Raw genomic sequence first — 230,686 nt, 5'->3', positions numbered from 1 at the left:
TGAAGGTTCTTCAATGCACCGGTTTTACCTTTTTCGAGTAAGTTTTTCATTTCCTTTTCTTCCAATGTGACGCCGGAAAGGGTACGCCATATTTTGAAGTCACAGCCTCTTGCATAATGATCACATTGGGCGACTTTGTCATACAGAATCATACTGCCCTTATCACATTTAGGACATTTTATAGAGACGGTCTGTTTCGGTGGTTCCGCATCCTGTGTCAGTGAAATCCGCAGTTGCAGCAATTCTTTTGTGATACGCACCGTAAAATCTTTAATATGCTTCATAAACACATCATAGGATACTTTATTTGCACGCATTTCTTCCAGTTTCTGTTCCCATTTACCGGTAAGTTCCACTTTTGCAATAGCCCGGTCTTTGACTAGATTATACACCGCCAGTCCTTTATCAGTAGGAATCAGTTTCTTCTTATCTCTTCTGATATAATCACGCTGAAACAATGTTTCAATGGTTGCGGCTCGTGTAGCAGGTGTACCCAATCCACAGTCTTTCATCGCCTGACGCATTTCATCATCATCGATTTCCTTCCCTGAAGTTTCCATTGCTTTTAAGAGAGAAGCTTCTGTATGAATAGGTTTGGCTTTGGTAAATTTTTCCATCAGATCCAACGCCAGTATTTCCAGTAATTCTTCCGCTGAAAGTTTTGGTAACTGCGCGTTTTCAGTATCCGCATCATCGCTATCTTTCTTATCATCCTCCGGTTGTTCCAGCTGATCCGCAGACAGTCTCCAGCCGTACTGCTTGATAACTGTTCCTTTAGCGATCAGTTCTACACCTTCCGCATCCATGATTACAGTTGTGATATCCTTGAGGCAGACATCAGAGAAACTTTCCACCATACGTTTAGCAATCATATTATATATATTGGATTGCTCCTTAAGCATAGCAGAAGGCTTTTCATCCGTAACAAGCAGGGCATGGTGATCTGTTACTTTTTTATCATCTACAGAGCGCTTATTGAGTTTGGCTCCAATCAGATTTCGGCTTATTGTTGCGATCCCCTCTTCAGCAGTATCTGCAAGATGCTGGAAAAGCTCCTCTATTTTTTCAAACACATCCTCTCCTATGTAGCGGCTGCCTGTACGTGGATAAGTGATTACCTTCTTTTCGTAGAGGGTCTGTGCAATACTGAGTGTCTGATCTGCAGAATATCCGTATTTCTTATTGGCATCCTGTTGTAAGTTAGTCAGATCATACAGCAAGGGAGGAGGTTCTTTGACTTCCTTTCCTTCTACTTTGGTCACTTTGGCCGAAGCCCCGACAGTTATTTTTGCCAGTGTTTCCTCCGCCAGATCTTTTTGATCTATTCGGTTAGATGTGGCTTTAAACTTGATATTTTCCTTTTCAAACTGTGCCTGTATCTTGTAGAAAGCTGTTGGTTTAAAGTTTTTATTTTCAATAAAACGGGAGCAGATCATCGCCAATGTGGGTGTCTGTACACGTCCCAGAGATAGTAATCCGCGATTGCCCGCAGCCAGAGTAATAGCCTGTGTTGCATTGATACCGATCAGCCAGTCCGATTCGGAACGCGACCTTGCGGACATATACAGGCTATCGTACTCGCTTCCTTCTTTGAGATTGGCAAATCCTTCTTTTATCGCTTTATCTGTCTGGCTGGAAATCCATAATCTTTTGAAGGGAACATTTGCGCCCAAATAATAGTAAATATTACGAAATATCAATTCTCCTTCACGCCCGGCATCCGTCGCTACAATCACCTCTTCTGCTTTATCCAGCAAACCTTTTATTGTATTCAGCTGCTTTAAAGCTCCTCCGTCATCCATTTGCTTACCGTCTTTCTTTACTTTTTTAGACTCCAGCTTGAATTGTGCAGGTATAATAGGCAGATTAGAAACTGACCAGCTGTGAAAACCATAAGCCTGTGGCGTACATAACTGCACCAGATGGCCAAATGCATAGGTAAATGCATACCCATTACCCGAAATATAGCCGTCATTCACTTCCTTGGCTCCCATAACACGAGCCAGATCTCTTGCAACAGACGGTTTTTCCGCGATAACTACTTTCATGTATTTTGTATTGTGCTATTATATAAGGGATAAGGAAAGAACAATATAGGATGTGGATCACATTTCTACCTGCCCTTTCCTTAAATCATTATTCTTAATCTATGGAAGGAATGGTGATTCCTTTTATTTTGCGATATAAATCGATGGCGTATACATCGGTCATACCTGAAACGTAATCCAGTATCGAGCGGATTTTGGAATACGCATCATCGTTGGTTGTGTAAAATTGGTTTGGAACCAATGCGACCAACTTCTGATCATAGCCATTCTTATTTTTTTTGAGGTAAGCGGGCACAAATTCAGCCAATAAAGCATTCATAACCTTGTAACCAGCCACTTCAATCTGAACAACAGTAGGCGCATTATAAATCTGCGCAACCGAGATTTTGGATATTTTTTTCATCTGATGCACAACGTCATCCTCTAGTGCATCCATCAGCGCCATTGGAAATGTGCCTGCCAGAAATTTGTCCTGTTCCTTGAAAAATACATCTACACATCCGTGAATTAATGTATTGATTGCTTTTGCACGAAGCAAAGCTACCCTGCTGGCTGTATCATTCAGGCTATCCAGTCGGTTGCGTAAGTTTTCACCACCACAAAGAGGTAAAAGTAATTCTTCTACTTCGTTATAAGACAGGATTTTGAGATGATGAGCATCTTCCAGGTCGATAATATTGTAACAGATATCATCTGCAGCCTCTACCAGATAAACCAGAGGGTGACGAAGGTATCCTTTAGGATTCGTCGGATCCTGCAGCAACCCCAACTCCGCAGCTATTTTAGCAAACGACTCCCGTTCGGCTGTAAAAAAGCCATATTTTTTACGATGATGATTCTTTTTGATATGTCCGTCGATGGCCGCACAGGGATACTTGACAATAGAGGCCAGAGATGTATAAGTCAGTGCAAAACCTTTGTCATCTTTCCCATTAAAAGGATGAGTCAATATGCGCAATGCATTTGCATTTCCTTCAAAATGCGTCAGATCTGCCCATTCTTCTGCAGAGACCTGTTCCTGAAATTTGCGCCCCTCTCCTTCTGTAAAATAAGTCGAGATGGCTGATTCTCCGGAATGCCCGAAAGCAGGATTACCCAGATCATGCGACAGACAAGCGGCCGATACCATGTTTCCTACTTCCTGTAAAAACGGATAGTCCTCATCTACATCAGGGTTTGCTTCTTTCATTTTTGCATAAAAAAGCCTGCCCAACGAACGGCCTACACTTGCCACCTCCAGACTATGGGTCAGACGATTATGAACAAAAACAGCCCCGGGTAATGGAAATACCTGGGTTTTATTCTGTAATCTTCTGAATGGAGATGAAAAAATCAATCTGTCATAGTCTCTTTGAAATTCTGAACGAGCCTCCAGATGATCTTTATTAATACGATCCTCATATCCCCAACGCTTAGCAGAGAGCAACTGTTTCCAATTCATTTGCATGTTTTCAGACATAGCGCAAATATACTGTTTCTAACGCAAAAGGTTTTGCTATGAATGCTACTGAAATGAGATTTATACCAATTCTTTTAATGCGATTTCATAAGCATGAGAAGATACATGTATCCGCTCTGCTGTTGTGTTACGGATCTTTTGCAGGGCATTAAAAATAACAGAAGACACATCCGAAAAAATAGCTTCATCACTGATCTCTACATTTGGTTGCATCAGGTAGGCAAAGACTCTTGCCATTCCGCTATTGGCAATAAAATCAGGAATGACTGCCACTTGCTGATCTGCAAATTCCATCACCGGCCCGTAAAATATCTCTCTGTCTGCAAAAGGCACATTCGCTCCTGAAGCGATGACTTCCAACCCATTATCCACTAACAGACTGACCTGCTCTTTTGAGACCAGACGTGAAGCGGCTGCCGGAATAAATATTTCCGCACCGATATTCCACACTTCTTCGTTGATCTGTGCAAAGGGCAACAGATCCGGAGTATACAGTTCATTCTTTTTTCTATTGAGAAAAAGCGTAGTGATCTCTTCTTCTGTAAATCCTTCTCTATTGATCAGTCCTCCTGCCCGATCAATTATTCCCACTATTTTCACACCAAGCCGGCTCAGATAAAAAGCTGCCGAAGCGGCAACATTTCCCCAGCCCTGAATAATAGCACGCTTTCCCGCACAGGTATCCCCATAAAGATTGTAAAAGTGTTTTACAGATTCTGCCACTCCATACCCCGTTATCATATCGGCCACTTTATATTTTCGCTTCAGATCAGGACTGAAGGCCGCGTCTTCCAGCACTTTAGAGACACCGTAACGCAACTGTCCGATCTGATGTATACGATCCTTTTCACGAACATTAAAATGTCCGTTCAATACTCCTTCCTGCGGATGCCACAGTCCGTACTGTTCTGTCAGCGGTATTACATCATGTATTTCATCGACATTCAAATCTCCTCCTGTACCATAATAATTTTTCAGCAAAGGTGTGACAACTTTAAACCAGCGGTCCAGTACTGCTTCTTTACGGGGATCAGCAGGATCAAAATTTATTCCTGATTTTGCTCCACCAATAGCGGGACCGGAGACGGTAAATTTAACTTCCATAGTCTTAGCGAGTGATTCCACCTCGTTACGGTCCAAACCTGCCCGCATCCGGGTGCCGCCGCCTGCAGCACCACCCCGAAGGGAGTTGATCACTACCCAGCCTTCAGCTTCAGTCTCATTGTCTTTCCATTCAAATATAATTTCGGGTCTTTTACGCTCAAAAGCCTGCAAAAGTTCTTTCATAAATTGGCTGTTTTTTAAAAATAATATGTCTACAGATTACCTCGTTTTTCCTGCTCCCGTTCAATGGCCTCAAATAAAGCTTTAAAATTTCCGGCTCCAAAACTTTGCGCTCCTTTGCGTTGTATGATCTCATAAAAAAGTGTAGGTCTGTCTTCTACAGGTTTTGTAAATATTTGAAGCAGATAACCCTCATCATCCCTATCAACTAGTATCCCCAATTCCTGAATCACTTTTATTTCTTCATCAATCACGCCAACACGATCTGGCAACATATCATAATACGCTTCTGGCGGAGCACCCAAAAACTCTACTCCTCTTGCTTTAAGCGCTTTGACTGTACCTACAATATCCTTTGTTGCCAGTGCTGCATGTTGCACACCTTCTCCTTCATAATATTCCAGGTACTCTTCAATCTGTGATTTTTTCTTGCCTTCTGCAGGTTCGTTAATCGGAAATTTCACATATCCGTTTCCGTTACTCATCACCTTACTCATCAGGGCAGAATATTCCGTATTGATTTGTTTGTCATCAAAAGAAAGGACATTTACAAATCCCATCACATGCTGATACCACTCTACAGTTTCATTCATCTTATTCCATCCCACATTACCTACACAATGATCGATATACTGCAATCCGGTTTCTTCAGGCTGATAGTCGCTGTCCCAGACTTCATAGCCCGGCATAAATGTCCCCTTATAATTTTTACGCTCTATAAACATATGGATGGTTTCTCCGTACGTATAGATCCCTGAAGTACATACTTCTCCATGCTGATCTTTCATTACCTGAGGTTCCTGATAAGGTTTTGCGCCCCTCTTTACTGTCTCCTCAAATGATTTTGTAGCATCATCTACCCAAAGCGCAAGGATTTTGACGCCGTCACCATGCTTTTTGACATGTTCGGCTACAGGATGCTCAGAGCGCAATGCAGTTGTTAACACGAGTCTGATTTTATTCTGTTTTAATACATAAGAAGCCCGGTCTCTAACTCCGGTCTCGGGGCCTGCATAGGCTTCTGACTGAAACCCAAATGCTGTTTTATAGTAATGTGCTGCCTGCTTGGCATTACCTACATAGAATTCAATGTAATCTGTTCCGTTGATGGGCAGAAAATCCTGCGCCAAAGCTATTTTTTCTGCAAATGTCTGTGCCATAATGCTGCTGTTTTTTTTGTTTTTAACCTATCCAGGATTTATAATATTCCTGATCTTCAATTTCTAACGCTTCTTTTGTCAGCATCAACGGCCTGAATGGATCGATCATGACTGCCAGTTCTTCTGTTTTTGTCTGCCCTATACTTTTCTCCACTGTACCCGGATGCGGCCCATGCGGAATACCTCCGGGATGCAAGGTGATCTGCCCGCGTTCTACACTCTTGCGGCTCATAAAATCTCCGTCCACATAATACAACACCTCATCTGAATCTACATTGCTATGGTTGTACGGAGCGGGAATAGACTGAGGATGATAATCATATAATCTCGGACAAAAACTACAGAGTACAAATGTTTCCGTCTCAAAAGTCTGATGCACCGGCGGAGGCTGATGAAGTTTACCGGTAATAGGCATAAAATCATGAATAGAAAATGCCCATGGATAATGATATCCGTCCCAACCCACAAAATCAAAGGGATGACTGCCATATACATATGGATATATAAGTCCTTGTTTTTTGATTCTGATTTCAAATTCTCCGGTTTGATCTATCGTTTCCAGATCTTCCGGCCGTTTGATATCTCTCTCACAAAACGGCGCATGCTCCATAAGCTGTCCGAATTCATTCCGGTAACGTTTAGGCGTACGGATCGGAGAAAAAGACTCCACGATAAACAGCCTGTTGTCCGGATTATCAAAATGTAACTGATAAATAACACCCCGGGGAATGACCAGATAGTCGCCATATTCAAACCGGATCTTTCCATAGCCTGTTTGCAGCACACCACTGCCTTCATGGATAAAGATGATCTCATCCGCCTGACTGTTTTTATAGAAGTAATCCTTCATGGAAAGTCTTGGAGCCGCAAGTGACACATGAAGATCCTGATTGACCAGTACAGGTGTGCGGCTTTCGAGGTAATCATCTTTAGGTTGTACTTTAAAACCTTTCAGACTGGTGTGCTTGAGGTGTTTTTCACGCGCTATGCGTGGAGATACATCATACGGATCCCGGATCTGCTTCACTAATGTAGGCGGGTAGCAATGATATACCAGAGAATACGTACTGGAGAAGCCATGAGTTGACACCAGTTCTTCAGAGAACAGTTCGCCGTTGGGTTTTCGGAAAATAGTGTGTCTTTTTTGAGGGACTTTTCCCAATTGATGATAAATTGGCATGATAAAGTCTATTTTAAAAATATGAAACAATTATAGTATTAAACTTGCCAAAGGATTATTTGGCGCAAGAAAAGAAGTGCCTAATATTGGGCAAAAACAACATCTGCAATCATCGCTTTTACTAAAGCGATCATGCCCGTGGATACCGTAAGGTACTGTAGTCCAAAGATGTTCATAACTGGTGTATAAGTTTATCTCAAATATAAGATTTATTTACTACATCTTTTTTAGATATTGCATAAATAATTCAGATCATCATTATATTTACCCAATATTCCTTATTTGTGATGATTTTAACAGCTCTATTTTGATATGAAACTTGTAACATGCGAATATGATAACAAGGAGCAACTTGGATTTCTTTTGGATGACCTGATCTATATCTGCAGTCTGACAGATTCAGGTTTACCCGTATCTATGAACGATTTTCTGAAAGGGGGTGAGCAGTGTATGCAAGCGATGTTACAAGCTGTTGACCTGGCTAAAGAAGGGAAATTCAGGAACATTGCACTTGACAAACGTACTGTCAGGTTATTAGCTCCGGTACCTTATCCATCTACCTTTCGGGATGCCTATGCTTTTCGCCAGCATGTATCTACATCAAGGCGTAACCGTGGCCTGGAGATGATTCCGGAATTTGATAAGTTTCCTGTTTTTTATTTTTCGAATCATCGCGCTATAATGGGGCCAGGCAGTGTATCTTGTATGCCTTTACATTTTGATCAACTTGACTTTGAACTTGAAGTTGCCATTGTACTGAATAAAAGGGGAAAGAATATTCCGGCATCTGAAGCGGATCAGTACATAGCAGGATATATGATTATGAATGATCTGAGCGCCCGACAACTTCAGATGGAAGAAATGAAACTCAACCTGGGTCCGGCAAAAGGGAAAGATTTTGCGACGATGATCGGCCCTTATATGGTAACAAAAGATGAACTGGAGTCTTATAAGGTTGCAACACCTGAAGGACATACAGGAGATACGTACAACCTGCATATGAGCTGTACCGTAAACGGAAAACAGGTATCCGCAGGTAATATGGCAGATATGAACTGGACCTTCGCAGAAATCATAGAGCGCGTTTCTTACGGAGTCGAGGTTTTCCCCGGAGATCTCATCGGATCAGGAACTGTTGGCACGGGATGTTTTCTGGAGCTCAACGGTACGGGCAAACGGAATGATCCGAATTATGAGGTACAGTGGCTGCAGCCCGGAGATCACATCAGCATGCAAGTTACCGGACTGGGACAGCTGGAGAATACCGTTGTTCTTGACCACACAAGTAAATATTAAAACAACTTCTTTTACAAGCCTTTATATTTTCATTATTAATTGAATAGTATATGTCCGATATCAAAACTAAAGTAATAGATCCCATCCAGCAACAGGCTATTTTTGATAACCTTATCAAATATGCCATTGCACCACGTCCCATTTGTTTTGCAAGTACAATAGATGCTGCAGGTCAGGTCAACCTCAGCCCCTTCAGCTATTTCAATTTAATGTCTCACCAACCTCCTGTCTGTATTTTTTCTCCTTTAAGAAGGATGCGGGACGGAACGACCAAGCATACACTTGAAAATATAAAAGAAGTAAATGAAGTTGTCGTCAATATTGTCAACTACGATATGGTACAGCAGCAATCACTTGCCAGTACAGAATATGCAAAGGGTATCAATGAATTTGAAAAATCCGGCTTTACAGCTTTGCCATCCACACATGTAAGACCTCCACGGGTTGCTGAATCCCCTGTACAGCTGGAGTGTAAGGTAAAAGAAATCATCGCACTGAGTGATGAGCCTGGAGCCGGGAATCTTGTACTGGCGGAAGTTGTATGTATGCATATTCACGAAGATTTATTAGACAGTAACAATCAGGTTGATCAGGCTAAACTGGATCTGGTTGCAAGATTGGGTGGTGACTGGTACTGTCGCGTAACAGAGGAAAGTTTATTTAAGGTTCCCAAGCCCCTGCGCAACCTTGGAATCGGAATAGATCAGCTACCGGAAAGCATACGTTTTTCTTCTGTTCTCACAGGCAATCATCTGGGTTTGCTGGCAAATGTCGAAGTAATACCGGAATCTCACATGGAAGGTAGCTCTTCAATCGATCAGGATATCCTGTCCAATCTGGAAAGATGGAAAGATGATCCTGTCAGATTCCAAAAGGAGCAACATACGCATGCAGCTAGATTACTGGACAGCGGAGAACTTCAGAAAGCCTGGCAGATCCTGTTACTCCGTCAGTAGTATACCCACCTGATCATTTTTTGCTAGTCGTATTCCGTCATGGATTAATTTGATAAGATGAACATGTTTATCCTGTATTTTCAGAAGTGTCTCCTCTACTGAAGAAGCAAGATCTTCCCATTGTTCTTTAACTGCTATTTCCAGGATTTCTAAAAGTCCTAACCAGTCTTCCGGATAGCGGACTGAAAGTTCGGCATACAGAACTTTTAAGGTTTGTGATGAGGATTTGCTTTCCCTTTCTTTTCTGATACGGGCATAGATCTGATGTAAAGTTAATGTCTGTTCATCATATACCTGATGAACAGTTTTTGTCTGGGACACCGTAGATTCCTGTTCAAATGCATCTTTATCTGCGGCACCGCAATAAACCGATACAATTTCTTTACCTACAGCCATATCATATATACCCCATTCCGGATCAAAATACAGTTGACAGCTCTCGATCTCAACTACCTGACACGGCGCCATAGACACCAAAATCAGTTTCCCATTCTGACGAAGAACAGACTGAACCAAACCTCTCACTTCTATACCGGAATCAAAAGTAAGGACAGTTTCCTTTCCTTCAACAATATCATACTTCACCAATTCCTCATCTGTAAAATCTTCTAAGGCGACATTAGTCCCTTTCAAAAGTCCTACAGGAGAACCAAATCCTTCCCGATGGTAGTTCTTGCCATGCCCCTTCAATTGTTTATTTTGACAAGATAGTGCTGTAGACCCTGCAGATTTAATATAGAACAACGTATCATCATCGCTTACCTTTTGGAATATTCCAGAAACCTGCAATCCTGAACTATATACAACCGTACATACATTCTGACAGGCAATGGCTTTATCCACACTATCCTTCCCTCCGATCCGGAAAGCCATTGTATTGGCAAAATCATCCAATACATTTCTCAGATGCAAAAAATCCGGAGTGACAAATAATTGTGGCTGAGGCTTAGTTATATCATATGCGTAATTCAATGCATCCAGACTATAAGGTAATTTTGGAACTTCTTTACGCATACACGAAGCACTTTCTCCTATTGAAGATAACAAACCGGCACCGTAAATTTTCGGAACATCAGGAGTTCCGATAAGGCCATATTCAACCGTCCACCAGTGCAGTCGGCTCAGTAAAGTCATTTCAGAAGGATCACCCATATTCTCCTGAACATTTTTCAGGTGTAATTCGGCCTCTTCTATTTCATGACTTGTTGCACTATTCTTTTCTTTAATGATGGAAAGACTTCTGATCGCTTCATATAAAGCAAAATCCTGAGCAGAAAACATAGCCTTCGACCCTATCTCACCAAAATACTGCAAGTATTCTGCATACTCAGGCTCACCTATAATAGGTGCATGGCCCGATGATTCGTGGATAATATCAGGAGCCGGTGTATACTCAATATGCTCAAGCTGACGGATATCCGCAGCAATTACCAATACGCGATGTGCCTGAAATTCCATAAACGCCGATGGCGGAATGAATCCGTCTACCGTAGCAGCTCCCCAGCCTATTTGTTTCAAACTGTCATTCATTGCCTGCAAATCCGGAATATGTTCAATTGTCAATCCGGCCTTTTTTAGCCCGGGAATGTAAGGGTAATAGGCTACATCTTTAAGATAAGCATAATTTTGACGCATAACATAGCGCCAGATAGCCTGGTCCACGGGTGTGTATCTTTCGTATTGCTGAGGCACAACATATTTCTTAAGATGTGCGGGTAACTGCTCCAAAATCGGATTATTGTATGTATCCATTTACAATCGGCTTTAACACAAACTTAAATATTTAGTCTCTGATGTGCAAATCCTTAATCCGAACATGACTTTATTTCAATGAAAGTTCTGTGGACACAAATCAGTCTCCGAAATGTATAGGATGAAATTTTCGCTGAAAATCAAACCAGCAGGTTTTATTGAAAACGATTTCTTTTTTATAAAAAGCATTTTTATACAGACTACCGGAGGATGGATTAATTCCTCTTTCGTAGACTTCACTCTTTTTCAAAAGCCTGTCAATTGCGTTCATCAAAGACGTTATTTTTTTATCAGGTGTCTTTGAAACAATACGCAAATTGATATTTTCTATTTCACTATCTGTTGACCGTCCACCAAGCCCTTCGATCACATAATGAAAAAAGTCGTCGTCAAAGAAGCTGGAATTTCCCTCTTCATCGTATACTTCTGAAGTAATATAAAAAGCGTGATAGTCTTTATTCAACAGGCTGGATATATCCTCTATAGATTCATTGAGCCGGATAGTCTCTCTTTTACTTTTTGCTATTTTCATAAGGTAAAGATGATATCCTCCTGCAGTTATAAGATTCTGTATATCCTTACAAAAATCTTCCAGAGAATTGACGACATTGATACGAACAGGCATTTTTATTTGTGTTTACAGGGTAAGAATTCTTTCTATAACGAACAATCGTTCATGCTATCATCTGGGGTCAATCCGGATAAACTACCTTGATCAATGTTTCGTTTACACTATAAAAATACTTAAATTAGAGTAATTTTTTAGAACCCATAATCATGATATATCAACTACCTTCCTCCAAAAATTTTGAAAGTCAACTTAAAGACAAAAACACGCATCTCTTCATCCTGAAAAATGCCAGAGGAATGCAAGTTGCTTTAAGTGATTATGGAGCACGTATAGTCAGCATTTTAGTTCCGGATCAAAAAGGAAATCTAAGAGACGTTGCACTGGGTTTTGATTCAATTCAGAAATATTATGAAGCAGACGAGCAGTATCACGGCGTTACAGCAGGCCGTTTTGCTAATCGCATTGCCAATGGCAAATTTGAAATAAACGGTTCTTCTTATACGTTGGATCAGAATAACGGGATCAACTCACTTCATGGTGGAATAGAAGGATTTCATCGCCGTGTGTGGGACAGAAGAATGAATCAGGAGTCATATGTGGAATTTTACTATGTTTCGAAAGACGGGGAAGAAGGTTTTCCCGGCAACCTGAGTGTTGTTGTCTCGTATTCTTTGACGGATGAGAATGAAATCATTATCAAGTATCGTGCAGAATCAGACCAGGATACTGTTATCAACCTCACCAATCATACATACTTCAATCTCAATGGCGAAGGTAATGGCGATATTCTTAATCATCACTTACAGATCAATTCCAGTGAATATCTTGCTGTAGATGAACATCAGATTCCAAATGCTGTCCTACCTGTTGAAGGCACTGCTTTTGACTTCAGAGAGTTCAAAACCATCGCACAGGATATAGCAGCAAATGATGAACAGCTAATTGCGGCCAAAGGCTATGACCATTGCTTTGTAAATGCTATTCCTATTTCAAGTCCATGTGCTTCTGTATTCTCACCTGCATCCGGAATACGAATGGATGTGCTGACAACAGAGCCGGGAGTACAGCTTTATACCGGTAACTGGATGACCGGAAATGATATCGGAAAATCCGGACACAAGTATTTACCGTATGCAGGGTTGTGTCTGGAGACTCAACACTATCCGGACAGCCCTAATCAACTGCAATTTCCGACTACCTTGCTGAAAAAAGGGGAAGTATTTACTTCAGAAACTCATTTTAAGTTTTCAATTCAAAAATAAAGAATACAACTTATATCAATATATTTCCGCTCTCTTTTCCAAGCAAAGGGTTAGCTGAGGTTCTGAAAAGAAAAGGCTTCAGGAATTTTATTCCTGAAGCCTTTCTGTATTATTCTCCTATTCGAGATTTTATTTTACTAACGCCTGCAAAGCGTTATCCACTTTTTCAAAACCAAAATCAGCCTTGACCTGTTCAAACATCCGTCTTATATGGTCATTACACAGATTACCTATACTTCCTTCATGGGTATGATTTACTTCCTTAGAAGGTTGAAAAGTTCCTTCTTCAATAGCCAAACCAATATTTTTATACGCTTCTCTAAATGGAACACCTTTTAACACCTCATTATTAACCACTTCTACCGAAAATAAATAATCGTATTTAGGATCATCCAATACATTTTCTTTGACTGAGATATTCGCTAACATATAAGTTGCGATTTCCAGACATTCATTTAGTGATTTAAAAGCCGGGAAAAGATTTTCTTTCAATAATTGCAGATCTCTGTGATACCCGGACGGGAGATTGGTGGTCATCAAAGCAATTTCATTGGGTAATGCCTGTATCTTATTACAACGAGAACGGATCAATTCGAACACATCCGGATTTTTCTTATGAGGCATAATACTGGATCCTGTAGTCAGATGCGCAGGAAAGGAGATAAAACCAAAATTTTGATTAATGTATAGTGTTACATCCATCGCAAACTTGGCAAGGGTTGCTGCAATTGCGCTCATACCCTGAGCAAGGATACGTTCTGTCTTGCCACGCCCCATCTGTGCATACACCACATTATAGTTAAGATCCTCAAACCCCAGCAACTCCGTTGTAAGTGTACGATTCAATGGAAAAGATGAACCGTATCCGGCCGCAGATCCTAACGGGTTTTTATTACACACCTTCCATGCTGCCTTCATCAGCTCCATATCGTCTACAAGACTCTCTGCATATGCTCCAAACCAAAGTCCAAAGGAAGAAGGCATAGCAATCTGTAAATGTGTATAGCCCGGAATCAATACCTGTTTGTATTGTTCACTCAACGTAAGCAACTGATCAAAAAAGTGCGTTGTATTCTGCACTATGCTTTGAATTTCCGAACGGAAGTATAATTTAAGGTCTACCAGAACCTGATCATTTCGGGATCTTCCTGAATGTATTTTTTTTCCGGCCTCACCTATTCTTTGCGTAAGCAGCATTTCTACCTGAGAATGCACATCTTCTACTGAATCCTCAATTTGAAAATTACCTTCCCGAATTTCACGGTAGATATTTTTAAGTTCTTTCTGAACGACAGCTAGATCTTCATCTGACATCAGATCTATACTATTAAGCATACGTGTGTGTGCTAATGAGCCCAATACATCGGCTTCCGCCAGCTGCAAGTCCATTACGCGATCGTTACCTACTGTAAATGTTTCTACCAGGGAATCCACATCAATATTTTTTTGCCAGATCTTCATGCTTTTATCTTTTTAAGGTGTACAAAAATACCATTTGAAATTTAAATAAAACAATGCAATTCGATGTTTACGTTTTTGTTTCCGAAAGCTCATATTATGTTTGTGTATGTATTTAAGAATCTGTAGAAAATCAGGACAATATGAAAGAGCTGGCATACCGATCTGCAGAAATATGGAGAACATTATCAACTCATTCGCTGACTTATTATATTTTGGTCATGATTTTTCGCTCTAAATAAAACATGTTTAAACAACGTAAAAACCATGTTAACGCTATGTTAAGGGTTATTTTTGAAATTTATCGAAAAACAGTTAGTGAGTGAGCGGTTACTTTTTTTAAAAAAAGACTTTGTACAAATAATTTATATCCATATGTTTGTGACAACAAAGGGAGAATGGAAAGAGAGAAAAAGGAACGGATGAGTTAACACTCACCTTTTTCAACAAAACAAAAGTAAACCAACTATGATAGACCCAAAAGTCTTAAAACTTGAAAAAAATATTACAACCTAGCCAATTATAAACTAATTTTGAGCAAAAGGCCTGTCAGCACCCACGACAAGCCTTTTTTGTTTTTGACGGGCTGCAAAAAGACTTTTCAAAATTTAAACCGTATCTTTGTATATTATCATCTCAATTTCCAACTATGGCTACAGAAAGTAAAAGACAGCAACGGTTTGCCGGAGTCATTCAGCAGGATTTGGCAGAACTCTTCCAACGCGACGGGAACAACTGGGCACCGGGTGCTTTTATTACCGTAACCCGTGTACGTGTAACTCCCGATCTGGCAATAGCCCGTGTATATCTGAGTTTCTTAAATACAAAAACAGCTCCGGAAGATATCAAGGCAATACGCACAAAAACTTCAGAAATAAGATATAAACTTGGGTCAAGAATCAAGAATCAGGCACGGATAGTTCCGCAACTTGAGTTCTTCCTCGATGACACCAATGAATATGTAGAACATATGGACAAGATCTTTGACGAGATCAGCAAAGAACCAAGACAACCAGATTAAACAATCTGGTTTTTTTATGGAATAAGTATATGATTTTTCAACTCGATGATCAGGATCTAAGTTTCCCTCATCCAAAATACGCAGAAGAAGACGGCTTGCTGGCTGTCGGTGGCGATTTAAGTCCCGACCGTCTGCTACTCGCTTACAGCAACGGAATCTTTCCCTGGTTTAGTGATGACAGTCCGATTCTTTGGTATGCTCCTCATGAACGCTTTGTAATCTTTCCTGAAAAATTAAAAGTCAGCAAGAGTATGAAGCAGATATTGCGTAAAGCAGAGTTTAAAGTTACGCTTAATACTGCCTTTGAACAGGTAATCCGTCAATGTGCCAAAATAGAGCGCAAAGATCAGGACGGTACATGGATCACTGCTGATATGATTGATGCTTACATCAGGCTTCACCCATCAGGTTATGCTCACGCTATTGAGGTATGGCAGGATGGTCAGCTCGTTGGAGGATTATATGGTGTACTGATCGGGCAGGTCTTCTGCGGAGAAAGTATGTTTTCAAAAGTGCCCAACGCATCTAAGATAGCTCTTATCCATTTATTTCAGTTTTTTGATCTCAAATTTGTAGATTGCCAGTTCCATACGGATCATCTCGCTTCTATGGGTGGCGAAATGATTTCACAGGAAGACTATCTAAATATACTTAACACTTAAACGCATGTCTCAGCAATACAAATCATATTTTGATATTCCTGAAAATATCAGCTATTTAACAACTCCCGGATCAGGTCTTATTACCAAAGAAATAAAAAAATGGCGGTCACAATATGATACGGATTTTCATATGACGGACACCATATTACGAGAACAACAGGGGGCATTTATTCAACAGGTAAAGCAGACTATAGCTGAATTTACGCACACAGCTACACAAAATATCTTCTGTACACCAAACTTTTCACATGGCTTTAATGTCATACTTAACGGCCTCCCTGCTGATGTACGCATACTGTTACTGAATGAAGATTATCCTTCTGTCAATTTTCCTGTTATCAGCCGTGGGTTTGATCATACTTTTGTGAACATTGATGAAAACATGGAACAGAATATTCTGGAAGCTATCCGTCATTACAAACCCGATGTATTTATATGTAGCATTGTTCAGTATATCTCAGGCATTAAAATCGATCTGTCTTTTATTCAGGAACTAAAAGCGACTCATCCGGATCTGTTGATTATAGGTGACGGCACACAATATCTGGGTACAGAACCTTTTGATTTTGAAACCTCAGGTTTTGACGGAATAGGCACCAGCGGATACAAGTGGTTGCTCTCCGGTTTTGGAAACGGTTTTTTTATCCTTAATGACCTCTTGAAAAGCAAGCTCTATCAGACAGCTCAACAACAGAAGCCCGTATTTGAAAAAATGTGGGAAGGAAAGAGCATATTGCAATTATATTTTGAGCCTGGTCATGTAGATACATTGGCTCAGGGTACACTCCAGAAATCTTTACAGTTTTTTCAGCAGCTCGGCATTCAGCATACAGCAGCCTATACTTCCCGGCTATCTGAGCATGCAAGGGAAGAGTTTGAAAAAAGAAACCTGTTGACGGATATTGTGAAAAAGCGAAAGAGCGGAAGTACTATTTTCAATTTACAGATTGATCCAAATCATTTTACGACTTTAATGGAAAACGGCATTAAATGTTTTCCGCGTGGAACGGGTATACGTATAGGATTTCATTTGTATAATGATACAAAGGATCTGGAGCGATTATTACAGGTCATAGACACATTGCCAAAATAAAAAAACAGAAATTATTCACTTAAAACAGACCCCCAAGACACAAATGCATAAGTCCGGAACTGTTCGTTAGCAAATAGCAATTGAAAAAATAACTTATATACAAATGAAATATCCATGTAGTACAGACTGCACAAACACGAATGAAGAAAGTTGGGATATTCCATATGACCATTGAAAAATCAAATTATATACATATGAAATTCAAAATCGGAGATCTGGTAAGATTTGTTGACGAGCCTATAGAAGGCCACGTAACATCTTTTCAGGATAATGATATAGTAGGTGTAACAGATGAAACAGGATTTGAAATCCCTGTGCTGACGAGTAAAATTACACTTGTACACGGCAATATGAACCGTGAAGATGATGAGGTTACAGAAACCAAAATAATAGAGCCTGCAAAATTTGTAGAAAAAGGCATTCTGCTTGCTGTATCAGGAGACCAGAAAGAAGGCTTAGCAAAATTGCATATCATCAATGAGACTTCTTACGAGCTTTTAGTGAGTGTATCTGAGATTAGCAATGCGAAGGCAAAAGGAATATTTGCCGGAATGGTGAGCCCGCATGATGCTGTACAGTTTTTCTCCGGCAATTTTTCAGCTGTTGGAAATTGGCCAAATTTTCATTTTCAGATTGTCAAACACAGCCGGTCTGCACAGAAAATAAATCAGCCAATAGAGAGAGAACAACGGGTACGGCCTGTAGATCTGACGAATGCGAAGCTGATGAACGACACACTCCGCGAGAAGGTCTGGCACTATGTATTGGATAAAGAAGAGGAAAATATTGGTTTGGATAAATTGCAATCCCATTTTATTTCTAACAGACTTCAAAAAAAATAAGCCCGGAAAACCCGGGCTTATTTTATACATTTTGTTCAGCCTGTTTCAGCTGTTTAGTACTTATCAGCAAACACAATATGCCTATGAGATATACAACCCATCCCCAACGCATATGAATTGCTTTGGATAGCAAACCGTCTGCAAACTTCCATCCGAAATAATTATTGATCTTAAAGTACACGGCCGAAATACTTAAAAGATACCAGCCTGCAGCGATGCGGGTCATCAAACGATAGCCTTTGAGCTGACGAATAAAAAACAACAATCCTGTAATCCCAATGATACCATAGGTAATGAAAAACAGAGCTTCATCTGTCTGGTATAAATTCCAGTTTCCTTTAATAGGGACCTTCAGCATAGGTAGCATCCCGGATAACAGACACAGGATCACACCCGCAAGTGCAAAATTCTTTCGAATGATTAGCATAATTTCTTTCTTATTTTACTGCAAAAATAAAGATACTTTCCCGATCTATCATCTTCGGGCAATAAACTTTTATTATACATAAGGAGCTATCATTTTAAAGGTTCAAATCCATCGTTAAGCGGATTGATAAACCTTATAACCCTCGTTACAAAAAAACAGCCATAACTGTCATTTTACTGTCAATTGCTCCGCCTCACAAATAATAAATACTTTTTGTTCCAAATCATTTAAATGATTGACATCACATTTTTAAATCAAAAAATATAACAACAAATTGATTAACAACATTTTAACAAATTTTTAACGCTATTTATAATCGTTCTAAATTCATCCGTTTGACAGATTTTTGACATAATACATAGTCGATTAGACTACATTTGCACTACTAAAATAGTGAGCAACGAGATTCAGCTTTGAAGAATTTAAAAGTTATAGCATTTACACACAAGCACGTCGAGTTAAAAGACCTTGGCAATCTGGTAATCTGTAATGAGGAACTGGAGAGTCGGTTAATTAACTTAAAGCACAGCCTTGATATTCCAGAGATTTTTTACATCGGCACCTGTAACCGGGTTGAATTTGTATTTTACGGAGCATATGAGCTGAGCGATGACTTTGTTGCGAAGTTTATGGAAAAATTAAACTTCTGTGTACCTCAGGAACGTCTTCAATGTTACTTAGGTCAGGTAAACCGCTATGAAGGACTGGATGCATTAAACCATCTGCTTCGTATGTCGTGTTCTCTTGAGAGTCTTGTCGTTGGCGAGAAAGAAATTCTGTCTCAGGTAAGAAGAGCCTATGAAAGATGCCGCGAAGCGGGCTTCACAGGAGATTTTCTCCGTCTGATGATGGATCGCCTGATCAAGACAGCCAAGGAAGTATATACTTACACTAAGATTTCACGCAACCCTATTTCCGTAGTATCTTTAGCTTATCGTAAACTTCGCGAGCTTAAGCTGACAAATAATCCCCGCATCCTTGTTATCGGATCCGGAGAGACAAATCAGAATCTTGCGAAATATCTGCAAAAGCATAAGTTTGAAAATTTTGTAATTTTCAACCGTACAGTAGAGAATGCCCATACTCTGGCGCAGGAACTAAATGCACAGGTATACCCATTAAGCGAGTTGGGTAATTATAAAAATGGTTTCGATATTCTGATCACCTGTACAGGAGCTCCGGATGCTATCGTGAATAACGCTCTGTATGAATCTTTACTTAACGGCGAAACAGACAAAAAAATCATTGTGGATCTCGCTATTCCAAATGATATTGATGCAGAAGTAATTGCCTGCCATCCTATTCACTATATTGAAGTAAGCAGTCTGCAGGCTATTGCTGAGAAAAATATTCAGGAACGTTACGATGAGCTGACTAGTGCAGAGTGCATCATCAAACAGAATATTGAAGAATTTCTTCCTATCATCAAGCAACGTCGTGTGGAAGTCGCTATGAGACAGGTCCCTGAAAAAATCAAGGAAATCAAGTCTTTTGCGATTAATGAAGTGTTTGCTCAGGATCTCAGCAAACTGGATCCTCAGGCAAGAGAAGTACTGGAAAAAGTCATCAACTATATGGAAAAGAAATATATCAAAGTTCCTATGGTAATGGCAAAAGAAATTCTGGTCAAAACTTCAGAGGCTGAAAACAATTAGTTTTCGATAATTTTTCCTTTTAATTTTTATAAAAATTGACTTAATCTGACATAGGTATGTCGGCATTATACATCTATTTGGCTAAATTTGTGCTTTCTTATTCTAAATCTATTTAATATAGTTAATTAACGTGAACAGAAAATTAATCATTGGAACACGCGGAAGCCAACTCGCTATGTGGCAAGCAAATCATATTAAAGACAGACTTGCAGCAGCGGGGATTGACTCTGAATTGAAAGTAATCAAGACTCAGGGAGATATTATACAGCATTTGCGTCTGGACAAACTGGAGGGCAAAGGATTTTTCACCAAAGAACTGGAAGAAGAATTATTGTCATCAACGATTGATCTGGCTGTTCACTCTCACAAAGATTTACCTACAGTCAATCCTCCGGGATTAATTATTGCAGCTGTTTCTGAACGGGAAAGCCCTGCAGAACTGCTGATTGTATTAAAAGACTGTGTAGATATTAAAAAGCGTCTTTCACTGAAGCATAATGCAACGGTAGGAACGTCTTCTAACCGCAGAAAAGCACAGCTTTTATCCTTACGTCCTGATCTGGAATTTGATGACCTTCGTGGCAATCTTCAAACACGTATTCAGAAACTGAGAGATGAGAATTATGATGCGATTATCCTGGCTAAAGCTGGTGTTGAACGTATAGATATGGATCTTTCAGATTTTTATGTAGAAGAGATTCCTCCTGTTGAGCTTATTCCGGCACCCGCACAAGGTGTACTGGCCATACAGATCCGCGAATCAGATCAGGAATTGTTTGAAGCATTGCAAGTCATTCATAATAAGGAAGTAGCTGAAGTAATAGCTGTAGAACGTAAAGTATTAAACTTATTTGATGCCGGATGCCATGCTCCACTCGGGTGCTATTGCCGCAAGAGTGAAGGTAAATATGAAGCCTGGACATCTGTTGCAGAAACCAGCGATGAATTTCCGGACAGATTATATATCCAGCGTGATTCTACGGAAGGAATGGCAGAAGAGATCTTTGCAAAATTCGCAAAGGACCGCAAACTTCCATCGTCTATCTTTATATCACGGGATATAGACGAAAACACGTATTTCGCCAGAGCCATGGCCAAGCATAATATCCAGCTTGATGCCCGTTCTCTGATACGCATCTATCCTATCATTAACAAATTAGATCCTTTTATCTTAAAGCATGTAGATTGGGTATTCTTTGCAAGTAGAAATGGTATTGATCATTTCTTTTCGCTGGATCCGCAGTTACGCAAGCATACAAAGATAGGGGTAGTAGGAAGAGGATCAGAAGAAGCATTGCGTAAATATGACCGTGTTGCTGATTTCTCCGGAGATGATTTCGGAATTCATACGGATGAGATTGGTCTTGAGTTTGCTAAAATAGCAAATGGACAGACAGTACTTTTTCCACGAGCAAAGGATTCTTTAGAAACGATACAGAAAGCCATGAGTGCGGACACAAAAATCATTGATATGCCAGTCTATGAAACGGTACTTGATGAAAACGTAGCCGCTACAACTGCTGAAGTTCTGATCTTTACCAGCCCAAGTAATGTCGAGGCCTATTTTATCGACAATCTTATTGAACCGGGACAGCAGATTATTTCTATAGGCAAATCCACAGGTGCCAAAATAGCCGAAATGGGATTACCTTATGTTACCCCTTATTCGCCTGATGAAATCGGTCTGACAGAGGCTGTATTTGGATTGAAATATTAAATTCAAAAGTGAAAACTTAAAGGTAAAAGAGAGTCTGTCAGACAAAAGGCTCTCCTTTATCTCTTGTTTTTGATTCTAAAACACATATAACATGTTACAACGTCCGAGAAGAAATCGTAAATCAGCCGTGATCCGCGACATGATTCAAGAGACACGTTTAGACGCGTCCAATCTCATTTTCCCCCTATTTATTATAGAAGGTAATCAGCAAAAAACTGAAGTCTCTTCTATGCCGGGTATTTATCGCTATTCCATCGATAATCTGTTAAGAGAGGTGGAAAGTTGTCTGAAACTGGGATTAAGATCCTTTGATTTATTCCCTAATATTGAAGAATCATTAAAGGATAAGTATGCGACAGAAAGCTACAGAGATGGTAGCCTTTATCTACGTGCTATAGCTGAAGTAAAGAAAAACTTTCCGGAAGCATGTGTCGTTACAGATGTAGCAATGGACCCTTACAGCAGTGACGGACATGACGGAATCGTTGAAAACGGCGAAATTCTTAATGATGAGACGCTGGATGTATTAGGAAAAATGGCATTGGCTCACGCTCAGGCAGGAGCTGATATTATTGCACCGTCTGATATGATGGACGGACGTATCGGATATATTCGGGAACATCTGGATCAGCATGGTTTCAATCATGTATCGCTGATGTCTTACACTGCGAAGTATGCTTCTGCTTTTTATGGTCCTTTTCGGGATGCATTGGGGTCTGCCCCAAAACATGGAGATAAGAAAACATATCAGATGAATCCTGCAAACAGTAAAGAAGCACTTATTGAAGGACAACTTGATGCCGCAGAAGGTGCAGATTTCCTGATGGTAAAACCGGGTCTTCCCTATCTCGATATCATAAAGCTATTAGCAGACAACTTCGATCTTCCTATTGCAGCCTATAATGTAAGTGGTGAATATGCCATGTTGAAAGCTGCTATCCAAAACGGATGGTTAGATGCAGAACGTTCGATAAAGGAAACATTATTGAGTTTCAGACGTGCTGGTGCAACAGCAATTCTGACATATCATGCCAAAGAGGTTTTAGAAAAAGGCTGGCTTAAATAGTCACAGCATTTACAGTTATAAAAAAGTCCGGAAAATAAGCCGGACTTTTTTATTTTAAAAATCTCTGCACAGTCTTAAGGACTATTATCATATAGCACCGATAGGATGCAAAATTGAGTTTTAACTTAACAAATTAACACTAATAAGAACATTTACTATCAGTATATCCAAGCTTTCAATACTGTTAACAAGATTATTGTAACAAATAGATGGCGCAAACGTTTGTTTTTAAATTATCATTGATCAAAACAACACTTTTCCTTAACATTACATATAAATATCTCCAAAAAGAGATAAATCAAGCACTTTAATCACAATCTAAAGATGAAGTTAATAAAAAAGGCATTCTGTTATGCCATTCTCACCACCACTTTTATTAGCGCTATTACATTTCAGGATGTTCAGGCTCAAAAAAAGCATACTTTCGAGATCAAAGACGGAAATTTTATATATGATGGTAAGGCCACCCGCATATTATCCGGTGAAATGCACTATGCACGTATTCCTCATCAATACTGGAAGCATCGTCTTCAGATGGTCAAGTCTATGGGGCTTAACACGGTTGCTACCTACGTATTCTGGAATTTTCATGAAGAGAGTCCCGGAAAATGGAACTTTGAAGGAGATCATGATTTAGCTGCTTTTATAAAAACAGCCGGAGAAGTGGGTTTACATGTAATTCTCCGTCCGGGTCCTTATGCCTGTGCAGAATGGGATTTTGGTGGATATCCGTGGTGGCTTCAAAAGATCGATGGCCTCGAAATAAGACGTGATAATGCCAAATTTCTGGAGTATACTAAAAAATACATTGACCGTCTGGCGCAGGAGGTGGGAAGTTTACAGATTACAAATGGAGGACCCATTATAATGGTTCAAGCCGAAAATGAATTCGGATCCTATGTCAGCCAGCGTAAAGATATCCCGTTAGAGGAACATAAAGCCTATAACGCTAAAATCAAAAAACAACTGGAAGAAGCTGGTTTCAATGTTCCCTTATTTACTTCAGATGGAAGCTGGTTGTTTGAGGGTGGAGCTATTCCGGGTGCATTACCGACAGCTAACGGAGAAAACAACATCTCCAATCTTAAGAAAGTAGTTGATCAGTATAACAATAATCAGGGCCCCTACATGGTAGCGGAGTTCTATCCGGGCTGGTTAGATCACTGGGCAGAACCTTTTGCAAAAGTAGATGCCGGCAGAATAGCACGTCAAACCGAGAAATATCTTCAAAATGACATTTCCTTCAATTATTACATGGTACATGGCGGAACTAATTTCGGCTTCACTTCAGGAGCAAACTACAACAACAAATCTGACATACAACCGGATATTACCAGTTATGATTATGATGCTCCTATCAGTGAGGCAGGATGGTCAACTCCGAAATATGATTCTATCCGGACGGTGATACAGAAATATGCCGATTATACTATACCGGCAGTACCTAAAGCAAATCCGGTTATTGAGATTCCGTCCATTAAACTTACTGCTGTAGCAAATGTTTTTGATTACGCGAAGTCAGCAAAAACAACTATCAATGAGAATCCTCTTAACTTTGAACAACTGGATCAGGCAAATGGCTATGTTTTATACAGTAAGCAGTTTAATCAACCTATAAATGGAAAGTTAAAAATTGATGGTTTGAGAGATTTTGCGGTCGTATACGTTGACGGCATAAAAGTAGGTGAACTAAACCGTGTGTTTAAAAACTATGAAATGGATATTGATATTCCCTTTAATTCTACTTTACAGATTCTGGTTGAAAATATGGGAAGAATCAACTATGGCTCAGAAATTATTCATAACCACAAAGGCATAATCTCCCCGGTGCTTATCAATGATATGGAAATCACAGGAGACTGGACAATGCAACAATTACCTATGGACAAAGTACCTGATCTTGGAGGCAAACAGACTGCTGCTATTCAGAATACTAAAACAAATGCTTCAAAAACCGCGGCTCTCAAGGGCCAGCCGGTATTGTATCAGGGTGCTTTCGATTTAAAAGAAATCGGGGATACATTTATTGATATGGAAAAGTGGGGAAAAGGCATTGTATTTATTAATGGGATCAATATTGGAAGATACTGGAAAACAGGACCTCAGCATACCTTATATATTCCCGGTCCCTATCTCAAAAAAGGCAGTAACAGTATCGTTATTTTTGAACAGTTAAACGACGAAATCAAGACGGAAGTCGGTACCGTCAAAGTACCTGTGCTGGACAAAGTGGTCTTATAGATTATTTACGTCTACAATCGTACTAAAAGGGCTTTTATGCAAATCATAAAGCCCTTTTTATTTGTCACAGCTTTTCCATACTTGAAAAATTGGGCTTACATTTCACAAATAATTGAATAATTTTACACGAACAACGAGAATAACGATATGAGTAATACATCCTACCCTGATATTTCAAGGGCTAAATCTGCAGAACTATTTGAAAAAGCAAAACAATATTTTCCGGGAGGCGTAAATTCGCCTGTTCGTGCTTTCAAATCCGTATACGGTACCCCTTTATTTATTGAGCGTGGTGACAAAGCACATATCTGGGATGCAGATGGCAACGAGTTTGTGGATTTCTGCTGCTCCTGGGGTCCGCTGATCCTGGGCCATAATAATGATGAGGTACGTGAAGCAGTGACAGTACAATTGGGAAAAGGATTGAGTTTTGGTGCACCAACAGCATTAGAAAATGAATTAGCGGAACTGATTCTATCCAACAATAAATATCTGGAAAAGATCCGTTTTGTAAGTTCTGGGACTGAAGCGGTGATGTCAGCAATACGCCTGGCACGTGGTTATACAAAAAGAGACAAAATTGTCAAATTTGAGGGATGCTACCATGGCCATTCCGATTCTTTACTGGTTAAAGCCGGATCAGGATTAGTAACATTCGGGGAAACCTCTTCAGCCGGAGTTCCGAAATCTTTTGCAGATGAAACCATTGTAATTGCGCTGAACGATGAAGAGGCCTTAAAAACTGTTTTCCAACAGTTCAAAGATCAGATCGCAGCAGTGATTATAGAAGGTATTCCGGCTAATAACGGACTGCTGATTCAAACAAAGGAGTATATCAATTTCTTACGTCAGATCACTAAGGAAAACGGATCTTTATTGATATTCGATGAAGTAATTACCGGATTCCGTTTAGGTTTTGAAGGTGCCGCAGCATATTATGATATTCAACCGGACATTATCACCTATGGTAAAATTATAGGCGGAGGTATGCCGGTAGGAGCTTACGGAGCTTCAAAAGAATTGATGGGCTGCATATCTCCTGACGGAAATGTATATCAGGCTGGTACTTTATCCGGTAACCCTGTTGCCATGTCGGCAGGTATTGCTGCCCTGAACATATTAGCTCAACCGGATTTTTACAAAACACTGGCTGCTACAACAACAGCATTTGTACAGGCTATTCAGGAATATGCAGATCAGCATGGTTATGAATTAAATATTCCGACTATCGGATCTATATTCTGGTTTGCGTTCACGACCAATATGGAAATCCGTCGTGCAGATCAAATCGACCCTGCTTCTATGGAAAAATATAAGGTCATGCACCGTGAGTTGCTGAACAGAGGAATCTATATGGGCCCTTCGGGATATGAGGTAGGTTTTATTTCGGCAGCACATACAGAAGAAGATCTTCAAAAGGCAAAAAAAGCTATTTTTGAAAGTTTAGATATTGTCTTTGCTTAATTATTTCTGAAACCTTTTTCTGTATTTATTGTTTTAACTAAATAGGGTCTCTGATCCTTAAAATTAGTTTATCGTAATCATTAATTATAAATTTATTAAGATGAAAAAACAATCTTGGAAATCGGCATTGGCTATTGTTGCTGTAGGAGCAACTATAGTTTCGTGTAATAATCCGACAAAGACTACAGGCGGAGACAGTGGTGATTCTACCTCTATGTCAGATACATCAAAGACAGGAGAAGTTACAGTTACTCCAGTCGGTCACTCTAAAGAGTTTCCGGGTGCTACCTTAAAAATTGCGTCCCTTACATCTGAAAAAGCAGGAACTGATTCTGCTAAAATAACTGTTAAGTACACGGTAGAAAATTTCAAACTGACCGAACAGACTGCTCACGAACATGCAGATCATATGGCCAATTCGCATGAAGGGCAACACATCCATTTTATTTTGGATAACAAGCCATATGCAGCATTGTATAAACCTGAAAATTCGGTAACAGTAGCACTTAATTCTGAGCATTACCTGTTATCGTTCCTTTCGCGTTCTTATCATGAATCTATCAAAGCAGCAGATGCTTATAAATTGGTAAAATTCAAGGTCGATAATACCGGAAAGATTACTGAACTTCCAACTCCTAAAGAGGCCTCCCTATTTTACAGTCGTCCTAAAGGAGAATATAAAGGTGAAGACACTAAAAATCTGTTGTTAGATTTTTATCTGGTGAATACTACGTTAGCAGCTGACGGGAATAAGGTTGTAGCGAGTGTAAACGGACAGGATTTTACATTAGATCAGTGGACACCATACGAGATCAAAGGTCTTCCTTTGGGAGATGCCAAGATCAAACTGACATTGGTCGATAAAGACGGTAAAGCTGTGACTGGCGACAACGTATCTATCGAAAGAGATATCAAATTGTTAGAAAAGTAGAAAACAATTTTTCTATATAGGAGACGGGGTTGTTTCGAATAATCGAAACAACCCCGTTTTTTTATTCTTTCTTTTTTCCGGCAAGGAATATCATTATCCTGACTTCTTAATCCGTGGAAGCATCTATAAATTAAAGATGTTTTGTTATATTAGAAATTTAGTAAACCGGTCATGAAAAAGAATATTGGTATTAAAGAAATTGCAGATATCCTTAATATATCTGTTTCCACTGTTTCTCGAGCACTCCGGGATACCTATGATGTAAATCCTGAAACCAGAAACAGGGTGCTTGAACTCGCAAAGGAACTTAATTTCAAACCCAATAAAAATGCTGCAGCTCTTGCATCAGGCAGTACCAAGAATATCGGGATTGTGATTCCCTTTATCACGAACTATTATTTTTCAACAGTTATATCGGGTATACAGGAGCAGGCGTATGAATCTGGATACAATGTGATCCTTTATGTAACTAATGATCATGCTGAACGCGAGCGTGATCTTCTGGAAAATCTGGCTATAACAAGTCTGGACGGTCTTCTGATTTCTATCTCCTCTGATTCCCTGCTGGAGGATCATTTTGAAAGACTCCGGAATGATGGTATGCCCATCGTATTTTTCGACCGCGCACCGATGAATAGCACGGCTTCAAAAGTATTACAGGATGATTTTCAAGGTGCCTATGAAGCTACCACTTATCTTATAAAGCACGGATACAGCAGAATTGCTCATATAGCAGGCCCCAAAGAATTAAAATTCACTCAACAACGTTTGAATGGCTATCTCAGGGCATTGGAACAGCACAGACTTCCCGTACTATCTGATTATATTATACATTCCGGTTTTTCGCAGACAAACGGATCTGAAGACACAGAAAAACTAGTAGCTCTCCATCAAAGACCCGATGCAATTTTTGCTGTCAATGACCGGAAAGCCGTTGGAGCTATTCTCACTTTAAAACGGCATCACATACAGGTAGGTGTTGAAGTTGGTGTTATTGGGTTTACGAACGATCCTATTGCGAGTGTAGTGGAGCCTAACCTTACTACTATAGAAGAACCGGCTTTTGAAATAGGAAAGAGAAGTTGTGAATTACTTATCAAACATATCAAAAACCGGAATTATGAATCTAAAGATGTTATTTTGCCCGGAAGACTGATTGTCCGGGATTCTGTCAGTTTTCAATAGTCCGGCTATTTCTCCTTTTCATAAACGGATCTGCCCTGAATAATAGTTCTGTGGATATTAATGTCCTTATCAAAAAATACCAGATCAGCATCTTTGCCTATTGCTATTGATCCTATTTCCTGATCTTTTTTAATCAGACGGGCAGGATTGATGCTGACCATACGGATAACTTCCAGCAGGCTTACCGAAGTTTCACTCAGCATCGTACGGATCAATCTGTCCATAGTAGCCACACTTCCCGCAAAAGAAGAACGATCCGGCAGCTTAGCTACGCCGTCCTCTACAATTACTTCTAAACCATTTCGCAGACTTCCTAATACACTTTTACCTTCAGGCATTCCTGCTGCACGCATTGCATCCGTTATCAATGTAATACGCTCAGTACCTTTTGTTTTATGGATTAACTGTAAAAACGGAGCCGGGAGGTGTACACCATCTGCAATTATTTCGACATGAATATCGTCCAGCAAAAGGCAGCTTTCTATCGTACCCGCATATCGGTAAGCATTCTTTCGGGTCATACCGGACATTCCGGAATACAGATGAGTAGCGAGATTATATCCCGATTCCAGCCCCTCTATAATTTCCCCGTATACCGCATCTGTATGCGCTAATGCCAGTAAAATATCCTTTTCACGCACTTTGCGACCAAATATTAATGCTCCGGGCAATTCCGGTGCTGCACTCCATCGGGCTATGAGATGGTGGTAATCACGCAAAATAGGCTCATATTCTGCCGGATCCGGATCCCGGATATAACGCGGATCCTGAGCTCCGCGCTGGTTCATAGCAAAATAAGGCCCTTCCAGATGAAGCCCGAGAAAACGTGCGCCATCTTTATTTTGTAACAGTGCCTGCTCATACACGTGAAACAAATCAATTAAATCAGCAGTTTCGCTAGTGAGCGTTGTAGGCAACAGGGCAGTTGTTCCATATTTTGCATGTGTAGCGGCAACGATCAGAAAGGCTTCTACCGTATTATCCATGATATCCGCCCCACCTCCGCCATGAACATGTATATCTATAAATCCGGGCGATACATACATCCCTTCCGCATCTATAACTGTTTCATCACTCTCCGTTTCTACAGAAGATTCGTGAATTCCGACAATCTTTCCTTCCCGGATCAACAGAGATCCGTTGGGAATAATATAATCCTGTAATATCAGCTTGGCATTAATTATTTTTACCTGCATTTCACTCATGTTAATAATATTATAAAACAGCCGGATGCATTCACCCGACTGTAAGTTTTACCAGTTTTTGATTCTATGTCCGATAAAAGCATAAAATACTAAATATAAAAAGCATGGAATCAATACAGCATAGGCTGTCTGTACATTGCTTACATCTGCAACTGCCCCATAAATAAGAGGCAAAATGGCATTTCCACATAGCCCCATAATCAGTAATGCTGATCCTTCCTTAGCGTATTTACCAAGTCCGTCCAATGCCAGAGGCCATATTCCGGCCCATATCAACGCATTTGGCAGGCCAATAAGTACAACAAACCAGATCGATATATCTACATGGTGATTCAGCCAATCTACCTGACCGTGAAAAAGATGTATAGACAAAGACAACAGTAGCCCTGTCAGCGTACAAATCTTCAACATATTACGCTGGCTGATAAACCTGGGGATAACAACAATCCCTAAAAGATAACCTACTATCGTTGCTGTAAGAGTATAGGAAGGAAATACTTTGGCTTCAATAAGCGTCAGCCCCATGGTATCTGCATAGCTGATCACTGTATCAATAGCAATAACCTGCGTTCCTACGTGCAGAAAAATCGCGATTGCTCCTAACACAAGGTGCGGAAATTGCAGAATATTTTTCTTCCCTGCTTTATTATCTGTATCGTCTTCCAGCGTCAGTTCAGGAAGAGGAGAGTAACGTACCGCTATTCCGATAATAAAAAGAACACAGGCAACTATTGTATAAGGTATGACTACACGCATGATAAGTTCGTCCAGCACTGTCGCCCGGACAAGATCATTCATCAGTGGAATCTGCCTGAAGAGTTCACTATCTGTAGGACGCAATATGGCAGCTGAAAATGCTAAAGGAGCAAGTATACCTGCTCCTTTATTACATATACCCATAATGCTTATGCGTTGTGCCGCACGTTCCTTATTGCCGACAACGGTGATATACAGATTAGCTACTGTTTGTAAAATGGCAAGACCAGCTCCTAACGTGAATAATCCCAGTAAAAACACAGGATAAGCTCTGCTGTATGCTGCAGGCACAAATATGAATGCACCTAATGCCATTGTCCAGAACCCAACCATAATTCCCTTTTTAAATCCTATTTTCTTAAGCAGAAAAGAAGAAGGTAAAGACATGACCAGATAGGAAATATAAAAGGCAAATGCAACCAGATAAGACTCAAAATTAGTCAGTTCACAGGCAATTTTAAAATAAGGAATCAGTATCGCATTTATCCAGGACACAAATCCGAAGATGAAAAACATCATCCCTATTATGCCAACCGAAATAGCTGTATCTCTTTTATTAAGGGGTTTATTTGTCATAAGTTCCTGTTTAAGGCAATAATGCTCCTGACCCGCTGTCCACAAAACAAGTACAATCCGGATGCTGCTGCAAAATACTCGCCGGATGCATATTGGATACCTCTCCGCTCAGACAATCCTTCACGGCCTGTGCTTTTCGGCTATCCGGCACAGCACAGATAATCTTCTTTGATTTCATAATCTGTCTGATAGACATACTTATTGCCTGCAAAGGCACATCATTCAGAGAAGGAAACCACCCTTCTCCCAATTGCTGTTGCCGGCATTGTTTATCCAGATTGACGACAATGTATGGTGATGTTTCTTCAAAATCCGCAGGAGGATCATTAAATGCAAGATGTCCGTTCTCTCCAATTCCTACAAATGCGACATCAATAGGGTTATCCATGATTTTCCGGGCCAGTCGCTGACATTCCTCTTCCACCGGTACAACCTCTCCATCAATCAGCACCACTTCAGCAAGAGCCGGCACATGATTCACAAATCTCTCTGTGAGGTATTTTCTAAAGCTTGCCAGATGTGTAACCGGTAATCCGATATATTCATCCAGATGAAACATTCTCACTTTGGACCAATCCAGATCTTCCGCCCTGACCAGTTCCTGAATGGTCTCAAACTGACTTTGTCCTGTCGCTAAAATAATGTTTGCATATCCTTGTTTACGAATAGCTTGTCTAATGGCTTCTGCTCCGATCTGACCTGCGCGTTTGCCCAAATCCTGATGATTTTCTAGTTTTTCAATTTTCACAATTACTCCTTCTATATATGTTTAGTTATTTAATACTCCAGTTGTTCCGCCAGTATGCAGATCAATATCATGTACCTTATTCTTTTTCCAGTTTCCTCTTGTAAAGTCAGGTATTATAATAGGTTTTGAGCCATTTGCAACAGACCATTCGCTTAAGGGGCCAATTACACTCCATGCTGCTGCATCATAGACATCCATATCCATTGGAAGTCCGTTTCTGAGACAATCGATCAGGCGCCAATCCATCATAAAGTCCATGCCCCCATGTCCTCCTATTTTTTTTGCCAGTTCTCCGATTTTCTTAACCAGTCCGGGTGTATGTGTATCTTCCAGATTTTTCATTTCAGCTTCTCCCATAAAATCCTCATGTCCTACGGCTATTTTACCAGGCAAAGGGTATTTCTGTGCAAATGCTTTAGTCCCGCTAATCAGGTGCAGACGGGAATAGGGTCTTGGCGTGGAAACATCATGCTGCAGCATAATCGTACTTCCCGAAGCTGTCATTATATTGGATATATTCATGTCGCCCCGAAAAGGCTTACCTACATAAGCTTTAAAACGGGGATCGGTCTTCGCCATCTCTTCGGCTTTCGCTTCCAGCATAAAATCTTTGGAAGACATCGAACTCATGTATTCAAGCCGGTTTCCGCGATTCACTTTTAGTACCTGACAAACCGGTCCCAGTCCGTGGGTGGGATATAGGTTTCCGTTGCGCTGTGCATTCTCCTTTAATCTCCAAAAATCATAGCGTTTCTTCTCATCAAAAAAACTATCCAGAATATCATGAATATAAGCACCTTCACAATGTACAATATCCCCAAAGAAGCCCTGACGGGCAAGGTTAAGCGTAAGCAATTCAAAAAAGTCGTAGCAACAGTTTTCCAGAATAACGCAGTGTTGTTTTGTCTTTTCAGATGTCATCACCAGCTTCCAGCAATCTTCAACCGAAGTCGCAGATGGAATTTCCAGAGCGACGTGTTTGCCATGTTCCATAGCGTATACAGCCATTTCAGCATGTGTAGCCCAGTGCGTAGCGATATAAACTAGAGATATATCTTCCCGCTGACACATTTCTTTCCAGGCTTCATCCGATCCGCTGTAAATTTGAGCTTCATGATTGCCGGCTTTTATCCGGGCTTTGGCTTCATTTGCCTTTTCGGTTCGTACGTCGCATATACCCTTTATCGAGACACCTTCGATATAACTCATACGTTCCACAGCAGCTGACCCTCGGTTTCCGACACCTATAAATCCAATATTCACGACCTCAAGTTTGGGAGCCGCATATCCGGACATATTAAATCCGGAGCTATATTCCTTCTCTGCTTCTTTAAGAATATGTCCGAGTTTACTATCTGCTTCTGTAGCCTGGTTAGTCCCGGTACTACAGCCACTGAGCAAGCCGACTCCTGCCAATCCTGATAATTTTAAAAATGATCTTCTATCTGTACCCATATCTGTGTTGTTAGTTTCGTGAAATTTTGCCGTTCGTATTTAATTTATGTTTAAGGGTCTTCAACCAGAAATTGTATGTTTCCCAACCGCTATTGCTCAGTTTCTCACCCGTAATGGAAACTACTTTAGAAAGGTGAATTTGTGAATTGTTCAACGCTAACAGCATCGGCAAATCTCCCCATGAAACGATACCGGGAACATGCACAGCCATATTAAATGCATCTGTACTTTTCCCTTCATCCCATACATAACTAAGAGGTACTTCATTCAGCTCTACCGGATAAGTCTGTCCGGCTAATGCGGTGTAATAAAGTGTGGCCAATGCCGCCTCCTTATCCGCCAGAATAGATAGCGGCTGATCCGGAAAACGTTGTTGTATCTCTTGAATAACCATAGCAATCTCGTTGCTCCAAATACCCATCATCGGTTCTCCAAACCAGAGCGATGCACGTGAAACAGTATGAAAACGGGGTAATTGTCCGTCAATATGATCACCGGTATCTGAGGATCTTTCACCAACAGCATAGAGATCAAAGACAATAATACCATACCCATGCTGTTCGAGCGTAGTCAGTTGCACAGCATCAATCTCCTGTTTTCCTTTTGAAGATATAATCAGTTTAAATCCTTGACTCTGATTTTTTGGAAGGCGGTATAAAAGTGGAATAAACTGCTCATGACGGGTTTCCAACAGAAGAGGATGCCACCCTTTGTTTGCGTTGTACGCATATCTCTTTATGATACTATCTCTTTGTCCAGGATACAACAGCCTTTCGAGCTCTGTCTGCTTTTCTTTCCGATCGATAGGCGCTTCATTCTCTAGTTGTTTCCGCAAATTTTGTCCGGCTATCCTGATATAATCTTTGGTCGTCACAATAGAAGGCAGTGCTTTATCTCCTTTGAATACTGATAAGTCCTCAACTGGCACAAGTGGTGCAACAGTAAGATCCTGCTGTTGTGTCGTATTGGTTTTGAGCTGTGTATCAAACCAGTTTAACATGCTCTTCTGCATATCCGTATTATAATCATGTCCGGAATTAAACAATTCATATGCTAACTGTTTTTCAGTAAAACGACCTGCGATTTGTTTATAGGTTTTTAACATTTGCAGCGGAGCAAAGGCTGCATTCCCATCCTGAATCGCGGTAAGCATCTTCAATGCACGTGGTGCCACCGCAGCCAGTACGTCACTTTCTTCTAATTGAGTGAGCCCGTCAGGCATTAATTCGCATACACAGTTACTGTTCATGACATATGCCCTGAATGTACCCACACTCACTACAGGAACTACTGCCTTGATACGATCATCCGTTGCAGCCAACCACATCGTCTGATTACCTCCGCCACTCGCTCCTGTTGCACCAATATGATTTGGATCAACATAAGGAAGCGTACATAACAGATCTACTCCTCTCCTGTTATCCGACAATTGCAACCCTAACAGGGTCTCTCCGACATTCATCAAAGAGGCTCCAAGATTGGAACCGTGGTATTCATGTGTATGTTCCGAACCACGCTCGCCGGCACCCCAGGCATCCATGTTAAGACACACATATCCATTATTTGCCAGTAACTGGGCAGTTTGCTGTGCTATATCTGTACGCCTTCCATCCTTCCAGTGTCCGTGGCTATTAATAACTGCAGGAAATGGCCCCTCTCCTTTCGGAACATACAGACTTGCCGGCACCCAAACGCCTTCCCTGCTCTCAAACAGGATAGTATGTATTGTAAATCCCGGACGTTCCAGCGAGTTTACAATCATGTAACTTACATTTTTGTTTTCGTGATTCCTGAAATTGGTATTTTTCCGGATGATACGAATTACATCTTCTCTTTCCAACGGCGGTCTGCTCCAATGTCTACAAGCCAGTTCTGCAGCTTTACTTGTCAATGGCAAAGCGACAGGGTCAGGTATATTTTCGGATTCAAACAAACGGGGAATTGAATTTTGAGCTCGTGTATGCATTGAAAATAACATTATCATAAAAACAATAAAACAGGGTTTCACTATACGGCCTGAACTTAATCTACATCCCACCATAATCTCGTTGCAGCATTATCTTTTCCTCCCAGTAGTGCCCGGCCTTTATTCAGCTCCTCCAGATTACTGGTTTCTTCTGTTAGGGGATAAGGCATCCGTTTGATAAATGTCCCTTGAGGCAGATCGGGGCTATCGGATTTCACAACATCATACATTTTCGGATATCCTGTTCTTCTGTATTCCGCCCATGCTTCCATACCATTAGGAAAGATAGCCAGCCACTTCTGTACACCAATCTGCTCCCGTTGTTCCATTGTACTTGCTGACCATTTTACTGGAGTCTGCGCAACAGCAGGAGAATTATTAAAGTCTCCCGGGGCTGCAGGTGTTTTTACAGAAGACACATAAGTATTGATCAGCGTGGCATCCATTACACCCCATTGCTGAAGACTAAGTTTTATTCCCTGTTCATATAATTCCTGTGCTGTTCCTCCCATATTCCAGCCATTCAAAGCTCCTTCTGACCGAAGGAAATAGGACTCTGCGGCACACATAATGTGAAATTTGTTGACCAGATTTCCATCAAAAGTACCATCCGTCTTTTTGGTTGCCCAGTACGTTCCGACATTAGAGTTGGAGCCCGGTCTGTTTCGCTGGTTACCCAGATCTGTTGCTGTGAGGCCATTACGAAGACTATTAAATGAATTGCTAAGCACTGACGGCTGGAAATATATAGACAATCGCGGATCTTCGTATCCTTTAAGATAGGAGGCTATGGTAGAACTCATGGCAAATTCATTCCATGCAGCTACTTGCGACAAACCATTTGTATCGTTACCTGCGAGTGCTTTCAGCAGTAATGCATTTTCATCGTTGACGGTCATGACTCCTGCCGCAATAGCTGCCTCTGCTTCTGCCTTAGCTTTTGTCGGATTGACTTTGGAGATACGTAATGCCAGACGCAACCGAAGTGAATTTGCAAACTTGGCCCAATAATCTATATTACCATTATACATAAGTTCATATCCTTCAAAGATTTTAGTCCCTGGGGGCAAAGCTTTTAAATCTGCGACCGACTTCGTCAGCCGAACGAAGAAATCATCATAGATTTTGTCCATAGGATCATATGGAATTACATCCTTTGCTTCTGCGGCATCAAAATATGGAACAGGTCCAAAGTGGTCTGTCAGTCTGTGAAATGCATAAACCCACAGGATATTCGCCAAAGCAGCTTCTCCCGAATTTGGTTCCGCATTACTTAGTATACTTTTTAACTGCGGAGCAGTATCAACATATACAACAGTCCAAAATCGTCTTTGCCAATCCGGCACCAATGCATAGCGGTCTGTAGCAAAGGATGTACTCGTCAGTGCAAAATACTGGGCATATAAATCGGCCCCCAGATTCTGTACAGTTTGATAGAAACTTCTGTTAAGTGCCGAAGAAGACTGCGCCTTTGCAAACATAAAAGGCATTTCGCGTTGTCCGACTTCTGTCAGTTTGTTGGGATCTTTATTAATATCCACAAAATCTTTTGTACATGAAGCCAAACCTAAGGCTGCCAGTACATATATTTTATACATTCTCTTTATCATGATATTCTCTCTTTAAAAAGTCAGTTTTACATTCATTCCAAACGTTCTTACCGATGGTGGAAGTCCCAGTTCAACACCCTGATAATTTCCGGCTCCCAATGCTGCTTCCGGATCTATCGGATTATTTCGTTTTCCGATTCCCGGGATATTGAGCGTAGATTTACCTCGGTAGAAAAAGAACAAGTTTCTACCTGTTACGGATACTTGTGCATTCTTAATAAAATGTTGCTCTTTCAATTTGAATTTATAGGAGAGTGCTAATTCACGTAAACGGACATTAGTCATATCATAGGTAAAAAACTCGCCCCATGCATCACGTCCATTCTGAGATACCGTAGTCCAAAGTTGTTGTGCAGTGATAGCTGTGGTATTAGCTGCGCCGGTTTCTGTTACGGCATCCAGCACTAATCCACCTTCGCGACCGGTTTCTGTAAAATCGCCTACTCCGAAAGCAGCAAGATAAGCAGCCGTACCGGAGACAATTTCTCCTCCGATCCTCGCATCAATAAGTGCATTCAACTGAAAGTTTTTATAACTGAAACTGTTGCTCCACCCTACTAAAGCATCCGGATTAAAATTGCCTAATTTTTTATTGGCTTCTACGATCGGAAGACCATTAGCACCTACAACATACTTTCCTGTAGCAGCGTCCACTTTCCATTTATGTCCGTACAGGTCGCCATAACGTTCCCCTTCTTTAACTACAACTGTTGCATACTTTGTATTATCAGTGACATTTACCTGCTTTGTCTTTTCGCTCAGTTCGATCACCTTATTAGTATTGGCAGAGAAGTTAATTCCTGTCTGCCAGGAGAAATTTTCCTTACGCACAGGTGTTGCATTCAGTTGCAGTTCCATACCACTGTTGCGGATGTCTCCGGCATTAATATACTGACGACTAAATCCACTGGCCATAGGCATTCCTATAAATAACAATTGATTAATTGTATTCGCTTTATAGTAGGTAAAGTCAAATCCTAAACGATTGTCAAAGAATTTCATATCCAGCCCCACTTCCAGAGACTTCGTTTTTTCCGGCTTAAGGTCTTCAATAGATTTATTTGGTGAGCGCGAAATAAAACCTTGTCCAGCTCCTTGTGAGAAGAGGTATAATTGTCTCAGTAAAGAAGGTTCTGCATCATTACCAACAATGGTGTAAGATCCTCTGACCTTTCCGAAGGTTACCCATTGCGGCAATTTAAGAGCCTCATGAAATACCGCTGAAACCCCTACAGAAGGATAGAAATAACTATGTGGAGCTTTTAATGTAGAGGACCAGTCGTTACGTGCAGTCATATCCAGAAACAGGTAATCAAAAAATCCAAACTGCAGACTTCCATATACAGAGTTGAGTCTTCTTTCATAATCCTGTACTATCGGAAATTCAGGTGTGGTCGCAGCAGTCAGAGAAAAGTGATTTGGAATAGACAAGCCATTAGCCATATCCTGTGTTATGGAATATTTACGCGTCAGTGCACTTGCTCCTGCTGTAAAATTAAGTTTAATCTGTTCTGATAAATCCTGATCACCTGTAAGGAGTACATCCAGATTTCTCTCCCAGTATCTGGCATTGGTTTCATAATATTTACCCCCCTTGCGTACATCTCCTAATGAAACTGTACCATCATAGAATTTACCATAGGTCTTATCGATATATTTGTCAAAACTAGCTCTTCCCATTATGCGGATACGATCTGTAAATTCGTAGGTCACCGAACCTAAAGCGGTGATACGATCCCGCTGTTCGTCTACCGAAGTGCGGTTTGTACTCCAGTACGGATTGTCATAAATAGAAGAATTCGTCCAGTACTTACGGATAGGCTGGCCATTCGCCGGATTGATGGTTTCGTACTGTCCAAGTTCGTCGGATGTCATATCCCGAGGCATAATATAGGCTTCGATAGGTGTGCCTGCATCGCCAAGACGAGGTCTGTTATCTATTTTTTGATTAAGATAATTCAGTTTTACATCTGTTTTCAATCTCGGGATCAGTTCTGTATTGACTCTCAGATTCAGCGCATTCTTTCCCAACTTATTTCCGGGAACAATTCCTCCGATCTTACTGTTAGAATAGGACACGTATCCCTGTACCTTTTCAGTTCCGCCATAGGTACTGACCGTATTATTGAAAGTCGCGGAGTTTTCGAAAAAGTCTCCAACATTACTTTGGTAAGTCTGTGCTTTTGTACCCCAGCTCTCTGCTGCATTATCGGCATATACGCCTCCATTTCCTCTTCCGTAGGTGTTTTGAAATTTGGTCAGCATATTAACCTGGTCAAAAGAAGCACTTCCGTTGTAGTCAATCTGGTAACGCCCTGCAGTTCCGCGCTTTGTCGTAATGACGATAGCACCATTCGCTCCGCGACTACCATACAAGGCTGCTGCAGAAGGTCCTTTAAGAATATTAATGGATTCGATATCGTCCGGATTGATATTGGCAGCCCCATCACTTGTACCATAATTATAAGTAGTTCCGGTAGCCTGCTGCTGGCTGGAGTTATCAAAAACAACCCCATCGACCACGATCAGCGCATTATTATTACCGCTTATAGATTTATTACCCCGAAGAACGACACGAGCCGAAGCTCCCGGCCCTGTAGCTGCTGTAGTGACAACGGCACCTGCAACCTTCCCCGTAAGGCTGCTCATAACGTTACCACTATTATCACGCACATCATTTACTGCGGATCCAGACAGTTGCTGAGTAGCATAGGTCAGTGATTTGACCTCACGTTTTATACCTAAAGCCGTCACGACGACTTCTTCTATCATAGAATTGCTCGCTTTCATAACGACTTCTATAGATTTTGTTGCTGTAACAGAGACATTGACCTGTTCGTAGCCAATAAAGGAGAATCTGAGCACATCTCCGACATTCGCCTTGATGCTGAAAGCACCGGAAGCATCTGTGCTGGTCTGCTGTTTGGTTTTCGGGTTGCTAACTAATACTCCTGCAATTACGGACTGCGTAGAAGCGTCTTTGACCACTCCTTTTATCTGCATATCATTTTCCTGAGCCACCACATCTGAAGTGCCTGACAAGAAAAAAAACAGCGATAGTCCTAACAAGAATACAAAGCTAAATGGTTTACATTGTATCATAATCTGTTTATTAATTTGGGTGAATATTTCCAATAGCTAGCGCTATCTGATATTCAAAGAAAGAGGATGTTTGCTATAAAAACGACTAAACAGACAAATAAAACACCGGTAGCGTTATCGGTAACGCTATCGATAAAACATACTCGTAGAATCCATTTTACTACAAGGAAAATTAAGATTTATTATGAAACTAAAAATGGTGTTATATAAAAAAAGCGTCTGGTTTACACCAGACGCTTTTCTATATCTATAGGTTTGACAATAATCAGAATCCTACACTTTTCAATCGGAGACCAGCCCGTTCATCCAGTCCAAACATCAGATTCATATTCTGAACAGCCTGTCCGGAAGCCCCTTTTAAGAGATTATCCGTTACATTAAGAATCAGTAGCTTATTTCCGTGTTTTTCAAGGTGAATAATACTTTTATTTGTATTGACGACCTGCTTTAGATCTACATTTGCACGGCTTACATGTGTAAACGGATGACCGGTATAATACAATTCATACAGTTTGTAAGCCTCTTCTTCCGTAAGATCAGTGTCTACATATATAGCAGAGAAAATACCTCTTGTAAAATCGCCACGTTGCGGAACAAAATTGATTCTTTCGGCAGCCCGATCCAACAATGTTTTTTCGGAAACTGGTAAGAATCCGTTTTGCAGCTGATCGAGTGATTCGGAAATCTCCTGCAGATGCTGGTGCTCAAAGGATTTATATGCAGACAAGTTATTATTGCGCCAGGAGAAATGAGTCGTTGCACCTGGTTTTTGTCCTGCACCCGTGGATCCTGTCGTAGCATTGATATGGATCTGATCAGGAAGTAGTCCCTGCTCTGCCAATGGTAATAATGCCAGTTGGATATTGGTAGCAAAACAGCCCGGATTAGCAATATATTGAGCTGTTTTGATCAGATCTCTGTTTAATTCAGGCAACCCGTATACAAATTGTTTTTGCTGATACTCTGTATGTGCACGGAGACGGTAATCCTGAGACAAATCAATAATACGCACATGTTCTGCAATAATATTGGCCTCCAGGAATTTGCGTGCATCACCATGTCCGACACATAAGAACAGAACATCTATATCATCACAGATGTCCGAAGAAAAAGTGAGTTCCGTATCTCCGAACAGGTCATTGTGTACATCGTAAATTTTATTTCCGGAGTTAGAAGCACTCTGTGCAAATACGATCTCCACATCGGGGTGATAGATCAATACCCGAAGAAGTTCTCCTCCTGTATATCCTGCAGATCCTACAATTCCTACTTTAATCTTTTCCATTCTTTCATTTGTATTGCGACAGACTTCTGTATCGCGTTAACGTATTATGCTTTCTTATTTAGCATTTACTTTATGCCAGATCAATGTCTGATTACCGAAAATCTTAGAGAAGCCCTTTACATCATCTCCTGTCCATCCATTGTTCATCTCACCGTATGTTCCGAATTTGTTAGACATCAGGTCATTCGGAGAATCTATTCCCAGAATTGTAAAACGGTAAGGATTTAATTCTACGTATACGCGACCGTTAACTGTAGATTGTGAACTTGCAAGGAACGCTTCGATATCACGCATCACAGGATCGTGCATCTGCCCTTCGTGCATATAATTGCCGTAGAAACCTGCAATCTGGTCTTTCCATGCCAGTTGCCATTTTGTTAACGTGTGTTTTTCTAAAGTATGGTGAGCTTTGATCAGAATCACAGGGGCTGCTGCTTCAAATCCAACACGTCCCTTGATACCGATGATTGTATCTCCTACGTGAATATCACGACCAATACCGTATGGCTGTGCAATAGCCTGAAGTTCCTGAATAACACGTACAGCACCGATCTTGTTACCATCCAATGCTACAGGCTCACCGTTTTCAAAGTCGATAGTCACCTGACGGGGGGTAGATGAGGTAACCGGAGTAGGCCATGCTGAATCTGGTAAATATTGATTAGAAGTCAATGTCTCTGCTCCCCCCACAGAAGTACCCCAGATGCCTTTGTTGATAGAATATTTAGCTTTCTCAGCAGAATATTCCACTCCATGTTTGCTCAGGTATTCGATTTCCGCTTCGCGGCTCAGTTTAAGATCACGGATAGGCGTAATAATCTCCACACCAGGAATCAGGGTATTAAAGATCATATCAAAACGTACCTGATCATTACCTGCTCCAGTAGAACCATGAGCCACACATTCTGCTCCTATTTTTTTAGCGTAATTAGCAATTGCTGTAGCCTGACACACACGTTCTGCAGAAACGGATAAAGGGTAAGTAGCATTTTTCAATACATTACCGAAGATCAGATATTTGATACTGTCACGGTAGTAGTTTTCTGTTTCATCCACTACTGCGTGTGATTTAACGCCTAATTCGTATGCGCGCTTCTCAATTGTCGCCAACTCTTCAGTCGAAAAACCACCTGTATTCACGATAACAGAGTGCACTTCCAAACCTAAATCCCGGGTTAGATAGATACAACAAAATGACGTATCCAATCCCCCGCTAAATGCTAAAACTACTTTTTTCATGTGTCCTTTTTACTTTTTATTATATATGAAATTTCGATAAAAGGCTTCATTTGACCACAGTCAGAAGTGCTTAAATCTTATTTTCATTATTGTTGAAATTATATACTGTCCATTCTTCAACATGAAGATCTACAACAATAATATAAAAATTAAAATCCTTTTGCAGGTTTACGATGATAAGGAAAAACCGCCATCACCATTTTTTTTGTGGATTTCCACAATTTTGCTTCAATACGTTTCAATAGAGATTGCTTTTTGGCAATACGATCCAAACGTTCTTTCGCTTCCATTTTACGCTGTATCTTTTCTTTCAACTCCCGTTCTTTCTCAACCGGGTCCCACAGCATAGCTGTACACATACAGTTTTTGCGTTCTTTACTAACCAGTATATCATAGTTCACACAGCTTTGACATCCCTTCCAGAATTCATCATCTGTTGTGAGTTCAGAATAGGTCACAGGCTCATACCCCAAGTCCGAATTGATCTTCATTACGGCCAATCCTGTTGTAAGACCAAAAATCTTGGCATGCGGATATTTTTCACGGGACAATTCAAAGACACGCTTTTTGATTGCTTTGGCCAGTCCGACTTTACGAAATTCAGGATTAACAATAAGACCCGAATTAGCGACATAGTCACCATGGCTCCATGTCTCAATATAACAGAAGCCGGCCCATCTGCCATCTCTATGCAATGCAATTACAGCTTTACCCTCCGTCATCTTGTTCGCCACATACTCCGGTTTACGACGTGCAATACCAGTACCGCGAGCTTTCGCAGATTCGAACATTTCATCACATATGATCTCTGCATAGTGCGTATGTTCTGGTTTGGCCGGAATAATTAAAAAATCTGAAATTGTCATGAATGAAACGACCCCAAATAATAAAACAACAACTGAATGTTAGTTTTGTCAGTAAATAAACAAAAAAAATTGAAACCCGGATCTTCGAGCAGGAAGAACCTTTTATTTGTTGGAAGTAGCCTGCCTCTTTATCAAGCTCGAGGCAGTATAGGTCGTCGGAAGCGAATAACAGGACATTCCATATATAAAAAAGCATAAACCAACCTGCTCACAAACCTTTCGAAAGGTTGTAGATACGATTGAGCTATTGTTTTTTTACTGTTCATATGCAATGAAAAAATGTCTTTGTTATGGACTGCGCAAATGTATAAAATTATTTTTTTCTTTTATGCAATAAACGCATCGTTTTTTTGAAAAAAATTCAAAACCTTACTGAATTATGATTTTCAAAGAATATATTGATTTCCAATACCATACCGTCCCCTCCTTCTGACTTCTCCATATTCTAAAATTGAAATTTTCACATTTACAAATTGCAATCGTAGCATTATGATTTTGTAAATAGGATACGAAAGCTACATGTCAGTATCAGGTCATCATCTGGCGACAGCAAACGTAAAATTTTTTAAATGCTTATTTTTCGATAATTTTGCATCTGCAAACAGGTGCAATACACCTTAAATTTAGTTTATATGGATACGCCCAGCATTATCTTTTATCTGTTTTTCGCAGTACCTTATATCTTTTGTATGTATTGGCTTGTCAAACAAGACAAGAAGAAATACGTCTGGGGGATATCGATAGTAACGATTATTGCTATTATCGGCATTATAGTTTCTCAAAAAGCCAGTAAAGTAGCTATAGACAATTACCGCCAACACCAACTGGATTCCAGAGAGATCGAACGGGAAGAAAAACTGGACAGCCTGCATAATAAATAGGCTAACGGTATTTTTAAAATAATAAAGGGCAACCAGTTGGTTGCCCTTATTTTGTAATGCTATTTGGTGATACCTTCCAAAGCAAAGAGGAATGCGTCTTCCAGTGCCACCTCCTTGAGGTAATCAAATCTTCCGGATGCACCTCCGTGACCATAGTCCATATCCGTTTTTAGCAACAGTATATTTTTATCCGTCTTGGTTGCTCTCAGTTTTGCTACCCATTTCGCCGGTTCGAAATACTGAACCTGACTATCATGAAGTCCTGTTGTCACGAGCATATTAGGGTAATCCTTCTTTTCAATATTTTCATATGGAGAATAGCTTTTCATATATTCATATGCAGCTTTTGTATTCGGATTTCCCCATTCATCATATTCATTTGTTGTTAAAGGAATCGTTTCATCCAGCATGGTATTCACGACATCGACAAAAGGAACATTAGCAATTACACCATTCCAAAGATCCGGCGCCATATTTACCACAGCTCCCATCAACAATCCTCCCGCACTACCTCCTTTAGCATACAGGTGACCTTTACTTGTATACTTCTGATCGATCAGATATTGTCCACAATCGATAAAATCGGTAAAGGTATTTTTCTTTTTCATCATTTTACCGTCTTCATACCATTGACGGCCCATCTCTTCTCCTCCTCTGATGTGAGCAATGGCATATACAAATCCGCGATCAAGCAAACTCAATCTTGTAGATGAAAAACCCGGATCCATAGATGCTCCGTAGGAACCATAAGCATATAGCAAAAGTGGCGATTGACCATCTTTTTTGAAACCTTTCTTGTATACGATAGAAATAGGTACAGATGTACCATCTTTTGCTTTTGCAAAAATACGCTCAGTGACATAGTTGCCCGCATCATATCCGCCTAATACTGGTTGCTGTTTCAGTAATTTCTTTTCATGTGTCTCCATATTATACTCATAGGTAGAAGAAGGAGTCACCAGCGACGTATATCCGTAACGTACTGTAGTGAGATTGTACTCAACATTCGTACTTGGAGATACTGTATATGCTGCCTCACCAAAATCCAGATAATGCTGTTTACCATCTTTCAGATTCCGCACAGCTAATTGCGTCAGGCCGTTTTTACGCTCAGAAATCACCAGAAAATCTTTGAACTCATCGATGTCACTCACCATCACATCTGCACGATGAGGGATCATCTCTTTCCAGTTTTCTTTTCCGGTCTTGTCCAGCGGACATTCCATAACTTTAAAATTCTTAGCATTATCATTGGTAACGATCAGAAACCTGTCTTCCAAAGGAGTCACAGAATAGAGCACATCTTTAATACGTGGCTGAAAAATTTTAAATGTTCCGTTCGGATCATCAGCACTCAGTATATATTCTTCTGAAGATAATGTCCCTCCGGTATAGATCATTATATATTTTCCGTTTTTGGACTTGCTCACTCCAATGTAATTGGTGTTATCTTTTTCATGATATACAGTGACATCATTTTTCTCGTCTGTGCCCAGCGTATGTCTATTTATTTTCTCACTGAGTAATGTGACCGGGTTTTTAGCTGTATAAAACAACGTCTTATTATCATTAGCCCAGGTTGTGCTACCACTTGTACGGGAAATCCGGTCACTCATGATCTTTCCGGTCTCCAGATTCTTTACATGTACAATATATTCACGACGTGACACCGTATCCACGCCGTAAGCTAATAACTTATTATCCGGACTCACTGACAAGCCACTTACAGCATAGTAAGCATGACCTTTAGCCATTGCATCTACATCCAGCAGTATCTCTTCAGGAGCATCCAGACTACCTTTTTTACGGCAGTATTTATAATATTGCTTTCCTTCTAATGTACGTGTATAATAATAATATCCGTTTTTAAAGTACGGAACAGATTCATCTGTTTCTTTAATCCGGCTTTTCAGTTCATCAAATAAGCGTTGCTGAAAAGGCTCTGTCTGCTTCATTATGGCAGTAGTATAAGCATTTTCAGCCTCAAGATAACTGACAACATTGGAAGAATCCGGTCCCTTTTTAAAATAATCGATCATCCAATAGTAATTGTCTGTAACGGTGTCTCCATGAGTGACCCGTTGGTGCGGTTTGACAGCAGCGACCGGAGCAGCAATATCCGGCCATTGTAATGGTTTGTTTTCTGACATATTGTTATTTGAAGAACAAGAGGATAGCAAGACTAAAGCTCCTACCCATATGGTAATTTTTCTCATCATAAATAGAGTTTTGAAATTAGTATTTTGACAAAATACAGGTCTTTGAAACCCATAAAATGAAAACTCATTAAAGATAACCGAAAAGTTTTACCGATTTAGAAAAAATTAACAATTTGCTTCAGATTATTGCCCTATATTTGTTTATAGATCATTAATTAAGAAATAAACGTTTATAAGCGACTATGAGATTAAAAAAATTAGCTATTATATTAGCTTTTGGTACATTACCGGTTCTTTCGTTTGCGCAAAAGGATCAAAAGACACCTGCCAACTGGTTCAATCTTGATTTCCAACAGGACGGCGTAATGGGAATCAGCACCGAAAAAGCGTATCAGACATTATTGAAAGGAAGAAAAGCTACTCCGGTCATTGTAGCTGTTATAGACGGGGGTGTGGATGTCAAACACGAGGACCTTAAAGATGTACTCTGGATCAATCCCAAAGATAATAATGATAACGGTAAAGACAATGATAAAAACGGCTATATCAATGATAAATATGGCTGGAACTTTATCGGAAATGCAAACGGAGAAAATGTCAACCATGACAATCTGGAATTGACCCGTTTGATCCGTAAGTATGAGCCTAAATATATTTCCGTATTACCAAGCACTCCCTTAACTGCAGCTGAAAGAAGAGAATTTGTAGCATATCAGGGAATGGTAAGTGAGTATGCAAAAAAACTGGAGGAAGCACAGTTTGGCGAACTGAATTATGTCAAACTGAAAGACCAGTTAGAGATTATCTTCAAAAAAATAGGTAAGGACACCACTACATTGACATTAGCAGATATTGAAGCTTATTCACCTGCCAATGATCAGGAAAAAATGGCTTTGCGTATTGCTAAAAGAGGAATTCAGGAAGAAAAAGGATCAGTATCTCAGTTTTACACTCAATTGGGAGAGGCAGCAACTTACTATGGAGATCAGGTCAAATATCACCTGAACAAAGAGTTTGATCCACGTCATATCATTGGCGATAATTATGAAGACGCTACAGAACGTTATTATGGAAATGCAGATGTTACAGGACCTGATGCGGAGCATGGAACACACGTAGCCGGTATCATCGGAGCAAAACGCAATAACAATATAGGTATTAATGGTGTAGCAGACCAGGTGAGAATAATGGCTGTACGCACTGTACCAAATGGTGATGAGCGTGATAAAGATGTAGCAAATGCGATCCGTTATGCAGCTGAGAATGGTGCAAAGGTCATCAATATGAGCTTTGGAAAAAGTTATGCTTACAACAAAAAAGCTGTAGATGACGCAGTTAAATTTGCAATCTCTAAAGATGTATTGTTGGTACATGCTGCCGGTAACGATGGTCAGGATGTAGATATTCACAAAAATTTTCCGACAAAATACTATACGGATAGCCTGGATGCCATTCAGGGGGAAGCAGATGCCTGGATCACAGTAGGCGCAAGCGGACTTTATCAGGATGACAATCTGGTAGCCGATTTTTCCAATTACGGATACAAGACGGTAGATGTATTTGCTCCGGGAGTAAAAATCAATTCTACTATGCCAGGATCTTTATACAAAGAGCAGCAAGGAACAAGTATGGCTTCACCGGTAGTGGCCGGTCTTGCTGCTATGATTCGCTCCTATTATCCGCAGTTGACGGCTAAAGAAACAAAAGATATTATCATGAAATCTGTTGTTAAAGTGGATAAAAAAGTATCTATTAAAGCTGAAGACGGAAGCAAGAAAAAAGTATATCTGGATGAAATCAGTGTTACAGGTGGTGTTGTGAATGCATATCAGGCTATTGCCGAAGCAGATAAATATCTGTCACAGAAGAAAAAATAATTTTTTTTGTGATATAAAATACTATAAGTTGCTTATCTTACGTTTGATAAGAAGTTGATAACAAACAAATTTAGTTCAGCTTATGGTAGAAAACTTTACAAAAATTAAAGAAGATACTTACACAACAGAAGATAAAGATCTGACAAACTATCAGGACGATATTTTCGAGATTCAGCTAAGATCAAATCTTCAAAATTTGTCTAAAAATCCCAACAGCAAGACAATTGACAGTATTTTGGCTTATTCCAAATCGTTGAAAAAAGATTAAGTATCTTAAAGATCAAGGCCCGGTAACATCACTGGGCCTTGTTTTTTAAAAGGTAAAGGTTTTTGTATCTTTGGATATGTTAAAGAAAGATCGTTACCGTGCTTTTGTAGAATATTTTTCTACTCACAATCCTGATGCACAGACCGAATTAAATTACAGTAATCCATATGAACTTCTCATTGCTGTTATTCTGTCGGCTCAATGTACAGACAAACGGATCAATCAGATAACTCCAGCTCTTTTCGAGCGTTTCCCTGTAGTCGAAGCATTGGCTGAAGCTTCTGTTGATGAAGTTTTCAGTTATATACGCTCCGTAAGCTACCCCAATAACAAAGCTAAACATCTGGTTGGTATGGCAAATATGCTTATTGAAAAGTTCAATGGAGAAGTGCCTGAGCAAATAGAAGATCTTATCAAATTACCGGGTGTAGGTCGCAAAACAGCAAATGTAATCTCTTCTGTCGTTTACAATAAACCGGCCATGGCAGTTGATACGCACGTATTCAGGGTAAGTAACAGATTAGGCCTGACCAGCAGAGCGACTACTCCCCTTGCTGTAGAAAAACAGCTGGTCAAATTTCTTCCGGAAGAAACTATAGCAGTTGCACATCACTGGCTTATTTTGCACGGAAGATATATATGTCTTGCACGAAAACCCAAATGCGAGATTTGCCCGATTACTTATATGTGTAAATATTATGAAACTGAGTTTCTAAAAACTTCACATCGGAAATTAAATACAGGCAAAGAACATATCGTTTAATTCTGAAATACCATAAAACTAATTATATTAGCATTTTAAATTTGATAATTTCATTTTTATGTGTATTTTTGATTAATAATTACTAAAAATATGAGCAACCAAGACAAATTAAAAGCTTTACAGCTTACTTTAGATAAATTAGAAAAATCGTACGGTAAAGGTACGATCATGAAATTAGGTGATTCAGCGGTTGAACCCATTGAGTCTATTTCTACAGGTTCTTTAGGTCTGGATATTGCACTGGGAATCGGAGGCGTACCAAAAGGCCGTATTATCGAGATCTATGGTCCGGAATCTTCAGGTAAAACAACATTAGCGACACATATAGTTGCAGAGGCTCAGAAAAAAGGCGGAATTGCAGCCATCATCGATGCCGAGCACGCATTTGATAAATATTACGCACAAAAATTAGGTGTCGATGTAGAGAACCTGCTGATTTCTCAGCCGGATAACGGTGAACAAGGCCTGGAGATAGCGGACAACCTGATCCGATCAGGAGCTATTGATGTTATCGTTATTGACTCTGTTGCGGCATTAGTACCTAAAGGAGAAATTGAAGGTGAAATGGGAGATTCCAAAATGGGTCTGCAGGCTCGTCTGATGTCTCAGGCTTTGCGTAAACTGACCGGAACTATTTCCAAAACAAATTGTTGTTGTATTTTTATTAACCAATTGCGCGAAAAAATTGGTGTAATGTTCGGAAACCCTGAAACAACAACTGGTGGTAATGCACTGAAATTCTATGCTTCCGTTCGTTTGGATATCCGTCGTACTTCACAGATCAAAGATTCGGATGAAGTATCAGGTAACCGTGTAAAAGTAAAAATTGTAAAAAATAAAGTTGCTCCTCCTTTCCGCATTGCAGAATTTGATATTATGTTTGGGGAAGGTATCTCCAAAGTTGGTGAGATCATCGACCTTGGTGTGGAGTACAATATCATCAAAAAATCAGGATCATGGTTCAGTTATGGAGACACCAAACTTGGACAGGGCCGCGATGCTGTAAAATCATTGCTTCAGGATAATCCGGATCTGATGGATGAATTAGAGCAAAAGATTAAAGCAGAAGTATCCGGTGTAGAAGCTGTTGTCGAACCGGAATAGAACATCTCCGGTCACGATTATGTTATAATTTATTCATATAGCCATTCCAAAAGAATGGCTATATTTATTTTTCACAACCTCATATCATGAAAAATAAATCTATTCCTTTTCTCTTGTTGCTTCTGTTTATCTTTTGTGTCCCGGTGTTCGGACAGCAGCCCTTAAAGATTCTATCCTACAACATTCACCATGGTAATCCGCCCAGCAAACCCGCCATTATCGATCTTAAAGCTATCGCAAAAGTGATCCGTATATCCGGTGCTGACCTAGTTGGATTGCAGGAAATAGATGTAAATGTAAGCCGTTCGGAGCATGTAGATCAGGCCAAAAAACTCGCAGAACTATCCGGAATGAAATATTATTTTTTTTCAAAAGGAATCGATCTGGAAAAAGGAGAATACGGAACAGTGATTCTTTCAAAATTTCCGATCACAAATACAGAGCGTCTGGAACTGCCTATGCCTGTCAAAAGTGAAATGCGAAGTCTGGGTATTGCAAAAATCAAAATTCCTTCGGGCAAAGAGATTCTTTTTGCCAATACGCATCTGGATTTAAAAGAAGAAAACAGAATCGCTCAAACCAAATTTATAGTCAATCATTTTCAGGACACAAAACATGTTGTTGTTCTTGTAGGAGACCTTAATGCACAACCTCAATCGCAACCCATAAAGATATTAGGAGATTTTTTTAAACGTAGCGAGATTCCGAACGGATTTACTATTCCGGAAGTGAATCCTAACCGTGAAATTGATTTTATTATGGTCAATAAAAGCAAAAATCCTACATTCCAAAACCACAAGGTAATAGAAGAGTCTTACGCATCTGATCACAGACCGGTATATGCTGAACTTGTGATTAAATAAACTGTTGGTGGAGACACCAACACACGCTGCTACTGCGTTTGCCCATTTCTGGCGCAAGCGTCCACTTGTGCCCGCTACTTTTATCGGTTCAGGCACAAGCAGTGCTGTGCTAATTCGTCAGAACAGTGACAACGGTTTGACCGGACTGTTCTTCTCTCCTTTTTAAAGGTGAGATCCCGGTAGGTTAAAGACTGATATGACAAGCATATACTTCTACTCCTGATTGCTACTTCACGACTATACTGTTGGTGGAGACACCAACAGACGCTGCTACTGCGTTTGTCCATTTCTGGCGCAAGCGTCCGCTTGTGCCCGCTACATTTATCGGTTCAGGCACAAGCAGTGCTGTGCTAATTCGTCAGAACAATGACAACGGTTTGACCGGACTGTTCTTCTCTCCTTTTTAAGGAGAGATTCCGGTTTGACCGGAAGAGAGGTTAAAGACTAATATGACAAGTATATACTTCTACTAATTAGTGCTACTCTATATTTTAAAATAAAACCCAAAGCGCACGCTAAATAAATGAAAAGAGCTGGTAAAAATCAATTTACCAGCTCTTTTACTTAAATTATACTCCGATCTCTTATTCTCCCTTTTCCAGGAACGGATATCTGTAATCTGTATCCGGATTGAATGTTTCTTTGATCGTACGTGGAGAAACCCAACGTAACAAGTTGATCATGGATCCTGCTTTATCATTCGTACCCGAACCTCTTGCACCACCAAATGGTTGTTGGCCAACTACAGCTCCTGTACATTTATCATTGACATAAAAGTTACCCGCAGCATTACGTAAAGCATGAGTCGCTTGTGCTATTGCATAACGATCCTGTGCAATTACTGATCCTGTAAGCGCATAGATGGATGTTTTATCGACCAACTCTAAAGTTTCTTCCCATTTCTCATCTTCGTACACATACACAGTCAATACCGGACCAAACAGTTCTTCTGATAATGTCTCGTAGTCCGGTTTATTTGCCACAATAACTGTCGGATGGATAAAGTATCCTTTAGATTTATCATATGTACCCCCCACTATAATTTCTGCATCAGCGGAATCTTTAGCACGGTCAATATATTTAGCCAATTTATCAAATGATTTCTCATCAATAACGGCATTGATAAAGTTTGTAAAATCTTCTGTACCTCCGATAGTGAATGACTGAATATCAGCAACCATTGATTTCTTTAATTCAGGCCATAATGATTTTGGTATATATACACGGGATGCTGCTGAACATTTTTGTCCCTGATATTCAAATGCACCACGTACTATAGCTGTATTGGTCACTTTCAGATCCGCAGAAGGATGTACTAAGATAAAATCTTTACCGCCAGTCTCTCCTACGATACGAGGATATGTTTTATATAAGTGAATGTTTTCACCGATAGTTTTCCATATATTCTGGAAAACTCCTGTAGAACCCGTAAAGTGGATACCTGCGAAATCAGCATGTTTGAAAATGATATCTCCTGCGTCCGGACCGGAAACAAACACCAGATTAATAACTCCGTCAGGAAGACCTGCCTCTCTGAAGATTTCCATTAATACATTTGCCGAATAGATCTGCGTATTAGAAGGTTTCCATACAACCACATTTCCCATCATAGCAACACATGAAGGCAAATTACCTGCAATAGCAGTAAAGTTAAATGGAGTCAAAGCAAATACGAACCCTTCCAGAGGACGTTGCTCAAGACGGTTCCATACACCTTTTCCGGATACAGGAGGTTGCTGAGCGTAGATCTCACTCATGTATTGCACATTGAAACGAAGAAAATCTACAATCTCACATGCCGAATCAATCTCTGCCTGATACGGATTTTTAGATTGTCCTAACATTGTTGCTGCATTCAGCTTATAGCGGTATTTACCCGCAATCAGATCAGCAGCTTTTAAGAAAATAGCAGCACGATCTTCCCATGGAAGGTTTTCCCAATCTTTCTTAGCCGCCAAAGCTGCATTTATCGCATCCGTAACATGCGTTTTGGTACCTTCACTATATTGTCCTAATACATGCTGATGATCATGAGGAGGAGTGATATTGATTTTTTTATCCGTACGGATTTCTTTCCCTCCGATAAACATCGGAACATCTATTTGCTTTGAACGCGCTTCTTCGATAGCTGCTTTCAATAATTTACGCTCGTTACTTCCAACCGCGTAAGTATATACCGGTTCATTAACAGGAACAGGAACTTTGAAAAATCCTTTTAACATAAGTATTTAATTTTATTCAGTAACCTACTGATTTACACTATAAAATTACAGCAAAAACTATGGACTGTCAACCTTTAAGGAGTATGCTTAAGATTAGTGGAGAAAATGTGTTTAAACTTTTCCAATTTCGGTTTAATCACATACTGACAATAGGCTTCATCAGGGTTGTTTGCGTAATAATTCTGATGATAATCCTCTGCCTTGTAAAACACTGTGAAAGGTTCAACCTGTGTAACGATTGGCTTATCATAAAGTTTTTCTTCCGTCATTTTCCGGATATAGTACCGGACTTTATCAAGCTGAATTTTATCATGTACAAACACCGCCGAACGATATTGCTCTCCAACATCATTTCCCTGACGATTGAGCTGAGTGGGATCGTGCGCAAGGAAAAAACCTTGTAAAAGCTGGTCATAGGACACAATTCGGGGATTATACACCACCTGTATTACTTCCGCATGCCCCGTCCCTCCTAAAGATACCTGAGTATATGTTGGATTTTTTACATCTCCTCCGCTATAGCCTGACATCACCTGTTCAACACCCTTCAACTCTTTAAACTGCGCTTCTATACACCAGAAACATCCAGCAGCAAAAGTAGCCGTATCGTGTTCGCTGTTCCTGGGTTGAGACGGAAGTTGCCCGAAAGATACTTTTTCAGCTTTAGGGGTATGACAACCTGTAAACAATGTGCCCAAAAGCACAATTGTCAAAATATATTTACTTACACATTTTACCTTCATAACCTTTACGTATAAAAAAAGCGATGGAGATACCCCATCGCTTTTAGTGTAATCGCTATTCAGCGAATATTATTTTTTAGCTGCTGCGTATCTTTCTGCTACAGCATCCCAGTTAATCACATTGAAAATTGCTTCCAGGTATGCCGGGCGTTTGTTTTGATATTTTAGATAGTAAGCATGCTCCCATACATCTATACCCAATACCGGAGTTCCTTTTACTTCAGCAACATCCATTAAAGGGTTGTCCTGATTAGGCGTAGAAGTAACTGCTAATTTTCCATCAGCACCTACGATCAACCATGACCAGCCAGAACCAAAACGTCCTGCACCAGCTTCCTGAAGTTTTTTCTTTAATTCATCAAATGAACCAAATGTCTCATCGATCGCAGTTGCAAGCTCGCCTGTAGGCTGACCACCCGCATTTGCACCTAAAACACTCCAGAACAAACCGTGGTTAAAATGACCACCACCATTGTTACGCACTGCAGGGCTGTATTTAGAAATATTTTTTACAATCTCTTCTAATGATAAATTCTCAGCATCTGTTCCTGCAATAGCTTTATTCAAATTGTCAACATAAGCCTGGTGGTGTCTGTCATGGTGAATTTCCATGGTTTCTTTGTCAATATGTGGTTCTAATGCGTCCGATGCGTATGGTAACGCTTCTAATTGAAATGCCATAATATTTATAAATTTAATAGTTTAATACTTTACTTGATTTGTATACAAATATAACGTTTAGATTGAGGATATGTTTTGAATACTGACAAGAAATGAAATTTGTCTTATCTTTTCTGACGAAAAAATGATGTAATCAATTCTGCACATTCTTCCTGCAGTACTCCGGATATAATTTCCGTCTTCGGATGGAATAATTTACCATATCTGGAAGCACCCCTTTTTTCATCAGGAGTTCCGTATACAATCCGGGACACCTGCGTCCAATAGGATGCACCTGCACACATCACACAGGGTTCTACAGTGACATACAGAGTACAATCTTTTAGATATTTTCCTCCCAGATAACTGGATGCAGCAGTGAAAGCCTGCATTTCGGCATGAGCAGTCACATCATTAAGACGTTCTGTCAGATTATATCCCTTCCCGATGATTTTTCCCTGACTTACAATAACAGCGCCTATAGGAACTTCATCTTCTTCATATGCTTTCTTTGCAAGGGTCAAAGCAGCTTTCATAAAATACTCATCAGGATCAATGTTACTGCCCCCTTCAAAATTAATATATCTCATATCTGATTTACTAACACAACCTCGATCCGTTTGGCAACGGACGTTCAACAGCAGTCAATACTATATCTCCATTCTCATCTGCAAATCCTGTTACCAGGCACTCAGACATAAAATTAGCGATTTGCTTCTTCGGAAAATTGATCACCGCCACGACTTGCCTGCCGATCAGACTTTTCTTAGTATAATGTACAGTAATCTGTGCACTGGATTTACGAATACCGATCTCTTCTCCAAAATCCACGACTAACTGATAAGCCGGTTTTTTGGCTTTAGGAAAATCCACCGCTTCGAGAATTGTCCCTACTCTCAAATCAACTTTCTCAAAATCTGCCCAACTAATCTCCTCCATACCTACAAGCGATTACTCGTTAAGTCTTCCAGTTCTTTACCCAATGTAAACAGTATATAATCCGTATTGCGACGGATACGCTTAGCCAGTCGCTGCACCAATTCCTCCTCTTGTCCTTCCCTGTACAGAAGATCTTCCTGCGTCAAACTATTATATTTTCTTTTTAACTTTACCTTTAGGATTTCCCAATCGGAATCGCTTATTTTGATAGTTGCCATTTTTGGTTTAAAATTTGTACGTAGATTGAAAAGTAATAAAAATTAAAATTATAACAAAAAATACATTTTTTATGAAAAAGTTTATACTCAGTTTAGTTGCCTCTATGATGTTAGTCGTTTCAGCAAATGCCCAGCTGATCCCAAGTTTAAAGTTCGGGGTTAAAGGAGCGCTGAATTTCTCCAGTCTGAAATCTGAAGGCAAATGGCTTAATTCGGATACAAAAACAGGATATCAGGCAGGTTTGTGGGCGAGAGTTGGTGCTGCAGGATTTCATGTTCAGCCGGAGGCTTACTTCACCGGAAAGAAAATAAAAGGTGAATACCAGACAGAAAACGGATCCACAGAAAACGGAACTTTTGATCTGACTACCATTGACGTGCCTGTATTGTTAGGTACACGTGTTGGATTAGGTCCTATCGGAGTAAGATTTCAGGCAGGTCCGGTATTTGCATTCAAAGTAAGCGAAGGCGGTTCATTGAGTAAATACACTGACTTTGCGAATTACAAAAAAGCATCCACAGGAATTATCGGCGGTATAGGTGCTGACATTAGCAAGTTCACCGTAGATCTTCGTTACGAACATGGATTGTCCAGTCTTAGTGACAACAAAGACAAAATCAAAATGTGGTCAATTGGTGTAGGATACAATTTCTTATAGTAGAAACGCAGGTCTCAGGACCTCCAAAACGATAATAAGAGCCCGGTTTTCCGGGCTTTTTCAGTTTACAAACTTAGAACAATTCTAAATTAGTACTTTTTACGCACTTGCTTACATTTTTATGACGCAAATAGATAGTTTTGCGTATTAAATTAAAATACAAGGACAATGAGTAAATCAAAGCCAGTTTTAAGTTCTTCGTTGGGGAAGAAACTGATCATGAGCTTAACAGGACTTTTCCTATGTACGTTTTTGATCGTCCATTTGATCGGAAACCTACAACTGTTTAAGAGTGATGAAGGTCTTGCGTTTAACCAATACGCATACACCATGACCCATTTTGCACCTATTAAAGTAGTTTCTTATTTACTTTATGCTTCTATCATTATCCATGCTATTTATGCATTGGTACTGACGTTGAAAAATAAAGCAGCGCGTCCGATCGGATATGCAAAGTACGACGGAGCGGCTAACAGTGCGTGGAATTCCAGAAACATGGGAATTTTAGGAACAGTATTATTGGTATTTATTGCTACGCACATGGCAAACTTCTGGTGGAAATATCACAATGATCAGACTCCTTATATAGAATATAAAACAGATCTGGCCACCAATGTGACCACCTCAAAGGAATTAAGTCAGTCTGAATTCACTGATTTCCGTATAGAAGTCAAAGACGGCGTACAGACAATACAGGCACGTGACCTGTACAAACAGGTAGATTATGCTTTCCAAAATGTATGGTTAGTATTATTATATGTTGTAGCAATGGCAGCATTGTCTTTTCACCTGATACATGGTTTCCAATCGGCTTTTCAGACCGTTGGATTCAATCACAAAAAATATATTCCAATTGTTAGATTTTTAGGTATTTGGGTATTTGGTGTACTTATCCCGATTGGATTTGCGGCCATGCCTTTATATTTTTTCTTTGCTAAATAAACTATTTTAAGGTAAGAGCGAAAGCAAATATCTATCAAAATAAAATAAAGAGATATGTTAGATTCAAAAGTACCAGCGGGTCCTTTAGCCCAAAAATGGTCAAATTATAAATTCAATCTTAAGTTGGTTAATCCGGCTAACAAACGTAAATTCACCATTATCGTTGTTGGTACAGGATTAGCAGGCGCTTCTGCAGCTGCTTCACTAGCTGAGTTGGGATATAACGTAAAAGCATTCTGCTATCAGGATTCTCCACGCCGTGCGCACTCTATCGCAGCACAGGGAGGTATCAACGCAGCAAAAAATTATCAAAACGATGGTGACTCTGTTTACCGTCTGTTCTACGATACAATCAAAGGTGGTGACTACCGTGCACGTGAGGCAAATGTATACCGCCTGGCTGAAGTATCAGTAAATATTATCGACCAATGTGTGGCTCAAGGAGTTCCTTTTGCCCGTGAATACGGAGGTTTGTTAGACAACCGTTCATTTGGTGGGGCACAGGTATCCCGTACCTTCTATGCACGTGGCCAGACCGGACAACAGTTATTATTAGGTGCTTATTCTGCATTAAACCGTCAGATCAAAAAAGGCAAAGTTGAAATGTTCAACCGTCATGAGATGCTTGATGTCGTAAAAGTGGATGGTCATGCTAAAGGTATTATCACGCGTGATCTTGTAACCGGAGCTATTGAATCTCATGCAGGACATGCTGTATTATTATGTACAGGAGGTTATGGTAATGTATTCTTCTTGTCTACAAATGCTATGGGCTGTAACGTAACTGCTGCGTGGAGAGCACACAAGCGTGGTGCATTCTTCGCGAATCCTTGTTACACACAGATTCACCCAACATGTATTCCTGTAACAGGTGATCATCAGTCTAAACTGACATTAATGTCGGAATCTCTGCGTAATGATGGCCGTGTATGGGTACCTAAAACTCAGGAATTATCAGCTAAACTTCGTAACGGAGAATTAAAAGCTGCTGATATCAAAGAAGAAGACAGGGATTACTTCCTGGAAAGAAAATACCCTTCATTCGGTAACCTTGTTCCTCGTGACGTTGCCTCCCGTAATGCTAAAGAAGCGGTAGACGATGGTCGTGGTGTTGGTAAATCCGGAGTAGCTGTATTCCTTGATTTTGCAGATGCGATCAAACGTCTTGGTGAAGATACAGTACGTGCAAAATATGGTAACTTATTTGACATGTACTATCAGATCACTGATGAGAATCCATATAAACAACCAATGCGTATCTACCCTGCGGTTCACTATACTATGGGTGGTGTATGGGTTGATTATAACCTGATGACGACTATCCCTGGATTATATGCATTAGGAGAATGTAATTTCTCTGATCACGGAGCTAACAGATTAGGAGCATCTGCATTAATGCAGGGTCTTGCTGACGGTTACTTCGTAATTCCTTATACTGTGGGTGATTACCTTTCAGGATTAGGTTTTGCACCTGTAGACAACAATCGTCCTGAATTTGAGCAGGCAAGACAAGAGGTCGAGGCAAAAACCAAACAGTTACTTTCTCTGAAAGGAACAAAAACTGTAGATGATATCCACAAAGAACTGGGTAAAATCATGTGGGAATACTGTGGTATGGCTCGTACAGCAGAAGGATTGACAAAAGCAAAAGGATTAATTCAGGAGCTTAGAAAAGAATTCTGGTCTAATGTTACTGTACTGGGAGAGAATGAAGAGCTTAACCTGTCTCTGGAAAAAGCCGGCCGTGTTGCTGACTTTATCGAACTGGGTGAACTGATGGTAGATGATGCTTTCAACCGCTCTGAATCATGTGGAGGTCACTTCCGTCTGGAAAGTCAGACTGAAGAAGGTGAAGCGAAACGTAATGATGAAGAATTTACTTACGTTGCTGCCTGGGAATTCAAAGGCGAAAATCAGCCAGAGGTTCTTCACAAAGAAGAGTTAATTTTCGAAAATGTTAAATTAACACAAAGAAGTTATAAATAGTAGATATAGCGGACGGCACTACCGTTCGCTATTCATTACTTAAAAATATTGTCATGAGTGCACATATGAATTTAACGCTGAAGGTATGGCGTCAGAAAAATGATAAACAAAGAGGTCAGTTCGTAACCTATCAGGCAAATAATATCGCTGACGATATGTCTTTCTTAGAAATGCTTGACATTGTTAACGAAGAATTAACCCGTAAAGGTGAAGATCCTATTTATTTTGACCATGACTGTCGCGAAGGTATTTGCGGAATGTGTTCATTGGTTATTAATGGCCGCCCTCACGGTCCTAAACAAGGGACAACAACTTGTCAATTGCACATGCGTAGTTTCCATGACGGACAAACAATCGTCATCGAACCATGGCGTGCAGCTGCATTCCCTGTATTGAAAGATCTTGCAGTAGACCGGACTGCATTTGACCGTATCCAACAAGCCGGAGGATATGTAAATGTCAATACCGGAGGTGTACCGGATGCGAATGCAATCCTTATTCCTAAAAGAATTGCGGATGAAGCATTTGAATCTGCAACCTGTATCGGCTGCGGAGCTTGTGTTGCTGCCTGTAAAAATGCATCAGCAATGCTTTTTGTTTCTGCAAAAGTTTCCCAGTTTGCATTGTTACCACAAGGTCAGACAGAACGTTATGAACGCGCTCAGGCTATGGTAGATCAGATGGATGCTGAAGGATTCGGTAACTGTACCAACACAGGAGCTTGTGAAGCAGAATGTCCTGTAGGTATCAAACTGACAAATATTGCACGCTTGAATCGTGAATATTTAACAGCAAAATTATTCAGAGAAGAAGACATTCACAACTAGAATTCCTTTTCAGGTAAAATACACAAGTCCTCACATAAAAGTATGTGGGGACTTTTTTTTATATTTACTTACGTAAATCTTTTATAGCTGTGCAATTAACGACGAAAATACGTATACTCCTTCTTATTCTTACGATCTCCTTCATGGGCACAGCCCTCACGATACATCTTACTATTACGGACAAAGATATGTTGGAGCTGGATAAAAATGAGCTTACCGCCAATATCCACAAAAAAGAAAGTATCATTGAGGATCTGTTTGCAGATTCCACCATAATGAAGACATTTAAGAATGTGGAACAGTTTCCTCTGCAATCTGCAGATATACTGGAAAAATTTGCATCCGAAAAAGGAGTATTCCTCTATCTGTACAAAGATAGCAAGCCTGTACTCTGGAGTACGGATGTGTACGTACCTGTGACTGATGCAGGACTCAAGTCAAATACGACCTATATGATCGAAAATAACCGGTCCTTTGTCGTGAAAAAGAAAACAGCCGGAGATGTCAATATACTCGCTCTTGTACTCGTAAAACGTCTATTCAACAGTAATAATGAGTATCTGAAAAATACCTTCAATAAACAGCTCATAGATGACTCCAATCTGGAGATAGCTGACTATACGGATATACAGAATATACAGAATGTGTATAGTAAGGACGGAACCTATTTATTCTCTGTAAAGTTAAAGAGTGGAAAACATGATAATGTATTTATCTTCCTCCAATTTATTTGTTGGGTATCTGCAATGTTCTGTTTTATTATCCTTACCCACAATATATGCCTGAATCTGGCTAAGAAGGGATTTGCGTGGCTTGGAGTTTTTATATTTGTATCGGTTCTCTCTTCCCTCCGTTTCATCGATCTGCAGAGTAACTGGCTCGCCATGCACTCCAGTCTGGGAATATTCGACCCTAAATACTATGCGTATAATTCGGTTTTTCCAAACCTGTGGGCACTTACATTAACGAATCTGAGTTGCCTCTGGTGTCTCGCATTTATACATTCTGTATCGGACAAACTTATTCTGCCACCTCAGCTGAAAAAGAAGATTATTCCGTATGTGATATCCGGTCTTCTTGTATTCAGTATTTACTTTTTCTACAACCTGCTCTTTAAGCATCTGGGCAGTCTGATCACACATACCTCTATTGTGAGTTATGATTTTTCAAAAATAGCGGATCTGAGTAAATACAGCTGGTTAAACCTGTTTAACCTCTGTCTGGCGATACTCTCTTTGTTCTTTTATATCGATATTCTTTTGCGGCTTATTGATCAGTTATTCGAACAGGTCAGTATCAAGCTAAACATTCAACTGGCTGTATTGATATTCTCCATGATCGTATATGCTCTGTTGGGAGAAAACAGTATCAATAATGTTCTACTTGGCATTCTTATACTGCTTATTTTCCTGAGAAAATATGCTTTGGGTCAGTACCGCTTTTCTTTCTATATAGTCATACTTGTTATCGTTGCGCTCTTCTCTTCTATTAATCATGATAAATACATGAAAATAAAAAAGCTGGAGAGTATGAAATTAGTGCTTAGTAATCTGGAAGCAGAAGATGACACCAATGCCATTTCCTTATTTATGGATATTGAAAAATCCATGAAAAACGATGAGCAGCTTCAACACTTATTCCGACTTTCTGCAAATCAGCAGAATGCCATCGAAATAACAGATTTTATTAAGAAAAAATACCTGAGCGGATACTTGTCTAAATTTGATTTTAACGGGTATTACTATGCAAATAATATCCCACTAGATAATTACCCTAATAATAAATTCGAAGAATACAGAGAGAAGGTTATTAACAATTCTATCAAAGTAACAGAGAGCTTCTACCGGGTGAAAAGTGAATTGGGTACACATGAATACTTCATGACCTTAAACCTGCCGTTAGGAGATAATACAACAGCCAATATCTTCTTAAATCTCAAGAACAGAGCCTTCAGTTACATCTTGCCTTATCCGGAGATTCTGTCAGACAGCCGTACCACTTCATTACAGCAGGAGTCCTTTCTGAATAACTCTTTTGCTCTCTATAAAGATAAGCAGCTGGTGACCCAATATGGTAAATATACGTATCCAAGTGCTGACAGTAAATTTCCTGACAAAGTAGGTAAGTTTATAGAAATTGATGAGCCGGGAGATTATTTTCACCTGATGTATCGTCCGGACAGCCATACTACGTTGGTGATTAGTCGGGCCAATCAGAATTTTTATGACTATCTGGCTGTTACCTGTTTCTTTTTTGTACTTCTTTTTGTTTTCTTTAGCATTGTCGATATTGTGATTTACCTGATCCAGACGATGACGCAGAAATCTTTCAGGCTAAAGAGTATCAAATACCATTTTATGATCCTTAAAAATACCATTCAGTATAGTACAAGGATTCAGACCATATTTATCGTATCTATCATATTTGCGATTCTCATCTCGGGTGCATTGGCTTTCTACAATATAAACTCGAGGCTGAGTCATGAAAGAGAAAATAACCGTATAAAATATATTGCCGAAGTCTCCCGGAAACTGGAGAATATGATGAACTCGGCTGAGAGCATGAATAGTAAGGAAACTGTAGAGTCTTATCTTAATATTCTATCACAAGCCATGACCACGGATTTTACATTGTTCAATCGGAATGGACGGCTGATCTATTCATCTCAACCTAAGATCTATGATTTGAAGCTCTTCTCGACTTTTATCAACCCTACAGCATACAAAAAACTATCGTTAATCAAAAAGACGGAGACAATTGAACCTGAAAGAGTTGGTGATTTCGAATTCTCCTCCAGCTATGCAAGTATCCGTAATGCCGATTATCAGATCGCCTATTACCTGAATATACCTTATTTTGCATCTAAAAAGGAAGAAAGTACCAGTATCAATCTGTTGCTCAATACGCTGATCAATATCTACACGATCATTATTATTGCATTTGGCTTCTTTGCGGTGTATATTTCCAATAAGATTACTGCTCCTCTGGTAATGATCGGTAAGAAATTGTCGCAGACAAATGTAGGTAAACAGAATGAACCACTTTTCTGGCAACGTAATGATGAGGTAGGTGCATTGGTCAAAGAATACAACTTTATGCTGATCAAACTGGAGGAAAACTCTAAGAAGCTGATGGGTATAGAGCGGGAGGCTGCATGGAGAGAAATGGCCAAACAGATCGCTCATGAAATTAAAAATCCGCTGACTCCTATGAAACTTGGAATTCAGCAGTTATCCCGATCCTATAAGGAAAATGATCCGCGCTTTGAAGAACGCTTTAATCGGATCTCGACTTCATTTATCGAGCAGATAGACAGCTTATCTCATATTGCAAGTGAATTTTCAGCATTTGCCAAACTTCCGGATACCCGGTTTGAAAAGGTGAACATTATTCAAAAGATTAACAAGTCCGTTTCATTTTACAGCACAAATACACAGGCTAAGATTACCGTTACCAATCATGCTGATTCTAATGAAATATTTGTATTGGGAGATAAGGATCAGTTATTGAGAACTTTTAATAATCTTATCAAGAATGCAATTGAGGCTGGTCTGGGGCGCAGAAAACTCAAAATTGACTTTGAGATCTATGCTAATCCGAATGAAATGGTCGAAATACATATCACCGATAATGGAAACGGAATATCGGATGAAGCACTACCCAAGATTTTCCAGGCTAATTTTACAACCAAGAGTTCAGGAACCGGTCTGGGTCTCGCTTTCGTTAAACAAACCATTGAAGGTATGCGGGGAACTATAGATTTCAAAACTACACAGGGAAAAGGAACAGTATTTATTATACATATTCCATTTTACCATACAATGATTAAAGATATCTAACCGTTACAATGCCGTTAGCCGTCTGCTATTAAACAATAAAAAGGGCTTTGTATTACTACAAAACCCTTTTATTGTTTAGTTTAGTTTGTACTAAGATCTTATTACTTCAGTATTACACTGGATCTGCCCATTATAGCATTGTCCGCATAGAGCAATATGGTATAAGCTCCTTTTGCAAAATCTTTACTCTCTTCCTGCCACAAAAACTTGTACTCCTCACCGTTATTTGTAAAGTTGATACTTTCCTTAAACGTGTACTGAAGTTTCTCTCCGTGGACATAGAAAATGTCGTTTGATTGTGCAATAAGATTACCCTGAGGATTAATAATTCTTACAAAGATTTCCTTGGCGCCTGTCTTAGCCAGCGTATTATCTGCTATAGTAAAATTGATCTCTAACTTATCTACACGCTTAGCTCTTGTCTCTACTTCCACACGTCCTTTTCTTTTTTCCTGAAGGCCGTTGATAGTAATATTAGACACTTTAACTGCAGAGGCTGTTGTTACTTTATCTTTTAAGTCAGAATTATGTGCCGTGAGCCCACTAATTTTTGATTCTCCCTCCGAGACTTTACTATTGAGAATTTCATTCTCCTTTTCAAGCATTTCATTCTTTGCTTTCAGATCAGCTATATCTGTTTTCAGTCCGGACACATCTACCTTTAAGGATGCCACTATTTTTCGGGCCTGATTGAGTTGTTCAGTAGTCAGCACATTTGCTTCCAGCTCCTTACGCAGATCCGCAATAATTTTACGCGCCTGTAATTCGGATTTTTTCATTGCTTCACTTAAAGCAACATTCTCCTCATTCAGATTATCCAATTCTGCTTCTATTCTATCTATCTCAATCTGCAGACTTTCCTTCTGCACCGTTAGTGTATAAACTTTCTCCCCGGAAGACCTGAACTTTACGTAGAAATAGATATTAGTTGCCAGCAAAGCAGCTATTGCGATTATAAAAAAATAAATCTTTGAACTATCTCTCTTTCTTTGTCCCTCTTTTTCCTTTTCCCTTACTTCATCTACCATTTCCATAATTATTAATTAACCATTCATTTCTGCTTTCATAGATGGATGATTTGCATCTTTGACACAAGCAAAAAATGTTCCAATTTAGAACATTTGAATAAAAAATACATGTTACAACACAATAAAGGTCAATTTTAATCTTCCACTGCCATTTTTTCTTTTATGCACTGACAGCTCAAAGTACAGTTTTTTAGTACAAAACCGTAAAATACAGCACAAAAAAACGCAGGTGATATCGCCTGCGTTTTCCATATTATTATCTTTATTCAGATACTTATCTATCTCCTTTTGAAAAATTAAAGACTAAATAACCAGTACCATTATCCAACTGAACAGGCATTTTCATGACCAGTTTTTCTCCGTCAGAAAAGGAAAGATCCATACGGTATCCTGTAGTAACATTTCTGGCCTTATCTCCTGAATAGATTTTTTTGAATTGAAACTGTGGTTGTCCGCCCATTTTTCCAGGGTTGTAGATTGACCATACAATATTACGGACAGCTCCTTTAGCACACAACGTACCTTCTGCTGTAAATTCTATACTTCCTTTACCATTGGATGGAAAATTCCATACACTTCCTTCAAAACACTCAGCAGGAGCTTCTTCGAATACAGTTTTAATAGTATAAGCAGCCGGGATGTTCTCACGGGTAATGGTATTCAGAATCCATGTACCTTTTACACCACCTTTCCATTGAGAGGCACTTGGTCCGTCATTTACTTCTGTGCTGGAAGAACTGGAGCTACCTGAAGAAGACGTAGTCTTTCTCTGTGCTCCGCACGATGAAAACAAGAAAACACCTGCTAGGATCGCTACGAAAGTCAAAATATGTTTACGCATAGTTTAAGAATTATATAAATCAATCTTTGTATGTTTGCAAATATACAAAATACAAAACCATGAACGAGCATTCCAAAAATCATACCACAAGCAAATTGGTTGCAAAAGTTTTATTGCGATTGTTCATTATCATTCTGGGGCTTGCTGCCTTTCCATTTATATCCGGAAAATCTCAACAATTAGACCAATCATATGTATATTTTGAACATAAATGGTTTTTGATATTTCCATTTTTACTTTTCACCATATTTGTTATTCTACTGATAACCATGCTTAAAGAAAAGTATAAAAAAACAGACATCAACTGGCTTTTTTCTCTTTCTGCTTTAATGCTGATCGGATATCTGATAATGCTCTACACCCGGATTTATCCTATGTTTAACATGTAATCTCCTTTACAGGACCTGAAGTTTTTATTACCTTTGAGCCGCTAATCTCTGCAAGTGATTAGTTTTACATACACATGAACAAAAAGAAATACTGGAATATTCTTAAAAACATACTCAAAGTTGTTGTCACTATAGGAGCTTTGTACTGGGTATTCAGCAAAGTCGATATAAAGGATCTGGTAGAAGCCATCCGCAATAGTAATCCATTATTTTTATTCCTCGCATTTTTAGCCTTCCTACTTTCTATATTTATTTCGTCTTCCAGATTACTTAGTTTTCTAAAAGGAATAGGCCTGGATGTAAGTGAAAAATATAATTTCAAACTGTATCAGCTAGGTTTATTTTACAATCTCTTTCTACCCGGGGGTATTGGAGGGGATGGTTATAAAATCTATTTTCTTCGCAAAAAGTTCAAAATCAAAGGCCGGAAACTATTGAGCGCCTTGTTTTTTGACCGTCTTAGCGGATTGTGGGCTTTATGCCTTATTATAGCTGTACTGATCATGTTCATGCCACAACTTAAGATACCAAATGCCCTTACAGCTGCATGCTTTATATCGGGTACAGTAGTCTATTATCTTGTAATATGGAAGTTTTTTCCGGATTTCAAACCCCGGTTTTTCAGAACACATATCAAAGCGATAGGTGTACAGTCGATGCAGGTAGTATCTGCGATTATGATTTTGTATGCATTGGGATTTGACGGAAAATTTTCTCCTTATCTTTTCCTTTTTCTGGCTTCATCTCTGGTTGCTATCATTCCTTTTTCAGTGGGTGGTCTGGGTATGCGTGAGATTGTATATATGTGGGGAGCAAAGATCTTTTATCTGGATTCACACCTTGCGGTATTGATTAGTTTATTATTTTATATTATTTCTGCTCTAGTTTCATTGTCTGGTGCTTATTACGTCTTTAACCCGAAAGGTCTGGGTGAAGAGAAATTACCATCAGCTGAAGAGGTGGAACAGAGCAGAATTGAAGAGGATTAAATTATTATGGCAAATATAGTTATAACAGGAGCGAGTAGCGGAATCGGCTTTGAGGCAGTTCTAGATCTGACAGCAAATAAAGAGAATAATGTCATCGCTTTAGCAAGATCTGCAGATAAACTCAGAAAATTACATGAAATTGCTTCTTCCCTAAATTACGATGGGGGAAAATTATATCCGGCTCAATTTGATATTGTGTATGATAATTACCCGGAAATATTGATCCCGTTTATTCAGTCGAAGTTTGACAGTGTAGATATTCTGATCAATAATGCCGGAGCATTAGTGTACAAACCTTTTTTGGAAACCAGTGCGGAAGACTTTGCGACAATGCTTCAGACAAACGTATTGGGACATGTAAATATGATCCGACATGTAGCACCTTTGATGAAAAACGGTGGACATATCGTCAACATAAGCAGTATGGGAGGCTTTCAGGGTTCTGTAAAATTCCCGGGACTATCCGCTTATTCAGCCAGTAAAGGCGCTCTGGGTGTATTGACGGAATGTCTGGCAGAAGAGTTTAAAGAGCAAGGGATCAAAGTCAATTGTCTTGCGCTCGGATCATCTCAGACCGAAATGTTTGAGACGGCCTTCCCAGGTGTAGAAGCAGGTACACTGGCTTTTGAAATGGGAAGATATATTGCCGAATTCGCACAAAATGGAAGTAAGTATTATAACGGAAAGATATTGCCCGTATCCAATACCACTCCATAATAAACAAGTATCTAATAAAACAAAAGCCGGACGTAATTGCCTGGCTTTTGTTTTATAGTATATCAGAGACCAATATGCTCCGATTTATTTGATTTCGGGCCATCCTTTTCCGAAGATTTAGCATTATCTTTTGCATAATGCCATGTTATTTTATCCTCAAAAGTTTTACCGTCTTTTTGTCCCTTCACTTCTACAATATTTTCACCTTCTTTTAATTTTACCTGTTCAAAAATATAGTGAACATCTGTATATCCTTTTCGGAAGGTTTTAACTTCCTCTCCATTGACAAACAGTTGCGGATTTCCAATATTAGAATATACTGTAACAGGAGTAATCTGATTCCCTCTTTCCACTACTCTGCGCTGTGTCAGATAAAGTACCGGCTCTTTACTCCAATTGGCTTTATACCAGTAAAACGGATCTTTCTTCAATGCTCTGTCAAAAGTTACCATTCCTTTATAGTTACGTGGCTCTACCTGAAAAGTAATGGGTGTAGCAAAATCAAACGTATTCCACAGATATGAGGCCACAAATACGGGATGTTTAGCTATTACACCCCAATGAATCTCATGAAATTTGGTTGAAAATTCTTCCGGGAAAAAGGCTGGATTAGACCATTGATTACCAATATCTCCTACGGCTTCCTGCTGATGTTTTGGATTCGCTTCAGCTCCATACTCTGAAAAAATAATTTTATAGCCGGCAAAATCCTTCGTAATCTTATCTGCCCATTGCTCCACATCCTGTATTTTACCATTATACCATCCAAAATAATGGTTGATACCCTGTATATCTGCATTATTGTTAACAGGATGATCAATGACATTGTATCCGCTTACCTGAACAGAATAACGATCCGGATCCTCTGTTTTTGCCAGATCATTTAACTTGGTAGTAAGTTCGATTGTATATGCCTGCGGGCTGTACACCTCATTGTGCAATCCCCAAACGTAAATGGAAGGGTGATTAAAATTCTGACGAATCAATTCTGTCAGTTGCTGCTTTGCATTGTTCTCTTCCTGAGTAGTTACGCGATTGACAAAAGGTATCTCCGCCCAGATAATAAAGCCGATGCTATCGCATCTGGCGTAAAAGTATTCAGATTGCTGATAATGTGCCAGACGGATAGTGGTAGCACCAATCTCCTTAATAATAGCGAGATCCTTATCGTGATCAGCATTGGATAATGCAGATCCTTTGCCCCAGTGATCCTGATGACGCGTCACACCATACATCGGAGTCTTAATCCCGTTAAGGTACATTCCGTCTCCTGCCTTTAGTTCAAAATGTCGCAAACCTAATGGTTGGATCACCTCATCCACAACTTTACCTCCCTGTACGACCTGAGTTACCAGTTTATAAAGATAAGGATCTTCCAGACCCTGCCATAGATGTGGATTCCTGATTGCAATATGTTGTAATACCTGCTGTCTGCCCTGCGGCAATATCGTATAAGGAGTTGTTTCTTTGACTTTAACCGTACCATTTTTTTCAAATACAGTTGTCACCACTTCTACTTTCTGGGCATCATGATTTTTGTTTTCCAGCTTCACCTTTACCTCTACATTGGCAGATCTTTTCGAAACATTCTCCTGCCGTATGTAGATCCCCGGAGATGCGAAGTCATTGACCGCTATATTGACCTTTTCCGTAACGATCAATGCAACCGGTCTGTAGATACCGCCGTACATAGGAAACAAGGTATGATTAACCGGAATAACATCCGGACGTGCTTCATTATTTACTTTGACCAATATTTCGTTTTCCTGTCCATATTTCAACATATCCGTCAGTTCTAACGTAAATGCGGAATATCCTCCGTTATGTCTGCCTACAATATTGTATTTACCATTTACAGTCGAATTATTGTAAACGACGTCATTCTTCTCTGTTGAGAATGAAACAGGAGCAGTATTGAGATACACTTCCGTGTTGGTATTAACACCTTCAAAACGGATAAATACACGCTTTCCTTTCCAGGAAGCATCAGCTTTAAATGCTTTTCTGTAATAGGCATCTCCAGTATAAAACTTGTCTTTCACAGTCTGCATATCTACAGCATTCCAGGTATGAGGTACGGAAACAGCTTGCCATTTTCCTGTGAATATATCAGCATATTGTAGCGGATCTGTTGTAAAAGGTCCCTTCTTGAATGACCACTCTTTATTAAAAGGAATAACCTCCCGGGCAAAAGTGGTTTGTGAAAAAATCGTCAGCAAGAGTAGGCAATAGAAATGTTTCAGCTTTATCATTTTTAATATCAGTATATATATTTCATTAGGTTTTTCTCATATGGCTCATTCTATTCAATCGAGCCATATTCTTGACTAACAAATATAATCATCGCAACATCTATTCGAAAATAATGCCGGCTAACCCGCTGTATGGGGATTTACATGTTATGAATGAAAAACTTGGTTACTTTATCTTAAGACACATATACAACGTTGTAGTAAAAAGATGTAATTTATCTATGTGTCACATCAATAATACAGTCATCAAGTATGCGGGAACCTACTTCGTAACCTGTTTTAACCAGGAAAAAAGGTCTTTAAGGACATCCTCACTGAATGTTTCTTCCAGTTCCCCGTATTCATTTATTAATCCTGTATGTGCATGTTGAAAAAGATGGTTAAGGTCAGGATACATTTTTATGAAATCCATCTTATGTCTATTGGCTTCTGAAATTTTATAAACCGAATTGAGATTCTGCTCAGCCGGAACCTGCAGATCTTTTCCTCCGTATACTGCGAATATAGGACATTTGACCGCTTTCAATACGGGAACCGGATCAAAACGGATGAAATACCGAAACCATTTGGATGTGAATTCAGAAAGCTCTTTATCATTGGCCGCAACATCCGCCAGTTGCTTCTTCACCTCTTCATCTGAAAGGTTACTTTTCAAAACTTTATATACCCGATTATTGAGCTCCTTTGCTTGTTGCAGCTTATCTTCAGACATACCGTAGGCTTTTCCAATCGCATAATTCTGCAAGATCATTAATGAATCTATAGCGATAGCAGGTCCTGCAAGCATAGCTATGAATGCAATATCTTTATCTTCAGATGCTAATAAAGGTGCGATCATCCCTCCTTCACTATGTCCTATGACTCCTATCTTCCGGATATTGATATCTGTACGTATTCTGAGGAAATTGATTGCCGCAAGCGCATCATTTGCAAAGTCTCGCGTTGTAGCTGTACCAAATGATCCTGTAGATGCTCCTACTCCTCTGTCATCATAACGCAATACTGCAAATCCTCTTCGGGTTAAATAGTCAGCGATCAGTTTAAAAGGCTTATGCCCAAACAATTCACTGTCACGGTTCTGCGGCCCGCTTCCTGTTACCAGTACAACCGCCGGAAAATTCCGCCCCTTTGCCGGTAGCGTTAATGTACCCGCCAATGTTACTTTGGATACAGGATTTTCAAAGGTCACATTTTCCTCTTTGTACGGGAATGGACCTTCCGGCTCCTGCGGACGCTTTATCACGGTAACGGTATCCAGACTTCTGGTCAAACGCAGCGGAATATTACCTCCGCCCTGCTGAAACAATCCCGTGATTATATTTTTAGTGAGCTCACCCTGAAATACGATTCCGGCAGAAGCCATCTTAAAGGTAACCTGGTTCTTGCCGAATGACACTTCACTGAGCGGCAAGCCTATTGCACCTTGTCGGGGGCTATCCATTTTTCCGGAAAATTTCCCATTGCTTTGGTTGATATGAAATACCAACGGAATTTCCTGTCCGGAAGCATTTAGAGTACCCTTCCAGGTACCTATGATATTCTGCCCAAAAGCTACAGGTAAAATCGAAATAAAGAAAAGAGTATATATATACTTAATAATATTCATTAGAAATACGGAAAATAAAATTGTGCTATCAAATCAGCTATTAAAAAAATAATCACAATAGCTCCATTGATAATTATCTTTTTATTATTCATTGCAACTTTCATACCTTGAATAAGTATGTAGAAATAATAGATCATTATTAACAACGAAAGTATGCCAATAAAAATGACGACAAACAGATCTAATTTGGAAACTGTTTCCAGCTTTATATCTCCGGCTGCAACCGCTCTGGTAATCTTTTCGGTAGCAGATTTGGATTTATCCAGTACAACAAGAACTGATGTCAGATAAATAACTATTCTTGCTATCAAAACTGTATTGAGGACGTCAATAAACCTTGTTTTTGCATATATTATTTTCGCAAACAAAAACAATATCACTGCAGGAAGCACTGTATTAACCAAATTATTGATAAACGGAAAGTAAAATGCTGTGCTTTCACCAAGTCGTATGTTAATAAAGCCATTATACTTTATGTGGTAAAAATAAGCCAACAGACTTCCCAAAAAGTAAAAAAGGATACCTGTAATAAATAATGATCTTTCAGAAAAATCATCAAAAGGCTTAAGTAATAGTTTACCTGCTCTCATCTGCTTTTTTAGATTTTATAAATTCATCCATAATTTTGCTTAGCTCCTCCGGGCGCTGTGTCCCAATCAAGATCTGCTTTCCATTCTTCAAGGTAAGTTTAAGCCCATATTTACCTTTTGTAGTATACGCTACTCCAGATGATGAAATTCGCATACCCCACCCTCCATAATCAAAAATGGAATATTTTACGACTTTATAAGAGCGTATATCTTCAAACCTGTAGGTTTTATTCCATAAGAATGGTTTAAAATCTACATACACACCATTATCACTAATTTCTGTCCGCAACATAATCATTGCGAAAAACACAACCACGGCTAACCAGATATAGAATGGTACATAAGTCAAAATTTCCAGGAGCATCTTGTACCAATTTTGCGAAAAAGACAGGGATGCACCAGTACTATATATAGGGATAAACAAAGCTAACAGAGATATCCACAGCCACCATTGCGAAAAAGATTGCACTTCGTTAAACTTACTGCTCATATCCTAAACTTTTTATTTTTTGAATCAGATCATCTAACATATTACGTACGGTAGGATAACTCTTTCCCAGGTCTCTGGCCATATCTTTCAAACTGCCGGAGTTATACAGAAATCCCAGTACAAATTCCTGCTCCTCAACCGTAAGATGCATAAGAACAGGAAGCGAAAATTTGCCGACAACTTCCGTTTCACACGCATCACAAACTAGCTTGGATACTTTAAGCTTGGCATCACAACTGGGACAAGTAGTAGGTATTCTTTTCATTCTATTTTTCTTAAATCATAACTGTAATGTTCGGAAATCACAAATCGGTCTTTTCAAACAACTCAGGTAACACTAAATTGTCTTTTGTATCAGTAATTACTGACACAAATATAAACTTTATTTATTAAAATATTAATAATATTAAAATACATATAAATAATTCAAAACTATAAATGAATTTATAAGAACAAAAATTCAACATTACAGCCATTGCATTATCTTTTGTCATTCATACTTTAACATTGGGAATTGAATTTTACAGCAGTAACTTGCGTATACTTGCTCTATATTATAATTGCATATAAATGCAAGTTTATCTAAGTTTGCAGCATTAAATACACACAACAAATGAGAAAAGTTCTTGGATATATTCTTTCCCCTATATTTTACTTATTTTTTGCCCTGGAGCTGGTTATTTTTCACCCCATCCAATGGCTATGTCTGAGATTAGGCGGATATAGGGCGCACAAACGAAGTGTAGATCTTCTGAATTTCACATTATTGAGTGACAATTTTCTACTTTTCAATCCTGTAAAGTTTATTAACGAGCATCATATCCCCACGGGTCAGCCTATTATCTTTGTTGCTAATCACCAAAGTCCGTTCGATATTCCTCCGATGATTTTCTTCCTTCGTAAATACCATGCTAAATTTATTTCGAAGATTGAACTTGCAAAAGCTAATATCCCAAGTATCTCCTACAACCTTAAATATGGAGGTGCAGCTAATATTGACAGAAAAGATTCTAAGCAATCCATCAGTGAAATTCTGAAATTAGCCAACAATATGAAGACCAAAAACTGGTCAGTGTTTATTTTCCCGGAAGGTACACGTACCAAAACCGGAAAAATGAAAGAGTTCTCTGTAGGAGGTATTGCGACCATATTAAAGAAAAACCCTACTGCTCTGGTTGTACCTATTGCAATCAATGGTTCTTTTGAGATGGTAAAGTATGGTATGTTTCCGCTGAATCCTTTCACAAAAATGTCCTGGGAAATTCTCCAGCCGATCGAACCAGCCGGAAGAACTGCTGAAGAGATCGTAAAAGAAGCTGAACTAGCAATTCGGGCTAAGGTGAAAGGAAGTTAATATCTTATTTAACGATCCGACCCTTCCAGTCATATTTACCTATATTACCGGCGATACCGATATATACCAGGTATATAATATGTCCTACAGTGAGTATAGGTAAATATTTTAAGAGATCTGTACGATTGGCAAATTCGCATAAAGGTCTCATAAAGTATAATTCGACAGCAAACTTAATTACAATAACGGCAAAGATCAATGCACCTAAGGTTGACGGGAACAGAAATGCGAGTAATCCACTCAGGATCATAGCCAGATTGAACAGCCAGATACTCACCCCCAATACAATCACACTTTTGTTTTTATAGCGTGTGCTTTTGGAAGCCCAGCGCTTACGCTGACTGATGAAAGATGCCATATTAGGTTTAGCATCTGTATATACGATAGCTGAAGGCGATTTACAGAATCCTATTTTATCAGCATATTTTTCAGCAACTTTATGCAGTAGCAGTTCATCGTCTCCTGATGCCAGATCATCAATACCCTTGAAACCATCCATTTCATAGAACACATCTCTTCTATAGGCCAGATTTGCGCCATTGCAGGTCGTTGGATGACCATTGCCTATACCTGCAGCCCCTAATCCGATCAGATACAGAAATTCCAGAGTTTGTGCTTCTTCAAACGGATTCTTTTCTTCCGAATACACAACCGGTGATGAAACCATATAGGAATCATATTCTTCAAAAAAACCAATCACAGTAGATAACCAGTGACGTCCCATTCGACAGTCGGCATCCGTAGTGACAATAATTTCACCCAGTGCAATATCAATAGCATTAGAAATAGCTTTTTTCTTATATGAATTCAGTTTATCACTTTCATTCATCTGCAGTAATTTCACACCTTTAACAGCATACAGCCTCACAATATCAGCTGTACGATCTGTAGAATGATCATCGATAACAATGATTTCCAACAGTTCCTTAGGATAATCCTGATTCAATAAGCAATTGATGGTACGCTCAATGACTTTTTCTTCATTGCGTGCTGCAATCAATACTGAAACAGTTGTCGAAGGAGTGCTATCCGAAGGCACAAACGTAGAAATAGAAGCCCATCCATTACGCATATACAGCACTAAAGCTACATACACGATGGTCATTATAATGAGAAAAACACTAAGACTTGTTATCACTTAAATAATTAACTTTTATTGCAAAAACTGAACCCAGAATCGCCGGTAAAATCAGGTTGACAAACCAGATACAGGAGACGATAGCCATAACTGCAATCTCCTGTGTAGTAATATAACTATATAAATTACTGGCAACAAAACTCCGGACACTAAAATCAAATAAATCAAGCGAAGGTACGGCAGATTGTATAAAAAACAAGATAAAAATCATCAAAACCATTGATAAAAATGGCAAATCAGGAAGAATAACTTCCATCAGGATGATATATTGTGAAGTGAAGATAATAAACCGTGATAATGACAACCCAAGAATAACAGAAAGTTCGCGTCTGTTATAGTCTTCAAGCACGGAAAAAAAAGGTTGTATTTTTTTCAGAAACTTAATTCTGCGAACCAGTCTGTCCACCCAATGTACATTGAAGAAAATTAGGAGAAATACAGCGGCATATACTATTCCTGCTATCCATATCAGAATCTTCACACCAGGCTGAAAGGAAAGAAATGTAGTCATAAACCAGGCAATACTCAGTGCTCCGAATATACTGGTAAGTACAAGCTGGGCAAAATGTCCGACTCCCATTGCAACAGCACCGGATGCACGGTTTTCAGCTTTTAAATACATCACCCGCCCGCCATACTCCCCTATTCGGTTTGGTGTAAAAATAGCCCATGTAAGACCACAGAAAACAGCCTCAGTTGCCCGCCACCAACTGAGATGTTCGATACGACGGCTGATAAATTTCCATTTTACAATCTCCAGAAACCAGTTACAGAACATGAGTACAACAACAGCAATCAATACTCCGGTAACCAGATTTTTGTCCAGACCTTTCATCAGTAGCTTAAACTCATGAAGATTATGCTGACTACTGACTTTGGAATAAATATACCAGCCCGCTAATAGCAGAACAGCAATTTTGATAATTAAATTGAGATATTTCCGGGTATTATTTGTCAAAATAGTTTGTTGCGAATGGCACAATTTTACTAATTTTTAATGACATCCCGTTAAGTTAATTCACAAAAGAAAAACGTAATATTGTACCAGCATGCAAAAGGAAAAGGCTAAAGAACGTATTATTCTGGGAATTGATCCGGGAACTGTGGTATTAGGCTATGGATTGGTAAAGGAAACCGGCAAAAAAATATCCCTTATTTCTCTGGGTGTTATAAAAATGGGACATCTTGATGATCACGCCTTGAAACTGCAACGTATCTTTAAAAAGACTTCTGCTCTTATCGAAGAATATAAGCCCGATTGTGTAGCCCTTGAAGCGCCCTTTTATGGTAAAAATATTCAGGTTATGCTCAAGCTGGGCCGCGCTCAGGGGGTAGCTATGGCTGCAGCACTCAATCATGATATTCCGATCTTCGAATATTCTCCCCGAAAGATAAAGCAGTCTGTGACCGGTAATGGTAATGCAACAAAAGAACAGGTTGCGGCCATGCTAAAAACACTACTGAGCTTCAATGAAACACCCGAATTTCTGGATGCCACAGATGGCCTGGCTGTTGCAGTCTGCCACTCTTTCCAACAAAATACATCTTCTTCCGGGACGTCAAAAAGTTACAGCGGATGGGAAGCTTTTATAAAGGACAACGAAAAACGCGTCAAGTAATTTTATAACTGCACCTGCCGGATCACATTCTTTACATTCAGTTCTATAATATCTGTCATAGATTTACATTTGAGATACTGCGTATTATCGTGAAATTCGGCATAACCTTCTTTCAGACGGTTGATATTTTCTACAGATGAAAGCTGCTGTGTCTTTGAAGCATCACGAAGGTCTGCGATACGATGACGCTCACTTCTCACCCTGTGCACAATAGATGATCGCTCTTCCTGCTGATACTGAGATACGGTACGGTCATTGAGATAATCCATACAGATCTTCACATACGGGAAATTTTCTTTAAAAAACTGGGGCATATATACTTTAGGATTGCCTTCATAAAACTGCTGATCAAAATCTATGGCCCGTATCCTGAACTGAAAATCATCAAAATCCGGTGTAATCTGCATCACAAAATTGTAAGCTCTCATATCTCCGAGTAAGGTAATAATACATCGTTCATTGAACTTTACAAATTCCTTGGCAATCCGGGTCATATTGTAATCCGGGGAATACATTCGGGATTTAGTAAATACATCCCCGGGAATACCCACTATATGCTCTTCGACCAATGTTTCATGATCGACCAGATAATTGACCTGATTGGGAGACAAAATTTCCTCTAATTCCAATCCATAAATGCGCGAAGCGTCCGCCTGCTTAATATAGAAGTAATCGTATACATCGTTCAATCTATTGACAATACGAATACGGAAAGGTCTTGTATTTCCAAATGCACAGTATTCTATACGATCTATATACTTGTGCTGGACTATCCGGGTATTTCCGGAAGCCTTGAGCTGTGCATAGATTATTTTCAGTCCTTCATACAACTGGTCCTGTAAGTACGGTGGATACAGGGGTGTTTCCCAAAATGTATCATTTCCATACTTATCCATTACCGGAACAGTTTCTGTAAACGTTAATAAATCTTTGTAGGCGATAGGCAATTTACCATCCCGCTGATACATTTTCAGATATTTATGGAGTCCGGATCCTACCGGAAATATCGGCTTCTTCCGTGAAATCTTTACGTCATCGTATTCCATGCCTGTATTTTTTATAAATATACTGATTTAATAGACTTGGGTAACTAGTAATTTTTTTAAACTAATGACATATTAATTATGAAATTAATACCTCAATAACCAAAAATCTTATTATTTTTGTAAAATTATCAAGAATATCAAATAATAGAATTGAAAGAAGAATACGCTATAGTTGAAAGGGACTTAAAAACAATCACCTATAGTACTAACCACATATAGACCAGGATATTTTTGAATGAAAAACTTACAATTTAATTGTGATGAAAGCCGGAGAAATCTACCAACTTTCATCCTGTCATATATAAAAAGATCTTAACAAAGACATATTTTAAACACAAATACAGGATTTATGGAAAATAATTATTCCAACTACGATTTAGATACACTAGACATCCAGATCTTGTCCATATTAATGGAAGACGCTTCGATTCCGTACACTGAAATAGCTAAAAAATTAATTGTTTCGGGCGGTACCATACACGTTCGTATGAAAAAAATGGAAGAACTTGGAATCATCCGTGGTTCTAATCTGATTATCAATCCTCAAAAAGTAGGTTTTGATATCACTGCATTTTTAGGTATTTATCTGGATAAAGGATCTCAATATGCCGATGCTGTAGAACAATTGAAAAAAATCAAAGAAGTAGTTGAATTACATTATTGTACAGGTCAATACAGTATCTTCGCGAAAATTATCTGCCGTGATACCGGTCACTTGCGTAAGGTTCTGAATGAGGACATTCAATCTGTAAAAGGTATTCAGCGTACAGAGACTATTATCTCTCTTGAGGAAAGCATTAAAAGACAGATCAGTCTGATCTAAGTAAAAGGGATATATTAAAATAGCGCCATTAGTATTAGTGGCGCTATTTTTTTAATGTACGATTTGATCTAATATCTGTATATAGAGGGGAATACCCTGCTCTATTTCATATACATAAATATATTCGTCTGCCATGTGCGAACGGGCAGAGTCTCCGGGTCCAAGTTTTAAAGAAGGTATACGCAATAATGCCTGATCGCTCATCGTCGGAGATCCGTATGTATTACGTCCCAATGCTATCCCGGCTTTCACAACCGGATGATCTTTAGAAATAAAAGAAGATGTAAGACGTGTAGATCTTGCTTTGACAGATGATTTTACATGTTGCTGAATAATAGCCAGCGTCTCCTCATTACTGTAAGCATCCGTAGTCCGCACATCAACCACAAAAGAACAAGTTGAGGGCACTACATTATGTTGAGAACCGGCATTAATCTGAGTAACTGACATCTTAACAGGCCCCAGACTGTCCGATTCTTTCGGGAAACGGAAGGTTCTGAACCATTCCATATCCGGCATAGCTTCGTAAATAGCATTTACACCTTCTTCTCTTGCAGCATGTCCGGCTACACCCTGTGCCTCGCAATCCAGCACCATTAACCCCTTTTCGGTAATAGCAAGATCCATAAGTGTAGGTTCGCCAACTATTGCAAACTCCAGCCTCCCCAAATCGTCCACAATAGCAGATATTCCGTTGAGTCCTGAGATTTCTTCTTCTGCAGTCGCAGCTAGACAAAAATTGTATCTGAGATCTTTTTGCTCATGATAATGAAGGAATACAGCGATCAATGACACCAAACATCCTCCTGCATCGTTACTTCCCAGACCAAACAGTTTATCATCACTAATTTCAGCCTGAAAAGGATCTCTGGAATACCCAGGATTCGGTTTTACCGTATCATGGTGTGAATTCAGTAAAATAGTGGGCTTAGCGGCATCGTAAAAGCGGTTATATGCCCAGATATTATTTCCCTTCCGGTGCGTTTTTACAGCGTATGACTCTAAATAGCGTTGAATATGATCTGCTGTATCAGCCTCTTCCTTACTTAAAGACGGAATTCGAATCAGCTCCTGCAGCAGATTAATACTGTTATCGATCAGCGTCGTCAGCATATCACTCATTATATAATCCTCCTGCTTTAGCAGCAGAAAGCTTTATTCCTTTTATAAAAGCAGAACTGAATCCATTGTGTTCCATCTCGTTCAATCCGGCTATTGTACAGCCTTTAGGACTGGTTACTTTATCTATCTCACTTTCGGGGTGATTTTGTGTCTGCAGTAAAAGATCAGCAGCACCTTTGGCTGTCTGAATTGCCATTTTTAATGCGTCATGTGCATGAAATCCTATTTCTACACCTCCCTGAGATGCGGCACGTATACTACGCAGGAAAAACGCAATACCACATGCGCACAAAGCTGTGGCAGAGGTCATCAGATCTTCATTGATAACAACAACAGCACCTACTGTTTCGAAGAGTTGCTGTACCTGCTCCAACTGTTGTTCGCTGGCATTATCGGTAGCAATACAAGTCATAGACTGCCCGATAGCTATTGCTGTATTGGGCATAGCACGTACCACAGGTATAGTACTGCCTAATATTGCTTTCACGTCTGCACAGGAAACACCTGATACGACAGAAACTATAAGCTGGTGAGCACCAATAGTCGGTTCGAGCTCCTCCATCACTTTCCTGAGTTGCTGAGGCAGGACGGCAAGAACTACGATATCTGCTGCTTCAACAGCTGCAGCATTATTATCACTCACTCCGAATCCTTCCTGTTTTTCCTTATCCAGTGCGGACAACGATCTTCTCGTCAAAGTAATATCAGAAGCCGGATAAGCGCCTGATTTAACGAGTCCCTTTGCAAGGGAAAGCCCGATATTTCCTGTTCCGATAATTGTTATTTTACTCATGGTTGTAGGTTGATTTTTTCTTATTTAGCGACCAGACAAGTCCCGAAATGACTCTGCTGAAACAGATGCAGATTATTTGCATTGCCAACGTATACATGCTTTACACCTTTACGGATAGCATCAAACGCATTCTGCAATTTAGGGATCATTCCGGTATGAATAACGCCTTCTTTTTTAAGTTGTTCAAAATCCTTAGCATTTATACGTTCAAAAACAGAGTTTTCATCTGTCACATCGCGTAATACGCCATTTTTTTCAAAACAATAAATGAGTGAAGTCTCATACAAATCTGCCAATGCAACGGCCAAAGCGGATGCAATGGTATCCGCATTGGTATTCAGCAACTGCCCGACACCATTGTGTGTGATTGCGGAGAAAACGGGCACAAACCCCGCTTCCAGTACTTTCTTTATAGAAGCTGTATTGATCGAATCGTGCATGATATCGCCCACAAATCCATAATCAATGTCTTTGACAGGGCGTTTCATCGTGCGGATCGTATCTCCGTCAGCACCGCTAAGCCCCAATGCATCACAATTCAAATTCTGCAGTTTAGAGACAATGGACTTATTCGTAAGACCTGCATAAACCATTGTAACGATTTTCAGCATTTCAGCGTCAGTCACTCTTCTGCCATCAATCAGATTAGCTTCAATACCTAAATCTGCTGCTAATCTTGTAGCGATCTTTCCACCACCGTGTACTAATATTTTTTTTCCGGATAACGCAGAGAATTTTTCTAAAAAATCATTCAGATCCTGCTCATTATCTATTACATTACCACCAATCTTTATAATATTCAGCGTACTAACCCCCATAGTCTACTTATTGCTTTCGTTTTATTTCTTTAAATTTTCCAACATTCTTTTGATAACCACCTGAGCAGCCCATACTCTGTTGCTTGCTTCTTTAATAACAAGTGAATTGGGACCGTCTAAAATCTCGGAAGACAGTTCAAGGTCCCGTCTTACCGGAAGGCAATGCATTACCTTCGCATCATTTGTAAGCTTCAACTTCTTGTTATCCATCATCCAGTCTTCTTCTATAGGATATACCTTGCCGTAATCTTCATAAGAAGACCAGTTCTTGACATATACAAAGTCTGCATCTTTGAGACTTTCTTTAAGATTGGTAGAGATGGTAGCTCCTTCCGTAAATTCTTTGGCCAGCTGATAACCTTCCGGTTGTACAACTGTAAAGTCCAGCAGACCTTCTTCCTGAGCTCTGCACATCCATTCCGCAAAAGAATTAGGGACAGCCTGTGGCAATGCTTTTACATGGGGTGCCCATGTCAACACGACTTTCGGTTTACCCGGCTTGTTCCAATGCTCTACGATCGTAATCAAATCCGTCAGACTTTGTAAAGGGTGTCTGGTTGCACTTTCCAACGAAACAACGGGTACAGCACAATATTTCATAAACTTGCTGAACAGATCTTCGCTGTAATCTTCTTTTCTGTCTTTCAACTTAGGAAAAGAACGCAGCCCCAAGATATCACAGTATTCACCCATAACTGCAGCAGCTTCACGGATATGCTCTACTGTAGTACCATTCATCACAACACCATCCTGTGTCTCCAGAGCCCAGCCATCTTTGTCCATATTCATGACCATGACATTCATACCCAGATTCATTGCTGCTTTTTGGGTACTCAAACGGGTACGTAAACTTGGATTTAAAAAAACTAAACCCAGTGTTTTATGTCTTCCCAGATCTTCATTGGCATTTGGATTAGCCTTTAGTGCTAATGCTTCCTTAACAGCCTCGGAGAGATTCGGAATATCGTCTACTGAAAAAAACTTGTTCATATGCTATTATTCTAAAGGGCTTTTAATCTTCTATCAAATGCTTCCAAAAATTGATCAGCATGCGCTTTTGTTATATTCAATGCCGGAAGTAAACGGATTACGTTTGGTTTAGCTTCACCGGTAAAGATTTTTTCCTTTTCCAGAAGTTCTTTTTTGAGTGTCGATAGATCTTCCGGAAGATCTATACCGATCATTAACCCTCTTCCTCTTACTTCTTTGATTCTGTCTATTTTTTTCAGTTCCGTTATCAGATACTGACCTATTTCCGCTGCATTTTTTAACAGGTTATCCTGTTTTATTACTTCAAGCACAGCCACTGCAGCTGCACATGCAAGATGATTTCCACCGAAAGTTGTCCCTAACATCCCAAAGACAGCTTTAAACTTCGGAGCAATGCTGATCGCTCCTATCGGAAAACCATTTCCCATACCTTTGGCCATTGTATATATATCAGCATCAATACCTGCATAGTCATGAGAATAAAAAGATCCTGTACGTCCATAACCACACTGTACTGCATCTGCGATGAATACCGCATTATGCTGATCACATAAAGATCTGATCAATCTCAGGAATGGAACAGAAGCTTCCTGTATACCGCCAACGCCTTGTATGCCTTCTATTATCACAGAAGATATTTCTTCACCAAAGGAGTCAAAAGCCTGTTGCAGTGCCTGCTCATCATTAAATGGAAGAAATACCACATTATCTGTTTCATTCACCGGAGCCACGATATTCGGATTGTCCGTAGCAGCCACTGCCAGAGACGTACGCCCGTGAAATGCTTTCGTGAAAGAGATTATCTTTTTGCGTTTATTATAGAATGAAGCCAGTTTTAATGCATTTTCATTTGCCTCAGCTCCTGAATTACATAAGAACAGATGATAGTCTGATTTGCCGGATATTTCTCCCAGTAAGCGAGCCAGTTCTTTTTGAATCGGGATTTCGACAGAATTGGAATAAAAACCTATCTCATTAAGCTGATCCGTCAATCGTCGCACATAATGTGGATGAGTGTGTCCAATAGAAATGACTGCATGTCCACCATACAGATCTAAATAAGCATTTCCTGCTGCATCCCACACCGTAGAACCTTGTGCCTTTACGATGTTGATCGGATTAATGGGATAAACGTTAAATAAGTCCATTTATGATTTAAGTAAAAATAAGGATGTACCCACCCCAGAATGAGATACAAATATAAATAAGTAAAAACTAATTGAGGACAATTAAAGACACAAAAAAAGTCCTCTTGAATATAAGAGGACTTTTTTATGTACCGTTATGGCTTAAAATTATTCAGCTTTTTTACCGCCGTCCAATTCTGCTTTAAGTTTTTCCAATTCTTCGAATTTACCATCAGCAGCTAATTGTGCCTGCTCAGGCCATGTAGTAGGAACTGCAGTGTTGTAGTTCGAACCAGCTTCAGCCAGTAATTCTTCGATTTTAGAAACTTCTGCTGAAGCTAATTTAGCAAATGTGTCGATACCTGCACCTACCAAGATCTCAGCGATCTTAGGACCGATACCTTCTACGATAGTCAAATCATCAGCTTTAACTTCTGCTTTAGCAGCTTTTTTCGCTGTTGGTTTTTCTTCAGTAGCACCTTCTGCACCTTCAGTTTTTTTCTTACCACCACGACGACGAGTAGTTTTCTTTTCCGTAGCAGCTGTTGCACCGTATACTTCATTGTAGTCTACCAACTCGATGAATGCCATTTCAGCATTATCACCCAGACGATTTTCCATTTTGATGATACGAGTGTAACCACCCGGACGATTTGCTACTTTCTCAGAGATCTCACGGAATAAGATAGTGACAGCATCTTTATCTTTCAGGTAAGAGAAAACTGTACGACGTGAGTGAGTTGTATCGTCTTTTGATTTTGTGATCAAAGGCTCAACATAAGTACGTAAAGCTTTAGCTTTAGCCAAAGTAGTAGTAATACGTTTGTGTTTGATCAATGATGTAGCCATGTTTGCTAATAACGCTTTTCTATGGCTATCAGTGCGGCCTAAGTGGTTTACTTTTTTTCCGTGTCTCATTTTTTTAATGTTGTTTGTGCATACCGTCCTTTTTCTGAATAAAGACCCGGAATCCTAAAAAGACTCTTGTATGAATTATCTTTTAAGGTACCTCCGGCTCATCCATCCCGCTAAGGGGAATTATGCAACAGGTCGCTTAATTTAAATTAATTATTATTCTTCGTCTAACTTGAATTTAGACAAGTTCATTCCGAATGATAAACCTTTCGATTTTACCAATTCCTGGATTTCGCTTAAAGATTTTTTACCAAAGTTTCTGAATTTCAACATATCAGCAACGTCGTATGTAACTAACTCTGCTAATGTGCGAATATCAGCAGCTTTAAGACAGTTCAATGCACGAACTGAAAGATCAAGATCTACTAATTCAGTTTTAAGGATCTTACGCATATGTAAGATTTCTTCGTCTACTACTTTAGTCTCTTCTTTTGTTTGAGATTCCAATAGCATATTCTCGTCAGAGAATAACATGAAGTGTTGGATCAAAATCTTAGCTGCTTCTTTCAAAGCATCCTCTGGGTGAATAGAACCATCAGTAGTGATGTCTAACAACAATTTCTCGTAGTCAGTTTTTTGTTCTACACGGTAGTTCTCAATGGTATATTTAACATTCTTAATCGGAGTAAAGATAGAGTCGATCGCGATCAGACCTACTGGTCCGTCCGTTACTTTATTCTCCTCAGCATTAACATATCCACGTCCCTTAGCAACGCTCAATTCAACTTCAATAGTTACAGAGCTATCCATGTTGCAAACAACAAAATCAGGATTAAGAACTGTAAAATTGTTAGAGAATTTAGTGATATCGCCGGCTAAGAATTGCTCTTGCCCATTGATTACTACAAATATTTTTTCGCTATCACCTTGTTCACCAGTCTTTTTGAAACGAACCTGCTTCAAGTTCAAGATAATCTCAGTTACATCTTCTACTACACCTTTAATAGTAGAAAATTCATGAGAAACTCCTGAAAACCTTATCGACGTAATTGCATATCCTTCTAATGAGGACAATAAAATACGGCGCAAAGCATTACCAATTGTCACGCCAAATCCTGGTTCTAATGGACGAAATTCGAACGTACCATCAAAATCAGTTGATTTTTGCATGATAACTTTATCCGGTCTTTGAAATGCTAAAATTGCCATTTAATTTCTATTAAAGTTTTATTTGTAATAATACTTATGTATACAAACAGGATAATGCATAACCGTATGATTATGCATGATCCTATCTTTATTTATTATTTAGAGTATAACTCTACGATTAAGTTCTCTTTGATGTTCTCTGGAATATCAGTTCTTTCAGGGTAACTTAAAAAAGTACCTTTGAACTCATTTGCATTCCACTCTAACCAAGCAAATTTGTTAATCTTTCTACCTTCTATTGAAGTAGTTACAGCTTCTAAAGACTGTGAACGTTCACGTACAGCGATCACATCACCTGGACGCAGACTGTATGAAGGGATATTAACAACACCACCATTTACAGTGATGTGCTTGTGAGATACTAACTGACGGGCAGCAGCACGAGTAGGAGCGATACCTAAACGGTATACAGTGTTATCTAAACGAGCTTCTAATAATTTCAAGAAGTTCTCACCTGTAATACCATGTTTAGCTGCAGCTTTCACGAATAAGTTTGAAAACTGACGCTCTAATACACCGTAAGTGTATTTTGCTTTTTGTTTCTCTAACAACTGAATAGCATATTCAGATTGTTTTCCTCTGCGCTTTGATGGACCGTGTTGGCCTGGAGGATAATTTTTCTTTTCTAGCGCTTTATCCGGGCCGAAGATCGGCTCTCTGAATTTACGGGCAATTTTGGACTTAGGTCCTGTATATCTAGCCATTTTTTGTTTCGTTTAAAGTATCAGTCAACCTATAGCTGACGAATCTTATCTTTAAAATTATTATACTCTTCTACGTTTTGGAGGACGACAACCGTTGTGTGGAAGTGGAGTGATATCTTTGATAGTAGTCACATCGATTCCTACAGTTTGTAATGTTCTGATTGCAGACTCACGTCCTGCACCAGGTCCTTTAACGAATACTTCAACTTTACGCAATCCCAGGTCATGCGCAACTTTACCACAGTCAGAAGCTGCTTGAGAAGCTGCATACGGAGTGTTCTTTTTAGAACCTCTGAAGCCCATCTTACCAGCGCTTGACCAAGAAATAGTCTGACCTTGGTTGTTTGTCAAAGTTACAATGATATTGTTGAACGTTGCGTTAATGTGAGCTTGACCAACAGACTCAATAACAACGATACGTTTTTTTGTAGCTTTTTTAGTTTTAGCCATTTCTTAATTATTATTTAGTAGCTTTTTTCTTGTTTGCAACTGTCTTACGTTTACCTTTACGGGTACGTGTGTTGTTTTTAGTACGTTGACCACGAACAGGTAAATGTTTACGGTGACGTAATCCACGGTAACAACCGATATCCATCAGACGTTTGATGTTCAATTGAACTTCTGAACGTAAAGCACCTTCAACCTTCAATTCGTCATTGATGATTGTACGGATTGCTGCTAATTGATCGTCATTCCAGTCCTGAACTTTAACGTCCTCACTGATTCCTGTCTTATCTAAGATATAAGTCGCTGTTTGGCGACCAATACCGAAAATATAAGTAAGGCCGATCACACCTCTTTTGTTTTTAGGTAAATCTATACCTGCTATCCTTGCCATATATTATTAAGCGATTATTTTTAATAATTACCCTTGACGTTGCTTGTACTTAGGGTTCTTTTTGTTAATTACAAAAACTTTTCCTTTACGACGGATGATTTTGCAATCCGCGCTGCGTTTTTTTATTGATGCTCTTACTTTCATGATCTATATTTTTAAAAGCTGTAAACCAAGCCTGTATTACCTATTTGTAACGGTAAGTAATACGTCCTTTAGTTAAATCGTAAGGAGACATTTCTAATTTTACTTTATCTCCAGGAAGAATTTTGATATAATGCATCCGCATTTTACCTGAAATGTGAGCAATAATCTCATGCCCATTTTCCAACTCTACTCTGAACATTGCATTAGAAAGTGCCTCTCTAATTATTCCATCTTGTTCTATTGAGGCTTGTTTAGCCATATATTCTTGATTATTAACTGTTAAATAGCCTGCACAAACAGGAGTGCAAAGATAAATAAAAATAATTGTAAATCAATTACTTTTTGTTCAAAACTTTCTCTACATGTTCAAATGTCAACAACACATCAGGTTCTCCCTTACGTATTGCCACCATTTGTTCAAAGTGCGCGGATAACTTTCCGTCGACAGTACTCACTGTCCAGCCATCATCCCAGAATTTCACTCCGGCCTTTCCTGCATTAATCATCGGTTCGATACAAATGACCAATCCTTGTTCTAATTTAGGTCCGGATCCTCTTTTACCATAGTTTGGCACTTCAGGTTTTTCATGCAGGTGGAATCCCACACCATGACCTACCAGTTCTTTGACAATACCATAGTTATAAGGAGCGACATATTCCTGAACTGCTGAAGAGATATCTCCTACTCGTTTTCCCGCCACTGCCTGCGCAACTCCGCGATTTAATGATTCCTTTGTCACATCCAACAGCTGCTGAGCTTCTGCACTGATCTCACCGACTCCGAAAGTATAAGCAGAATCGCTGATAAAACCATTGAGGTTTACACCTCCATCGACAGAAACCAAATCACCGTCTTTTATGACGTACTCACTCGGGAATCCGTGAACAATCTGATCGTTAACAGAAATACAAAGTGAGTATGGGAATCCATGATAATTTAGAAACGCTGGCGTCCCTCCATTATCATGGATAAAATCATAAGCTAATTTATCAAGAGATAAGGTGGTGATACCAGGTTTGATAACCTTGGCTACTTCACCAAGCAACTGCGACAGCACATCTGCTGATTTACGCACCTGCTCTATTTCTTCCTCTGATTTGTAATATACTTTAGACATGCTAAAGAAAATTATATTGCTGACTGATCAATACCTTCAACCGTCGCAGACGTAGAACGTCCTTTGATACGGCCTGTTTTCATCAATCCATCGTAATGACGCATTAACAAATGGCTTTCGATCTGTTGCAAAGTATCCAATACCACACCAACCAAAATCAACAATGACGTACCTCCATAGAAGTGGGCAAATTGATTATTGATTCCAAATAAACTCGCAATTGCCGGCAATATTGCAATGATAGCAAGAAACACTGCACCCGGGAAAGTGATATTAGAAATCACTCTGTCGATATACAGGTTTGTATCATATCCAGGTTTGATTCCGGGAATGAATCCTCCGTTTTTCTTCATATCCTCAGACATTTGCTGAGGGTTAACCATGATCGCTGTATAGAAGAATGTAAACGCAATGATCAACACTGCAAAAGTCACATTATACGCTACAGAAGTATAGTTACTTAAAGAAGTTAAAAAGTCCGATTGCATACCAGGGAAAAACTGGCTTAATGACATAGGCACAAACATGATCGCCTGAGCGAAAATGATTGGCATTACACCAGCCGCATTCACTTTCAAAGGAATGTACTGTCTTACACCACCTACTTGCTTGTTACCTACGATTTTCTTAGCATATTGTACAGGTATCTTACGAACACCCTGAACAATCAAAATGGTAAATATAACAACAAAGAATAAAGCAAGGAACTCCAACAACAATGGAATAGGTCCACCACCGTTAGGGCTCATACGCGTTACCCATTCTGCTGTAATACCACTTGGTAATTGTGCAATAATACCTGCCATGATAATCAATGAGATACCATTACCGATACCTTTATCCGTAATTTTCTCCCCGAGCCACATCACGAATAAAGTACCTGCAGTCAAAACAAAAGTAGAAAGGATCGTAAACATCGGATCAGCAATTATTCTTGCACCTGGTTCGATTTGCGTTTTCACATAAGCGACAGCCTGAACAAGCGTGATTGCCAATGTCAGATAACGAGTAATCTGGTTCATTTTTTTACGACCAGACTCTCCTTCCTTTTGCATTTTCTGGAAATAAGGTACAGCAATGCCCAGTAACTGGACAACGATGGATGCCGAGATATAAGGCATTACTCCGAGAGCAAAAATAGCTGAACGGGAGAATGATCCTCCCGCAAACATATCCAACAACCCTAAAAGGCCTTCTTTGTGGCCTGAAGCTAAAGCAGCAGGGTTAACTCCTGGTAATACTATATGACATCCAACACGGTAAATCAGAAGAAAAAGCAATGTATTCAGGATACGATTGCGCAGATCTTCAATTTTCCAAATATTGGTTAAGGTTGTGATTAGTTTCTTCATGTATTAAAGTTTAACGATAGAACCACCAGCTGCTTCAATAGCTTTTTGAGCAGTAGCGGAGAAAGCGTGTGCTTTAACTTCAACTTTAGCTGTTAACTCACCACGACCTAAAATTTTTACTTTATCATTTTTAGATGCTAAACCGTGAGCTACTAATGCTTCAAAGTCTACAGTTGTCAAATTGAATTTCTCAATCAGAGCCTGTACAGCGTCAAGGTTTACACCATTGTACTCTACGCGGTTAATGTTTTTGAAACCAAATTTAGGAACACGACGTTGTAAAGGCATTTGACCACCTTCAAAACCGATTTTAGTACTGTGACCAGAACGGGAACCCGCTCCTTTGTGACCACGTGTAGATGTACCACCACGGCCTGATCCTGTACCACGACCGATACGTTTGCTACTCTTTACTGAACCCTTTGCTGGTCTTAAATTACTTAAGTTCATTTTAAAACTAAATTGTGTCAGGCCTTCGCTCTCACTAAACAGGTCCTAACGATGAGATAATAAATAAAAATGCAATGGAAAGAGTGTGATGCTCTTTCCAAAGTCAAAATTAAATTGCTTCGATAGCTACTAAGTGATTCACTTTTCTTACCATTCCGATGATGGATGGCGTAGCTTCTACTTCTACTGAGTGGTTGATACGTTTCAAACCTAATGCCTCAATAGTTTTCTTTTGGCGCTCGCTTCTGTCGATAACGCTCTTTATCTGGGTGATTTTGATTTTTGCCATGATAATTAACCGTTAAATACTTTATTTAAATCGACACCGCGGTGCTGTGCCACTGTATATGCATCACGCATATTAGCTAAAGCGTCAACAGTTGCTTTTACCACGTTATGTGGGTTAGAAGAACCTAATGATTTTGCCAATACGTCTGTGATACCCGCACTCTCCAATACTGCACGCATAGCACCACCGGCTAGTACTCCTGTACCGTGAACTGCTGGTTTGATCAATACTGAACCACCTGAGTATTTACCATACTGAGGGTGAGGTACAGTACCTTTGATGATAGGAACTTTTACCAGGTTCTTTTTAGCGTCATCGATACCTTTAGTAATTGCTTCAGTTACCTCTTTAGCTTTACCAAGTCCGTATCCTACGATACCGTTTTCATCACCAACTACTACGATAGCTGAGAAACTAAAAGTACGACCACCTTTAGTAACTTTTGCTACACGTTGGATACTTACTAAGCGATCTTTTAGTTCAATCTCGCTTGATTTTACTCTTTTTATATTGCTTAATGCCATTTCTTCTTTTGATTAAAAGTCTAAACCGCCTTCGCGAGCACCTTCAGCCAAAGATTTGATACGGCCATGGTATAAGTACCCATTACGGTCAAAAACTACTTTATTAATACCTGCTGCGACTGCTTTTTCAGCCACCAATTTACCAACAGCTTTAGATTGATCTACTTTGTTACCTGATGCTGCGAAATCTTTAGATGCGCTTGAAGCCGAAACTAATGTTACGCCTGCTACGTCATCGATGATTTGAGCATAGATACCTTTGTTACTTCTAAAAACTGATAAGCGTGGACGCTCAGCTGATCCAGCAAGGTGTTTTCTTATTCCTTTTTTGATTCGCTCTCTGCGACTTGATTTATGTCCTGCCATGGTTATTATTTTTTAGCTGATTTACCTGCTTTTCTTCTTAAAACTTCACCTTCAAACTTGATACCTTTACCTTTGTATGGCTCTGGTGCACGGAAGCTACGGATTTTCGCTGCAACTTGACCGATCAGTTGTTTGTCGATAGATTCTAATGTGATAGTAGGGTTTTTACCTTTCTCAGCAGTAGTTGATACTTTAATTTCCTGTGGCAATACAAAAACGATCTGGTGAGAGAAACCTAATGTTAACTCTAATGTATTACCATTACTTGAAGCACGGTAACCCACACCGACTAACTCTTGTGTAGTTTTGTAACCTTCTGTAACACCGATTACCATGTTGTTCAATAAAGAACGGTACAATCCGTGTAATGCTTTGTGTTTTTTCTGATCTGTTGGACGAGTTACTACGATGTTACCATCTTCCTGAGCAACTTTAATGTCACGATCAATTTGTTGTGATAATTCACCTTTTGGGCCTTTTACAGTAACTAAATTTTTGTCAGATACCGCAACAGTTACTCCAGCAGGTATAGCGACAGGCGCTTTTCCAATTCTTGACATCTCTGTGTGTTTTTCCTAGATTAATAAACGTAACATAAAACTTCTCCGCCAACATTCTGAACACGGGCTTCTTTATCTGTCATTACTCCTTTAGAAGTAGATAAGATCGCGATACCCAGTCCGTTCAAAACACGAGGTAAGTTGTCAACACTTGCATACTTTCTTAAACCAGGTTTACTCACACGAGTCAATGTGCGAATAGCCGGAATTTTGCTAATTGGATTGTACTTCAATGCAATTTTGATTGTTCCCTGAACTGCACTGTCTTCGAATTTGTAGTTAGCAATGTAACCTTTGTCGAAAAGAACTTTGGTAATTTCTTTCTTAAGGTTCGATGCAGGAATTTCAACAACCCTGTGGTTGGCCTTGATGGCATTCCTTACTCGTGTAAGGTAATCCGCTATTGGATCTGTATTCATTATATAATAAAATTGTGACAATGGTTTCCACAGACTCTTCCAAGTCCTAGACCTTTTGTCGGTTAAAAAATGCAAAACAAAAAACCCTGGTAAACCAGTTTACGGTTTACCGGGGCAAAAGTAAATATTTTTTTTGATTACCAAGAAGCTTTTTTTACCCCCGGGATTTTTCCGTCTAACGCCATCTCACGGAAAGTTACACGAGAGATACCGAATTGACGCATATATCCTTTAGGACGTCCAGTTAGTTTACAACGGTTGTGTAAACGTACCGGAGAAGCATTCTTTGGCAATTTATCTAATGCTTCGTAATCTCCGGCTGCTTTAAGGGCAGCGCGTTTATCAGCATATTTTGCTACCAATTTTGCACGTTTTACTTCGCGTGCTTTTAATCCTTCTTTAGCCATTGTTGTTCGTATTTTGATTTTTGAATGGTAAACCGAATTGTTTAAGCAATTCAAGAGCTTCAACATCAGTATTTGCACTAGTCACAAATGTGATATCCATACCTTGGATTTTATTGATTCTATCAATATTGATCTCAGGGAAGATGATTTGTTCAGTGATACCTAAGTTGTAGTTACCTCTACCGTCGAAACCTTTATCATTGATACCACGGAAGTCACGGATACGAGGAAGAGATACAGCGATCAAACGATCTAAGAACTCAAACATGTTGTTGTCACGTAAAGTAACACGTGCGCCGATAGGCATACCTTTACGCAATTTGAAGTTTGAGATATCTTTCTTCGATTTAGTTGCAACTGCCTGTTGACCTGAAATAAGGGTTAACTCAGCGATAGCATTATCAATTAACTTTTTGTCAGCAGTAGCGCCACCGATACCTTGTGAGATAACGATTTTTTCAAGTTTAGGAACTTGCATAACGCTTTTATACTGAAATTTTTCTTTAAGTGCAGTACGGATCTCATCCGCATATTTCACTTTTAATCTTGGTACGTAAGTCATTATTTAATTTCCTCCCCTGATTTTTTTGCTACACGAACAATTTTTCCATCTTCATTAACCTTACGGCCTACACGTGTAGGTGCTCCGGTTTTAGGATCGATCAACGCTAAGTTAGAGATATGAATACCTGCTTCTTTCTCGATGATACCACCATTAGGGTTAGCCGCACTTGGTTTAGTGTGTTTTTTAACGATGTTAGCGCCTTCTACTACAGCTCTGTTAGCATCCACCAAAATTTGTAATACTTTTCCTTGAACACCTTTAGAGTTACCAGCGATAACTTTCACTAAATCACCTTTTTTAATCTTGATTTTGTGAGTTGTTTTTGTTTTCTGTGCCATAATTATAAAACCTCCGGTGCTAGTGATACAATTTTCATGAACTGCTTCTCACGTAATTCTCTGGCAACCGGGCCAAAGATACGTGTTCCACGTGGCTCATCATTATTATTTAACAATACTGCAGCATTGTCATCAAAACGAATGTAAGAACCATCTTTACGACGAATTTCTTTTTTCGTTCTAACTACTACAGCTTTAGAAACTGAACCTTTTTTCACGTTTCCTGAAGGTAAAGCGCTTTTCACGGTAACAACAATTTTATCACCGATCGATGCATAACGCTTACGCGTACCGCCCAATACACGAATTACTAAAACTTCTTTAGCACCGCTATTGTCCGCTACATTTAGTCTTGATTCCTGTTGTACCATTATTTAGCTCTTTCTAAAATTTCTACTAATCTCCAATTCTTAGTTTTGCTCAATGGACGTGTTTCCATGATTAATACCGTATCGCCGATACCGCAGGTATTCTCTTCGTCATGAGCCTTAAATTTAGTAGTTTTTTTAACGAACTTACCGTAGATAGGGTGTTTCACTTTACGTTCTACAGTCACTACGATAGACTTGTCCATCTTATTGCTAACTACTAAGCCGATTCTTGTTTTTCTTAATTTTCTTTCCATTTCGACTTAAATTTTATGCCTCAGAGGCTGTTTCTTTTTTAGCGGCAGCTTTACGAGCACTCAACTCCGTATTAAGACGAGCGATTGTTCTGCGGGCTGCTTTGATTACGTTAGGGTTCTCAATTGCAGAAACAGCATGTGCAAATTTCAATTTGCTAAGGGCAGCTTTTTCTTCTGAAAGACGAGCTGCTAATTCCTCTGTTGATAATTCTAAAATTTCTGAATTTTTCATTTTGTTTCAGTTGTTATGCTGGGTTATCAATTCTGTTTATATGATGCCTTACGGGTAACGGCCGTAAGGCTAAACTATTGACATTACCAACTATTTTTATGCTTCAACGTAATCTCTACGTATCACAAACTTAGTTTGAACCGGTAGTTTTTGAGCTGCTAGGCGTAAAGCTTCTTTGGCAACTTCCAAAGGCACACCTTCTGCTTCAAATAACATACGGCCTGGGCGTACTACTGCTACCCAGTATTCTGGAGCACCTTTACCTTTACCCATACGCACTTCTGCAGGTTTTTTGGTAACAGGTTTGTCAGGAAAAATGCGGATCCAAACTTGACCTTCACGTTTCATGTAACGTGTTACGGCAATACGCGCTGCCTCAATCTGGCGGCTGGTGATCCATGCTGGCTCCAGTGATTTGATACCGAATGACCCGAAAGCTAACTCTGCTCCACGTGAAGCGTTACCTTTCATACGGCCTTTCTGCATCTTTCTGAACTTCGTTCTTTTTGGCTGTAACATGTTCGTATTTTATTTAATCCACCAACTGGTGGACATTTGTTGTAATCTATTAAACTTAATTAACCTCTATTTGCACCACCACGGTTGTTGTTACCGCCACGGTTGTTGTTTCCACCACGGTTGTTTCCACCACGACCACCTTTACGGTTGTTGTTATCACGGTCGCGACGTTCACCACCTTCGTTTCCACCACGTGTTTTTACGTTAGATGTCTGACCAATGTTAGGAGACAAGTCACGTTTACCGTATACTTCACCTTTACAGATCCACACCTTAACACCGATTTTACCGTAAGTAGTCAATGCTTCTGCTAATGCATAATCGATATCAGCACGCAATGTGTGAAGAGGAGTTCTTCCTTCTTTGTACTGCTCAGTACGTGCCATTTCAGCACCACCAAGACGACCAGAACACATTACTTTGATACCTTCAGCACCCATACGCATTGTAGATGCGATAGCTGTTTTCATTGCACGACGGAATGAAATACGTGCTTCTAATTGCTTAGCTACACCTTCAGCTACTAATTTAGCATCTAACTCAGGACGTTTGATCTCGAAAATATTGATTTGAACATCCTTTTTAGTCAGTTTCTTCAACTCTTCTTTGATCTTGTCAACTTCCTGACCGCCTTTACCGATAACGATACCTGGGCGTGCTGTATGTACAGTTACAGTGATGCGTTTTAAAGTTCTTTCAATAACAACTTTTGCTACTCCACCTTTTGCGATACGAACAGAAAGATATTTTCTGATTTTTTCGTCCTCAACCAATTTATCGGAATAGTTGTTGCCTCCGAACCAATTAGAATCCCATCCTTTGATGATTCCTAATCTGCTACCTATTGGATTTGCTTTTTGTCCCATTCTTCTAAATATTAGTTGTTTACGTTATTTAAACTATCTACTACCAAAGTTACATGGTTAGAGCGTTTACGAATTCTGTAACCACGGCCTTGAGGTGCAGGTCTCAATCTTTTCAATTGGCGACCTCCGCCTACAGACACTTCTTTTACAAAAAGAGCGCTATCTTCTACTGACTGGCCTTCATTGTGAGCCTCCCAGTTTTTGATTGCCGATAGTAATAATTTTTCTACACGGCTTGCAGCTTCTTTGCTAGAGTGCTTAAGAATATATAAAGCGTTTTCTACTTTTTCGCCACGGATTAAGTCCACTACTAAACGCATTTTGCGCGGAGAAGTAGGGCAGTTTAATAATTTGGCAGTAGAAGCTCCTCCTATTTGAGCTTTTTCCTGCTCTTTGCGCTGTTTAATTAAAACAGACTTTTTAAGTTTTCTTGTTGCTTCCATTACCTATTATTTTTTCTTTTCTGCGTGACCTCTGAATGTACGCGTAGGCGCAAATTCACCAAGTTTGTGACCAACCATATTCTCTGTTACATAAACAGGGATAAATTTATTCCCGTTGTGCACTGCGAAGGTATGGCCAACAAAATCAGGTGAAATCATTGATCTACGAGACCATGTTTTGATAACTGACTTTTTGTTAGTTTCATTCATAGAAAGAACTTTTCTTTCTAAGTTGTGATCGATATAAGGACCTTTTTTAATTGAACGAGCCATTATTTTTTCCTTCTCTCAATGATGTAACGATTCGATGTTTTCTTCTTGTAGCGTGTTTTGAAGCCTTTAGCTAATACGCCATTACGTGAACGAGGGTGACCTCCTGAAGTACGGCCCTCACCACCACCCATAGGGTGATCTACCGGGTTCATAGCCACACCACGAACGCGAGGACGACGACCTAACCAACGTTTTCTACCTGCTTTACCCAATACCTGGTTAAATTTCTCCTGGTTCGATACTGAACCAATGGTAGCAACACATGTCAATAAGATCATACGTGTCTCACCCGAAGGCAATTTGATGATAGCATATTTACCATCACGAGCAGATAACTGAGCATATGTACCAGCACTACGAGCGATTGAACCACCTTGACCAGGGTTCAATTCGATGTTGTGGATGATAGAACCCAAAGGAATCTTTGCTAATGGTAAAGTGTTACCAATTTCTGGGGCTACTGATTCACCTGCAACCACTGTCTGACCAACTGTTAATCCAGCCGGAGCAATGATGTAACGTTTTTCACCGTCTGCATAATGTAATAATGCAATACGTGCAGTACGATTTGGATCGTACTCGATTGTAGCTACTGTTGCGGGGATATCTTTTTTATCGCGTTTGAAATCTATTAATCGGTATGATTTTTTATGTCCCCCACCGAGATAACGCATAGTCATTTTACCGGAGTTATTACGACCGCCTGATTTCTTGATTTTTACTACTAACGATTTTTCAGGAACGTTTGTAGTTACATCAGAATAATCTGCGCCTACTCTGAAGCGCGTACCTGGGGTAACCGGTTTGAATCTTTTAACTGCCATTTCTAATTATATAGTACTGTAAAAGTCAATAGTTTCACCATCTTTAACTGTAACGATGGCCTTTTTATACTTAGGGCTTCTGCCTGAAACAAAACCTGCTTTTGTGTAACGACTTTTTGCTTTTCCAGCAACTACTGCAGTGTTAACCGCAACAACTGTTACGCCGAACATAGCTTCTACAGCCGTTTTAATTTGGATTTTGTTTGCTCTGTGATCCACTTTGAAAGCATAACGGTTGAATTTTTCCGTTAGAGTTGAAGCTTTCTCAGTTAAGATAGGTTTTTTGATAATTTCCATATTACTTAGCGAATGCCTCCTCCAAAGTTTTAACAGAATCTGTTGTCAATAACAATTTAGTAGCGTTCAATACATCATATGTATTCAACTGATCTGCTGATACTACTTTTGCTTTTTTCAAGTTTCTGCTTGATAAATAAACATTATTGTCATATGCTGGCAATACCAACAAAGTTTTTTCGTCTGCAACATTTAATGCAGCTACCAAACTAACGTAGTTTTTTGTTTTGATGGTATCAAAACTAACTGCGTCCAAAACAACGATATTGTTTTCTTTTGCTTTGTAGCTTAATGCAGATTTACGTGCTAATTGTTTCAATTTTTTGTTCAATTTGAAACTGTAGTCACGAGGTTGAGGACCGAATACACGACCACCACCATTAAACAATGGAGATTTGATGCTACCCGCACGGGCACCACCTGTACCTTTTTGTTTGTGTAATTTACGAGTAGAACCCGCGATTTCGTTACGTTGTTTAGATTTGTGGGTACCTTGACGTTGATTAGCCAAATACTGTTTAACATCTAAATAAATCGCATGATCGTTAGGCTCTAACCCAAATACCGACTCAGGAAGTTGCACCTTGGCACCTGTTTCTTTACCTGATAAATTTAAAACTTTAACTTCCATCTTCCTATTTGTCTACGATTACATAAGAACCTTTAGCTCCTGGAATGGAACCACTAACAACGATTAGGTTTTGCTCAGCATAAACTTTCAACACTTGTAAGTTTTGAACCTTTACACGATCACCACCTGTACGACCTGCCATGCGCATACCTTTGAATACGCGTGAAGGCCAAGATGAAGCACCTAATGAACCTGGAGCACGTAGTCTGTTGTGCTGACCGTGAGTCGCACCTCCTACACCACCAAATCCGTGACGCTTCATAACACCTTGGAAACCTTTACCTTTTGAAGTACCGACTACATCTACGTACTCGCCTTCTTCAAAAATAGTAACGTCAACTACATCACCAAGTTGTTTTTCGTCTGGGAAAGTTTTAAATTCTACCAACTTACGCTTAGGCGTTGTGTTTGCTTTTGCAAAATGCCCTTTTAAAGATGCTGTCGTGTTCTTTTCTTTAGCTTCACCGAAGCCTAATTGAACAGCGGAATAGCCATCTTTGTCTTCCGTACGTATCTGCGTAACCACGCACGGTCCAGCCTCAATTACTGTACAAGGAATATTCTTTCCTTCTTCATTGTACAGGCTGGTCATTCCTACTTTTTTACCAATAATTCCTGACATGTTATAAATTAATTAATTAAAGTCCTTCGAAGCAGTAGGGCTTCGCTCAAGACATACTATCCCCATTAAAGGGATTGCAAAAGTACAAACATTTCTTTAACTATCAAATAATTAGTGAATTATTTTTTTTATTTCCCTTTTCCCACACCCCCAATAAAAAAATAGCGGAAACTTTGTCTCCAAAATTTCCGCTATCCTATTCAAAGAGAAATATCGCTTATTCCTTAATAATAGATTCACCTTTTAACAAGCGCTGATATCTCACTAATGCCTCCACATAATAATAGTCAGCATATGTCAATGGCACATCTACTTCAGAATTAAGCGGAATAGCGCCTACACTATGTTGCAAGATATACCCTCCAGTCTCTCCGTATGCTGATTTATAAGGAGCAGTCGAGAGATTTTCAAGGATTTTCTCTGCTTTCTCCATATATTCTGCAGATTCTTTACCCTTTGTATACTGTGCAAGCTCTAACAATGCTGAAGTATACAGCGCCGCAGCAGACACATCACGCAGATCTTTATTCTTATACATCTTGCTGTCTGCAGGTATCTTATCTTTATCAAAGTCCCAATAAGGTATCAGGTCTGCTGGAAGATTGGGATTTGTCAATATATAATTCGCGACATTTCGTGCCTGATTGAGATACTTTTTATCTTTTGTTTCACGGTACATCATGGTATAACCGTACAGTGCCCAGCCCTGCCCTCTTGACCATGCTGATTCATCAAAGGCACCCTGATGGGTTTTCTTAGCGATCACCTTTCCGGTTTCCTTATCATAATCAATCACATGGTAAGAGCTGTAATCTTTTCTAAAGTGATTTTTTAACGTAGTATTGGCATGTGTAACTGCTATATTATAATATTGGGGATCTCCAGTAATTCTGGAAGCCTGAGTCAGGAATTCCAGATTCATCATATTATCAATGATCACAGGATAATGCCAGGGTTTGTGATCCCATGAGCGGATAGTCTTAGTCGTGGGATTATAACGTGAAGAAAGCGAATTCGCTCCGGTAACCAACACCTCTTTATAATTGCTGGAGTCGCCGGTAAGGCGTAATGCATTTCCAAAACTGCAATACAGCATAAATCCAAGGTCATGCGTACCCTTATTATTCTTCTCCTTTTCAAGAAATTTCAGCTTTTCTTCAGCGTAATTCAATAATGACTTATCACCTGTTCCTTCATATAAATAAAGTAACGTACCCGGGTAGAAGCCGGAACACCACCAGCTTGATCCTGAAAACACTTCCTTTCCGTTTTCAAAGGTCTTTGGAAATTTATCTTCCGGGGTCTGGTTTGCCAGTACTTTAATCTGCTTAGCTGCATCTTTAAGGTTCTGCTCGATAAATGAAGAGCTCAACCGGAGGGCAGATTTCTTCTGACCAAAAGAAGGCGATATTACAGTAAGAGAGAGAAAAACTAAAGCAAGGGCTTGTGACTTAACATTCATGTTTAAAAATTTCAGTTTAAAATTTATGTATCGGTGTTAACAAACAGATGTTGATAACAGGTTTATTTTGATTTTTCCCGATAAATATATCTGATATTTTATGAACTGGCTATACATTATTACGAAATCGTTATCGTGAAATAAAGATTGTAGTAAGGGATAAATATGATGTCTTAAAGCAAACTAGCTATTCGTCTGCGAGCAATTGTACCTCTGCCTGTGCCTCCATTTCAAATTCATAGACGGCATCAGATTCTTGAATCAGATTCACCTTACCTTTTTTCTTCCAGCTTATTTTGCCGGAAAGATTAGGTCTGACCTGTATTTTCCCTCCCTTTTCACTACGGATAGTAAGCGTCTTATTCTCGCCCTGTTTCCGCACAGCAGATAAAAGAAATGCACCATCCGTCCGGAAATTTTCGAAGGAAACATCTTGCCAGTCATCTGGTATCGCCGGAAATACTCTCACCTGCCCGTTCCAGTACTGGACACACATTTCCTGTATGCTGGCCATGGCTGATAACGGAGTTTCGATAACAGGCCCCGTCTCTGCATACAATGTATTGGCTTTGACATATTTTTTCAACAGTGTTCTTACTGCATTTCTGGCGGCATCACCATCTCCCATCATGGCTTTCATAGAAGCTAATCCGGTATAGGAATATCCCTGTAATGCCGTATTCATACTTTGCCAGTGATCAATAGAATTCTGGATCAGAGATCTGTTTTCCTGTTGATCCCAATTGATCTCATAAAACGGATAGATCATCATCAGATGTGAATAGTGTCTGTGGGAAGTCGCATAAGGTATATCTCTGGCTATCCTAAATCCATGTTGATCTTTTTGAAAATCAATTAAATTTGAAGCCACATCTTTCCATTTTGCAAGAAGCGGATCTTGCATATGCAGATCATTATCCATTAAAATCAATGCATGCAGCCCCCAACGCAAAATAGCCAGATCATAATTGGTATCATATCCATACCCGTTAGGATATTCCGGAGAATAGTTTTCACTCCTATGTGATATTTCCCGTCTTCATTTTTCTCTAAAAGGTGTAAATAATAATTGACAGAACGCTTAAGAATCGGAAACAGGGTATTTCCTGTTTTGGTATCCATACTGTACCTGTAATGCTGGTAATAATAATACAGCATCCAGGTCAGGTTACCAAGCTCGGCCTGTGCTATTGCCGGAATATCTGTTTTGTCCTCTAATCTTAACGGAACCGGGCTTAACATATCGGGTGAGGATGATCTTCCGATAGCTGCAGCATCACTTCTATAAGGCAAAGGCACATTCTTTGACAGATTCGCTACATTTTTATTGATCATACCGAGCAAGGATTCTGAAATATCCAGATGATTGGCTGTATATACAGGCGAATAAGTCAATTGAATATTTAGATTGTGCCAATAGGCCGGCCACGGAGTAGGAGCTGTCCATGGTCCTTGCAGATCAATCGCCGGTTTATCACTACGGGTAGCACACGCTAATTTATACAACTGCATCTGGTAGAATTGCTGCATCTCGGCATCCGGAATCTGTAAACGGGATTGTGCAAAATAGTTTTGCCACCATTGCCGATGCATTTGTATCGCCTTTTGATTTTTAGGGTTCCATCCTTCAACAAGTTGTATTGCTTCTTTTATATAGGTGTCAGAAGATTGGCTATACCCGATACTTGCTACAATATATTTACCATTTGGTATCTGCTTCGTTTTATAAACTACGGCATAGCCTCCTCCTGCTAGTAATGGCTGATTGTAGACCGTTAAATCTCCCTGTATTGTTTCTTTTCCTGCGGGATTAAGATCATATTCTTCGGCTGTACCTTTTACAAAAAAAGTTCGTGGACTGATTGCTAGCTCTCCTTTCCAGAATAGTTTGTATTTACCTGTAAAGTCCTTATCATCCACTTCAATGATGATTATATTTTGCTGAGACAATGTCAGCGATTTAATCCGAAGATTTCCCTTACTGGTGCTTATCACAGCTGCTGCATCCGCATTAGTAAGGTTGATCTCTCCCTGACTCGCTGTGATGCGGGCATCTTCCAGCAGCAATTCCAGATGACCAACAGGGAGACGGGCTTTATGGATCAGCAGATTGTCTTTATCCTTCCGGTGATCATACACATCCGTTCGCCCCAGATCGATCCGTACGACACTATCCTTTATAAGATATGTCATCGTTCCGAGCAAACCGTTTCCAGTAAAAACTCCTTCGTAAATGGTCTGTCCCAGTTTTGCCAGCTGAACCTTTGGCTGGTATACGGAAGTTTGCTGTGCTTCAATATTATGGGTCAAACCAACGATCAAGAATAGTAAACTATATAGATTTCTCATAAAATGGTTTATTTGGATAGGCTTATTTATATAACTAAGTTACAAAGCAGATCATGCAGATTAGCTTTGTAACTTAGAAAATAGGATATCTGTGTTATTCTTTTATGACAGGCATTCCTTTTAATAACCGGTCGTAACGGATCAATGCTTCTATGTAATAATAGTCTGCATAAGTCAAAGGGACATCAATTTCTGTATTATGCGGAATTGAACCAACACTGTGCTTCAGGATATATCCGCCATTATCTTTATACGCTGCTTTGTAAGGTGCTTCTGAAAGACTTTGAATCATTTTTTCGGATTTTGCAATATAATTACGGCTTTCTTTTGCTTTGGTGTATGTACTCAGTTCTAATAGTGCTGAAGCAACTATTGCCGCTGTGGATACATCTCTCAGATCTTTATAAGGAATATATTTACTATCAGCCGGTAATTTATTCTGATCAAAATCCCAGTAAGGTACAAGATCTGCCGGAAGATTGGGATGAGTCAAATAAAATTTTGCGATATGACGTGCCTGATTTAGATAACTTTTATCTTTTGTCTCCCGATACATCATGGTATATCCATATAATGCCCAGGCCTGTCCTCTAGCCCATGCCGATTCATCAAAAGCGCCCTGAGCTGTTTTCTTGGCAATAACTTCACCGCTTTCCTTATTATAGTCTACCACGTGGTAGGAGCTGTAATCTTTTCTGAAATGGTTTTTCAAGGTGGTATTGGCGTGGGTCTCCGCAATGGTTAAATATTTAGGATTGCCCGTTATTTTTGAAACCTGTGATAAAAACTCCAGGTTCATCATATTATCAATAATGACAGGATATGACCACTGCTTACCATCCCATGAACGGATGGTCTTTGTTACAGGATTAAAACGACTTGCCAAAGACTCCGCTCCGGTAGACAGTATCTCTTTGTATTTTGCAGAATCACCTGTAAGTCGCAATGCATTACCAAAACTACAGAACAACATAAAACCAAGATCATGTGTGGTTTTGTTATTCTTTTCTTTCTCCAGATACTTGAGCTTTGACAAACCGATGTCTAATAAAGCTTTGTCCTGTGTTCCTTCATAGAGGTAAAGTGCTGTACCGGGATAAAATCCGGAACACCACCATCCGGAACCCCAGTTCACATATTTACCGTCTTTATATGTTGTAGGAATATCTGATTCTTTAATATTCGATTCTAAAAATTTGATCTGTTTAGCCGCATCCTGCAGCTGTTCATTAACAAAAGCTTCTGTTAATTGAAGTGTAGGAGCTTTTCGTTGTTGTGCGTTAACTGAAAACGCCAGAGCGAGTGTTACAAATAAAAATAAAGGGGATAAGTGCGTTGATTTTAAATTCATAATATAGAAATACGTTTTTAATATGTAACATGATAATCCTTAGGGAATGGTTCACCTTTCCAGGCCTTCTGGGAAGTCCACTCCTGTGCAGGGGTTGTCCAGAATTCATGATCGGCAGGTAATCCCAGCGGCAGGAAAGATAAGGAAGCCATATACATACTACCTGCATTAGTATAGTAATCTGCCAGATTGTTTTGCCTGTTTCCTACCAGCCCCATTGTTAACCAGCCCTTTGGAGAGAAAGTTCCTTCGACAAAAACATGCCTCTTAACAGCCGTCAGGGAAGCTCTCAGTTGACCATAAGTGAGATCTTCAGGCAATTTTTGCTCTAAGATAAGCTGAGCCAAGGGTTGAAAAGCTGCATTCCTATACGTTGATGAACGTCCTACAACTACAAAATAACCATCCGGGGAGATCATTCGATCGAGATGATGGGCATACCGCTGCATTCGTTTATAAGCCCGTTCATATAAGGTCTGATATTTTTTATCTGCAGGAATATTTTCCCGCAGCACATCCACTAACATGGAATGTATAACATAACCATTGTAATGATCAAAACTAAAGGATGCTCCGTCACTATACCATCCGTCACCGACATACCAATCCTGATCAAATTTATGAATGGCATAATCGATCTTTTCACGGACACATTCTTCACCTATTTTATATAAAAATGTTTCCGTCATCGCAGCAAACAGCAACCAGTTGCTTTCATTTGGTTTTATACGTCTTAAGCCTTTCAGCTCTTTAATCACATTTGCCTTTGTACTGTCTGGCAAAGGTTCCCACAAGGCTTTAGGTGCACGCATGAAAGACTGTACAAGATATGCTGCATCCACCAGCGGCTGTGAAGACTTGGTGTTCCATGTGAAATAATCCGGAGAATTTGGATCCATCCCATATTGAATACCTAATAAAGCTTGTTTTTTTCTTTTCTCTCTAAGTTTTCCTTCTGATGAGTTATCTGCCGGAAGTGCCAGCCACGGAGCCAGACCGGACATCAGCCGGCCAAAAGCCTCCAGATAACCTACACCCGGATCCCGTGAATCAAAAATGGGACTCACTTCCATAGGCATGCTTTTACGCAACTGCTGTTTACTGATATTATCCAGTATCGGGGCTGCCATCTTATCCAGCAGGGAAACCCAGTACTCCCGGTCATTTAATCCTTCCTTAGCGATGTTCAATACTGATCTGTCTGCCTTTACGGACACTGTCGGAATCATTGCTCCAACCCCTATACCCCCAAGCAACTGCAATAATGATCTTCTTTTCATTTTTAGTGTTTACATTAATGATTAATTGATATCTGCCGATGAACGGACATTTGGAATATCAATATAAACAAGTTTTTCAATAGATAGAGAAATCTGAAACACAGACATTGTAACATCTGTGTTTCAGACTTTTACTTATATTATTACCAACCGTTATTTTGCGTCAACGCTGTATTACGTTGTCTTTCAGTTTCAGGAATTGGCCATACCAGTAACTGATCTCCCAGATATGTATAAGGGTTTACTACAGCTCCCCAGGGTTGTTTATTTCCGCTTTTAGAAGCAAATACCTGAGTTTTCAACGTTTTCCAACGAAGCTCATCAAAGTAGATTACGCCTTCCGCAAACAACTCTCTGCGTCGCTCATTCTGGATACGAACTCTTAAGTCATCCTTTCCGGCAACGGTAGTAGCAGCCGAGCTGTTCAACAATCCTACTCCTGCTCTGGCTCTTACTTCATTTACCTTATCTGCTGCAGTACCGGTTTCTCCTTTTTCATTAAGCGCTTCTGCCCATAAAAGCAATACGTCAGCATAACGGATCACAGGGTAATCAATATCTCCGGAGGTACGGTTAGGAATCGGAGGAGCTCCTCCTTCATACACAAACTTTCTGGGTAAATAATAAAACTGACTCTCTATATCTGTTCGCAGATCAAAGACATTATTCAACTGTTCAATATGTGGCCATCGGGACGTGAAAGTCTGATTAGCACTTCCATTCATACCAACGAAAGTAGAATAAGGCAAAATAATATTGGCTGACAGACGAGGATCTCTATTGGCATATGCATTTTTCAGTCTCTCCTCATTTCCGTTATTCAAATACTGACCAAAATCTAATCCCTTTGCGACCAAATCATTATACTTGGCAGGTTTGTTATTCGCTGTTGCAACTTGCTGAACATTATTACGCACGAAGTAAATTTCACGTTTTGCAGGATCCATTACGTTGTAGCCCGCGATAATATCATCCCAGTTGAATTTACTGCCATCCTTATTCTCGTACAGATCCACAAAATCAGGACTCACCAGATAACTGTCCCAGTTGGAACCGAAAGCAGAGCGGGAGCCGAAATAAAACTGAGTCGTGGAACCATATCCGTTTACAGCAATATTCTGAATAGAGAAAATCATCTCGTCAGATTTCTCATTGACAGCAGTAAACAATGTTTTGTAATCTGCAAACAGCTTATGGCCGGCATCCTTGACTGCCTGAAAATCGGCAATTGCTTTATCCCAGTCCTGCAGATACATATACACTTTACCGCGTAATGCATAAGCGGCAGATTTTGTGATACGGCCGAAATTACTGCTTCCTGCGGGGAATTTAGCCGGCAGATTAGGCTCATTAATACAATCCGTCAGATCTTTCAGAATAAAAGTCCAGACTTCCTGCTCCGTATTCCTTGGTTTGGTCGCTTCATTATAGCTTATCGGTGTATCATATATAGGCACTCCACGATATAACTGATTCAATCTGTAATAATGAAATGCTCTTAAAAATTTTACTTCGGCCAGTAGCTTTGCCTTTTTCTCAGCAGCTGACGGAGATATATTAGTTATTCCATATATCGCATCATTTGCCCGGTGGACTCCTTCATACAACTCTCTCCACACATCTCCGAATAGCGCAGTAGACGGATTGGCGGTTGCATTCAATAGCGGATCAGCATCTCGGGGAATAAGTGTATTTGATAACCTGTCATATTGATACAGTTCTCTGTGATTCGTCCCTCCGGTACTGATTCCTTGTCTCAACGCCTGATACACACCATTGACACCTAGATCCGTAAAATTATCTGTAGTCCACATTTTATCTTCCGGGACTTGCGTGTTGGATGTTGCATCCAACAGATCTTTCTTACAACCTGTAGCAGTACTTAATAATCCGAATGCGATTATTATACTCCATTTATTACGTTTATTAAATAAATGATTTTTCAACATTTCAAATTTCCTTATCGATTTCATAACATTCATTTTTAAAATCCAAAGTTTAGACCAAAAGCATATTGCTTCATTGTAGGATAATTGGCTCCTGCACCTATCTCAGGGTCAGCTCCCGGGAATTTGGTAAACATCAGCAGGTTTTCTCCTGAAAAATAAACTCTCAGATTCCGGATACGCAAACGCTCCGTAAGTTTATTGTTAAAGGTGTATCCGATCTGCAGATTGCGAAGCTTGATGTAATCGGCATCATATAGATAGAAATCATTTGCAGCGTTATTTATCGCTTCACCATTATATTTCAATCTGGCAAATTTTCCGTTGATGTTAGTTCTGGAATCCGAGGGATTGGCAGGATCGTAGAAATAATGATCTTCAGCAATACGCTGTGAAATAGCATTCCCGTCCCGGACAATATTGTTATTGTATCCTTCATCATTCCAGTAATACTGCAATTTCCCTTCTCCGGCCCATATCATCTGCAGATCAAAACCTTTGTATTCAAAACCAAGACTTATACCATATACATACTTCGGAATATTAGATGTGTTTGTAAAATCCTGATCATTTACATCACCATATACCTTATCTCCATTCAGATCCGCATAGATAAAATCACCATAGTATAATTGTGATTTCCCTAATACATTGACCGGAGCAAATTTGTATCCTGCGGCCTGCATCGCCTGTGCCCATTTGTAATCGTCTTCTGTACGGATCATTCCGTCGCGGGGACCACCAGTCACATTTACTGATCCGTCTCCATTATAATAACTTCCGTCTCCACTATATCTTTTTCTTAAGAAATACTCCTGGAAAAGATGCCCCTCCAGATTGCGTTGGTTTGTTCCGACAGCATTAGAGACATTCCCGATATTTGATGTATATGTATTTACACCATTCACCTCCGACCATCCTCTTACTAATTGTCCCTTTAATTTCTCGACAGAACTTTTATTGTAGGCGATATTACCACCGATATTGTACCGTACTTCGCCAATCTTATCTTTCCACATAACATTCAGTTCTATACCTGAATTTTTCATAGATGCCGAATTCACGATCGGAGCTCCGGTCGTACCTGTTGTCAGTGGCAATTGTTCAGGAATGAGGATTCCGGAAGTCAGTTTGTTGTAGTAACTCAATTCTACATATGCTTTATTTTTAAATGTAGAAAACTCCAGACCTACTTCTTTATTTTCTGTCTCTTCCCAACCTAACAATGAGTTACCGAAACGGCTAAGCTCCAAAGCTCCGACCTGCGTTCCTCCGAAGGAATATTGCGTATTGCCGTAGAAAGCTTTTGCAGGAAAGTAGTTTTCAAGATTAGGATCTGCATTATTCCGGTCATTACCCAGCTTACCCCATGAACCTCTTAATTTAATATTCTGAAAATAGGGTTCAACTCTTGCCATAAAAGGTTCTCTGGAAACATTCCATCCCAGACCAACTGACGGGAATGTACCGTATTGTCTGTCTTTCCCAAATTTGGAAGAGCCATCACGTCTCAGATTAAATTCAACCAGATACCGTCCGTCATAATCATAATTAAGTCTTCCGAAAAATGAACGCATTCCATATGCATACTCATTTCCGGTAATATCAGACATTTCATTACCCGTACCAATATTTGTAATAGTAGGATCTATCACTCCCTTTTTAGTAGCAGAGAATGTATAGTACTTGAATTCAAATTCATTATGTCCGATCAATGCTCCGATATTATGTTTATCAATAGCCGTTTGATAACGCAATACATTATCAATATTGACAGTATAGTCCTTATTAAAAGATTGTGATAAAGTCAGGTTAGCTGTTGTATTACCCGGAAAAACAATTGAATTGGTCGCAAAACTATATTTGTCCGAAGGCATACTGTTCGCTGTTTCTTCACGGAAACGGGTTTGATAGTTTAGCTTTGTTTCAAACGTTAATCCTTTCATCAGGTTTACATTTGCAAACAGAGTGGAGTTAAAGTTGGAAACTTTATCCATCCCCCGCGGATCGTACAGATATTGTAAAAGGTTATTCAACTGCACAGACTCTTCACTCGCTACTGCACCTCCGAATTTGCCATCATACATCGGGTATACACCCGGTGTTGATTGTCTCAGAAAATTATAAAGTGTAGGTACTGCAGCTTTATCTCTGTTTTCTATAGAAGCGAACGTATTCGTTCCCACAGTTATCATATCACCGATCTTCGTACTGATATTTGTTCTCAGTTCATATTTCTTTGCACCCGTATTCTTCATAATACCGGGATTATCAAAGAGCCTTCCTGAAATAGCATATGTCGTCGTCTCGGAACCTCCTACAGCGGAAATATTATGACTCTGAATCCAGTTTTGACTATAAATCCAATCTGTCCAGTCTGTATTAGGATAAGCAATATGATTCGGCAATCCGGAAGGAGCCAATACACCATTGGGATCGGCATTAGCTTTTCTCCATAGATCAATAGTAGATTGAGCATATTTAGCTGCTACCCCTGAGTTAAAAGTTCCCTCATTCATCAGCTCCATATGCGTTGCATAATCTGACACAAATTTCGGGCTACCCATAGGAGTTGTTCTGGACATGATACCGGAGTAGCTAAGCTGCGTTTTCTGATTTGCTTTACCTTTTTTAGTTGTGATCAGGATTACTCCATTGGCAGAACGTGTTCCATATATAGAAGCAGATGAAGCATCTTTCAGTATAGAGATACTTTCGATATCATTTGGATTCACCGCATCCATTGTTCCGACAATACCGTCAATAACGACAAGTGCGCTGGAGTTATTCATCGTTCCTACCCCTCTGATCCGGATATTAGCACCGTCACTCCCCGGGCGGCCGGTACTTTGTTTCACTTGCACACCAGAAGCCAGACCGCTCAAAGCGGTAGATACATTCGTCACAGGTCTGTTTTCGATCTGTTTGGAATCTACCGTACTTACAGATCCTAAGAGCTTTGCTTTAGATTGTGTCCCGTAACCTACGACGACGACTTCATCTATGACAGATTCCGACCCAGATAGCGTTACGTTGATTTGGACACGTCCGTTAACAGATTCTTCCACTGCATTTTGTCCTACATACTTATAGATCAGGACATCATTTGGGTTTACCAGGATCTGGTAATTCCCTTCAGCGGTAGTTGATGTAGCCACATTTGTACCTTTTACAGATACAGTCACTCCTGCCAAAGCGAGACCCTGGGTATCTTTTACCGTTCCTTTGACTGTTACTTTTTGCTGCGCAAATGTAATAACAGACATACTGATCAGCCACAATAGGGCGAGCCATTTGTAAATGTGATTCATAAAAATTGTTTTAGTTTATAATTGTCAATAGGTTATCATTATAACCAGGCTTATAGTCCAAAATTAGAACGCAGCCTTAGTGCAGAAGGGGTATTTTTTAAAAAATATGGGGGTAGTAATTCATTAAAACGTAGATTTACAGCATAAATCTACAGTAGCACATCGATTCCGTAAAAATCTATGACAACATTTATCTCCATGGAAATGACAAAAAAAGTCTTTGCTCGTATACTTGTTATATGCGGTATACTCTTAGGAGTTGGTGTTACTTTATGTACCGCTCAGAATCCGATACAATTCAATCATCTCCATCAGAAAAAGGGATTGTACCGAACGCCTATTCTAACTATAGTCCAGGACAGGAACGGATTTATGTGGATAGGAGGTGGATCTCAGCTTTATAAATATGATGCCGTCAAATTTGAATCGTACGTAGGTGGAAATTATCTTAAGGGTAATCCTTATATTACAGCTCTGGCAGTCGACTCGAATAATAATATTATTATTGGCACAGGAACCGGTCTTTTTATTTATAATCAGGAGGTCGGAAAATTTTATCCGCAGACCCAAAATCTGACCAGCACGAATATCACCACCATTCGGGTATTGCACAATTCGGATATTCTTATCGGAACCGACAAAGGATTAAATCTCATCTCCATCCATCAAAAAGATACCTTATGCCGTCAATTTCTAAAAGGACAACATATAAAAGCAATTACGCAAGATCATAGAACTAAAAATGTGCTTATCAGTTCTATAGATGCTGTATATGAATTTGATACCAGGTGGAAAAGTCATATGCTGGCGGCTGTTGTTCAAAAGGTATACAAAGAGCATAAGGATTATATCACCAGCATGCTAATAGACAATGGCCATATTTGGTTTGGGACATTTGATTCAGGAGTGATTTTATATAATAAAAAAGATCAATCTTTTAAGGAATGGAATGAAAAGAATTCTATACTAACCAGCAATCGGATCCGAAAGCTGATTTATGACGATGACGGACAGCTCTTGATAGGTACTCTTAAAGGATTGACCGCTCTCCATGTGCAAAGCCAGCAGCTAAAGACTTACAAACATCAGATCGATAATCCAGCCAGCCTGAGCCAGAATTCCATCTATGATATCTACAGAGATCGGCAACAAATTATGTGGGTGGGTACTTATTATGGTGGAATTAACCTGATCTATCCTTCCAAAAATCCTTTTTATATCTATAAACCGATGGGAATGACTCATTCGATCAGCAGCAATATTATCAGTAGTCTGGCTGAGGATGAGGACGGTTACTGGGTCGGGACAGAAGAAGAAGGGCTAAATTTTATAAGCAAGTCCGACGGATCTATTAAAACTATTAATAAAGAATTATCATCCAACCTTGTTAAGGATGTTTTTCTGCATAACGACCGTATCTACATCGGGACTTACAATGGCGGATTCAATATACTAAACAAAAAAACAGGTCATGTTGATATTTTTCTACTCGATGAAAAGAGAAGAGTGAACTTTATCAACAATGTATATGCCATATGCAAAGACAGCAGGGACAACCTCTGGATAGGAACGAATGCCGGCTTCTATCTGTATGACGAATCCAACCGAAAAATCAGCAAAACATATCCTGAAATTGAAAAGCTTTTTGTCACCAACATTTTAGAAACAGCTCATCAGGATCTTCTGGTAAGCAGCACCTCAGGCCTTTATATAAAACGGGCCTCACAGGATCATTTTTCACTTGTGGAGGGAACAAAAGACATCTCCATAAAGAGCCTGTCTGTAGAAGAGAATATCGCATGGTGCGCCAGTAATACCGGTAAAATAATACGATACGACATCGCCAAAAAAAGTATTTCGTTTGTTCCTGTCAAAAACGTATCCACGTTTTTAAGTGTGATCAAAGCCGGAAATAATCTTTGGATAACTACACAAAAAGGATTAATTTCCTATAACCTCAAAACCAAGGAGGAGCATCTGTTGACCATCACCGATGGCCTCCCTTCTGATGAGTTCAATGAAAATTCATATCTGATAAGCAAGGATGGAGAGCTTTTTTTCGGTACACTAAATGGATTGGTAAGATTTGATCCTTCCAAAATCATTTATAACAGTAAGAAGCAAAAAGTATTTTTCACAAATCTTCGTCTTTTCAATAATCCCGTATATATCGGAGATAAAACTCAGCTTCTGAATAAAGAAATCAGTCAGGTGAGACATTTGGATTTCAGGTATGATCAGAATGTTTTTGCTCTTGATTTTGCACTCCTTAATTTTGACCGTTCTGAGAAGAATCACTTCGCATACAAAATAAAAGAACTGGATCCGGACTGGATTTACACAGATATTCCGACAGCTACATACATGAATCTGAGTCCGGGCAGTTACACGCTTCTGATCAAAGGTGCTAATAATGATGGCATATGGTCCGATGTCAGTTTCCTGTCTGTTACCATTCATCCGCCCTTCTGGAAGACCTGGTGGGCTTATTTACTTTACTTCCTGACACTGGTTGCGATTATATATTTCCTCAACAGATTTCTTATAGAACGTGCTCTTCTGATAAAGTCAGAAAAAGATCAGTATGCGAAGATCAATTTCTTTTCTTACATATCACATGAGATACGTACTCCATTGACACTGATCATCCATCCGCTAAAGCAATTACTAAAGAGTTCAGCTGTTTCGCAGGATGTACAACATAAATTACTTGGTATTGAGAAAAACACGAACCGGCTCTTATCTCTAATCAACGAACTTTTAGACTTTAGAAAAATAGAAGAGAATACACTGCAATTGAATGTCTACAATTATGGTCTCCAGACTTTCCTGGTAGAAATCAGCAATGTTTTCACCGAACTTGCACAGGAAAAAGACTTACTCTTTACCACGCAGATGGACAACATGGAAACAGATGTCTACTTTGACCGCATTCAATTTGAAAAAGTTATTTACAATCTGATCTCCAATGCCATTAAATACAGCAATATCGGAGGGGAAGTTTCTATTGCATTGACACAGGATCAGAAAGAGGTAGAGATTAATATCAGCAATACCAGTCTGCCCATACCTGAGGACAGCCTTGACAAAATCTTTGAACAATACTTCCGCACAACCGACAGTCAGATTAATTATGACGGGACAGGTATAGGGTTAGCATTATCCAGACATATTGTACAATTGCATGGCGGAAACATACAGGTATATCAGCAACAGGAAGTCAACAGCTATAAGGCAAAAATCATCTTCACAATCAAACTGCAAAAAGGAACGGAACATTTTCAAAAGCAAAATAATGTAAATATCCTCCACAAAGACAAAATTTTTGCTGTAGCACCTTTTGAAAGTCATAACCGAAACCCTCTGGAGGAGCACAGTAATCTTTCTATATTGATCATAGAAGATAATCCGGAATTGAGCAATTTACTGGTTGATATGTTGTCCGGGCTATATCGGGTGTATGTTTCATACAACGGACTGGATGGTGCAGCCAAGGCTGAAGAAGAAATACCTGATCTTATACTAAGTGATATTATGATGCCCGGATTATCAGGTCTGGATTTGTGCAGCAAGCTCAAGTCAGAACCCAAAACAAGCCATATCCCTATTATCCTGCTCACAGCATTAGGAAGTATCGATAAACAGATCAAAGGCTTAGAACAAGGAGCAGATGCATATATTACCAAACCTTTTGACAGAGATTATGTATTGCTCACTATCCGCAATCTCCTCACTTTGGCAGAAAAGAACCGGAAATCGTTCAGTCTGGACAAATTTATTGAGAAGCGGTCAAAGAATAAACAGCAGGAAGATGAACTTTTGAGCAAGGCTATAAAAATCATTATTGACAATCTTCCCAACGAAAATCTTTCAGTAGAATTTCTCTGCAGGGAGCTGGGTATGAGTCAGCCGGTACTTCACAAAAAGCTGAAAGCTATCACTAACCTCTCGTTGATTAATTTTATCAAATCGGTAAGAATGAATCAGGCGGCTAAAATGTTAAAGACAGGATTATATTCTATTACGGAAGTTGCCTATGAAGTAGGATTCAGCGACCGGAAGTATTTCAGCAAAGAGTTTAAAAAGCATTTTGGGTCTAATCCTTCGGATTACACAAAAGAGGGTGACTCCAATCCATCCTGATACAAAGGGTAGAGACACAAGCACCGCTACACTCATGCTTGCGCCAGAGGAAGAATAAAGGTTAAACCGAACTCTCCAAGGAGAGATCCCGGTTTTCCGGGAGAGAGGTTAAAGACTGATATGACAACCATATACTTCTGCTACTTAGTGCCACTTCACCACTATACTGTTGGTGGAGACACTAACAGACGCAGCTAAAGCGTTTGCCGGTGTCCGCACCGGTATATATAAAGGCCCAAGCTATTCCCGGATGGATAAAAAACCATCTGTATTATAAAGTAAGATCCAAAATTCAGGTCAGGATATCTTATATAAAAGGTCTGCCGATTATCCCGGCAGACCTTTATTCTTTAGAGAAATATACGGATGTACACACTCCAATTCAAAAAATCGTTAATACTGTCCTGTACTTAACAGAACCAATGTACAGGCATTTTCAACCTCTATACCTTTTTGTTCTGCCAGTTGAGCCAGCTCGCTGTTTTCCGCTCCTGGATTAAAGACAATACGTCGGGGAGCAGTTTTCAGGATATAGTCGTATAAAGGTTTTTGATTTTGAGCACCCATGTACATAGTTATGGTATCAATATCAGTATGTATAGTCTCAGCCGGTTCTATTGCCTGTTCAGCTACGACACCTTTCTTCAAACCTACATTTACAATATCATGCCCAAACCTTGTCAGCATATGAGCGGCTTTATATGAATAGCGTTCCGGATTAGTACTGGCACCTATTATTAATGTTTTTTTCATACGATTCTCCTATCTGTTTGCATTAGTCTACCATAAAATCGCCATCTGCATTATATGCATTCTTCCGAAGGATTGGCATTCCCAGGATTTTGTACAATTCATCCAGTTTGACCAGACTACCGTTGGTCATATTGGACAATAATACAATGGTTACATCATTTTTCAGATCGCGTACATACAGATTACGAAATCCGTGCCACCATCCTGTATGATACACCACCTGTTGATCATTATGATTAAAAGTCCTCCATCCGTATCCATATCCGAATGCTCCCTTTTTACTCGGGTCATTGCGTGGTACATATGCGGAATCCAATGTTTCCTGTTTTAACAACCGACCTTCCCGCAATGCGATATCCAGAAGAAACATATCCTCTACCGTACTGTAAATTCCTTTATCTCCCAACGGCCCATCCAGGAAATTCTGTACAACAGATCTTCTCCATATTTTATCATGCCCGATTACTTTGACAGGTATTTTTTCGTAAACAGCTTTGGAATAAGCTGCAGTATGTTTCATTCCTGCAGGATCAAATACATTCTCCTTTAGAAATACAGCATAATCCTGTTTAGAAACTTTTTCTATGATAGCCCCCAACACCATAAAATTGCTGTTGTTATAATGGAAACGACCGTCCGGTTTGCCGTATCTTCCCGGTTTATGTTCCGTCAGCAAACCGATGGCATCCATATTACTCATCCCTTTCTTTTTATCCTTCCATACACCATCGGCAAAATAGACATAATTCGGAAGTCCCGAACGGTGCGTCAACAACATTTTTACTGTAATTCCTTCATAAGGGAAATCCGGAAAAAAATCATTTACTGTCTGATCCAGTTTTAACTTTCCTTCCTCTACCAGTTTGAGGATTGCAATTGATGTCATTGGCTTAGTAACGGAAGCAAGTTCAAATTGAGATTGAATATTTAAGCTATCCTTTAATAAATAGTTAGCCCATCCAAATGATTTTTCATATATGATCTTACCTTTCTTTGCCACCAGCACATTACCATTGAAACCAGCCTTTTTATGAAGATTCTGCATAAAAGCATCCACTGCCTTATCCGCTTCATTCGGGTTATACAGAAGCCTTATACTATCCTGTTCTGCCTGATTTTTTTCTTCTTTAATTTTACGTTCTTCGGCAGATGTACAGCCGATCAAACTCATAACACTTAAACCTAATAGGACTTTCGCAACAATCAATTTCACAAGTTTTTCTTTAAATTTTTGAGGTATATATCTATAATGCCAAAAAATAACAATTTAGTATGTAATGGGCAAATAAAAGAGCCACTTTATTGCTAAAGTGGCTCTTATTTATGTGTTGACAGGTCCGGATTACGCTAATAATCTTACCGGATTTTCGATCAATGATTTTAATGTTTGTAAAAACGCGGCTCCGGTTGCACCATCCACGACTCTGTGATCACATCCCAAAGTAAGTTTCATAATGTTACCCGGTACTACAGCTCCGTTCTTAACAACAGGTATAGCCTGGATTGCTCCTACAGAAAGGATTGCTCCATCCGGAGAATTGATGATAGAAGTAAATTCATCAATACCGAACATACCCAGATTGGATACTGTAAATGTAGAACCTTCCCAATCTGAAGGCTGTAATTTTTTAGACTTGGCTCTTTGTGCAAAATCCTTAACCTCAGTAGAGATGTGTGATAATGATTTACCATCTGCAAAACGTACCACAGGAACTAACAAACCATCTTCAACAGCGATTGCAACACCAATGTTTGTATGCTCATTGAATCTGATTTTGTCACCACCCCATGATGAGTTTACAGCAGGGTGTTTTTTCAAGGCTACAGCAGCAGCTTTGATAACAATATCATTAAAGGATACTTTTACAGGAGCTACCTCATTAATCTGCGTTCTGGCAGCGATCGCATTATCCATATCGATACTGATAGTCAGATAGAAGTGTGGAGCTGTAAATAAACTTTCAGACAGGCGACGTGCAATTGTTTTACGCATTTGCGATACCGGCTGTTCTGTATATTTCTCCTCGCCTACATATGTTGGCAATGTGATTGTTTTAGATTCTGTAGCAGGCGCTGCTCCTGTACTTGCAGGTGCTGCAGCAGGCTTCGCAGAAGGTACGAATGATTCAACATCTTTCTTTACAATACGTCCACCATCTGCAGAACCCTTTACATCATTCAGGTTGATTCCTTTTTCTTTAGCAATCTTACGCGCTAAAGGAGAAGCTTTCACTCTTGAATCATCAGCAGAAGAACCGGCGGCAGTTTCAACAGAAGCACTTTCAGCAGCAGCTTTAGGGGCTTCTTCTTTTTTGCTTTCTTTTGATTCAGCTTTAGGAGCTGCAGATTTTTGATTCAGTAAAGGTGTTACATCTGTTCCTGCAGGACCTACGATAGCAATGATATCATTTACTTTCGCTGCCTGTCCGGCTTCAAGACCAACATATAATAAAGTACCGTCTGCATATGCTGTTACTTCCATGGTCGCTTTATCCGTTTCCACGTCAGCAATAGCATCATCAGATTTGATGGTATCTCCAACTTTAAAGTTCCACTGTGCAATGACACCTTCAGTCATGGTATCACTCAGCAACGGCATTGTGATCACAGTTACACCAAGGTCTTCTGCAGACACACTTGCTGAAGAAGATTCTTCTGATGCAGCTGTTTCTTCTTTAGCTTCTTCTTTTTTCTCCTCTGCAGGAGCAGCAGAAGCGTCTGAAGATCCGTCAAGCAATGCCTGAAAATCTTCTCCTTCTTCCCCAAGTACAGCGATCACTGCATCCACAGCTACAGCTTCACCTTCTTTGGGTCCGATATATAACAATGTTCCTTCCTGATAAGATTCGAAGTCCATTGTAGCTTTATCTGTTTCAATCTCTGCAACAAGATCTCCAGAATTTACTTTGTCACCAACTTTTTTGTGCCATTTTGCGATAACACCTTCAGTCATGGTGTCACTCATTTTAGGCATTTTTACTACTTCAGCCATTTGTTTGCTTCGTTATATTTAGTTAAAGTAATTATCAATTAATCCATTACAAAAGGATAATCCTCCTGTACGTAAACATCATTATAGATTTCTGAAGCATCCGGATATGGAGACTCTTCTGCAAATTTCACAGAATCTTCTACCACTTTTTTCACATCAGCTTCCACCTCTGCAAACCAGGCATCATCAGCATATTTATTTTCCAGAATCGCATGTTTAGTAGACAACAACGGATCACGGCCTTTATACTCTTCCAATTCTTCTTTAGTACGGTATTTAGCAGGATCTGACATAGAGTGTCCTTTGTAACGGTAAGTACGGATTTCCAGGAAAGTCGGACCTTCTCCCGCACGTGCACGTTGAACAGCTTCGTCCATAGCATTGTGAACCGCTACTACGTCCATTCCGTCAACAGCTGCTGAAGGCATGTCAAAACCATGTCCCATTTTGTAGATGTCGATCATATTAGTCGTACGCTGTACAGAAGTTCCCATTGCATAACCATTGTTTTCACAAACAAAAATCACAGGAAGTTTCCACAACATAGCCATGTTCAGGGTCTCGTTGAAAGCTCCCTGACGAACAGCTCCGTCCCCCATGTAACATACGTTAACATTTTTTGTACCATTGTACATCTCAGCGAATGCAATACCTGCACCTAAAGGAATCTGACCACCTACGATACCGTGGCCACCCATAAATTTGTGCTCTTTAGAGAAAAAGTGCATAGAACCACCTTTACCTTTTGAACATCCAGTTGCTTTACCATATAATTCAGCCATACAAGCATCTGCAGATACGCCCTTAGCTAATGCGTGAGCATGGTCACGATATGCCGTGATCAATGAATCTTCAGGACCGATTACCGACATGGTACCAGCGACTACTGCTTCCTGACCGATATAAAGGTGACAGAATCCACGAATTTTTTGTTGACCGTAAAGCTGACCAGCTTTTTCTTCGAATTTACGCATGAGTAGCATGGATTTATACCACTCTAAATATGTCTCTTTTGTTATAGGTGTTGAACTCATTTTCAAGTATTGAATTTCTGACTTAACTGACTACAAATCTAATCAATATTTACAACATTTTTGTCATAGACTGCAATTTTATTACAGTGTAAAAACATTCTAATTGCGCTCTGCACGATTGATTAACAAAATTTAACAGCTTAATAACAGCAGATTTCCATTTGAATATTTTCCGTAAAATCAAAGCGACCATTTGATATTTTCTCAAATGGTCGCTTTTCAAAATCGGATGATTTACTTCCGGCTGAAAGATTTATTTTTGAAGAGATTCGTAACGGATATATTCATCTGTTCCAGTTACGGAGTCACCCCTTATCTAATCACTCAATAAAGCTGTTATTTCTTGTTCTGAAAGTTTTTGCTGCTCACCGCTGTTCATATTTTTTAAAGAAAGCTGTCCGGTATTTACTTCTTCCTCCCCTACCAAAAGCACGTAAGGTATACGTTTATCATCTGCATAGCTCATCTGTTTTTTGAGTTTGACAGCCTGAGGATATAGCTCTGCAGCGATCCCTGCCTGACGTAACCTGTTTAATAAAGGAAGTGTAAATGCTTCGATAGATTTGTCAAAATTGACGATTAACAATCTGGTATTATCTGACTCATGCTTCGGATACAGGTCCAGCTCTTCCAACACATCGTATATACGATCTGCTCCGAAAGACACGCCCACACCGGTCAGTCCTTTCAGACCAAACATTCCGGTCAGGTCATCGTAACGGCCACCGCCGCCGATGCTGCCCATCGTCACTTCGTTTGTTTTTACTTCAAATATGCAACCTGTATAATAATTAAGACCACGGGCCAATGTGATGTCCAGTTCTATATATTTGTCATATACTTCACCAGATACATCCAACTGGTTAAGGTATGAAAATACTTCTTCCAGTTCTGACACTCCACGTAGTCCTGTTTCGGATTTTGCCAGCACCAAACGAAGCTGCTCTATTTTAGAAGCAGTAGATCCTTCCAACAAAATGATCGGGCGCAGGATAGCAAGATCAGCTTCTGTAAATCCTCTTTCCAGCAACTCTTTATTGACACCATCCAGACCTATCTTATCCAGCTTATCAATGGCAACAGTCATATCCACGATAAGCTCCGGTTTACCGATTATTTCCGCTATTCCCGAAAGAATCTTCCGGTTATTGATCTTGATTGCAAAATCTTTGAGTCCCAGTGCGCACAGCGCTTCCTGATAGATCAGAATAAATTCTGCTTCATTTAACAGACTTTCTGAACCGACAACATCTACATCACACTGATAAAATTCACGGTAGCGCCCGCGTTGCGGACGATCTGCACGCCATACCGGCTGGATCTGGAAACGTTTGAACGGAAGGCTGATTTCATGCTGACGCATGACCACATAACGGGCAAATGGCACCGTCAGATCATATCGCAATGCTTTTTCCGAAAGATGCGGAATCAGACTATTAGACGCTTTTTCTGCTAAAAGAGCATCCGGGGCTTTACTGAGGTAATCTCCCGAATTCAGGATCTTAAAAATCAACTTATCACCTTCATCACCGTACTTCCCGGTCAATGTCTGTAAATTTTCAAAAGAAGGTGTCTGAATTTCCTGATATCCATACTTACGGAACACGGACTTCAGGGTATTAAAAATATAATTACGCTTTTCCATTTCGGCCGGTGAAAAATCACGCGTGCCTTTAGCCAATGAAGGTTTTACTATTGCCATATCACGGCAAAGGTAAGGTATACAAATGAAATATCCATGTAGTACAGGCTGTACTAATACCAATGAATATAGTTTGGATATTCCATATGACCAATGAAAATCAAATTAAACACCTATGAAATTTTATGAAAACACCTGTGGTGAGATTAGAATTTACAGGTTACTCGGTCTCAAATATCTTGAGGTACTCGCAGGCTTTTTCTGCAGCAAGCTTTTCCGCACTCTTTTTATTGAAGTCCCGGCCTATACCACAGACTTCTCCTTCAACAATAGCTTCTATACTGAACATCTTGGAAGATTCTCCTTCAGGATTAGCCGTAGGAAGAAATTGAACGTCTTTGCCAAGATGCTGACACCATTCAATTAATCGGCTTTTAAAATTGGTCTCCGTTACTTCCAGCAACTGAATATCAACATGGGTTTTGATAATTCTGTTCAGAAGAAAACTTTTGGTAAATGTATAGCCTTTGTCCAGATATACAGCTCCGACAAGCGCTTCAAAAGCATCTCCCAACAGCGAGCCCTGTTTATTCGGAAAACTGATCATACGTGCATCGTACTGAATCAGTTCATTAAGACCTAGTTTTCGGGAGAGTTGATTGAGGTTGGCCCTACTGACGATTTTTGACCGCATCTCGGTCAAAAATCCTTCATCTTTGTAGGGATATTTTTTAAACAGTAACTCGGCGACGACAGATCCTAAGATTGCGTCACCCAGAAACTCTAATCTTTCATTGCTGTTTTTGGCACCTTCCTTTATTGCGGTGGCCACAGACTTATGTCTGAAGGCCATCTGGTACAGCCGTACGTTTTCAGGGACAAACCCCAACAGGTTTTTCAGCTTCCGCACATAAGCTCTATGCGGCGAGAAATACAAATTATAAATCCGTGAAAAGGGCATGCTACTCAAAAAAGGATGAGAGGACAGAACCTCTCTCTACCATTACAAGATCCCTCTACAATCAGCACAGGCAATTAGGGTTGATACTTTTTGAAAATAACGGAAGCATTGTGTCCGCCAAACCCAAAAGTATTACTCATCGCTGCATTTACCACACGTTTTTGCGCCGTATTGAATGTAAAATTCAATTTATTATCCAATTCAGGATCGTCGTTAAAGTGGTTGATTGTTGGAGGTACTATATCATTTTGGACAGCCAGGATTGAAGCAATAGACTCAATCGCGCCAGCGGCACCCAAAAGGTGTCCTGTCATCGATTTGGTCGAGCTAATGTTCAATTCATAAGCATGATCCCCAAATAATTCTTTAATAGCTTTTGTTTCACTGATATCTCCAAGAGGTGTAGAAGTACCATGCACATTGATATAATCAATTTCATGACCATCCATCCGGGCATCACGCAAAGCATTTGACATCACCAGTTTTGCGCCTAACCCTTCAGGGTGTGGTGCGGTGATATGATTTGCATCTGCACTCATTCCTCCTCCTACGATTTCAGCATAAATTTTTGCTCCACGCGCCAATGCATGCTCCAGACTTTCCAATATAATCGTACCCGAACCTTCACCTGCGACAAATCCATCACGATCCTTATCAAAAGGGCGGGATGCTGTCTTCGGATCGTCATTACGGGTAGACAACGCATGTAATGCATTGAAACCGCCTATGCCCGCTTCATTGATGATGGCTTCAGAGCCACCGGAAACGATAATATCACACAGACCGGTACGAATGTAATTGAATGCGTCAATCATTGCATTAGTCGAAGATGCACATGCAGACACACACGAAAAGTTTGGTCCGCGTAATCCATAACGCATCGAGATATGACCAGGAGCAATGTCCACGATCATTTTCGGAATAAAGAAAGGATTGAAACGAGGCGTTCCATCTCCTGTGGCGAAGTTTGACACTTCGTCCAAAAACGTTTTTAATCCACCAATCCCCGAACCCCAGATCACTCCTATCCGATTAGTGTCAAGTTTTTCAAAATCCAGTGCTGCATCTTTAATAGCTTCTTCCGTAGATGCCATAGCGTATTGAACAAAAGGATCTACCTTCCGTGCTTCTTTACGATCCATGAAATCATGCGGATCGAAATCTTTTACTTCGCACGCAAATTGGGTTTTGAATTTTGATGCATCAAATCTTGTAATAGGAGCAGCACCGCTTACACCATTTATCAATCCTTCCCAGTATTCCGGGACAGTATTGCCAAGTGGTGTAAGAGCGCCTAACCCTGTTACTACTACTCTTTTAAGCTCCATTTATGATGATTGGCCTAATTAAATTAGTTAGTTAACGTTTTTTTCTAAATAAGCGATTGCTTGACCTACTGTACCGATGTTCTCAGCTTGATCATCAGGAATAGCTACGTTGAATTCTTTTTCAAACTCCATGATCAACTCAACTGTGTCAAGTGAATCAGCACCTAAATCATTAGTGAATGAAGCTTCTGGCGTTACTTCGTTTTCGTCAACACCTAATTTTTCAACGATAATTGCTTTTACTCTTGAAGCGATATCTGACATGATTTTATAGTTTAATTGTTTAATAAATCTGTGCAAAGAAAAATAAATTTCACCAATTATCAAATCTTTTTGATTTTTTGGCGCAGCAAAAGTAAGCATGTTAATCCAATATTCAAACTGTAAAAGACTAATACTTAACCGTATCCAATAATACTAACTTTTGGCTTTATTTACAAATATTCTACTTTGTTAATGCAAATTTTACATAGAATAGCCGCAAGATACGTGAAATTATACTAATTTCGTGTAAAACATCTCAGCAAAATTGAATAAAATAACTGTCTTTAAATTGGAAATGGATATGGAAGAAGAACTGGATTTTGTTCTTCTTGGGATTAGTTCCCCTTTACGGGACTACAGATTATGTCATTTTATCAACAAAAGTACAGGCCTGCAGTTTGTGTATGGTAAGGAAAGTAATATTGACCACAAAGGCAATATTAAAGAAGGGGGAAAAGAAGAGTATGAATACCATATCATACAGGAGAAAAGCAAAGGCAAAAAGCCAGCTTTGAAACATCATTTTGCCATCTACAGATATTGCGATATCGACTATGAATACGAGTATTATCTTATTAATAACAGGAGTCAGGAAGGCGGTTTATTAATACCTGAAATAGCAAATTTTGACTTCTTTCTGGTGATTAAAAACTTCATACATGAAGAAGATTTACGTCTCCTTATTCAGAATCTGAATCGCATAAATGACGTCATAATGGTAAAAGAAATAATGCCTAAAATATTGAAATCTAAAGAAAATCTCATATTTTAGCGCACTTGAAAGAAGAGTGTACATACTACACTATAAATTATAAACTTCAAATCAGATGTTATTCTCTGTAAAAAGAAGGGTAACTGCAAACAAGAATATAAGTAGTTTTTAAAACAAAATATTACATGAAGAAGATTCAAAAACGGACCAAAATTGTGGCAACACTTGGCCCGGCATCAGCAGATAAAACTGTCTTGACAAATATGATTGCCAAAGGTGTCGATGTATGTCGTCTTAACTTCTCTCACGGAAGCCAGGAAGATCACCTTAAAGTGATCAACACAATCAACGAAATCAACAATGAACATCCCTTTAACGTAGCTATTCTTGCCGATCTTCAAGGACCAAAAATCCGTATCGGTAAAATGAAAGAGGGAGGCGCAATCTTAATCAACGGTTCTGAGGTCGAAATCACAACTCAGGAACTGATCGGTGACGAAAAGCGTATCTATATCACATATGAGAACTTCCCTAATGACGTGAAGGAAGATGAGATTATCTTACTGGATGATGGTAAATTACAATTGAGAGTAATCTCTACCAATCATAAAGATACTGTATTCTGTCAGGTTGTTCACGGCGGTGTATTGACTTCCAGAAAAGGTGTTAACCTTCCTAATACAAAAGTATCTATCCCTTCCCTGACAGAAGAAGATCTGGACAACCTGAACTTCGCACTTGACCATGGTGCTGACTGGATTGCGATGTCTTTTGTACGTTCGGCTGAGGATATCTACCAATGTAAAGAGATCATCAAAGAAAAAGGAAGCCATGCGCGCGTAATTGCCAAAATTGAGAAACCTGAAGCCATCGAAAATATCGACGCAATTATCGAAGCTACAGACGGTATCATGGTTGCCCGTGGTGATTTGGGTGTGGAAATGCCAATGGAAGAAGTTCCGGGATTGCAAAAGATCATCGTTCAAAAATGTCGTGACCTTTCCAAACCGGTTATCATCGCTACACAAATGCTGGAAAGCATGATCACTACACCTCGTCCTACACGTGCAGAAGTCAACGATGTTGCCAATTCTGTACTTGACGGTGCTGATGCTGTAATGCTTAGCGGAGAGACTTCTGTAGGGGAATTCCCGGAAATCGTTATCGAAACAATGGCTAAAATCATTGTACATGTAGAGCAGACATCATACAACTATTACAGTGACAAGAGTGACCAGCATACAGATCTGACTAAGATCCCTGATGCAATCTGTGGTTCATCTATATACCTTGCTGAAAAAACAAAAGCTTCAGCTATTGCCGTGATGACGTCATCAGGTTATACTGCATTTGAAATCTCAAGCTACAGACCGGATGCAGATATTTACATTTTCACCGGAAATAAAAATCTGTTGAGATCTTTAAGTCTGGTTTGGGGTGTACGTGCTTTCGTATATGAGAAATTTGAAAGTACGGACGGAACAATTCAGGATGTAAACAAATTGCTTACGGAAAAGAACCTGGTATCTCCGGGACAGATCGTAATCAATACATCTTCAACACCACTCCGCGAAAAAGGCAGAACAAATACAATTCGGGTATCCGAAGTAAAATAAATAAAAATAAGGTGGCTGAATATTCAGCCACCTTATTTTTTATTCAGTGAATCCTTTAGTAACAAAGGGCGGAAGTTATACGCTTCTTTTAAGGGTTGCTTATCCCACTCATCCATTTTTTTTGTCCCCGGCATAGGAGCGGATTCTTTGCCATATAGTTTTATAGTCGGGATTTCCCCTTTTCTGTTTTTGAGCTCATTGGGTTTCAGAGGATAAACCTGCAGCCTTTTTACGGTATCCAGTAAAGGAATCTGCTGATCCGGAAAAACTTTACGACCTCCCTTACCCTGAACCTTAAAATCCTGCGCAGAAGAATAGCTCCACATGCTTAGGAAAAGTGCTGTAAATATGCTATATTTCAGTTTCATAATCTATGAAATGTATTACCTTAAAATTAAGCAACAATTCTCAATTTCAAATCATAATAAGCTGCTTTGCCTGTTAAATATTGTTAAATGAAAGTTTTGAAGGTAAAGCATTTATATTTTTGTAACAAATGAAACAAAGAAGTATTACTGTCATTATCGGATTAATGTCTATTGCTCTGCTTGGAGTAATGGCTATGCAATACTTTTTTATCCGCGACTCTTTCCGTCAGAAATCACAGCTTTTCGATGAGTCAGTCAATGCGTCTCTGGCTACAGTTGCCTCTAAAATAGAGAAACATGAGGTAATGGCATTTGCCAAAACCCAGCAAAGAAACAACCAGGTCAAATACGAACGGGAGCAAAAACGTTTAGAAGACCAGATCAATATTCAAAAGCAGATCGAAGCACTTCGCGTCCAGCAGTATGAAGTTCAGCAAAAGTTTAAAGATGCTGAAGATGTACTCAAGATGAGTTATCCAATTATTGTACCTCTGGAAAACTGGTTCTATGAAACGTATATCCGACGCAAAAAATATAATTACCTGGTCAAGCTTCTGATTTCACAGGGTGTCTATGAAGATAATTCTATAGGTAATTCAATTGAGGTATATGCAGTCGGTGACAAAATTGCACGTATTGCAGCAAAAGATGACAGCTGCCGATACCTTGCTTTCTTAAATCCGTACGAACTTAATTCACTGGACTTTACAATCAAGACATTGCCGCCAAAAGCAGATATGAAGATTGCTCTTCGTATACATGGATTAGAAAATAAGCTCAAACTGTCACAACTTGATGATGCAAGCAATCTGTATGACTCCATTGCTGTAATCGGTGGTAAGAAAAATGATGTTATTGAAGATTTTGCAGCGAGCATGGAGCTTTCCAAACGTCCGTTAAAGAGTCGTATCGATGTTAGTTTCCTTAAGAAAGAGCTGACAAGGGAACTTTACAACAGAGATATTAATTCCAAATTCAATATTGAAGTCAAAGAGAACAACAGCATTCTGTATAACATCAATACACTGGGTGAACTGGATAAGCCTCAAAAGCACAACAGCTATTCTACCCTCTTGTTTCAGGGAGACGTTGGCAATGCACCTGGAAAACTGACTATTACCTTTACGGACAAACGTAATATTATCATGGACAATATGGGATACCTGTTCTTTCCGATGGGCGCCTTACTTGTTTTACTGATCGGTTGTTTTGCTTACACACTGACCACGATCTTCCGTCAAAAGAAAATTTCGGAAATGAAGACTGACTTTATCAACAATATGACCCATGAGTTCAAAACTCCTGTGGCGACGATTATGATTGCAAGTGAGTCTCTCCGGGATCCTGAAATAATTGCAGATGAAAGAAGAGTAAATCGCCTTGCCAATATTATTTACGATGAGAACGTCAGATTGGGAGACCACATTGAAAGGGTACTCAATATTGCCAGACTGGAAAAAGAGAATTTAAAAATAGACCGGATGGATGTGCGGATTAATGATCTGACCAATGCGGTTCTGGACAGTATGCAACTGCAGATTCAAAAATCCAAAGGAACACTGGAAACTTTTCTGGAGGCAAAGGATGATGTGGTTATCGGCGACGAGTTACACCTTTCCAATGTACTGTTTAATCTGGTGGACAATGCGATCAAATACAGTAAAGACAGTCCACATATAACTGTCAGAACCCACAACCATAAGAATACAATAGTGATATCTGTTAGCGATAAGGGTATCGGAATGACACGTGACCAGCAACAGAAGATATTCGATCAGTTTTATCGGATACCTACTGGGAATATTCATAATGTAAAAGGATTTGGCCTCGGGTTAAGTTATGTAAATGACATTATCAAGCGTCTTGACGGTAAGATACAGGTAAAAAGTGAGAAGGATAAAGGCACAAATTTTGATATTACATTGCCACTGAAAGGGCACAAATTATAATTAGAAATGCTGTTGCTGTGGCGACAGTTATTATCAATCAGAAAAATACGCAAATTATGCAAAAAATATTATTAGCGGAAGATGATCCTAATCTGGGTGAGCTTCTAAAAGATTATCTGGAACTGAAAGGTAAATTCGATGTCACACTTTGTCAGGATGGAGAGGAAGCACTTGTTGCCTTCCATAAAGACCAGTACGATTTGTGTATTCTGGATGTCATGATGCCTAAAAAGGATGGATTTTCTCTTGGAAAAGATATCCGTAAAACCAACACGACAGTGCCTGTCATATATGCTACTGCCAAAGGAATGATGGAAGATAAAACGCAGGCCTTTGAACTGGGTGGTGATGATTACATCACTAAACCATTTCGGGTAGAAGAACTTTTACTTCGCATCAATGCTCTTCTGAAAAGAAGCTCCAGAGATAAAGAAGAAGAGACTGCGGATAAGTTTGAAATCGGAGATTACTTCTTTGATTACACCAGCCAGCAGATTTCATACAAAGGCCAACAACAAAAACTGTCAACAAAAGAAGCTGAATTATTACGTTTACTTTGTCTGAAGAAAAATGATGTTCTGACCCGCGAAGAAGCGCTTTTAAAAATATGGCACGATGACAATTACTTCACAGGAAGAAGTATGGATGTATTCCTGAGTAAACTCCGTAAATATCTGCGTGAAGATCCAAGTGTAGAGATCGTCAATGTACACGGTAAAGGCTACAAACTCCTCGTTAGTTAGCAATACTACAACAAAAAACTAACAAATAATTATTATCTCTTAATTTCGTAAATTCAAGAGATAATAATTATCTTTATAGCGCAAAACACACACTAATTTCATCTTCATTACAGGATAACAATCTGATGAATGAAGACCTGTTAAGTTTTTACATATACGTTTCAGTCATCCTGGTGATTGATATCACACTTACTAACGAATTTCTATGACATTAATGCGCTCTGTCATTACTTTTCTTATCCTATTTGTCTGCTTTGGCGATGTGCTGTCGGCACAACAAGATACAACCAAACAATTCAGCGATACCCTGCAAAATACAACGCTCAAAAAAAACTTTTGGAGACAAATCCCCTATAAAGAAATTACGATACCTGCCGGATTATTAACGTACGGCATTATTTCCCGGGAAAGCCATTTCCTTATTCATCAGGATAACGATATTAACAATGTTTTGCGAAAAAACATAGACGGGAAATTTACTGTTGATGATTTTAGCCAGTATACACCGTTACTTAGCATTTATGTATTGGACCTGGCAGGCATAAAAGCCCGCCACAATCTGAAAGAGCGGCTGTTTGTTTCGGGTGTATCCCATGCCATTATGGCCACGACTGTGTACACCATCAAAAGCACTGGAAACGTCTGGCGTCCGGACAACTCCGCGAATAATTCTTTTCCTTCGGGGCATGCGGCTACAGCATTTGCCGGAGCTGAATTATTATGGCAGGAATATAAACACCAATCTATCTGGTATGGTATTGCAGGATATACGGTAGCTGCCGGAACCGGATTTTTCAGAATGTACAACAATAAGCACTGGTTTTCAGATGTCGTTATGGGAGCAGGTATAGGCATCCTAAGTACCAAGATTGGTTATTGGCTACTCCCTCTTGTGGACAAACATTTGCAACATAACCCCTCTTCTTCTGTTACAGTAGTAACTCCGTTTTATAATGGAAAACAAATCGGACTGTCTGCAAGCGTCCAATTCTGATCAAGAGCATACTATTACGACGATTTATCAAAATATTTTTTGGATTTAGAAACCTAATTCCGATATTACCATCGCTTATAGAGAAAGGCCGAGGGACTAGACCCGAAGAAGCCTTAGCAACCTGTCACTTGACAAGGTGCTAAATTCTACACCGCTTGGAAACAGGAGGGAAAGATAAGCCGAAGTCACTGCATCTGGTGTCCTTCCTCTTTAGCATAGTAGTTTTATGGAGTTTAAAAATTAAACAACAATCATTTTTATGTTATTAACTAACAATTTAGGCTACCCTCGTGTGGGCGCATTCCGCGAATTGAAAAAAGCCAATGAAGCCTATTGGGCAAAAAAGATTAGTGCTGAGGAATTATTAGATGCAGCAAAACAAATCCGTGAAGGAAACTGGAAAACTCAAAAAGATGCAGGTATCGACCTTATTCCTTCCAATGATTTCTCTTTCTATGATCAAGTGTTAGACCTTTCTTTGACAGTAGGTGCTATTCCAGCCCGTTACAATTCGTTATTGAATAAAATCGATCGCAACTACAATCTGGACCTTTATTTTGCAATGGCTCGTGGCTTTCAGCAAAAAGGTGTAGACGTAACAGCAATGGAAATGACCAAGTGGTTTGATACCAACTACCACTATATCGTTCCGGAATTCACAAAGAATCAGGAATTCAAACTGACTTCTGAAAAATTCTTAAATGAATACAATGAAGCCAAAGCATCAGGCATCGAGACCAAGCCGGTATTAATAGGCCCTATCACTTACCTGTTATTAGGAAAAGAGAAAGAAGCCGGATTTGACCGTATCGATCTTATCGAAAACCTGATCCCGGTATACGAAGAGATTTTGGGTAAACTTGCAGAAGCAGGTGCACAATATGTACAGATTGACGAGCCTTTCCTTGCTTTAGATATAGACAGCAAAACACGTGCTTTATATCAGACTATATTTGAAAAACTATCCGCAGCAGCTAAAGGTATTAAACTTATTGTAGCGACTTATTTCGAAGCGCTTCGTGATAACGAAGAAACTGCTGTAAATCTTCCTGTACATGCTCTACACTTAGATCTTGTACGTGGAGAAAATCAACTGGATACTGTTTTAGCAAAAGTTCCACCTTCTTTGACACTTTCATTAGGTGTTGTAGAAGGCCGTAATATCTGGAAAAATGATTACGAGAAATCATTAGGTCAGATCAAAAAAGCTGTTGATGCATTAGGCAATGACCGCGTATGGATTGCACCTTCCAGTTCATTGCTACATGTTCCGTTTGATTTGGATAATGAAGACAACGAAGAATCTTTACCTAAAGAAGTTAAAAACTGGCTTGCATTTGCTAAACAAAAACTAGCAGAAGTAAAAGACCTTGCTATTCTTGCTGAAGGTGAAGTAGACGCTAAAACAGCTGAACGCTTTGAAGCAAATAAAGCTGCTGCTGAAAGCCGCCGCACTTCTCCGCTTATTCATAAACCGGAAGTGAAAGAACGTACAGCAAACATTACAGATGATGATGCAACACGTACTTCTCCTTTTGCAAACCGTAAAGCTGCACAACAGGCTAAATTTAACTTACCTGCATTTGCAACGACTACAATCGGTTCTTTCCCGCAAACGAAAGATGTTCGTAAATGGAGAGCAGACCTGAAAAAAGGAAGCATCTCACAAGAACAATATGACAAAGAAATCGCTGAAGAGACAGAGCGCACTATCCGTCTTCAGGAGCAATTAGATATCGACGTACTGGTACATGGAGAATTTGAGCGTAATGACATGGTTGAATACTTCGGAGAGCAATTGGCCGGATATGCATTCACTAAAAACGGATGGGTTCAGTCTTACGGTTCACGTTGTGTGAAACCTCCGGTTATCTATGGCGACGTATACCGTCCTGCAGATATGACAGTACGTTGGTCTGCGTATGCACAGTCTCTGACCAACCGTCCTGTAAAAGGAATGTTGACTGGCCCTGTTACAATCTTACAATGGTCATTTGTTCGTAATGATCAACCACGCTCAACAACAACATACCAAATTGCATTAGCAATTCTGGATGAAGTACAGGCATTGGAAAAATCAGGAATCAAAATTATTCAGATCGACGAGCCGGCTATCCGCGAAGGATTACCATTGCGTAAAGCTGATCAACAGGATTACCTGAACTGGGCAGTACGTGCATTCCGCGTGTCTTCATCTAACGTAGATGATGATACACAGATCCACACACACATGTGTTACTCCGAATTCAATGACATTATTGAAGATATCGCAGCAATGGATGCTGACGTAATCACGATTGAAACGTCACGTTCACAAATGGAATTACTGGATGCATTTGCAGGTGATTTCAAATACCCTAACGATATCGGACCTGGTGTATACGACATCCACTCTCCTCGTGTACCCAGTACAGATGAGATGGTCAACTTATTGCGCAAAGCGAAGGCTGTAGTTCCTGCAGAACAACTTTGGGTAAACCCTGACTGTGGATTGAAAACCCGTGCATGGCCGGAAACCAAAGCAGCTTTAGAATCTATGGTTGAAGCAGCTAAAATCCTTAGAGCTGAATAACCTTTAAGTATCAGTAATATTAAAATGACAACAGCCCGTAGCTTTACACAGACTACGGGCTGTTTGTTGTATAGAAGCTACTGTCATTCATACAAAGCAAGATAACTCCTCATCATAATCACTAAAAATAGTCTCGCAAGAACTTTTCATCCCGTCATTTGTTATTAGGAGACAATATAATAATGAATCCTATGAACAGAATATTCCCAATAACATTAGTTATCTTAATGACGAGCCTTTTGACCAGCTGTGCTGCGATCGAAGGAATTTTTAAAGCAGGTGTGTGGTCCGGAGTGATTATGGTAGTGGTTGTAGTGGCCCTTCTGATCTGGATACTGGCTAAATTATTCGGAGGAAATAAAAATTAATCTCTAATGCGAGAGATATCCCTTAAAAAGGGTATCACATAATGTAAAAAGATAGGCTGAACTGTGTTCAGCCTATCTGCTTTAAATCAATTAACTGCCTTTTTTCCGGATATTTATACTCCACAAAAAGAGAAATCTTAATTATAAACTGGTGTGACCGTATATCCTTTCTGACGTAAAAGATTGATTACACCTTCTTCGCCGGACAAGTGTCCCGAACCTATAGCAAAGAAAGTCGGAGCCTCACTCATTAATGAAGGCATACGATCTGCCCACAGATGATTACGAATGGGTAACAGTTGACGATAGGTTTCCGGATTGGATGAAGTGTATTTTAATAACAGCTCATCCATACCTGCAATATTTTCCTCCTTGTACAGTTGAAGTATATGAGAAAAAATGCTTTGAATATCAAACTCATCCATCGACTTTAGATAAGAAGGAAAATCGGATGTTTCAAAAATCTTTTCTGCAAAAGAATATTGTTCTTCAATGCTCGAAAGCCCTTCTATTGTTTTTCCAGCCTGCTTTGTATGTTTAATAATTTCTTCTTCAAACGAAGCCATTGGTTCAGTGAAGGATTTTTGCATAATCATAGCGATCAGAAACATAGGTTTTACTTTATCCACCTGAGCCAAAGAGACACCAATTTTTTTCCCTAAAACTTCATCTACCAGCGCTACTTCTTCCGGCTTGATCTGTGAAGATATGGTTTTATCACTCATCATGTGTTTTTGAGATTCTTCAGCAAGATCTGGTGCCGCCATATTGATTTCCAAATAGACTCTCGATGTCTTATCCAAAGCATCAATAGCTTTCGAAGGCATTGCGAAATTCTTTCTGGCCAGCATATGTACTGTACCAAACAGATAAGATGGTGCCTTCAGATCTTTCCCTTCTATTTTCCATAGCAATGACTTCTCTTTTATCGTGGAGGTTTGTGCAAAAGCAGAGTTCATCAAAAAACAGACAACTGCCATTAAAGCAACCAGATTTTTCATATTATTTCTTTTCATAATTCAAATGTTTTAGCGTTTTATAGAATTAGTAGTGCATCTTGTAAAATGTTACATATTCCGGAATCAAAAATAGATAAGACTATGATTAACAGGCAGAAAAACTTACTTTTTCTTCTTTTTATCCCTTTTCAATTTATCCTCTAATCTTGCTTCTGCATTTTTGATATCCTGATCATAAGATGAATAGCAGTTTGTGACATACAAGCCTTTTATCAATCTGAGTGCTTTCTTTACTTTCATCTGCTTTTCTAACAATTGTACCTGCTTCAGCAGTATTTCCGTCTTATTAATTCCTTTTATAGTTAATGCAAAATCTATTAACTTTTGTGCTTCTTCAAAATCATCATTCCATATAAGTGTCTGCGCAAAATGAGGATATATCTCCAGTGCATAAAGATTGTATGTCAGTGCTTCCTGAAAATATTTTTTAGCTTCTTCATAATTCATCAGCTGTTCTGCGTAAATACGACCTGTCAGACACAGTGCTGTGGTATTGGTCTCATCATAAGACAAGGCATATTCCAGCGATTCTATTGTCTCTGTCAGCGAATAAGGGTAATTGTCCAGCGCCTGGGACAAATATTTATCAATTGCTTTCATTATTGTATTTTTCTATTTTTATTTCCTGTCTGAAACGTTGTTTTTGAACCTTTCGCTTTGCCTTATAGGACTTATCAACTTTCTCGGATTTAAAATCTGTTCCGATAAAGGTTCGTATGGCATTACCACGTTCCACCTGAATCTGATTAAACCAGTTGTATTTTTCATCCTCTTTCCAATGCAGAAGATTTAACTCGTTAACTTTTGTTTGCAGCCGCTCTGTTGCGATTTTCTTATTTTGATGCTGCGACCGGCTATCCATGGCGACCACTGATACTCCTGTAGGAATATGTGTGGCACGCACCGCTGAACTAACTTTATTGACGTGCTGACCACCGGCTCCTGAACTTCTCATGGCCTGATAGCGAATATCTTTTTCGTCAAATATCCATGATGCACGGGGTTTAATTTCAAAAATCTCGATAAACCAGTTTTTTCGTTTATGAGACTTTCGAAAATCACTTTTCCCGATCCATTGGATTGTACCTGTCCACAAAGCCGCAAACGCTATACACTGCTCTCCACTGATCTGTAGACTTGCAGAAATTACGGTTCCGTTTATATCTCCCTCCTGCCGGTTCAGCACCTGAACCTCCACATCAAAAGCTGTTGCTTCCTGTATTATTTTTTTGATCACCTGTGCCACGACCCAACTGCATTCCTGGGGGCCGCGACCAGCGGTGACTCCTATTATTATGTCCATTTTATTTTTTTGTTTGAAGAAGTGCCCAAAAAGGAATTCCTTTTCAGACACTTACTTTATTGTACTATCGATCCATCCGCACAATTTTAGGCGTGAACGTACCCAGTATATCCACTAATTCGGATTGAAGTGCGATTACCTTCCGGATATCTTTGTAGGCCATAGGGGCTTCATCTACACTTCCCCCGACAAGCTCTACATCGGTATCTTTAAGTAGTTTTTGCATCTGAGATGGCGTGAAAGAAGCTTTACATGCAGCTCTCGACAAGAGCCGTCCTGCTCCATGTGATGCTGATTGCAAACTACTTTCATTTCCCCTCCCGGTCACAATATATCCCGGAGAAGTCATAGATCCCGGAATGATCCCCAGTTCTCCTTTTGCTGCCGGAGTAGCTCCTTTACGGTGTACGATACATTCCTTTCCGTCTACCAGCTGCTTCCATGCAAAATTGTGATGATTCTCCACCTTAAATGCCGGCCGTTTACCAAGAGCTTTCGCTATGCGCCGGTGAATATCGTCATGACAGGCACTTGCATAGTCTCCGGCTAGGTTCATTGCCATCCAATATTCATGGCCATCATGTGTATCCAGATCTAACCAGGCCAGGTGCTGTACTGACCGGGGCAACGGACATTGCTTTGTCGCCAGATAAGTATAATGTTTAGCAATGTTGGCCCCCAATCCTCTGGAGCCGCTATGCGACAATAAGGCTACATATTCGCCTGCCGGAAGCTCCCACTCTGGTCTCGGATCGTCCAGATTCACTATCCCGAACTCTACGAAATGGTTACCGCCCCCTGAAGTTCCCAACTGCTTCCAGGCTTTACCCAGCAGATTTTTGAGAAGCGGTATTTCCTGAAATTCCTTTCTGGAAAAGATCTCATGATCTGCCTTATTCTTATGCGTCTCGTACATGCCAAAGCAAGTCTGTTCTAAAAGCATATTTGTCAATTGAAATCTTTTTCCTTTCAGATAGCCCGCAGGCAGATCAAAGACAGAGAGGCTCATTCTACAACCGATATCGACACCCACGCCATACGGAATCACAGCATTATCTGTTGCCAGTACTCCTCCTATCGGCAGTCCATATCCGGAATGAGCATCTGGCATCAATGCTCCGCTGACAGCCACCGGGAGCTTCAATGCATCAAACAGCTGGCGTTTTGCCTGTTCGTCGATTTCATTCTCTCCAAATATGCTGAAGGGAACTCTTGAAGTTCTCAATTGCTGTAAACGCACTTCTACGGGTCTGACCAATCCCTCAGCTACTTTGCCCCATATACCATCCCCCAGGAATTGTTCGGGAGAAAGGAGTACCTGTCTGGCATCCGCCAATATTGTTTCTTTTTTATCACGCTTTCTATAGCGTTGTATTTGCCCTAAGGCAATATTTATTGCATTATTCTGTGGGAAGCCCAATTTGATAAGGTCTTTCCCGGAAAGTTTCTTTCCCATGTTATTTTTATTCAAATCAATACGATACCTCTGGACATCATGATCCATAAGTGTTATGGTCGGCTGAAAAAAGTCGGCCGGATTTATATCCATTCGGGAAAATCTGTGAAGGGTCCGGAATAAACAAAAAAGCCCGAATGATCTTCGGGCCTTTTCTTATATTTCGTTAAGTAATCTTAAGAGGAGAAAGAAGCACGAAGAAGAGCCTCAGCAATTCCAATTGCTGATGAAGCTAAAGCTGTAGGATGTAGTACAAACATTTTTTCTTCGTTTTAAAAGGGTTAAACCATTAATATCGCTGCAAAGATTTAAATTATTTCTTAAATACCAAAATATTCTTCTTAAAAAATTACACTCCTCTCTTCCCGCTATACATGAGCAATTTTATAATCGGGGTATTATAACTCTAATTTTTACTGGCTATTCCCTCTTGTATGACGATTCACTATCTTTGCAGCATGCGTTTTGATATTATTACCGTATTACCTGATTTACTGACAAGTCCTTTTGCACATTCTATTCTGCAGAGGGCTCAGAAAAAAGGCCTGGCCGAGATCGTTGTTCACAATCTGAGGGACTATGCAACGAACAAACAAAAGTCTGTGGATGATTATCCATATGGCGGGGGTTCGGGTATGGTCATGCAGATCGAGCCCTTTGCAAAATGTATTGAATATCTGCAGTCTGAGCGGGATTATGATGAAATTATCTTTATGAGTCCGGATGGCCAAACCCTGAATCAGGAGATTGCTAATTCCCTTTCGACAAAAGGGAATATGATGATCCTTTGCGGACATTACAAAGGTATAGATCAGCGTATACGTGATATTTATGTTACGAAAGAAATATCCATTGGAGATTACGTTCTTTCGGGGGGAGAACTTCCGGCAGCTATTCTGACCGATGCTATTATTCGTCTTATCCCCGGGGTTTTATCTGATGAAACATCAGCCCTATCTGATTCTTTCCAGGATGGTCTTCTGGATGCACCTATCTATACTCGTCCTGCGGAATGGAGAGGTCACAAAGTGCCGGACATATTATTGAGTGGTAATGAAGCTAAGATTTCAGCCTGGAGAGACGAACAGCAGTTACAAAGAACTAAAGAAAGACGTCCGGATTTATTAAATGACTAACAAAAAAGGCTTTTTTTTATTTTTTTGTCACATAAAATTTGCATTATGAATTTTTTTTATAAATTTGTGATATTATGTTGACAATTCAATTAAACAATACGTGGTGGTGGCCTGGAGCAAATTGCATCGGGTGCTAATGTATTGTCATAATATTTCATAATCAACCAAAACCACTTATGGAAGTTCACCCGACGCAGAAAACGTCGGGTTTTTTGTTTTTACTGGAAATTAGAAAAAATTAGAGCATACATGTTATACAATTTCGAAACGAATTTTAAAAAGATACTGGCAGACACCACTACACCTGTAAGTATCTACCTGCGTCTACGGGATGCCTTCCCTAATAGTCTGTTGCTGGAAAGCTCAGATTACCACAGCAGAGATAATAATATCAGTTATATCTGCTGCCAGCCACTGGCGGGTATCAGACTGAATAAACAAAACCTTGAAATACAATATCCTAATCAGGAAGTAGAATATAAAAATGCGGATGAAATAGATTTGAGAAGTGAAATTTCCCTTTTCAGAGAAAAATTCAGTCAGATTGAAACTCCTGAAATCAATGTAATTTCGAATGGATTATTTGGTTACTTTACCTTTGACTGTATTGAGCATTTTGAGGACATCAAACTGACAACCGCCATTGACCCCAAGCGCGACATTCCATTTCTACAGTATCACGTATATAAATATGTAATCGCAATCGACCACTTCCGGAATCAGCTTTATATTTTCGAACATCTTCTGAACGGAGAGGAATCCAGTCTGGAAAAAATGGAATACCTGATTAAGAACAAGAATTTTCCGGAATATGATTTTCGTACAAACGGGGAGGAAACATCTAACCGTACAGATGAGGAACACCGGGAGCTGGTTCGCAAGATGATCAAACACATTCAGCGCGGAGATGTGTTTCAGATTGTTCCTTCACGTGCATTTGCAACTCCTTTTCTGGGAGATGAATTTAATGTGTACCGCGCATTACGCTCAATCAATCCTTCTCCATATCTGTTTTATTTTGATTACGGAGATTTCAAAATCTTCGGATCATCTCCCGAAGCACAACTGACCATCCGTAAAAGTGAAGCTGCCATTTATCCGATTGCCGGTACATTCAAACGTACCGGTGATATGGAAAAAGATGAGAAAATTGCGGAAGCATTAAAAAATGATCCTAAAGAAACATCTGAGCATGTGATGCTGGTGGATCTGGCCCGAAATGACCTGAGCAGACACTGTGATCAGGTGACTGTACGGTCTTACAAAGAAGCGCAATATTATTCGCATATCATCCACTTAGTCTCTAAAGTAACTGGAAAACTGAAAGATAATATCAATCCGTTTGATGTGGTGGGAGATACCTATCCGGCCGGAACACTAAGTGGAGCTCCCAAACATATGGCGTTGACTCTTATAGACCGATACGAGGGACAGCAACGTTCTTTCTACAGCGGAGCAATCGGTTATATGGGATTTAACGGTGACTTCAATCATGCCATTATGATCCGTTCCTTTCTTAGTAAACAAAACCTCTTACATTATCAGGCTGGCGGCGGCATTGTACTCGACTCTGACCCTGAAATGGAATTGCAGGAAGTAAATAACAAAATAGCAGCGTTGAGAAAAGCGCTGGAATTAGCTGAAACATTATGATCAGGCCTTTAGAATATTGTGAAAATCTTGCTCATGTACGTTCATCTATTGATACGATTGATTATCGTATCCTGGAACTGATCGCTCTCCGAAAGGATTATGTAGCAAAAGCAGCTGAATTTAAAAACAGCACCGAAGAAGTTATTGCTGAAGAGCGCGTCAACCAAATGCTGAAGGATCGCCTGGAACTGGCTAAAGGTTTCGGATTGAAAGCACACTTTGTTGAAGGCCTTTTTAGTGATATTGTCAATTATTTTATAAACGAAGAATTAAACAAATTCGATGAGCAGCAAAGTATTAGTAATCGATAATTACGATTCATTTACCTATAATCTGGTGCATCTTTTACAAGAATGCGGACAAGAATATGAAGTGTGGAGAAACGACAAATTCAATATTGAAGATGTAGCAGCCTTTGATAAGATCTTATTATCACCAGGACCGGGTATACCTGAAGAAGCGGGCTTATTACTGGATGTCATCCGCACATACGCCGGGAGCAAAAGTATATTGGGCATCTGTCTGGGACAACAGGCCATTGCAGAAGTCTTCGGAGGTAAGCTGTTCAATATGACAAAACCCCTGCATGGAGTTGCTACAGATATTATCGTAACAGATCCTGAAGAGTCGTTATTCAGGGATTTTCCTAACGGATCAAAAATCGGCCGATATCATTCCTGGGCAGTAGATAAAGAATCACTGCCGGAAAGTCTGCATATTACGGCATTAGATGAAAACGGAACTATTATGGCTCTTTCGCATAAGACACTGGATGTAAAAGGTATGCAGTTTCATCCGGAATCTGTCCTGACAGAAAATGGGAAAATATTAATTGAAAACTGGTTAAAGCATTAACATGACTATATTAGATAAAATCGTTGAGCGTAAAAAAACGGAAGTAGCAGAGGCTAAAACCAAAGTTCCGCTGGAAAAGCTTGAAAATTATCCACTTTTTGGACGTAGCTGCTATGTACTCAGAGACAGCATTCTGCATCCCGAACGAACAGGTATCATAGCCGAATATAAGAGAGCCTCTCCTTCCAAAGGTCTTATTAATGGGATATCATCTGTCACAGAGGTAGTAAGTGGTTATCAGGCTGCAGGAGCTTCTGCAATATCCGTATTGACAGATACCGATTTTTTTAAAGGAACACTTGATGATCTGACTGAAGCACGGAAGGCTTTAACCATTCCTTTATTACGAAAGGAATTTATTGTAGATAAATATCAGATCGCTGAAGCTAAGGCGTATGGAGCCGATATTATTCTGTTGATTGCTGCCTGTCTTACCGCAGAGGAAATCCTCGACCTATCCACTTATGCCAAGCAACTGGGGTTGAATGTATTACTGGAAGTCCATAACGAAGAGGAATTGAACCGCAGCATCTTTGATAAGATAGATGCCATAGGCGTTAACAACCGTAACCTGAAAGATTTTTCGGTCTCACTGGATCATTCATATGATCTTGTCAATAAGATCCCTTCGCAATACATTAAAGTTTCGGAAAGTGGAATATCCGACCCTGAAACTATTAAAAAATTAAAAAAAGCTGGCTTTCAAGCCTTTTTGATTGGTGAGAATTTTATGAAAACTGAAAATCCTTCTCTGGCAATTGCAAATTTTGTCAAAGAATTATAATTATTATTTATAACTAATCTAAATAGAGTATATTTGTAGCCGGGTACGTTTATTTACGTATTTGATCTATCAGATTTTGGAGGAAACAAAGTTCATTATTACGCATCAGAGTTTTGAACAACTTTATCTCGATCATTGGGAAAAGTTGTTCTTTTTTTGCGTGAAAACTATCCAGGACGAAGAGATTGCAAAAGAAATCGTACAGGAAGTATTCAAATCGTTGTGGGAACGTAAGGATAAACTGGAACTTAAGGAAGTAGAGCGTTATCTGATACGGTCTGTAAAACTGAAAGCGTTTGAATATATCCGCAATAGGGTAACACGTCAGCAACACCATGAGGTGATTCTGAATGCATACAAAGAAGAGTATCATGAAAATTCTGTAGAAGTACAAGAGCTTTCAAGTAAGATAAACAACCTGATCGGGTCTCTTCCGAACCAATGTAAGAATGTGTTCAAGATGAGTCGCCACGAGGGTCTGACAAATAAAGAGATAGCATCCCGGCTTTTTATTTCGGAAAGAGCGGTAGAATACCACATCAGCAGGGCACTCTCCACATTAAAAACTCATTTGTCAGATTACATAAAATAATTTTATCTTTATCTATTCATACTATTACTATCCGCATGATCAGCAAACAGCTCTTAGAAAAATATCATCTCGGCTTATGTTCGGAAGAAGAACAAGAGTTGGTAGAACTATGGCTGGAAAATGATGATCTGGAGCTAGAAAGTGACACAAAACCTGTACAGGATATCGAACAGGTAAAAGCTGAAATGTGGTCAAATATCCGGCTGGATATTAAGCAGAAGAAAAACTTACGCATATTTCATTTCGGCACATGGGCTACTGTTGCGGCTATATTGGTTGCCATTATTGGTGTGCGCACATTACTTATTAATAATCAGTCTTCTCTGACAAACCGGTTTACATTTGATAATCTTTCAGGAGATCAGATCAGGAATTATGATGAACATAATTATAATATAACGCTTTCCAAAAAATCTTTTGCGCGTATCGATACGGAAACCGGAGAGCTGGATGTCAAAGGAGATATTATGTTTACACCCAAAAAGGACATTATCCTTAATGTGTGTGACCAAAATCACCAGATCAAACTGAAGTCGGGAGAAACATACATTTTATTGGATCAGAATAAAAGCTGTCAGCATATTGTACTGACAAAGCAGGAGCTGACTTTCCTATCCCCTATTTTACAAAACCAGTTAAAAATACAATTTAATATTTCCTAGTCGAGAATATGTCCGTTATAAAGATCTCTGTATACAATCTTTTAATTATTCTTACCCTGCTTACCGCCGGCTGCAGCCGAACAAAACCGGAAATCAAAACGAACGGAACATACTCCCTTTATCTGATGACGAAAGATGGTGGTCACGCCATCATGACACTTGACAGCTTAGCGTCAAACTCCGTTATCGATTCAGAACAAATGATCACAGTCCCAAACAATACATTTGATCGGTCCATTATTATCAAAGATGGTTTTTATTATCATATGGATGGCGGACAAAACAGTTTTAATAAATATTCCCTGCAAAATGAAGGTCTTCAGCAAATCGCTGCCATCCCTATGCAGGACAAACATATCGAAAACAAGTATTGGATTGCCAGAGATACATTACTGTTGCTCACGCTAGATGACCGGACCTACTCGAGACTGGAGTATTACAAGATAGATACCAAGTCGTTCCGCATCGTATCTTCCGGAATTATTCCAGTGACCTTCCCTACTAAAGAATTTCCCTTTTTATCTATTGGCTTTAACTATATACGGGACAATAAAATGTTTATCGGTTATTCTTTTAACAAGACCATGGCCAAGAATGATTATACAACGATAGATACGATGTATGTCGCTACAGTAGATGTTCCGACTATGCAGATCAATCATGTCCAGAAAGATACCCGCTCCACATATCCAGGTGGCATTAATACAGTACAATCCTATAGTTTTGAAGATGAAAATCACAATTTCTACTTTATGAGCTGTCCGGGGATAGCATTAGGAAATAATCTAAAAAAACCTACTGCAATCTTTAGAATCGACGCTAAGATCAATAAGATTGACCCTGACTATATGATCAATATTTCTGAAAAGATAAACAATCATGCTTATGGAATGTGGTATCTGGGCAATCAGGAAGCACTGATTCGCAGTGAACGTAAAGACCGTTATCATAATTTTCAGGATCACCATTCCACTTACCATTTTGAATATTATCGGGTCAATCTTAAAACCGGAGATATGGTCAAACTCGACCTTCCGTTTGATAAAGGTACCCGAAAAGAATCTGTCATAGTACAAAAGAATAAGGCATACATCGGAATTGATGATTCAACAAATACACATAGCATCTGGGTATATGATATCCCTGCAGCGAAAATCAGTAAAGGCACCGGATTATCTCAACGTGTAGACTTTATTCTGCGCATGGATAGTCTGTAGTAGACATTACAAACAAAAGTCTACGGAGACTGATCAATAAAAAATATAAAGTAAAGAATCATTGCCAATTGGCGATGATTTTTGCTTTATGCAATCTTATAATATCCCTGTTTATCCCCTCAAACGCAATTTTAAATAAAAAATAATACTTTCATACCCTTCATCAGCAAGCACTTACGGTTTAATTTAAAAATAAGTATGTATCCGGCCTTCGGTAAATCCGGAGAAGAGCTACATATCTTATATATAATTAATCTAAATAAGAATGTCGTATTTAAAAACGGTATGGTATATCATCTTTACTTCCATATCGATTATCAGTGTAGCTCAACAGCGGAATGAAGTAAAAGGACGTATTGTCAATAATACAAATGAAGGAATTCCTGATGCAAGTATTCAAATTCAGAATTCAACTATCGGTACTAAATCCATTGAAAACGGGGAATTCAAAATTTCGGGAATAGCAGATGGCCAGCATACGCTCCTTATCTCGGCTGTAGGTTTCAAAAAGACAAGTGTCAAAATCAATACTGCTTCACTACCTCCCACATTACGTATTTCTTTAGAAAAGGATCTTAACCAACTCTCAGAGGTCAATATTAACGGAAAGACCCAGTCAAAAAAAATCAAAGAGACAGGTTTGAATGTCAATATTATCGAGACCCGGCAATATGCGAATACAAACGCAGACATCAATCAGATCTTAAACAGAAGTACTGGCGTTCGGATTCGTGAACAAGGGGGCTTAGGATCCGATTTCACATTTTCATTAAATGGTCTTTCCGGCAACTATATCAAGTTCTTCATTGATGGTATCCCAATTGAATCCTTTGGATCGGGTATGACCTTGAATAATATGCCGGTCAATATTGCAGAGCGCATAGAAGTATACAAAGGCGTTATTCCGGCACACCTGGGGTCAGATGCTCTTGGTGGAGCAGTCAATATCGTTACCAACCGGGATAAGAAAAAATTTCTGGATGTAAGTTACAGTTATGGTTCGTTCAACACACACCGGGCAGCTGTGAGCGGTGGATTTAAGGATAAAAACGGAATTATGGTGAATGTAAATTCTTACTACAACTATTCGGACAACGACTATCTTATGAAATCCAATCCTAAAGCCAATTTTTACCTGACCGTACCCAGTTTTCAGGATGAGTCACGCTTTGATACTTTAGCCACTGCAAGAAGATTCCACGACCAGTACCGTTCGGCAATGGGTCAGCTGGAGGTTGGAGTAGCGGATAAAAAATGGGCGGATGTCGCCGTATTAGGAATCACTTATAATGATGTATATAAACAGCAGCAGACCGGAGCTACACAGGAGAAAGTGATCGGACTGGTGAACAATAAGTCTCATAGTATAACCCCAAGTATACGTTATCGCAAGAACAGATTATTCATTGATAACCTTTCTGCAACCTTGTTCTCCAATATTAATATCAGTAAGGGAGTCATCACAGATACAAGTTCTTATGCACCCTTCTTCTGGGATGGCAAGGCCCGGGAATATCGTCCTAATGCCGGAGAATTTAATTCAACGAAGTCTATCTCGCATGATAAATCCTATAATACACTCACCCAGGCGAATCTGAATTATGCTGCAGCAAAGCATCATGTCTTTAATCTGAATTATAACCTCAATATCAATCAACGGGAACGATTTAATGAAATTGACCCGTATAATCAATACTATAATAAAACTAATAAGATATCAAGACATATACTTGGATTAAATTACCAGCAGAACCTATTTGGGGATAAATGGGTTAACAGCTATTTTTTAAAGAACTATACTCTTTCGGGAAAAGTGGATGATGTTTCCGGAAAAAGTACACGCGAGAGCAGCAGCTTTACCGGCTATGGAATTGCATCATCTTACACCATATTTGGGGGATTTGGGATAAAAGCATCTTATGAGCATGCATACAGATTACCAACATTTACTGAGTTATATGGAAATGGATTAGAGGTTGAAGGTAATCCAAATCTGAAACCAGCTAATAGTGACAATTACAACATCAATTTCTTTTACAATACGCTATTCGGAGACCACAGTTTATCCTTCGATGCCTCAGCATTTTACAGAAACGCCAAGGACTACATTATTTCCCAGCAGTATGAGGAGGGCAGTAACGGAAGTAAAAGTCAATCCAAAAACCAGGGTGGGGTAAAAATAAACGGAGCCGATTTTGAAGCAAAATACACCTACCAAAGCTGGTTGAAAGCCATGGTAAATATGAGCTATTATAATGCTCAAAACAGAGAAAAATATATAAAAGGCACGGAGAACAGAGTAGATATCACCTATGGCAGCCGTACACCAAATGAACCCTGGTTATATGGAAATGCAGATGTAAGTACTTTATTCCGCAATCCGTTTGGAACAAAAGAAAGTGCACTGGTTGTCAATTACTATCTGCAGTTTGTCAACAGTTATTCGCTGAGCTGGTCCAAACTGGGTGGTAAACAAACCAAAGATTATATACCTGAGCAGTGGATAAACAATCTTGCCGTAACCTATTCCATGAAAAACAACAAATATCATATCACACTGGAAGGCAAGAACCTGACAGATCAGATAGCTTATGATGTTTTCAAGCAGCAAAAGCCGGGTCGCTCCTTTTCAGTAAAACTTAGATACAGCATTCAATAATAATTATTTAACATAAAATACAATGATCAGTACAATTAAAAATTCATTGGCAATGTTAGCCGGATTAAGTCTGGCTACCGCATCAATGACAGGATGTAGTAAATCTGACGGAGGTACTACCGAACCACAGGATTCAAAAGCAAATTATGCCATTACTTACAGCACAACTAATGGGTATTACTTGCTTCCTATAAAGGATCTGATGAGTGGCACAATATCACCCGTTGGCAAAGGTACAGATGTAACAAGCATATTTACCTGGTCAGAAAACAAGATCCAAAAAGGTAAATATTTCTTTCACCTGGATCCGGAAGGTTCCAAATTCGGAAAATACAATTTTGAATCCGGAGAACTGGTTACTGAAAAGGTAGTCCCTTTTACAAAGTTTTCTTATCCATACCTGGGATGGCATACCTGGATTGATGATAATACATTGGCCTTCGGAACGCGTAACGGAGATGAATTCGCAATCATGAATGCAACAACTCTTGAAATCTTAAAAAGCGGAAAAATCCAAACAGGAACTCAAATTCCTGCAGATCACAGTATAGGTATCAATTCGGCAATTCCGCAAGGTAATAAGATGCTCGTCACGCTGACCTTGAAAGATCTGAAAACAAATACCACTTTAGACAACTCATACACGGCGACAATGGATCTTAATACCTTTGATAACTTTAAGATCACAGGTACAGAAAATCGCTCTGCTCCTATCGGCGCTATCAGAAATGGGTATTTCCACAAATTCAGTGATGAAGGATATACTTATCTTCTTTCTCTGCCAATGAAAATGTTAGGTGGTGGTAAACCCCACTTACCAACAGCTTTCTTCAGAATCAAAAACGGAGAAACAGAATTTGACAAAAACTATTTCTTCAATACAAGCAAAAGCCTGAATGGAGATCACCAGCTGGGTGTTGCGAATCTTGGAAATGGTAAAGTAATTATTGCAAATGCCAAAGATGCGGCAAACATGGTCAAAACAAAAGATGACTGGTGGTATGCTGCAATGTGGGAGTACTATGTTGTAGATGTAAGATCTCAGCAGATTGTCCGCAGACTGGATTTCCCTCCATTGTTAAACTCGACATCTGCAGTAGTGGATAACGGAGTAGCTTATATTGCGGTAAATGATCCAAAAGCCGATGCGATTTACATCTGGTCATACGATTCTAAAACCGATAAGCTGACTAAAGGAGCAAAAGTAGATGGTGGTACGGATGACACTCCTGTATTATACAATTTAAAATAATCCTCCATAATCAGGTCGGGGATCGGGCCAATTGCTCCGACCTGATTATCAATATCCCGCAGGGCAGCAGTACTAACTAAATGCGGTTACTTCTATTATCAACCTATCCAAACGTATACAAGAGTTTCATTAATCAATATTTACCAATACTATCATGAAATACTTAATTATCATTTGTTCAGGTTTGCTCTGTTTGTTTAATTCTTGTACCAAACAGGAGACAGGAATAGTAAACACTATACAAACATCGGCTGATCAGCCAGTCAATACACAATTTGCCAAAGTATTAGCAAAGGCAGTTGAAGATGAACATATCAGGTCATTTTTAAGAAATGAATCTCTTAAAAAATTTGATAATGACTATGATGTGCTGTATCAGATAATAAAAGATAAAAAACTAAATAACGATCAGATTTTCAGTACAGCCATCTCTAAATATGCTGAAGATCCTCAACAATTTCTTGACGCATTAGAAAGCAACCCGCTGTTAACGATCTATATCCCTGATCTGAAAAATTTTGGCGCAACCAGCTGGAATGTACAGACACAGGTTCCTATTGTCGCTGTCCGAGACTTGGATAAAAAAACAAAGGGTGAAAATATTATTGCTTACAACAGTAAAAATGCGGAAATAAAACTGAGCTATACAACCGAACCAGATATTCCTGTCATAGTGGTGAAGGATAATGAAAGGATAGAAAAAAGGAAAACAGAAAACAATTTACAGACTAACGTTTCCTCAAAAAAACTTGCTGTCAGTGCTGTCACAGGTACTCATATAAGTGATTTTGTATTCCTGGATTCTTCTTTTATCAATAAAGATTACAATGTCACCAACGAAACTACAGCACCGGTATCTTCCGCGCAGGAAAATAGAGGTCCTTTGCTGTTACAAAAATCGGCCAGTACACAACGAACATATCAGCTCACAGATCAGGTAATTGGTCATCAATCCTATTTTATTCATCCTGCAGGAGGGATAAATTGGGCTTCCCCTTCCAGTATTTATTACGGGAGAGTAGACAATGTAAAACTCATGACAGCTGGACAGACATATACTGATTTTCAGCGCGATTATATTTACTACAACATTAAATCAAATACAGAGAAAGGAGCCTTTGTTCCGAACTATATTGAATGTATAAATTCTATTTCATTTACATCAGATTTATCCAAAAATTACGTGATTGATGACCAAAGAGATTGGACTGACGGAGTACTAGAAATTGCTGTTCATGTGTTTTTTATTAACAAAAACGGAGGATTAGAAAGTACCAGCAAGATCATAAGTGTCGAAGCAAATGAAATGTTTAAAAATGATCCTGTTACCAATAAACCTCGTGTGTACTACCTTCCTACTCCTATACCTATTATCGAATGGGATCTTTACAAATATGGTGACACCTGGAGCTTTTATGTAGAAGAAATAGATCCGGGATCTGTTTCTGAGAAAAACATATATACATCTTCCTCTTATACCGGGAATTGGGAAGTATCCGGGGGCTTCTCCATATTTAAGATTGGTGTAACCACAAAAGCATCCGGAAGCACGAATCAACAACGTAGTGAGACGATCAACCTAAAGGTCAATAATACATCTGATGATCTTGGTAAAGGAATATTGAACTATAGCGACAGAATAATGAATGGTTTTGAAGATATAAGCCCTTTCATTACGGTAGGTAAAGTATATACGGTAAAAACCGGAATTATTGAATTAGGAATTGTCCCCAAATTAAAATATTAACATCAATATCATTAACCTTCAAACCGGGAGAAGGTCATATGCTCCCGGTTTATAAAAGAAATAAGTGAAAAAAAGATTAAGTAAACTCAATGCCTGGTTACACCTTTGGTTAGGAATAGTAACCGGAATACCTGTAGTACTCATCAGTCTGACTGGTTGTATACTGGTTTTTGAACAGGAAATCAGAATGTGGACAACAGATTATATTGTTGTAAAAGAGAAAACTGCTGACGAGCAGCTTCCTCCCTCTGTGCTGTACAAAAGTATAAAGGAAGCATTTCCTGAAAAAGAAGCGGAAAGTTTCTGGTACAATGGGCTCAATAAGTCTGTCAAAGTCAGTCTGCATGATAGCGATAGTATCTTATACGTCAATCCTTACAACGCAGAAGTACTGGCAACAGCACATCATGAAGATTTCTTCCATTTTATAGACGAAGGCCATCGCCATTTGTGGTTTCCCGGTAAAATCGGAAAGAAAGTGGTCGGGTATAGTACACTTATATTCTTTTCTCTGCTTATTACAGGCATTATACTCTGGTGGCCTAAAAAATGGAATAAAAGATCTGCAAAACAAAGTTTTTTTATCAATTGGAAAGCCCGCTTCAAAAGAATAAACTACGACCTGCATAACGTACTTGGCTTTTACTCTTTACTTCTCGCTCTGTTAATGTCTCTGACAGGATTGGTGATGAGCTTTCCTTGGATGAGACAATCTATCGTATGGCTAAGCGGAGGTTATCCTCCAAGACCCAAAACGGAAGTTAAAAAAGTAGATGAGGAACAGAAAATAGCTTTCACACTGGAAGAGGATCTTCAAAAAGCAGACAAAATATGGTTTACTGTACGCAGGGAGATCGCTTTACACAATAAAGAAGCTGTAATTATACACATTCCTGAAGGGGATGATAAAACAATATACTCCTGCACCGATATGCATGCAGGCAGCTGGAGAGATCTCTCTTTTGATCGGGAGACATTAGCACTGACTCCACGTACGCAGAAAAAGATGGAAGATTCCAACAGAACAGAATGGCTGATGCGCAACAATTATGCTCTTCACACCGGATTCATCGGTGGCATGACCACCAAGATTCTGTATTTTCTGGCCAGTCTGATCTGCGCCAGTCTGCCAATAACCGGATTTTACATCTGGTGGGGCAAAAAAAGAAAAAAAACAAACACCCGCAAAGATCGTCCGGGAAATTCGGACAAAAGAACTAAAACAGTATTACAAGTGACCTGATGTACTCTATATTCTGAAACATCTGGTCTGCACCACAACGAATCGCACGTATCCATATCATGAGATCTATATATTTACTATTTCTATTTATAGCCGCAGCTTTACTAAAGGCTTCACCAACCTTTGCCCAATCCGGATCCAGCATCCGGGGGAAAGTGGTCGATCATACAGAAAAGACTCTTCCTTATATGACAGTCAGTCTGCATAATGCAGAGAATGTTACCGAAACTATAGTCACAGTAACAGATAGTACCGGCACATTTATGTTTAAAAATATTGTATCAGGAAAATATTATATCTCCATCAAGAGTCTGGCTCATCAGGATCATATAGGAAACCGCTTTAACATTACCCCTCCCGGCACCAATCATGACATGGGTATTATCCAGCTGGTTGGCAAATCCAATGTTATGGATGAAGTAATTATTGAAAAGAAAAAGCCTCTTATTGAACAACAGATAGACAAAATGATTGTCAATGTCGAAAATTCAGCTCTCTCTGATGGAAGTTCAAGTCTCGAATTATTGAATAAAATACCAGGACTATCCGTATCCTCTGACGGAAAAGTCAGCCTCAAAGGTAAATCCGACGCATCTGTTATGATCAATGGTAAACTTACCTATCTGTCTGCAGATCAACTGGCCAATCTTCTTCGCAGTACTTCTTCACTGGATGTGACCAAGATTGAAGTGATGACAAATCCTTCTTCTAAATATGAAGCAGCGGGCGAAAGCGGTATAATAAACATTGTTCTTAAAAAGGGGCTAAAACAAGGATTTAACGGCACAGTTAATCTCAACGGAGGGGCAGGTAGAGGTACACAGCTCGGCGGAAGTATCAACCTGAATTACCGAACCTCCAAGACAAACTTTTTTGCCATCTACAATCAGTACTACCAAAATCTGGAAAACAGAATGGAACTGACACGTTATCTGCTGGACCCAACTTCCGGTGAACCGGAATTTATTTCGAAGCAGACTAATCTGGAAAAACCAAAGTTGAGATCCAACAATTTCCGTGTCGGAGCTGACTTTATATTATCTCCTAAAAACAGCATTGGTTTTCTGATCAACGGTGGATTTGGCAAATTTCCAAAGTACGAACCTACACAAAATGATTTCAGCAATGCCGCAACACAAAAGCTCTTGTGGCGGGCGAATACCCTGACAGAAGGGCGGGAACGTTGGGAAGATATGTTGTACAATATCAATTATGTACACAAGTTTGATGAAAATGGTCATCAGTTGACAATAGATCTGGACCATGTATATCATTATTCAAAGATGGATCAATCCCTCTTAACCACTTATACCAACGAAGCACAGGAACAGATACGTCCCCTATCTGGTCGGATCGGGGATATTCCTTCCAGGAATAAGGTATATGTCGGAAAATTAGATTATACTTTACCTTTTGAAAACGGGTTGAAGTTTGAAGCCGGATATAAAGGGAGTCTCGTAAAAACAGAAAATGATCTGCGCTATGACACGCTTCAGCAGGATCAATACGTACCGGATCTGAAAACCAGCAATCATTTTATTTATCATGAAAGCATTCAGGCAGCATATGTCAATGTAAATAAAGAATGGGGAAAATTTAACACACAAATAGGTCTGCGTGGAGAATATACCGATACAAAGGGAGAACAGTTAACAACAAATGAGACATTCACTAAAAATTATTTTAACCTGTTTCCATCTGTTTTTTTAACCTATTCCATTAATGACCAGCATAAAATGCAGGCCAATTACAGCAGACGTGTAAAACGACCTTCTTTTTGGGATATGAATCCATTCAGAGTATACACAGATCCATTTTCATATTATGAAGGTAATTCTAAACTAAATCCTTCTTTTGCCAATTCATTTGAGTTGGGGTATACGCTTTCAGGAAAATATATCCTGACTGCAAATTACAGCCATTCTGAAGATGTAGTGAACGAAATCGTAGGTCGTGATCCATCCGAACCTAACACGGTCTTTGAGCGCCCGGCAAACCTCGGAACATTTACGAATATGGGGGTATCACTGACTGTGCCCTTACAACTTACCAAATGGTGGACTGCTACTTATTTTGGTAACTTCTACCGCAATAAATATGAACTTCCTATGGGCGAATCTTTAAGTATAAGAGCCGGGAATACATTAGCATTTAACGGACAAAATACCTTTTCGTTGCCGCACAACTGGAGGTTTGAGCTTGGCGGAAATTATATTTCGGGTATGACAGTCGGTGTGCACGAATTAAAAAGCTACGGTGTGGTATACACAGGTATACAGAAAAACTTTCTACAGAATAAAGCGATGTTGAAGCTGGTGATTAATGATATCTTCATGACCAACCAACGTCGTTACGAAACGAATTATACGGACATCCGTACCTTCGGAAAGATCAACCGGGACAGCCGTTCTGCCTTGCTGACCTTTACTTACCGCTTTGGAGGAGATTTTTCTTCCGGAAAAGACAGAAGTACAGGAAGTGAGGATATCAAAAACAGACTGTAAGCAAACAAAATAATCACGTGGCTCCGACAATAAAGATGGTTTTGCAAATCATCTTTATTGTCGGAGCTTTTTTGTTTACATTATTATATTAAAGTCCTGCCATTGCTCGTATCATTAAGGGTATCATCACTTTTACGTTAGAAATTTAAAATTGCGTATCTTTGGAAAAATTTTCAAAAGATGTCTGTCAAGATTGGTGATCATATTGATTTAGGTAATTTTCCGTTATTATTAGCTCCTATGGAAGATGTGAGTGATCCTCCCTTCCGTTATGTATGCAAGCAAAATGGAGTAGATATGATGTATACGGAATTCATCTCTTCTGAAGGATTGATCCGCGATGCGGCGAAGTCCAGACAGAAGCTGGACATTTTTGAATATGAGCGACCTATCGGCATCCAGATCTTTGGATCAGAAATCGAACATATGCGTCAATCTTCCGAAATATGTTCTCTGGCAAATCCGGATCTGATTGATATTAACTACGGTTGTCCCGTAAAAAATGTAGTGTGTAAGGGTGCCGGTTCCAGTCTGCTTCAGGATATAGACAAAATGGTGGCCATGACCAAAGCTGTAGTAGAGGCTACTCACCTACCTGTGACTGTCAAGACCCGCTTAGGCTGGGACGATAATACTAAAAATGTTTATGAAGTCGCAGAACGTCTTCAGGATGTAGGCATCAAAGCTCTTTCTATTCACGGACGCACACGGGCACAGATGTACAAAGGACAGGCGGACTGGTCTATGATCAGAGACGTAAAACGCAATCCACGCATCAAAATTCCGATTTTCGGAAACGGAGATATAGATTCCGTAGAAAAAGCTGCTGCCTGGAGACAAGAGTTTGAAGTAGACGGTATCATGATAGGACGGGCTTCTATAGGATACCCATGGATATTCAGAGAAATCAAGCATTTCTTTGAAACCGGACAACGGTTAGAAGGACCTACAATTGCGGAACGTGTGGAGGTATGTCGCACACACCTTACCAAATCTATTGAATGGAAAGGCGAAAAAACAGGTATTTTTGAAATGCGCAGACACTACGCCAATTATTTTAAAGGTATTCCTAATTTTAAAGAATACAGAATGAAACTAGTGGGACTTCAGTCGCATCATGAAATTCATGAGGTGCTGGATGAGATCCAACATCAGTTTGCAGAGGAAATTATTTAATCAGCAAGTTTTTTAGATAAAAAGAACCTCTCCCTAGCCCTCTCCTTAAAAATGAGAGGGAATAGCAATTACCAGTTTAAAAAGCAAGTATATAGAATCATCCCGAATAAACTTATATTGATTGCAGCGACTTTACTTTGATAAATAGAACTTCTCCCTAACCCTTCCGACGAGTCGGAACAGGTTCTCCTTAAAATGAGAGGGAAATATTCTCATCGTTTCAGAACAGCTCTTATTTTCTTACGCTCTGCAATAAAAATACCTGTCAGAAACAATATAAACAGTCCGTTACCAATAATCAGATTGCGGTCAAATACAAAACTGGACAAGTACGTAATTCCGGCACCTATAAACATATAGGTCAGCATTTTCCCTACTTTATAAGGTATAGGATAATTTTTCTGCCCCCATATATAAGACAGAATCACCATAGATAAATAGGCCAGAAAAGTAACAAAAGCGGCTCCTACATAGCTGTACTTTGGAATCAGAAAATAATTGGCAACGACCGTTATCAATGCCCCTATTCCTGAAATATAAAGTGCATATCGCGTCTGATCTGAGAGCTTATACCACACTGAAAGATTCATATATATACCCAGAAGTACATAGTTAAACAGCAACAGCGGAACAATAAACAGCCCCGACCAGAAAATTTCACGATGGGAAGCGTCACCCTTGATAAAGAATTTCAGCCATTCTATATTAGCCGATATACCCACCATCACGATCATCATCGCAATAACCAGATATTCCATTATAAATGCATAGGTAGACCGCGCATTAGCATTCTTTGAATAAGAAAAGAAAAACGGTTCTGCTCCCAACCGGAATGCCTGTACAAATATACTGAGAAACATCGCCAGCTTGGATACGGCTCCATATATACCATTATCCCGATCGCCTATTTCTTTTGGCAAATACATAGGCATCACGATCTTATCCAGATTCTCATTAATAATAAAAGAAATATTGGCAATCAGAATCGGAAAGCTATATGAAAGCATGCTTTTGATCAGTTTCCTGTCCGGCTGAAAGCTAAATTGGCTCATTTCCGGCAACAACAGAATAAGAGTAAGCACACTTGCTACCAGATTGGAGATAAAGACATATCCAATCCAGCCATCCCTAAACCATTCTGCAAACCAGTCTCCGACTGCTCCCCCGTTCGATATAAGTACAGGAACTACCAGAATGAAAAACAAGTTAAGCCCTATCATGGTCAGGATATTGACCAGTTTGATTATGGCGAACCTGATTGGCCGTCCCTGTGACCTGAGTTTGGCAAAGGGCACAACTGCAAGTGCGTCTGCGGCTAAGATAATGGCAAAATATTGAATGTACTGCTGGTAATTACGATTAAATTCTCCTTTATTAAGCAACGCGGAGATTTGCCCCGAGAATACGTTTGCAGTAATGAGAAACAACAGGGCGAAAAAAGCTATAACAATAAAGCTGTTGTTAAATACCTTTTGTTTATCCTTGTCTTCTACCTTCTGAAGATACCGAAAATAGGTTGTCTCCATTCCAAATGCCAACACGGCATTGATCATAGAGGCCCAAGCATACATGTTGGTAAATATTCCATACGCTGCCGGAGGATATTTACTGACATAAAGAGGGGTCATGATGAAATAGAGTAACCTCGAGAAGATGGTACTCAATCCATAAATCATCGTTTGACCGGCAAATTTTTTGAGAACTGACAACGATCTAAGTTTTAATGACTGACTTTCTTTATTACTTCAAAATTTTTGAAGCCTTTCCACTCGCCATCTGTTGCTGAGATTTCCGCAACTTCTGCTCTTTCGGGTCCTTCTTCACAAAACTCAAGCAGAGACTCTAAAGCAAAGTCATCACCCTCGGCTTCTATATATACAGATCCGTCAGGCAAATTGCTGACAAAGCCTTTTACCCCTAATTGATCAGCGACTGCCTTTGTCGTAAGTCTAAAATAAACCCCCTGTACTTTCCCCCTAACAGAAATATTCCAATGTTTCATATCAGAAACAAAAGTACAGAAGATTTTGAGGAATTGCTACGCTATTCGTTGAACAGTTACATTAGAAGTCAATCTCAGGTTTTCCATGCCTTCCAACAGGATCAATCCCGGTTTTTTACCTACTTCCAGCGAACCTAGCTTATCGTCAAAATTCAGAAATTCAGCTCCGTTAATAGTTGCCCAATTAATTGTTTTAGTAAATTCCAATGCAGGAAAAGCCTCATGCAATACTTTTAATTCTTCCAGAATATCAAGGGTATCGTTAGATGCAAAGCTATCTGTACCCAACACAATCTTCTGGTCATCATTAACAAAATTCATCACTTTAGGCAATGTTCCTTCAATATAAAGATTTGCTTTAGGACAGAAACACCATACAACTTCACGATCCATACGACGTACAAAGTCCAGATCTTTCAATGAAGTATACGTATTGTGCACCAGCATCAGTTTGTTACGAACCGGAAGATTCGGAAGATACGACTGGATAGAATTGCGAGCCTGCGCTTTGAAGTCCGCAATATTGTATCCTATCTGTTCGTAAAACTTCAGAAATTCACCCTGTTTATAACGGAAGAGTTTGTTCTCCGCCTCGCTCTCCTGATTGTGAATACTGATAAGGCTGTCACTTGGGGTAAGTTTTTTGAAAGCTTTTAACAGTAATTTGGAGCAAGAGTAAGGTGCATGTGGCGTAATGGAAGAGTGTGTATCATTAAAGTGGTATCTCGTTTCCTGTGCCTCTTCGAGCCGGGATTCGACCTGATCTTTATTCAGTCCCATGGCTTCTACGAAGGTGTGATACTTGATACTGCTTCTTTCCTTTACAGCAGCAGAAAAAGAAGTGTTGACATGATCCCCTACAGCCTGGATCCCATTGTCATACATCAGCTTGTCAGCTTTCTCGATGTGCTTAATAACTGTCTTTTCATTTTCTTTTCTTGATGTCATCACCGCACTGATAAACTGGGGAAGGCCAGTGCGTTGCGCAATCGCGCCTTTAAGATAGGACAATTCAATGTGGCAGTGGGCATTAATAAATCCCGGTATCAAGACTCCATTTAACAATTCGATCTTTTTACCAACCAATTCTACAGCATCATTGGCATACACCCCTTGAATCACCCCGGAGTCGTCAATAGCAACGACACCCCGCTTAATAGGCAGATTAGTAATCGGCAATACGTAATCGCCAGAATAATATTTAACCATTTTTCTTTGTTTATAAAATGTCCTAAGAGTAGGAGGTTTTACTTAATGTGATACACAAAAGTACTCATTTTATTCTAAAATCCCTGATAATAAACAATTTTTTAAATTGTACTACAAAAGAAAAACTAAAACCTACTAATAAAACTTTTAAATAAAAAGAAAGAACCGTGCCAAGCTTTTTTTTTCACATTATTTTAACATATACCTCATTATTCATCATTAATTTTGCTACCTTCGAACCATCAAATAGGGGTGCCTTGTTCTATGAACACGAATTAAGGCTGAGATTATACCCAACAAGAATATTCTTGTGCACCTGATCCAGATAATGCTGGCGGAGGGAAGAGGTTAGTTAAATTATAACGCTGTTGTAGCCCCTTGCAATAGTTTGTTTAACTCAAAAAAATTCATCTTTATTATCATGATTAAATCATTAATCATCGTTCTGTGGTTCTGCGCGCTTACAACGATCACTGTTGCACAGCAAACATTGACTGTAAAAATTCAGGACAAATTAAAATCCACGGCACTTCAGGATGCTACTGTCACCCTGACCGGGCGTACCACACAGACACTGACAAGCAATAGTGCAGGTATCGTACAATTTACAAATCTGCCGGCGGACAACTACGTCCTTAAAGTGAGCTATATTGGCTACAACACTGTACAACAAACGGTTCGTCCGGGACAACAGGGACAGATCACAATTGAAATAGAACCCCGTTCGATTCATACAGAAGAGGTACTCGTACAGGCTACCCGTGCACGAAACAACTCCGCTACTACGTATAAAAATCTAAGTAAAGAGGATATTGCAAAGAATAATCTTGGACAGGACATCCCCTACCTGCTGGATCAGACACCTTCGGTTGTCGTCGGGTCGGATGCCGGTGCAGGTATAGGATATACGAATATGACGATTAGAGGATCCGACAACCAACGCATAAATGTAACATTGAACGGTATTCCGCTGAATGATGCTGAAAGTATGGGTTCCTTTTTTGTAAATCTACCTGATTTTGCTTCTTCAGTAGAGAATATACAGATACAACGCGGGATCGGCACATCCACTAACGGAGCCGGATCTTTTGGTGCTTCTCTGAATATTCAATCGAATACTCTGGAAGAAAATCCATATGTAGAGCTTAATAATTCATTCGGATCCTACAACTCCTGGAAAAACACACTGAAGATCGGATCGGGACTTATCAACAACAAGTTTGCATTTAATGCCCGGCTATCACGGATTCTGAGTGATGGGTATATTGAACGTGCTTCTTCAGATTTAAAATCTTTTTATATCGACGGAGGATACTACAGCAAAAAGCATATTGTCAAAGCAATCGTCTTTTCCGGCAAGGAAAAGACCTATCAGGCCTGGTATGGCACACCAGAACCTTTAATCAAGGGAGATCGTGCAGCTTTGGGTGATTATGCCATGGCTATGGAATTGTCCAAACCGGAGGATATCAATCGTCTCCTGCAGGCGGACCGTCGCTACAATATCTACACATACGATAATCAGACTGACAATTATACTCAAACGCACCATCAGTTACATTATACCTATTTCATAAATGATCAGCTGACATTGAACACGGCTCTTCACTACACACGTGGTGCCGGATACTATGAGGAATTTAAAGAAAATGATAAATTCGCCAAGTATGGCCTGCCAGATATCACTATTGATAGTATCACCCATAAGAAAACAGATCTTATCCGTCGCCGTTGGCTGGATAATTACTTCTATGGAGCAACTTACTCGCTTAACTACAATCCGAGCAATGATCTTAAATTTACGCTGGGTGGCGCATACAATCAGTATAAAGGAGACCACTACGGACAGGTTATGTGGGCGAAGTATGATACAGTAAGTACTCCGGGGTATAAATACTATGCCGGAGATGCACAAAAGAATGACCTCAGTCTGTTTCTAAAAACAGATTACCAGATCGGCAACTGGCTCTTAATGGCTGACGTACAATACCGTAATATAGATTACAAAATCCGTGGAAATGATGACAAGATCAAAAACATGGATTTTCACTCCAGATTTAACTTTGTAAATCCAAAGGTCGGCTTCACGTACCTGATTAATGCTACATCCAATGTATATGCTTCCTATGCTTATGGCAGTAAGGAACCGGTTCGTAAGGATTTCGTAGAGAACACAAGCGGTGTAGATCCCAAACCGGAGAAAATGCAGGATGTGGAGTTTGGATACCGCCTCCGCAATGAATATCTGAATGTCGGCATTAATGGTTACGGCATGTTTTACAAAGATCAGCTTATCCCCACAGGCGCAATTAACGATGTCGGATCTGCTATACGCCAGAATGTACCAGATAGTTACCGGATAGGACTCGAATTTGACGGAGCGTGGCGTATTTCAGATCAGTTTACATGGAAAGCAACCGCCGGTCTGAGTCAGAATAAGATTAAAAATTTCGTGGAATATCTGGGCGAAGAGACTATACAGTATACCAAAACTAATATTGCGCTATCTCCTTCCGCTATTCTTTCAAATGAACTGGCCTATAGCCCGATAGCACCGTTGACTTTTGCTCTGGCTTCCAAGTATGTATCCAGACAGTATCTGGACAACTCCTCAGCAAAAGAAAGAAGCATTGATGCTTTCTTTGTCAATAATCTGCGCACGTATTATACCTTCAGCATGTGGGGAATACAGAAAATTGATCTTAGCCTGAGCATTAATAATATTTTCAATGAGAAATATGAAACCAGCGGATATACCTGGGGCTATCTGGATGATAATAAAAATCGTCTTTATTATAATTTCTACACACCGCAGGCAACGACTAATTTTATGTTGGGACTAAATGTGAGATTTTAGAAACTGCGGATGTTAACTCCCTATGATCAGGAGTAATAAAGGGGATATTTTCAACTTGAAAATATCCCCTTTGCTATCTTAATTGCCTTTGATAGCCCGGATTATTCCTTCCAGATTTTCATTAAATTCCAGCAGTTGCGCAAAGACTTTATCATCTTTAGCCATACCGCCATGTTTATTATTTTTTCTGAAAATTTCACGGATCTCATCCAGTCGCTGCTGTTCTTTATCCGTGATCAATCCGGCCACTTCTTTCAGTTTCAGAAGATTTGATTCTGTATCCGCAGTAAGTGTCTGTGATTCACTTTCATAATGCGCCAGAATCAACTGATCAATCTCCTTATCATTCATCATGGGTAATACAGGTGCGACCAGCTTGCTCATATTACGGTAAGATCCCTGCATTTTGAAAGGAGGTTCGGTACGGTAACTGTCCTGCATAGCTGCACTCTGAATATACTGCTGATTGACACGAATCACGATATCTCTGATTTTAAGAATATGCCGTAATACATGTATAAAATCATCAATCTCCTGCTTCAGATAATTGCCTTCCAGATCCGGAAGCTGTTCGCTCCCTTGCTGTACATATCCGATCAAAGCATAAAAATCCTGAAAAGATTTACCGGCTATTTTTTCCAGATACGGATTTTCAATAGCGGCATTTTCAATAAGGCTCAGATTGAATAAATGCGCTGTATCGCCTATTACATCTCCCAGGTTGTAGACATCTGCTCTGTTTGCTAACATATCCGGAATCTGAAATTTGGAACCACTTTCGGTATACGGATTTCCGGCCATAACGATACAGAAACGTTTACCCCGCAGATCATAGGTTTTACTCTCTCCATCAAAAATACCGTCTATCTTACGCTGTCCATCCGCCAGAGAGATAAATTTCTGCAAAAATTCAGCACTCAGGTGCTGAATATCATCCAGATAGAGCATTACATTATCGGCCATTTCAAACGAAAGGTTAATCTTTTTCAGTTCTTCCCTTTCACCCGATGTTTTGGCTTCAACAGGATCTATCGAAGTAATAGAATGGCCGATAGTCGGTCCGTTGACCTTCACAAAATGTAAGCCCAGAATCTTAGCCAGGTATTCCATCAATGTTGTCTTTCCGTATCCCGGAGGAGAGATAAGCAGCAACATACCCATACGGGCAGTACGCTTATTGTCTCCCGCAGCACCAAGCTGCTTGGCAAGATTGTTTCCGATCAAAGGAAAGTAAACCTCATTGATCAGTTTATTTCTTACGAATGATGTCAGCACCTTCGGCTCAAATTCATTTATCTTGAGTTGCTTTTCATAAGATTTACCAAGCTCATCTTTCCATTTGGAAAAGGCTTCAAAGCGGGGAACACTAACTGTCGCAAAATTTTCCAGCTTCCCTATAAACTGATGGTAATCCAGTGAATAGACTCCCTGATCGAGAATCGGATGATTGCCCTTTAATCCTTCAATCATAGCGGTATCTTTGGCATAAATCCATTCGTAGGCATCCTTTGGAAACAACAGGATTGTAGCTGCTTCTTCCAGATATTTTCGGTCAACCTCAAATTTGACATGCTCATCAACAAAAGAATGCAGCCAGTTCAGGATAAGATAAAAACGATCCAAAAGACCGAATTGGGCATGGTCCAGATCTGCTTCAAATGATTTTAACAGCTTTTTCTCTTCAAGAAACCGTACAAATGCCTGCTGCAGGAGATGAGCGGATTCGCTCATTGCAAATTTATCATACCTGACAAATGTTCTAAAAAGATAAGCGGCTACCTTTTGCTTCTCTTCGGGTTCTAATGCAACAGGAGCTTTCCAATTTTCTAATCTGAAAAGGATGTCACCGATCACCGACTGAAAACGGTTTGTCTGCGGAAATGTCTTTAACACCGTTCCTGCACTATGGATTAATGCTTTCAACTTCTGAAGTTCATCTTCGGCTAAACTATGCCAGAATATACAGGCAACAGATCGTACATGTACATCATATCGCAGCAGGTCCAGCTTTTCATCCATCTGTTTGATGACGGTATACAATTGGAGAGCATCCGCATTGTGTACTCCTTTGATATAGGATTCCGTATATTTTTGCTCAACATACTGATTAATAAACTGTTCCGCCTTAAAATCAGACTGTCCTGAAGCTAGAAATGCCTGATAAGCCAGATATTCAGCACGATAGACAACTGCATTTTCAGAGACCACTTCCTGATCCCACACATCCTGATAGTTAGCCAGCTCTATATTTTTAACCGGTTGATAAAAACCTGTACCGGTAAGATGGTAAAACAGTTCATTCTGCCTGCGTAGCAACGTAAGACTGAGAGATTGATTGTTTACTGTGAACTTATGTTTACCTAACGCAATGATGTTTTCCCCGTCGACATAAAGCTCTGACTTATCACGAAGTGTACGTAATGCATCTTCCTGAGACTTCTTAAGCTGATTTTCCAGATTTTCTGCTTTAGAAATATCCTGCAGAGTATGCAGTTCGGAAACCAGCTGACGGACTTTATCGATCATCAGATCTGAAGCATAGAAGCTCAGAATATCCTCCCGGGAGGCTAGCGTTTTTGATTTGTTTTCAATATTTTTCAATACCCTTAAGCCGATCTGTTCCAGAGAGGAGGTTCGCTTATTGATCTGCTCGACCAATTGTTCTTTTTTCGTATTGAAAGCCTTTATGATCTCGTCTCTTTTATCTGCGATCTTAAGTGCAAAATCATCAAAGCCTGAAAACTTGCTTTCCAGTTCTTCCAGCTGCACGACTATTTTGGTATAGTAGCTATCTGCCTTTTCGGCAGATGTGGACAGCTCCAGATAGTTTACGACAGACTGCTCCAGCAAGGTCAGTTGTGCTGAGAATTCCGCAACAGCTTCCTGACTTTTAAGTGTATTGAGTTTACGTGTCAGCTGTGCCCGTACCTCATTAAGCATAGAGAATATAACGGAAATCTTCTCCACGATTTTAGTGGTCTGCGTAGCATCTTCTATCTTGAGACTATTCAGAATATCAATCAGTAATTCAAGATCTCCCGATATCGTGCCATTGGCTTCTTCGATTGCCTGTGCATCAAACACTTTTGTGATAGCATCGACTTTTACTCTCTGGTCGCTGACTTTTGCTTCGTATGGAGCCAGGGCTTCTTCGCGCAATAAGAAAGCAACAGTCTTATCTGATAAGTCGGCAATAATTGTCCCCAATTGTTCGGACAACTTATCAACAGCAGTCAAATCAATATATCTTACATTCTTGAGATCAATAATTTCTCCCTGCAGTCTGCGCGCATTTGCGAGATGTAGCACGAGTTGATCCAGCGATTCGTATACCGTACTGTTTACACTAAAGATCAGTTCTTCCAGTTTTTTGGAAGTCGTCTGCATGACCTCTTCCGCATGTTTGCGTTGAGCCTGCACTTTGACAAATTCGTCAATAGCGGTATTTGCCACTTCCCTGATCTGCGCCAGGGGTGCACCTATATCCATCAATGCATCGTCGTGTACCCAAAAATAAGAGTCCAGCAATGCATTAGACTTTTTCAGAATATCTTCGTAAAGACCTTCGTATGAATCTTCCTTATTTACCAGTTGTACCACTTCCTGAGCTTCCGCCATCGCCTGTACAATCTGTTTATTTCCCACCTTATACAGTGGATCATCTTTACGGGACTCATTTTCTTTTAGTACAGCCATGTATGGGGTTTCCCATATCTGCACCTGATGATGACGTGTAGCTTCTGCTTCTGTACGAAAATAGATCAGACTCCCGTCTTTGAAAATGGTAAATCCGTTACAGATAATCGGTGTCTCTACAGATTGCTGTATAATATTGTAGGACATCAGAATATAGGTATTGCTCTTATCCTGAACAAAGACATACAGAAAATCCTCTCCGTTTGGAGAAGCAATCTTTCTCAGAAACTGTACATCGTCCAGCTGGGCATCAAATGTCTTATTCGTTCCATTCTGCAGATAGTATCCGTTTGAGAAGATTACACCCTGATTATCAGGCAACAGAATAGCGGATTCATTAAGAGACCTGAGATTGACAACTTCTTTGGTTCTGAGGTTGAAAATAAATGCTCTGAATTCTTCCTGATAGGGTTTGATCCGGATAGCAATCAGGTTGCCCAAGTCAGCATAATAGTATTCTGCATCATCCAGCTGCTGATCGAGATTTGTTACTTTTTCCGAGTAAATTCCTTTGCCGCTATCTGTATTATTCTCTATTTTGAAGGTAATATCTCCATGCAAGGCTTCTATAAAAACTTTATCCAGAATGGAGATATGAGGGAATTTCCCTAATCTTCTGTCTTCCAGCGATGTCTTTATCCATTCAAATTCATGCTGAGCAGGTTTTTTGACTTCATGAATACTTCTGTCATCCTGGTAATGTAGCTTTCCATCTTTGATCAGCCATTTAAAAGCTTTCAGATCGTCCGCATTCTTACTAGTCTGAAATATCATATACAAATAGTTCTCTGTACGGCGGAATTTTGAAAAAATAGAATCGCGGTAATATTTATACAGATTCTGATAATCTGCCACAAAATCAGGATCATTAATAAGATCTAAGGACTGTGCTACAAACTGATTATTCTCGAAGAGGTATACACTGAAAACATCGTTCAATTGTATTTCAGTACGCAGTCCGAAGTGTACATTATAACCAAAAATACAGAGCTTATCAAAAGCAATAATACCACGTGCTACACAATTATTTTCTGTCGTGATTCTTTGATTAGCTTTCAGCACAAAACTGGTGGAGTTAAAAACTTCCTTTCTTGCCTGATTCAATTCACGCAATCGTGCGGAAAGATCTTCCTGCTGAGCCAGAAGACGCTTTCTTATGATTTCGTAAGCTCCCGAATCCAATGTACTGGTATGTTGTTGAAAATCTTGTTTTTCTTCCATAAGATTAAAGTAGAAATCTTCGAATTATTTACTTTTTTTAAATTCTATTTCTCTACCACTTTGATAAAGAGTCTTCTCATCAGATAAAAAAGCATTAATAACCTCTTTCTAAATGAGTTGACAGATTGTATCCGGGCACTCCCTTCTATAGAAGAATGCACCCCGGATACAATGTGTTTATGCTATTAAAGCCCCAGTTTCTTATTTGATATACCCAGGTTTTTGGCCATGCCGAACAATGAATTTATAAATCCGGCATTTTCATCATCATTTGATTCTTTTGCAGCCTGTTGCAGCTTAATCAATACCGCAGAGACCGTCAGATTCTTGATATCATTGGATGAGATGCCATATTTATCAGCCAGTCCTTTGATCTTTTCTGCCAGATCTCCGTTGCCATCAGGTCCTATCAGGGAATTCTTGATGTCCAACGCATGCTTCGAATTATCAATCAGATGATCAAATCCTTTGGAGTTGGATACCTGACGCACAATATTTTCAAAGAACATCGTTTCACCACCCACGATATCGATTTTCGCCGATTTGAGTGCTTCAGACAATACTGCAGACTGCGCGTCAGCAATATCTTTCTGAATATGGATATGTGCCAGTTCTACATCTTTTTCCTTCTGTAACTGCAATTTGAACTCCTCATGCTCTTTACCTACACCGTCCAGTTTCTTCATCGCTTCAGCTTTCTCTTCGATACCGGATGCTTCTGCCAATGCTTTCTCCCGTACGACTTCCGCCTGCATTAATCCTTCTTTACGCATTGCTTCTGCTTTCTTCTCAATAACCATAGCAGCCGCTGTCCCCTGACGTTCTTCTGCTTCAGCCTTAGCAATCATTACTTCTGCCTCCGAAAGACCAATAGCTGCTTCTTCTTTTGCCTGCGCCTCCGCAATGATTTTTCTTGCTTCAGCTTCTTTTGAGGATGCTTCTTTTTTAGCTTCAGCTTCAATCAGCAATTCCTGTGCTTTTTTCTCTGCAATTTTACGTGCCGCTTCCGCATCGATTACTTTTTTCTCTGCTTCCTGTTCTGCCGCTATTTTAGCAGCTTCAGCAGCTTTTACAGTAGCAATTAATTTTTCTTCTGCTTCTTGCGATGCCAGAATAACACCAGCCTGTTTCTTGCGCTCTACTTCACGGAATACTTCCAGATCTTTGACACCTTGTTGTTCTTCTATTACCCCCTTCTCCAGTTGTACGCGTTCTTTAATGACATTTTGTATTCCTTTTTTCTCCGTCTCGATTGAGCGTTCCTTATCGATCTGAGCCAATGTCACAATACGCAGGCGCTCTGTCTCCTCGAGTGCACGGTCTTTCTCTACACGTTCTGTTTCTACAGCGTCTGTACGAAGTTTATTCTTTTCCGCAATAATAATCTGACGCAGTTTATTTTCTTCCTGTACTGCTAAGGATTCTTCTGTGGAAATACGGACAGTTTCGGATTTTAAGCGTTCTTCTTCACGCACTTTAGCGATCTCGGCTTCTTCCCTTGCACGGATATTATCAATTTCTCTCTTCTGACGTTCTTCTTTTTCTGCCAGTTGACGATCAAGTTCCAATATTGCCTCACGTGCTTCCACATTCTGCTTTTTGATCACTTTTTCTTCTTCACGACGGATCAGATTGGCATTCATATTCTGTTTTGCTGTCAATTCAGTGATCTTCTTGATACCTTCCGAATCCAGTATATTTTCAGGACTCATAAATTTGAGCTCCGTCTGTTCGAGATAATCAATCGCACAGTCATCCAGAATATAACCATTCAGATCTGTACCAATGATATTAAGGATTTCATCTCTAAATTCGCGACGTGCTTCATAAAGTTCGATAAAGTCAAACTTCTTCCCGACAGTCTTCAATGCTTCAGAAAACTTCGATTCGAAAATACTTTTTAAGGTCTCCGGATCACTGGCGCGGTCACAACCCAGGTTTTGCGCAACATTGATCACATCGTCAACGGACTTATTGACCCGCACAAAAAAGGCAACTTTTATATCTGCGCGAATATTATCCTTACAAATTAGTCCTTCCTGCTGCATACGGCTAATCTCAATCTTCTTGACAGAGATATCCATGATTTCCATTTTATGAAATACCGGGATGACATACATTCCCTTATTGAAAGCAACTTTGGTCCCTCCGATACCTGTTCTGACAATAGCCTTCCCCTGCGGAATCTTTTTGTAGAACATACTCAGAATAATGAAAAAAGCAAAGATCAGGAAGAAGACTATACCGATACCCAGGAGGACCACCATAGTCAATCCGTCTATAAATAAAAGTGTATTACTAGTCATTGGTTAATTTGGTTTTAGTGATTAAATGTTATCTAAATTAATATCTTTTGTTACGTAATAATATTTCTTGTCTGCCGACTCATCTACAATAATGACCTGATCTCCGTAGCTGATCTTTTGTCTGTCATTGCTCCTCACATTCAGCCGGATGACGTCCTGCTGAATCACAAATTCTGCAGACCCGATATGCTCTCCCTCTATGGACGATTTCATCTTTCCTACTCTTCCCATCAGATCAAGTGCCTCCTCACCATTGTATCCGACATTGGCGTATACTCTTACCAGAGGCTTTGATACCCAGTGAAGGATAAAATAGGTCAGAACAAATACGGGAATCAGAATCAAAACGGATTTAGTTCCATATTCAGCAAGATGAAAAACAAGGGATGAAACGAGTGTTATGATCCAGCCGATAAACTTAAAAAGCGTGACGATTACCATTACGGGGACTTTTCCGATGTTGATATAATCCATCATTTTAGTAAAAAATGAGGGCTCTGCATCAGTGTCCACATTTCCGTCATCCGCAGTATCAGTATCCGGCACATCTGCCGCCACATCCATATTGACATGGGTATCTCCAAAATCAAACCCGTCGCCCATCAGCATGGTAAAAAGCCAGTAGATCAGAGATATACCTGTCAATGCAGTCATGATTGCATTGGACAGCGGGTTAAAAAGCAGGTCAATAATTTCTTTCATCGTTTTATAATTAATCTTGCACTAACACAGTTTCCAAAAGACAGTAAAACCTTCAAAACATTATCCCGGCAGATCGCACCTCTCCGGAGGATACGCTATTCCGGTTTTACTTCATCTTTTTGGAAAGAACGAAAGCAGACGCCATCCGTAGATTATGCCGGATTATCCGGTGTAATCCCCAACTGTCGTTTCAGTTCTTCCAGTTCATTACTAACTGATTCAGGACCACCAATTGCTTCGTCTATCTCTTCACGGGCAGTTTTATTGCCTTTGGCAATCTCTCCGTATGCCTGGCTCAGCGCTTCATCTTCTTCCACCTTTTCTTTCATCCGCTCCAGCATACTGATGGTACTGTTGGAATCAATATTTGCCAACTGCTTATTTACCATCTTAGTGGCTGCGGACACTTTCACACGCGCTTTGAGTGTTGTCAGTTCATTTTCCCATTTAGAGATATTGAACTTCAGGATATCTACATTTTTCTGAATTTCTTCAGCAGAAGCTTTGTGAATAACGGTCTGTTTTTCCAGCTCCCGCACTTCCGCCAGCAATTGATTCTTCAATAACAAAGCTTCTTTTGCGAGCGACTCCGCTTTTTCAACTGAAAGCTCTCCTTTTTGATTTTTTTGCAACAGCAAAATTGCCTTCTGCTCAAATTCTGCAGATTCCGCACGTTTCTTATCCGTATTATTCTCTGTACGGATAGCCAGTGCTTTTACTTTGGCATATGCCTCCAAAGCCTGCGCCAGATCATCTTTCATTTCACGGATACCTTGTTCCGTCATTTTGATGGGATCTTCCATCTTCTCTACTACCGAATGGATTTCTGCCTGTCCTATCCGGAAAATTCTCTTAAAAATATTCATTATCTTAATGTTTTGAAAAACTAATTAACTGTTCTTTGTATTCACTCATCAACAGACTCAGGGAACTCAATGCAGCCTGAAATTCATTGAGATCCAGATTATGAATCTGCAGAGTATAGCGATAAATCACTTTTTCACCATCCTCTGTCAGCGCAAACCCTCCGTGAATAATATCACGATTCTTAACAAGCAACTCTTTAAACATCTCCAGACTCTCATTTCGAATTGTAAACAGGTATTGTTCAAAAATGATTATCGGCATAGCTACTCCTACAATTAAATTGCGAATCCCATCCAATTCATTCTCGATAACAAAGACTCCTTCATCTTCATTTTTATGAACAATCTTATACCCTGTTTCTGTGATATATTTTTCAATTTTTGAGAAGCTCATAATTTATTTTTTATATATTGCACATATTGTTTGCATAAAGTTAAATAATGCAAAAATATTTTGCAAATTAATTTTACATATTTTTTCAAAAAATGTCGAATATAGGTTATAATATTAAAAAGTTAAGAAACGTAAAAGGCCTCAGTCAGCAGGCTTTTGCAGAATTGTTTAACTTAACAAGAGGTAACATTTCCTCGTATGAAGAAATGCGTGCTGAACCAAAAATAGATATTGCGCTTAAAATTGCAAATTATTTTAGCATACCATTGAGCAATCTGATCGACAAAAAGCTATCTGTAAATGAAATTCTCAATTTCAACGACTATTTTGAGGCCAATACTTCCATTGCTCCACCAAAAAATTTAGCAGGCATTCCTTTCCTTTCCCGTGAACGTGTATTTCTGGCTAAAGAATTATACGATAACCTCGAAAGTATTCCTAAAATTTTCTTTCCCTTATATGGACAGGAGAATTATCTTGCTGTAGAAAACAGTCACTTTATACCCAAACATATAGAGGCTAATAATGAAGAAAACAACATTCTGTTCTTCGGCATGTTGCAGGTTGACAATCTGCATACGCTGACAGATAAATTTGGTTTATACTTTAGCAAAGAAGATTTTTTTATTGGTAAATTCCAACAAAACGGAACGGAGATATCTCTTGTCCTCAATGAATGGAAATCCCAACCGGTTTCTATCGACCAGCTCGGTGACTTCTGGAAACTGGAAGGTAAATACAATCAGATTCCCTGAGTAGCCGGATTTTGTTTAAAAACACAGCATATCCCGTCTCTCTTTTGAATGCTTGTCTTATGATTTTTATTAATATTGCAGGATGCGAGCAGTAATACAACGTGTAACACAGGCATCATGTACAGTAGAAGATGTCATCACCGGAAAAATTAATCAGGGTCTGCTGATCCTGATTGGTATCGAAGATGCAGATACGGAAGAAGATATGAAATGGATGGCTCAAAAATTTGTCAACTTACGCATCTTCTCAGATGAAAACGGACTTATGAATAAATCCGTCCAGGATATTGATGGTAATATATTACTTATCTCCCAATTTACTTTATTTGCACAGACTAAAAAAGGCAACAGGCCATCCTATATCCGTGCCGCACGTCCGGAGAAAGCTATTCCGATGTATGAAGCCATGTCGGCCTGTCTATCTCAACTGTTAGGTAAAGAAGTACAGTGTGGTATTTTTGGTGCGGATATGAAAATTGATCTTCGGAATGACGGTCCTGTCACGATCATTATGAATACACAGGATAAAGATAATTTCTGATGGCGTATCCTATCTGTCTGAAACCTTTACTTTTGATCATAGCGTTGCTATGTGTTCACTTGGCTGCCACAGCTCAGAAACAGGCCAGCATGAACTCATTTAGTCAGGCACAGCAACTTTATACAACTTACGAAGCTGAACACGGTAATTATATACAAACTCCAAATGTACGTCTTCATTATCTCAGCTGGGGTAACAGTAAGCACCCTGCAGTTGTGTGGCTGCACGGAAGTCTGACAAATGCATATGAGCTGATGTCTATCGCCCCTCAGCTGGCAGATGCAGGATATTTTGTGATTGCGATCGATTATTACGGACACGGACAGACTCCGATTCCGGCACATGAAGTATCCCTTTATCATGCGGCAGATGATGTACATTTTCTTTTGGATAAACTAAACATTTCAAAAGCTTATATCGGTGGATTTTCCAGAGGAGCTTATATAGCCACAGCCTTTTATGATAGCTATCCTTCCAGCGTCCGCGGACTTATTTTGGAAGAAGGAGGTACTGTAGCATTTAACAGTTACTTCCATAAACTTAATGATACTGCATTAGACAGTCTTATTCAAAAACAGACCGCTATTTCTCCACAAAACAACCCTTACCTTCAGGAATTTGAATCCCAACAGGCTGCTTTTGATTTTTTAAAAGATTCAACAGATCAGTCCTCACAATTTGAACTCCTGTCGTGGATTTCAAAGAATAAACAAGGCAAGTGGATCATTTATAAAGATCTGGAACCCTTTCTTGGGCTTTCCACAGCGGAAGATTTCAAAAACACAGTACTTCGACCAAGCAAAAGCCCCATGTTTGCCCGTTCTATAACGTCTATAGATCCGCTGATTATCTATCGTAACCTGTGTATTCCGATATTACTTATGGAAGCCTATTCGGAGGCTGATCCATTACCATTCGACGAAGAGAACCGTATATTTACGAAACAGTTCAAGCCCTGGGTTACGCATAAAAGATATCCGGACATTGAACACAATATTCATTTTGAACAACCAGAACTGTTTACAAAGGATATTATTGAATTTTTAAATCAACACAATCATGACGATCAAAGAAGCACAGGAGACCATTGATCAATGGATCAATACTACAGGAATACGTTATTTTAACGAACTGACGAATACAGCCATGCTGATGGAAGAAGTGGGTGAAGTGGCCCGGATTATGGCCAGACAATATGGAGAGCAGTCTTTTAAAAAGTCGGATAAAGAAGTGAATCTGGCGGACGAAATGGCTGATGTCCTGTTTGTGCTTATGTGTCTAGCAAATCAGACAGGAATAGATCTGACGGATGCACTGCAAAAGAATCTGGAGAAGAAATCTATACGGGACGCTGACCGACATAAAAATAACGAAAAGCTCAAGTAACAAAGTTTTAACAGCAGGATCTATTTAGAATAAATACAAATAGATTATATTTGTAGATAAGGATGGTTATCAAGGCTAAAATAAAGGATCATAACGAATGGTTATTCTGGGAAGAACTGCCTGAGCACCCGCATGCACAGACAGCAATTTCGGAGAAACACATCGCCATCAACAAATTTCCGATTGATATCTCTACGTATCAGATCTTAAGCCGTGGAATCTTTATCCTGCAGGCCGATATGCGATTTGCGCAGCAGAGTAAAATTGTATCCGAAATCGACAGCGAAGCTATTGTCAGCCAGTTTATTCTTTTTAAAAATGATTCTGGAAGAGGTTATACCTTCAGCAAGCATAATATCCGCTATATTCCCTCGCTGTATGAAGAACATGATGTAGAGCCGGGACAGCAATTCCTTTATTTTCTGCTGATCATGACACCGGAGTTTTATAATAATCTGGTCACTATCCCAAGTCCTTTACATGCACTTTTCAAAGAGCGTATGAAAAGTAAAACAGTTACTTCTATCGTAGAGGACGATCTCTTTGCTACCACAGAGATGATCAAGATAATAGAAGACCTGCGCACCACCAATACCAAAAATGAGCTCAAGCAGATTTTTGTCAATGCCCGTGTACTGGAACTGATCATGCTGCAGTTTGAGCAGTTCAATCATGTGGGAGGAAAGCTGGATGACAGCCTTCGGGCAGAAGATATCCAGAAACTGGAAGAAGTACTGCGTATACTGAGAAATCAGTTTGTCAGTCCGCCTACACACAAGCAGCTTTCAAAACTGGTTCTGCTGAATGAGTTTAAACTAAGAAACGGCTTTAAGCAGCATTTCGGTACGACAATATACAATTACATTACACGTATCCGTATGGAAGAGGCAAAACGCTTAATTATACAGGAACAAAAAAACATGTATGAAGTCGGGATAAAGGTAGGTTTTAAACACCAGGCCAGCTTCACACATGCTTTCAAAAAATATTACGGAATTCTTCCGAGTGAACTTATCAGAGGCTAATACGCACTTCCCTCTCTGACAGCTACCAGATCCCGCCAGGACTGCAATTCTTCTACACCAGGCTTACGTTTTCCGAAAATCTGAACAATCAGTTCTCCGTGACTGTCATAGGCCTCGAGCGCATGTACATCTCCGTCTGTGGAAGGTTTGCTTACGATCCAGACCTCTTTGATCTGATCCATATTCAGATGAAGATTAAACTTGGGATCGAGCACATTAAACCAGTTTGCCATCTTTGCTACCTTGTCTACCTGTCCTGTATGGATCTGAATACAACCTTTATTGGCAACAAAAATCATTAATGGCACCTGTAAGGAACTGGCAGATTCTATACGTTCAGTCAAAGATTCCACTTCTATTTGCTTAGTTCTTCCTTCCGGAGCCAGTCGCAACGCCTGCGTACGTTTGAGATTGTATTTTCTTAATATTCCAAAAAATTCATGACTGTCTTTCATCGCTAACCAGTCTTTTTGAAAACCTGTCACATCCACTTCGCTATCCGGAATATGAACATCTACATATTCTTTTTCTGATTCCAATGTAAAATAGTTTTGATCTGCAGCTTTAAATCTGCCGACAAGACGGTGATAGGCTTTATGGTCGCTCTCCTCCGTCAGATAAATTTTGTGTACAGCAGTTCCGTTCTGATCAAAAAACTGTAAACCGTAAAGCGGACCCATCCGAACCGCAAATGCATAGTGCCATTGGCTCAGAAAGATACGCAGATCTATATCTTCATCATTGAACAGCAACACATGATCAGTAACTGTAGGCACGGGATATACACCTTTGCGTTCGTGCACACAGCTTTCATTACGGGTCAAGGCCATTACATAGCCGAGCTGATTTATTTCCTGCAGAATGGAAATCATTTCGGGCTGTAGCAAAACAACATCGTCAGAAAGCTGAGTCAGCAGTAATTGCATTTCACTAACCTGCAAAGCTTTGGCACAATCGTAAATCCGTGCCTTAGGATTTTCTTTTTTATATGCTTCGTATTTTAATTTAAGTTCCATATGTTGATAGTGTTTATAATTTGAATTGAATGTTGTCGCTGTAAATTCAACTGTCATCGGATCTATACGTGGTGTCAGTGTTTCAGGAATAATAGAAACCTGAGAATGTACCCCAAATATGGTAAATATATTTTGCGGAGTAAGGACTTCCATTGGCGCCCCGTCCCACCATTTGCGGCCGGATTTCATCATCAGTACCCGGTCTGCATATTGCGCGACCAGATTAAGTTCATGCAGAATAGCTACAACCGTAAAACCCACTTTCGTCAGAGCCTTTGCAATGGCCAGTGTTTTATGCTGGAACTGCATATCCATACTGCTGATGGGTTCATCCAATAACAACAATACATTCTTTTGATCCCATACCTGCGCTAATACACGCGCCAGATGTACACGTTGCTGCTCCCCTCCGGATAATTGTTGGATCTTACGATCGGAAAGATGATCTACAGCACATATTTTCATGGTCTCCGCCACCGCTATTTCGTGTTGTTCCACTGACGTTGAAAGGTGATAACGCCCCATTCTTACAATCTCTTCAACAGTAAAGGGCATACTCATTGCATTCGATTGGTGAAGCAATGCCCGGTGTAATGCCAGCTCCTTTAGTTTATAATTCTTTACCGGCTTGCCTTTGAATAACAGTTCGCCATCCGAAGGTTTCAGATCACCGGCAATGAGACGAAGCAAAGATGTCTTCCCTGCTCCATTTGATCCGATAATCGCTAAGAACTCGCCTTCAGAAACCGAGAAATCAACATCTCTGACAATGGTTCTTCCTTTGACCTGATAAGATAAAGAATGTGCCTGCAACATCATCATAATTACATTTTACTTTTATCCCTAATCAATATATATAAAAACACAGGTGTACCCAGCAGTGCCGTAATTACCCCGATAGGAAGTTCTAGCGGCTGAATAACGGTACGTGATACCAGATCTGACAAGGTAAGAACGAGTGCTCCGGCCAGTGCCGAAGCGACCAGCACATACCGATTGTCCACTCCTCCTACCAGACGTATGGCATGCGGCACCAGCAGCCCTACAAAACTGATAACTCCCGAAAAAGCAACCGCAGCTCCTACAGCCAATGTAGAGAACGTAATCACCAGTATCTTTAGCTTTCCGGTATTGACACCCATCATCTCTGCCTGTGACTCTCCCAAGGCAAATACATTCAACTTCTTCCCGAAGAAGGGTAACGCCATTATAGGAATCAGCACACATGGAAATAAAACTTTTATAGTATCCCAGTTGGCCCCGGCCAGACTTCCCAGTGACCAAAAGGTAATGGAACGAAGTTGTTGTTCCGTAGCCAGATAACTCAGCAATCCGGTAAGAGCTCCTGCAAATGCATTAATAGCAATACCGGCTAACAACATCGTTGCAATATGAGGTTTGCCATCCGTTATAGAAATACGGTACACAAAGAATACCGCCAGTGAAGCTCCCACAAAAGCCGCAAAGGCCAGCATGTAAGAATTGAATGCTGCAGATACAGCTGCTGCAAGCGCTGCCTCAAAAGAAATGACAATGGCTGCAAATAATGAAGCTCCTGTAGAAATTCCCATAAGACCCGGTTCGGCAAGCGGATTCCGGAATACACCCTGTATAGCAGCTCCGCTGACACCTAATGCCGCTCCTACCAGTACGCCAAGCAAAATCCTCGGCAGACGAATCTGATAAATAACATTAGCATTCAGTTCATCCATCGTTATGTCGGAAAACATATGCAGTTTCTGTAACAGAATCACCACTACATCCTGACTTGGAATACGTATAGAGCCCATACCCAGAGAAAAGATCATTACCAGAACGAGCAATATACTCAGCAAACTGTAAATCAAGATATATTTCATTCCGGACATACTAATTAGCCGATATTTTATCGTGCAATGTACGGATAGCAAGTGGCAGACGAATGCTGAAATTATTGAGCAATGTAGCATCCATCGTCACAATTCGTTTGTTTTTACCGGCTGTAGTCAGATTGACTCCCGGCATTTTGAGAACACCTTCTTTTCCGCCAAGACTGGAAAGACCAAAGTCAAATAATAATATAGCGTCCGGATTGGCAGCGACTAATGCTTCCGTGTTATATGTTTTGAATCCGGTGAATCCTTTCAGTGCATTCTGACCTCCGGCCAGTTTAATAACAGCATCAACCGCTGTGTTATCTCCGGCTACACTCATCGCACCGGCACCTCGTGCATAGACAAACATTGTCTTTACTGCTTTTTTGGATTTCGAGGCCGCAACGGCCTGATTGATATCCTTTTGTAATTGTGTCGCCAAAGTATTGGCTTGCGTACTCATATTCACAGCACTGCCTACTGATTTCACTAACTGCACTACGCCATTAACCGTAAATTCCTGCTTTATTAATGCTACCCGTATTTTCAGTGCTTTTAACTGGCTCTGAACATCGGGATTAAGTTCACCTTCTATAGCCAATACCAGGTCCGGACGAAATGCAGATACTCCCTCCGCAGATACAGATCTGTTCTTACTCACTTTTGGGAGAGACTTTACATAGGCAGGATAATCACTTGTTACATCTGTAGCAACAATAGATTTACTTAATCCCAAAGCATCCACGACCTCTGTAAGTGTACCATTCAGACTGACAATACGTTTGGGTACAGATTGCTGAGCAAGACTTACCTCCCCGGACAACACCAGTATAAGTGCAATAAAAAAAATGTTTAACCTCTGCATATTTATATGATTTGATATTTTTTCATGAATTTGAATACAACAAAGCAACCCTTTATTTAAACCAATTCCAAATAGATTACTGCATAAGAATACATCTGAAAGAGGATATGAAAACAACTAAATTTCAAAAATAAAACACTGTAAAACAACTATTTACAATCCGAATATCTGATTACTATCGAAACATAAAAATACGTTTTGAACAAAATAAAATACAGAATAAACAAATAAAATTACAGATAACATAAATACTTTATGGCAAAGTTTGATGATACTTGCAAAGTTATTTAGATTTATTACAAATAAAAATTGAAGTATTTTATTTCTCTTATTCTTATCATGATGTCTGTTGCAGGAAACATACAGCTTGCACAAGCCCAGAAAAAAAACGTATTCACGGGGATCGTCCTCGATGAGTCAGGTCATCCTGTACCTCGTGCATCTGTTATTCTGGAGCCGGATCATATTGTTGGTTCAGCAGATGAAAAAGGAGTATTTCGGTTTAACAAGCTTTTTCAGGGCACCTATCAGTACAGTATATCAGCCATTGGTTTCGTCACCGATACCGGGTCGGTATACATAGCGGGTACAGACAGTGGCCAGCGCGAATTTGTACTTAGAAAATCAAACAAAGTATTGGATGAGGTCGCCATCACACAAACTAACAAAGCCAGACCTACGCTTATAGATCCGGCCAATGCAGCTATGCCGGTAACTGTAATAGATCGAAAAACAATCGAACTGATGGGTAGCAGAAGACTGGATGAGATACTGAAAGAACAAACGGGTATTGCTATTGTAAATAATACTTCCGGTGGTGCGCGGTCTGTAGGTGTGCAGATGCAGGGATTCTCAAGTCAGTATATTATGATTCTGATCGATGGACAGCCTATGCTGGGACGCAACTCCGGAAACTTTGATCTGTCCCGCATATCGGTGGCAAATATAGAACGCATAGAAATTATAAAAGGAGCATCTTCCTGTCTCTATGGAAGCGATGCTTTAGGCGGAGCAATCAATATCATTACCCGTCTGGGAGCGATTACCCCTCAATTGCATGCCAGTCTCAACTATGGAAGTTTCCAGATTCTGGATGCCACACTAGAAGGAGAAACATCATTTAATAACGGTAAGGGCTCTGCTCTTGTATCTGCTAATTATTATCATACCAATGGATTTAATAACAATAAACAATATATGGAAGGGGGAACTAGCGTTCCTCCGTATACTAACATGGCTATCCAGGGAAAAGTGCGCCATCAGATCGGAAGTGATCAGCAGCACATCGGATGGAACGCCAGACTGAACACCCGATCTTCGGATATGACGCGAGTCTACAGTGAGAATTACGCTACAGAAGACAGACAACGCGAACATGATTTTAACACTTCTGTCTATTTTGACAAAAGATTTAATGAACAGTGGAAATCATTATCAACTTATTATTTCTCTTACTACAAGTCTGATATCAATGTCAGGACGCAGCAACAGCAGGCAACACTGACAAATGATAAATTTAGCCAGTACATCCACCGCCTGGAACAGCAGGTAGCATATAACAGTGAAACTTTTAATGCAACTTTCGGAGCCGGATTTAATCAGGAACATATGGAAGCTGTCAATAACTTTGCAGCACGTAGCCAGAACTCTTACTTTGCTTATTCTCAAGGCAACAAAGAACTTCTGGAACAGCTCAAGCTGACAGCAGGACTGCGCTATGATTATACGGAAGGATTTGGCGGAAAACTAAGTCCAAGCCTGGGACTTCAGTATACCGTAGTTCCTCAGCTAATTCTGAAGACTGGCATCGGAAGCGGCTTTAAAGCTCCTGATTTTAAATCCAGATATCAGGTATTCTATAACCCGGCGGCCAACTATTATGTCATAGGTAATGAAGTATTACGGGAAACATTGACAAAAATGGAAGAAGCAGGTGAGATCTCAGAGATCAGAAAATATGTTGTCAATCAATTAGACCGTAATCTTCAGGCGGAAAAGAATACATCATTCAATGCCGGATTTACCTGGCAGATCAGTAAACAATATACTGTAGAAGGCAGCTATTTTCACCATAAACTCAAAAACCAGATCAACAGCATACAGGTCGCTACCGGAACACGGAATATGGCCGTTTATTCGTACCAGAATCTACCTGAATCGGTCAATAAGGGGTTTGATGTAACAGTCACAGCTCAGCCTGCAGAGCATCTGACACTCAATGCCGGCTATCAATACCTTATCGCTAAAGATCTCAGTGTAGAAGACAGTATACGCGCAGGGAACTGGCCATATAATCAGAATATACACGACCCGGCTACAGGCAACTCCTACCCTCCTACAGCAAAAGATTACTGGGGACTCGAAAACCGCTCGAGACATCAATTCAATGTAGGCCTTATGTATACCTTCAAACCCTGGAATATGACACTCAATCTCAGAGCCAATTTCAGAGGGCGTTATCCTTTCGGAGATGCAAACGGCAACCAGTTTATAGATAGATATGATGTATTTGTCAATGATCATATCCTCTATAATGCAACTATAGAAAAGAAATTTGATAAGCTCCCGTTAACAATCCGGCTTAACGGAGAAAACTTATCCAACTATATAAATTATCTCATACCTGGTCAGGTCGGAAGGACACTGATAGCAGGCATATCTTACAGATTAATAAAACACTAATTATGAACAAATTCAGATACGCTATTATTTGCCTTACAGCAATGATTTTATGGACAGGCTGTTCCAAATCCAATGACGGTCCCAATGTCGAACTGAGTGATGGTACCAGTACGGTGATTACTGACCTGGCAGGAGATGTAGACGCTTCTGTAGGTAACAGTGCTCCCGGAAAAGAAAAACGCGATTTCCATACTTTTCTCTTCCGGTTTTCGGACCAGAAACAAACCTGGTTAAAGACAGCAGCCGATTCGGCTAAATATATTAAAGGAACAGACTGGGATATTGCATTCTCGGGTTTTTATAATAGTACACTATATCTGAACAATGGTCAATTAACAGGCAATCCTGCATTTGGCAATACATCCCGACATAAGGTAATACTGATGAAAGAGTCTTATGACAAAGTCAGCACAGCGCCAAGTGATGCAGATTTTGATAAGAGCCAACTCAATGATTTTGGGATGATAGGAAATGAAGATTCTCAGGGCTGGTACAATTATAATCTGACAAATCATTTGGTAGCTGTAGTACCAAACAGAACTTATGTGATCAGATTAACGAACGGAAAATATGCCAAACTACAAATTGTAAATATCTATAAAGGCAATCCGCCGGCTGTCACTGATCTTAACTGGCCGGCGCCGTACTTTACATTCAAATATTTCGTCCAGGAAGACGGATCTAAAAATTTAAAAACCAAGTAATTTATTCTAAAAATTAATACGATATGTTAAACGAGCAAATCAAAGAAGCGACAAAGCAAGGACACCAGGAATTAGAAAAAACGGTTGTATATAAGCTAAAGGCGATTGAAAACAATGCAGATTATGCTGATCTGCTAAAACATTTCTATGTATTCTTTTCAGGGATAGAGCAGCAAATAGACAATTTAATGCCGGAAAGCCTGAAACCTTATTATGCTGTGAGAAGAAATGCATCCCATATTGCACAGGATATTGAAGCCCTGGGCGGATCTCTGGCAGAACTTCCTTCAGTAGTTCTTCCTCCACTTCACAATGCTACACAAGCTATAGGCGCACTATACGTGCTGGAAGGCTCTATTATGGGTGGACCCTATATTGTCAAAATGCTGCAACAAAGAGGCATTGAAACAGGTTTTAATTTCTTCAATGGCTATGGGGAACAATCGCACCAAAACTGGGCTAAGTTTACCGGAATTATCAATGCTGAAGTAACAGAAGAGGCAGCTATAGAAGAAGCTATTACTGCAGCTCAACAAACTTTTTCTTCTTTTGGACAAACTTTTAATGCAAATATCTTATCCTAAATAATTTTTAAAAAATGAAATTTACTCAAACCCTTAAACATAGCTTTGCTATTTCACTTTTAGCGTTAACAACTCTTGGATTTAGTTCCTGTTCAGATGATGATAAAGAGATTAAACCAGTAGTACTCGAAGATAGTAAAGCAACTGTGCAAACAGCTACAATTGTTGCATCTGCATCTGCAAAAGGATTTTACAATCTTAATACAAATACTAAGACAGATAGTATTAACAGTACAATTAATTTGTCAGGTATGTTTGGTGCCTCATTAAGATCTTCTCATCCAAATACATATAAGCTTGGTTATTTAGATAAAACGGGAACATCGATTGATAACATTACGTTAGACATACTAAAAAACACCAAATTTGAATTAGTCAGTTCTATAGGGGTTGATCTTAGCAAAATTCCAATGCCAAATTTTGATCCTGCTATATGGTTAAGCTATGATCATGGAGTCACATATCAAGTAAAATCAATTGAAAATCGTTATGTTGTCTTCTATAAAGGTTCTGAGTTTTCAGAAAAAGCAGATGAAATCTATGTATTACAGGCAGAAAAAGTAGTGGCGGCAAATAGTGTGGGGACTTATACTATTAAATACAAGAAATACGTAAAATAATCCGAACCTATTTCATAAAAAGGGAGTTGTAAGTAATATACAACTCCCTTTTTATTTTATTAGTACAGCAAAATGCCGGCACCTAAAGAAAATGTAGCAATAGAAGATCCGACTTCATTTAATCGGGTATGTGTAGATTCTCCATTTGAATAGAATAACTGATCTGTACCGTTTTTAGCATTTAGCAGACTATTGTATCGTGCAGAAGCCAAAAAATAAAGTTTAGATGTGGGACTGTAAGTGACATCGAAGACTCCTGACCATTGAGGAGCATCAATCTTGTGCTTAAAACTCACCGGGTGAGCAAATTCCTCTCTCAAATTCCAATTGGCAACAGCAGTATACTTATTTAAAGCAAACTGTGGACTTAAGGACATTTTCCACTTTGGACTTATCACTTTACCCAACTTTAGACCTATTCCCCCTCCCAGCAGCTTACTTTTATATGTACTTCTAAGATCCAGAGTAGGATCAATCATCGTCAGTGAGGTATACTGATATTGAGGAAAGACATAACCTTCTACATCGATTCCACCTCTCCACAGCAGATAATTAAGTTGTAGCGTCGCAAAAGAAACATTCCCTTCTCCGCTATCGTATGTCATGTCCCTATCTACCAGCGTTCTGTTGTCTCCGGAATAATCTACATCGCGAACTGTACCGGATACAATAAAGCTATGTTCGGCCTGTAAGGAAAGCTTAATTCGCGGATGCAAAATGACAGAAAATCTGGCCCCTGCACCCCAAGCTACATTATCCTTCCAGGTCAGCTCCGAAAGAATATTCGGATTCTTACCATCTATATTTCCGGCTATTGACCAGTTGCTGTTAATCAGATCGACTTTAGGGTAAACAGAAATATCAATATTGTTCTGTGCAGATACCAAAGTACCGTTCACCGTAAAAGAAATCAGGATTAACAGTACGTAATAAAGAGATTTTATCGCTTTCGACACCATTTGAGACTATATAAACTAAAGCATGAATATACAACAATAAACGGATGTATCCATGCTTTAGATTTTTTTAGAATGCAGGGCCAATCTGTGCGCCGTCTGTATTCGGTATACTGACCAGAAACTCTGTTGTAAATTTGTATTTTGGAATATCAGCTAATTTGATAGGATATAATATAACCTCATCCTGATAATCATTATTTGCATTAATTGTTGTCCTCGTCTTTAATCGCACATAGTAATTATTCGTGCCCGATACCCTTACCATATCTACACCATAGGACTTATTCGGGTAATAAATTCTATCATTATCAAAGTTTGCAATTTCATATCTTTCCGTATTATTCAACCAGAAATTTTGAAACTTTTGATAAACTTCCCAGTAAAAATCTGGCGTTCCGGATAATATATTTTGATCTACATTCCACATTAATGGTAAATCATCAATTACAAAAATCTCTTTATTTTTTTGAGAATTAAAAATTAATGCTTTTGAAAAATGGCTAAGATTACTAACATTCACATTCGCCGGCTCAAATCCGATTATCCGGAATTTATCCGGAAATTTCATTAATAGAAAATTCACTTTTCCATTAGAGATTTTCCATCTTTGATGAAGAATAACATCTCCATTTAAAAAATATTCGAACCCTCGTTTTAAGTCAAATTTGTTCCCCAAAAGATATTTCCTAACCTCCTCTCCCTTATGACCCGGAACCAGTTCATACAATGGAATTAATCCATTTTCACCAATTCCTATCAGTCTTGAATTTTGGGTAGAAACTGTACTTTGCCATTGATTTATATCTACTGTTGGCACATTCGGGTTACTCAGATTGACATTTCCGGTAATATTAACAGAAGGATCACCACCTATCGCCTGATACATCAATGACTGGTTGGTATTATTTGTTATTTCGTTCTGACTATAATTAATATTTCCGTCAGCAGATATGCCAAGTCCGAAAATCTTAATTCCACCCAGATTTACACCTGCCTCAACTTTCCTTGTTTTATTCGTACTGTTTATTTGAGAACGATAGGTTAATTTTAATCTTCCTCCCAATGTTATATCTGTTAGTACATGTGTACCATAGGTAGATACTAATTCTGCAGGAGACATCGTTTCACAATCTGCAATAAAATTGGAAGTCAGATATTTATTCTTAACATCGTTAACAGACATATAGATACTTAATTTTTTTCTATATATGAGTTTTTCAAGAGTTGCATAAGAATATTTAGATGAATTGAAGTCTTCATCCACAAAAGTAGACTTCAGCTCTCCCTTAAATAAAAGCATGCCTGCACTCACATTCACTTTCTTTGTCACATTCTTTGCGTAGCTTTTTGCATCTTCTCCTGAGACCACAATCGTATTCTGACCACCTATATTTCCGATCTCTATCCTATTCGTATTATCGGGAAATGCTCGTATTTTTTCTACATCAATAACTTTGGCCTTAGCGGAACGTTCATCCGCAAATCTATCTTCTGCATTGTAACCAAATCCTAACAGATCGAGGTCATTATCGCCAGCGGATCTGGATGTAGTATTATTGTTGGAAACAACGAGATCTTTTCGGCAGCCAGATAGTACTGCCAAAAATGTTATTAAAATTAAGATTTTACTTTTCATTTTATTTAGAATTATTATAAATAATAGCAAATCTAAATATATTTTTGAATTAAAAAAGAAAAAATAAAATTAAAGTTACTCTACCTTTTGAATAACATAATATTAACACATTTATTATATTAGCAGCCCGTAGAAAGAAAAATATAAAACCATTATTCAATTCGATTATACTCTTTGAGATTCATCAGATCAGCCATACAATATCAGATAGGGGAATCCGTTATTAGTAAACCAAAATAACAATAACACAGTAATCATTATTGTGCTATAAAAAAAGGGATATCTGATGCAGATATCCCTTACTTGTTTTTATTCTTTTAAAGCTTTCTATCAACGTGTTTTGCTGTATGTGCCGACTTTAGATCCATTATCCAGAATCATATTTACTTCTAGTTTCCTGTTATCCGCTTTTACGTGAATAAGTGTCCGGTTTCCCTCTTTAGGTCCGCCACCAATAAAAATTGGATAAGAATGTTTTGCGGTAGCTTCATGAAACCCGTAAGTGTGCGTATGTCCGCTGATCACGACATCCACTTTATATTTATCAAATAAGGGTGCAAATAAGCGTTGTACTTCCATTGGTCCATGCCATTCTCCGGAATAAAATGGCGGAATATGCATAACAACCACCCGGAAATCGCTCTTTCTGAATGCATCTGAAGCCATTACTTTTTCAGCCCATTTTGCCTGATCGATACGATACTGATCAAAGTCCACTACGCCGGCATATACTTCTGCTGTATCCGGTTTATCCTCTCCGGTATCCAGCATCAGCCAGGAGACAGGCCCTCTGCGAAATGTTCCGTAATACGTATTGTCCTCATATCTGAAAAAGGTTTTAAAATCTCTAGAATAAGCACCTCTTGTCTCATGATTGCCTCTCAGCATAAAAAATGGTTTTTCGCTGGCAAACCGCTCTCCCAGTGGAGTAAGCAGTTTATCATAAAGGTCTTCTTCATTAGTAACGTAATCAAACATATCGCCATTCAGAATCGCAAAATCGAATTCCGGTTTACCTGCAATATCCAGCAACTGTCCGTAGGAATGTGCTCTTCCATGTACGTCATTATAGATAACACAGGATGTAGTTTGACTATTTGCATCCGGAGTTTTAAATACATATAAGGAACTGCTTATCTCTTTGCCATAAACGACTTTGTAAGCTTCAAACGTGAGGATTTCCTTTGCATATACCCGGTACTCATATGTCTTACCCGGTTGCAGACCCGTTATTGTCAGTACTGTACTGAGGGTATTGGCATTAATAAGTCCGTCTTCAGACTGAACGATTTTCCGAAATTGTTGCTCCCCCTGTGCTCTGACTTCCAGCCAGGTAAAACCTTTACGATTAATATGGGTCATGACAGTCACCTGATCTCCCTGCAGATCCTGCAGATAAGGTCTGACGCGAAAATCAAAATCCTGTTGTTGTATAGTGTGTGCGAATGCTTGCTGATGAGCAGATAACGCAAATGTTGCCGAAGCAACGCCCATTGATTTTAGAAAATATCTTCTTGTATTCATAATAGATTTAAGGTATCAAAAAGACCGGCTGGTTATAAACCGGTCTTCAGGTTGTTCAAATATAGCTATTCCCAAAATGGATTCTGAACCAAATTTTCATTCAGTTGCAGTTCCTGAGTCGGTATCGGCCAGAGGTAATCTTTCTTTTCATCAAATACTTTTGCTATATGCGCATTGACAATTATATTCCCTGAGGTTCCGTTTTCCAAAATGATCTCACTTCCCAGTTTTAGAAGCTGAATGCCGGAGGCTGTAGGCTTATTCCCCTCATATATCCACACATCCATCTTGCCATCTCCATCCAGATCAAACTGTCCGGTTGAAGGAAAATACATCCCTTTAAACTGACGTGTCAGAATCGGGCCAACTTTCCAACGCATAATATCATCCCAACGGAAAGATTCCATGACCAGCTCAATTCTTCTTTCCCGGCGGATTTCCAGTACAGCACCTGCCTGACTTCCTTTTACATTCGGATACTGTGCCATCAGATAGGCATCTGGACTAGCTGTTGCATCAGTGAGCAGCATATTAGGCATAGACACCCGATCGCGAAGTAATTTGACAGACCTGTCAATATCAGCCTGGGAAAGATCGTCGAGTTCAGCTTTTGCTTCTGCATAATTTAAAAGAACTTCTGCATAACGAAACAAAGGCATATCATTTTCAGAACGGTTGTAGGAGTCATACCGTACATCGCCCACAAACTTGATCAGCTGATAGCCCGTTACCGAATTACCAAAATTAGGTGTTTGCACCGCAGTACCACCGATTCTCTTATATCCCGGTGTGCGAATGGTCTGTGACAGACGCGGATCCCGATTCTGTGTCTCCTGATAAAAGGACATCGTTGCATATCCAGGTTTATCTGTAAAACGGGAGCCATCCCGCATCAGATACGTATTGACGAGGTCTTTGTTTAGTCCCGGTTTACCGTAAGAAGCGGTGATTGTATAATAATTGACATTGTGCCAGATCTGCAATCCGTCACTGTACTTACGGGCCAGTATGATCTCACCATCAATGGCATTGACAGACGAAAACAGTTGCTGATACCCCATATTGTCCGTTCCCTGATAGATACTGTATACGTTGCCATCCATCACCTGTCTGGAAGCCGCAGCTGCAAGCTCCAGAAAACGTTTAGAATCCGGCAAATTCAGGTCTGTATGGTATTTACGAAAAGTACCTTCGAATAGTGCTACACGGGATTTTAAAGCTAAAGCAGTCCATTTGGTTACTTTTTCAGATGATTTGGTAGCACTCAGATTCGCTATGGCAAAGTCCAGATCCGCTATAATGGAATCCATTACCAGTGTTCTGGAATCTCTTTTCTTCAGTAAAGCTTCCATATCGTTTTGGTCGATCGCCTTAGAATACCAGGGCACATCTCCAAATCGCTTGACTTTATCAAAGTAAAAATAAGCTCTGAAAAAGCGGGCCACTGCTCCGTATTTATTCGCTATTTCAGGAGCTAATGTTCGGTTGTAATTCTCTAAAAAGAAATTAATATTCCGCAGATTATCCCAGGTCCAGCCTCCACCACTCACCGGCACCTGACGCTTACCCGTGACCTGATCTGGCAGGGTGTTTTTTACAATATTATCAATATCCTCATTATACACTCCTTCTGCATCGGGCAGAGAATTGTAAAAAGAATTACAATATAATGCCAGATCATTTTCTGATCTGAAATAGTTTTCCGGAGTCAGTTTATCCTCCGGAGAGCGATCCAGATAGTTTTTTTCACAGGAAGTAACCGCAATCAATCCTGCAACAACTAAAATATATGAATATAGTTTCATGATGTTAAGCCTAAAAAGTTAAGTCAATACCAAACGAAAATGCCTTGGAAATAGGGTACGATCTGCCGTTCACTTCCTGCGCTGCCTGTTCCGGATCAATATAATCGGAACGCAATTTGGTCGCTGTCCAGAAATTCTCTCCGGAAACAAATACTCTTGCTCTTGATATTTTGACACGTTGCAGCAGTTTATCACTCAGGCTATAGCCTATAGTCAGATTTTTCAGCCGGATATAGGCCAGATCCTGCAGATACCGGTCATTTTTTACATTCAGCGATCCCCTGTTGTTCAGGGCAATATATCCTCTCATGAGCGGATAGTAAGCATTTGGATTTTCAGGAGTCCACACATCATCTGCAAAGTCTTTCGGAACGAAGGAATAATATGGCCGGGAATAGGGCCCCCAGAATTTATCTGAATTAGATCCCGGATACCAATGTTGACGTCCGATCCCCTGAAAGAATGCCGATACATCAAATCCATTCCAGCTTGCACCCAGATTCACACCAAAGGTATAACGGGCCCGATCATTTCCGATGATCACCTGATCTCCAGGTTTACTAAGCGTATTGTCTCCCTGATTCACAACACCGTCCCCGTTGACATCTACAAATTTGACATCCCCGCCTTTGAGCTTAGACCATTCTCCGGGAGCCGACAGCCGAACAGCATCAACATAGTCCTGATTTATTTTCCAGCTGGCAGCTTCTGCATCTGAAGCAAATAAGCCATCTACGCGATATCCCCAGATTTCACCCAGCGACTGCCCTACGTAATAGTTACTCAGCAACATTTTGGGATTATCAAAACGGGTAATTTTAGCTTTGGAATCAGACAGACCAACTGAAAAATTATATTTAAAAGGTTTATCTGCCACTGTTCTGGAATCATTCCATGCTACAGCAAGTTCCCAACCTCTGTTTTCCAGATCTCCTGCATTCATCTTCGGAGTAGCTGCTCCGAATACAGCCGGCAATGTTGGCCCCGGGATCAGCATATCCAGCGTCTTGCGAATAAAATAATCAAAGGTTACATTCAGACGGCTGTTCAGAAAAGCCATATCCGTTCCGAAGTTCAACGTATTCGTACGCTCCCAGGTCAGATTACTGGAGATAGGTGTTGGTGCAGATATATATTGTGTCTTTCCTCCACCTGTGATATAATTAGACCTGCCACTGTTCATCAACGAGATGTAACCATATTCATCCGCTTCCTGCGCATTTCCCAGTTCACCATATGAACCACGGAGTTTGAATTCGTTTACATACTGTTTCAGATTTTCTGCAAATGACTCTTCCGTTACTCTCCACCCTGCAGATACAGAAGGGAAGAATCCAAATCTTTGCTTACTTGGAAACTTGGATGTACCATCATAACGGCCATTCATCTCAAACAGATATTTACCTGCATAATCATATGTGAATCTTCCGAAATATCCTTCCAGTGCCCATGTACGGCTTCCACCGGTAGTCTGCATATTGCCATAGCCCAGATCAAAATCATTCAGATCTTCCGACAACAAACCGTCTACGACACCACCGATAGCATCCCATTTTTGTTGCTCTCTGTTGTATCCTAATACAGCTCCGAAATTGTGCTGACCAACGGTCTTATTGTAATTGGCAAAAAGGTTAATGGCATGTTTGGTATAGGTAATCTGTCTTTCTGTCAAACGATCATTTCCCAGGTAATTAATTACTCCCGGAAAAATCGACCACGGAACTTGCGTTCTTCTCGCAAATGTCTGAACAGGATTGTAATTGAATGTATAGTTTCCCGTCACTGTAAAACCATCCATAATCGTCGCCACACCTTCCAGATGATTGACAAACTCATGCTCTTTCTTACCTCCACGTGATTTACCATACAACAGGTCGGCAAAAATACCATCACCTACTGTATAATTATTCAGCTCCGTACGGTAGGTTGCCGTACCATCCGGATTGACCGGAACATAGGAAGGCAGAGCGTGCACAGTAGTCGAAATAAAATTGTTATTTGATTCTTCCGGTTTATCTCCGGAGTTCCAGCCCGGGAAGGTATAATTCTTATAATTCAACTGCGAATTGTTGCTGACTCTAAGCCATTTGGAGAGCTGTGCACCGATCTTACTTCTGAGATTATAAGAATTGAACTTATCCTGATTAAACTGCATGATACCTTTTTTCTCATATAATCTTCCGGACAGATAAAAGTCAATCTTGTCCGTCCCTCCGGTCATCGTCAGAGCATGTTCCTGAGAAGGCTGTACATCACGATAGAAATAATCCCACCAGTCTGTATTTCCATAGTAAACGTACTGATCTTTGCCATTACGATTCTGAATAACCACACTCGGCAATGAAGGATCATTCTTACGTTTCAGCAATTCTGCATAGTCCGCTTCTGTATATCCGGTGTAGCTGTTTCCAGTAGCACGGATAAAAGCTTCATCATTCAGAATTGCGGCATCATATCCGGATGTTATAAAATCTGTACTTACTGTAAGTCCTGAAAAAGCAAAATTGTTACCGTAATTTATACTCATTTTTCCGGCTTTACCTTTTTTCGTGGTAATGAGCATCACACCAAACGCACCTCTGGCGCCATAAATGGCAGCCGCAGCCGCATCCTTTAGGACAGTAATAGTCTCTACATCACGTGGATTGATATTATTGATACTGCCGGGTACTCCGTCAATAAGGATCAGCGGCGAAGCATTCTTGCTGTTGATCGAAGCAAATCCCCGGATATTCACGGTCCCTTCACTTCCGGGCCTTCCGTTAGAGAAGTTAACATTCACATTTGGCATAGCGCCCTGTAATGCCTGAGTCACATTGGAGACCGGGCGGTCTTCCAGGACTTTGGAATCAATCTGACTGACAGCTCCTGTCAGATTCACTTTCTTCTGCCGGCCATACCCCACGACGACGACATCTTCCAGTATCTGACTGTTGTCTTCAAGGGTAAATGTAACCGTTCGGCTCTCCCCTACAGTAATCTGTTGTCCGTCAAATCCGATGATAGATACTTTAAGCACATCTCCCGGGCGGGCATCAATTGAAAAGGTTCCACTTTCGTCTGTTTGAACAGACTTTTTGCTGTTTTGGTTTGTTACTGTTGCACCAACAAGCGGATTTCCACTTTTATCTGCTACCGTTCCCCGCACAGGTGTCTGCAAAACTGCAGAAGCACTGATAAAGGAGCTTGAAAAGGCTCTTTGCGGGTGAAATGATAAGCTTAGCAACAGAAAACAGGTGCTGGAGGCAACAGCGATCCTTGACCGATTCCAATATCGGTCAAGAGCTGGTTTAGGCTCGTTTTTCATAGTTTTTAAATTCTTTTAAATTTAACTGGTATAGTAATACTAAATATACAAACTAAATTTATGATTCTAACAATGTCACGAAGTAAAGAAGTTTATATTAACTAATTTTTTGGTACATGTTATCTTTTCATTTAGTTAAGATTAAGAAAGAAGAATAACTATAGATCTTTCATAGAAAATGAAAATAATAACATGCGTTTTAATGCATATTTTTGCACTTTTCTAACATCAACTCTTTTCCTATCGGATCAGTTCAAAAATTTCTTATCTTAGATCAGATTATCAATTATGGCGCATAAGCACCACAACCTTTATCCTTTTTAAAACAAACCAAACGGATGAAAAAAAGTATACTTTATATTCTTATCCTGGGCTTTATCCTCACCTCCTGTAATGCCCCTCGTCAGGTCTATCGTGCAAATACATTTTCAAAAGCCGCTGTTGTAACGGCACACCCTCTTGCCTCCGCTGTAGGCGTAACGATCCTGAAAGCCGGTGGAAATGCCGTAGATGCAGCTGTAGCTGTGCAATTTGCACTAGCTGTGGTGTATCCCAATGCAGGTAATATCGGTGGAGGAGGTTTTATGGTCTACAGAGACCATAAAGGTGCTGCCAGTGCTTTGGATTTTCGGGAAAAAGCTCCTTCCAAAGCCACAGAAAAAATGTATCTGGATGCTAACGGCAATGTGATTGAAAATCTGAGTGTATACGGACATTTAGCGGCTGGCGTACCCGGATCTGTGGCAGGTATGGCAGAAGCCCATAAAAAATACGGTAAACTAGCATGGTCCGCTCTCTTAGCTCCGGCAATAGAACTTGCTGCGAAAGGTTTTCGTATTACTGAAAAACAAGCCAACGAATTCAATGAATATAAAAGCAGTTTTCAAACATACAATCCACAGGGTGCACCTATACTGAAAGAACAGACCTGGAAAAAGGGAGATCTTTTTGTACAGAAAGATCTGGGAGAAACATTACAACGTATATCAGATCTGGGACGTGATGGATTTTATAAAGGAAAAACTGCTGATCTGATTGTTTCTGAAATGGAGCGTGGCAAAGGAATAATAACGCATACCGATCTCCAGAATTATGAAGCCATCTGGCGCACTCCGGTTACAGGCTATTACAGAGGGAATAAGATTATCTGTATGCCTCCTCCATCCAGCGGAGGGCCGGCACTTGTCGCCTTATTACAATCGGTGGAACAGTTTCCGTTATCAAAATGGGGATTCCAATCCGACTCTGCGGTGCGGGTTATGGTAGAAGCCGAACGCAGGATATATGCAGACAGAGCGAGGTATCTCGGAGACCCTGATTTTATAAAGGTGCCCGTTGCAGAACTGACCGACAGTATATTCAATGCCGATCGTATGAAAAATGTTGACTTGTCAAAAGCTACATCCAGCTCCGCTGTCCGGGCCGCACAGTTTCCGGGTTATGAGTCTGAAGAAACGACGCACTTCAGTATTGTTGATAAAGATGGAAACGCTGTTTCGATTACCACCACACTCAATGCTTCGTACGGCTCACGCGTATTTGTTGCAGGAGCCGGATTTCTGCTAAATGATGAGATGGACGATTTTTCAGTCAAGCCGGGAGTTCCTAATATCTATGGCCTGGTAGGTGGAAAGGCGAATGCTGTACAGGCAAATAAAAGAATGCTGAGCTCCATGACACCGACTATCGTCGAAAAAGAGGGTAAATTGTATATGGTCGTCGGCACACCCGGCGGATCTACGATCATGACTTCTGTATTTCAAACTCTCCTGAATGTAATCGATTTTGGTCAGAATGCACAGCAATCGGTAAATTCTTCACGATTCCACCATCAGTGGCTACCCGATCAGATCGATGTCGAAAAAGATGCATTATCTCCTGCTGTACGTCAGAAACTGGAACTGGACGGATATAAAATTTCTTCACGGGGACGAATAGGACGTGTAGAAAATATTATTGTACTGCCTAACGGCAAACTCCAGACAGGAGCAGATCCCCGGGGAGATGATACGGCAATGGGCTACTAAAAACTATCCCCTTTACCACATAAGATGATAAAGGGGATAGCTATTTATAAAAAAATCCTCTTTTACTATTCCTCTTCATCCAGATACTTCTGATCAATCTGTTTATTTGCCTTTGCACCCAGCTCTTTCAGGTTCTCGACCCGTCTGATGATATTTCCGGCACCGGTACCTAATTTTTTTGTAGCCTCCTGGTGACGCTCCATTGCACGTTGTAATTGTCCTTCTACCTGTTGCATATCCTGCAGAAAACCAACAAACTTATCATATAATGCACCCGCTTCACGGGCTATTTCCAGGACATTCCGGGTCTGACGCTCCTGCTTCCACATACTGGCTATCGTTCGCAGCGTAGCAAGTAAGGTGGACGGACTCACAATGACAACTTTCCGGTCCCATGCGTCACTAAACAGATCCGGCTTTTCCCGCACGGACATACTCAATGCAGATTCTATCGGCATAAAGAGCAAAACAAAATCCGGCGACTGAATCTGGTATAACTCATGGTAGTTTTTGGCAGAAAGTTCCCGTACGTGATTTTCTACAGATTGTATATGCTGTCTGGCAAACACTCTTTGCTCCTCCTCTGACTCCGCATTCACCCATTTCTCATAAGCGACCAGTGATATTTTAGCATCTACAATGAGGTGTTTATCATCGGGAAGATCAATAATAGCATCCGGCTGCAAGCGTTTTCCATCCTCATCGGTAACAGAGGCCTGCAACCGAAATTCCTGATCTTTGAGCAGACCGGAACGTTCCAGAACCCGCTCCAGAATCACCTCTCCCCAGTTACCCTGCTTTTTGCTATCCCCTTTCAACGCTCGTGTCAGGTTATTGGCTTCATTACGGATCTGCATACTCTGCTGCATCAACTGTTCAACCACTCCTTTGAGCACATTTCTTTCCGCAGATTCATGCTGATATGTCTTTTCAACTTTCTCTTCGAAGGTTTTGATTTTCTCTTTCAACGGATCAAGCAGGAGCGTGATACTGCTATGGTTCGTTTCTGTAAATTTTTTGGTCTTCTCTTCAAGAATCTGATTAGCAATATGCTGAAACTCCAGATTAAATTGTTTTTTCGTCTCTTCTATTTCTTTCTTCTGCCCTTCCAGCTTCTCCTGCTGTGCCTGCAAATAGGCATGAGCACTTTCCAGCGCACGGTCACTTTTCAGCCTTTCGCCACGCTCTTTCTCCAGTTCCTCTTTCAGGTCTGCACGCTCGCCGATAAGATTTTCTTCACGTTGCTGACTGCGGGCTAATTCCAGAGCCATTTCCTCCTTCTGATATCGTAACTGCTCATAATCTTCCTTCCCGGAACCCTCTTTACGCTTCAAGAATAAAACCACAAGCACAATTGCCAACAGCACTATAATCGTCACTAACATCCACTCCATACTATTTCCTGATATAAAAAATGGCCTTTGCAGACCATCGATTTGTATATTATTTTTATAATTGAATTACTGCAATTTCTGATGAGTCCTCCACCACAGATCAGGCATCTCTCCGGATACGGCCAACTGATAATCCTCGTACCGGCAAGGAACCAGATAGTAGCGCTCGTTGACTGACTTGCTACCAAAGTAAGGCACCTGAATCCACCAACGGTCTGATTTCTTACTTTTCACAAATACCAGCTCGTGATCCATGGATTCCAATGTGGTCCGGTAGATTATATAAGATGCCTTAGGTACTAAAGGAGCATCCTGCTTGCGGTTATAATAACCATCTACAAAACACCATATCATCTGGGAAACTAACATAGCAGTCTGCTCACGCGGGTCATACTTGGGATTAAACTCATAAAACCCTACAGAACTGCATTTGTCTGACATACCGGCATAGCGGGCCAACTGACAAGCCTCATCCCCAAAGAGACCATTGGGATTGGTATTGGCATTTCCACAGGCCTCAGAAGAACGGATAGCACCGATATCAAAACTGACCATATCTGCTGCACGGATCAACGGCTCAGACTGATCCATTTTACCGGCTATAGCTCCTACACGCGTGGCATTAAAGAATAATTTGTCATACATATTGACAGATTCCTTACTGACCAGATATGTTTGGTATGCGATATTATTGAGGTTGAAAAGATAATCCGGCTGATGCAGAATAATATGATTCAAAAATGTCTGGGAATTAAGCGGAGTGTCCTCTACCTGTTCCTGATCGAGATCAAACCGGGGATCTATGACAGCCACTTCAACACGCTGTTCAAGATTCTCGTAAGCCATATATTGAGCATATGTAAGATCATGCCCGCCACCGATAATAATGGGTACAATCTCCATTTTTACCAGTTCTTCCACAACAGATTTAACAGCAAAATAAGTATCACGAATGGTATTACCTGCTTTAATATTGCCCAGATCAGCAATCTTTATTTTGTAATCACCCTGATAAAGCTGATACAGGTGTTTACGTACTTCATCCGGAGCCTGGGCAGTTCCGGCATTGTTCACCGCTCCTCGTTCTTCCTCTACACCGAAAATAACCAGTTGAGGTTTTTCTTCTCCTTCCAGCTCCGGAAAACTTTCTTCAAAAGCGACAATACTGTCACCAAACTGAGATTTGTAAAAACCATCTTTCGCAGAGAATTGATTAACGGAAACAGGAGAAAAGAATACGGATAAAGACATAAAGTTATTATTTTACCTACAATATTTAACAAATTGTGTGAAACAATGTAGGGAGTATTTCGCAAATATCCATTTATTAGCTTACTTTTGAAAACATTATTTTATCAACACCCTTAAACCGTGATATTAGTAACCGGAGGAACAGGATTTTTAGGATCGACACTTATCAAGCAGCTCATCGACGAAGGTGTCGCTGTGGTGGCGACTAAAAGATCAGAATCTGTCATTCCCGAATACTTAAAATCATCTTCCCTTATTCAGTGGGTGGACGCTGATATTAACGACTATTTTGCACTTGAAGAAGCTTTTGAAGGTATTTCCTATGTATTTCATTGTGCAGCAATGATTTCTTATCAGCCAAAGGATGCTTCGCAAATGATGAAAGTCAATATAGAAGGCACCCGCCATATCGTCAACCTCTGTCTGCAAAATAATGCCAGACTTGTGCATGTGAGCTCTATTGCAGCATTGGGCACAAGCAAATCAAAACAACCTGTAACAGAGCAGGACAAATGGGAATATGATTCCAAAATATCCAAGTATTCGCTTTCTAAATATGAAAGTGAACTTGAAGTATGGAGAGGCGTTGTAGAAGGACTGGATGCTGTCATCGTAAATCCTTCTGTAATTATAGGTGCTACCGCAGGCAAAAAAGGCTCTGGAGCGATTTTTTCGATGGTAGAGAAAGGTTTGAAAGTTTATCCGACCGGAAGTGTGGGAGTAGTCGATGTCGAAGATGTCGCAAAACTGATGATCATGCTGATGAATAAAACCGAAATCTCCGGAGAACGTTTTATTCTAAACACCGAGAACCTGACAAATAAAGCGCTGCTGGATCGTATCAGTATACTGATGCAGAAGCCGGAGCCTACCATAGCTGCATCACCAACGCTGCTGAGCATCGCATGGCGGGCGGCAAAATTCGTCTCCTTCTTTAACAATAAACCACCGGCAATCACCAAAGATTCTGCACGGGCTTCATCCGCAAAGCTGGCTTATTCCAATAAAAAAATTATTGAGGCTACTCAATACAGCTTCAAGCCGCTGGACGAAACACTCAAAGAAATTACCTCAACATATCAAACTAAAACCGAATAAACAGTGAAAAACTATTACATCATTGATTTTGACAGTACATTTACGCAAGTCGAAGCCTTGGATGAACTCGCTAGGATATCACTAGAAGGCCATCCTGATCAAGAAAAGATTTACCAGCAGATCGAAGGTTACACCAATCTGGCAATGGAAGGTAAAATCTCCTTCCGTGAAAGCCTTGCAGGAAGAATCAAACTGCTGAAAGCAAACAAAAGTCATCTCGACAAACTTGTATCCCATCTTAAGAAGAAAGTTTCCCGTTCATTCAGCCGAAACCGTGAGTTTTTCAATCAGAATTCGGATACAGCATGGATCGTCTCAGGAGGCTTTAAAGAGTTTATTATACCCGTGGTCACACCTTACCATATCAAGAAGGAAAATATCTACGCAAACACCTTTAAATTTGATCAGGAAGGAAATATCATCGGCTATGATGAAAACAATCCGCTTTCAGATGAAGGTGGTAAGGTGAAATTATTGCAGGAATTAAAAATCGACGGACGTATTTTCGGTATCGGTGACGGTTATTCGGATTTTCAGCTGAAAGAATCAGGTCTGATTGAAAAATTCTTCGCATTTACTGAAAATATAGCCAGACAAAGTGTTACTGAAAAAGCAGATCACGTGACACCAAGTTTTGATGAGTTTCTGTATGTGAATGATCTTCCCAGAGCAATATCATATCCTAAAAACAGGATTTTATGTCTTATTGTAGGTGATGTACCTGAAATAGCTGCACATATCCTGAAAAGAGACGGGTTTTCAATCCGTATAAAAGACAGTTTTGAGGAGAAATATACCAAAGATGTGGGTATGCTACTTTTGGGTCCGGATGTAGATGTATCCGATGAACAGTTGAGCCGGGCAGATAAGCTAAAGACAATAGGTTTTCTGGGTGACATCAGAGGGCACATCAGTAAAAATATCTGCAACGAAAAGGGAATTGTGGTATTTGATGACAAAAAAGGTAAAAAAAGAAATTCGGAGTTCATTCCAAGAAGAATGGCCGATTTCATTAATAACGGAGATACAGATCAGAGCCGTAATTTTCCAAACCTCATTTTACCGAAATTAAACAAAGCCCACCGTCTGCTCCATATTCACAAAAACGTGCCAGGTGTAATGGCCCAGATTAATAATATATATGCAGAAAACAACATTAACATTGTTGCTCAGTTTCTGATGACACGTGGGGAAATCGGATATGCAGTCACGGATCTGAATGTTGAATATGAAAAAGAGCTGATCAAACAGCTCAAAAAAATAGATAACACCATCAAATTCAGAATATTATATTAATAAAAAGAGAGGGCTTCTAGAAGCCCTCTCTTTTTTAAACGAATAACTGACAGCTATATTATTAGATTCCTGCAACAGTTGGTCTTAGTTGCACATTATCTCCCGGACTCAAAATAAATAATATGTTGCGGTGTAATACAGCAATCCAGAGCGATATCATATGGATCTACATCCGTTATCTTTTCCACAGGCTCAAAAAAAGAAAGTCCTATTTTCTGCACATCGGGACGACACTTCTTCAGAAACCGATCATAAAATCCTTTACCATATCCTACCCTGTTTCCGGTCTGATCACAGATTAATAAAGGAACCAATACCATGTCGAGCAACTTTTCATCCACAGGAGTGCCGGAGATAGGTTCAGGAATGCCCCACTTATTTTCAACATAGGTCGTCGTATTATCTAATAAATAGTGAGACATCGAATGGTCTTCAGCATGGCTCTGCGAAACTACCAGCCTGACGGAAGGTAAAGTATCCTGTATCCAGCTTATAAAGAGAAGTGTATCAGGTTCCTGATTACGACTGATCGGTAAGTAGACATGACAATACTGACATTTTGACCAGTCCATTTTCTTTAAGAGTCCCAGAAGCCGATGATTAAACGCACGAAGTTCATTCCCTGACAGTTGCTGACGCTCCAAACGGTAAAGTTGTCTTAATTCTTGTTTAGTCATAATAGTTACGTTCAAAAAAAACGGCCTTGCAGCTGGGAGCTAACAAGACCGAATAATCAACCTAAACCTAAAATCTTTATTTATTTGACACGCTCGATATAATCACCAGTCTGCGTATCAACTTTTACTTTATCTCCCTGATTAATAAAAAGAGGAACTTTAATCTCTACTCCAGTCTCTACAGTTGCGTTTTTCAAGGCATTGGTAGAAGTATCTCCTTTTACTGCAGGCTCTGTATATGTAATTTCTAATTCCACACTTTTTGGAGCCTGTGCCATAATTGCTTCATCACTTTCGAATGCCACAATTACACTCATACCTTCTTTCAAGAATCGTGCCGAAGTACCAAACAAAAATTTAGGAATATTAAATTGTTCGTATGTACTGTTATCCATGACCACATAAAATTCTCCGTCTTCATACAGATACTGGTAGTCGTTGGTTTCTACGCGTGCAATTTCTACAGCCTCATCCACCCGGAAACGGTATTCAACCAGTTTGCCGGTTTTCACATTACGCATTCTTGCCTGATAAAAAGCACGCAAGTTTCCCGGAGTACGGTGTATATATTCTTCAACAGCAACTAATTCACCATTGAAACGAAGGACATTTCCACTTTTTACGTCAGATGCTTTTGCCATGTTACTTCTTTTGTTTTTTAAGACGACAAAACTACAAAAATTCTTGCTGTTTATAAAAATTAAGGACAAGAAAAATAGTTTGAATTTTGAAAAGGACTTTTCATGACACTCTCTATACCGTATACGAGGTTCAGACAGCCTCTGTCTTTTTATAATCGCTTATGCTGATATGCTGATCACAAAAACCGTATTCCTTTACCTGATTAGAGCAGACAATTAACAGGCGGTCCTCACTCATTGTTCTTTCTATCAGTTCCAGATACCAGGCTTCTCCCTTTTCATCCAAATTGCTGGTGGGTTCGTCCAGAAATACAAGTGCCGAATCTGAACAACACGCTAATGCCAGTTTAACCCGCTGCTTCATCCCGGAGGAGAAATAGCGAATTTCTTTATTGACAGATCCATTCAAGCCTAACAGATCTAACAGGGATTCCTGGTCAAATCCTTTTTGAAAATTTTTGAATTTGAAATGAAAGGCTATCATTTCATGAAGAGTGAGGTCTTCTATCAATTCTACATAAGGTGCCGCAATAGATAAATGCTGAAAAATCCGGTCTACTGCCACCTCTGCTCCCTCATGATGATAGGTAATCTTCCCTTCAGATGGAGTCAGATTACCACACAAAACTTTCAGTAAGGTAGACTTTCCGGATCCGTTAGGCCCAAGTACGGCATACTTATGTCCAACAGAAAAGGTATAATCGATATGCCTGAAAATCCAGTCACGATTATACCTCCTCCCGATGTCTTGCAGTGTTATCTTCAAAACACTATATACTTTGATTATACGATTATAAACTTGCTCTTCCCTGACCAAATCCTTTGATAATACCTCTATTCGAGTTACGAACGAACGTAAGGATTTCGTCTCTGGTTTCAGTAGCTTTAAATTCCGTTTCCACAATATCCAGTGCTTTGGAAAGATTTCCGTTCTGGATAAAAAGAACCCGGTAAATACCCTGGATTTCGTTTATCTGCTCGTTTGAGAATCCTCTTCTGCGAAGTCCCACAGAATTAATACCAGCATAGGTAATAGGCTCACGTGCGGCTTTGATAAACGGTGGAACATCTTTACGCACCAATGAACCTCCTGAAACAAAGGCATGTGAACCAATTTTCACAAACTGATGTACAGCGACCATACCGGCCAGTACAACATGGTCTCCAATGGTAATGTGACCAGCAAGCGTACTGGAATTGGAGAAAATACAGTTGTCACCGATTATACAATCATGGGCAATATGGCTATAGGCCTGTATCAGACAATTCTTGCCAATCACCGTTTTATACCGGTCTTTTGTTCCTCTGTTGATCGTGACACACTCTCTGATAGTCGTGTTATCGCCGATCTCAGCTACCGTAACTTCTCCTTCGAATTTGAGATCCTGCGGTTCTCCTGAGATAACAGCACCCGGATATATTTTACAGTTTTTTCCTATGCGTGCACCATTCATAATGGTCACATTAGACCCAATCCAGGTCCCCTCTCCGATTACAACATCCTTATGGATCGTAGTAAAAGGCTCTACAACAACATTTTGGGCTATCCGTGCCTCAGGATGTATATAAGCTAAAGGCTGTATCATCTTACTTTACTTTTACAATTTGAGCCATTAGCTCTGCCTCACTAACAATTTTCTCTCCTACCATTCCTATGCCCTTCATGCGCGCGATACCTCTGCGTATTGGTTCCATAAGGTCACAACGGAAAATAATAGTATCACCCGGAGCAACCTGGTTTTTGAATCTTGCATTTTCAATTTTCAGGAACAGCGTCAACCAGTTTTCAGGATCAGGAACAGTATTTAACACAAGGATTCCTCCTGTCTGTGCCATAGACTCAATCTGCAGAACACCCGGAAACACTGGTGATCCCGGAAAATGTCCCATAAACAAATCTTCGTTCATAGTTACATTCTTAAGCCCTACTACATGGTTTTCTGTCAATTCCAGAATTTTGTCAACCATCAAAAATGGCTGACGATGGGGTAATATATTCATAATCTGCACTGTATCGTATACAGGCGTCATATTCGGATCGTAAACCTTTACATGTTTACGGTTTTTCTCTTTATTAATAACGGCTCTGATCTTTTTTGCAAAAGCAACATTAGCGGCATGTCCGGGACGTGCTGCCATAATGTGTCCTTTCAGCGGGCGACCTACCAAAGCCAGATCACCGATCATATCTAAAAGTTTGTGTCGGGCCGGTTCGTTCTGATAACGAAGCTGAATATTATTCAGGATACCTTCATTTGCTACATCGATATCATCACGGTTGAATAAATGCGCAAGTTTATCCAGCTCTTCTTTATCGACATCTTTATCTACAATAACAATTGCATTGGAAAGATCACCACCTTTAATAAGGCCGAGATTGACCAGTGTCTCTAACTCATGAAGAAAACAGAAGGTACGTGAAGCTGATATTTCTCTTACAAATTCACCGATATTACTAACAGAAGCATGTTGACTTCCAAGAACCGGCGAATTAAAATCAATCATACAGGTAAGACGGTAGCCATCCAGAGGCATCGCTACAATCTCAACCTTACGGTCTGTTTCTGAATAATGGATATTAGATTTGATCTCATAAAAATCTCTGTCTGCATCCTGTTCCTGAAAACCTACCTCTTCAAATAATTTGACAAACGGAGAAGAACTTCCATCCAGAATAGGCACTTCAGGTCCGTCAATATCAATCAAAACGTTGTCAATCTGTAAACCAACAAGGGCAGCCATCAGATGCTCAATGGTGCTGACACTAGCTCCATTCTGAGAAATGGTGGTACCACGAGAAGTATCTGTTACATTGTCCGCATCTACAGCGATAACGGGAGCACCTTCGACATCAACTCTTCTGAACTTATACCAATGGTATTCAGGAGCAGGCTTGATCGTAAGGGTAACAGATTTTCCAGTATGCAAACCAACACCTGAAATCGAGACTTCAGACTTGATGGTTCTTTGTTTTACATTCATATCTAACATTCGGTATTAAGCAATATTGAGTTTTCTTTTTGTTTATTTTATATTTTGCATCTGCAGCAATTGCTCTAACTCTGAAATTCTTTTTTCCAGTTCAGGCAATCTTGCATAAATGACTTGTGAACGCAATTGAGATTGATAAGGAGTGGCTGGTGAACCTCCCCATTTTTTTCCAACCACTGTAATGGATCGATTAATTCCCGATTGTGCCTGCACCTGCGACCGGTCTGCAATAGTGATATGTCCCACCACACCAACCTGTCCGCCCAGTACGACATGTTCTCCTAACTTGGTACTTCCTGATACTCCTGTCTGTGCAGCAATAACAGTATTCTTGCCGATCTCCACATTATGAGCGATCTGAATCAGATTATCCAGTTTAACTCCCTGACGTATAATAGTAGATCCCATAGTCGCCCGGTCGACAACTGTATTAGCTCCTATCTCGACATCATCTTCAATGATTACATTTCCGATTTGTGGGACTTTACTATAGGTACCATCCTCCTGCGGGGCAAAACCAAATCCGTCACTCCCGATCACAACTCCGGCATGAATGACAACATTACTGCCAATAATACAGTCTGAATATATTTTTACTCCGGGAAAAAGTGTTACATTATCACCGATCCGTACATTATCTCCAATATAAACATGCGGATATACCTTAACCTTTTTACCTAAAGAAGTATCTTTTCCGATGTAAGAAAAAGCACCTAAATACTCATGCTCCCCAATACTGGCTGAATCATGTATAAAAACAGGCTCTTCTCTTCCCGAACGATCCTGCTTCATCAGATTGTAATAAGACAACAACTCAGAAAAAGAGGAATATGCATTCTTCACGCGTATCAATGTGCAGGAAACCTCACTTAAGGGTGTAAAGTCTGCATTTACAATTACGATGGAAGCATTTGTTGTATAGATAAAGTTTTCGTACTTCGGATTCGCTAAAAAGGAGAGATCGCCGGACTGCGCCTCTTCAATTTTTGCCAATTGGCTCACTACAACATCTGGATTACCTTCGATATTGCCTTTCAATAATGTTGCTATTTGTTGCGCAGAAAATTGCATTGTACAAATGTATGCCTTTTTGTTAATTTTTCTTTAAGTTTTTACTTTATCCGGGGATATCCAACCTCTTTTGGGTATGAAATCGCAAATTTTCGTACTTTCCGGGCCAAAGCTTCCAGGTTTGAAAGATCCGACGCCTCCGTTATATCTTTTAGCTCTCCTTGTTTATCCACAATCTTTATTCCGCCCTGCGAGGGGCTGTAAGCGCTATTCTCCACTTCCTGCATAAAAACAAAATACTCCAGTTCGTCTTCTGTAATTCCAAAGTGATCAATCACAGCCTGATTCAAAGCTTCCAGTGCCTGTTCTGAAAATGGTTCATTGCTCATCACTGTCCTAAACAGATCTCTGGCCATTAATTTCCTGCACAGCATGCTCAAGATTCTATCTTCATGGTCTGCCCATGTTTTAATAGCCGACATAATATCGGTATCATCCAAACGAGTAAACCACTGTAAATGTGACTCGTCCTGCAAAAAATTATCTTTGGTTATTCTGTTTTTCAAAAAATGAGAGAATGCCGGTGTAGCAAATAAGTCTACTCCCTGATCACTCAAAGCCTTTGCTCTCTTCAATGCCTTAATAAGCATCTGCTCTGCACCGATAACAGTTTTGTGCAGATATACCTGCCAGTACATCAGCCTTCGGGCGATCAAAAACTTCTCTACCGAATAAATTCCCTTCAATTCCACAACCAGTTCATCATTATGCACATTCAGCATTTTGATAATCCGGTCAAAAGAGATAACTCCTTCAGATACTCCTGTAAAAAAACTATCCCTGTTCAGATAATCCATCCGGTCGGTATCCAGCTGACTGGAAACCAGTTGATGAAAAAACTTCCTTTCGTATTTATTATTGAAAATAGTAATCGCCAGATCCAGTTTGCATCCAAATTCGGCATTCATTCTATCCATCAACAAAGAAGAAAGCATCTCATGCGATACGCCTTCTATAATAGTATGTTCCAGGGAATGTGAGAAAGGACCATGCCCGATATCATGTAACAGGATTGCAACTAAAGCGGCCTCTTCCTCTTCAATAGAAATTTGGACTTCTTTACTTCTTAAGGTATCGATTGCCAGAGACATGAGGTGCATAGCCCCTATAGCATGCTGAAAACGGGTATGTAAAGCTCCGGGATAGACCAGATGAGTCATACTCACCTGCTTGATATAGCGCAGTCTTTGAAAATAAGGATGCTGAATAAGGTCAAATACACATCCTGAAGGAATCGTAACAAATCCATAAACCGGATCATTGACTATTTTTCTCTTATTCAATGTAGATTGCACGTATATACTTACTTATTTAAAAAATAATCTGAGCGAAATAAAATTAACCCCTTCTGATATGTATTAAGGAAGTGGTAAATACTATTATCTTACGAAGCTAAGATAGTGCAAAGATACGGAGTTGCCCGTTAAGAAATGTTAAAAAACAACAAATAAAGTCCTGAAAGCAGTAAGTTCGTAACTCTATGACAAATCGATTGTTATAATTTTGATTATATTCTACATACATTTGGAGTAATTTTGAATCCTTCACAGCATCCAATGTATTCGGTTTGTGATTATCAATTAAGAAAATTCTCATGCAAAAAACACATATACTTTGGGCAGATGATGAAATTGAATTTCTGAAGCCCCATATTCTGTTATTAGAAGAAAAGGATTATAAGGTAAAAACCGTCAACAACGGTCACGATGCTGTCGAGGCTTTTAAAAATGAACCCTTCGACCTGGTATTTCTCGATGAAAACATGCCCGGACTTACGGGGTTAGAAACATTAGCCATATTAAAGTCCATCAATCCTTCCATCCCTACCGTACTGGTTACCAAAAATGAGGAAGAGCATCTCATGGAAGATGCTATAGGCAGCAAGATTGATGATTATCTGATCAAACCGGTCAACCCGAAGCAGATACTTATGACGATCAAAAAGTTCACAGAGAACAAAAGACTTGTGAGTGAAAAAACATCTATGGCTTATCAGCAGGATTTTCGGAATTTGGGTATGATCCTCAATGATAATCTGGATGTACACCAATGGACAGATGTGTATAAAAAACTGATATACTGGGAACTTTCACTCGAAAAACTGGAAGATTCCAATATGCACGAAATTCTGACTATGCAGAAATCCGAGGCAAATGCTTTATTTTCAAAATTTATTGAGAAAAACTATATCAACTGGATCAAAAATCCGGATGAAGGACCTGTATTCTCACACCAGTTGTTTAAGAAAAAAGTATTCCCAGGAATGCAGGAGAATAAACCTACTTTCTTTTTCCTGATTGACAACTTACGCTATGATCAATGGAAGATCATTAATGATATCATTACAGATTATTTCCGCCTGGATGAAGAAGACCACTACCTCAGCATTCTGCCAACTGCCACCCAATATGCACGAAATGCAATATTCAGCGGATTAACACCACTTGAGATGGAAAAGAGATTCCCAAATCTTTGGCAAAATGACGAAGACGAGGGAGGAAAAAATCTGCATGAAGACAAATTTCTGGCAGATCAGATAAAAAGACTTTACCGCAGGGAGATCAAACATACGTATCATAAGATATTAACATTGGAACAGGGGAAAGATATTTATGAAAATGTCAACAACCTGATGCAAAATGATCTGAACGTATTGGTTTATAACTTTGTGGATATGCTTTCCCATGCGCGTACAGATATGGCTATGATCCGCGAACTGGCTAATGATGAAGCGGCATACCGTTCTCTTACGCTTTCCTGGTTTGAACACTCACCGTTGCTGGAAACACTAAAATGGTTGTCTCAACGCAATGTAAGAGTTATCATCACCACAGATCACGGAACTATCCGGGTCAAAAAGCCAAGTAAAATAATCGGTGACCGTAATACAAATACCAACCTGAGATATAAACAGGGGAAAAACCTGAATTATCAGGACAAAGATGTATTCGTGATCAAAAATCCCCATGATGCTCAATTGCCAAAATTACATGTAAGCTCAACTTTTGTATTTGCAAAAGAGGATATCTACTTTGTATATCCTAACAATTACAATCAGTTTGTCAATTACTTTCACGGCACATTCCAGCATGGAGGCATCTCTCTGGAGGAAATGATTATCCCGTTTGCAACCTATTCGTCCAAATAAGTATTTTTGAAACATGAAATTGCATGTTCAAAATTTATCTGAATTACCCGGAGCTGCCAGCGAAATACTTTCTGTATTTGCGGATACCCGGGTGTTTCTTTTGTATGGAAGTATGGGAGCCGGGAAGACAACCTTTGTGAAGGCTATCTGTGAGCAACTCGGCGTCACGGACAGTACTTCCAGCCCGACCTTTTCTATAGTAAACCAATACAGTTATCCCCAGGGCAATGTTTATCATTTTGATTTCTACCGAATAAAAGATGAGCAGGAAGCCTTTGATATGGGATATGAAGAATACTTTTATTCCGGTGATTATTGCTTCATCGAATGGCCGGAAAAGATACCCAATCTGCTGCCGGAAGAAGCCAAAGCTATCTATATTGAGGCCATCGACGAACATACGCGCAGTATTGAGATAAAATAAAACATTAAAAATCAGGTTATTAAATTAATTTCCTGATTTTTTTTATATCCTGACGCAACCCTTTAATCCTAATCCACGTCTTCTTTATAACAAACCGATAACAACCTTGAAACAACATGACATTGATGAAGTATGGAAAAAATGTAAAACGGGAGAGCGAAAGTCGCAATCATTGCTATATCAACACTTTGCTCCCAGAATGTATGCCGTATGTCTACGCTACGCCGTAGATACTTTAGAAGCCGAAGATATGTTGCAGTCAGGATTTATAAAAGTATTTGCCAAACATCAGCTCTTTGACGAGAGAGGACCACTAGAAGGCTGGATACGACGGGTAATGGTGAATACGGCTATAGAGATTCACCGGAAAAACAAAGTCAGCTTTTGTGACATTGATGATAATCTGCAGGCGCACATGCTTAAGAGTTCTATCGGAACAGATCAATCCGCTTATCAGGATCTTATGCAGTTGATCAAACAATTACCTGTGGGGTACAGAACGGTATTTAATCTTTACGCTATAGAGGGCTACACACATCAGGAGATTGCAAAATCTCTCCATATAAGTGAAGGAAATTCGAAATCGCAGCTATCAAGAGCCCGCACATGGCTTAAAGATAAACTGCAAAAACTGGAGGAAACAGAAAGATGACAGATAAAGAACTGGATAAACTCTTCAGGGACCAGCTTGAGAACATGGAGTCAACACCAAGTCCGGATATATGGGACAGGATAGAACAACAGCTGCCCAAAGAAGAAGTTACGATCAAAAAAAGAAATATTTATCCGCTCTGGAGATGGTCAGCCGCAGCCGCAATTGTAGCGACAGGGATATTTTCGACCTGGTATTTTCAGCAGAATGAACAAAAGGCTGAACGTCTTACTCAGCATAGCGCTATACCCCAGCAGGAAAAAGAACGAAGTACGTCAGACGTTGAATCCATACTATCAGATCCGATTCTGGCAGAGAGAAAGGATAATGAAAGGTTAGCAGTTGTGCAGGAGAAACCAAGTAAAAAAAAGGGAGATATACCAGGAGAGGTTACTGAGCGCCCGGAGCAGATGGAAGTAAGTACAGCACATGAAAATTCTCAGCTGCTGACTTTAAGTCTGCAGCAGATGGACACCGTACCTCATCAAATTTCGTTACCGGATCCGACAAACAGTGTAACGGATGTACCGCCACTGAAAGCATTAATAGAAAGTCCGGAAGTAGAGGAAACGATGATGGCAATCCATGAACCTGAGAAGCAGAAAACATTTGGTATCGGAACTATCCTCAATTCATTGATAGGGAAGGCGGACAGATCAGATGGTAAAAAGCTACACTTTGATACAGATGAAGAAGGATCTCTGAGCATTCAATACATCACAAAGAACAGAAAGAAAAATAAATAATAACAATTAAAGACAAATCACATACTATATGAAACCAATCCATATCTTAACCATTAGCTGCCTGCTTTTATTTTCAGGCATGCAGGCGCTAGCACAAGAAGCTGACTCTACAAAAACTGAAGAAGCACGCCCGTCAGCTAAAACACACAAACATTCCTATACCTTAGGAAAAGGGGATAAAGAAACACATATTGTATATCCCAGAACTTTTTATGGAATTACTTTCGCACGGGTAGACTGGGGATTTTCCAGAATAATAGATAACGGCAGTTTCACACTCTCAGATGACAACCAGTTTCTGAATTATAAAAAAGGGAAAACGACTAATTTCGGCTTTGATGTTGCCCAGTTCGGCGTAAGGATGAATGACAATTTCAGAATGTATATTTCTACTGGTTTTGAATGGAATTACACACGATTAAAAGAAAACGTCATATTGAAAAAGAATACTACACCTCTGGATTATGAAATACTAGATAGAAATGAGGTGAATATTGAGAAAAACAGATTAACATCTACTTATCTACGCATTCCATTAACCTTTGAGTTGCGAAGCAGAAAAATGGCCAATGGAGACCGGTTAAAAGTAGCATTCGGTCCTATAGGTGGAGTTTTACTGAAAGGATCTCAACGTCTTAAAAGTGAAGAAAACGGAAAGCAGAAATTCAGAGACGATTATAATCTTCAATCCTTTCAGTATGGAGCTTTCGTAAGAGCCGGGTTCCGTGATGTTGGTTTCTTCACCAAGTATTATTTCAATGATGTTTTTGAAAACAGTCCGAACCAGAAAGGTCTTAATAATTTCACATTTGGCTTAACCTTATTCCTATAATTGATTACCCCATAAATAAAACGTAATTTTGTGTCGGATTTTAAATTAAGATCCGACACTTTTATTTTTATGCAAGAGCTCTCATCCTGTCAATTTATCCCTTCAGATGTACAACAGCCCGGATTACCTTTGGTATATGGGGAAAATGTTTCCTGTATTTTTGAGAACAAAGAAAAGATTGTTGCGGTAGATCACGTTAGCTTCAGTGTTAACGAAGGGGAGATCACTTCTATCATCGGGGAATCGGGAAGCGGAAAGAGTACATTGCTTAAGCTAATATACGGTCTACTCGAACCACAATCCGGATCGATTCGTTACCGGGGGTGGCTAGTACCTACACGAAAGGACAAATTAATACCGGGACATCCGGCTATGAAGCTGGTCTCGCAGGGTTTTGATGATCTTAATCTGTATGCTAAAGTATGGGATAATGTGGCTTCGCAACTTTCCAATACCAATCTTCAACGTAAACAGGATAAAACACAGGAAGTACTCGAAAAATTAAATATCGCCCATCTGGCGAATCAGCGGGTAGCAGATCTTAGCGGTGGAGAAAAACAAAGAGTAGCCATTTCTAGAGCCTTGATTAACGAACCGGAGGTGCTGTTGATGGACGAACCGTTCAATCAGGTAGATGCCGCTTTCAGAGACAATCTGCAGCAGGACATCAAACAGATTGTAAAAGAGACCGGACTTACCGTTATCCTTATTTCCCATGATCCTGCAGAAGTACTTTCGCTATCAGACAGATTAATGGTCATGAAAAAAGGTAAGATTGTAGATCAGGGAAGTCCGGAAGAATTATATTATCATCCTACACACTCTTACACAGCACAATTGCTGGCAAAGAGCAATCTCCTGTCTCCGGAACAGGCGGCGATATTAGGCATTCAAACTACACAGCAAATCGCAATCCATCAGGAATGGATCAAAGTTCAAAGAAATGCTTCCAGTTCGCTGCAGATTAAAGATGTGCGCTTCCGAGGATTCTATAATGAACTCACGGTAGGCAATGATCAATTGTCCCTGCACCTCATTGATCACCCTATTTCTGCTATTGAAAGAGGTACAACCGTTGAGATAGCTATTGACAAGTATATCAGTTTCTGATTATTTGGCTAATTCGGATTCCAAAACAGTCAGGAGATGCTTAAACTCTTCTTCGGTATAGCCGATTGACTGATACACTACTTCTCCTTTTTTATTTAGGATGACATTACGCGGAATCCCTGTATCGGCATATTTGGAAAAGATCTCTCTTTTCAGATCCGGAAAAACAGGAAACGTATACTGCTGTTTGCTCATAAAAGGATCTAATTTATCCCAGCCTTCTTCTCTCGCAAATACCAATAAGGAAAAATCTGTACGAGCCTTGTACTTTGCCCATATTTCTTTCTCCACTCTGGGCAACTCTTGTCTGCAGGGAGGACACCAGGTAGCAAAAAAATTGATCAGAACAACTCTGCCTTTCAGCATGTTTATGTCTTTCCGTTCTTCTTTTTTATCTTTCCATTCAAAAGCCGGAGTTTGTTCTCCAACCTTTACTTTCCATTCCTGTCCGGATACAGGAACAGATATTGTCAATATCAATAATAGAATAAGTTGCTTCATGTTATTTTAATTTTTCCAGCCAGGCCAGGCAGGAAACTAACCACTTTACTTCACTTGTTTTATTGTTCAGTCCGAATCCATGCCCGCCATTTTCGTAAGTAAACACTTCATTGGGAATCTTATATTTTTGTAATGCCCGCTGATAGCGATACATATTTTCAACAGGTACTGCCTTATCATCTTTTGCGCTCATCAGAAAAGCGGGCGCAGTATTTTTATCAACCTGGAGTTCATTGGAAAATAAGATCTCATCTTCTTTGTCAGGGTTCTGACCTATCAGATTTTTACGGGATCCGGCATGTGTAATGGTGGTATCCATAGAGATCACAGGATAACACAGAATCGAAAAGTCCGGCCTGAGATCTGTATGCATATCATTTGCAATATATGCCTTTCTATAATGTGTGGACAATGTAGAAGCTAAATGACCGCCTGCAGAGAAGCCCATTACACCTAACTTGTGAATATCTACTCCCAGCACCTGCTGATTCTCCCGGATCAGTTGCATAGCGCGTTGTGCATCCTGTAGCGGGCCGATCTTCTTATCTTCCATAATCTGATCACTGGGTAACCGATACTTTAATACAAAAGCTGTATAGCCATTCTTATTCAATTCACGCGCCACATCATGACCCTCATGCCCGATGGCCACATGGGCATATCCACCTCCGGGTATGACTAATATTCCGACGTGCTTATCTGCGACAGTAGGTTTATAGATAAATAATTCAGGAATATTTTTTTGATATTCTTCACTATTTTCCCCTTTACTGTTTGGAATTCCGTCCGGATAAAGGGGAATTTTTTCCTGAGCTACAGCACGCAAAGCAATCATCAATACAAGATTTATTACCATTAAGATTTTCATAGACTTACAGATTGGAAACAATAATAAGATCCAGATCTTTGGCAGGGAGATTAAATTTATTTGCCATATCCTTATTCGTCAGGTTGCCCTGATACAGATATATGGCACTGCGGATTCCCTGATTAGCCCAGATCATTTTATTCATCCCCCCTGCCTCACCAATCTGCAGTAAGATCGGTGAAAAAATATTTGTAAGTGCGTATGTCGCTGTACGGGCAACCCGGGAAGCAATATTGGGCACACAATAATGAATCACATCATATTTACGAAAGACCGGCTTATCGTGGCTGGTTACTTCCGAAGTTTCAAAACATCCTCCCTGATCTATACTCACATCAATCAGTACGGAATTGGGTTTCATCTGCGAAACGGTCTCTTCTGAAATTATGCAGGGTGAGCGACCATTTACAGCTCTTAATGCTCCAATGACGACATCGCAGGATCGTACAGCTTTGTTCAACACGATGGGTTGGATAACTGAAGTAAACACTCTGCTGCCTACGTTATTCTGTAGTCGTCTGAGGCGGTACACGGAACTGTCAAATACTTTGACCTGTGCCCCAAGTGCTATTGCTGTACGTGCCGCAAATTCACCCACAGTACCTGCTCCGATAATAACCATTTCTGTGGGCGGAACACCTGTAACGCCCCCAAGCATCAGTCCTTTGCCATCAAATACATTACTCAGGTACTCTGCTGCTATAAGGACGGCTGTAGCCCCTACAATCTCGCTCATCGCACGTACCACGGTCAGATGACAACCTTCGTCCTGGAGATACTCATAGGATAATGCAGTAACTTTCTTTTTAATCAGAGACTGCAAGACCGCCAGATCCATCATAGAAGGCTGTTGTGAAGAGAATAATACCTGCCCCGTTTTCATAAGACTGACCTCTTCTAAGGTCGGACTGGCAACTTTAATGATCAGATCCGCCTTATACACTTCCTCACTGCTATAGACGATCAATGCCCCCTGTTCGCTATAATGCTGGTCTAAAAAATTAGATCCTGCACCGGCATTCGATTCTAAAATGACCTTATGTCCGTTTTCAATCAATAAAGCCACAGACAGTGGAGTCAGGGCAATTCTGTTCTCCTGAAAGGATACTTCTTTCGGAATGCCTATGGTAAGACTGTTTTTTGATTTGCCAACAGCCATTAATGCCTCCTGAGGCTGCATCATTGCCTGTTGAGCGATCTTGGAAATACTACCCATCTATTCAAAAATTATCTGTCACTAATTTAGGCATTTATTAAGCTTTATTACAATAAATATGCTCGTTTTTCATAATATGGTACAATATTAGCATATAAAATGTAATTTGGATATTAAAAAAAAATTAGATTTGTATAAATTTTTACCCACCCTATAACACATGAAAATTTTAAATTCAGTCAATCAACTGAGCATTGTCCCTCGTTGGATAATTTTTCTTTTTGATATTGCCTGTGCTTCATTTGCCTTTTTTTTAGCCTATTCTGTCTTTTATAACTTCTCTCTGGAAGCATTTTACAGACCGGCTCTGGCCATGGAGTTTCTGTATTGCATGTCAATAACGGCTGTTGCTTTTTTGATTTTCAAAACACATACGGGCATTATCCGCTACACCAGCGCTGTAGATTCCATCAGATTCTTATCAACAGTATTGTTTATTGTAATTGTACTCTTTGCAATCAAATTATTCCTGATTGCCATGCGTATTCCGACAATATTACCGACTAATCTTATTATTCTGTATTCGTTATTCGCTTTTGTCTGCCTTTTTATCTACAGAACTTCTATTAAGGTGTTTTTTCAATACACAAAAGTAGCGCAGGACAGCAAAAAGAATACATTGGTATTCGGAGCAGGTGATCTGGGTATCGCAGTCAAAAGAACAATGGATCATGATCTGAGAGCAGCAAATGCTATTATCGGCTATCTGGACGACAGTGATCAGAAAATCGGAAAATCAATTGATGGCGTCAAGATTTATTCACCTGATGATTTAGACAAGCTGATCCCGAAACTAAATGTGGAAGAGCTTATTATTGCATCTCATAACATCCCTGCTACCCGCAAGAATGAAATCACGGATATCTGCCTGGAGCATAATGTTAATGTATTGACGTTGCCTCCAGTGCAAAAAATCATCAACGGAGATCTTAATCCTAATCAGATTCAAAAAATAAAAATAGAAGATTTGTTAGAACGTGATTCTATCAAAATATCAAACAATAATATTCTGGAGCAGCTGAAGGGCAAACGTGTACTGGTAACCGGAGCAGCTGGGTCTATAGGGAGTGAAATTTCAAAACAACTTGGAAAATACGATCCGCAAATGATTATTCTTTGCGACCAGGCCGAATCTCCTCTTCATAATCTGCAGCTGGATCTTCAGGATCTCTATAAAAATCAGGTATATCACAGCTTTATAGCGGATGTGAAAAATTATGAACGTATGAAGAATCTGTTCGACACGTTCAAACCACATGTTGTCTATCACGCTGCAGCATACAAGCATGTACCTATGATGGAAAACCATCCTATTGAGGGAGTTCGAACAAATGTATTGGGCACTTTTAATCTGGCAAATCTTGCTGTAGATTTCGGAGTTGATAAATTTGTATTTGTATCGACTGATAAAGCAGTCAATCCAACAAATATTATGGGTGCTACAAAACGGATAGCTGAAATATATGTACAATCCCTGAATAACCATCTGGAGAAATCAGAGAAGAAACATACCCGTTTTATTACAACCAGATTTGGAAATGTTCTGGGATCTAACGGGTCCGTTATTCCACGGTTTAAAGATCAGATCGAAAAAGGAGGCCCTGTAACGGTAACTCATCCGGAAATTACCCGATATTTTATGACTATTCCGGAAGCCTGTCAGCTTGTTATTGAGGCGGGTAATATGGGTAACGGCGGTGAGATTTTTGTATTTGACATGGGAAAATCTGTAAAAATCGTTGAACTGGCTGAAAAAATGATCAAATTATCGGGATTTGTCCCCAATCAGGATATTGAAATCAAATTTACAGGCTTACGTCCGGGAGAAAAACTCTATGAAGAGCTTCTGAATGACCTTGAAAATACGATGGCTACACATCATGAAAAGATTATGATTGCCAAAGTCCGGGAAAATGACTTTTCTTTTGTACAGAGTGAGTTAGATACTCTTTTCACGATTATTAAAACACAAAACGAGACCAATATTGTCAAACAAATGAAGCAAATCGTGCCGGAATTCAAGAGTCAGAACTCCATTTATGAGGCTTTAGACAAAAAGGACATTCAGATTCAATAACTTAATCATCCTTAATAATTTAAATCTAAAACACTTGCAAATAATTTTTAAAAGTGTAATTTTGCGTTCCGAATTTTTATTTTTTGAAAATGTCAAATAATCAAACCCGTGCAGCGGAAACTGCATATAAACCTCAAAAAGGTTCATTTTTCGTTGAAAACCAAAAAAGCATTACTTTCATAATCGGAGGTATCCTTGTATTGGTAGTGTTATATTTTGGATATCAAAAACTTTATTTGGCTCCTCGTGCCGAAAAAGCTGCTAACCAAATCTTCAAAGCAGAAGAATATGCTGCTTCTACAGATGATTCGTTACAGAAAAGAGCAATTTCCGGAGACGGAGCTTATCCGGGATTCAAAGAAATTGCTGAAGAATATTCGAACACCAAATCTGCTAATATTGCAAATGCATACCTTGGAGGTCTGTATTTGAGAGAAGGTAAATTTGCAGAAGCAATCGAAGCGCTTGAAAAATATTCTGACACAGGTAGTCAGATTTTGGATCCGCTTGTTGTTGGAATGTTAGGTGATGCCTATTCAGAGCAAAAAGACTATAATAAAGCGGCTACTTTCTACAAAAAAGCGGCTGATAAAGCTGATAACTCATACACAGCACCTCTGTTCCTTAAAAAATTAGGACTGGTATATGAGCAATTAAAAGAAAATAAAAAAGCGGAAGAAGCTTATACGAAGATCAAAAGCAATTACCCTGAAAGCCAGGAAGCAGCTATGATCGAAGGTCTGATCGCTCGTGTAAAAGCTGAGCAATAAGAAGCTTTAAACTCCGGTACTAAAAATTTAAAGGCTGCTAATAGCAGCCTTTTTCATTATATTTGTATTTATATGGCAAGTAATCTTAAAAATTTATCCGATTTTTCTCATATACAGGTCGGTGACGCAAAGCAATTCAAATTCGGAATCGTAGTGTCTCAGTGGAACGCTCAGGTAACCGGAGCGCTCTTAAATGGAGCAGTTGAAGGACTGTTGAAACATAATGCTTTAGAAAGCAATATTGAGATTGTAGAAGTACCCGGAAGCTACGAGCTTATATCCGGTGCGGATATAGTATTGAGAAACAAAGATTTTGACGCTGTAATCTGCCTAGGTTGTGTTATTCAGGGAGAAACCAGACATTTTGATTTTATCTGCGACGCAGTGGCTAATGGTGTGGCTAATGCCTCTTTAAAATATGGGAAACCGGTTATCTTTGGTGTATTGACAACGGATAATTTACAGCAGGCCCTGGATCGTGCTGGCGGTATTCACGGTAATAAAGGTGAAGAAGCTGCAATTACAGCTATCCAGATGGCTCATATCAGTGCAAAGTATGCCTAATGAATTAAAAGATTAAAAACGATGAAACGTTATTTTATTTTAGTAGTTGGGATTCTCTTTATCGTATCCACTATCCTATCTTCCTGTTCATCGACACAGCAATGTGCCGCATATAGTTCTTACCCTAAGAAAAAGCACAGAACAAGATAATCACTTTGCTGTGGTTATGCGAATGTGTTATTAATTGTTACAATGATTAATAACGCATCTACTCAATTTGAATATAATATGAAAACATTCAGAATATTATTATACTTCACCCTTCTTTTATCATCTGCTTTATTTCCCAAACTTAGCTTCGGACAGGATACTACTCCTACTGTAAATAAATTGTGGGAAGGAATCGGAGGAAAAAACAAATGGGATGATACACATTTTATTTTATTTTCGGCAGCAGGTAATAACGCCTCAACATTTATTGAAAATCCACGAAAATTTTTAATCAACAGACAGAACGGAGATTGCCGGTTTGAAGGCGCTACTTCTTCAGGTGATGAAATCACACTCTTATTCAATTACAAGACCAATAAGATACGTAAGCTTTATGTCAATGAAGTAGAGCAGACCAATCTGGATAATTTTTCAGCTAAAAATTTCCCTTTGATCACCAGGCAGTTTAAACAAGATGTATCGTTGCTGTTTCTGCCTACTGTATTAGGAAGTAAGCAATTCAAAACCGGAGATGCTCAACAAAAAATAGTGGATGCGGAGAAGTTAACCGTTGTAACAGTGAATTCTACAACAGATCTTAATGTAAGGCTGAATGGCAAACTTTTCTTTAATTCTGAAAGCGGTAAAATTCGCCGTTGGGAGCTTAATACAGAGGATGATAGCGTGCAATATCTGATAGATAATTTTAAAGATATAGGTGACGGACTGATTCTTCCTACGACTTTTAAATCACTCAATGATAACAGCAAAAGTGTCATATTCAGTACCGTAGCTGCTTTTGTTGATATGGAATTAACAAAGTTTACAACTCTTTAGATTTTTTGTAATATGAACTGGAAAAACATAACATCAATACCCCAATTAGATGAAATCATAGCGGATAATCAGATTCATGCTATATTCAAACATAGTACACGATGCCCGGTAAGCAGCATGGCAAAAAGATCTCTGGAATTTAATGAAGATTTACTGCCTGAAGGTGCGAGCATTTTTTATCTGGATCTGATTGCACACCGGGATGTTTCTAATGCAATTGCGGAGAAATGGAACATCAGACATGAATCTCCTCAGGTACTGATTGTAAAAGGAACTGAAGCCTTATATAATGCCTCACATGAGGATATAGATATGGCGGATATTGCTAAATTCTTTACATTATAAAAAAGGCTCTTTTAACAAGAGCCTTTTTTTATGATGTAAGTTTAGTAAGTAAACCGGATTACTTTTCCTTCGCGTCCGGTAGAACTAAAGACTCGTAAAGAATAGGTTTTCCCCTTCTCCAGTTTGAGCATTCCATTTTCCACTATGGCCGCCGTCTTTGTAGGAACTGTGCCATCTGTGGTATAACGAACACTTCCTGTAGGGTATTCTATATTTATCAATGCATTACTATTCTCAATCCTGACACCAACAGCAGGCAGACGATAGTGATAACCTCCGTTTAATTTATCCAGTTTCGGTAACTCTACAGTACCCAGCTTTTTTGAAAACGAAGCATAGTCCTTGTCAAAATCTTTGACATCATAAGTATCTGTTACTTCCCATTTCTTTTCCGGTGACCAGGCTCTTTCAGCTACCGCCATAAAACGTGGAAAAATCAGGTATTCCAGATGCGCAGGACTTTCGACGGTCTCCGCCCAAAGAGCACCCTTTACACCCAGAAAATTCTTTCTTCCTGTTGCAGTCAGCCTTTCTTTAGGTTTAAAATATGCTACACCTTTTGCTTTTCCCTTTGCGATCTCCAATACATTTAAAAAGAAGTTTTCGGGAGCAAATGAATAAGCTTCTCTCAGATTGATATACGCTGCCCAGTTCAGTCCCGGCTCTTCAAATAGTGGTGTCCATGCCATATCCAGATAGAAGTTACTGGCGCTGGCAAATATAACTTTATAACCTGCATTGGCTAATTTATACGCCAGATCTTCCTGTCCTCCGCCGATAAGATTATTCCAGACATCTACCTGAATACGCTGATCTGCCAATTTAGGATTGACAACCATTCCCTTTCCTTCATTATGCATCCCCATTTCTTCCCAACCTTCCATGATCAAGCCTTTTTCATGTGCCAGATTATTGATCTTGTTGACGTAATATGGCCAGACCTGATTGACAGATTTAAATCCTTCCCGGCTCATCAATTCAGCAATTTTCGGAGACTTCTCCCAAACACCTACAGGAACCTCATCTCCTCCGAGATGAATGGTTTTTAATTCCACCCCGGCAGCTTTATGCATAACTTTGAGTTCATCCACGACTTTTCCGATAAACGTGTAGGTCGACGTCAAAGCCGGATTCATTACATTATCGTTCCAGTTTTGTGCTGAATTGTATTCTGATTTATCCTGTAAGTCATACAGCAGATATTTTTCTGCTTCTGCCTGATTGCCTTGCTTCATGTATTTTTCATAACGTGCCTGCATAGACTTGATCGCAGCACGTGCATGGCCAGGAGTTTCGATTTCCGGCACCACTGTGATATGTCTGGCCTTTGCATACTGAAGAATCTCAATGTAATCTTTTGTCGTATAATATTGTCTCCCTTTACCTGCTGCTCCGGATCTGTATGCAGGTTGTAAAGAACGTCCATCCGCAAAAGATGCTGACCGCTGACTGCCGACTTCAGTAAGTTCGGGCAGTCCCGGGATCTCAATGCGCCAGGCTTCATCTTCTGTAAAGTGAAAATGAAAAACATTCAGTTTATACATAGCCATTGCATCCAGCATCTTCAGTACCGTTTTTTTATCCTGAAAATTTCGGGATACATCCATCATAAATCCGCGATACTTAAAGCGGGGCTTATCCTTTACCTGGAGATGTGTTAACGTAATGTCTGCACTATTCGAAACCACTGGAAGTACAGACTTCAGTGACTGTAAACCATAGAATGCTCCAGCAGCAGATGAAGCCCGGATAAGAATTCCACTTCCGTCAATAGTCAATGTATATTCTTCTTCCTCCATGCCCTGTGCTTTCTCTACACGGACTGTAGCATCGTTTGCTGAGGATAATGATGATTTATAGCCCAGGTTTTTCAAATCGTTAACGAAAATGCTACTTTCTGCCCGGAAAGCAGGATCCGCCTTTACAGCCAGTTTTGAAGGTATGGCAAATGTCTTATCTGCATTTCTGGTTAAAGATAAAGGAGTCGGCAGGATCAGTTGCCCTTGTTGGGTATTGCCTTTCGTATTGAACTCATATTGTTTAGCTAATATTTCCAGTACCTCACTGTTAGAACGCTTAGGCACTATCACTGTATACTGAGGGACATCATATATTTTACCCTTCTGATTAATAAAATAAAGACCTCCCGGTGCCTTACTTGTGTTCCTTAACGGAGCAATAGCATCGAAAGATAATATTAAGGAGTCATTCGGATTTATTTCCTGATAGGAGGACTGAAGAAACTGTAAAGCATAAAGATCTCCGTTACGGTGCTCTATCCTGTAATTTGTATTTCCTTTGTCTTCTTTTACCAAAAACAAGTAATTGAACATTAATGTCCAATCCTTAAGATTCACAGGTTTCTTGCCAATATTTTTGACAATAAACATAGATCTGGAAGATTCATCAATAGATTTGGCATCATCAATCTTCCAATTCACCTGCAAGGATTTATTTAAGGCAATATCCTGCGCCTGTACCTGGTAGGAACATCCCATCAATATACTTACAGCCAGACTTGCCCAATTTTTATTTCTCATATTTCTATATCGCTATGATCTTTGATTTTTAACGCATTAAAATACACAAAATTGGTTAAAGACATTGCAATTAAAAAAAATAGTAAGATATTTTCAATTTTATTTGGCATAATAAAATGATGTTTCTATATTTGCACACCGAAACACAAAAAGGCCCGTTCGTCTAGGGGTTAGGACGCAAGATTTTCATTCTTGAAACAGGGGTTCGATTCCCCTACGGGCTACAGAAAAAGCATCAATCTTATCAGATTGGTGCTTTTTTCTTTTACAATCAACTTTTATTTAAAAGCCCGTAAATGGCTGTCCTGTCTATTCTAATTTTGACAAAATCTCTGGAATGGTAAGATTGGATATCAATCCATATATTCTTAAAAGTGGAAAGCAGCTCATTACTGTTGAGCTTTATCCAGGTTATGATCATCAAAACATGCGTCAACCGCATCTTGAAAACGGAAGTAAATTTACCCTTAAAATAGAAAAAACAGGTTTGGGAAAAGATGGAGACCTAAACATATCAGAAGAAATATTTGAATAAAGAGTAGAAAAGGAAAACTCCCACACGAGGCGAACAGTAGTAAACAATCAAACATTTGAATTATTTTGTAATTTTGCATAACAAAAAAACAACGTTAAACTCTACAAATTGTCTAATTATGAATAGATATTTTTTATTGGTATGGTTTCTATTATTTTCGACATTTTCATTTTCTCAAAGTTTTAAAAATGAAACCATAAAATCATTTATCGATAAATCTATTGAATTAATAGAAGTGAATTCAATTCACACAGAAAACCTCGAAAACATTAAACGTGAATTATACAATAAATCCCAAAGCCTAAACTTGATAGATGAGATTGCACCTTTATATGAGGAAGTATTTAAACAGCTGAATGATTATCACGGAGGCTTAAAATATAAAGGAAAAACATACGGTTGGAACAATCCCAACGCAATGACAAATGCCTATCTAAAGGACAAAATAAAAACTAACAAAAACACATTTAGTAAAGTCTTTGACAAAAAAATCGGATATATCAGAATTATAGGAAACAATGATTTTGCTTTTAAAAAAGTAGATAGTTTAACAAACGACCTTGTATTTCATATCAACAATATAAATTCAAATAAAATTAAAGGGTGGATTATAGATTTGAGATTAAATACAGGTGGAAATATGTATCCTATATTACTTGGTTTGAAAGAGTTTATCGGAGATAATATAATGTTTGGCGGGTTTAGAGATGCTCACAACAAATCTACGGGAAATTGGGAAATCAAAGAGGGAAAATTATTGATTGACGGTATTGTATTAGACAGACAAACAGATTTAGATTATCCTATAAAAACTGATATTCCTGTAATTATTTTAACGAGTTGCTATACTGCAAGTGCAGGAGAAATGACTGCCATATCTTTTATCGGAAGAAATAACGTCTCTATTGTAGGAGAGCCGACGGCGAATTATACCACAGCTGTACAAGGTTTTGAGATAAATGAAAACGCAGGTATTAATTTATCAACAGATTATGTTGTGGACAGAAATTTAAAAGTGTACAAATCAAATATTCTGCCTGATTTTGAAGTTTTAGATGGAGATAATTTAGAAGATCTAAAAAATGACTTGAAGATAATCAAAGCACTGGAACTGTTGAGAAAATAACAAAGCTATTGGGAATATAACAAAGCCTTTCAACAACTTGCTGAAAGGCTTTTTATTTTATTTCAAAATTGAAACAAAGCATAAAAATATGATTGCAAAAATCGGAAAGGGAAGTAATTTGTACGGAGCAATTTTGTACAATCAGCAGAAAGTGGAAAGGGAAAACGGAGCAGTTCTGTTGCTGAACAAGATACCCGACACAATAAACGGCAGGTATTCCGTAGCGCATCTCAATAAGTGCTTTGAACCATATGTGTCGGGATTTGGAACAGAAATACAACCTGCAAAAAGCCACTGAACAGGAGCAGAAACAAACCAATAAGGTTTTCAAGCCTGTAGATTATAAAAATGGCGATATAAAGCGCCAAATTGCTTCGGTAGTGCGACACCTGCTGAAGTATTACAGCTTTCCAACTTTGGGAAGTTATAATGCTTTGCTATCACTATTCAATATCACAGCGGAAGAAGTCAAAGGAGAGCGGAACGGTCAGCCAGTAAACGGATTGGTCTATGTGGAATTGACAAGAACGGAAACAAACCAAGTAATCCGTTCAAAGCATCACTATTCGGGAAAGATGCAGGGATTGCATATCTGCAAAAGCACTTTGAGCAGTCCAAAGAGAAAATGAAAAGCAACCCTGCAAGGTCTGTCCTGAAAAACACCGTGGAGCTTGCGATACACACCACAAACAGCGAAACGGAATTTAAAAAAGCAACTTGTTGAGCAGGGTATCAATACGGTTGTCTGCAGGAACGATAATGGACGGATTTACGGTATTACGTTCATCGACCACGAAAGCCGTACCGTTTGGAACGCTTCACAATTAGACAGAAACCTGTCGGCAAATGTATTTAATGATTGGTGGAACAACGGGAACAAGCCCGAAATAAAGATACAGGACAGCCCTGTTTCCAAAACGAATACAAGGGACAACCTACCAAAGAAAGACTTTTTTGAGTTTATCCCACAGGAGCATTCGTCTAATTTCGATTTAGGATTGTTCAGCTTGTTACCTGAAGCACACGGCGAGGATTACGAGGAAGACAGTTTGTTAAACGGATGAAGAAAAAGAAACAAAGGAAGTTTTATTAAATAATAGCGCAGTTGCAGTACTTGGAGATGATATTTTAAAACAGATAACACAGGAATTGTTAAAAACCGTTCGTAACAGTACGACTATCGACTGGACAATAAAAGAATCCGTTCAGGCAGAACTCCGCAGAAATATTCGGAGAGTACTCAGAAAGTCAGGCTATCCTCCAGATTTGCAAGAAAAAGCAGTCGGTGCTGTAATTACACAGGCTAAAATGTTAGCAGATGACTTATCAAAAATAATACTCAGCAATAGAGAGTTAACATAGTAGAATAATACTTTAGTTATCATCGTTGTTTATCACAGTCAACTGCACCAAATCTTCCAAAAAATGTTTCGAGATTTGTTCGGTTTGGGCTACAGAAAAAGCATCAATCTTATCAGATTGGTGCTTTTTTATTTTACAATCAATATTCATTTAAAAGCCTGATTATTCTATACCCAATATAAAGGCTGAAGATTTATTTAACCTTAATCCTTGATTCCATGAAGTTACCTGCTTGTAAAGTTTTTACGGATATTAAACGGACTATAACGATTTTTAAAAGATCTTCCCGAAAGTGATAAATAGCTGTTTACTTTGTATTCTGGCAATGTGATCAGTAAGATTGTAATACGAAAAATATGATAAAAATAGGTATAGCGCTTTTATTGACGGTGTACTGTGGTTATGGATATGCACAGGAGATAAAAGATAGTGTATTGTCAACCGCAAACCGGATTAGTTACCTTTCGGAAAAAGTACACAGATTTAACAAAGAACCATTGTATCAGCTTGAGGTAGAAAGTTTGTTTAGCTTCAGTATTCTGGTAAATGACTGTCCTGTCTATTCCAATTTTGACAAAATCTCCGGAATGGTAAGATTGGATATCAATCCTTATATTCTTAAAAGTGGAAAGCAGCTCATTACTGTTGAGCTTTATCCAGGTTATGATCATCAAAACATGCGTAAACTGTATCTTGAAAACGGAAGTAAATTTACCCTTAAAATAGAAAAAACAGGTTGGGGAAAAGATGGATCCCTAAACATATCAGAAGAAATTGTGTCGTATAAAACTGCTGATGAAACGACTGATTTGACAAAATTACAAACATATAAAAGAGATATCAGCTTTAATGCCTCTATTCCTTATCAGCTTGAGGGATGGAAAAATGGAAAGGATTTAACCCAATTGGATAAAAAACAACTAGAACAGCAGATCCTCCATTTTTATAAACAGATTATATCAGTGTTTGAAAGCAATGATTACGATGCTATAAATTCTCAATTTTTGAAGGCTGATGCAGAGTGGTATCAGGCGATGTATTTTCCCGAAGATATCATCACAAGATTCCAAACAGCAAAAGGTAGAAAAGCGAAATCTGTGATGACAACGTTATCAGGCTCAGAACAAAATTCAAGGACATTTTTTCCGCTTGAAAATTATGTTTTAAGATTTTACGGAGAAGGAAGAATGGTTCGGTTGGAACCGAGAGATGGAATCAATAAGGGCGAGTCTTTGCTGGGGTACGAAGATGATAAAAACGGTATGAGTAGAAAAACATTTGTAGATATGTTGTTATATATTCCTAAAGGAGAGACTGCATTAAAAATTGTAAGATAAATAGTTTTTATAGCCTTATTACAAAGAATCCCATTGTGTTTTATCCGGCCAAATAAGGTTACAGTTGACGGGAAGAAGAAGCCCAAGGTACCACTAAAATTTTCAGGAACTATACGTTCCTTTCAGATCTCCTCTTCTTCCTCCCGAAATTGGATATGGCTTAAGCTATAATGATTTATTTACAGGATATTCTCCAGATATTTCAGTACTTCTTCCTTTTTACGGCTAGACACTGGTATCTGTTGATTATTTTGCATCTGCAAAAATCCTTCTCTGTAATATTTGATCACATAATGGAAATTGACCAGATAAGACTGGTGACAACGGAGAAAACCAAAAGGGACCAATATACCTTCGTACTCAATCAGTCCTTTAGAAACCAGGATTTCGCGTTTATCCTTCAGGAAAAAAGTGGTATATCCTTTATCACTTTTACAATACATGATGTCTTCAATGGGCACTACTTCAATATATTCCACGCTTTTCAGTGCAATACGTTTTGTACTGGCAACGCCTTGATTTGTATAATGATGTCGTGCAATTTCCAGTTGCTGCCGATCGAAATGTTCCTGTGTACGGTGATGATAACATCTATCCAGAATTTCTTCCAGAGCCGTCTCATCTATAGGTTTGAGCAGGTAACCAAAAGCGCCCATATTAAGCGCCTGAATAGCATACTGATCATAAGCGGTCAGGAAAACCACCTGAAAATTTTCATTTCCAATTTCATCAAACAACTGAAAGCTATCGCCGTCCTTCAGTCGTATATCCGCTAGAATGATATCCGGTTTCAGTTCGGGAATCTCTTTGGCGGCTTTGGAAACTTCAGCAGAAGTTCCTACAACTTGTACATAAGAGATGTTCCGGACAACTTTTAAAAGATGTTGCAGAATTCGTGTTTCGTCTTCAAGAATATAAAGCTTCATATATTTTTAGTTTTCAGATTAATCTTTCATTTCAGGAATTACAATATTTACTACTACTCCATTTTCTCCAAATTGTTTTTTATCCTGTGTTTCAAATTTTGCTTCTTCTCCTTTGGATTTAAAGAGTACCTCTAATCTTTCTTTAAGGATAATACTCGCAAGAGACTGTTTCTTATGCTCGCTTTTACCTTTTTCCGTAAATCCTGTACCGTTATCATCCACAACAATCTGCATCTGCTGATCCCTGACACTAAAGGATAACTTCAATAAGCCTTTGTATGGAATGTTTCTGAAACCATGCTCTATTGCATTTTCAACAAATGGCTGAATCAGCATTGGAGGAATAAAGGTCCTTTCGGCAGCAGTATCTTCATCAACACTAATCTCGTATTCGAAAAGCCCTACAAATCTCATCTGTTGCAATTCAAGATAATTTCGCAGCGATGTGATTTCTTCTTCCAGACTAATAAAGTCTTGTCTGTTTTGTTCCAGCACATTACGAAGCAGTCTTGAAAAAGCCGTTAGATAACGCACAGATTCCTTGGAGTCTCCGGTCGCAATAAGACTCTGTAAATTGGCAATGGCATTGAAAATAAAATGAGGGTTAAGCTGTACCTGAAGCAACTTTTGTTCAATATTCAATCGCTGATTTTCTGATTGCAAAAGTTTATTTTTTTCTTTCAGGCGATACTGACGCTGGATAATATACAGGAATGACAATATACCGATGAACACAAGGGATGCCAGTACAAGCGTCCACCGTTGTTGCTGAATGATCTTTTCATTGAGCACATTCCGGTTACTCAGCTCTGCGATATTACGGTCCTTTTTCTCCGCTTCATACTTTTCATGTATTTCTGCAACTTTCACCGCATCAATCTCTTTCAGGTTACTCAATTCCAGATCATAAGCCTGTTCAGCCACTTCCAGTGCTTCTACATGAGCCCCCACCATCTTATATGCATTAATCAACCCTCTGTAATAAACAGGTTTTTGTTTTCCGGCGGGATTCTTTTTAGCAAATGCAATCGCTTCTTTATAATAATAGATTGCGGAGTCTGCCTGCCTGTTATGAATAAAGCTGGTGGCCAGATTATTATAAGCAATATCATTCAGGTTATTCGTCTTTTTCAGGTAATTAAAATAAGTCCGGCTACTGGCCAGTGCCTTATCATATTTCATCTGGCGCACGTATACCTGGGCTTCATTATCATATGTGCGGGCTATAGCCAGACTATCATGTATGCTTTTGGCGAGCTTGCGGGCCTTGTCATTATACAACTTCATTTTTTCATAATCTCCCAAACGGGAGGCCAGCAAAAATGAAATATCATAATAACGCTGTTCAATCACAGGGTGTGATTTATACGGATGTTTTTCATAATAACTTTCAGCATATCCTAAGGAAACCTTTTCATTATCATTCTGAAAATATGCCTTGGCTAACAGGTCGTAAAAACGGTATATAAAACGACTCTGACGACGCTCCGCTGTTTCCAGTCCATTAACAATCTTTTTCATCACAGATGCACTCACTGTCACCCCGTTATTGATTGTATAATCCAGCATATTAACTGTTTTCAATAATTCAATATCATCATCCGGATTTTTTCCTTTCATTTTTTCATATTCCATCAATGCACTGTCCCGCAGCTTGTCCTGCATATACATTCTTGCTTTGAAATAATGGTAAAATGGATTATTAGCAGTATCTGTATTGTGATTCAGCAGGTTGTATTCCCGGTTAAGCACTTTTTTATACGCTCCTGAAGATAACGTATCCATAGCAATGATCAGAGACAGATAATCCTTTTGAGCGGTTACGTTGGATTTTGTTTTCTGATCCTGATTTCTTTCTTCCTTTTGCCTGCAGGAAAAGACAAACAGGAAAAACAAAATCAGAAAAATAAAATATGCTTTTCTTACAATCATAAGTACTACATTATAACTAAAGCTAAAACAGCTCTATCCAGACTATTTCGCTTTCTGTTCCGAATTTATATGGAATTGATCTAAAGGTAAAAATAGAAAACTTCTGAAAAAATAGCGGTTAAATATTTGATGGCTTTCACCCTATATATGTGCCGGATGCTGTCATATTTGTATACTACAACAAATAAAGGATAGATTACAACAGATATAGACCCGAAGGCAACAGATATGGATCGTCCCATTTCACGACACAGAGACGGCTTTATATTTGTTTTATCATGTATAATATGAAATTGATCCTTACGTGTATACTAATCATGACGTTGTCCACTTCCTTTGCCCAATACAGCAAGGAAGACAGTATACGTATGGAGACACTGGAAGATCAGATAGAAGAAGCATCCCAGCAAGATGATAATGTTCTAAAAGCCAGTCTGTATGAGGAGCTGCTACAGATCGCTCCAAAAAACGGCCGGTATCTTAACAATGCAGGAACTACATATTTCCACCTGGAAGATTATCAGAAAGCAAAAGAAAAATTCAGACTGGCAGTTTTATACGCTCCGGAAAAGCAAGCACTGTATTTCACAAACCTGAGTGCTGCCTTTGCGAAGCTGGAAGACTGGGAAAGGGCATACGACTATGCCCGAAGAGCTCTGGAAACTGAAGAAACAGATCTCACGCTATTTAATGCGGCTTCTCATGCAAATAATGCAGGAAAAACAAATGCCTGTCTTCAGATACTCAACAACGCAACTATTCCTTTAACGGCAGACGTACAAAGTTTATATGCCAGAAGCTACATGACTCTCGGAGATCCGACTAAAGCTATTGAACACTATGAATTATTCTTCAGATCGTATGATATAACATCGGCAGTTGCTAAGGATATCAATATGGACGATGAACGCAGCAATCTGTATCAATCTTATTTATACGAACTTTCCCTGAAAGCATATCAGAATATCCCTATGGATCCTGACTGGCAACGCATGACAAATCTGTATATCACACTCATGAATACAGCACAAAAAAGAGCAGTAACCTGGACTGGTACATTAAGTCGTATGAATGAAATATTGCCGTTACAACCTGCTTATAAAAAGAACTTTAAGGATCTGATGTATGCATATAAAGGTTTGAATGAGGAAGAAAAAATCTGGAGCCGATATATGCTGAAGGATTCGGCTGAGGCAAATGTGATGGCTCAAAAGTGGATTCATGATCATCAGAATACGCAGGATTACAGGCAAAATCAACGAATAAGAAGAATAATCTTTTATCTTGCTCTGGATGAGTATCTCTGCCAATGGAGTAAGTCCAAACAGCATGACACATCAGTACTTAAAGAGTTGACAGGGATATTTTCAACACTATTTGATAAAGAGAAGCTTCATACAAGTACCTCAAATCTGCTCCAGGACGATTTCTTACCTCCTACATTTCAGGAGATAGCAAAAAAACTTAAACAAACATTTGCAAACAGGAAAGATGCTTTACCCCTTATAGAAGGATTTATATATGCACTTCCAGACAGTCAGGTCAAGACAGAGATGATCAAAGAAATACCTAAGTAAAAAAATTATGGAACATCAGAAACCTCTACTAACATATAAGAACCGTCGTAAACAAAGGATTGTTATTGTTATAACCTTACTCCTGCTGGCCGGTGCCTCTACTTGTTATTTTTTCTATAAAAAGGACGCAAAGAAACCTTTAACAGAAGTGAAAAAAGAAAAAGCTGACAGTTTAAGGATAGATTCACTACGCGCTGACAGTACCAAAAAAAATATTATCAGACAACATCCGTCTCCTTCTGACATTGATGAAGAACCGACAGCATACAGTGAGCGTTACCTTATCCAACCCGTAACAGTTAACGGACGCCATTTCAGATTCGGCGATAAAGTATTTGTAAATGAGGATCGTTCAGATGCGGAGAAATCCCTTATCTATCTTCGATCTTCTTCCGGTTCCTTTTCCAAAACACCTCTGCTCATCAGCAGCGAAATACTCGTCCCGGAATCTCAATATGAAGAATACAGACAGTACTTCTCTCTTTCACCATTTAGTGAGCTTGATCTGAAAACTAAAAAGCTATTGCTATCCGAAAATTACAGCAATGGTACAACCTATAGCATTACACAAAATGCAGAAAGGGCAAAGTCTACAATTTGCTTTGGAGATTTTGATGCAGATGGAAAAAAGGATGTAGCCGTTATCACGGATAATAATGAAAAGCAAAAAAGCAGATTCCTTATTATTTGTACCAACATGGCGACGCAGGAAAAGTATCTGGCATTCTCAGAAAATTATTCCGACAAAATGAAGATCAATTCTTTCAAAAAAGATGCAAAAGTAATCATGAATACCGCAGAACTTACCCCTGCTCCTGTAGATGGAATCATTCTTCGGGGAGAAGATGTAAAGCTGGCGATTATGTATGATCTGAAATTACAGAAATTCAAAACCTACTATCAGGAATAGTAGAAAATAGAAAATGAAAGCAGTAAATTTATAGATTGAATTCTTTATTTGTGACACGGCGACCACATATTCATACATCATAACGAGATGAACAAAAAACGACTGTTTACGATTCTGTTTGCCTTGACTTTTGTCTTGCTCACTTCCTGTATTT

The 230,686-nt window shown here is 39.6% G+C and carries 206 protein-coding genes, 1 tRNA gene, 2 pseudogenes and 2 riboswitches (2 of these 211 cut by a window edge); of the genes and pseudogenes, 87 read left to right on the top strand and 122 right to left on the bottom strand.

The genetic code is table 11. From position 1 onward, the window contains the following. The 5 genes from I6J02_RS09780 to I6J02_RS09760 all read right to left on the bottom strand — a co-directional run. On the bottom strand, positions 1 to 2,048 hold the 5' portion of the coding sequence (locus I6J02_RS09780; RefSeq protein WP_201681493.1) for a type IA DNA topoisomerase. Its footprint begins 67 nt before the window's first position; only the first 2,048 of its 2,115 coding nucleotides appear in the window; it begins with the start codon at positions 2,046 to 2,048; its stop codon lies beyond the left edge, outside the window. A gap of 94 nt (positions 2,049 to 2,142) precedes the next feature. Further along, positions 2,143 to 3,507 (bottom strand): deoxyguanosinetriphosphate triphosphohydrolase, encoded by a 1,365-nt coding sequence (locus tag I6J02_RS09775; protein WP_201681492.1) that lies wholly within the window; start codon positions 3,505 to 3,507, stop codon positions 2,143 to 2,145. A 60-nt stretch (positions 3,508 to 3,567) separates the two neighbouring features. Then, on the bottom strand, positions 3,568 to 4,794 hold the full coding sequence (locus tag I6J02_RS09770; protein WP_201681491.1) for a Glu/Leu/Phe/Val dehydrogenase dimerization domain-containing protein: 1,227 nt from the start codon (positions 4,792 to 4,794) through the stop codon (positions 3,568 to 3,570). A gap of 29 nt (positions 4,795 to 4,823) precedes the next feature. Further along, the gene (gene hppD / locus I6J02_RS09765) at positions 4,824 to 5,951 is read right to left on the bottom strand and encodes a 4-hydroxyphenylpyruvate dioxygenase (RefSeq protein WP_201681490.1); all 1,128 of its coding nucleotides are present in this window, start codon (positions 5,949 to 5,951) and stop codon (positions 4,824 to 4,826) included. Between the two features lie 22 nt (positions 5,952 to 5,973). Next, the gene (locus I6J02_RS09760) at positions 5,974 to 7,131 is read right to left on the bottom strand and encodes a homogentisate 1,2-dioxygenase (RefSeq protein WP_201681489.1); all 1,158 of its coding nucleotides are present in this window, start codon (positions 7,129 to 7,131) and stop codon (positions 5,974 to 5,976) included. A 312-nt stretch (positions 7,132 to 7,443) separates the two neighbouring features. Between I6J02_RS09760 and I6J02_RS09755 the strand changes: the two genes are divergently transcribed. Both I6J02_RS09755 and I6J02_RS09750 read left to right on the top strand, forming a co-directional pair. Then, positions 7,444 to 8,427 carry a fumarylacetoacetate hydrolase family protein gene (locus tag I6J02_RS09755; protein ID WP_201681488.1) on the top strand — a complete coding sequence of 328 codons (984 nt, stop codon included), beginning with the start codon at positions 7,444 to 7,446 and terminating at the stop codon, positions 8,425 to 8,427. 50 nt (positions 8,428 to 8,477) lie between these two features. Beyond that, positions 8,478 to 9,383, top strand: a complete 906-nt coding sequence (locus I6J02_RS09750; protein WP_201681487.1) for a flavin reductase family protein — start codon at positions 8,478 to 8,480, stop codon at positions 9,381 to 9,383. On the opposite strand, the gene I6J02_RS09745 is transcribed toward I6J02_RS09750, so the two are convergent. Both I6J02_RS09745 and I6J02_RS09740 read right to left on the bottom strand, forming a co-directional pair. Then, a complete protein-coding gene (locus I6J02_RS09745; RefSeq protein WP_201681486.1) occupies positions 9,369 to 11,135 on the bottom strand; it encodes an aromatic amino acid hydroxylase in 1,767 nt (588 codons plus the stop codon). The two genes, I6J02_RS09750 and I6J02_RS09745, sit on opposite strands and share 15 nt — an antisense overlap. 100 nt (positions 11,136 to 11,235) lie before the next feature. Then, on the bottom strand, positions 11,236 to 11,760 hold the full coding sequence (locus tag I6J02_RS09740; protein WP_201681485.1) for a hypothetical protein: 525 nt from the start codon (positions 11,758 to 11,760) through the stop codon (positions 11,236 to 11,238). Between the two features lie 152 nt (positions 11,761 to 11,912). Here I6J02_RS09740 and I6J02_RS09735 point away from each other — a divergent pair, with 152 nt between their 5' ends. Beyond that, a complete protein-coding gene (locus tag I6J02_RS09735) occupies positions 11,913 to 12,968 on the top strand; it encodes an aldose epimerase family protein (RefSeq protein ID WP_201681484.1) in 1,056 nt (351 codons plus the stop codon). A gap of 129 nt (positions 12,969 to 13,097) precedes the next feature. Here I6J02_RS09735 and argH read toward each other — a convergent pair whose 3' ends face one another. Continuing rightward, positions 13,098 to 14,429, bottom strand: coding sequence for an argininosuccinate lyase (gene argH / locus I6J02_RS09730; RefSeq protein WP_201681483.1), 1,332 nt, complete (start codon positions 14,427 to 14,429; stop codon positions 13,098 to 13,100). A gap of 646 nt (positions 14,430 to 15,075) precedes the next feature. Between argH and rbfA the strand changes: the two genes are divergently transcribed. The 4 genes from rbfA (at position 15,076) to I6J02_RS09710 (ending at position 18,044) form a co-directional block, all read left to right on the top strand. Next, positions 15,076 to 15,447 (top strand): 30S ribosome-binding factor RbfA, encoded by a 372-nt coding sequence (gene rbfA, locus I6J02_RS09725; protein ID WP_003008319.1) that lies wholly within the window; start codon positions 15,076 to 15,078, stop codon positions 15,445 to 15,447. A 29-nt stretch (positions 15,448 to 15,476) separates the two neighbouring features. Further along, positions 15,477 to 16,109 carry a leucyl/phenylalanyl-tRNA--protein transferase gene (aat, locus tag I6J02_RS09720; RefSeq protein WP_201681482.1) on the top strand — a complete coding sequence of 211 codons (633 nt, stop codon included), beginning with the start codon at positions 15,477 to 15,479 and terminating at the stop codon, positions 16,107 to 16,109. Positions 16,110 to 16,113: 4 nt separating this feature from the next. Continuing rightward, positions 16,114 to 17,202 (top strand): aminotransferase class V-fold PLP-dependent enzyme, encoded by a 1,089-nt coding sequence (locus I6J02_RS09715; RefSeq protein ID WP_201681481.1) that lies wholly within the window; start codon positions 16,114 to 16,116, stop codon positions 17,200 to 17,202. A gap of 194 nt (positions 17,203 to 17,396) precedes the next feature. Further along, positions 17,397 to 18,044 (top strand): hypothetical protein, encoded by a 648-nt coding sequence (locus I6J02_RS09710; RefSeq protein ID WP_236582391.1) that lies wholly within the window; start codon positions 17,397 to 17,399, stop codon positions 18,042 to 18,044. Positions 18,045 to 18,066: 22 nt separating this feature from the next. Here the strand turns inward: I6J02_RS09710 and I6J02_RS09705 are convergent, their stop codons facing one another. Further along, positions 18,067 to 18,471, bottom strand: a complete 405-nt coding sequence (locus I6J02_RS09705; protein ID WP_201681480.1) for a hypothetical protein — start codon at positions 18,469 to 18,471, stop codon at positions 18,067 to 18,069. Positions 18,472 to 18,884: 413 nt separating this feature from the next. On the opposite strand from I6J02_RS09705, the gene hemA reads away from it, so the two are divergent. From hemA to I6J02_RS09670, 7 genes are all read left to right on the top strand, one after another. Further along, positions 18,885 to 20,126: a glutamyl-tRNA reductase gene (hemA, locus tag I6J02_RS09700; protein WP_201681479.1), complete on the top strand. Its 1,242-nt coding sequence runs from the start codon at positions 18,885 to 18,887 to the stop codon at positions 20,124 to 20,126. A 130-nt stretch (positions 20,127 to 20,256) separates the two neighbouring features. After that, positions 20,257 to 21,843: a hydroxymethylbilane synthase gene (gene hemC / locus I6J02_RS09695; protein ID WP_201681478.1), complete on the top strand. Its 1,587-nt coding sequence runs from the start codon at positions 20,257 to 20,259 to the stop codon at positions 21,841 to 21,843. Between the two features lie 91 nt (positions 21,844 to 21,934). Next, a complete protein-coding gene (gene hemB / locus I6J02_RS09690; RefSeq protein WP_201681477.1) occupies positions 21,935 to 22,909 on the top strand; it encodes a porphobilinogen synthase in 975 nt (324 codons plus the stop codon). Between the two features lie 324 nt (positions 22,910 to 23,233). Continuing rightward, positions 23,234 to 25,150 carry a glycoside hydrolase family 35 protein gene (locus I6J02_RS09685; protein WP_201681476.1) on the top strand — a complete coding sequence of 639 codons (1,917 nt, stop codon included), beginning with the start codon at positions 23,234 to 23,236 and terminating at the stop codon, positions 25,148 to 25,150. A gap of 147 nt (positions 25,151 to 25,297) precedes the next feature. Beyond that, positions 25,298 to 26,614, top strand: a complete 1,317-nt coding sequence (hemL, locus tag I6J02_RS09680; protein WP_201681475.1) for a glutamate-1-semialdehyde 2,1-aminomutase — start codon at positions 25,298 to 25,300, stop codon at positions 26,612 to 26,614. A gap of 100 nt (positions 26,615 to 26,714) precedes the next feature. Then, positions 26,715 to 27,545, top strand: coding sequence for a hypothetical protein (locus I6J02_RS09675; protein ID WP_201681474.1), 831 nt, complete (start codon positions 26,715 to 26,717; stop codon positions 27,543 to 27,545). 171 nt (positions 27,546 to 27,716) lie between these two features. Beyond that, positions 27,717 to 28,730 carry a LacI family DNA-binding transcriptional regulator gene (locus I6J02_RS09670; RefSeq protein ID WP_201681473.1) on the top strand — a complete coding sequence of 338 codons (1,014 nt, stop codon included), beginning with the start codon at positions 27,717 to 27,719 and terminating at the stop codon, positions 28,728 to 28,730. Positions 28,731 to 28,735: 5 nt separating this feature from the next. On the opposite strand, the gene nagA is transcribed toward I6J02_RS09670, so the two are convergent. The 10 genes from nagA to I6J02_RS09620 all read right to left on the bottom strand — a co-directional run bounded on the left by nagA (position 28,736) and on the right by I6J02_RS09620 (position 43,538). Further along, on the bottom strand, positions 28,736 to 29,926 hold the full coding sequence (gene nagA, locus I6J02_RS09665) for an N-acetylglucosamine-6-phosphate deacetylase (RefSeq protein WP_201681698.1): 1,191 nt from the start codon (positions 29,924 to 29,926) through the stop codon (positions 28,736 to 28,738). Between the two features lie 57 nt (positions 29,927 to 29,983). Continuing rightward, complete coding sequence (locus I6J02_RS09660; RefSeq protein ID WP_201681472.1) at positions 29,984 to 31,267, bottom strand: sugar MFS transporter; 1,284 nt, start codon at positions 31,265 to 31,267, stop codon at positions 29,984 to 29,986. A gap of 10 nt (positions 31,268 to 31,277) precedes the next feature. After that, positions 31,278 to 32,015, bottom strand: coding sequence for a glucosamine-6-phosphate deaminase (locus tag I6J02_RS09655; protein WP_201681471.1), 738 nt, complete (start codon positions 32,013 to 32,015; stop codon positions 31,278 to 31,280). Positions 32,016 to 32,036: 21 nt separating this feature from the next. Then, the gene (locus I6J02_RS09650; protein ID WP_201681470.1) at positions 32,037 to 33,470 is read right to left on the bottom strand and encodes a Gfo/Idh/MocA family protein; all 1,434 of its coding nucleotides are present in this window, start codon (positions 33,468 to 33,470) and stop codon (positions 32,037 to 32,039) included. A gap of 10 nt (positions 33,471 to 33,480) precedes the next feature. Then, a complete protein-coding gene (locus I6J02_RS09645) occupies positions 33,481 to 35,436 on the bottom strand; it encodes an alpha/beta hydrolase family protein (protein ID WP_236582390.1) in 1,956 nt (651 codons plus the stop codon). A 56-nt stretch (positions 35,437 to 35,492) separates the two neighbouring features. Further along, entirely contained in the window at positions 35,493 to 37,046 is a 1,554-nt protein-coding gene (locus I6J02_RS09640) for a SusD/RagB family nutrient-binding outer membrane lipoprotein (protein ID WP_201681468.1), read from the bottom strand. 12 nt (positions 37,047 to 37,058) lie between these two features. Beyond that, positions 37,059 to 40,148 (bottom strand): SusC/RagA family TonB-linked outer membrane protein, encoded by a 3,090-nt coding sequence (locus I6J02_RS09635; protein ID WP_201681467.1) that lies wholly within the window; start codon positions 40,146 to 40,148, stop codon positions 37,059 to 37,061. Between the two features lie 265 nt (positions 40,149 to 40,413). Next, positions 40,414 to 41,433, bottom strand: coding sequence for an N-acetyl-gamma-glutamyl-phosphate reductase (argC, locus tag I6J02_RS09630; protein WP_201681466.1), 1,020 nt, complete (start codon positions 41,431 to 41,433; stop codon positions 40,414 to 40,416). Between the two features lie 54 nt (positions 41,434 to 41,487). Then, positions 41,488 to 42,672: an argininosuccinate synthase gene (gene argG, locus I6J02_RS09625; protein ID WP_201681465.1), complete on the bottom strand. Its 1,185-nt coding sequence runs from the start codon at positions 42,670 to 42,672 to the stop codon at positions 41,488 to 41,490. A 149-nt stretch (positions 42,673 to 42,821) separates the two neighbouring features. Then, on the bottom strand, positions 42,822 to 43,538 hold the full coding sequence (locus tag I6J02_RS09620; protein ID WP_002997320.1) for a GNAT family N-acetyltransferase: 717 nt from the start codon (positions 43,536 to 43,538) through the stop codon (positions 42,822 to 42,824). Between the two features lie 632 nt (positions 43,539 to 44,170). Here I6J02_RS09620 and I6J02_RS09615 point away from each other — a divergent pair. Then, on the top strand, positions 44,171 to 44,419 hold the full coding sequence (locus tag I6J02_RS09615) for a hypothetical protein (RefSeq protein WP_002997325.1): 249 nt from the start codon (positions 44,171 to 44,173) through the stop codon (positions 44,417 to 44,419). Between the two features lie 59 nt (positions 44,420 to 44,478). Here the strand turns inward: I6J02_RS09615 and I6J02_RS09610 are convergent, their stop codons facing one another. Beyond that, on the bottom strand, positions 44,479 to 46,638 hold the full coding sequence (locus tag I6J02_RS09610) for a S9 family peptidase (RefSeq protein WP_201681464.1): 2,160 nt from the start codon (positions 46,636 to 46,638) through the stop codon (positions 44,479 to 44,481). 182 nt (positions 46,639 to 46,820) lie between these two features. Between I6J02_RS09610 and I6J02_RS09605 the strand changes: the two genes are divergently transcribed. From I6J02_RS09605 to I6J02_RS09585, 5 genes are all read left to right on the top strand, one after another. Next, positions 46,821 to 48,455, top strand: coding sequence for a S8 family serine peptidase (locus I6J02_RS09605; RefSeq protein ID WP_201681463.1), 1,635 nt, complete (start codon positions 46,821 to 46,823; stop codon positions 48,453 to 48,455). A gap of 82 nt (positions 48,456 to 48,537) precedes the next feature. Further along, the gene (locus tag I6J02_RS09600; RefSeq protein ID WP_201681462.1) at positions 48,538 to 48,723 is read left to right on the top strand and encodes a hypothetical protein; all 186 of its coding nucleotides are present in this window, start codon (positions 48,538 to 48,540) and stop codon (positions 48,721 to 48,723) included. Between the two features lie 76 nt (positions 48,724 to 48,799). Beyond that, a complete protein-coding gene (nth, locus tag I6J02_RS09595; protein WP_201681461.1) occupies positions 48,800 to 49,486 on the top strand; it encodes an endonuclease III in 687 nt (228 codons plus the stop codon). A gap of 90 nt (positions 49,487 to 49,576) precedes the next feature. Further along, positions 49,577 to 50,590: a recombinase RecA gene (gene recA / locus I6J02_RS09590; RefSeq protein ID WP_002997339.1), complete on the top strand. Its 1,014-nt coding sequence runs from the start codon at positions 49,577 to 49,579 to the stop codon at positions 50,588 to 50,590. 86 nt (positions 50,591 to 50,676) lie between these two features. Beyond that, positions 50,677 to 51,453, top strand: a complete 777-nt coding sequence (locus I6J02_RS09585) for an endonuclease/exonuclease/phosphatase family protein (protein ID WP_201681460.1) — start codon at positions 50,677 to 50,679, stop codon at positions 51,451 to 51,453. A gap of 584 nt (positions 51,454 to 52,037) precedes the next feature. Here the strand turns inward: I6J02_RS09585 and pruA are convergent. From pruA to I6J02_RS09555, 6 genes are all read right to left on the bottom strand, one after another. Further along, positions 52,038 to 53,675: an L-glutamate gamma-semialdehyde dehydrogenase gene (gene pruA, locus I6J02_RS09580; RefSeq protein WP_201681459.1), complete on the bottom strand. Its 1,638-nt coding sequence runs from the start codon at positions 53,673 to 53,675 to the stop codon at positions 52,038 to 52,040. Between the two features lie 74 nt (positions 53,676 to 53,749). Continuing rightward, positions 53,750 to 54,418, bottom strand: a complete 669-nt coding sequence (gene msrA / locus I6J02_RS09575; RefSeq protein WP_201681458.1) for a peptide-methionine (S)-S-oxide reductase MsrA — start codon at positions 54,416 to 54,418, stop codon at positions 53,750 to 53,752. Positions 54,419 to 54,487: 69 nt separating this feature from the next. Then, entirely contained in the window at positions 54,488 to 55,099 is a 612-nt protein-coding gene (locus I6J02_RS09570; RefSeq protein ID WP_201681457.1) for a superoxide dismutase, read from the bottom strand. 104 nt (positions 55,100 to 55,203) lie between these two features. After that, positions 55,204 to 55,668 (bottom strand): nucleoside deaminase, encoded by a 465-nt coding sequence (locus I6J02_RS09565; protein ID WP_201681456.1) that lies wholly within the window; start codon positions 55,666 to 55,668, stop codon positions 55,204 to 55,206. 10 nt (positions 55,669 to 55,678) lie between these two features. Beyond that, a complete protein-coding gene (locus tag I6J02_RS09560) occupies positions 55,679 to 56,017 on the bottom strand; it encodes a tRNA-binding protein (protein ID WP_201681455.1) in 339 nt (112 codons plus the stop codon). Positions 56,018 to 56,019: 2 nt separating this feature from the next. Next, positions 56,020 to 56,235, bottom strand: a complete 216-nt coding sequence (locus tag I6J02_RS09555) for a hypothetical protein (protein ID WP_003008418.1) — start codon at positions 56,233 to 56,235, stop codon at positions 56,020 to 56,022. 71 nt (positions 56,236 to 56,306) lie between these two features. Between I6J02_RS09555 and I6J02_RS09550 the strand changes: the two genes are divergently transcribed. The 5 genes from I6J02_RS09550 (at position 56,307) to I6J02_RS09530 (ending at position 64,488) form a co-directional block, all read left to right on the top strand. Then, a complete protein-coding gene (locus tag I6J02_RS09550) occupies positions 56,307 to 56,894 on the top strand; it encodes a porin family protein (RefSeq protein ID WP_002997363.1) in 588 nt (195 codons plus the stop codon). A 168-nt stretch (positions 56,895 to 57,062) separates the two neighbouring features. Next, positions 57,063 to 57,836: a succinate dehydrogenase cytochrome b subunit gene (locus tag I6J02_RS09545; RefSeq protein ID WP_201681454.1), complete on the top strand. Its 774-nt coding sequence runs from the start codon at positions 57,063 to 57,065 to the stop codon at positions 57,834 to 57,836. A gap of 54 nt (positions 57,837 to 57,890) precedes the next feature. Beyond that, positions 57,891 to 59,822, top strand: a complete 1,932-nt coding sequence (locus I6J02_RS09540) for a fumarate reductase/succinate dehydrogenase flavoprotein subunit (RefSeq protein WP_201681453.1) — start codon at positions 57,891 to 57,893, stop codon at positions 59,820 to 59,822. Between the two features lie 65 nt (positions 59,823 to 59,887). Then, on the top strand, positions 59,888 to 60,649 hold the full coding sequence (locus tag I6J02_RS09535) for a succinate dehydrogenase/fumarate reductase iron-sulfur subunit (protein ID WP_411028016.1): 762 nt from the start codon (positions 59,888 to 59,890) through the stop codon (positions 60,647 to 60,649). A gap of 89 nt (positions 60,650 to 60,738) precedes the next feature. Beyond that, positions 60,739 to 64,488, top strand: coding sequence for a sensor histidine kinase (locus tag I6J02_RS09530; protein WP_236582389.1), 3,750 nt, complete (start codon positions 60,739 to 60,741; stop codon positions 64,486 to 64,488). Positions 64,489 to 64,589: 101 nt separating this feature from the next. Here the strand turns inward: I6J02_RS09530 and I6J02_RS09525 are convergent, their stop codons facing one another. Both I6J02_RS09525 and I6J02_RS09520 read right to left on the bottom strand, forming a co-directional pair. Then, positions 64,590 to 65,522 (bottom strand): hypothetical protein, encoded by a 933-nt coding sequence (locus tag I6J02_RS09525; protein ID WP_003008429.1) that lies wholly within the window; start codon positions 65,520 to 65,522, stop codon positions 64,590 to 64,592. Between the two features lie 268 nt (positions 65,523 to 65,790). Beyond that, entirely contained in the window at positions 65,791 to 66,357 is a 567-nt protein-coding gene (locus tag I6J02_RS09520) for a lipocalin family protein (RefSeq protein WP_201681451.1), read from the bottom strand. 59 nt (positions 66,358 to 66,416) lie between these two features. On the opposite strand from I6J02_RS09520, the gene I6J02_RS09515 reads away from it, so the two are divergent. From I6J02_RS09515 to I6J02_RS09505, 3 genes are all read left to right on the top strand, one after another. Continuing rightward, a complete protein-coding gene (locus tag I6J02_RS09515; protein WP_201681450.1) occupies positions 66,417 to 66,746 on the top strand; it encodes a hypothetical protein in 330 nt (109 codons plus the stop codon). Positions 66,747 to 66,820: 74 nt separating this feature from the next. Next, complete coding sequence (locus tag I6J02_RS09510; protein ID WP_201681449.1) at positions 66,821 to 67,735, top strand: lysylphosphatidylglycerol synthase transmembrane domain-containing protein; 915 nt, start codon at positions 66,821 to 66,823, stop codon at positions 67,733 to 67,735. Between the two features lie 6 nt (positions 67,736 to 67,741). Beyond that, positions 67,742 to 68,452 (top strand): SDR family NAD(P)-dependent oxidoreductase, encoded by a 711-nt coding sequence (locus I6J02_RS09505; protein WP_201681448.1) that lies wholly within the window; start codon positions 67,742 to 67,744, stop codon positions 68,450 to 68,452. A 62-nt stretch (positions 68,453 to 68,514) separates the two neighbouring features. On the opposite strand, the gene I6J02_RS09500 is transcribed toward I6J02_RS09505, so the two are convergent. From I6J02_RS09500 to I6J02_RS09480, 5 genes are all read right to left on the bottom strand, one after another. Next, the gene (locus I6J02_RS09500; protein WP_201681447.1) at positions 68,515 to 70,704 is read right to left on the bottom strand and encodes a glycoside hydrolase family 2 protein; all 2,190 of its coding nucleotides are present in this window, start codon (positions 70,702 to 70,704) and stop codon (positions 68,515 to 68,517) included. A 262-nt stretch (positions 70,705 to 70,966) separates the two neighbouring features. Further along, entirely contained in the window at positions 70,967 to 72,310 is a 1,344-nt protein-coding gene (locus I6J02_RS09495; RefSeq protein WP_201681446.1) for an alpha/beta hydrolase family protein, read from the bottom strand. Continuing rightward, positions 72,310 to 72,900: a hypothetical protein gene (locus I6J02_RS09490; RefSeq protein ID WP_201681445.1), complete on the bottom strand. Its 591-nt coding sequence runs from the start codon at positions 72,898 to 72,900 to the stop codon at positions 72,310 to 72,312. Before I6J02_RS09490 ends, I6J02_RS09495 begins: the two co-directional genes overlap by 1 nt. Beyond that, positions 72,887 to 73,390 (bottom strand): hypothetical protein, encoded by a 504-nt coding sequence (locus tag I6J02_RS09485; protein WP_201681444.1) that lies wholly within the window; start codon positions 73,388 to 73,390, stop codon positions 72,887 to 72,889. Before I6J02_RS09485 ends, I6J02_RS09490 begins: the two co-directional genes overlap by 14 nt. Then, entirely contained in the window at positions 73,380 to 73,655 is a 276-nt protein-coding gene (locus tag I6J02_RS09480) for a DUF2089 family protein (protein ID WP_201681443.1), read from the bottom strand. The genes I6J02_RS09485 and I6J02_RS09480 overlap by 11 nt, the downstream gene beginning before the upstream one ends. 348 nt (positions 73,656 to 74,003) lie before the next feature. Here I6J02_RS09480 and I6J02_RS09475 point away from each other — a divergent pair, with 348 nt between their 5' ends. Next, a complete protein-coding gene (locus I6J02_RS09475; protein ID WP_201681442.1) occupies positions 74,004 to 74,744 on the top strand; it encodes a lysophospholipid acyltransferase family protein in 741 nt (246 codons plus the stop codon). A gap of 4 nt (positions 74,745 to 74,748) precedes the next feature. On the opposite strand, the gene I6J02_RS09470 is transcribed toward I6J02_RS09475, so the two are convergent. Then, on the bottom strand, positions 74,749 to 75,849 hold the full coding sequence (locus tag I6J02_RS09470; RefSeq protein ID WP_201681441.1) for a glycosyltransferase family 2 protein: 1,101 nt from the start codon (positions 75,847 to 75,849) through the stop codon (positions 74,749 to 74,751). A 16-nt stretch (positions 75,850 to 75,865) separates the two neighbouring features. After that, positions 75,866 to 76,840 (bottom strand): lysylphosphatidylglycerol synthase domain-containing protein, encoded by a 975-nt coding sequence (locus I6J02_RS09465; protein ID WP_201681440.1) that lies wholly within the window; start codon positions 76,838 to 76,840, stop codon positions 75,866 to 75,868. A 91-nt stretch (positions 76,841 to 76,931) separates the two neighbouring features. Between I6J02_RS09465 and ruvC the strand changes: the two genes are divergently transcribed. Further along, entirely contained in the window at positions 76,932 to 77,501 is a 570-nt protein-coding gene (ruvC, locus tag I6J02_RS09460; protein ID WP_002997414.1) for a crossover junction endodeoxyribonuclease RuvC, read from the top strand. A 2-nt stretch (positions 77,502 to 77,503) separates the two neighbouring features. Here ruvC and I6J02_RS09455 read toward each other — a convergent pair whose 3' ends face one another. Next, on the bottom strand, positions 77,504 to 78,547 hold the full coding sequence (locus I6J02_RS09455) for a hypothetical protein (protein ID WP_201681439.1): 1,044 nt from the start codon (positions 78,545 to 78,547) through the stop codon (positions 77,504 to 77,506). Positions 78,548 to 78,896: 349 nt separating this feature from the next. Between I6J02_RS09455 and I6J02_RS09450 the strand changes: the two genes are divergently transcribed. Next, complete coding sequence (locus I6J02_RS09450; protein ID WP_002997421.1) at positions 78,897 to 79,370, top strand: Lrp/AsnC ligand binding domain-containing protein; 474 nt, start codon at positions 78,897 to 78,899, stop codon at positions 79,368 to 79,370. A gap of 51 nt (positions 79,371 to 79,421) precedes the next feature. On the opposite strand, the gene I6J02_RS09445 is transcribed toward I6J02_RS09450, so the two are convergent. The 41 genes from I6J02_RS09445 to I6J02_RS09250 form a co-directional block, all read right to left on the bottom strand. After that, complete coding sequence (locus I6J02_RS09445; RefSeq protein WP_201681438.1) at positions 79,422 to 80,492, bottom strand: M20 family metallo-hydrolase; 1,071 nt, start codon at positions 80,490 to 80,492, stop codon at positions 79,422 to 79,424. Next, positions 80,485 to 81,285: a pyrroline-5-carboxylate reductase gene (gene proC, locus I6J02_RS09440; protein ID WP_201681437.1), complete on the bottom strand. Its 801-nt coding sequence runs from the start codon at positions 81,283 to 81,285 to the stop codon at positions 80,485 to 80,487. Before proC ends, I6J02_RS09445 begins: the two co-directional genes overlap by 8 nt. Before the next feature lie 20 nt (positions 81,286 to 81,305). Continuing rightward, complete coding sequence (argB, locus tag I6J02_RS09435) at positions 81,306 to 82,103, bottom strand: acetylglutamate kinase (RefSeq protein ID WP_201681436.1); 798 nt, start codon at positions 82,101 to 82,103, stop codon at positions 81,306 to 81,308. 21 nt (positions 82,104 to 82,124) lie between these two features. Beyond that, positions 82,125 to 83,093 carry an acetylornithine carbamoyltransferase gene (locus I6J02_RS09430; protein ID WP_201681435.1) on the bottom strand — a complete coding sequence of 323 codons (969 nt, stop codon included), beginning with the start codon at positions 83,091 to 83,093 and terminating at the stop codon, positions 82,125 to 82,127. Positions 83,094 to 83,104: 11 nt separating this feature from the next. Next, positions 83,105 to 84,241 carry an aspartate aminotransferase family protein gene (locus tag I6J02_RS09425; RefSeq protein WP_201681434.1) on the bottom strand — a complete coding sequence of 379 codons (1,137 nt, stop codon included), beginning with the start codon at positions 84,239 to 84,241 and terminating at the stop codon, positions 83,105 to 83,107. A 147-nt stretch (positions 84,242 to 84,388) separates the two neighbouring features. Beyond that, complete coding sequence (rplQ, locus tag I6J02_RS21945) at positions 84,389 to 85,069, bottom strand: 50S ribosomal protein L17 (protein ID WP_411028015.1); 681 nt, start codon at positions 85,067 to 85,069, stop codon at positions 84,389 to 84,391. 222 nt (positions 85,070 to 85,291) lie between these two features. Further along, a complete protein-coding gene (locus I6J02_RS09415; RefSeq protein ID WP_003008503.1) occupies positions 85,292 to 86,284 on the bottom strand; it encodes a DNA-directed RNA polymerase subunit alpha in 993 nt (330 codons plus the stop codon). Between the two features lie 95 nt (positions 86,285 to 86,379). Beyond that, positions 86,380 to 86,988, bottom strand: a complete 609-nt coding sequence (gene rpsD / locus I6J02_RS09410; RefSeq protein ID WP_201681432.1) for a 30S ribosomal protein S4 — start codon at positions 86,986 to 86,988, stop codon at positions 86,380 to 86,382. A 60-nt stretch (positions 86,989 to 87,048) separates the two neighbouring features. After that, a complete protein-coding gene (gene rpsK / locus I6J02_RS09405; RefSeq protein WP_201681431.1) occupies positions 87,049 to 87,438 on the bottom strand; it encodes a 30S ribosomal protein S11 in 390 nt (129 codons plus the stop codon). 10 nt (positions 87,439 to 87,448) lie between these two features. Beyond that, positions 87,449 to 87,826 (bottom strand): 30S ribosomal protein S13, encoded by a 378-nt coding sequence (gene rpsM, locus I6J02_RS09400; protein WP_201681430.1) that lies wholly within the window; start codon positions 87,824 to 87,826, stop codon positions 87,449 to 87,451. 27 nt (positions 87,827 to 87,853) lie between these two features. Beyond that, complete coding sequence (gene rpmJ / locus I6J02_RS09395; protein WP_038702005.1) at positions 87,854 to 87,970, bottom strand: 50S ribosomal protein L36; 117 nt, start codon at positions 87,968 to 87,970, stop codon at positions 87,854 to 87,856. A 40-nt stretch (positions 87,971 to 88,010) separates the two neighbouring features. Further along, a complete protein-coding gene (gene infA, locus I6J02_RS09390) occupies positions 88,011 to 88,229 on the bottom strand; it encodes a translation initiation factor IF-1 (protein WP_002997456.1) in 219 nt (72 codons plus the stop codon). A 76-nt stretch (positions 88,230 to 88,305) separates the two neighbouring features. Further along, complete coding sequence (gene map, locus I6J02_RS09385) at positions 88,306 to 89,088, bottom strand: type I methionyl aminopeptidase (RefSeq protein WP_201681429.1); 783 nt, start codon at positions 89,086 to 89,088, stop codon at positions 88,306 to 88,308. A gap of 11 nt (positions 89,089 to 89,099) precedes the next feature. After that, on the bottom strand, positions 89,100 to 90,440 hold the full coding sequence (secY, locus tag I6J02_RS09380) for a preprotein translocase subunit SecY (protein WP_002997460.1): 1,341 nt from the start codon (positions 90,438 to 90,440) through the stop codon (positions 89,100 to 89,102). Between the two features lie 3 nt (positions 90,441 to 90,443). Further along, the gene (gene rplO / locus I6J02_RS09375; RefSeq protein ID WP_002997464.1) at positions 90,444 to 90,890 is read right to left on the bottom strand and encodes a 50S ribosomal protein L15; all 447 of its coding nucleotides are present in this window, start codon (positions 90,888 to 90,890) and stop codon (positions 90,444 to 90,446) included. Positions 90,891 to 90,999: 109 nt separating this feature from the next. Further along, the gene (gene rpmD, locus I6J02_RS09370) at positions 91,000 to 91,179 is read right to left on the bottom strand and encodes a 50S ribosomal protein L30 (protein ID WP_002997468.1); all 180 of its coding nucleotides are present in this window, start codon (positions 91,177 to 91,179) and stop codon (positions 91,000 to 91,002) included. 5 nt (positions 91,180 to 91,184) lie between these two features. Next, positions 91,185 to 91,703, bottom strand: a complete 519-nt coding sequence (gene rpsE / locus I6J02_RS09365) for a 30S ribosomal protein S5 (RefSeq protein WP_002997471.1) — start codon at positions 91,701 to 91,703, stop codon at positions 91,185 to 91,187. Positions 91,704 to 91,715: 12 nt separating this feature from the next. Next, positions 91,716 to 92,078 carry a 50S ribosomal protein L18 gene (gene rplR, locus I6J02_RS09360; RefSeq protein ID WP_181876008.1) on the bottom strand — a complete coding sequence of 121 codons (363 nt, stop codon included), beginning with the start codon at positions 92,076 to 92,078 and terminating at the stop codon, positions 91,716 to 91,718. After that, complete coding sequence (rplF, locus tag I6J02_RS09355) at positions 92,075 to 92,629, bottom strand: 50S ribosomal protein L6 (protein WP_201681428.1); 555 nt, start codon at positions 92,627 to 92,629, stop codon at positions 92,075 to 92,077. Before rplF ends, rplR begins: the two co-directional genes overlap by 4 nt. 20 nt (positions 92,630 to 92,649) lie before the next feature. Continuing rightward, positions 92,650 to 93,051, bottom strand: a complete 402-nt coding sequence (gene rpsH / locus I6J02_RS09350) for a 30S ribosomal protein S8 (RefSeq protein ID WP_232279786.1) — start codon at positions 93,049 to 93,051, stop codon at positions 92,650 to 92,652. A gap of 134 nt (positions 93,052 to 93,185) precedes the next feature. Continuing rightward, positions 93,186 to 93,455, bottom strand: a complete 270-nt coding sequence (rpsN, locus tag I6J02_RS09345; protein ID WP_002997479.1) for a 30S ribosomal protein S14 — start codon at positions 93,453 to 93,455, stop codon at positions 93,186 to 93,188. Then, positions 93,448 to 94,017, bottom strand: coding sequence for a 50S ribosomal protein L5 (rplE, locus tag I6J02_RS09340; protein ID WP_003008519.1), 570 nt, complete (start codon positions 94,015 to 94,017; stop codon positions 93,448 to 93,450). The genes rpsN and rplE overlap by 8 nt, the downstream gene beginning before the upstream one ends. Next, positions 94,017 to 94,358, bottom strand: a complete 342-nt coding sequence (gene rplX / locus I6J02_RS09335; protein WP_002997482.1) for a 50S ribosomal protein L24 — start codon at positions 94,356 to 94,358, stop codon at positions 94,017 to 94,019. Before rplX ends, rplE begins: the two co-directional genes overlap by 1 nt. 2 nt (positions 94,359 to 94,360) lie before the next feature. Then, complete coding sequence (rplN, locus tag I6J02_RS09330; RefSeq protein ID WP_002997484.1) at positions 94,361 to 94,729, bottom strand: 50S ribosomal protein L14; 369 nt, start codon at positions 94,727 to 94,729, stop codon at positions 94,361 to 94,363. Continuing rightward, positions 94,729 to 94,983, bottom strand: a complete 255-nt coding sequence (gene rpsQ / locus I6J02_RS09325; RefSeq protein ID WP_003008522.1) for a 30S ribosomal protein S17 — start codon at positions 94,981 to 94,983, stop codon at positions 94,729 to 94,731. Before rpsQ ends, rplN begins: the two co-directional genes overlap by 1 nt. A gap of 13 nt (positions 94,984 to 94,996) precedes the next feature. Next, positions 94,997 to 95,215 (bottom strand): 50S ribosomal protein L29, encoded by a 219-nt coding sequence (rpmC, locus tag I6J02_RS09320; protein WP_002997488.1) that lies wholly within the window; start codon positions 95,213 to 95,215, stop codon positions 94,997 to 94,999. A gap of 96 nt (positions 95,216 to 95,311) precedes the next feature. Beyond that, entirely contained in the window at positions 95,312 to 95,734 is a 423-nt protein-coding gene (gene rplP / locus I6J02_RS09315; protein WP_002997490.1) for a 50S ribosomal protein L16, read from the bottom strand. A 59-nt stretch (positions 95,735 to 95,793) separates the two neighbouring features. Further along, positions 95,794 to 96,600 (bottom strand): 30S ribosomal protein S3, encoded by an 807-nt coding sequence (gene rpsC, locus I6J02_RS09310; RefSeq protein ID WP_201681427.1) that lies wholly within the window; start codon positions 96,598 to 96,600, stop codon positions 95,794 to 95,796. A gap of 11 nt (positions 96,601 to 96,611) precedes the next feature. Beyond that, a complete protein-coding gene (gene rplV, locus I6J02_RS09305) occupies positions 96,612 to 96,920 on the bottom strand; it encodes a 50S ribosomal protein L22 (RefSeq protein WP_262895883.1) in 309 nt (102 codons plus the stop codon). Between the two features lie 129 nt (positions 96,921 to 97,049). Further along, on the bottom strand, positions 97,050 to 97,316 hold the full coding sequence (gene rpsS, locus I6J02_RS09300; RefSeq protein ID WP_002997495.1) for a 30S ribosomal protein S19: 267 nt from the start codon (positions 97,314 to 97,316) through the stop codon (positions 97,050 to 97,052). Beyond that, positions 97,316 to 98,140 carry a 50S ribosomal protein L2 gene (gene rplB, locus I6J02_RS09295; protein WP_201681426.1) on the bottom strand — a complete coding sequence of 275 codons (825 nt, stop codon included), beginning with the start codon at positions 98,138 to 98,140 and terminating at the stop codon, positions 97,316 to 97,318. Before rplB ends, rpsS begins: the two co-directional genes overlap by 1 nt. Positions 98,141 to 98,146: 6 nt before the next feature. Then, the gene (gene rplW, locus I6J02_RS09290; RefSeq protein WP_201681425.1) at positions 98,147 to 98,437 is read right to left on the bottom strand and encodes a 50S ribosomal protein L23; all 291 of its coding nucleotides are present in this window, start codon (positions 98,435 to 98,437) and stop codon (positions 98,147 to 98,149) included. A gap of 1 nt (position 98,438) precedes the next feature. Continuing rightward, on the bottom strand, positions 98,439 to 99,068 hold the full coding sequence (gene rplD / locus I6J02_RS09285) for a 50S ribosomal protein L4 (RefSeq protein WP_201681424.1): 630 nt from the start codon (positions 99,066 to 99,068) through the stop codon (positions 98,439 to 98,441). Between the two features lie 4 nt (positions 99,069 to 99,072). After that, a complete protein-coding gene (gene rplC, locus I6J02_RS09280; RefSeq protein WP_002997500.1) occupies positions 99,073 to 99,690 on the bottom strand; it encodes a 50S ribosomal protein L3 in 618 nt (205 codons plus the stop codon). A gap of 217 nt (positions 99,691 to 99,907) precedes the next feature. Next, on the bottom strand, positions 99,908 to 101,152 hold the full coding sequence (locus I6J02_RS09275; protein WP_201681423.1) for a glycoside hydrolase family 88 protein: 1,245 nt from the start codon (positions 101,150 to 101,152) through the stop codon (positions 99,908 to 99,910). A gap of 187 nt (positions 101,153 to 101,339) precedes the next feature. Beyond that, positions 101,340 to 102,083 (bottom strand): glycoside hydrolase family 95-like protein, encoded by a 744-nt coding sequence (locus tag I6J02_RS21725; protein ID WP_411028018.1) that lies wholly within the window; start codon positions 102,081 to 102,083, stop codon positions 101,340 to 101,342. After that, a complete protein-coding gene (locus tag I6J02_RS09270; RefSeq protein WP_236582387.1) occupies positions 102,080 to 103,501 on the bottom strand; it encodes a glycosyl hydrolase family 95 catalytic domain-containing protein in 1,422 nt (473 codons plus the stop codon). Before I6J02_RS09270 ends, I6J02_RS21725 begins: the two co-directional genes overlap by 4 nt. Positions 103,502 to 103,595: 94 nt before the next feature. After that, entirely contained in the window at positions 103,596 to 104,852 is a 1,257-nt protein-coding gene (locus I6J02_RS09265) for a glycoside hydrolase family 88 protein (RefSeq protein ID WP_201681422.1), read from the bottom strand. A gap of 17 nt (positions 104,853 to 104,869) precedes the next feature. After that, entirely contained in the window at positions 104,870 to 106,132 is a 1,263-nt protein-coding gene (locus I6J02_RS09260) for a DUF2264 domain-containing protein (RefSeq protein WP_201681421.1), read from the bottom strand. 143 nt (positions 106,133 to 106,275) lie between these two features. Beyond that, positions 106,276 to 108,105 carry a RagB/SusD family nutrient uptake outer membrane protein gene (locus I6J02_RS09255; protein WP_236582386.1) on the bottom strand — a complete coding sequence of 610 codons (1,830 nt, stop codon included), beginning with the start codon at positions 108,103 to 108,105 and terminating at the stop codon, positions 106,276 to 106,278. 11 nt (positions 108,106 to 108,116) lie between these two features. Next, positions 108,117 to 111,389, bottom strand: a complete 3,273-nt coding sequence (locus I6J02_RS09250; RefSeq protein WP_201681419.1) for a SusC/RagA family TonB-linked outer membrane protein — start codon at positions 111,387 to 111,389, stop codon at positions 108,117 to 108,119. A gap of 180 nt (positions 111,390 to 111,569) precedes the next feature. On the opposite strand from I6J02_RS09250, the gene I6J02_RS09245 reads away from it, so the two are divergent. After that, positions 111,570 to 115,532 (top strand): hybrid sensor histidine kinase/response regulator transcription factor, encoded by a 3,963-nt coding sequence (locus I6J02_RS09245; RefSeq protein WP_201681418.1) that lies wholly within the window; start codon positions 111,570 to 111,572, stop codon positions 115,530 to 115,532. Between the two features lie 393 nt (positions 115,533 to 115,925). On the opposite strand, the gene I6J02_RS09240 is transcribed toward I6J02_RS09245, so the two are convergent. The 8 genes from I6J02_RS09240 to I6J02_RS09205 form a co-directional block, all read right to left on the bottom strand. After that, positions 115,926 to 116,285, bottom strand: a complete 360-nt coding sequence (locus tag I6J02_RS09240; protein WP_201681417.1) for a CoA-binding protein — start codon at positions 116,283 to 116,285, stop codon at positions 115,926 to 115,928. A 22-nt stretch (positions 116,286 to 116,307) separates the two neighbouring features. Then, entirely contained in the window at positions 116,308 to 117,498 is a 1,191-nt protein-coding gene (locus I6J02_RS09235) for a serine hydrolase domain-containing protein (protein WP_201681416.1), read from the bottom strand. A gap of 129 nt (positions 117,499 to 117,627) precedes the next feature. Further along, positions 117,628 to 119,277 carry a 2-oxo acid dehydrogenase subunit E2 gene (locus I6J02_RS09230; protein ID WP_201681415.1) on the bottom strand — a complete coding sequence of 550 codons (1,650 nt, stop codon included), beginning with the start codon at positions 119,275 to 119,277 and terminating at the stop codon, positions 117,628 to 117,630. Positions 119,278 to 119,315: 38 nt separating this feature from the next. Next, a complete protein-coding gene (gene pdhA / locus I6J02_RS09225) occupies positions 119,316 to 120,311 on the bottom strand; it encodes a pyruvate dehydrogenase (acetyl-transferring) E1 component subunit alpha (protein WP_003008570.1) in 996 nt (331 codons plus the stop codon). A gap of 316 nt (positions 120,312 to 120,627) precedes the next feature. Continuing rightward, positions 120,628 to 122,013 (bottom strand): histidine--tRNA ligase, encoded by a 1,386-nt coding sequence (gene hisS, locus I6J02_RS09220; protein WP_201681414.1) that lies wholly within the window; start codon positions 122,011 to 122,013, stop codon positions 120,628 to 120,630. Positions 122,014 to 122,173: 160 nt separating this feature from the next. Further along, positions 122,174 to 122,914 carry a ribonuclease III gene (gene rnc / locus I6J02_RS09215; RefSeq protein ID WP_181875940.1) on the bottom strand — a complete coding sequence of 247 codons (741 nt, stop codon included), beginning with the start codon at positions 122,912 to 122,914 and terminating at the stop codon, positions 122,174 to 122,176. Positions 122,915 to 122,988: 74 nt separating this feature from the next. Then, entirely contained in the window at positions 122,989 to 124,242 is a 1,254-nt protein-coding gene (gene fabF, locus I6J02_RS09210; protein ID WP_002997524.1) for a beta-ketoacyl-ACP synthase II, read from the bottom strand. A 27-nt stretch (positions 124,243 to 124,269) separates the two neighbouring features. After that, complete coding sequence (locus tag I6J02_RS09205; protein WP_033563902.1) at positions 124,270 to 124,506, bottom strand: acyl carrier protein; 237 nt, start codon at positions 124,504 to 124,506, stop codon at positions 124,270 to 124,272. Between the two features lie 265 nt (positions 124,507 to 124,771). Between I6J02_RS09205 and I6J02_RS09200 the strand changes: the two genes are divergently transcribed. Beyond that, positions 124,772 to 125,278, top strand: coding sequence for an IPExxxVDY family protein (locus I6J02_RS09200; protein WP_201681413.1), 507 nt, complete (start codon positions 124,772 to 124,774; stop codon positions 125,276 to 125,278). Between the two features lie 125 nt (positions 125,279 to 125,403). Continuing rightward, the gene (gene pyk, locus I6J02_RS09195; protein ID WP_201681412.1) at positions 125,404 to 126,834 is read left to right on the top strand and encodes a pyruvate kinase; all 1,431 of its coding nucleotides are present in this window, start codon (positions 125,404 to 125,406) and stop codon (positions 126,832 to 126,834) included. A gap of 32 nt (positions 126,835 to 126,866) precedes the next feature. Here the strand turns inward: pyk and I6J02_RS09190 are convergent, their stop codons facing one another. Beyond that, a complete protein-coding gene (locus tag I6J02_RS09190) occupies positions 126,867 to 127,202 on the bottom strand; it encodes a hypothetical protein (protein WP_201681411.1) in 336 nt (111 codons plus the stop codon). Positions 127,203 to 127,330: 128 nt separating this feature from the next. Here I6J02_RS09190 and I6J02_RS09185 point away from each other — a divergent pair, with 128 nt between their 5' ends. The 5 genes from I6J02_RS09185 (at position 127,331) to I6J02_RS09165 (ending at position 133,828) form a co-directional block, all read left to right on the top strand. Next, entirely contained in the window at positions 127,331 to 129,151 is a 1,821-nt protein-coding gene (locus I6J02_RS09185) for a sensor histidine kinase (protein WP_201681410.1), read from the top strand. Positions 129,152 to 129,207: 56 nt separating this feature from the next. Next, positions 129,208 to 129,894, top strand: a complete 687-nt coding sequence (locus I6J02_RS09180; protein ID WP_201681409.1) for a response regulator transcription factor — start codon at positions 129,208 to 129,210, stop codon at positions 129,892 to 129,894. A 205-nt stretch (positions 129,895 to 130,099) separates the two neighbouring features. Then, the gene (locus I6J02_RS09175; RefSeq protein WP_236582385.1) at positions 130,100 to 130,888 is read left to right on the top strand and encodes a phosphatase PAP2 family protein; all 789 of its coding nucleotides are present in this window, start codon (positions 130,100 to 130,102) and stop codon (positions 130,886 to 130,888) included. A gap of 72 nt (positions 130,889 to 130,960) precedes the next feature. Then, a riboswitch (SAM riboswitch) is annotated at positions 130,961 to 131,069 on the top strand. Positions 131,070 to 131,147: 78 nt separating this feature from the next. Further along, a complete protein-coding gene (gene metE / locus I6J02_RS09170; protein WP_201681408.1) occupies positions 131,148 to 133,460 on the top strand; it encodes a 5-methyltetrahydropteroyltriglutamate--homocysteine S-methyltransferase in 2,313 nt (770 codons plus the stop codon). Between the two features lie 191 nt (positions 133,461 to 133,651). Next, complete coding sequence (locus tag I6J02_RS09165) at positions 133,652 to 133,828, top strand: hypothetical protein (RefSeq protein WP_309485957.1); 177 nt, start codon at positions 133,652 to 133,654, stop codon at positions 133,826 to 133,828. Between the two features lie 137 nt (positions 133,829 to 133,965). Here I6J02_RS09165 and I6J02_RS09160 read toward each other — a convergent pair whose 3' ends face one another. From I6J02_RS09160 to I6J02_RS09145, 4 genes are all read right to left on the bottom strand, one after another. Beyond that, positions 133,966 to 134,844 carry a TraB/GumN family protein gene (locus tag I6J02_RS09160; RefSeq protein ID WP_201681407.1) on the bottom strand — a complete coding sequence of 293 codons (879 nt, stop codon included), beginning with the start codon at positions 134,842 to 134,844 and terminating at the stop codon, positions 133,966 to 133,968. Positions 134,845 to 134,949: 105 nt separating this feature from the next. Continuing rightward, positions 134,950 to 135,447, bottom strand: coding sequence for a hypothetical protein (locus I6J02_RS09155; RefSeq protein WP_201681406.1), 498 nt, complete (start codon positions 135,445 to 135,447; stop codon positions 134,950 to 134,952). Then, a complete protein-coding gene (gene prfH / locus I6J02_RS09150) occupies positions 135,434 to 136,150 on the bottom strand; it encodes a peptide chain release factor H (protein WP_201681405.1) in 717 nt (238 codons plus the stop codon). The genes I6J02_RS09155 and prfH overlap by 14 nt, the downstream gene beginning before the upstream one ends. Before the next feature lie 64 nt (positions 136,151 to 136,214). After that, positions 136,215 to 137,606 (bottom strand): RtcB family protein, encoded by a 1,392-nt coding sequence (locus I6J02_RS09145; RefSeq protein WP_201681404.1) that lies wholly within the window; start codon positions 137,604 to 137,606, stop codon positions 136,215 to 136,217. Between the two features lie 458 nt (positions 137,607 to 138,064). Here I6J02_RS09145 and trmD point away from each other — a divergent pair, with 458 nt between their 5' ends. The 14 genes from trmD to dusB all read left to right on the top strand — a co-directional run bounded on the left by trmD (position 138,065) and on the right by dusB (position 155,086). Next, a complete protein-coding gene (gene trmD, locus I6J02_RS09140) occupies positions 138,065 to 138,742 on the top strand; it encodes a tRNA (guanosine(37)-N1)-methyltransferase TrmD (protein WP_201681695.1) in 678 nt (225 codons plus the stop codon). A 249-nt stretch (positions 138,743 to 138,991) separates the two neighbouring features. Continuing rightward, positions 138,992 to 140,395 (top strand): anthranilate synthase component I family protein, encoded by a 1,404-nt coding sequence (locus tag I6J02_RS09135; protein WP_201681403.1) that lies wholly within the window; start codon positions 138,992 to 138,994, stop codon positions 140,393 to 140,395. Continuing rightward, positions 140,392 to 140,706, top strand: coding sequence for a chorismate mutase (locus tag I6J02_RS09130; RefSeq protein ID WP_201681402.1), 315 nt, complete (start codon positions 140,392 to 140,394; stop codon positions 140,704 to 140,706). The genes I6J02_RS09135 and I6J02_RS09130 overlap by 4 nt, the downstream gene beginning before the upstream one ends. Then, positions 140,678 to 141,250, top strand: coding sequence for an anthranilate synthase component II (locus tag I6J02_RS09125; RefSeq protein WP_201681401.1), 573 nt, complete (start codon positions 140,678 to 140,680; stop codon positions 141,248 to 141,250). Before I6J02_RS09130 ends, I6J02_RS09125 begins: the two co-directional genes overlap by 29 nt. A gap of 1 nt (position 141,251) precedes the next feature. Then, on the top strand, positions 141,252 to 142,034 hold the full coding sequence (gene trpC, locus I6J02_RS09120; protein WP_201681400.1) for an indole-3-glycerol phosphate synthase TrpC: 783 nt from the start codon (positions 141,252 to 141,254) through the stop codon (positions 142,032 to 142,034). Between the two features lie 160 nt (positions 142,035 to 142,194). Beyond that, positions 142,195 to 142,626, top strand: a complete 432-nt coding sequence (locus I6J02_RS09115) for a sigma-70 family RNA polymerase sigma factor (protein ID WP_236582384.1) — start codon at positions 142,195 to 142,197, stop codon at positions 142,624 to 142,626. Between the two features lie 35 nt (positions 142,627 to 142,661). Further along, positions 142,662 to 143,288 carry a hypothetical protein gene (locus I6J02_RS09110; protein WP_201681398.1) on the top strand — a complete coding sequence of 209 codons (627 nt, stop codon included), beginning with the start codon at positions 142,662 to 142,664 and terminating at the stop codon, positions 143,286 to 143,288. Positions 143,289 to 143,296: 8 nt separating this feature from the next. Continuing rightward, complete coding sequence (locus tag I6J02_RS09105) at positions 143,297 to 144,505, top strand: hypothetical protein (protein WP_201681397.1); 1,209 nt, start codon at positions 143,297 to 143,299, stop codon at positions 144,503 to 144,505. A 265-nt stretch (positions 144,506 to 144,770) separates the two neighbouring features. Further along, positions 144,771 to 147,164 (top strand): TonB-dependent receptor, encoded by a 2,394-nt coding sequence (locus I6J02_RS09100; protein WP_201681396.1) that lies wholly within the window; start codon positions 144,771 to 144,773, stop codon positions 147,162 to 147,164. A gap of 22 nt (positions 147,165 to 147,186) precedes the next feature. After that, positions 147,187 to 148,416: a DUF4374 domain-containing protein gene (locus I6J02_RS09095; protein ID WP_201681395.1), complete on the top strand. Its 1,230-nt coding sequence runs from the start codon at positions 147,187 to 147,189 to the stop codon at positions 148,414 to 148,416. Positions 148,417 to 148,570: 154 nt separating this feature from the next. After that, on the top strand, positions 148,571 to 150,163 hold the full coding sequence (locus I6J02_RS09090; RefSeq protein ID WP_201681394.1) for a hypothetical protein: 1,593 nt from the start codon (positions 148,571 to 148,573) through the stop codon (positions 150,161 to 150,163). 64 nt (positions 150,164 to 150,227) lie between these two features. After that, complete coding sequence (locus I6J02_RS09085; RefSeq protein WP_201681393.1) at positions 150,228 to 151,406, top strand: PepSY-associated TM helix domain-containing protein; 1,179 nt, start codon at positions 150,228 to 150,230, stop codon at positions 151,404 to 151,406. Positions 151,407 to 151,465: 59 nt separating this feature from the next. After that, on the top strand, positions 151,466 to 153,910 hold the full coding sequence (locus I6J02_RS09080) for an outer membrane beta-barrel family protein (protein WP_236582383.1): 2,445 nt from the start codon (positions 151,466 to 151,468) through the stop codon (positions 153,908 to 153,910). Between the two features lie 180 nt (positions 153,911 to 154,090). Next, positions 154,091 to 155,086: a tRNA dihydrouridine synthase DusB gene (dusB, locus tag I6J02_RS09075; protein ID WP_003008630.1), complete on the top strand. Its 996-nt coding sequence runs from the start codon at positions 154,091 to 154,093 to the stop codon at positions 155,084 to 155,086. A gap of 212 nt (positions 155,087 to 155,298) precedes the next feature. On the opposite strand, the gene I6J02_RS09070 is transcribed toward dusB, so the two are convergent. The 3 genes from I6J02_RS09070 to I6J02_RS09060 all read right to left on the bottom strand — a co-directional run bounded on the left by I6J02_RS09070 (position 155,299) and on the right by I6J02_RS09060 (position 158,297). Continuing rightward, a complete protein-coding gene (locus tag I6J02_RS09070; protein WP_236582411.1) occupies positions 155,299 to 156,714 on the bottom strand; it encodes a lipopolysaccharide biosynthesis protein in 1,416 nt (471 codons plus the stop codon). Positions 156,715 to 156,806: 92 nt separating this feature from the next. Beyond that, entirely contained in the window at positions 156,807 to 157,088 is a 282-nt protein-coding gene (locus tag I6J02_RS09065) for an acylphosphatase (protein WP_201681392.1), read from the bottom strand. Between the two features lie 36 nt (positions 157,089 to 157,124). After that, the gene (locus I6J02_RS09060) at positions 157,125 to 158,297 is read right to left on the bottom strand and encodes an amidohydrolase family protein (protein WP_201681391.1); all 1,173 of its coding nucleotides are present in this window, start codon (positions 158,295 to 158,297) and stop codon (positions 157,125 to 157,127) included. Between the two features lie 238 nt (positions 158,298 to 158,535). Next, positions 158,536 to 158,657: riboswitch (TPP riboswitch) on the top strand. Between the two features lie 61 nt (positions 158,658 to 158,718). Between I6J02_RS09060 and I6J02_RS09055 the strand changes: the two genes are divergently transcribed. Then, on the top strand, positions 158,719 to 161,154 hold the full coding sequence (locus I6J02_RS09055) for a TonB-dependent receptor (RefSeq protein WP_201681390.1): 2,436 nt from the start codon (positions 158,719 to 158,721) through the stop codon (positions 161,152 to 161,154). A 78-nt stretch (positions 161,155 to 161,232) separates the two neighbouring features. Here I6J02_RS09055 and I6J02_RS09050 read toward each other — a convergent pair whose 3' ends face one another. The 5 genes from I6J02_RS09050 to I6J02_RS09030 form a co-directional block, all read right to left on the bottom strand. Next, entirely contained in the window at positions 161,233 to 166,071 is a 4,839-nt protein-coding gene (locus tag I6J02_RS09050; protein ID WP_201681389.1) for a DNA repair ATPase, read from the bottom strand. A gap of 185 nt (positions 166,072 to 166,256) precedes the next feature. Beyond that, the gene (locus tag I6J02_RS09045) at positions 166,257 to 168,377 is read right to left on the bottom strand and encodes an SPFH domain-containing protein (protein ID WP_201681388.1); all 2,121 of its coding nucleotides are present in this window, start codon (positions 168,375 to 168,377) and stop codon (positions 166,257 to 166,259) included. Between the two features lie 21 nt (positions 168,378 to 168,398). Continuing rightward, positions 168,399 to 169,079 carry an OB-fold-containig protein gene (locus tag I6J02_RS09040; protein ID WP_201681387.1) on the bottom strand — a complete coding sequence of 227 codons (681 nt, stop codon included), beginning with the start codon at positions 169,077 to 169,079 and terminating at the stop codon, positions 168,399 to 168,401. Between the two features lie 152 nt (positions 169,080 to 169,231). Further along, the gene (locus tag I6J02_RS09035) at positions 169,232 to 169,945 is read right to left on the bottom strand and encodes a PspA/IM30 family protein (protein ID WP_201681386.1); all 714 of its coding nucleotides are present in this window, start codon (positions 169,943 to 169,945) and stop codon (positions 169,232 to 169,234) included. Between the two features lie 4 nt (positions 169,946 to 169,949). Beyond that, the gene (locus I6J02_RS09030) at positions 169,950 to 170,339 is read right to left on the bottom strand and encodes a hypothetical protein (protein WP_002997592.1); all 390 of its coding nucleotides are present in this window, start codon (positions 170,337 to 170,339) and stop codon (positions 169,950 to 169,952) included. A 92-nt stretch (positions 170,340 to 170,431) separates the two neighbouring features. Here I6J02_RS09030 and I6J02_RS09025 point away from each other — a divergent pair, with 92 nt between their 5' ends. From I6J02_RS09025 to I6J02_RS09005, 5 genes are all read left to right on the top strand, one after another. Further along, positions 170,432 to 171,094, top strand: coding sequence for a helix-turn-helix domain-containing protein (locus I6J02_RS09025; protein WP_201681385.1), 663 nt, complete (start codon positions 170,432 to 170,434; stop codon positions 171,092 to 171,094). Between the two features lie 82 nt (positions 171,095 to 171,176). Beyond that, entirely contained in the window at positions 171,177 to 171,635 is a 459-nt protein-coding gene (dtd, locus tag I6J02_RS09020) for a D-aminoacyl-tRNA deacylase (protein WP_201681384.1), read from the top strand. Continuing rightward, positions 171,635 to 172,726 (top strand): alpha/beta fold hydrolase, encoded by a 1,092-nt coding sequence (locus tag I6J02_RS09015; protein WP_201681383.1) that lies wholly within the window; start codon positions 171,635 to 171,637, stop codon positions 172,724 to 172,726. The genes dtd and I6J02_RS09015 overlap by 1 nt, the downstream gene beginning before the upstream one ends. After that, a complete protein-coding gene (locus tag I6J02_RS09010) occupies positions 172,695 to 173,021 on the top strand; it encodes a nucleotide pyrophosphohydrolase (RefSeq protein WP_003008656.1) in 327 nt (108 codons plus the stop codon). The genes I6J02_RS09015 and I6J02_RS09010 overlap by 32 nt, the downstream gene beginning before the upstream one ends. A gap of 62 nt (positions 173,022 to 173,083) precedes the next feature. Beyond that, complete coding sequence (locus I6J02_RS09005) at positions 173,084 to 174,046, top strand: helix-turn-helix transcriptional regulator (RefSeq protein ID WP_201681382.1); 963 nt, start codon at positions 173,084 to 173,086, stop codon at positions 174,044 to 174,046. Here I6J02_RS09005 and I6J02_RS09000 read toward each other — a convergent pair. The 3 genes from I6J02_RS09000 to I6J02_RS08990 are packed head-to-tail and all read right to left on the bottom strand — an operon-like array spanning position 174,043 to position 177,780. After that, positions 174,043 to 175,884: a heme ABC transporter ATP-binding protein gene (locus I6J02_RS09000; RefSeq protein ID WP_201681381.1), complete on the bottom strand. Its 1,842-nt coding sequence runs from the start codon at positions 175,882 to 175,884 to the stop codon at positions 174,043 to 174,045. The genes I6J02_RS09005 and I6J02_RS09000 overlap by 4 nt on opposite strands. Before the next feature lie 2 nt (positions 175,885 to 175,886). After that, positions 175,887 to 176,921 (bottom strand): FecCD family ABC transporter permease, encoded by a 1,035-nt coding sequence (locus I6J02_RS08995; protein ID WP_236582382.1) that lies wholly within the window; start codon positions 176,919 to 176,921, stop codon positions 175,887 to 175,889. A gap of 10 nt (positions 176,922 to 176,931) precedes the next feature. Next, positions 176,932 to 177,780, bottom strand: a complete 849-nt coding sequence (locus I6J02_RS08990; protein WP_201681379.1) for a hemin ABC transporter substrate-binding protein — start codon at positions 177,778 to 177,780, stop codon at positions 176,932 to 176,934. Between the two features lie 309 nt (positions 177,781 to 178,089). On the opposite strand from I6J02_RS08990, the gene I6J02_RS08985 reads away from it, so the two are divergent. The 4 genes from I6J02_RS08985 to I6J02_RS08970 are packed head-to-tail and all read left to right on the top strand — an operon-like array spanning position 178,090 to position 182,370. Beyond that, entirely contained in the window at positions 178,090 to 180,462 is a 2,373-nt protein-coding gene (locus I6J02_RS08985) for a TonB-dependent receptor (protein WP_236582381.1), read from the top strand. Between the two features lie 2 nt (positions 180,463 to 180,464). Beyond that, on the top strand, positions 180,465 to 181,166 hold the full coding sequence (locus tag I6J02_RS08980) for an HmuY family protein (protein WP_201681378.1): 702 nt from the start codon (positions 180,465 to 180,467) through the stop codon (positions 181,164 to 181,166). Positions 181,167 to 181,189: 23 nt separating this feature from the next. Beyond that, positions 181,190 to 181,750 carry a biliverdin-producing heme oxygenase gene (locus I6J02_RS08975; RefSeq protein ID WP_201681377.1) on the top strand — a complete coding sequence of 187 codons (561 nt, stop codon included), beginning with the start codon at positions 181,190 to 181,192 and terminating at the stop codon, positions 181,748 to 181,750. A gap of 14 nt (positions 181,751 to 181,764) precedes the next feature. After that, positions 181,765 to 182,370 (top strand): hypothetical protein, encoded by a 606-nt coding sequence (locus I6J02_RS08970; protein WP_201681376.1) that lies wholly within the window; start codon positions 181,765 to 181,767, stop codon positions 182,368 to 182,370. Positions 182,371 to 182,429: 59 nt separating this feature from the next. Here the strand turns inward: I6J02_RS08970 and I6J02_RS08965 are convergent, their stop codons facing one another. The 5 genes from I6J02_RS08965 to I6J02_RS08945 form a co-directional block, all read right to left on the bottom strand. Continuing rightward, positions 182,430 to 183,329 (bottom strand): hypothetical protein, encoded by a 900-nt coding sequence (locus I6J02_RS08965; protein WP_201681375.1) that lies wholly within the window; start codon positions 183,327 to 183,329, stop codon positions 182,430 to 182,432. Positions 183,330 to 183,396: 67 nt separating this feature from the next. Then, a complete protein-coding gene (locus I6J02_RS08960; RefSeq protein ID WP_201681374.1) occupies positions 183,397 to 184,932 on the bottom strand; it encodes an MAC/perforin domain-containing protein in 1,536 nt (511 codons plus the stop codon). Between the two features lie 363 nt (positions 184,933 to 185,295). Then, complete coding sequence (locus tag I6J02_RS08955) at positions 185,296 to 186,489, bottom strand: metallophosphoesterase (protein WP_236582380.1); 1,194 nt, start codon at positions 186,487 to 186,489, stop codon at positions 185,296 to 185,298. Positions 186,490 to 186,554: 65 nt separating this feature from the next. Beyond that, positions 186,555 to 188,294 carry a RagB/SusD family nutrient uptake outer membrane protein gene (locus I6J02_RS08950; protein ID WP_201681373.1) on the bottom strand — a complete coding sequence of 580 codons (1,740 nt, stop codon included), beginning with the start codon at positions 188,292 to 188,294 and terminating at the stop codon, positions 186,555 to 186,557. A gap of 10 nt (positions 188,295 to 188,304) precedes the next feature. Further along, positions 188,305 to 191,601: a SusC/RagA family TonB-linked outer membrane protein gene (locus I6J02_RS08945; protein ID WP_201681372.1), complete on the bottom strand. Its 3,297-nt coding sequence runs from the start codon at positions 191,599 to 191,601 to the stop codon at positions 188,305 to 188,307. A 338-nt stretch (positions 191,602 to 191,939) separates the two neighbouring features. Here I6J02_RS08945 and ggt point away from each other — a divergent pair, with 338 nt between their 5' ends. Continuing rightward, on the top strand, positions 191,940 to 193,628 hold the full coding sequence (ggt, locus tag I6J02_RS08940; protein WP_201681371.1) for a gamma-glutamyltransferase: 1,689 nt from the start codon (positions 191,940 to 191,942) through the stop codon (positions 193,626 to 193,628). 65 nt (positions 193,629 to 193,693) lie between these two features. Here the strand turns inward: ggt and rmuC are convergent, their stop codons facing one another. Beyond that, positions 193,694 to 195,022 (bottom strand): DNA recombination protein RmuC, encoded by a 1,329-nt coding sequence (gene rmuC, locus I6J02_RS08935; RefSeq protein ID WP_201681370.1) that lies wholly within the window; start codon positions 195,020 to 195,022, stop codon positions 193,694 to 193,696. A 66-nt stretch (positions 195,023 to 195,088) separates the two neighbouring features. After that, positions 195,089 to 196,273, bottom strand: coding sequence for a formimidoylglutamase (locus I6J02_RS08930; protein WP_201681369.1), 1,185 nt, complete (start codon positions 196,271 to 196,273; stop codon positions 195,089 to 195,091). A gap of 120 nt (positions 196,274 to 196,393) precedes the next feature. Between I6J02_RS08930 and I6J02_RS08925 the strand changes: the two genes are divergently transcribed. Together I6J02_RS08925 and I6J02_RS08920 are read left to right on the top strand one after the other, a co-directional pair. Further along, positions 196,394 to 197,371, top strand: coding sequence for an SDR family NAD(P)-dependent oxidoreductase (locus I6J02_RS08925; protein WP_201681368.1), 978 nt, complete (start codon positions 196,394 to 196,396; stop codon positions 197,369 to 197,371). A gap of 3 nt (positions 197,372 to 197,374) precedes the next feature. Continuing rightward, the gene (locus tag I6J02_RS08920; RefSeq protein WP_201681367.1) at positions 197,375 to 198,667 is read left to right on the top strand and encodes an HAD-IB family phosphatase; all 1,293 of its coding nucleotides are present in this window, start codon (positions 197,375 to 197,377) and stop codon (positions 198,665 to 198,667) included. A gap of 95 nt (positions 198,668 to 198,762) precedes the next feature. Here the strand turns inward: I6J02_RS08920 and I6J02_RS08915 are convergent, their stop codons facing one another. The 7 genes from I6J02_RS08915 to I6J02_RS08885 all read right to left on the bottom strand — a co-directional run bounded on the left by I6J02_RS08915 (position 198,763) and on the right by I6J02_RS08885 (position 205,330). After that, entirely contained in the window at positions 198,763 to 199,344 is a 582-nt protein-coding gene (locus tag I6J02_RS08915; RefSeq protein ID WP_201681366.1) for a 5-formyltetrahydrofolate cyclo-ligase, read from the bottom strand. An 80-nt stretch (positions 199,345 to 199,424) separates the two neighbouring features. Continuing rightward, positions 199,425 to 199,985: an elongation factor P gene (gene efp, locus I6J02_RS08910; protein ID WP_201681365.1), complete on the bottom strand. Its 561-nt coding sequence runs from the start codon at positions 199,983 to 199,985 to the stop codon at positions 199,425 to 199,427. A gap of 130 nt (positions 199,986 to 200,115) precedes the next feature. Then, positions 200,116 to 200,751 carry an ABC transporter ATP-binding protein gene (locus I6J02_RS08905; protein ID WP_201681364.1) on the bottom strand — a complete coding sequence of 212 codons (636 nt, stop codon included), beginning with the start codon at positions 200,749 to 200,751 and terminating at the stop codon, positions 200,116 to 200,118. A gap of 25 nt (positions 200,752 to 200,776) precedes the next feature. Then, complete coding sequence (gene lpxA, locus I6J02_RS08900; RefSeq protein WP_201681363.1) at positions 200,777 to 201,571, bottom strand: acyl-ACP--UDP-N-acetylglucosamine O-acyltransferase; 795 nt, start codon at positions 201,569 to 201,571, stop codon at positions 200,777 to 200,779. Between the two features lies 1 nt (position 201,572). Continuing rightward, entirely contained in the window at positions 201,573 to 202,967 is a 1,395-nt protein-coding gene (locus I6J02_RS08895) for a bifunctional UDP-3-O-[3-hydroxymyristoyl] N-acetylglucosamine deacetylase/3-hydroxyacyl-ACP dehydratase (RefSeq protein ID WP_201681362.1), read from the bottom strand. Positions 202,968 to 203,009: 42 nt separating this feature from the next. Further along, positions 203,010 to 204,047 (bottom strand): UDP-3-O-(3-hydroxymyristoyl)glucosamine N-acyltransferase, encoded by a 1,038-nt coding sequence (lpxD, locus tag I6J02_RS08890; RefSeq protein WP_201681361.1) that lies wholly within the window; start codon positions 204,045 to 204,047, stop codon positions 203,010 to 203,012. Between the two features lie 41 nt (positions 204,048 to 204,088). After that, on the bottom strand, positions 204,089 to 205,330 hold the full coding sequence (locus I6J02_RS08885) for an HD domain-containing protein (RefSeq protein WP_236582379.1): 1,242 nt from the start codon (positions 205,328 to 205,330) through the stop codon (positions 204,089 to 204,091). A gap of 311 nt (positions 205,331 to 205,641) precedes the next feature. Here I6J02_RS08885 and I6J02_RS21940 point away from each other — a divergent pair. Then, positions 205,642 to 205,926 (top strand): annotated as a pseudogene (locus I6J02_RS21940) (response regulator); the annotation flags it as partial. Between the two features lie 305 nt (positions 205,927 to 206,231). Here I6J02_RS21940 and I6J02_RS21935 read toward each other — a convergent pair. Further along, positions 206,232 to 206,351: a YSIRK-type signal peptide-containing protein gene (locus I6J02_RS21935; RefSeq protein WP_409590542.1), complete on the bottom strand. Its 120-nt coding sequence runs from the start codon at positions 206,349 to 206,351 to the stop codon at positions 206,232 to 206,234. Between I6J02_RS21935 and I6J02_RS21930 the strand changes: the two genes are divergently transcribed. The 6 genes from I6J02_RS21930 (at position 206,311) to I6J02_RS08855 (ending at position 210,959) form a co-directional block, all read left to right on the top strand. Further along, on the top strand, positions 206,311 to 207,195 hold the full coding sequence (locus I6J02_RS21930; RefSeq protein WP_411028017.1) for a PglZ domain-containing protein: 885 nt from the start codon (positions 206,311 to 206,313) through the stop codon (positions 207,193 to 207,195). The genes I6J02_RS21935 and I6J02_RS21930 overlap by 41 nt on opposite strands. Before the next feature lie 13 nt (positions 207,196 to 207,208). Beyond that, positions 207,209 to 207,619, top strand: a complete 411-nt coding sequence (gene tsaE / locus I6J02_RS08875; RefSeq protein WP_201681358.1) for a tRNA (adenosine(37)-N6)-threonylcarbamoyltransferase complex ATPase subunit type 1 TsaE — start codon at positions 207,209 to 207,211, stop codon at positions 207,617 to 207,619. A gap of 106 nt (positions 207,620 to 207,725) precedes the next feature. Further along, positions 207,726 to 208,271, top strand: coding sequence for an RNA polymerase sigma factor (locus I6J02_RS08870; protein WP_201681357.1), 546 nt, complete (start codon positions 207,726 to 207,728; stop codon positions 208,269 to 208,271). Continuing rightward, positions 208,268 to 209,017: an anti-sigma factor gene (locus I6J02_RS08865; protein WP_201681356.1), complete on the top strand. Its 750-nt coding sequence runs from the start codon at positions 208,268 to 208,270 to the stop codon at positions 209,015 to 209,017. Before I6J02_RS08870 ends, I6J02_RS08865 begins: the two co-directional genes overlap by 4 nt. A gap of 28 nt (positions 209,018 to 209,045) precedes the next feature. After that, positions 209,046 to 209,849, top strand: coding sequence for a PorT family protein (locus I6J02_RS08860; protein WP_236582378.1), 804 nt, complete (start codon positions 209,046 to 209,048; stop codon positions 209,847 to 209,849). Between the two features lie 69 nt (positions 209,850 to 209,918). Then, complete coding sequence (locus I6J02_RS08855) at positions 209,919 to 210,959, top strand: ABC transporter ATP-binding protein (RefSeq protein WP_201681355.1); 1,041 nt, start codon at positions 209,919 to 209,921, stop codon at positions 210,957 to 210,959. Here the strand turns inward: I6J02_RS08855 and I6J02_RS08850 are convergent, their stop codons facing one another. The 3 genes from I6J02_RS08850 to I6J02_RS08840 are packed head-to-tail and all read right to left on the bottom strand — an operon-like array spanning position 210,960 to position 213,544. Continuing rightward, the gene (locus I6J02_RS08850) at positions 210,960 to 211,460 is read right to left on the bottom strand and encodes a TlpA family protein disulfide reductase (protein ID WP_201681354.1); all 501 of its coding nucleotides are present in this window, start codon (positions 211,458 to 211,460) and stop codon (positions 210,960 to 210,962) included. A 1-nt stretch (position 211,461) separates the two neighbouring features. Further along, a complete protein-coding gene (locus I6J02_RS08845; protein WP_201681353.1) occupies positions 211,462 to 212,328 on the bottom strand; it encodes an alpha/beta hydrolase in 867 nt (288 codons plus the stop codon). Positions 212,329 to 212,332: 4 nt separating this feature from the next. Further along, a complete protein-coding gene (locus I6J02_RS08840; protein ID WP_002997700.1) occupies positions 212,333 to 213,544 on the bottom strand; it encodes an alanine dehydrogenase in 1,212 nt (403 codons plus the stop codon). Between the two features lie 160 nt (positions 213,545 to 213,704). On the opposite strand from I6J02_RS08840, the gene I6J02_RS08835 reads away from it, so the two are divergent. The 5 genes from I6J02_RS08835 to ytxJ all read left to right on the top strand — a co-directional run bounded on the left by I6J02_RS08835 (position 213,705) and on the right by ytxJ (position 218,287). After that, positions 213,705 to 215,621: a polysaccharide biosynthesis protein gene (locus I6J02_RS08835; protein ID WP_201681352.1), complete on the top strand. Its 1,917-nt coding sequence runs from the start codon at positions 213,705 to 213,707 to the stop codon at positions 215,619 to 215,621. A gap of 89 nt (positions 215,622 to 215,710) precedes the next feature. Continuing rightward, positions 215,711 to 216,391, top strand: a complete 681-nt coding sequence (locus I6J02_RS08830) for a tetratricopeptide repeat protein (RefSeq protein WP_201681351.1) — start codon at positions 215,711 to 215,713, stop codon at positions 216,389 to 216,391. A 72-nt stretch (positions 216,392 to 216,463) separates the two neighbouring features. Further along, positions 216,464 to 216,955: a 6,7-dimethyl-8-ribityllumazine synthase gene (gene ribH, locus I6J02_RS08825; protein WP_201681350.1), complete on the top strand. Its 492-nt coding sequence runs from the start codon at positions 216,464 to 216,466 to the stop codon at positions 216,953 to 216,955. Positions 216,956 to 217,183: 228 nt separating this feature from the next. Continuing rightward, positions 217,184 to 217,942: a hypothetical protein gene (locus I6J02_RS08820; protein WP_236582377.1), complete on the top strand. Its 759-nt coding sequence runs from the start codon at positions 217,184 to 217,186 to the stop codon at positions 217,940 to 217,942. Positions 217,943 to 217,954: 12 nt separating this feature from the next. Then, on the top strand, positions 217,955 to 218,287 hold the full coding sequence (ytxJ, locus tag I6J02_RS08815; protein ID WP_201681348.1) for a bacillithiol system redox-active protein YtxJ: 333 nt from the start codon (positions 217,955 to 217,957) through the stop codon (positions 218,285 to 218,287). A gap of 41 nt (positions 218,288 to 218,328) precedes the next feature. On the opposite strand, the gene I6J02_RS08810 is transcribed toward ytxJ, so the two are convergent. Next, the gene (locus tag I6J02_RS08810; RefSeq protein ID WP_201681347.1) at positions 218,329 to 220,827 is read right to left on the bottom strand and encodes a family 20 glycosylhydrolase; all 2,499 of its coding nucleotides are present in this window, start codon (positions 220,825 to 220,827) and stop codon (positions 218,329 to 218,331) included. A 152-nt stretch (positions 220,828 to 220,979) separates the two neighbouring features. On the opposite strand from I6J02_RS08810, the gene I6J02_RS08805 reads away from it, so the two are divergent. The 6 genes and pseudogenes from I6J02_RS08805 to I6J02_RS08780 all read left to right on the top strand — a co-directional run bounded on the left by I6J02_RS08805 (position 220,980) and on the right by I6J02_RS08780 (position 225,187). After that, positions 220,980 to 221,051 (top strand) — tRNA-Glu (locus tag I6J02_RS08805). Positions 221,052 to 221,164: 113 nt separating this feature from the next. Continuing rightward, entirely contained in the window at positions 221,165 to 221,362 is a 198-nt protein-coding gene (locus tag I6J02_RS08800) for a hypothetical protein (RefSeq protein WP_236582376.1), read from the top strand. Between the two features lie 118 nt (positions 221,363 to 221,480). After that, positions 221,481 to 222,488, top strand: coding sequence for a S41 family peptidase (locus tag I6J02_RS08795; protein ID WP_201681346.1), 1,008 nt, complete (start codon positions 221,481 to 221,483; stop codon positions 222,486 to 222,488). An 88-nt stretch (positions 222,489 to 222,576) separates the two neighbouring features. After that, positions 222,577 to 223,581: pseudogene (locus I6J02_RS08790) on the top strand (relaxase). A gap of 56 nt (positions 223,582 to 223,637) precedes the next feature. Further along, positions 223,638 to 223,850, top strand: coding sequence for a type I restriction enzyme endonuclease domain-containing protein (locus I6J02_RS08785; protein WP_236582375.1), 213 nt, complete (start codon positions 223,638 to 223,640; stop codon positions 223,848 to 223,850). Between the two features lie 587 nt (positions 223,851 to 224,437). Beyond that, positions 224,438 to 225,187 (top strand): hypothetical protein, encoded by a 750-nt coding sequence (locus I6J02_RS08780; RefSeq protein ID WP_236582374.1) that lies wholly within the window; start codon positions 224,438 to 224,440, stop codon positions 225,185 to 225,187. Positions 225,188 to 225,366: 179 nt separating this feature from the next. Here I6J02_RS08780 and I6J02_RS08775 read toward each other — a convergent pair whose 3' ends face one another. After that, positions 225,367 to 226,113, bottom strand: a complete 747-nt coding sequence (locus tag I6J02_RS08775; RefSeq protein ID WP_201681344.1) for a LytR/AlgR family response regulator transcription factor — start codon at positions 226,111 to 226,113, stop codon at positions 225,367 to 225,369. A gap of 18 nt (positions 226,114 to 226,131) precedes the next feature. After that, positions 226,132 to 228,045 carry a histidine kinase gene (locus tag I6J02_RS08770; RefSeq protein ID WP_201681343.1) on the bottom strand — a complete coding sequence of 638 codons (1,914 nt, stop codon included), beginning with the start codon at positions 228,043 to 228,045 and terminating at the stop codon, positions 226,132 to 226,134. A 287-nt stretch (positions 228,046 to 228,332) separates the two neighbouring features. Here I6J02_RS08770 and I6J02_RS08765 point away from each other — a divergent pair, with 287 nt between their 5' ends. The 3 genes from I6J02_RS08765 to I6J02_RS08755 form a co-directional block, all read left to right on the top strand. Then, complete coding sequence (locus I6J02_RS08765; protein ID WP_201681342.1) at positions 228,333 to 229,622, top strand: tetratricopeptide repeat protein; 1,290 nt, start codon at positions 228,333 to 228,335, stop codon at positions 229,620 to 229,622. Positions 229,623 to 229,629: 7 nt separating this feature from the next. Beyond that, a complete protein-coding gene (locus tag I6J02_RS08760; protein WP_201681341.1) occupies positions 229,630 to 230,532 on the top strand; it encodes a hypothetical protein in 903 nt (300 codons plus the stop codon). Between the two features lie 87 nt (positions 230,533 to 230,619). Then, positions 230,620 to 230,686: the start of a hypothetical protein gene (locus I6J02_RS08755; RefSeq protein WP_236582373.1), read on the top strand. Its footprint extends 764 nt past the window's final position; only the first 67 of its 831 coding nucleotides appear in the window; its start codon is at positions 230,620 to 230,622; the stop codon falls past the right edge of the window.

The organism is Sphingobacterium spiritivorum, assembly GCF_016725325.1.
Classification (GTDB): Bacteria; Bacteroidota; Bacteroidia; order Sphingobacteriales; family Sphingobacteriaceae; genus Sphingobacterium.
Note: the sequence above shows the minus strand (reverse complement) of the source record. Positions and strands in the feature narration are given on the sequence as shown.

What these genes read in the sequence shown, in the direction of transcription:
- I6J02_RS09775 (WP_201681492.1), bottom strand. Translation starts at nt 3,507, where the DNA reads ATGTCTGAAAACATGCAAATGAATTGGAAACAGTTGCTCTCTGCTAAG.
- I6J02_RS09770 (WP_201681491.1), bottom strand. Translation starts at nt 4,794, where the DNA reads ATGAAAGAACTTTTGCAGGCTTTTGAGCGTAAAAGACCCGAAATTATA.
- hppD (WP_201681490.1), bottom strand. Translation starts at nt 5,951, where the DNA reads ATGGCACAGACATTTGCAGAAAAAATAGCTTTGGCGCAGGATTTTCTG.
- I6J02_RS09760 (WP_201681489.1), bottom strand. Translation starts at nt 7,131, where the DNA reads ATGCCAATTTATCATCAATTGGGAAAAGTCCCTCAAAAAAGACACACT.
- I6J02_RS09755 (WP_201681488.1), top strand. Translation starts at nt 7,444, where the DNA reads ATGAAACTTGTAACATGCGAATATGATAACAAGGAGCAACTTGGATTT.
- I6J02_RS09750 (WP_201681487.1), top strand. Translation starts at nt 8,478, where the DNA reads ATGTCCGATATCAAAACTAAAGTAATAGATCCCATCCAGCAACAGGCT.
- I6J02_RS09745 (WP_201681486.1), bottom strand. Translation starts at nt 11,135, where the DNA reads ATGGATACATACAATAATCCGATTTTGGAGCAGTTACCCGCACATCTT.
- I6J02_RS09740 (WP_201681485.1), bottom strand. Translation starts at nt 11,760, where the DNA reads ATGCCTGTTCGTATCAATGTCGTCAATTCTCTGGAAGATTTTTGTAAG.
- I6J02_RS09735 (WP_201681484.1), top strand. Translation starts at nt 11,913, where the DNA reads ATGATATATCAACTACCTTCCTCCAAAAATTTTGAAAGTCAACTTAAA.
- argH (WP_201681483.1), bottom strand. Translation starts at nt 14,429, where the DNA reads ATGAAGATCTGGCAAAAAAATATTGATGTGGATTCCCTGGTAGAAACA.
- rbfA (WP_003008319.1), top strand. Translation starts at nt 15,076, where the DNA reads ATGGCTACAGAAAGTAAAAGACAGCAACGGTTTGCCGGAGTCATTCAG.
- aat (WP_201681482.1), top strand. Translation starts at nt 15,477, where the DNA reads ATGATTTTTCAACTCGATGATCAGGATCTAAGTTTCCCTCATCCAAAA.
- I6J02_RS09715 (WP_201681481.1), top strand. Translation starts at nt 16,114, where the DNA reads ATGTCTCAGCAATACAAATCATATTTTGATATTCCTGAAAATATCAGC.
- I6J02_RS09710 (WP_236582391.1), top strand. Translation starts at nt 17,397, where the DNA reads ATGAAATTCAAAATCGGAGATCTGGTAAGATTTGTTGACGAGCCTATA.
- I6J02_RS09705 (WP_201681480.1), bottom strand. Translation starts at nt 18,471, where the DNA reads ATGCTAATCATTCGAAAGAATTTTGCACTTGCGGGTGTGATCCTGTGT.
- hemB (WP_201681477.1), top strand. Translation starts at nt 21,935, where the DNA reads ATGTTACAACGTCCGAGAAGAAATCGTAAATCAGCCGTGATCCGCGAC.
- I6J02_RS09685 (WP_201681476.1), top strand. Translation starts at nt 23,234, where the DNA reads ATGAAGTTAATAAAAAAGGCATTCTGTTATGCCATTCTCACCACCACT.
- hemL (WP_201681475.1), top strand. Translation starts at nt 25,298, where the DNA reads ATGAGTAATACATCCTACCCTGATATTTCAAGGGCTAAATCTGCAGAA.
- I6J02_RS09675 (WP_201681474.1), top strand. Translation starts at nt 26,715, where the DNA reads ATGAAAAAACAATCTTGGAAATCGGCATTGGCTATTGTTGCTGTAGGA.
- I6J02_RS09670 (WP_201681473.1), top strand. Translation starts at nt 27,717, where the DNA reads ATGAAAAAGAATATTGGTATTAAAGAAATTGCAGATATCCTTAATATA.
- nagA (WP_201681698.1), bottom strand. Translation starts at nt 29,926, where the DNA reads ATGCAGGTAAAAATAATTAATGCCAAGCTGATATTACAGGATTATATT.
- I6J02_RS09660 (WP_201681472.1), bottom strand. Translation starts at nt 31,267, where the DNA reads ATGACAAATAAACCCCTTAATAAAAGAGATACAGCTATTTCGGTTGGC.
- I6J02_RS09650 (WP_201681470.1), bottom strand. Translation starts at nt 33,470, where the DNA reads ATGGGTACAGATAGAAGATCATTTTTAAAATTATCAGGATTGGCAGGA.
- I6J02_RS09645 (WP_236582390.1), bottom strand. Translation starts at nt 35,436, where the DNA reads ATGCATACACGAGCTCAAAATTCAATTCCCCGTTTGTTTGAATCCGAA.
- I6J02_RS09640 (WP_201681468.1), bottom strand. Translation starts at nt 37,046, where the DNA reads ATGATAAAGAGAATGTATAAAATATATGTACTGGCAGCCTTAGGTTTG.
- I6J02_RS09635 (WP_201681467.1), bottom strand. Translation starts at nt 40,148, where the DNA reads ATGATACAATGTAAACCATTTAGCTTTGTATTCTTGTTAGGACTATCG.
- argC (WP_201681466.1), bottom strand. Translation starts at nt 41,433, where the DNA reads ATGGAAAAGATTAAAGTAGGAATTGTAGGATCTGCAGGATATACAGGA.
- argG (WP_201681465.1), bottom strand. Translation starts at nt 42,672, where the DNA reads ATGAAAAAAGTAGTTTTAGCATTTAGCGGGGGATTGGATACGTCATTT.
- I6J02_RS09620 (WP_002997320.1), bottom strand. Translation starts at nt 43,538, where the DNA reads ATGACAATTTCAGATTTTTTAATTATTCCGGCCAAACCAGAACATACG.
- I6J02_RS09615 (WP_002997325.1), top strand. Translation starts at nt 44,171, where the DNA reads ATGGATACGCCCAGCATTATCTTTTATCTGTTTTTCGCAGTACCTTAT.
- I6J02_RS09610 (WP_201681464.1), bottom strand. Translation starts at nt 46,638, where the DNA reads ATGATGAGAAAAATTACCATATGGGTAGGAGCTTTAGTCTTGCTATCC.
- I6J02_RS09605 (WP_201681463.1), top strand. Translation starts at nt 46,821, where the DNA reads ATGAGATTAAAAAAATTAGCTATTATATTAGCTTTTGGTACATTACCG.
- I6J02_RS09600 (WP_201681462.1), top strand. Translation starts at nt 48,538, where the DNA reads ATGGTAGAAAACTTTACAAAAATTAAAGAAGATACTTACACAACAGAA.
- nth (WP_201681461.1), top strand. Translation starts at nt 48,800, where the DNA reads ATGTTAAAGAAAGATCGTTACCGTGCTTTTGTAGAATATTTTTCTACT.
- recA (WP_002997339.1), top strand. Translation starts at nt 49,577, where the DNA reads ATGAGCAACCAAGACAAATTAAAAGCTTTACAGCTTACTTTAGATAAA.
- I6J02_RS09585 (WP_201681460.1), top strand. Translation starts at nt 50,677, where the DNA reads ATGAAAAATAAATCTATTCCTTTTCTCTTGTTGCTTCTGTTTATCTTT.
- pruA (WP_201681459.1), bottom strand. Translation starts at nt 53,675, where the DNA reads ATGTTAAAAGGATTTTTCAAAGTTCCTGTTCCTGTTAATGAACCGGTA.
- msrA (WP_201681458.1), bottom strand. Translation starts at nt 54,418, where the DNA reads ATGAAGGTAAAATGTGTAAGTAAATATATTTTGACAATTGTGCTTTTG.
- I6J02_RS09570 (WP_201681457.1), bottom strand. Translation starts at nt 55,099, where the DNA reads ATGGCATTTCAATTAGAAGCGTTACCATACGCATCGGACGCATTAGAA.
- I6J02_RS09565 (WP_201681456.1), bottom strand. Translation starts at nt 55,668, where the DNA reads ATGAGATATATTAATTTTGAAGGGGGCAGTAACATTGATCCTGATGAG.
- I6J02_RS09560 (WP_201681455.1), bottom strand. Translation starts at nt 56,017, where the DNA reads ATGGAGGAGATTAGTTGGGCAGATTTTGAGAAAGTTGATTTGAGAGTA.
- I6J02_RS09555 (WP_003008418.1), bottom strand. Translation starts at nt 56,235, where the DNA reads ATGGCAACTATCAAAATAAGCGATTCCGATTGGGAAATCCTAAAGGTA.
- I6J02_RS09550 (WP_002997363.1), top strand. Translation starts at nt 56,307, where the DNA reads ATGAAAAAGTTTATACTCAGTTTAGTTGCCTCTATGATGTTAGTCGTT.
- I6J02_RS09545 (WP_201681454.1), top strand. Translation starts at nt 57,063, where the DNA reads ATGAGTAAATCAAAGCCAGTTTTAAGTTCTTCGTTGGGGAAGAAACTG.
- I6J02_RS09540 (WP_201681453.1), top strand. Translation starts at nt 57,891, where the DNA reads ATGTTAGATTCAAAAGTACCAGCGGGTCCTTTAGCCCAAAAATGGTCA.
- I6J02_RS09535 (WP_411028016.1), top strand. Translation starts at nt 59,888, where the DNA reads ATGAATTTAACGCTGAAGGTATGGCGTCAGAAAAATGATAAACAAAGA.
- I6J02_RS09525 (WP_003008429.1), bottom strand. Translation starts at nt 65,522, where the DNA reads ATGGAAATGGTAGATGAAGTAAGGGAAAAGGAAAAAGAGGGACAAAGA.
- I6J02_RS09520 (WP_201681451.1), bottom strand. Translation starts at nt 66,357, where the DNA reads ATGCGTAAACATATTTTGACTTTCGTAGCGATCCTAGCAGGTGTTTTC.
- I6J02_RS09515 (WP_201681450.1), top strand. Translation starts at nt 66,417, where the DNA reads ATGAACGAGCATTCCAAAAATCATACCACAAGCAAATTGGTTGCAAAA.
- I6J02_RS09510 (WP_201681449.1), top strand. Translation starts at nt 66,821, where the DNA reads ATGAACAAAAAGAAATACTGGAATATTCTTAAAAACATACTCAAAGTT.
- I6J02_RS09505 (WP_201681448.1), top strand. Translation starts at nt 67,742, where the DNA reads ATGGCAAATATAGTTATAACAGGAGCGAGTAGCGGAATCGGCTTTGAG.
- I6J02_RS09500 (WP_201681447.1), bottom strand. Translation starts at nt 70,704, where the DNA reads ATGATAAAGCTGAAACATTTCTATTGCCTACTCTTGCTGACGATTTTT.
- I6J02_RS09495 (WP_201681446.1), bottom strand. Translation starts at nt 72,310, where the DNA reads ATGAATATTATTAAGTATATATATACTCTTTTCTTTATTTCGATTTTA.
- I6J02_RS09490 (WP_201681445.1), bottom strand. Translation starts at nt 72,900, where the DNA reads ATGAGAGCAGGTAAACTATTACTTAAGCCTTTTGATGATTTTTCTGAA.
- I6J02_RS09485 (WP_201681444.1), bottom strand. Translation starts at nt 73,390, where the DNA reads ATGAGCAGTAAGTTTAACGAAGTGCAATCTTTTTCGCAATGGTGGCTG.
- I6J02_RS09480 (WP_201681443.1), bottom strand. Translation starts at nt 73,655, where the DNA reads ATGAAAAGAATACCTACTACTTGTCCCAGTTGTGATGCCAAGCTTAAA.
- I6J02_RS09475 (WP_201681442.1), top strand. Translation starts at nt 74,004, where the DNA reads ATGAGAAAAGTTCTTGGATATATTCTTTCCCCTATATTTTACTTATTT.
- I6J02_RS09470 (WP_201681441.1), bottom strand. Translation starts at nt 75,849, where the DNA reads ATGACCATCGTGTATGTAGCTTTAGTGCTGTATATGCGTAATGGATGG.
- ruvC (WP_002997414.1), top strand. Translation starts at nt 76,932, where the DNA reads ATGCAAAAGGAAAAGGCTAAAGAACGTATTATTCTGGGAATTGATCCG.
- I6J02_RS09455 (WP_201681439.1), bottom strand. Translation starts at nt 78,547, where the DNA reads ATGGAATACGATGACGTAAAGATTTCACGGAAGAAGCCGATATTTCCG.
- I6J02_RS09450 (WP_002997421.1), top strand. Translation starts at nt 78,897, where the DNA reads ATGGAAAATAATTATTCCAACTACGATTTAGATACACTAGACATCCAG.
- I6J02_RS09445 (WP_201681438.1), bottom strand. Translation starts at nt 80,492, where the DNA reads ATGAGTGATATGCTGACGACGCTGATCGATAACAGTATTAATCTGCTG.
- proC (WP_201681437.1), bottom strand. Translation starts at nt 81,285, where the DNA reads ATGAGTAAAATAACAATTATCGGAACAGGAAATATCGGGCTTTCCCTT.
- argB (WP_201681436.1), bottom strand. Translation starts at nt 82,103, where the DNA reads ATGGGGGTTAGTACGCTGAATATTATAAAGATTGGTGGTAATGTAATA.
- I6J02_RS09430 (WP_201681435.1), bottom strand. Translation starts at nt 83,093, where the DNA reads ATGAACAAGTTTTTTTCAGTAGACGATATTCCGAATCTCTCCGAGGCT.
- I6J02_RS09425 (WP_201681434.1), bottom strand. Translation starts at nt 84,241, where the DNA reads ATGGACTTATTTAACGTTTATCCCATTAATCCGATCAACATCGTAAAG.
- rplQ (WP_411028015.1), bottom strand. Translation starts at nt 85,069, where the DNA reads ATGGCTACATCATTGATCAAACACAAACGTATTACTACTACTTTGGCT.
- I6J02_RS09415 (WP_003008503.1), bottom strand. Translation starts at nt 86,284, where the DNA reads ATGGCAATTTTAGCATTTCAAAGACCGGATAAAGTTATCATGCAAAAA.
- rpsD (WP_201681432.1), bottom strand. Translation starts at nt 86,988, where the DNA reads ATGGCTAGATATACAGGACCTAAGTCCAAAATTGCCCGTAAATTCAGA.
- rpsK (WP_201681431.1), bottom strand. Translation starts at nt 87,438, where the DNA reads ATGGCTAAAACTAAAAAAGCTACAAAAAAACGTATCGTTGTTATTGAG.
- rpsM (WP_201681430.1), bottom strand. Translation starts at nt 87,826, where the DNA reads ATGGCAAGGATAGCAGGTATAGATTTACCTAAAAACAAAAGAGGTGTG.
- rpmJ (WP_038702005.1), bottom strand. Translation starts at nt 87,970, where the DNA reads ATGAAAGTAAGAGCATCAATAAAAAAACGCAGCGCGGATTGCAAAATC.
- infA (WP_002997456.1), bottom strand. Translation starts at nt 88,229, where the DNA reads ATGGCTAAACAAGCCTCAATAGAACAAGATGGAATAATTAGAGAGGCA.
- map (WP_201681429.1), bottom strand. Translation starts at nt 89,088, where the DNA reads ATGTCTAAAGTATATTACAAATCAGAGGAAGAAATAGAGCAGGTGCGT.
- secY (WP_002997460.1), bottom strand. Translation starts at nt 90,440, where the DNA reads ATGAAGAAACTAATCACAACCTTAACCAATATTTGGAAAATTGAAGAT.
- rplO (WP_002997464.1), bottom strand. Translation starts at nt 90,890, where the DNA reads ATGAACTTAAGTAATTTAAGACCAGCAAAGGGTTCAGTAAAGAGTAGC.
- rpmD (WP_002997468.1), bottom strand. Translation starts at nt 91,179, where the DNA reads ATGGCAAAAATCAAAATCACCCAGATAAAGAGCGTTATCGACAGAAGC.
- rpsE (WP_002997471.1), bottom strand. Translation starts at nt 91,703, where the DNA reads ATGGCATTAAGCAATATAAAAAGAGTAAAATCAAGCGAGATTGAACTA.
- rplF (WP_201681428.1), bottom strand. Translation starts at nt 92,629, where the DNA reads ATGTCAAGAATTGGAAAAGCGCCTGTCGCTATACCTGCTGGAGTAACT.
- rpsN (WP_002997479.1), bottom strand. Translation starts at nt 93,455, where the DNA reads ATGGCTAAAGAAGGATTAAAAGCACGCGAAGTAAAACGTGCAAAATTG.
- rplE (WP_003008519.1), bottom strand. Translation starts at nt 94,017, where the DNA reads ATGACTTACGTACCAAGATTAAAAGTGAAATATGCGGATGAGATCCGT.
- rplX (WP_002997482.1), bottom strand. Translation starts at nt 94,358, where the DNA reads ATGGCACAGAAAACAAAAACAACTCACAAAATCAAGATTAAAAAAGGT.
- rplN (WP_002997484.1), bottom strand. Translation starts at nt 94,729, where the DNA reads ATGGTACAACAGGAATCAAGACTAAATGTAGCGGACAATAGCGGTGCT.
- rpsQ (WP_003008522.1), bottom strand. Translation starts at nt 94,983, where the DNA reads ATGGAAAGAAAATTAAGAAAAACAAGAATCGGCTTAGTAGTTAGCAAT.
- rpmC (WP_002997488.1), bottom strand. Translation starts at nt 95,215, where the DNA reads ATGAAAAATTCAGAAATTTTAGAATTATCAACAGAGGAATTAGCAGCT.
- rplP (WP_002997490.1), bottom strand. Translation starts at nt 95,734, where the DNA reads ATGTTACAGCCAAAAAGAACGAAGTTCAGAAAGATGCAGAAAGGCCGT.
- rpsC (WP_201681427.1), bottom strand. Translation starts at nt 96,600, where the DNA reads ATGGGACAAAAAGCAAATCCAATAGGTAGCAGATTAGGAATCATCAAA.
- rplV (WP_262895883.1), bottom strand. Translation starts at nt 96,920, where the DNA reads ATGCGTTTAGTAGTGGACTTAATCCGTGGCGAAAAAGTAGAAAACGCT.
- rpsS (WP_002997495.1), bottom strand. Translation starts at nt 97,316, where the DNA reads ATGGCTCGTTCAATTAAAAAAGGTCCTTATATCGATCACAACTTAGAA.
- rplB (WP_201681426.1), bottom strand. Translation starts at nt 98,140, where the DNA reads ATGGCAGTTAAAAGATTCAAACCGGTTACCCCAGGTACGCGCTTCAGA.
- rplW (WP_201681425.1), bottom strand. Translation starts at nt 98,437, where the DNA reads ATGGAAATTATCAAAAAACCTATCTTAACTGAGAAAGCTTCAACTCTA.
- rplD (WP_201681424.1), bottom strand. Translation starts at nt 99,068, where the DNA reads ATGGAAGTTAAAGTTTTAAATTTATCAGGTAAAGAAACAGGTGCCAAG.
- rplC (WP_002997500.1), bottom strand. Translation starts at nt 99,690, where the DNA reads ATGTCAGGAATTATTGGTAAAAAAGTAGGAATGACCAGCCTGTACAAT.
- I6J02_RS09275 (WP_201681423.1), bottom strand. Translation starts at nt 101,152, where the DNA reads ATGAATGTTAAGTCACAAGCCCTTGCTTTAGTTTTTCTCTCTCTTACT.
- I6J02_RS09270 (WP_236582387.1), bottom strand. Translation starts at nt 103,501, where the DNA reads ATGAGAAATCTATATAGTTTACTATTCTTGATCGTTGGTTTGACCCAT.
- I6J02_RS09265 (WP_201681422.1), bottom strand. Translation starts at nt 104,852, where the DNA reads ATGAATTTAAAATCAACGCACTTATCCCCTTTATTTTTATTTGTAACA.
- I6J02_RS09260 (WP_201681421.1), bottom strand. Translation starts at nt 106,132, where the DNA reads ATGAAAAGAAGATCATTATTGCAGTTGCTTGGGGGTATAGGGGTTGGA.
- I6J02_RS09255 (WP_236582386.1), bottom strand. Translation starts at nt 108,105, where the DNA reads ATGAAATCGATAAGGAAATTTGAAATGTTGAAAAATCATTTATTTAAT.
- I6J02_RS09250 (WP_201681419.1), bottom strand. Translation starts at nt 111,389, where the DNA reads ATGAATCACATTTACAAATGGCTCGCCCTATTGTGGCTGATCAGTATG.
- I6J02_RS09245 (WP_201681418.1), top strand. Translation starts at nt 111,570, where the DNA reads ATGACAACATTTATCTCCATGGAAATGACAAAAAAAGTCTTTGCTCGT.
- I6J02_RS09240 (WP_201681417.1), bottom strand. Translation starts at nt 116,285, where the DNA reads ATGAAAAAAACATTAATAATAGGTGCCAGTACTAATCCGGAACGCTAT.
- I6J02_RS09230 (WP_201681415.1), bottom strand. Translation starts at nt 119,277, where the DNA reads ATGGCTGAAGTAGTAAAAATGCCTAAAATGAGTGACACCATGACTGAA.
- pdhA (WP_003008570.1), bottom strand. Translation starts at nt 120,311, where the DNA reads ATGAGTTCAACACCTATAACAAAAGAGACATATTTAGAGTGGTATAAA.
- hisS (WP_201681414.1), bottom strand. Translation starts at nt 122,013, where the DNA reads ATGGCAATAGTAAAACCTTCATTGGCTAAAGGCACGCGTGATTTTTCA.
- rnc (WP_181875940.1), bottom strand. Translation starts at nt 122,914, where the DNA reads ATGCCCTTTTCACGGATTTATAATTTGTATTTCTCGCCGCATAGAGCT.
- fabF (WP_002997524.1), bottom strand. Translation starts at nt 124,242, where the DNA reads ATGGAGCTTAAAAGAGTAGTAGTAACAGGGTTAGGCGCTCTTACACCA.
- I6J02_RS09205 (WP_033563902.1), bottom strand. Translation starts at nt 124,506, where the DNA reads ATGTCAGATATCGCTTCAAGAGTAAAAGCAATTATCGTTGAAAAATTA.
- pyk (WP_201681412.1), top strand. Translation starts at nt 125,404, where the DNA reads ATGAAGAAGATTCAAAAACGGACCAAAATTGTGGCAACACTTGGCCCG.
- I6J02_RS09190 (WP_201681411.1), bottom strand. Translation starts at nt 127,202, where the DNA reads ATGAAACTGAAATATAGCATATTTACAGCACTTTTCCTAAGCATGTGG.
- I6J02_RS09185 (WP_201681410.1), top strand. Translation starts at nt 127,331, where the DNA reads ATGAAACAAAGAAGTATTACTGTCATTATCGGATTAATGTCTATTGCT.
- I6J02_RS09180 (WP_201681409.1), top strand. Translation starts at nt 129,208, where the DNA reads ATGCAAAAAATATTATTAGCGGAAGATGATCCTAATCTGGGTGAGCTT.
- I6J02_RS09175 (WP_236582385.1), top strand. Translation starts at nt 130,100, where the DNA reads ATGACATTAATGCGCTCTGTCATTACTTTTCTTATCCTATTTGTCTGC.
- metE (WP_201681408.1), top strand. Translation starts at nt 131,148, where the DNA reads ATGTTATTAACTAACAATTTAGGCTACCCTCGTGTGGGCGCATTCCGC.
- I6J02_RS09165 (WP_309485957.1), top strand. Translation starts at nt 133,652, where the DNA reads ATGAACAGAATATTCCCAATAACATTAGTTATCTTAATGACGAGCCTT.
- I6J02_RS09160 (WP_201681407.1), bottom strand. Translation starts at nt 134,844, where the DNA reads ATGAAAAGAAATAATATGAAAAATCTGGTTGCTTTAATGGCAGTTGTC.
- I6J02_RS09155 (WP_201681406.1), bottom strand. Translation starts at nt 135,447, where the DNA reads ATGAAAGCAATTGATAAATATTTGTCCCAGGCGCTGGACAATTACCCT.
- prfH (WP_201681405.1), bottom strand. Translation starts at nt 136,150, where the DNA reads ATGGACATAATAATAGGAGTCACCGCTGGTCGCGGCCCCCAGGAATGC.
- I6J02_RS09145 (WP_201681404.1), bottom strand. Translation starts at nt 137,606, where the DNA reads ATGGGAAAGAAACTTTCCGGGAAAGACCTTATCAAATTGGGCTTCCCA.
- trmD (WP_201681695.1), top strand. Translation starts at nt 138,065, where the DNA reads ATGCGTTTTGATATTATTACCGTATTACCTGATTTACTGACAAGTCCT.
- I6J02_RS09135 (WP_201681403.1), top strand. Translation starts at nt 138,992, where the DNA reads ATGTTATACAATTTCGAAACGAATTTTAAAAAGATACTGGCAGACACC.
- I6J02_RS09130 (WP_201681402.1), top strand. Translation starts at nt 140,392, where the DNA reads ATGATCAGGCCTTTAGAATATTGTGAAAATCTTGCTCATGTACGTTCA.
- I6J02_RS09125 (WP_201681401.1), top strand. Translation starts at nt 140,678, where the DNA reads ATGAGCAGCAAAGTATTAGTAATCGATAATTACGATTCATTTACCTAT.
- trpC (WP_201681400.1), top strand. Translation starts at nt 141,252, where the DNA reads ATGACTATATTAGATAAAATCGTTGAGCGTAAAAAAACGGAAGTAGCA.
- I6J02_RS09110 (WP_201681398.1), top strand. Translation starts at nt 142,662, where the DNA reads ATGATCAGCAAACAGCTCTTAGAAAAATATCATCTCGGCTTATGTTCG.
- I6J02_RS09105 (WP_201681397.1), top strand. Translation starts at nt 143,297, where the DNA reads ATGTCCGTTATAAAGATCTCTGTATACAATCTTTTAATTATTCTTACC.
- I6J02_RS09100 (WP_201681396.1), top strand. Translation starts at nt 144,771, where the DNA reads ATGTCGTATTTAAAAACGGTATGGTATATCATCTTTACTTCCATATCG.
- I6J02_RS09095 (WP_201681395.1), top strand. Translation starts at nt 147,187, where the DNA reads ATGATCAGTACAATTAAAAATTCATTGGCAATGTTAGCCGGATTAAGT.
- I6J02_RS09090 (WP_201681394.1), top strand. Translation starts at nt 148,571, where the DNA reads ATGAAATACTTAATTATCATTTGTTCAGGTTTGCTCTGTTTGTTTAAT.
- I6J02_RS09080 (WP_236582383.1), top strand. Translation starts at nt 151,466, where the DNA reads ATGAGATCTATATATTTACTATTTCTATTTATAGCCGCAGCTTTACTA.
- dusB (WP_003008630.1), top strand. Translation starts at nt 154,091, where the DNA reads ATGTCTGTCAAGATTGGTGATCATATTGATTTAGGTAATTTTCCGTTA.
- I6J02_RS09070 (WP_236582411.1), bottom strand. Translation starts at nt 156,714, where the DNA reads ATGACCCCTCTTTATGTCAGTAAATATCCTCCGGCAGCGTATGGAATA.
- I6J02_RS09065 (WP_201681392.1), bottom strand. Translation starts at nt 157,088, where the DNA reads ATGAAACATTGGAATATTTCTGTTAGGGGGAAAGTACAGGGGGTTTAT.
- I6J02_RS09060 (WP_201681391.1), bottom strand. Translation starts at nt 158,297, where the DNA reads ATGGTTAAATATTATTCTGGCGATTACGTATTGCCGATTACTAATCTG.
- I6J02_RS09055 (WP_201681390.1), top strand. Translation starts at nt 158,719, where the DNA reads ATGATTAAATCATTAATCATCGTTCTGTGGTTCTGCGCGCTTACAACG.
- I6J02_RS09050 (WP_201681389.1), bottom strand. Translation starts at nt 166,071, where the DNA reads ATGGAAGAAAAACAAGATTTTCAACAACATACCAGTACATTGGATTCG.
- I6J02_RS09045 (WP_201681388.1), bottom strand. Translation starts at nt 168,377, where the DNA reads ATGACTAGTAATACACTTTTATTTATAGACGGATTGACTATGGTGGTC.
- I6J02_RS09040 (WP_201681387.1), bottom strand. Translation starts at nt 169,079, where the DNA reads ATGAAAGAAATTATTGACCTGCTTTTTAACCCGCTGTCCAATGCAATC.
- I6J02_RS09035 (WP_201681386.1), bottom strand. Translation starts at nt 169,945, where the DNA reads ATGAATATTTTTAAGAGAATTTTCCGGATAGGACAGGCAGAAATCCAT.
- I6J02_RS09030 (WP_002997592.1), bottom strand. Translation starts at nt 170,339, where the DNA reads ATGAGCTTCTCAAAAATTGAAAAATATATCACAGAAACAGGGTATAAG.
- I6J02_RS09025 (WP_201681385.1), top strand. Translation starts at nt 170,432, where the DNA reads ATGTCGAATATAGGTTATAATATTAAAAAGTTAAGAAACGTAAAAGGC.
- dtd (WP_201681384.1), top strand. Translation starts at nt 171,177, where the DNA reads ATGCGAGCAGTAATACAACGTGTAACACAGGCATCATGTACAGTAGAA.
- I6J02_RS09015 (WP_201681383.1), top strand. Translation starts at nt 171,635, where the DNA reads ATGGCGTATCCTATCTGTCTGAAACCTTTACTTTTGATCATAGCGTTG.
- I6J02_RS09010 (WP_003008656.1), top strand. Translation starts at nt 172,695, where the DNA reads ATGACGATCAAAGAAGCACAGGAGACCATTGATCAATGGATCAATACT.
- I6J02_RS09005 (WP_201681382.1), top strand. Translation starts at nt 173,084, where the DNA reads ATGGTTATCAAGGCTAAAATAAAGGATCATAACGAATGGTTATTCTGG.
- I6J02_RS09000 (WP_201681381.1), bottom strand. Translation starts at nt 175,884, where the DNA reads ATGATGATGTTGCAGGCACATTCTTTATCTTATCAGGTCAAAGGAAGA.
- I6J02_RS08995 (WP_236582382.1), bottom strand. Translation starts at nt 176,921, where the DNA reads ATGAAATATATCTTGATTTACAGTTTGCTGAGTATATTGCTCGTTCTG.
- I6J02_RS08990 (WP_201681379.1), bottom strand. Translation starts at nt 177,780, where the DNA reads ATGCAGAGGTTAAACATTTTTTTTATTGCACTTATACTGGTGTTGTCC.
- I6J02_RS08980 (WP_201681378.1), top strand. Translation starts at nt 180,465, where the DNA reads ATGAACAAATTCAGATACGCTATTATTTGCCTTACAGCAATGATTTTA.
- I6J02_RS08975 (WP_201681377.1), top strand. Translation starts at nt 181,190, where the DNA reads ATGTTAAACGAGCAAATCAAAGAAGCGACAAAGCAAGGACACCAGGAA.
- I6J02_RS08970 (WP_201681376.1), top strand. Translation starts at nt 181,765, where the DNA reads ATGAAATTTACTCAAACCCTTAAACATAGCTTTGCTATTTCACTTTTA.
- I6J02_RS08965 (WP_201681375.1), bottom strand. Translation starts at nt 183,329, where the DNA reads ATGGTGTCGAAAGCGATAAAATCTCTTTATTACGTACTGTTAATCCTG.
- I6J02_RS08955 (WP_236582380.1), bottom strand. Translation starts at nt 186,489, where the DNA reads ATGAATACAAGAAGATATTTTCTAAAATCAATGGGCGTTGCTTCGGCA.
- I6J02_RS08950 (WP_201681373.1), bottom strand. Translation starts at nt 188,294, where the DNA reads ATGAAACTATATTCATATATTTTAGTTGTTGCAGGATTGATTGCGGTT.
- I6J02_RS08945 (WP_201681372.1), bottom strand. Translation starts at nt 191,601, where the DNA reads ATGAAAAACGAGCCTAAACCAGCTCTTGACCGATATTGGAATCGGTCA.
- ggt (WP_201681371.1), top strand. Translation starts at nt 191,940, where the DNA reads ATGAAAAAAAGTATACTTTATATTCTTATCCTGGGCTTTATCCTCACC.
- rmuC (WP_201681370.1), bottom strand. Translation starts at nt 195,022, where the DNA reads ATGGAGTGGATGTTAGTGACGATTATAGTGCTGTTGGCAATTGTGCTT.
- I6J02_RS08930 (WP_201681369.1), bottom strand. Translation starts at nt 196,273, where the DNA reads ATGTCTTTATCCGTATTCTTTTCTCCTGTTTCCGTTAATCAATTCTCT.
- I6J02_RS08915 (WP_201681366.1), bottom strand. Translation starts at nt 199,344, where the DNA reads ATGACTAAACAAGAATTAAGACAACTTTACCGTTTGGAGCGTCAGCAA.
- efp (WP_201681365.1), bottom strand. Translation starts at nt 199,985, where the DNA reads ATGGCAAAAGCATCTGACGTAAAAAGTGGAAATGTCCTTCGTTTCAAT.
- lpxA (WP_201681363.1), bottom strand. Translation starts at nt 201,571, where the DNA reads ATGATACAGCCTTTAGCTTATATACATCCTGAGGCACGGATAGCCCAA.
- I6J02_RS08895 (WP_201681362.1), bottom strand. Translation starts at nt 202,967, where the DNA reads ATGAATGTAAAACAAAGAACCATCAAGTCTGAAGTCTCGATTTCAGGT.
- lpxD (WP_201681361.1), bottom strand. Translation starts at nt 204,047, where the DNA reads ATGCAATTTTCTGCGCAACAAATAGCAACATTATTGAAAGGCAATATC.
- I6J02_RS21930 (WP_411028017.1), top strand. Translation starts at nt 206,311, where the DNA reads ATGCAGGAGAATAAACCTACTTTCTTTTTCCTGATTGACAACTTACGC.
- tsaE (WP_201681358.1), top strand. Translation starts at nt 207,209, where the DNA reads ATGAAATTGCATGTTCAAAATTTATCTGAATTACCCGGAGCTGCCAGC.
- I6J02_RS08865 (WP_201681356.1), top strand. Translation starts at nt 208,268, where the DNA reads ATGACAGATAAAGAACTGGATAAACTCTTCAGGGACCAGCTTGAGAAC.
- I6J02_RS08860 (WP_236582378.1), top strand. Translation starts at nt 209,046, where the DNA reads ATGAAACCAATCCATATCTTAACCATTAGCTGCCTGCTTTTATTTTCA.
- I6J02_RS08855 (WP_201681355.1), top strand. Translation starts at nt 209,919, where the DNA reads ATGCAAGAGCTCTCATCCTGTCAATTTATCCCTTCAGATGTACAACAG.
- I6J02_RS08850 (WP_201681354.1), bottom strand. Translation starts at nt 211,460, where the DNA reads ATGAAGCAACTTATTCTATTATTGATATTGACAATATCTGTTCCTGTA.
- I6J02_RS08845 (WP_201681353.1), bottom strand. Translation starts at nt 212,328, where the DNA reads ATGAAAATCTTAATGGTAATAAATCTTGTATTGATGATTGCTTTGCGT.
- I6J02_RS08840 (WP_002997700.1), bottom strand. Translation starts at nt 213,544, where the DNA reads ATGGGTAGTATTTCCAAGATCGCTCAACAGGCAATGATGCAGCCTCAG.
- I6J02_RS08835 (WP_201681352.1), top strand. Translation starts at nt 213,705, where the DNA reads ATGAAAATTTTAAATTCAGTCAATCAACTGAGCATTGTCCCTCGTTGG.
- I6J02_RS08830 (WP_201681351.1), top strand. Translation starts at nt 215,711, where the DNA reads ATGTCAAATAATCAAACCCGTGCAGCGGAAACTGCATATAAACCTCAA.
- ribH (WP_201681350.1), top strand. Translation starts at nt 216,464, where the DNA reads ATGGCAAGTAATCTTAAAAATTTATCCGATTTTTCTCATATACAGGTC.
- I6J02_RS08820 (WP_236582377.1), top strand. Translation starts at nt 217,184, where the DNA reads ATGAAAACATTCAGAATATTATTATACTTCACCCTTCTTTTATCATCT.
- ytxJ (WP_201681348.1), top strand. Translation starts at nt 217,955, where the DNA reads ATGAACTGGAAAAACATAACATCAATACCCCAATTAGATGAAATCATA.
- I6J02_RS08810 (WP_201681347.1), bottom strand. Translation starts at nt 220,827, where the DNA reads ATGAGAAATAAAAATTGGGCAAGTCTGGCTGTAAGTATATTGATGGGA.
- I6J02_RS08800 (WP_236582376.1), top strand. Translation starts at nt 221,165, where the DNA reads ATGGTAAGATTGGATATCAATCCATATATTCTTAAAAGTGGAAAGCAG.
- I6J02_RS08795 (WP_201681346.1), top strand. Translation starts at nt 221,481, where the DNA reads ATGAATAGATATTTTTTATTGGTATGGTTTCTATTATTTTCGACATTT.
- I6J02_RS08780 (WP_236582374.1), top strand. Translation starts at nt 224,438, where the DNA reads ATGGTAAGATTGGATATCAATCCTTATATTCTTAAAAGTGGAAAGCAG.
- I6J02_RS08775 (WP_201681344.1), bottom strand. Translation starts at nt 226,113, where the DNA reads ATGAAGCTTTATATTCTTGAAGACGAAACACGAATTCTGCAACATCTT.
- I6J02_RS08770 (WP_201681343.1), bottom strand. Translation starts at nt 228,045, where the DNA reads ATGATTGTAAGAAAAGCATATTTTATTTTTCTGATTTTGTTTTTCCTG.
- I6J02_RS08765 (WP_201681342.1), top strand. Translation starts at nt 228,333, where the DNA reads ATGAAATTGATCCTTACGTGTATACTAATCATGACGTTGTCCACTTCC.
- I6J02_RS08760 (WP_201681341.1), top strand. Translation starts at nt 229,630, where the DNA reads ATGGAACATCAGAAACCTCTACTAACATATAAGAACCGTCGTAAACAA.